Source organism: Desulfopila aestuarii DSM 18488 (assembly GCF_900143695.1).
In the GTDB taxonomy this organism is placed as follows: Bacteria; Desulfobacterota; Desulfobulbia; order Desulfobulbales; family Desulfocapsaceae; genus Desulfopila; species Desulfopila aestuarii.
On the sequence record NZ_FRFE01000010.1, the window covers coordinates 1 to 176,829 of the forward strand.

At 52.2% G+C, this 176,829-nt stretch carries 149 protein-coding genes, 2 pseudogenes and 1 riboswitch; of the genes and pseudogenes, 84 read left to right on the top strand and 67 right to left on the bottom strand.

What is annotated here, in order from left to right; translation table 11 throughout:
* A pseudogene (locus tag BUF15_RS11235) lies at positions 1 to 234 on the bottom strand (IS256 family transposase); the annotation flags it as partial.
* Positions 235 to 532: 298 nt separating this feature from the next.
* Here BUF15_RS11235 and BUF15_RS11240 point away from each other — a divergent pair.
* Positions 533 to 1,195 carry a nucleotide-binding protein gene (locus BUF15_RS11240; protein ID WP_073613584.1) on the top strand — a complete coding sequence of 221 codons (663 nt, stop codon included), beginning with the start codon at positions 533 to 535 and terminating at the stop codon, positions 1,193 to 1,195.
* Positions 1,173 to 1,487: a hypothetical protein gene (locus tag BUF15_RS11245; protein ID WP_073613585.1), complete on the top strand. Its 315-nt coding sequence runs from the start codon at positions 1,173 to 1,175 to the stop codon at positions 1,485 to 1,487. Before BUF15_RS11240 ends, BUF15_RS11245 begins: the two co-directional genes overlap by 23 nt.
* A gap of 1 nt (position 1,488) precedes the next feature.
* On the opposite strand, the gene nikR is transcribed toward BUF15_RS11245, so the two are convergent.
* From nikR to BUF15_RS11270, 5 genes are all read right to left on the bottom strand, one after another.
* A complete protein-coding gene (gene nikR, locus BUF15_RS11250; protein WP_073613586.1) occupies positions 1,489 to 1,899 on the bottom strand; it encodes a nickel-responsive transcriptional regulator NikR in 411 nt (136 codons plus the stop codon).
* A 124-nt stretch (positions 1,900 to 2,023) separates the two neighbouring features.
* Positions 2,024 to 3,391 carry an MFS transporter gene (locus BUF15_RS11255; RefSeq protein WP_073613587.1) on the bottom strand — a complete coding sequence of 456 codons (1,368 nt, stop codon included), beginning with the start codon at positions 3,389 to 3,391 and terminating at the stop codon, positions 2,024 to 2,026.
* 140 nt (positions 3,392 to 3,531) lie between these two features.
* Positions 3,532 to 4,413 (bottom strand): amino acid ABC transporter permease, encoded by an 882-nt coding sequence (locus BUF15_RS11260; RefSeq protein WP_073613588.1) that lies wholly within the window; start codon positions 4,411 to 4,413, stop codon positions 3,532 to 3,534.
* Positions 4,414 to 4,541: 128 nt separating this feature from the next.
* Positions 4,542 to 5,369, bottom strand: coding sequence for a transporter substrate-binding domain-containing protein (locus BUF15_RS11265; RefSeq protein WP_073613589.1), 828 nt, complete (start codon positions 5,367 to 5,369; stop codon positions 4,542 to 4,544).
* Between the two features lie 62 nt (positions 5,370 to 5,431).
* Positions 5,432 to 6,214, bottom strand: coding sequence for an amino acid ABC transporter permease (locus BUF15_RS11270; protein WP_073613590.1), 783 nt, complete (start codon positions 6,212 to 6,214; stop codon positions 5,432 to 5,434).
* A gap of 340 nt (positions 6,215 to 6,554) precedes the next feature.
* Between BUF15_RS11270 and BUF15_RS11275 the strand changes: the two genes are divergently transcribed.
* From BUF15_RS11275 to BUF15_RS11295, 5 genes are all read left to right on the top strand, one after another.
* On the top strand, positions 6,555 to 7,502 hold the full coding sequence (locus BUF15_RS11275; RefSeq protein WP_073613591.1) for a ketopantoate reductase family protein: 948 nt from the start codon (positions 6,555 to 6,557) through the stop codon (positions 7,500 to 7,502).
* A 51-nt stretch (positions 7,503 to 7,553) separates the two neighbouring features.
* The gene (locus tag BUF15_RS11280; protein WP_073613592.1) at positions 7,554 to 8,009 is read left to right on the top strand and encodes a universal stress protein; all 456 of its coding nucleotides are present in this window, start codon (positions 7,554 to 7,556) and stop codon (positions 8,007 to 8,009) included.
* 5 nt (positions 8,010 to 8,014) lie between these two features.
* Positions 8,015 to 8,998 carry a protein kinase family protein gene (locus BUF15_RS11285; protein ID WP_084553897.1) on the top strand — a complete coding sequence of 328 codons (984 nt, stop codon included), beginning with the start codon at positions 8,015 to 8,017 and terminating at the stop codon, positions 8,996 to 8,998.
* 34 nt (positions 8,999 to 9,032) lie between these two features.
* The gene (locus BUF15_RS11290; RefSeq protein ID WP_073613593.1) at positions 9,033 to 9,326 is read left to right on the top strand and encodes a hypothetical protein; all 294 of its coding nucleotides are present in this window, start codon (positions 9,033 to 9,035) and stop codon (positions 9,324 to 9,326) included.
* A gap of 250 nt (positions 9,327 to 9,576) precedes the next feature.
* Positions 9,577 to 9,759 carry a hypothetical protein gene (locus BUF15_RS11295; protein WP_073613594.1) on the top strand — a complete coding sequence of 61 codons (183 nt, stop codon included), beginning with the start codon at positions 9,577 to 9,579 and terminating at the stop codon, positions 9,757 to 9,759.
* A 156-nt stretch (positions 9,760 to 9,915) separates the two neighbouring features.
* Here the strand turns inward: BUF15_RS11295 and BUF15_RS11300 are convergent, their stop codons facing one another.
* Positions 9,916 to 10,860, bottom strand: a complete 945-nt coding sequence (locus BUF15_RS11300; protein WP_073613595.1) for a universal stress protein — start codon at positions 10,858 to 10,860, stop codon at positions 9,916 to 9,918.
* A 272-nt stretch (positions 10,861 to 11,132) separates the two neighbouring features.
* Positions 11,133 to 11,972 carry a 50S ribosomal protein L11 methyltransferase gene (locus BUF15_RS11305; protein ID WP_073613596.1) on the bottom strand — a complete coding sequence of 280 codons (840 nt, stop codon included), beginning with the start codon at positions 11,970 to 11,972 and terminating at the stop codon, positions 11,133 to 11,135.
* Between the two features lie 546 nt (positions 11,973 to 12,518).
* Here BUF15_RS11305 and nrfA point away from each other — a divergent pair.
* The gene (gene nrfA / locus BUF15_RS11310) at positions 12,519 to 14,006 is read left to right on the top strand and encodes an ammonia-forming cytochrome c nitrite reductase (protein WP_073613597.1); all 1,488 of its coding nucleotides are present in this window, start codon (positions 12,519 to 12,521) and stop codon (positions 14,004 to 14,006) included.
* Between the two features lie 91 nt (positions 14,007 to 14,097).
* On the opposite strand, the gene BUF15_RS11315 is transcribed toward nrfA, so the two are convergent.
* Both BUF15_RS11315 and BUF15_RS11320 read right to left on the bottom strand, forming a co-directional pair.
* Complete coding sequence (locus BUF15_RS11315; RefSeq protein ID WP_073613598.1) at positions 14,098 to 15,840, bottom strand: methyl-accepting chemotaxis protein; 1,743 nt, start codon at positions 15,838 to 15,840, stop codon at positions 14,098 to 14,100.
* A 180-nt stretch (positions 15,841 to 16,020) separates the two neighbouring features.
* The gene (locus BUF15_RS11320; protein WP_073613599.1) at positions 16,021 to 17,541 is read right to left on the bottom strand and encodes an AMP-binding protein; all 1,521 of its coding nucleotides are present in this window, start codon (positions 17,539 to 17,541) and stop codon (positions 16,021 to 16,023) included.
* Between the two features lie 270 nt (positions 17,542 to 17,811).
* Here BUF15_RS11320 and BUF15_RS28065 point away from each other — a divergent pair, with 270 nt between their 5' ends.
* The 5 genes from BUF15_RS28065 to BUF15_RS11340 all read left to right on the top strand — a co-directional run bounded on the left by BUF15_RS28065 (position 17,812) and on the right by BUF15_RS11340 (position 22,300).
* A complete protein-coding gene (locus BUF15_RS28065; protein WP_268753180.1) occupies positions 17,812 to 17,943 on the top strand; it encodes a hypothetical protein in 132 nt (43 codons plus the stop codon).
* Between the two features lie 101 nt (positions 17,944 to 18,044).
* A complete protein-coding gene (locus BUF15_RS11325; RefSeq protein WP_073613600.1) occupies positions 18,045 to 18,908 on the top strand; it encodes a DUF4405 domain-containing protein in 864 nt (287 codons plus the stop codon).
* An 8-nt stretch (positions 18,909 to 18,916) separates the two neighbouring features.
* Positions 18,917 to 19,318 (top strand): hypothetical protein, encoded by a 402-nt coding sequence (locus BUF15_RS11330; RefSeq protein ID WP_073613601.1) that lies wholly within the window; start codon positions 18,917 to 18,919, stop codon positions 19,316 to 19,318.
* Positions 19,319 to 19,373: 55 nt separating this feature from the next.
* Positions 19,374 to 20,972 carry a sensor histidine kinase gene (locus tag BUF15_RS11335; protein WP_084553903.1) on the top strand — a complete coding sequence of 533 codons (1,599 nt, stop codon included), beginning with the start codon at positions 19,374 to 19,376 and terminating at the stop codon, positions 20,970 to 20,972.
* Positions 20,972 to 22,300, top strand: a complete 1,329-nt coding sequence (locus BUF15_RS11340; protein ID WP_073613603.1) for a sigma-54-dependent transcriptional regulator — start codon at positions 20,972 to 20,974, stop codon at positions 22,298 to 22,300. Before BUF15_RS11335 ends, BUF15_RS11340 begins: the two co-directional genes overlap by 1 nt.
* Positions 22,301 to 22,351: 51 nt before the next feature.
* Here BUF15_RS11340 and BUF15_RS11345 read toward each other — a convergent pair whose 3' ends face one another.
* Positions 22,352 to 22,789: a DUF3795 domain-containing protein gene (locus BUF15_RS11345; protein ID WP_073613604.1), complete on the bottom strand. Its 438-nt coding sequence runs from the start codon at positions 22,787 to 22,789 to the stop codon at positions 22,352 to 22,354.
* A gap of 13 nt (positions 22,790 to 22,802) precedes the next feature.
* Positions 22,803 to 23,492 (bottom strand): HNH endonuclease, encoded by a 690-nt coding sequence (locus tag BUF15_RS11350; protein WP_073613605.1) that lies wholly within the window; start codon positions 23,490 to 23,492, stop codon positions 22,803 to 22,805.
* A 313-nt stretch (positions 23,493 to 23,805) separates the two neighbouring features.
* Between BUF15_RS11350 and BUF15_RS11355 the strand changes: the two genes are divergently transcribed.
* Entirely contained in the window at positions 23,806 to 25,350 is a 1,545-nt protein-coding gene (locus tag BUF15_RS11355) for an SPFH domain-containing protein (RefSeq protein WP_143170695.1), read from the top strand.
* Complete coding sequence (locus tag BUF15_RS11360) at positions 25,347 to 27,050, top strand: SPFH domain-containing protein (RefSeq protein ID WP_073613607.1); 1,704 nt, start codon at positions 25,347 to 25,349, stop codon at positions 27,048 to 27,050. Before BUF15_RS11355 ends, BUF15_RS11360 begins: the two co-directional genes overlap by 4 nt.
* Positions 27,051 to 27,144: 94 nt before the next feature.
* On the opposite strand, the gene ypfJ is transcribed toward BUF15_RS11360, so the two are convergent.
* Entirely contained in the window at positions 27,145 to 27,996 is an 852-nt protein-coding gene (ypfJ, locus tag BUF15_RS11365; protein WP_073613608.1) for a KPN_02809 family neutral zinc metallopeptidase, read from the bottom strand.
* A gap of 117 nt (positions 27,997 to 28,113) precedes the next feature.
* Positions 28,114 to 29,046, bottom strand: coding sequence for a citrulline utilization hydrolase CtlX (gene ctlX, locus BUF15_RS11370; RefSeq protein WP_073613609.1), 933 nt, complete (start codon positions 29,044 to 29,046; stop codon positions 28,114 to 28,116).
* 313 nt (positions 29,047 to 29,359) lie between these two features.
* Here ctlX and BUF15_RS11375 point away from each other — a divergent pair, with 313 nt between their 5' ends.
* A complete protein-coding gene (locus BUF15_RS11375) occupies positions 29,360 to 29,881 on the top strand; it encodes a type 1 glutamine amidotransferase domain-containing protein (RefSeq protein ID WP_073613610.1) in 522 nt (173 codons plus the stop codon).
* Between the two features lie 22 nt (positions 29,882 to 29,903).
* Here the strand turns inward: BUF15_RS11375 and BUF15_RS11380 are convergent, their stop codons facing one another.
* Genes BUF15_RS11380 through rmuC form a run of 4 tightly spaced genes read right to left on the bottom strand, consistent with a single transcriptional unit; the run spans position 29,904 to position 32,678 of the window.
* Positions 29,904 to 30,308 carry a PaaI family thioesterase gene (locus tag BUF15_RS11380; protein ID WP_073613611.1) on the bottom strand — a complete coding sequence of 135 codons (405 nt, stop codon included), beginning with the start codon at positions 30,306 to 30,308 and terminating at the stop codon, positions 29,904 to 29,906.
* Between the two features lie 7 nt (positions 30,309 to 30,315).
* Positions 30,316 to 30,789: a GNAT family N-acetyltransferase gene (locus tag BUF15_RS11385; RefSeq protein ID WP_084553905.1), complete on the bottom strand. Its 474-nt coding sequence runs from the start codon at positions 30,787 to 30,789 to the stop codon at positions 30,316 to 30,318.
* Positions 30,790 to 30,823: 34 nt separating this feature from the next.
* Positions 30,824 to 31,273, bottom strand: a complete 450-nt coding sequence (locus BUF15_RS11390) for a YaiI/YqxD family protein (RefSeq protein WP_073613613.1) — start codon at positions 31,271 to 31,273, stop codon at positions 30,824 to 30,826.
* Between the two features lie 58 nt (positions 31,274 to 31,331).
* Positions 31,332 to 32,678 (bottom strand): DNA recombination protein RmuC, encoded by a 1,347-nt coding sequence (gene rmuC / locus BUF15_RS11395; RefSeq protein ID WP_084553907.1) that lies wholly within the window; start codon positions 32,676 to 32,678, stop codon positions 31,332 to 31,334.
* Positions 32,679 to 32,948: 270 nt separating this feature from the next.
* Positions 32,949 to 33,103: riboswitch (FMN riboswitch) on the top strand.
* A gap of 173 nt (positions 33,104 to 33,276) precedes the next feature.
* Here rmuC and ribB point away from each other — a divergent pair.
* The gene (ribB, locus tag BUF15_RS11400) at positions 33,277 to 33,930 is read left to right on the top strand and encodes a 3,4-dihydroxy-2-butanone-4-phosphate synthase (RefSeq protein ID WP_073613614.1); all 654 of its coding nucleotides are present in this window, start codon (positions 33,277 to 33,279) and stop codon (positions 33,928 to 33,930) included.
* 119 nt (positions 33,931 to 34,049) lie between these two features.
* Here the strand turns inward: ribB and BUF15_RS11405 are convergent, their stop codons facing one another.
* The 14 genes from BUF15_RS11405 to ilvD all read right to left on the bottom strand — a co-directional run bounded on the left by BUF15_RS11405 (position 34,050) and on the right by ilvD (position 53,158).
* Entirely contained in the window at positions 34,050 to 34,391 is a 342-nt protein-coding gene (locus BUF15_RS11405) for a histidine triad nucleotide-binding protein (protein WP_073613615.1), read from the bottom strand.
* A complete protein-coding gene (locus BUF15_RS11410; protein ID WP_073613616.1) occupies positions 34,388 to 36,601 on the bottom strand; it encodes a cation:proton antiporter domain-containing protein in 2,214 nt (737 codons plus the stop codon). The genes BUF15_RS11405 and BUF15_RS11410 overlap by 4 nt, the downstream gene beginning before the upstream one ends.
* Before the next feature lie 101 nt (positions 36,602 to 36,702).
* A complete protein-coding gene (clpA, locus tag BUF15_RS11415) occupies positions 36,703 to 38,964 on the bottom strand; it encodes an ATP-dependent Clp protease ATP-binding subunit ClpA (protein WP_073613617.1) in 2,262 nt (753 codons plus the stop codon).
* Between the two features lie 32 nt (positions 38,965 to 38,996).
* Positions 38,997 to 39,311 (bottom strand): ATP-dependent Clp protease adapter ClpS, encoded by a 315-nt coding sequence (clpS, locus tag BUF15_RS11420; RefSeq protein WP_073613618.1) that lies wholly within the window; start codon positions 39,309 to 39,311, stop codon positions 38,997 to 38,999.
* A gap of 173 nt (positions 39,312 to 39,484) precedes the next feature.
* On the bottom strand, positions 39,485 to 40,846 hold the full coding sequence (gene holA, locus BUF15_RS11425; RefSeq protein ID WP_073613619.1) for a DNA polymerase III subunit delta: 1,362 nt from the start codon (positions 40,844 to 40,846) through the stop codon (positions 39,485 to 39,487).
* A gap of 134 nt (positions 40,847 to 40,980) precedes the next feature.
* On the bottom strand, positions 40,981 to 43,410 hold the full coding sequence (locus BUF15_RS11430; protein ID WP_073613620.1) for a hypothetical protein: 2,430 nt from the start codon (positions 43,408 to 43,410) through the stop codon (positions 40,981 to 40,983).
* Between the two features lie 156 nt (positions 43,411 to 43,566).
* Complete coding sequence (locus BUF15_RS11435) at positions 43,567 to 44,316, bottom strand: rhodanese-like domain-containing protein (protein WP_073613621.1); 750 nt, start codon at positions 44,314 to 44,316, stop codon at positions 43,567 to 43,569.
* A gap of 3 nt (positions 44,317 to 44,319) precedes the next feature.
* Positions 44,320 to 44,895: a rhodanese-like domain-containing protein gene (locus tag BUF15_RS11440; RefSeq protein WP_073613622.1), complete on the bottom strand. Its 576-nt coding sequence runs from the start codon at positions 44,893 to 44,895 to the stop codon at positions 44,320 to 44,322.
* 214 nt (positions 44,896 to 45,109) lie between these two features.
* Complete coding sequence (locus tag BUF15_RS11445) at positions 45,110 to 45,682, bottom strand: manganese efflux pump MntP (RefSeq protein ID WP_073613623.1); 573 nt, start codon at positions 45,680 to 45,682, stop codon at positions 45,110 to 45,112.
* 60 nt (positions 45,683 to 45,742) lie between these two features.
* Entirely contained in the window at positions 45,743 to 46,363 is a 621-nt protein-coding gene (locus BUF15_RS11450) for a DUF1294 domain-containing protein (protein ID WP_073613624.1), read from the bottom strand.
* A 69-nt stretch (positions 46,364 to 46,432) separates the two neighbouring features.
* A complete protein-coding gene (locus BUF15_RS11455; protein ID WP_073613625.1) occupies positions 46,433 to 47,485 on the bottom strand; it encodes a 2-oxoacid:ferredoxin oxidoreductase subunit beta in 1,053 nt (350 codons plus the stop codon).
* Complete coding sequence (locus tag BUF15_RS11460; RefSeq protein ID WP_073613626.1) at positions 47,482 to 49,317, bottom strand: 2-oxoacid:acceptor oxidoreductase subunit alpha; 1,836 nt, start codon at positions 49,315 to 49,317, stop codon at positions 47,482 to 47,484. The genes BUF15_RS11455 and BUF15_RS11460 overlap by 4 nt, the downstream gene beginning before the upstream one ends.
* Complete coding sequence (locus BUF15_RS11465; protein ID WP_073613627.1) at positions 49,314 to 51,092, bottom strand: FAD-dependent oxidoreductase; 1,779 nt, start codon at positions 51,090 to 51,092, stop codon at positions 49,314 to 49,316. Before BUF15_RS11465 ends, BUF15_RS11460 begins: the two co-directional genes overlap by 4 nt.
* Positions 51,093 to 51,319: 227 nt before the next feature.
* Positions 51,320 to 53,158 (bottom strand): dihydroxy-acid dehydratase, encoded by a 1,839-nt coding sequence (gene ilvD, locus BUF15_RS11470; RefSeq protein WP_073613628.1) that lies wholly within the window; start codon positions 53,156 to 53,158, stop codon positions 51,320 to 51,322.
* Between the two features lie 147 nt (positions 53,159 to 53,305).
* Between ilvD and BUF15_RS11475 the strand changes: the two genes are divergently transcribed.
* The 6 genes from BUF15_RS11475 (at position 53,306) to BUF15_RS11500 (ending at position 60,304) form a co-directional block, all read left to right on the top strand.
* Positions 53,306 to 54,481, top strand: coding sequence for a type IV pilus twitching motility protein PilT (locus BUF15_RS11475; RefSeq protein WP_073613629.1), 1,176 nt, complete (start codon positions 53,306 to 53,308; stop codon positions 54,479 to 54,481).
* Between the two features lie 73 nt (positions 54,482 to 54,554).
* Positions 54,555 to 55,274: a hypothetical protein gene (locus BUF15_RS11480; RefSeq protein WP_073613630.1), complete on the top strand. Its 720-nt coding sequence runs from the start codon at positions 54,555 to 54,557 to the stop codon at positions 55,272 to 55,274.
* Positions 55,275 to 55,706: 432 nt separating this feature from the next.
* The gene (locus tag BUF15_RS11485) at positions 55,707 to 57,311 is read left to right on the top strand and encodes a DEAD/DEAH box helicase (RefSeq protein ID WP_073613631.1); all 1,605 of its coding nucleotides are present in this window, start codon (positions 55,707 to 55,709) and stop codon (positions 57,309 to 57,311) included.
* 10 nt (positions 57,312 to 57,321) lie between these two features.
* A complete protein-coding gene (locus tag BUF15_RS11490; RefSeq protein ID WP_143170696.1) occupies positions 57,322 to 57,789 on the top strand; it encodes a rhodanese-like domain-containing protein in 468 nt (155 codons plus the stop codon).
* Positions 57,790 to 58,154: 365 nt separating this feature from the next.
* A complete protein-coding gene (locus BUF15_RS11495; protein WP_073613632.1) occupies positions 58,155 to 59,882 on the top strand; it encodes a 30S ribosomal protein S1 in 1,728 nt (575 codons plus the stop codon).
* Positions 59,883 to 60,019: 137 nt separating this feature from the next.
* The gene (locus tag BUF15_RS11500) at positions 60,020 to 60,304 is read left to right on the top strand and encodes an HU family DNA-binding protein (RefSeq protein ID WP_073613633.1); all 285 of its coding nucleotides are present in this window, start codon (positions 60,020 to 60,022) and stop codon (positions 60,302 to 60,304) included.
* On the opposite strand, the gene BUF15_RS11505 is transcribed toward BUF15_RS11500, so the two are convergent.
* Positions 60,288 to 60,896 carry an L-threonylcarbamoyladenylate synthase gene (locus BUF15_RS11505; RefSeq protein WP_073613634.1) on the bottom strand — a complete coding sequence of 203 codons (609 nt, stop codon included), beginning with the start codon at positions 60,894 to 60,896 and terminating at the stop codon, positions 60,288 to 60,290. The genes BUF15_RS11500 and BUF15_RS11505 overlap by 17 nt on opposite strands.
* 364 nt (positions 60,897 to 61,260) lie before the next feature.
* On the opposite strand from BUF15_RS11505, the gene guaB reads away from it, so the two are divergent.
* The 5 genes from guaB to BUF15_RS11530 all read left to right on the top strand — a co-directional run bounded on the left by guaB (position 61,261) and on the right by BUF15_RS11530 (position 67,294).
* Positions 61,261 to 62,724, top strand: a complete 1,464-nt coding sequence (gene guaB, locus BUF15_RS11510; protein ID WP_073613635.1) for an IMP dehydrogenase — start codon at positions 61,261 to 61,263, stop codon at positions 62,722 to 62,724.
* 77 nt (positions 62,725 to 62,801) lie between these two features.
* On the top strand, positions 62,802 to 64,352 hold the full coding sequence (gene guaA / locus BUF15_RS11515) for a glutamine-hydrolyzing GMP synthase (protein ID WP_200802371.1): 1,551 nt from the start codon (positions 62,802 to 62,804) through the stop codon (positions 64,350 to 64,352).
* 32 nt (positions 64,353 to 64,384) lie between these two features.
* Complete coding sequence (locus BUF15_RS11520; RefSeq protein WP_073613636.1) at positions 64,385 to 65,152, top strand: LabA-like NYN domain-containing protein; 768 nt, start codon at positions 64,385 to 64,387, stop codon at positions 65,150 to 65,152.
* A 57-nt stretch (positions 65,153 to 65,209) separates the two neighbouring features.
* Positions 65,210 to 66,208 carry a glucokinase gene (glk, locus tag BUF15_RS11525; protein WP_073613637.1) on the top strand — a complete coding sequence of 333 codons (999 nt, stop codon included), beginning with the start codon at positions 65,210 to 65,212 and terminating at the stop codon, positions 66,206 to 66,208.
* Positions 66,209 to 66,211: 3 nt separating this feature from the next.
* Positions 66,212 to 67,294, top strand: coding sequence for a phosphotransferase enzyme family protein (locus tag BUF15_RS11530; protein ID WP_073613638.1), 1,083 nt, complete (start codon positions 66,212 to 66,214; stop codon positions 67,292 to 67,294).
* Positions 67,295 to 67,297: 3 nt separating this feature from the next.
* Here the strand turns inward: BUF15_RS11530 and BUF15_RS11535 are convergent, their stop codons facing one another.
* Positions 67,298 to 68,665, bottom strand: a complete 1,368-nt coding sequence (locus BUF15_RS11535; protein WP_073613639.1) for a DUF4388 domain-containing protein — start codon at positions 68,663 to 68,665, stop codon at positions 67,298 to 67,300.
* 348 nt (positions 68,666 to 69,013) lie between these two features.
* Between BUF15_RS11535 and tgt the strand changes: the two genes are divergently transcribed.
* From tgt to BUF15_RS11585, 10 genes are all read left to right on the top strand, one after another.
* Positions 69,014 to 70,135 carry a tRNA guanosine(34) transglycosylase Tgt gene (tgt, locus tag BUF15_RS11540; RefSeq protein WP_073613640.1) on the top strand — a complete coding sequence of 374 codons (1,122 nt, stop codon included), beginning with the start codon at positions 69,014 to 69,016 and terminating at the stop codon, positions 70,133 to 70,135.
* Between the two features lie 96 nt (positions 70,136 to 70,231).
* On the top strand, positions 70,232 to 70,600 hold the full coding sequence (gene yajC / locus BUF15_RS11545; protein ID WP_073613641.1) for a preprotein translocase subunit YajC: 369 nt from the start codon (positions 70,232 to 70,234) through the stop codon (positions 70,598 to 70,600).
* Between the two features lie 144 nt (positions 70,601 to 70,744).
* Entirely contained in the window at positions 70,745 to 71,446 is a 702-nt protein-coding gene (gene rnhA, locus BUF15_RS11550) for a ribonuclease HI (RefSeq protein WP_073613642.1), read from the top strand.
* 21 nt (positions 71,447 to 71,467) lie between these two features.
* Positions 71,468 to 71,749: a hypothetical protein gene (locus BUF15_RS11555; protein WP_073613643.1), complete on the top strand. Its 282-nt coding sequence runs from the start codon at positions 71,468 to 71,470 to the stop codon at positions 71,747 to 71,749.
* Positions 71,750 to 72,065: 316 nt separating this feature from the next.
* Positions 72,066 to 73,721, top strand: coding sequence for a sensor histidine kinase (locus tag BUF15_RS11560; RefSeq protein WP_073613644.1), 1,656 nt, complete (start codon positions 72,066 to 72,068; stop codon positions 73,719 to 73,721).
* A gap of 46 nt (positions 73,722 to 73,767) precedes the next feature.
* Entirely contained in the window at positions 73,768 to 74,196 is a 429-nt protein-coding gene (locus BUF15_RS11565; protein ID WP_073613645.1) for a response regulator, read from the top strand.
* Positions 74,197 to 74,260: 64 nt separating this feature from the next.
* Positions 74,261 to 75,550, top strand: coding sequence for a sulfite exporter TauE/SafE family protein (locus tag BUF15_RS11570; protein ID WP_073613646.1), 1,290 nt, complete (start codon positions 74,261 to 74,263; stop codon positions 75,548 to 75,550).
* Complete coding sequence (locus BUF15_RS11575) at positions 75,534 to 76,223, top strand: hypothetical protein (RefSeq protein WP_073613647.1); 690 nt, start codon at positions 75,534 to 75,536, stop codon at positions 76,221 to 76,223. The genes BUF15_RS11570 and BUF15_RS11575 overlap by 17 nt, the downstream gene beginning before the upstream one ends.
* 78 nt (positions 76,224 to 76,301) lie before the next feature.
* Complete coding sequence (locus BUF15_RS11580) at positions 76,302 to 78,896, top strand: PEP/pyruvate-binding domain-containing protein (RefSeq protein ID WP_073613648.1); 2,595 nt, start codon at positions 76,302 to 76,304, stop codon at positions 78,894 to 78,896.
* A 1-nt stretch (position 78,897) separates the two neighbouring features.
* Positions 78,898 to 79,281 (top strand): response regulator, encoded by a 384-nt coding sequence (locus BUF15_RS11585; RefSeq protein ID WP_073613649.1) that lies wholly within the window; start codon positions 78,898 to 78,900, stop codon positions 79,279 to 79,281.
* Between the two features lie 40 nt (positions 79,282 to 79,321).
* Here the strand turns inward: BUF15_RS11585 and BUF15_RS11590 are convergent, their stop codons facing one another.
* From BUF15_RS11590 to BUF15_RS11605, 3 genes are all read right to left on the bottom strand, one after another.
* Positions 79,322 to 80,656: a response regulator gene (locus BUF15_RS11590; RefSeq protein ID WP_073613650.1), complete on the bottom strand. Its 1,335-nt coding sequence runs from the start codon at positions 80,654 to 80,656 to the stop codon at positions 79,322 to 79,324.
* 251 nt (positions 80,657 to 80,907) lie between these two features.
* Positions 80,908 to 82,929: a hypothetical protein gene (locus tag BUF15_RS11600; protein WP_073613652.1), complete on the bottom strand. Its 2,022-nt coding sequence runs from the start codon at positions 82,927 to 82,929 to the stop codon at positions 80,908 to 80,910.
* A 253-nt stretch (positions 82,930 to 83,182) separates the two neighbouring features.
* Positions 83,183 to 83,551, bottom strand: a complete 369-nt coding sequence (locus BUF15_RS11605; protein ID WP_073613653.1) for a hypothetical protein — start codon at positions 83,549 to 83,551, stop codon at positions 83,183 to 83,185.
* Between the two features lie 243 nt (positions 83,552 to 83,794).
* Between BUF15_RS11605 and BUF15_RS11610 the strand changes: the two genes are divergently transcribed.
* On the top strand, positions 83,795 to 84,340 hold the full coding sequence (locus tag BUF15_RS11610) for a hypothetical protein (protein ID WP_143170697.1): 546 nt from the start codon (positions 83,795 to 83,797) through the stop codon (positions 84,338 to 84,340).
* 53 nt (positions 84,341 to 84,393) lie between these two features.
* Here BUF15_RS11610 and BUF15_RS11615 read toward each other — a convergent pair whose 3' ends face one another.
* Positions 84,394 to 84,579 carry a hypothetical protein gene (locus tag BUF15_RS11615; RefSeq protein ID WP_073613655.1) on the bottom strand — a complete coding sequence of 62 codons (186 nt, stop codon included), beginning with the start codon at positions 84,577 to 84,579 and terminating at the stop codon, positions 84,394 to 84,396.
* 206 nt (positions 84,580 to 84,785) lie between these two features.
* On the opposite strand from BUF15_RS11615, the gene BUF15_RS11620 reads away from it, so the two are divergent.
* A complete protein-coding gene (locus BUF15_RS11620; protein WP_073613656.1) occupies positions 84,786 to 85,553 on the top strand; it encodes a glucose 1-dehydrogenase in 768 nt (255 codons plus the stop codon).
* Positions 85,554 to 85,587: 34 nt separating this feature from the next.
* Here the strand turns inward: BUF15_RS11620 and BUF15_RS11625 are convergent, their stop codons facing one another.
* Positions 85,588 to 86,427 carry a hypothetical protein gene (locus BUF15_RS11625; protein WP_073613657.1) on the bottom strand — a complete coding sequence of 280 codons (840 nt, stop codon included), beginning with the start codon at positions 86,425 to 86,427 and terminating at the stop codon, positions 85,588 to 85,590.
* A gap of 204 nt (positions 86,428 to 86,631) precedes the next feature.
* Between BUF15_RS11625 and BUF15_RS11630 the strand changes: the two genes are divergently transcribed.
* Both BUF15_RS11630 and BUF15_RS11635 read left to right on the top strand, forming a co-directional pair.
* Positions 86,632 to 88,074 (top strand): acetyl-CoA carboxylase biotin carboxylase subunit, encoded by a 1,443-nt coding sequence (locus tag BUF15_RS11630; RefSeq protein ID WP_073613724.1) that lies wholly within the window; start codon positions 86,632 to 86,634, stop codon positions 88,072 to 88,074.
* 74 nt (positions 88,075 to 88,148) lie between these two features.
* Positions 88,149 to 90,056, top strand: a complete 1,908-nt coding sequence (locus BUF15_RS11635) for a biotin/lipoyl-containing protein (RefSeq protein ID WP_073613658.1) — start codon at positions 88,149 to 88,151, stop codon at positions 90,054 to 90,056.
* Positions 90,057 to 90,079: 23 nt separating this feature from the next.
* On the opposite strand, the gene BUF15_RS11640 is transcribed toward BUF15_RS11635, so the two are convergent.
* From BUF15_RS11640 to BUF15_RS11650, 3 genes are all read right to left on the bottom strand, one after another.
* Entirely contained in the window at positions 90,080 to 91,435 is a 1,356-nt protein-coding gene (locus BUF15_RS11640; protein WP_073613659.1) for a hybrid sensor histidine kinase/response regulator, read from the bottom strand.
* Positions 91,419 to 92,570, bottom strand: a complete 1,152-nt coding sequence (ercA, locus tag BUF15_RS11645; protein ID WP_073613660.1) for an alcohol dehydrogenase-like regulatory protein ErcA — start codon at positions 92,568 to 92,570, stop codon at positions 91,419 to 91,421. Before ercA ends, BUF15_RS11640 begins: the two co-directional genes overlap by 17 nt.
* A 269-nt stretch (positions 92,571 to 92,839) precedes the next feature.
* Complete coding sequence (locus BUF15_RS11650) at positions 92,840 to 93,235, bottom strand: helix-turn-helix domain-containing protein (RefSeq protein WP_073613661.1); 396 nt, start codon at positions 93,233 to 93,235, stop codon at positions 92,840 to 92,842.
* 355 nt (positions 93,236 to 93,590) lie between these two features.
* On the opposite strand from BUF15_RS11650, the gene BUF15_RS11655 reads away from it, so the two are divergent.
* The 7 genes from BUF15_RS11655 to BUF15_RS11685 all read left to right on the top strand — a co-directional run bounded on the left by BUF15_RS11655 (position 93,591) and on the right by BUF15_RS11685 (position 100,907).
* Entirely contained in the window at positions 93,591 to 94,736 is a 1,146-nt protein-coding gene (locus tag BUF15_RS11655) for an acyl-CoA dehydrogenase (protein ID WP_073613662.1), read from the top strand.
* A gap of 62 nt (positions 94,737 to 94,798) precedes the next feature.
* Positions 94,799 to 96,778: a heterodisulfide reductase-related iron-sulfur binding cluster gene (locus tag BUF15_RS11660; RefSeq protein ID WP_073613663.1), complete on the top strand. Its 1,980-nt coding sequence runs from the start codon at positions 94,799 to 94,801 to the stop codon at positions 96,776 to 96,778.
* A 50-nt stretch (positions 96,779 to 96,828) separates the two neighbouring features.
* Positions 96,829 to 97,602, top strand: a complete 774-nt coding sequence (locus BUF15_RS11665) for an electron transfer flavoprotein subunit beta/FixA family protein (RefSeq protein WP_073613664.1) — start codon at positions 96,829 to 96,831, stop codon at positions 97,600 to 97,602.
* Positions 97,603 to 97,611: 9 nt separating this feature from the next.
* Positions 97,612 to 98,526: an electron transfer flavoprotein subunit alpha/FixB family protein gene (locus BUF15_RS11670; RefSeq protein WP_073613665.1), complete on the top strand. Its 915-nt coding sequence runs from the start codon at positions 97,612 to 97,614 to the stop codon at positions 98,524 to 98,526.
* A gap of 12 nt (positions 98,527 to 98,538) precedes the next feature.
* Entirely contained in the window at positions 98,539 to 98,850 is a 312-nt protein-coding gene (locus BUF15_RS11675; protein ID WP_073613666.1) for a hypothetical protein, read from the top strand.
* A 139-nt stretch (positions 98,851 to 98,989) separates the two neighbouring features.
* Positions 98,990 to 99,394 (top strand): acyl-CoA thioesterase, encoded by a 405-nt coding sequence (locus tag BUF15_RS11680; RefSeq protein WP_073613667.1) that lies wholly within the window; start codon positions 98,990 to 98,992, stop codon positions 99,392 to 99,394.
* Positions 99,395 to 99,659: 265 nt separating this feature from the next.
* A complete protein-coding gene (locus BUF15_RS11685; RefSeq protein ID WP_073613668.1) occupies positions 99,660 to 100,907 on the top strand; it encodes an OmpP1/FadL family transporter in 1,248 nt (415 codons plus the stop codon).
* Positions 100,908 to 100,988: 81 nt separating this feature from the next.
* Here the strand turns inward: BUF15_RS11685 and BUF15_RS11690 are convergent, their stop codons facing one another.
* A complete protein-coding gene (locus tag BUF15_RS11690) occupies positions 100,989 to 101,858 on the bottom strand; it encodes a radical SAM protein (protein WP_073613669.1) in 870 nt (289 codons plus the stop codon).
* Positions 101,859 to 102,028: 170 nt separating this feature from the next.
* Between BUF15_RS11690 and BUF15_RS11695 the strand changes: the two genes are divergently transcribed.
* The 8 genes from BUF15_RS11695 (at position 102,029) to BUF15_RS11730 (ending at position 110,304) form a co-directional block, all read left to right on the top strand.
* On the top strand, positions 102,029 to 104,053 hold the full coding sequence (locus BUF15_RS11695; RefSeq protein ID WP_143170698.1) for an NADPH-dependent 2,4-dienoyl-CoA reductase: 2,025 nt from the start codon (positions 102,029 to 102,031) through the stop codon (positions 104,051 to 104,053).
* Positions 104,054 to 104,117: 64 nt separating this feature from the next.
* Entirely contained in the window at positions 104,118 to 104,729 is a 612-nt protein-coding gene (locus BUF15_RS11700) for a fumarylacetoacetate hydrolase family protein (RefSeq protein WP_073613670.1), read from the top strand.
* 255 nt (positions 104,730 to 104,984) lie between these two features.
* Positions 104,985 to 105,254, top strand: a complete 270-nt coding sequence (locus BUF15_RS11705; RefSeq protein WP_073613671.1) for a hypothetical protein — start codon at positions 104,985 to 104,987, stop codon at positions 105,252 to 105,254.
* Between the two features lie 12 nt (positions 105,255 to 105,266).
* Complete coding sequence (locus BUF15_RS11710; protein ID WP_159441286.1) at positions 105,267 to 106,160, top strand: metal ABC transporter solute-binding protein, Zn/Mn family; 894 nt, start codon at positions 105,267 to 105,269, stop codon at positions 106,158 to 106,160.
* The gene (locus BUF15_RS11715) at positions 106,157 to 106,936 is read left to right on the top strand and encodes a metal ABC transporter ATP-binding protein (protein WP_073613672.1); all 780 of its coding nucleotides are present in this window, start codon (positions 106,157 to 106,159) and stop codon (positions 106,934 to 106,936) included. Before BUF15_RS11710 ends, BUF15_RS11715 begins: the two co-directional genes overlap by 4 nt.
* Entirely contained in the window at positions 106,896 to 107,780 is an 885-nt protein-coding gene (locus BUF15_RS11720; RefSeq protein WP_234981160.1) for a metal ABC transporter permease, read from the top strand. Before BUF15_RS11715 ends, BUF15_RS11720 begins: the two co-directional genes overlap by 41 nt.
* A gap of 220 nt (positions 107,781 to 108,000) precedes the next feature.
* Entirely contained in the window at positions 108,001 to 109,323 is a 1,323-nt protein-coding gene (locus tag BUF15_RS11725; RefSeq protein WP_073613673.1) for an APC family permease, read from the top strand.
* A gap of 54 nt (positions 109,324 to 109,377) precedes the next feature.
* Positions 109,378 to 110,304, top strand: coding sequence for a homocysteine S-methyltransferase family protein (locus BUF15_RS11730; RefSeq protein WP_073613674.1), 927 nt, complete (start codon positions 109,378 to 109,380; stop codon positions 110,302 to 110,304).
* On the opposite strand, the gene BUF15_RS11735 is transcribed toward BUF15_RS11730, so the two are convergent.
* The gene (locus BUF15_RS11735) at positions 110,268 to 112,589 is read right to left on the bottom strand and encodes an ATP-binding protein (protein ID WP_073613675.1); all 2,322 of its coding nucleotides are present in this window, start codon (positions 112,587 to 112,589) and stop codon (positions 110,268 to 110,270) included. The genes BUF15_RS11730 and BUF15_RS11735 overlap by 37 nt on opposite strands.
* A gap of 283 nt (positions 112,590 to 112,872) precedes the next feature.
* Here BUF15_RS11735 and tdh point away from each other — a divergent pair, with 283 nt between their 5' ends.
* The 5 genes from tdh (at position 112,873) to BUF15_RS11760 (ending at position 118,125) form a co-directional block, all read left to right on the top strand.
* Positions 112,873 to 113,904 carry an L-threonine 3-dehydrogenase gene (gene tdh / locus BUF15_RS11740; protein WP_073613728.1) on the top strand — a complete coding sequence of 344 codons (1,032 nt, stop codon included), beginning with the start codon at positions 112,873 to 112,875 and terminating at the stop codon, positions 113,902 to 113,904.
* Positions 113,905 to 113,906: 2 nt separating this feature from the next.
* A complete protein-coding gene (locus BUF15_RS11745) occupies positions 113,907 to 115,130 on the top strand; it encodes an aminotransferase class I/II-fold pyridoxal phosphate-dependent enzyme (RefSeq protein WP_073613676.1) in 1,224 nt (407 codons plus the stop codon).
* Positions 115,131 to 115,397: 267 nt separating this feature from the next.
* Entirely contained in the window at positions 115,398 to 115,910 is a 513-nt protein-coding gene (locus BUF15_RS11750) for an iron-sulfur cluster assembly scaffold protein (protein WP_073613677.1), read from the top strand.
* Positions 115,911 to 115,982: 72 nt separating this feature from the next.
* Positions 115,983 to 117,389 (top strand): pyridoxal phosphate-dependent decarboxylase family protein, encoded by a 1,407-nt coding sequence (locus BUF15_RS11755; RefSeq protein WP_073613678.1) that lies wholly within the window; start codon positions 115,983 to 115,985, stop codon positions 117,387 to 117,389.
* Between the two features lie 184 nt (positions 117,390 to 117,573).
* On the top strand, positions 117,574 to 118,125 hold the full coding sequence (locus BUF15_RS11760) for a DUF2058 domain-containing protein (RefSeq protein ID WP_073613679.1): 552 nt from the start codon (positions 117,574 to 117,576) through the stop codon (positions 118,123 to 118,125).
* A 46-nt stretch (positions 118,126 to 118,171) separates the two neighbouring features.
* Here the strand turns inward: BUF15_RS11760 and BUF15_RS11765 are convergent, their stop codons facing one another.
* On the bottom strand, positions 118,172 to 118,789 hold the full coding sequence (locus tag BUF15_RS11765) for a hypothetical protein (protein ID WP_073613680.1): 618 nt from the start codon (positions 118,787 to 118,789) through the stop codon (positions 118,172 to 118,174).
* A gap of 237 nt (positions 118,790 to 119,026) precedes the next feature.
* Here BUF15_RS11765 and BUF15_RS11770 point away from each other — a divergent pair, with 237 nt between their 5' ends.
* Complete coding sequence (locus BUF15_RS11770) at positions 119,027 to 120,376, top strand: DEAD/DEAH box helicase (protein ID WP_073613681.1); 1,350 nt, start codon at positions 119,027 to 119,029, stop codon at positions 120,374 to 120,376.
* Positions 120,377 to 120,710: 334 nt separating this feature from the next.
* A complete protein-coding gene (gene typA, locus BUF15_RS11775; protein ID WP_073613682.1) occupies positions 120,711 to 122,510 on the top strand; it encodes a translational GTPase TypA in 1,800 nt (599 codons plus the stop codon).
* Positions 122,511 to 122,770: 260 nt separating this feature from the next.
* Here the strand turns inward: typA and BUF15_RS11780 are convergent, their stop codons facing one another.
* The 6 genes from BUF15_RS11780 to glgX form a co-directional block, all read right to left on the bottom strand.
* Entirely contained in the window at positions 122,771 to 123,202 is a 432-nt protein-coding gene (locus tag BUF15_RS11780; RefSeq protein ID WP_073613683.1) for an NUDIX domain-containing protein, read from the bottom strand.
* Positions 123,203 to 123,232: 30 nt separating this feature from the next.
* Positions 123,233 to 123,820 (bottom strand): 5' nucleotidase, NT5C type, encoded by a 588-nt coding sequence (locus BUF15_RS11785; protein WP_073613684.1) that lies wholly within the window; start codon positions 123,818 to 123,820, stop codon positions 123,233 to 123,235.
* Between the two features lie 35 nt (positions 123,821 to 123,855).
* Positions 123,856 to 124,800, bottom strand: coding sequence for a ketopantoate reductase family protein (locus BUF15_RS11790; RefSeq protein WP_073613685.1), 945 nt, complete (start codon positions 124,798 to 124,800; stop codon positions 123,856 to 123,858).
* Between the two features lie 15 nt (positions 124,801 to 124,815).
* Entirely contained in the window at positions 124,816 to 125,598 is a 783-nt protein-coding gene (locus BUF15_RS11795) for a hypothetical protein (RefSeq protein ID WP_073613686.1), read from the bottom strand.
* A 44-nt stretch (positions 125,599 to 125,642) separates the two neighbouring features.
* Positions 125,643 to 126,197, bottom strand: a complete 555-nt coding sequence (locus tag BUF15_RS11800; protein WP_084553917.1) for a GDSL-type esterase/lipase family protein — start codon at positions 126,195 to 126,197, stop codon at positions 125,643 to 125,645.
* Between the two features lie 199 nt (positions 126,198 to 126,396).
* Entirely contained in the window at positions 126,397 to 128,511 is a 2,115-nt protein-coding gene (gene glgX, locus BUF15_RS11805) for a glycogen debranching protein GlgX (protein WP_073613688.1), read from the bottom strand.
* Positions 128,512 to 128,654: 143 nt separating this feature from the next.
* On the opposite strand from glgX, the gene BUF15_RS11810 reads away from it, so the two are divergent.
* From BUF15_RS11810 to BUF15_RS11820, 3 genes are all read left to right on the top strand, one after another.
* Positions 128,655 to 129,596, top strand: a complete 942-nt coding sequence (locus tag BUF15_RS11810; protein ID WP_073613689.1) for an Lcl C-terminal domain-containing protein — start codon at positions 128,655 to 128,657, stop codon at positions 129,594 to 129,596.
* 290 nt (positions 129,597 to 129,886) lie between these two features.
* Positions 129,887 to 130,807: a hypothetical protein gene (locus tag BUF15_RS11815; protein ID WP_073613690.1), complete on the top strand. Its 921-nt coding sequence runs from the start codon at positions 129,887 to 129,889 to the stop codon at positions 130,805 to 130,807.
* A gap of 27 nt (positions 130,808 to 130,834) precedes the next feature.
* Positions 130,835 to 133,081, top strand: coding sequence for a vWA domain-containing protein (locus BUF15_RS11820; protein WP_073613691.1), 2,247 nt, complete (start codon positions 130,835 to 130,837; stop codon positions 133,079 to 133,081).
* A 73-nt stretch (positions 133,082 to 133,154) separates the two neighbouring features.
* On the opposite strand, the gene BUF15_RS11825 is transcribed toward BUF15_RS11820, so the two are convergent.
* Both BUF15_RS11825 and BUF15_RS11830 read right to left on the bottom strand, forming a co-directional pair.
* Positions 133,155 to 134,507, bottom strand: a complete 1,353-nt coding sequence (locus BUF15_RS11825; protein WP_073613692.1) for a D-serine ammonia-lyase — start codon at positions 134,505 to 134,507, stop codon at positions 133,155 to 133,157.
* Positions 134,508 to 134,518: 11 nt separating this feature from the next.
* Positions 134,519 to 134,983: a ferritin family protein gene (locus tag BUF15_RS11830; RefSeq protein ID WP_073613693.1), complete on the bottom strand. Its 465-nt coding sequence runs from the start codon at positions 134,981 to 134,983 to the stop codon at positions 134,519 to 134,521.
* A 241-nt stretch (positions 134,984 to 135,224) separates the two neighbouring features.
* On the opposite strand from BUF15_RS11830, the gene lexA reads away from it, so the two are divergent.
* Genes lexA through BUF15_RS11850 form a run of 4 tightly spaced genes read left to right on the top strand, consistent with a single transcriptional unit; the run spans position 135,225 to position 140,996 of the window.
* Positions 135,225 to 135,875 carry a transcriptional repressor LexA gene (gene lexA, locus BUF15_RS11835; RefSeq protein WP_073613694.1) on the top strand — a complete coding sequence of 217 codons (651 nt, stop codon included), beginning with the start codon at positions 135,225 to 135,227 and terminating at the stop codon, positions 135,873 to 135,875.
* Positions 135,872 to 136,705, top strand: coding sequence for a DUF72 domain-containing protein (locus BUF15_RS11840; RefSeq protein WP_234981162.1), 834 nt, complete (start codon positions 135,872 to 135,874; stop codon positions 136,703 to 136,705). The genes lexA and BUF15_RS11840 overlap by 4 nt, the downstream gene beginning before the upstream one ends.
* A gap of 12 nt (positions 136,706 to 136,717) precedes the next feature.
* Positions 136,718 to 137,932 (top strand): DNA polymerase Y family protein, encoded by a 1,215-nt coding sequence (locus BUF15_RS11845; RefSeq protein ID WP_073613695.1) that lies wholly within the window; start codon positions 136,718 to 136,720, stop codon positions 137,930 to 137,932.
* Positions 137,933 to 137,966: 34 nt separating this feature from the next.
* Positions 137,967 to 140,996: a DNA polymerase III subunit alpha gene (locus tag BUF15_RS11850; RefSeq protein WP_073613696.1), complete on the top strand. Its 3,030-nt coding sequence runs from the start codon at positions 137,967 to 137,969 to the stop codon at positions 140,994 to 140,996.
* Here BUF15_RS11850 and BUF15_RS11855 read toward each other — a convergent pair.
* Positions 140,987 to 142,012, bottom strand: a complete 1,026-nt coding sequence (locus BUF15_RS11855) for a D-alanyl-D-alanine carboxypeptidase family protein (RefSeq protein ID WP_073613697.1) — start codon at positions 142,010 to 142,012, stop codon at positions 140,987 to 140,989. The two genes, BUF15_RS11850 and BUF15_RS11855, sit on opposite strands and share 10 nt — an antisense overlap.
* Before the next feature lie 370 nt (positions 142,013 to 142,382).
* Here BUF15_RS11855 and BUF15_RS11860 point away from each other — a divergent pair, with 370 nt between their 5' ends.
* Positions 142,383 to 144,080: an AMP-binding protein gene (locus BUF15_RS11860; protein WP_073613698.1), complete on the top strand. Its 1,698-nt coding sequence runs from the start codon at positions 142,383 to 142,385 to the stop codon at positions 144,078 to 144,080.
* Between the two features lie 93 nt (positions 144,081 to 144,173).
* On the opposite strand, the gene BUF15_RS11865 is transcribed toward BUF15_RS11860, so the two are convergent.
* Both BUF15_RS11865 and BUF15_RS11870 read right to left on the bottom strand, forming a co-directional pair.
* Positions 144,174 to 146,543, bottom strand: coding sequence for a hybrid sensor histidine kinase/response regulator (locus BUF15_RS11865; RefSeq protein WP_073613699.1), 2,370 nt, complete (start codon positions 146,541 to 146,543; stop codon positions 144,174 to 144,176).
* Between the two features lie 114 nt (positions 146,544 to 146,657).
* A complete protein-coding gene (locus BUF15_RS11870) occupies positions 146,658 to 147,650 on the bottom strand; it encodes an ABC transporter substrate-binding protein (RefSeq protein WP_159441287.1) in 993 nt (330 codons plus the stop codon).
* A 108-nt stretch (positions 147,651 to 147,758) separates the two neighbouring features.
* Between BUF15_RS11870 and BUF15_RS11875 the strand changes: the two genes are divergently transcribed.
* Complete coding sequence (locus BUF15_RS11875) at positions 147,759 to 150,428, top strand: ATP-binding protein (protein WP_073613701.1); 2,670 nt, start codon at positions 147,759 to 147,761, stop codon at positions 150,426 to 150,428.
* A gap of 311 nt (positions 150,429 to 150,739) precedes the next feature.
* Here the strand turns inward: BUF15_RS11875 and BUF15_RS11880 are convergent, their stop codons facing one another.
* From BUF15_RS11880 to BUF15_RS11905, 6 genes are all read right to left on the bottom strand, one after another.
* A complete protein-coding gene (locus tag BUF15_RS11880; RefSeq protein WP_073613702.1) occupies positions 150,740 to 152,758 on the bottom strand; it encodes a methyl-accepting chemotaxis protein in 2,019 nt (672 codons plus the stop codon).
* A 338-nt stretch (positions 152,759 to 153,096) separates the two neighbouring features.
* A complete protein-coding gene (locus BUF15_RS11885; protein ID WP_073613703.1) occupies positions 153,097 to 153,735 on the bottom strand; it encodes a site-2 protease family protein in 639 nt (212 codons plus the stop codon).
* A 60-nt stretch (positions 153,736 to 153,795) separates the two neighbouring features.
* Positions 153,796 to 156,495 carry a CBS domain-containing protein gene (locus BUF15_RS11890; protein WP_073613704.1) on the bottom strand — a complete coding sequence of 900 codons (2,700 nt, stop codon included), beginning with the start codon at positions 156,493 to 156,495 and terminating at the stop codon, positions 153,796 to 153,798.
* Between the two features lie 77 nt (positions 156,496 to 156,572).
* Entirely contained in the window at positions 156,573 to 157,556 is a 984-nt protein-coding gene (gene xerD / locus BUF15_RS11895; RefSeq protein ID WP_084553921.1) for a site-specific tyrosine recombinase XerD, read from the bottom strand.
* Positions 157,557 to 157,565: 9 nt separating this feature from the next.
* Entirely contained in the window at positions 157,566 to 157,757 is a 192-nt protein-coding gene (gene rpsU / locus BUF15_RS11900; protein WP_407642613.1) for a 30S ribosomal protein S21, read from the bottom strand.
* A gap of 413 nt (positions 157,758 to 158,170) precedes the next feature.
* Positions 158,171 to 159,550, bottom strand: a complete 1,380-nt coding sequence (locus BUF15_RS11905) for an FAD-binding oxidoreductase (protein WP_073613706.1) — start codon at positions 159,548 to 159,550, stop codon at positions 158,171 to 158,173.
* Between the two features lie 129 nt (positions 159,551 to 159,679).
* On the opposite strand from BUF15_RS11905, the gene BUF15_RS11910 reads away from it, so the two are divergent.
* Positions 159,680 to 160,618 (top strand): D-alanine--D-alanine ligase family protein, encoded by a 939-nt coding sequence (locus BUF15_RS11910; protein WP_073613707.1) that lies wholly within the window; start codon positions 159,680 to 159,682, stop codon positions 160,616 to 160,618.
* A gap of 81 nt (positions 160,619 to 160,699) precedes the next feature.
* On the opposite strand, the gene fdhD is transcribed toward BUF15_RS11910, so the two are convergent.
* Positions 160,700 to 161,491 carry a formate dehydrogenase accessory sulfurtransferase FdhD gene (fdhD, locus tag BUF15_RS11915; protein ID WP_073613708.1) on the bottom strand — a complete coding sequence of 264 codons (792 nt, stop codon included), beginning with the start codon at positions 161,489 to 161,491 and terminating at the stop codon, positions 160,700 to 160,702.
* Positions 161,492 to 161,828: 337 nt separating this feature from the next.
* Here fdhD and BUF15_RS11920 point away from each other — a divergent pair, with 337 nt between their 5' ends.
* The 9 genes from BUF15_RS11920 to BUF15_RS11965 all read left to right on the top strand — a co-directional run bounded on the left by BUF15_RS11920 (position 161,829) and on the right by BUF15_RS11965 (position 173,594).
* A complete protein-coding gene (locus BUF15_RS11920; protein ID WP_073613709.1) occupies positions 161,829 to 162,989 on the top strand; it encodes an ABC transporter substrate-binding protein in 1,161 nt (386 codons plus the stop codon).
* Positions 162,982 to 165,489: a cache domain-containing protein gene (locus BUF15_RS11925; RefSeq protein ID WP_073613710.1), complete on the top strand. Its 2,508-nt coding sequence runs from the start codon at positions 162,982 to 162,984 to the stop codon at positions 165,487 to 165,489. The genes BUF15_RS11920 and BUF15_RS11925 overlap by 8 nt, the downstream gene beginning before the upstream one ends.
* On the top strand, positions 165,489 to 166,157 hold the full coding sequence (locus BUF15_RS11930; RefSeq protein ID WP_073613711.1) for a response regulator transcription factor: 669 nt from the start codon (positions 165,489 to 165,491) through the stop codon (positions 166,155 to 166,157). Before BUF15_RS11925 ends, BUF15_RS11930 begins: the two co-directional genes overlap by 1 nt.
* Positions 166,158 to 166,405: 248 nt before the next feature.
* Positions 166,406 to 168,262: a 4Fe-4S binding protein gene (locus BUF15_RS11935; RefSeq protein ID WP_073613712.1), complete on the top strand. Its 1,857-nt coding sequence runs from the start codon at positions 166,406 to 166,408 to the stop codon at positions 168,260 to 168,262.
* Positions 168,263 to 168,264: 2 nt separating this feature from the next.
* A complete protein-coding gene (locus BUF15_RS11940; protein WP_073613713.1) occupies positions 168,265 to 168,882 on the top strand; it encodes a TorD/DmsD family molecular chaperone in 618 nt (205 codons plus the stop codon).
* Between the two features lie 82 nt (positions 168,883 to 168,964).
* The gene (locus tag BUF15_RS11945) at positions 168,965 to 169,156 is read left to right on the top strand and encodes a twin-arginine translocation signal domain-containing protein (RefSeq protein ID WP_073613714.1); all 192 of its coding nucleotides are present in this window, start codon (positions 168,965 to 168,967) and stop codon (positions 169,154 to 169,156) included.
* A gap of 78 nt (positions 169,157 to 169,234) precedes the next feature.
* The gene (locus BUF15_RS28070) at positions 169,235 to 172,030 is read left to right on the top strand and encodes a molybdopterin-dependent oxidoreductase (RefSeq protein WP_084553923.1); all 2,796 of its coding nucleotides are present in this window, start codon (positions 169,235 to 169,237) and stop codon (positions 172,028 to 172,030) included.
* Positions 172,031 to 172,045: 15 nt separating this feature from the next.
* Positions 172,046 to 172,633 (top strand): formate dehydrogenase FDH3 subunit beta, encoded by a 588-nt coding sequence (fdh3B, locus tag BUF15_RS11960; protein ID WP_073613716.1) that lies wholly within the window; start codon positions 172,046 to 172,048, stop codon positions 172,631 to 172,633.
* A gap of 94 nt (positions 172,634 to 172,727) precedes the next feature.
* Positions 172,728 to 173,594, top strand: a complete 867-nt coding sequence (locus tag BUF15_RS11965; protein WP_073613717.1) for a formate dehydrogenase subunit gamma — start codon at positions 172,728 to 172,730, stop codon at positions 173,592 to 173,594.
* A gap of 121 nt (positions 173,595 to 173,715) precedes the next feature.
* On the opposite strand, the gene BUF15_RS11970 is transcribed toward BUF15_RS11965, so the two are convergent.
* Together BUF15_RS11970 and BUF15_RS11975 are read right to left on the bottom strand one after the other, a co-directional pair.
* Positions 173,716 to 174,315, bottom strand: a complete 600-nt coding sequence (locus BUF15_RS11970) for a peroxiredoxin (RefSeq protein ID WP_073613718.1) — start codon at positions 174,313 to 174,315, stop codon at positions 173,716 to 173,718.
* Positions 174,316 to 174,332: 17 nt separating this feature from the next.
* Positions 174,333 to 174,911 carry a TlpA family protein disulfide reductase gene (locus tag BUF15_RS11975; RefSeq protein WP_159441288.1) on the bottom strand — a complete coding sequence of 193 codons (579 nt, stop codon included), beginning with the start codon at positions 174,909 to 174,911 and terminating at the stop codon, positions 174,333 to 174,335.
* A 630-nt stretch (positions 174,912 to 175,541) separates the two neighbouring features.
* On the opposite strand from BUF15_RS11975, the gene mobB reads away from it, so the two are divergent.
* Positions 175,542 to 176,198, top strand: coding sequence for a molybdopterin-guanine dinucleotide biosynthesis protein B (mobB, locus tag BUF15_RS11980; RefSeq protein ID WP_073613719.1), 657 nt, complete (start codon positions 175,542 to 175,544; stop codon positions 176,196 to 176,198).
* Between the two features lie 68 nt (positions 176,199 to 176,266).
* Here mobB and BUF15_RS28330 read toward each other — a convergent pair.
* Both BUF15_RS28330 and BUF15_RS11990 read right to left on the bottom strand, forming a co-directional pair.
* A pseudogene (locus BUF15_RS28330) lies at positions 176,267 to 176,500 on the bottom strand (hypothetical protein); the annotation flags it as partial.
* A gap of 8 nt (positions 176,501 to 176,508) precedes the next feature.
* Positions 176,509 to 176,829: IS66 family transposase (locus tag BUF15_RS11990; protein ID WP_143170701.1), on the bottom strand; the 321-nt coding region annotated here is incomplete at its 5' end.

Genomic DNA, 176,829 nt, shown 5'->3' on the forward strand with positions numbered 1-176,829 from the left:
CTTGACCGGCCCAAGACCTGTGAGAATTTCTCTTTCAGGCAAATAGCCATTGCGCACAACCTGCATGTGCCCTTTCTCATTTCTCAGCTCTGCGTAATACTGGAGCAGGTCCTGCAATTCAGCCTCAACCGCATCAGCAATGAGTTGTCGGGCGCCGGTACGTAACAGTTCGGTCAGCGGGTCTTCGACAAACTCTCCTGGCTTTTTCAGTGTGATAACTTTACTGTTGATCATGACGTATCCTTTTTTGTTGGAATTCTGTTTTGGCGAACTGATTCCAACAGGATACGTCATTTCTTTTTAAATTCTCCCTCAAACACCACTTTTGAGCATAACTCTTCTTTGTATCGCAAAGATGGATTTTCATACTCGAAGATGGATACATTTTCCTTCTAGTTGAATAGTTGTTGATAGTATCAAAGTCGACCTTTCAGCAATATTGACAATATGATATATATAGTATATATAAAATGAATATATGATATAATATATATAGTATATATATTATATAATGACTATGCAGAGGTAACTGATGGGTATTACGGTGTTTGGTGGAGAGAAAGGTGGGACCGGCAAGACCACATTGGCCACGAATATCGCGGCTATGCTGGCAAAAGATGGCAAAGATGTATTGCTGTTGGACACCGATCGGCAGGGGACGGCTTCGCTCTGGGCGACGGTTCGGGAAGAAGATGAGATTGAGCCGCGGGTTCCCTGTGTACAGAAATTCGGTAAAGGGCTCCCCGCACAGGTGCGTGACCTAGCAGAGCGATATGAGGAAATTATCATTGATGCCGGTGGTCGAGATTCTCTGGAATTGCGCTATGCTCTCGGAGTGGCCGACCGGGCGTATATTCCGGTTCAACCGTTTCAGTTTGATATCTGGACGGTCCGCCAGATGGACACTCTGGTGGAAATGGCAAAAGGCTTAAATGAAAAGCTGAAGGCCTATCTGGTATTGAACAGAGTCTCGACAAATCCGGTAGTGCGAGAAGACCGGGAAGCCCGTGATTTCATCGAGCAGGAAAATTTCCAGAGCCTCATGCTGCTGGAAGCAACGATTCGTGATCGCATAGCGTTTCGTAAATCGGCTCGTGATGGTTTGGCTGTGGTGGAATTTCGCACAGACCGTAAGGCAATTGCTGAAATAGAAGAACTGTATGAGGAAATCTATGGCAACGAAAAAAACAACTAGTCCGTTACGTTCCACACCAGGTCTCAAGGACAGGGATGCAGCTTTGGATGCCTTTGCCGCCGGTGCATTGCCTCCGGAGAATTTAGAGCCTGTACAGCAGGTCTACGCCTGGGAAGAGCCCTATGTGCGTGAGGATGTCATGAAACAGGTACTGCTGAAAATGCCTGAGCCCCTCTACCTGAAATTAAAACACATAACGAGTTATACGCCATACAATATGACCTCGTTCATTTTGGAGAAAATCGCTCCGGAAATCGACAAGGAGATTGATCGGTTGACTGGAAGCAGGTGAGCTAGTGTAGGGCTTTGCCTGTGCTACTCATGGCAAGATTGCCGTCGCGTACGCCGCGCAGGGCAATGAGTCGATCGGCAAGTTCCTGTACCTCTTTGGCTTTTCCCTTGACGACGATCACTTCCAGGCAATTATGGTGATCCATGTGCACGTGGGTAGTTGAAACTATATGGTGGTGGTAGTCGTGTTGCACCTCGGTGACTTTTTCCTGCAGCTTGTGCTGATGATGATCGTACACCAGACTGATAACGCCCATCACATATTTGTCAGCCTCCCATTCTGTTTTGACAAAGGCCTTCCTGATCAGGTCCCTGATCGCTTCGGAGCGGTTGTTATAGCTGTGGGCAAGGATATGTCTGTCAAAAATATCGAGTAGGGACTCTTCCAGAGAGATGGAAAATCGTTTCAGCATGGCTGGCAACGCTCCTGTGGGAGAAGATGAATTTGATGGGTTGTTGTTATAGGTATTTTCTCTGACTATGCAGCGTACTATAGCATATCCTCACAACTGTGCCTACGCTGATTACTTGTAGTCATCACTCCTTAGCACTAACAGGTTTTCCCTGCAGTCTTTGGTGGTTAAGCAACAGCATACCGACAAAGAGAAGTAATGTGTACCAGGGGAACCAGCCAATGGACAGCATAAAGCTCTGCTCTTCAATGATCGAGCTGCTCCAGTTGGGGTGAGCACCGGCAGTGACACCTCTCATCTGTTGCATGAGCAGAGCGAACAGTATTCCAATGAGACCATACCCAAGATTAAACGCCATGCCCTTGAAACTGAGAACAGTGGCCCGCTGTGATGAGGTGGTAATCTGGTTCAGATAGTGGCTGGTGAAAAAGCTCACCATGGTGAGTCCAACATAGACAAAAGCAATGGCTACCAGACCTATATAGGGATAAAAGCCACGCATAATAAAAATTGCCGCCAGGGTAATTGCCAGAAGTAGGAACATGTTCTGGCGTGGGCTGTAACGGTCCACCATCTGTTCACAGAGTTTTGGAATATAGAGGCCAAAGAGAGACATTGCGGCTCCGAGGACCCCAAAACTCGCTTCGGGGAGTTCTATCAACCGGTAATACTGGCTGGTCAGGGTGATCAGCATCCGCAGAATATGGTCATAAAACATGCCAAATAGAATGACTGCAAGGGCAAACGGTGTCTGCATGATCCAGTTGCCGGCCTGAAGGGTTACGGCCATGGCGGCTTTCATGTTGCGGATAAACCCCTGCCCTTTTATACGCTGTTGTTGCTGATCGTCGGACTCCTGAAAAAGAAAGGCGGTAAAGGTGGCTAAAAGTGCAAGTATCAGGGTCAGGTAAACCGGATAGCGCATGGTCTGTTGTTGATTAACCGTAATTCCACTGCCTATCAGATTAAGGAGCCGATTCATCATATTCGGGTCGTAGATCAGGGCACCGAGGATTCCGGTGATGATGCTGCCTATGGATTTCAAACGCATCTGCAGGCTAAGCACTTTGGGCCAGCAGCAGGCGAGTCCCTCTTCGCTCAAAGAATCGAAGGCGATTGCTTCATCAGCGCCACTGGCCATAGCCTCGGCCAGGCCGCTCATGACCCGGTTGATGAGAAAGGCCCAGAAAACCAGGGTAATGTTAACTACCGGCACAAAGGCAATGATGCCCATCTCGACCACCATCAAGAGCGCTGTGGCCACCAGCAGTTGTTTGCGGCCGAGTACGTCGGCCAGAGCCCCGGAAGGTACCTCGGCGCAAAAAATGGTGATGGCCCAGACGGTGTTTAAAAGCGCGAATTGTTCAATGGTCAGGCCGTAATCAAGAAAAAGAATGGTGAAGATTGGATAATAGAACCTGCAGTTGAACAGAATACGAAACGCAATAAAGAGTCGGATATTAGGGATGGCAAAGGGTGAGGTCGCTGGCATTATGGCGTGTATTTGCTGAGGTTCATGGTCGTTATCGGATGAGGTGCAAAAACGGTTATGCTCATGCAGGAGTTTGACCACATATTGTTCGGAAGTCCAGGAAGAAAAGGTGTTTGGTGTAAAACGCGTGTAATGCGGAACTACCGTGCGTGGTTGTTCAACCGCTGTTCCAGTTGGCCGACCATCAGTGAAAGTACCAGGCAGACGAGGAGGTACATAGCGGTAATGGTCAACCAGATTTCGATCGTTGCCTGGGTAGAGGCCATAACCTGCATGCCCTGGAAGGTCAGTTCCTGGATAGAGATGATGGAGACGATCGAGGAATATTTGATGGTGTTGATAAACTCGTTGGCCAGTGGCCGCAGCATGATGCGTATCGACTGCGGTAAGATGATGTGACGCATCTGCTGGAAACGGTTCAGGCCGAGGGCGCTGGAGGCCTCCCATTGACCGATATCAATGGCCTGGATGCCGGCCCGGACAATTTCGGTGATATAGGCACCCTGAAAAAGACCGATGGTAAGAACGCCGGAGAGAAAAGGAGTGATGAGTTCGGGGCTGGCTGAGATATAAGCCAGCTGCTTCTGTAACGCTGGCGACGCATTACGGTAGAAATCTTCTATTCCGAAATGGGGCAGCAACTGGTCGCTCACAAAATAGTAGAAGATAAAAACCAGTACTAGAGGCGGGGTGTTCCGGATCAGCTCGACATAAGAAAGACCGACCAGCCGGGGCAGCAGGCGTCCGGCAACCCGCATAAGCCCCATGACTACACCGGCAAAGGTAGCGAGCACCATGCCCCAGATGCTGAGCTTGAGGGTAGTGAGAAACCCTTCGAGCAGGACGTTGGCGTGCCAGTGGCCCCCTTCGTCAAAACGGATCATGTAGGTGGGGATTATCCCCCAGTTCCACTTGTAATTGAGGGCAAAAAAGAGCCGGTAGCCGATATAGCCTAGAAGTCCAACCACCAGAGCTATGGCCAGCACGTCAAGAGAAGAAAAACGTCGTGTCTCGGAGTTCATGAGAAAGAGTGGTCCCCCTGAACAAACTCCGGGCGCGGCCATGGCTCAAGACATGAAGGATACGGCGGGAAAAGTCCAGATAGGACGCTCCCGCCGTGAATGCTAATGCGAAAAATCATCAGGTCGATCTACTCCACCTGATCCTTCCAGTTCTTGGTGCCGAACCAGTAGTTGTGGCGCTCCTGCAGCCAGCCTTCCATTTGCACGGTGGTGATCCAACTATTGAAATAAGCCAGGGTGTCGGGATCGCCTTTACGCATGGCAAAACCGATCGGTTCTTTGGTGAAGGTGCCTTCGATTGGCAAAAAGAGACTGTCGGGGTAATCGACTGCCTCATATGCCGGTCGTGGGGCAGAACCGACCACGGCATGAACCTTGCCGTTACGCAGTTCCTGGTAAGCCTGGGTCTCGTTTTCAAACATCCTGAGCTGGGCATTGGGCAGGTATTTCTTGGCGGCGGCTGCAGCGGTGGTGCCGAGCTTTACCGCAATTTGCACATCCGCTTTATTGAAAGCTTCCAGCGAATCAAACCCCGCAGCTACCTGCTTGTGGGCAACTATCCCCATGCCGGAGTAATCATAGGGCTGGGAAAAGTTCACTTTCAGACCACGCTTAGCGGTGATGCCCATGCCGCCGATGATGACGTCGAATTTGCCGGTCAAAAGTGCCGGGATGATGCCGGACCAGGCTGTGGGCACGAACTCGACTTTCACTCCCATATCCTCGGCCAGCCGGGTGGCGACATCGATTTCAAAACCGATCAATTTACCGTTTTTATCTTTCATGGCCCACGGCTGGAAAATATCCATACCTACCCGCAGTACCCCTCGTTTTACTACCTGCTCAATTGTGCTCTCGTTGATGAGTTGTTGCTGCATTGTAGCGGCACCGGCGATAGTGGCCAGTACCAGCATTGCAAGGGCAATGGGTAAAATGAGTAAGGTGTTTTTCTTCATGACTATTCATCCTGTGTAATGGTTGTTCGGATGCATTCGGCATGCATGGTATCCCGGGCTTATCAGGGCAATTTCATGCGGTGCTCTAAAAAACTGACGCATATCGACAGCAATATGGTGACCATGAGGTACATGCCGGCCACCGTGAACCAGATCTCAAAGGTGAGATAGGTCTCGGCGATCAGTGCCTGGGCCTGCATGGTCAGGTCGTAAATGGCTATGGTGCTCACCAGGGCGGAATCCTTGACCAGTGAGACGGCCTGGCTGGTGAGGGGGGGCAACATGGTACGTACCGCCTGGGGTAAAATTATGAAGCGGTAGGTGTAGTAGTTACTGAGCCCAAGGCTTTTTGCAGCCTCATGCTGCTCTGTTGCTACGGAAAGTATGCCTGAACGAAAAATCTCGGAAGCATATGCCCCTTCGAATAGACTGAGAGCAAGGATTGCCGAGGCCATCCGTTCCAGGCCGAGAACGGGGCCGAGGACGAAATAGATGAAAAAAATCTGGATAAGCAGCGGGGTGTTGCGGCTCAGTTCGAGATAGATTCGTGCAAGTGCGGCTGCCACGGGCGAGCCGGAGAGCCGGAAAATTGCAGTAATAAGACCGATGACAAGCGAGAGAACAAGACTGATGGCGGAAATTTTCAGAGTGATGAGAAGTCCCTTGAGCAAAGGGCCGGCGGTGAAACCATGCTCGTTCCAGCTGTAGAGCATTTTCGGGATCTGGTACCACTGCCAGTTATAGCCGATGTTATCAATGCTTATGGTGGCAAGCCAGTACAATCCCCACACCAGTATCAGGAACTGCATCACGTCAATGAGCGGTGAACGCAGAACTGACTGCATTCGGGAAAGTCCCGGAATATGCAATAGTCGCAGAATAGGCATGTGAAACGAATAAGATATCAATAGTAATGGGTTTTCTTCTCAGTGCTCATCAACCTACCTGAAAATGCATGAAAATGCCAGGTTCTATTTACCTCTCTCAGCAGTGGTTGGTGGTTGCAGCCCGAGAGCAAAAGATGCGAGCTATATGCTTGTGTCGATTTGATTTCGTCTCCGCCAGACTATACAATATAAACAGAGGATGGAAGTTGTTCACGGACCATTGCGCTTAATCAAACGGTTTTCAGGCTGACTCAAGGGTTTACGAGAAATTATACGAAACCAGGACTTCGGAGCAAACATGAGAATTGTAATCGTTGGTGGCGGGGCAATAGGCAGGTTGTTTGGTTCTTTACTGGCCAAAGCGAAAAATGAAGTAACTCTCCTTGATATCGACGCGGAAGTGGTCGACGCCATGAAGGACAAGGGTATCGGGGTGGTGGCCAGCAGCATGGGTGATCCCGATATGGTGACACCGGTACCGGTGACGGCAATCACAGATGCCTCCCTGGTGTCCGGATGCGATCTGGTAATGTTGATGGTGAAGTCATTCGCCACCCGGGTGGCAACCGAGTCAGTGGCGCATCTCATCAACAGTGACTGCCCTTTGCTCGGGGTGCAGACAGGACTCGGCAATATCGAAATAATGGAGCAGCTTGTTCCCCGGCAGCATATCCTTGCCGGCTTCACTTTCATGTCCGGAACCGCGCTCGGTACCTCTAAGGTCCGTTATGGCCGGGAAGGCAAAACCTATATAGGGGAGCTGGATGGGCAGATTACCGAACGGGTCCAGAAAATCGCCAACGTCTTCGAGGCGGGCGGCATCACCACCCAGGTGGCAAAACGGATCGTCGGCCGTCTTTGGTGCAAGGTGATTGTCTATTCGGCCATCAACCCTCTGTCATCGATCTTGAAAGTGCCAAATGGTTGTCTGACCGGCAAGATGGAATCCATCACCCTGATGAAGCGGCTACTGGACGAGGGCAAGGCCGTGGCGGATGCCTGTGGTATCGACCTGGTCTATAAAGATCTCTATGAGCTCCTCTTTGATGCCTGCCAGCGCAGCTCAAATAACCTGTCATCGATGCTGCAGGATATTTTGAACGACCGGATGACCGAGATCGATGCTCAGAACGGGGCGATTTGCCGCTATGCGGCTGAACGTGGAATCTCTGTACCAACCCATCAGGCCATGGTTGAACTGGTGAAGCTTTTGGAAAAATGGCGGCCTGGCATGGAGCAGTTTTAATGGGAATGATTCAGCTCTTTAAAAACCGTAACAGCGGCGGAGAGGGCGACGATGAAAAACTGGCAGAAGATATTGCTTGCGGTGGATGGCAGCCCGACCTCGGAGCGGGCGGTGCGCTATGTTTGCAACATCGCGCCGCTTATGCGAGAGGCGGAAGTCTGCATCTTAAACGTCTATCCCGAGCCACCACCCGATTACTATACCCAGGGCGGCCGGCTGGACAACTACAAAGCCATGCGTGAAGCGCGGGCCAAGGAAATGTTGGACGAGGCTGTCACACAGCTTCTGGCTGCGGGGGTTCCTGAATCGCGTATCAGTCGTCGGGTGGAAATGGCTGAAGGGAGGACCATCAGTGAAGTCGTTCTCGAGGCTCGGGCCGAGGGGGATTTCGGCACCGTGGTGGCGGGAAAACGGGGCGTTTCCAAGGCCGAGGAGTTTCTCTTTGGTTCAATCTCGAACGCGCTGGCTCGCCACTCCAAAAACTTCACTTCTTGGATTGTCGGGTGAGGACCATGATGGATTGGAGCCTTTTCCCCGAACATATCCTGCCACGGTTGCAGGGCCATGTAGCGGTACGCTCCATGCGTCGAAAACCGCGGCTCTGGAAGGATACGAGTGATTTCGTCAATATCGACTATGGTGATGTGATCCATGTCGACAATCGTTACCTGCTGGTTGTGGGATATACCCGCGAGGGGCGGTTTGGCGTCGATGAGCAGCCGAAACAGTGGGTGCCGAAGGTGTATGATCTGGAGAGTGAAGAACGAAATATTGTAAAACTCGTTTTTCACGAGACCTACACCATCCGCCTGGGTGGCCTTGAGGTCACTTGTTATCGCAGCCCGGAAAAAGAGGCGCGGGTCATTGAACTCACCCGTGGCAATCCCTCCTTTATGCAAGGCTACGCGACACTGGACGATGCCGGAAATCTGGTACGGATACTGAAAATTGTCAATGGTCAGCGGTTGGATAAAGAGGTGTTCAAGATGGGAGCGAGTCATCTTGAATACTTTGAGCACTATCTGTCGGATGTGCTGCGCCGTTTTCTCGTTTCTGTGGAGTCCATTGCCATGCTCCATTCCCATGGCTTAAAACATGGGGATATCCGGAGGGACCATATCTTTGTCGATCGCGAGGACGGCCATTTTATTTGGATCGATTTCGATTACGATTTCTACCTGCCGGAACGTCCCTACGCCATGGACCTGTTCGGACTTGGCAATGTGTTATTGTTTCTCATTGGTCAGCAGAACTTTCGGCCTGGTGATCTCATGAAAAATCCGGCTTTCGGTGAGAAGGTCTTCGACCGCATTACCGATGGTGATCTTGCCCTTGTTGCCAAGGACCGGATCTTCAACCTCCAGAAGATCTATCCCTACATCCCCGATGCCTTAAACGACATCCTGCTCTACTTCTCTGCAGGTACCGAGGTGATGTACGATACGGTGGATGAGTTTTGCGCTGATTTGCACCGGGCGGTGGCACGAATCTGGTGATGAGGATGATCTGGTGCTAGTATGAGGAGTACACATGGTGAAAATCGCGCTTCTACCTGATGATACAACGATCCGTGCCTGTTATCTGAACGGCAGATTGCCTGAACGGTATATGGAGGATTTCTCCCTGACAGGGATTGTTGTCGATCGCTTTGAAGAGGCATGTGTGCTGCTGGCTGACAGAGGGTACCAACTTCGAGAAGAAGAGGGTGGTTTGGAAATTTCTCTTGGCACCTGCCAGCAGTTGCCTGCGTTGATGTCGATTCTGACGGCGCATCAGATCCATTGCGAAATTTCGGATATTGCCGATACCATCTATCAAGCCTGATGATTGGATGGCTGCCCGGAGGGTGGCCTACTCTCACTCAATATCTCAATATTCCTGACTTTTTATGTAATTTCACCTCCTGGTAGCCTGCCGATGAGAGACCCCCGCGCTCTCTAATTTGGGATCCAACATGCCGATTTGCATGGCAGCAATTCTTTGGGGTGCAGATTAAGCGGGTAGTCTGTTGTGATTCGTGGCATGATGCGACCAGTGTTGGAGAAGGTACACCAGGTTATTTGCGGAGGATGGCATGAGAAGAAGGACGGTTCATCAGTGGCGGGATTGGCTACTGGAGAATATCGGTGATGACAGCTATGAATTGATCAAAAAAACTGATCTCTCTGTCTTTCGCACGATTACGGCAAAAAATGATATGGATGCGGAAAACGAGTGTCAGCGTATTATCAAGAGTGTGAGGGAGGGGAAGGCGTAGCATATTACTCACCCGAGACTATGAAGAGAATCATCTCGCAGCTCTGTGACGTTTGAAATGTGATTGCAACTTTGAACCACTATCACGGCCTGTGCTATGTTATCGACCGGCAGGGAGATCTATTTCCCAGCCGGTTTTTTATTGTCCCTTTCTCAATTATCCTACAATACAGAGTGCTTGTTCCTTGGCCAGTTGAACGAGCTTGTTGGTTACCCGGCCCATCGAAAAATCGCTAACCTCGGTGACACCTCTTCTACCCACAACGATAGTGCCGCAACCTTCTTTTTGGGCTTCGTCGATGATGGAAGCCGCTCGGCTGCGGACACCGGTTGCGATCCGAGTGGCAATGCGATCGGGGGCGATGTCGAGTTCGTTTAAGAGGGCCTCGGCCTGGAGGATCACCGGTTGCATGTCCCTTTCAGCATCACGGATCAGCTGCTCTTGGTAGGAACGTGGAAAGATGTCTGCCATCTCCGGTGGCGAGATCGCGGCAATACCGCGAATGGCGTGAAAAAGCGTGATGGAGTTTGTCTTTCTGTTCAGAACGGTGGCTCCATGGCGAACAACCTTCAGGGCACTGGCCGAATGGTCCATGGCGATCAGTACCCGGTCGGATATTGGTTTGGCGCCGACCAACCAGATTGCGGGAGCCGGGCCGCTGCCAATAACCTTGCTGGCTACACTGCCCAGTACCTGATCCTGCATCGAGGCTGATTTGCCGCGGCCAATAACCAGGATATCGTACTGTCTTCTCGCTTCAGCAATAATGTCGCGGGCAACACCTTCCAGTTGAGGGCTGATCTTGGTGGTTACCTGGGCCGGTGGGAAGCCATGCTCCGTCAAAATCTGGAAGGCGCTGTTGATAGTACCCACTGCATGATCCAGTTGTCTCTTCTCCCATTTGCGGGCGGCCTCGATCTTTGGTCCCCAGAGGGAATCTTTACCGCTATCCCAGAATGTTTCGGGAATTTTGCTGAGTACTGTGTAGAGCACAACTTCCGTACCGGCAGGTTGCGCCGAGGCGCCGACGTAGCGCACAACATTGAGGGACTCGTTTGAGCCGTCAACGGCGATGAGAATTCTTGTGGGTGTTTCGCTCATAATGATCTCCATTGTCTTGAGTTGTTTTAGTCAAAAGGGATTCCTCCGGAAGCAGATTGTGGTGCCCTGCAACCTGGGATGTTACCGTTTCGTTACGTATCTTTAAGCAACTCTTGGACCAGGAATGTCGATAAAGGTAAAGACAAGCAAATTCAGGACATTACGAACTGGCATTTAAGGGGGTAGGCCGGGAAGGATGAGAATGGTGCCCGGCATCTGTAAAGAGGGTGTTACAGCTTAAGTCAGTTTTTTTGACACTGGTTGCGGGGGAATCAATTGTTTTCGGTAATTCCCAGGATGGTGTTCCATACACCATTCTGGTGCCACTGTTTGAGCAGCAGTACTGGCTGAGTGCGCAGATAGTCCCTGATTTGTTCAGCTTCGCTGTTCAAGAGGCCGGAGAGGACAAACCACTTCTGGCGAAGGAAACCTTCGCTTCTGACGATGTCCTTCATAACCGCATAATGGATATTCGCCACCAGGAGATCGCTGGGGCAAGAAAGCAACTCCTCAGCTCTACCGTTCACCACCAGGATGTTCTCTTCAAGGCCGTTGAGCCGGACGTTGGTTTGTGCCGTGGTAGCGGCCAGATGGTTGAAATCGACAGCCAGACATCTGGGACATCCGAGCTTTGCCGCAGCCAGAGCCAGTACGCCTGTGCCGGTGCCGAGATCGTACATGGTTTGGACCTTATTGCCCCGGCAGGCGATTTCGATTGCTTCAAGGCAGTCGTGAGTGGTGGGATGGGTACCGTTGCCGAACACCACGCCAGAGTTGAGGGTGAGGGCAATTTCGCCTTCTTGAGGAACTACCGTCTCCCATGGTGGCTGGAGGATAAACCGACCGATGTGAAGCGGCTCAATCGATCCTCCTTGCCAGTCGGCATAGGTCATCTGGTAGGTATCGAGTAATTGCAGTTGCGGCCACCGGGCGATCAGGGTTTCGACTTCGACTGGTGTCTCTTCAAGAAAAAAGAGAAAAGAAAAATCATCTTCTTCCCAGTTACCGAGAAAAGCATCATGGCTGATCCGGTAGTCTTTCGGGATTTTGCCTGCCAGATAGTAGATGTATAAAAGGGAGTCGGGCCGGAGTGCGTCGGTTGCTCGTGTCATGATCAGAAGATGTTTTTCTCCGTGAGGATATTGTACTTTTTGGTCCGTTGATGCTAGGCTAATACGTAGTGTTTATATCGCACCTGCTCATTTTGTTAAAGTGTGATGACGCTTGGAACTGCCAAAGTAGTCAATAACATCAATTCTATTTGAAGAGCAATAGTGCCAAACTCTTGTTTTGTGCGTTCTACTCCTGTTTTGCTATATGCTGCCAGAAGAGCTTTTTGCAAAGGTTCAGAATTTTCAGCGGCCCGAAGAGATGAGACTGGTGTTACCAGCCGGTAGCACGCAGGGGGAACGGCATGTTACCTTGCGGTAACGCCATCGATTATTGTATCTCGTAACATTATGTAAATACGTTTGAAAATAATAGGTATGGTCATTGCAACGAAAAGATATCACGTGTTTTGGTTGCTCAGTGCGGAGGTCGATGGATCTTTGCGTCAGACCCGCCAGAGCCAGTAGCGATAGCGGCCGTTTTTTGGGATGGGAAAATGGCTGAAGACGTTATCTCGAAAGTAGGAAAAAATTTTCAAAGGAGATGTTATGAGAAAAACAAGTGTACTGCTTGCCGGTTCGCTGGTTGCGGTTGGTGCCGTTCTTGCCTTCAGTGGCCCGGGAATAGCTGAGATGGCAAAAGGCGGAGTTTTGGAGAAAGGAGTAGAGGGGCGTAGCGATAAATGGGCCGAAAAATATCCGAACCAGTATAATTCCTGGAAGCAGACCTCTGAAAATGACTCGATAACCGACATGATCGCCAAGAAACCGCAACTGGCAATTCTCTGGGCCGGTTATGGTTTTGCCAAGGATTACAATGCGCCACGCGGACATTTTTACGCTTTACAGTCCAATGTCAATTCTCTGCGCACCGGTGCACCGGTAGGTCCCGATACCGGCCCCATGCCAACCGCTTGCTGGACCTGTAAATCACCAGACGTTCCGCGCATCATGGAACGTGACGGCGAACTCGAATACTTCACCGGAAAATGGGCCAAGTACGGCAATGAGATTGTTAACTCTATCGGTTGTGCCGACTGTCACAGCAGCCAGACCGGCGAGTTGCAGATCTCCCGTCCATATCTGACCAAAGGTCTTGAGGCCATTGGTGTCGACACCAAAAAGGTCGACAGTGAAGATATGAGAACCCTTGCCTGTGCTCAGTGCCATGTAGAATACTACTTCAAGAAGACTGAATGGACCGACAAAGATGGCAACAAGAAGACCGCCGGCGTTGTCACCCTTCCCTGGGATAACGGTCTGTCAGCAGAGGCGATGGAGAAATATTACGATGATATCAACTTCAGCGACTGGACCCATGGTATCAGCAAAACCCCGATGTTGAAGGCCCAGCATCCCGGTTATGAGATCTATTCCACCGGCATTCACGCCAAAAGTGGCGTAAGCTGTGCTGACTGTCATATGCCAAGCAAGAAAGAGGGTGATGAAACCTTCAGTGATCATCATATAGCCAGCCCTCTGGCCACCGACGATATCGTTTGTGTCGGTTGCCATGACCAGGACGCCGAAGTCATTAAGGCGGTAGTTGAAGAGAAGTTGGAACGAAAAGAGCAGCTGATGGAAATTGCCATGGATAATCTCGCCAAGGCCCACCTCGAGGCTGGCAAGGCCTGGGAAGTTGGAGCCACCGAGGACGAGATGAAAGACATCCTGACCGATATCCGTCATGCCCAGTGGAAATGGGATTACTCTATCGCCAGCCATGGTTCATTCTTCCATGCTCCGGAGGAGACACTTCGTCTTCTTGCCGTTGCCAACGAGACTGCTCAGCAGGCCCGTCTGAAGCTTATTCCGGTTCTGGCAAAGCATGGCGCGGCCGGTTTTGCTGCACCTGATTTCTCCACCAAAGAGAAAGCCCAGGCGTTGGCCGGTGTAAATCTGGCCAAGCTTGTGGCCGAGAAAGAGCAGTTTAAGGCAACACTGGCAAAAGAGTGGGAAAAGCAGGCAATAGAAAAAGGTGTTTTAAGCCCAGATACCAGAAAGGGTATGTCAGATAATAGTTCGTACAGCAAATAATACTGCACTGCTGTAACAAGACTCCCCCAAAAAAAACACCCCACACTGATTTCAGTGTGGGGTGTTTTTTTTTGACCTGTTACAAAGGCTCCTATTGTATCAGCATTTCCGGTTTGCAGCCGATAATGAACGCACCCCAGTGCTTGCCGTCGATAAAGATCGGCAGGGAAAGATCGTTCAAGACTTCGCCTGTATCCCGCATATAGGTCTGGAGCAGCATTGGTTTGGTGTGAGAGCACCGCCTCTTTTCTGCAGAGTTACTGAGAAAGATGCGTTGATGCCGGCTATAGAGCAGATCGCGCTGTGGATCACCGGTCATAGGCTTGGAAAAAGGACCGTGGTGGATCGGCAGATAGCCGTTTCGGTCAATAACGAGTGTGTAGATTGCCCCGTCCAGTTCTTGTAATGCCCGATCACATAACGGCAGCATTTTTTCCCTGAAGGCGGCAGTAAAGGCCGTTTCGTACTTTTGCGGGTTGGTGTTGGGAACTTTACGGTAATTGTTGTCAAAGACATTCACACCATTTTTCTTCATTGCCTGGACCTCGGCCTGGAACAGCTCATGGGTCTTTTGGGCCCAGGAAATAATGCGATCAAACGTTCCTTCACCGGTTGAGAATCGAGAGACCATTTCCAGCATCTCTTCTGTGACACCGGTGAGTGTCGCTACGGAAGATTCTGAAACCTGCATATTTTCAGCAACCTGTTGGCTCAAGGTGTTGACGATGTTGATTTTATCAGCCACTTCGTGATTGTTGGTGGAGAGCTCCTCAATTGCTGCGGCGATCTTCATAAGCTGTTCATTGGCTTCTTCGAAGTCGCCCATCATTGAACTGAAATTTTCTGAGGCCTCACAGACCGTGGCGGTGGTTTCACTCGCATACTGACTGATCTCGGCAGTTTCCTGTCGGGTTCGCTCGACAATGGAGATCATTGAATTGATATTGGCGGTAATATCCTGGGTGGCCGGTTTGATCCGCCTGGCCAGATTCCGTACCTCCTCGGCTACCACTGCAAACCCTTTTCCATGTTCTGCGGCGCGGGCCGCCTCAATAGTGGCGTTGAGTGAAAGCAGATTGGTCATTTCCGCAATGTCGTTAATGATCGATACCGCCTGCAGAATATTGGATGAGCTGGTGGCCAGTTCATCCACCGTGCTGCGAAAGGATTCGACAGAGGTGTTGATCTGCTGGGTCTTGCCGGCGGCAGCCATCAGTTCTTTGTAGGAGCCCTGGGCGAGATTCAGGTTCTGTGATGTTTTTTCTGCCACATACTGGGTCGACGTGGAAACCTCGGCAATAGCGTTGCTTGCTTCGGCACTGGCGGCAGAAACAATACCGGATATTTCCCGCTGCTCGGCTGTCTTGCTGGTGGTGCTGTGTACCGAGTTGGCCACCTTGGCAGCGTCTACGGCGATATCAATACCGGTTTTACGGATCTGTTCGATCAATTGGCGGATGGAACAAAGAAATTCTTCATGCTTGAGGTGAATATTGCGGGTGGCGTCACTGTTATCTGCGGTGTTGCGGAAGGAAAGATCCAGCATACCGTCCTGCATTGTGGAAAAAAGTGAACCAATTTCGTCCACCGTGACCTGCATGCTCTCCTTGAGTGCCTTGCCAAAACTCAGACCAAGGGGAATGGAGAGTATACACAGCACCCCGGCCAGGATGAACAGTGGAACCTGTACTGACGGCAAAAAAATCGCCATGGCCATAAGTGCAAGGCTGGTGAAGTTGGCGACAAGTAGCAGCGCAATCGCGCCTTGGACCTTACCTGAAAAAGTTGGGAAAAATCTTGAAACGGACCTGAAGGAAAACGACGACGCAGCCATACACCTCACCTCTTCTAAATCTGTTTGCCTCATACAATCTCATAACATGCTGAATATACTTGGCTGTTGCAGGTAACACTGCAGGCGCACCCCTGATATATTCAGGGATGTGCAACAGATACAACCGAACTGAGGGTGGGGGCACAGATTGGGTGTTCTGATTGCTGCAGAAGCCCGGAGTTACTTACGGGCCAGTTCTTCGCGGGCCATTTCAGTGATGGTCCGAAAATCTATTTTGCCGCTGCCCATCTTCGGCAGATTCTCCATAACCATAAAGGTTTTCGGCAAGGCGATGGCCGGCAGGTACTCCGCCATCTGCTTGATGATGTTTTTCTGGTCCACTGGAACCGTGGTGACTGCGACGAGCCGCGCACCTTTCATGGCATCGGGGATTTCGACCACAGAGCAATGAGCATCTTCCGGGAGAAGCTTCTCTAAAGTGTCCTCAATTTTTACCATCGAGACCATCTCACCGCCAATTTTGACAAACCGTTTTAAACGGCCAACGTGCCAGAGGTAACCGTCCGCATCGAGATTACCCATGTCGCCGGTATCGTACCAGCCATGGCGAATGTGAAGTGAAGTCTGCTCAAAGTCGTTGAAGTAACCTTTCATAACGCTGGCGCCCTTGATGAGGATACGGCCATCCTCGCCGGGGCCGCACTCTTCACCGGTTTCGTAGTTTTCGATCCGGACCTGAACGCCATCAATGGGCTTGCCGACACTGCCAGGGCGATTGTTTTCGGGACTATTGGCTGATATGACCGGTGAACACTCGGTGGCACCATACCCTTCCAAAAGGGTAATGCCGTGTTTTTCCTTGAAGGCTTCGCGCAGAGAGTCCGGGCACTTATCGGCACCAACCAGGGCGATGCGGAGCGATTCAAAATCACCGGTATCTGATTTGCGGAGATAGCCCCAGAAAAAGCTTGGCGTTCCAACCATCAGGCTCGGTTTATTATTCCGGGCGATTTCACATACCTTTTTATATTCGAGCGGGTTGGCGTAGGTCAGGATGGTGTTGCCGTGATGAATCGGGATCCACAGGTTGACGGTCATGCCGAAGACATGGAAGTAGGGCAGAGTGGCAAGAAAAATTTCGTCCTTGGTGAACTTGAACCGCTCGGTGCAGCTGGCGACATTGGCGCTGATATTGCTATGGGTCAACTGCACCGCTTTGGGGTCTTTCTCACTGCCGCTAGTGAACAGAATGGCGGCATTGGCATCTTCGCGACCGTTGAAGACCAGTTTCTTGATGAGCCCGGCAGGAAGTTTGGAGAGGAGGGCGGCCCGCACCTTCTGTAGTCTGCTTATCCCTGCCATGATATCTTCGATATAGACCATGCCATCCACATAGGGGCAGTCGATCTTTTCCAGTAGGGCTTTCGAGGTGATAATGGTTCGGAAATCGCATTTCCGCTGGGCGTAGCGGGCGTTCTGTTCGGCGCCGGTCGAATAGTTGATCATCACCGGGGTCCGGCCGCTCATCAGGACTGCTATCTTGCTCAGGATACAGCCGGCTGAGGTGGGGAGCATCAGGCCAATGTTACCGCGCTCCAGCTTCCGGAAAATCCTGGTGAGGATCAGGGTCGCAATCAGGGCCCGATCGTAGGTGATCTTGCTGTTGGTGGTGAAATCGTGAAGCGCCAGCTTTGTTCCGCACTCTTTGGCTACATCAATAAACTTGTGGTGTAAAAGCACAAAGACCTCCTGCAGTTCGTGAAATGCTGCCTTTTCGGAAGCATTGTTGGGCTTGGATTTTTTCCCTGACCTGAAAGATATGTCCGCAGTATGAGCATGACCTAAACTTGCTATGCTTCTGTTTGCTCATTGGCGAAATGTGAATCGTTGCTGGTCAGATGGTGGGCATCTGCCCTAACTGTAAATATCATCTAATAGCCCAGATTTCCGACATCTTCCAAGGTTTTCAAGTACCATTTTCCGACCGTTTTGGCAACGTCAAGAGATACATTGGGCAAGGCGAATATACAGTTTCAGACTGAAGAAGGCGAGCGTATGTTCGACAATATTGTCGAGGCGGGGCAGCTATTGTCGTCCGATGAGGTGAAGTCGATGGCATTGATCTTTGTGAAAGTCCAGTGAAAACAGAGTGAAGGGCTAAGCTGTATGAATGGCACGCTTCTTGGTTAATCTTTTTTAATAACCGTCAACGTTCATTTTTTTCATCATCAAGGAGATCCACCATGAATATCCGCAAAATTACCTCAATGACCATGCTTGTTTCATTTATTCTGCTGCTGGTGAATTCTGTTATTCTCTACATCGTGCCTGAGGGCAGGGTCGCCTATTGGGCCGATTGGCATATGGGCGGGCTCACCAAGACCCAGTGGGGCGATCAGCATGTCACTGTCGGTGTACTTTTTCTTGTCGCAAGCTTTTTGCATATGTTCTTTAATTGGCCGGTTATCACCGCCTATATGAAGAACAAGGCCAGGGAAATGAAAGTCTTTACCGGTTCGTTTAATGCTGCACTGGTGATTACCCTCCTGGTGGCGATTGGCACGTACTATGAGGTGCCTCCCATGAGCACTATCATTCATATCAGCGGCGAAATCAAAGACGGTGGCGCAAAGAAATATGGCGAGCCGCCTTATGGCCATGCCGAACTTTCCTCGTTGAAGCTCTTTTCCAAAAAAGAGGGGCTCGATGCCGATAAGGCTCTTGAGCTCATGAAGGAGGCCGGTCTGAAAGCAGAGAGCACCAAAGAGACACTGAAAAATATCGCCGCAAATAACAATTTGACCCCGCAGCAGGTATATGAGATTATTAAGGTCGCGCGTATTGAAGGCGAAGCTGCTTCAGCTGGGGATTCGGTTGCAACGGCTGCAGTGTCGTTTCCCGATCATCCAAAGCCAGGTTTTGGCAAACGCAGCCTGGAAGAGGTCTGTGTTGAGCTTGGCATCAATATGGATCTGATAGTGAATGGGCTGAAAGCCATGGGCATCGATTGCAGCGGCTCCCAGTCCATCAAGGATATCGGTGAGGCCAGCGGCAAGGAGCCCATGGAGATTTTCGAGGCGATCCGCTCACTGGTAGTGAAGGACTGATTTTACGCATGAGACGGGCAATTCTCTCCATACTCCTGACAGTTCTCGCCTGGCCCGCGTCCGGGTGGGCCCTTGATTTTCTCCACGGCGAAATTGAGACCGTGGACAGTGCAGCCCGGATCATGACGGTGCGCGCCGACCAGGAGACGGGAGGTGGGCAGCTGATTGAGGTCACGTTGCCGGAAGCAGTTGCAGAAGAACCGAACCCGTCCGGTGGACAACTACCAGGATGCATTGTGGTGGGGCGGCATGTCCGGGTCTGGGGCCAGGGGAACCGTAATGACGGTGTGGCCTTTAGAGCTGAAGAAGTAAGAGGCTGTGGCATGGTCGCCTGCGGCGATCCCACCGGGGTGAGATCGCGCCTTTATCGTAACAGAGCTGGAAAACCCATGGGGAAAATGTGCCAGTAATGCAGGAAAAGACGAGTTGTAAAATTCCAGCCGAACAGAGGTGGCGAGGTTGAACATGCTCCGCCAGCCTATGTGGAAAACGAACCTGGCGATCTGTGTCACCCTGGTGGCACTGGTCGCCGGGTATTTTTTTTATCAGGTCCAGGCGGCGTCGGAACAGTTTCGCAACAACTCCCGTGAGCATTCGAAAGTGCTGGCGGCGGCGGTGGAATTAAATATCCGAAACGCCATGCTCAGTAACGATGGGCTGGAGTTGATTATCACCGACTTTTTAAATAACAGCGCGCAGTTCATTGCCTACCTCAATATCATTGAACAGTTCACCGCAACCGAGCTTTCCGCCTTTGCCAGGGAAGCGGGTCTTGCGGGCATTACTATCATCTCCGATAATGGAAAAACGCGTATAGCGGGACCGGAAAACTGGGGCCCGCAACTTACCTGCGATGATCCGGCAGGCCTTGTCCGTCATGAGGCGGCCCAGCTTTACAGCCTGATATATGGCGTGGAAACGGATAATCCGGGTGATCCGAAAGAGCGCTGCGTTATCGTAGGTTTTTCTTCTCGTGATGTGGATAAAGTCCAGGAGGATATTTCGGTCCAGAGCCTGCTTGATCATCTTGGTGCTCTACCCGGTATTGACTCGGTGGAACTGGTCCCTGCCGACCTGTCGACAATTACAGATGCCACCGAACCTTCGAAGTTAGTGGAGAAGAATGGTCAACGCTATAGCGAAACCCGCATCCGGCTCGGTGATCGGGACCTAATTGTTACCCAGGTGGCCGGCCATTTTGCCAAGCGGCTGCACCAGATGCGTACAGAGTTTTTTCTCTTTGTCGCCTTTCTGGTGGCGTTTGGCGCTCTTTCCAGCTGGTGGCTCTATTACGGCGAGCGATTGCGTCTGAAAGAGACCCGCGAATATGAACAGCAGATGGCTCGTCAACATGAGGCGGCGGCCCTTGGCCGAGCGGCAGCCACCATCGCGCATGAAATCCGGAATCCCTTGAACGCCATCGGTATGGGGCTGCAGCGGCTGCAACTGGAGGCGGGAGGGCTCGACGAGGAACATCGTAAACTGCTTCTCGCCATGCGTGAGGCGGTGACCCGCTCCAACACGATTATCACCAGCCTGCAGCAATATGTCCGCGCTTTTTCCATTACACCTGATCAGGTTGATATTGCGGGGCTCATGGGGAACGTGGTGCAGCTCTACGCTCCCGTTTGTGCTGACCAGGGTGTGGAGGTTGTCCTGCAAGGAAATGGCGGCTATACTGTTGCCGGTGATCGCGGTCTGCTTGGCCAGGTATTTGAAAATGTCGTAAAAAATGCCGTGGAGGCCCAGCCCAAGGGCGGGTATTGCCATATCCACATCAAACCTCAAGGAGACCGCATCACGGTTGTTATCCAGAGCGGCGGCTTTACACTTACCAAAGAGGAGAGTGATAATATTTTCGAGCCCTATTTCACCACGAAAACGCAAGGTACTGGTCTTGGACTTGCCATCAGCAGAAAGATTGTCGAGGCCCATGGAGGCACTATCACTGCAACACCGAATACATTGGAACGCACTCTTACCCTGGTGATTGAATTACCGGTGCGGCAGTCCGGCTCCAATAGAGTAACTCCATCAACACCAACAGGAGGAATTCCTGCCTGATGCATATTCTGATTGTCGACGATGAAAAGATGCAGCGAGAGATGCTGCAGGGCTTTCTGGAAAAACAGGGCTATTCGGTGCTGACCGCTGCCGACGGCGAGGAGGCATTACAGCTATTCCGTGCCAACCCCGTACAGTTAGTACTGATCGATCATCGTATGGAAGATATGAACGGTGACGAGGTGCTGGCCAGGATGCGGCAGGAGTCGCCATTGGTCCGCGCTATTATGATTACCGCCTATGGCAGTGTGGCCACCGCCGTGAAGGTGATGCAGATCGGGGCCGATGATTTTCTGGAAAAACCGGTCGATCTCTTGGAGCTGCTGGAGAAAATACGAAAAATTGAGCAGGATGTGATCGCCAGTGAAGAGGCCGAGGAGGTGGCCGGTTCCTTGGCCCGTCAGCCTCTTCCGTTACATATCATAGGCTCGAGCCGGGAAATGCAGGATGTATTGTCCCTCCTGCATCGGGCTGCGCCTGTAGAGTGGCCGATTCTTATACGCGGTGAGACCGGCACTGGTAAGGAGATGATCGCCAAATGCATTCACCTCTTAGGTCAGAGGAAAAGAGAGCCTTTCATCGAGGTAAACTGCGCGGCGATACCGGAAAATTTGTTTGAGTCAGAACTGTTTGGTCATGAAAAGGGCGCGTTCACCGGTGCTTCGGCTCGACGGCGCGGCCGCTTTGAGCTGGCACACAAAGGCACTATCTTTCTTGATGAGATCGGTGAGCTGCCCTTGCAGATGCAGGCCAAGCTGCTGAGAGTATTGCAGGAAAAGTCGATCAGCCGAGTGGGCAGTGAAAATCAGGTCTTTGTCGATGTGCGGGTTATTGCCGCCACCAATCGTGATTTGAAACAGATGGTTGCTGACGGCTCCTTCCGGGAAGATCTCTATTTCCGCTTAAATGTCCTTGAGCTCTTTATCCCGCCGCTGCGCGAACGGCGTGGCGATATCGTTGAGCTGGCCGACTATTTCCTTGGTAAATACAGTGCAGGTGTCAGCTTCGATAGCGAAGCCCAGGCGATCTTTGTCAAATATGATTTCCCCGGCAATGTCCGGGAACTTGAACATATTATCCAGCGACTGGTCACTTTTGTGCGCGGCAAGGTGATCCGGGTAAATGATCTGCCCGTCGAAGTGCGGGAACAGACCGACAGCGGCGGCCTGTTGAGTGACAGGTTGGCGCGGGTGGAAAAAGAGATGCTGCTCTCATCGCTTGAACAGCATGACTGGGTCCAGACCAGGGCGGCTGACGCGCTTGGTATCAGCGAACGGGTGCTTCGCTATAAAATGAAAAAATATGGGCTAGAAGGGCGGTCGGGCTAATACGCCATAGACGGTATTGATAGTATATTTGCCGATCTTTAACCTTTCGACCTACTCCTTCGTCGTTGCCTCTCCCTCCTGTCCGACCCCAATCTGAAAAGTACCGGTAAAATACCGTGTACGTATTGTGGTTGCCTCTTCTCGTGCCCATTGGTCAACGCCTACACTTTTGATCCGGCAGAGATTGTACACTTTCATGTTATGCGGGAACTTGCCGGCCTGATCTGCCACGGGTGCCAGCAGTGCACAGGGAAAATCTGCGCATTCATGGCAGAATTCAATCTCTCGGTCCTCAACGCATTGACGCGTTTTACATGGACCTGACAGCATCGGGCAATTTTGCTGGCGACATCCCTGGCAATTGAGACCTGACATTTGAGGATGACGCTCGTTGAATGCTTTTCGCTCATTGGATTGCTGCATGTCCACGAAGAGTAGACAGTTGAAGCAATCGATTCCGCAGGGCGCGGTGGTAATTGTGTAGTTCATGCTTGCTCGTTATCTATTCTATTTTGTTGTGTTTCTGAAGGTTATGGCGGCCGCAAAGTAACTGGATATTGTCTACTGTATCGGAAGAGCCTCCCTTAGAAAAAGGGATAATATGATCAAAATGTAAATCCTTATCAGCTCCACACTTTGTACATTTTCCCCCATCTCTTTTCCATACTTGAAGTTTCACCTGAGTTGGAATTATACGGCGGTGCTTTGCATGTTTTTGTGTAGGAATGTCAAAGTTCTCTTCTCCCTCGACGGCGATTAATTTGAACTTGAAAACCTTTCTTCCGTTGCATTTTTCCAACCAAGAATCGACAAGATGGAAGATCCCATTATAAGACCATATGCCTTGTTTGATTTTCTCATAAACCCTGACTCTCTCAGGATCGCTGTTGCTATTTTTATAACTTTGAGCAGAAAAATGAAATTTCCCATTCTCTGTCAAATTATTTGCCGGGGTAAATTCAGGCTGGTCTAGTGATTTTGGATCTGGGTATTGTCGTGATCTCGGGACATCGTGGCCTTCATAGATGATTGTTGAACCATCGTCTTCATATCGATCTTCATAAGGAGATCCTTGGCGGACAGACATGAGAATGACAGAATGATTCTTGCCTATTTGAAAATTCATACCGCGTTGAAGACTTACACCTTCTCTTAGGCACATTTCAATGTAAGGTATTATTTCATTTGGCATCTGGTATTCAAGTCTTACTGTGATCGTGGTTTTATCGTTTTTTTTGCTGGCTTTTCTTATTCATATTAAAGACATATTTAGCCTAAATGTGACATTATCCTAACTGATTACACCATACAACAGAAAACCGAATATTGACGTGTATGCTTTCAGGAGTTCGGCTGGACAGGTCTGACAGGAATGACGAGTTGAGAGAGAAAGAAATCGCATTGGTATCATAACATATTGACCTTTCTGTCATTCAATGAAAGAATCTTGAGGTGGAACAGCGCAGCGAAGTGCTGTGAGATTGATCAAGAACGGCGAGGCTATTATGACCGAAAAAGAAGCAAAAGAGATTGTACCAACCAAAAAGAAGGTACGGCTCAAGATGCCGGGTATACCGAAAATTCCGAAGCTGCCATCTCTGCCCTTTCTGGTGGTGATGGCGGTGGTTGGTCTTTCAGTCTTTATCTGGTTTTTTTGTCGGATTGAGCCGGGGGCGGATGAGATTGCGGTACTCATTCGCAAGACCGGCAAGAATCTGGGCCCTGGGCAGGTGATCGCCCTGGAGCACAACCAGAAGGGTATTCAGCTCGATGTTCTGGCTGAGGGCCGATATTTCAAGAACCCCTACACCTGGAGTTGGCGAATTCATCGCATTCTTGATGTTCCTGCCGGAAAGCTCGGCGTGATGACAAGGCTTTATGGTGAAGAACTGCCGGCCGGACAGATTATCGCCGGGGACAACCAGCGGGGCATCGTTCAGGATATCCTTCGTCCAGGTAAATATCGTATCAACCCATATGCCTTTCATGTGGCGCTTTTTGACGCCATCAGCATCAGTCCGGGCAGTGTCGGTGTCGTCACCTCACTTACCGGTAAGGATGTATTGAACGACAATCTGCCTGCAGAAGACCGCAATACCTTTATGGTGAAGGATGGGCTGAAGGGCGTTTCCGGACGATTGCTTGATCCCGGTACCCATTATCTCAATCCCTATATGTACAACACAGTCGAGGTGAATACCCAGAGCCAGCGTTTTGAGATGTCGGGAGACGATGTCATCAACTTCCTGACCCTGGACGGTTTCTCGGTGACGGTTGAGGGCACTATCGAGTTCGGCATCGAGCGCGACGAAGCAGCATTTCTGACCCATCGGGTCGGTGATATGGATGATATCATCAAGAAGATCATTCTGCCAAGAGCCCGTGGATTTAGCAGGATCGAGGGCTCTAAGCATCCGGCGGTAAACTTTATTGTCGGCGAAACCCGCCAGAAGTTCCAGGCCGATCTTGAGACACATCTGCGGGACCGTTCCAAGGGCTGGGGAGTTGATATTAAGTCTGTACTGGTGCGGAAAATTATCGTGCCGGATGAGATCGCCAGCATTAATAGGGATCGCGAACTGGCGGTGCAGGATGCCGCCAAATACGAGCAACAGATCGTCCAGGCAAAATCCAAGGCCGAGTTGACCAAGCAGGAAATGCTGGCTGTACAGTCAAAAGAAAAGGTCGAGGCGGACACCAAACGGATCCGGGCGGTGATTGACGCCCAGCAGGATCAGTCGGTGCGAGTGATCGCGGCGGAAAAAGAACTGGGGGTGGCAAAGCTCGAGTATGATGCGGCGTTGTTCCAGGCAGAATCGATCCTCCTTACTGCTGATGGGCAAAAGGACGCGATTAAGGCAAATAATGAGGCCGAGGCATCGGTACTCAGGAGTCGGGTCGCAGCCATGGGCGGTGGCGACAACTTCGCCCGCTATACCCTCTATGAGAAGATCGGTCCGCAGGTCAATGCTGTGCTGACGAGCGACACAGCGGAAGGTATCGGTAATATTTTCAGTGGCTTTGCACCGGCCAAAGGAGGTGCGAAATGAACAGTAAAGTCAAACTGATCATAAAGGTAGTTGTGATTCTTGCCATTGCCGAAGTGGCCTGGCTCTGGGGCTTTTGCCGATTTTATGTCGGCCCCAACCAGATGGCCATTGTCACCGCTAAAAACGGCGACCCGCTGGGCCCCGGCCAAATTCTGGCTCGACCGGGTCAGAAGGGTATTCAGGAAGAGACCCTTGGTGAGGGCCGCCATTTCCTCAACCCGATTTTTTATGATGTTGAGATTATCCGCGCCATCGTTGTGCCGCCGGGGAAAGTGGCGATGGTGACCTCCAAGGTGGGTAGCACCCTTGCCGAGGGGGAGTTTATTGCCGATCGTGGCCAGAAGGGTATCTGGCGAAGTGTACTGGGGCCGGGGAAATACCGGATGAACCCGTATGGCTACCAGATCGATATCGTCGATGCCATCTCCATTCCCATCGGGTATGCCGGTGTAATTACCTCGCTGTCTGGTGAGCAGGCTGCCAGCGGTCAGTTTGCCGAAGAGGGGCAGAAAGGTGTGCGCCGCGATGTGCTGCAACCCGGGCTCTATTATGTGAACCCGAAGGAATACAAGGTCGATGTACTGGAGATTGGCATCAACCAGGTCTCGCTTCTGGGTCGTACTGGCGGCAAGGTGGTGACCAAGGCAAGGCAGCTGGGCCAGAATGAGGCGTTAAATGAGCTGCAGTCAGCGGTGCTGCAAAAGCAGGAAGCCAAACGGCAGGACTATTTCAGTAAGCGTTCGTCTTCAAGCCAGATGCAGCGAGGGATGCAGGGCGAGCAGGTGAGCTTCGATGCCGGAAAACCGTTGGCCAGTGTGGCACCGGCACCACTGGAGGAAGGGGAGATGAATCTCACTGAGCTTGTCAGCTTTCCATCCCGCGATGGTTTCCAGATCAGCCTCGATATGACGGTGGAGTTTGAGCTGGCCCCTGATTCCATCGCCGGAATTTTCCGTCGCTATGGCGATCTGCCTGCGGTGGTGGATAAAATCATTATGCCGCAGATTACCTCTATCTCCCGGAACAAGGGTTCGGAATACAGGGCCAAGGATTTTATTGTAGGTGAGGGACGTGAAAAGTTCCAGAACGATCTGACGGTATCACTTGAACAGACCCTTGGCGCCAAGGGCATCAAGGTTTACAACGCCCTGATCCGCCATGTGGAGGTGCCGGACCAGATTCGTGAGCCGATCCAGCAGGCGAGTATCGCCGTCGAGCAGGACCTGACCAACAAGGAACGACAGAATACCGCTAGAAAACAGGCGGAACTGAACACCGAGCTATCGCTTATCAAGCAGCGTGGTGAGCAGGTCATGCAGGAGACGGAGAAGATCAAGGCCGAGATCGCCGCAGACCTGCAGAAGCAGGTTGCCGAGATCCAGGCCGAGACCTTAAAGAAAACAGCTGAAATCCAGAAACAGACAGCAGCTATTGCCGCTAATAAGGTCCGGGTACTGGGAGAGGCAAAGGCCTCGGCTCTGCAGAAGGTGGAGGGAGAAAAGGCCAATGGTCTGCAGCTGAAGACCACGGTCTTTGGCGATCCGGTGGCTTATGCCCAGTGGCGCTTCGCCGATACCTTGAACCCTGAGATGCAGCTCAATATCATCCATTCAGGTGAAGGTACACTCTGGACAGATCTGCAGAAGACGGGTTTTGCCGAACTTGGCGGGGCAAAGCAGCTGAAAGAGAAGAAAAAGTAACAGCAGCAGTGCTACTTGGATTTTCGATGTTACTAGCAAAAAAAAGGGGCGGTCTCATGGTGAGATCGCCCCTTTTTTTGTCGCAATCTGAGGATTACAGCGATTTAGCCCCAAAGGTATCGCAGCTCTGCAGCTTGCCCGATTGCAACCCGGTCGTAAACCAGCGCACCCGCTGGGCGGAGCTGCCATGGGTAAAAGAGTCGGGGGTGATATAGCCTCGTGCCTGTTTCTGCAGTCGGTCGTCGCCGATCATGCTGGCGGCGTTTAAGGCTTCATCCACATCGCCTTCTTCCAATATCTGCCGGCTTCTCTCGGCATGATTTGCCCAGAGCCCGGAGAAACAGTCCGCTTGCAATTCAAGACGGACAGAGAGCTGGTTGTAGTCGGCCTGGGACAATGTGCTGCGCATCTGATGCACCTTGTCACTGATGCCTAAAAGGTTCTGAACATGATGACCGACCTCGTGGGCAATGACATAGGCCTGAGCGAAATCGCCCGGGGCTCCCATCTTATCTCTCAGATCCTGATAAAAGCTCAGATCAATATAGACCTTGCTGTCGGCCGGGCAATAGAATGGTCCCATGGCTGCCTGGGCAAAACCGCAGGCCGAATCGACCGCGCCGGAGAAGAGTACCAAAGTGGGCTGCCGGTAGCGTGAGCCACCTTTGGCAAAGACAGCATCCCAGGTATCTTCGGTATCGGCCAGAACCACCGAGACGAAATCAGCGAGTTCGTCTTCAGCGGCTGTCGGGGTGTAGCCGGACTGGCGGGCAGGTTCTGAAAAGCTGCCGCCTTCTTGGAGCACTACCGAAGGATCGATACCGAAATACATTGCGACCAGCGCCAGGAGGATAATGCCAATGCCACCACCCTTGGTCTTTCCAGACAGTCTGATGTTGCGCCTGTCGTCGATGTTGTCGCTTCTTCGTCCGTCTTTCCAGCGCATTGTTCCCACTTTTTCCTGATCGTATTCTCTTGATCTGTTTGTCTACTCCTTCGTTACTATCGCCATTTATCCATTTCGGTCAATGATGCGATATGTGTTTACCGAAAACAACACGAATCAATATCTTTTGGCCAGGTGTATGCCGGCTAGCATGCAGCGTACCGATCCTCCGGCCAGTTCGATGGTCGGCACTGATAACTCGACGATCTTGGCGGATCGTTCAATAATCTGCTTTTGCTCTTGTGTAAGCGAGGCCGCGGCCCGGCTTGATAGAGCCAGAATTCGCTTGTCGGGGGTGGCAAGTTCAATGGCGTTACCGGCAAACTCATCGATCTGATGGTTGCTTAAGGGGATGACGGTCCTGCCTTCGTCGGCTATCCGTTCACGAATCTCCTCGCGCCTGGCCGGGTCGGTGATAATGTCAAAACCCACCAGAGCGAAATCGGTGGCGATGCACATCATCACATTGGTGTGGTAGATCGAGTTGCCGTTGGCATCGGCGGTGTCAAAGGCCATCGGCTCGAAGTTGAAGTGGGTGCAGAAGCGCTCAAGCGGGATGGGATCGGCACGGTTGGACCTTGCAGTGTAGGCCACCCTGGCGCTGTGATCGAGCACCATAGCTCCGGTGCCTTCAAGAAACAGGTTGTCGTATTCAAGGCAGGAGTAGTCGATGACATCCTGCACCCGATATTCAGATTTCAGCATCTCGATGACATCATACCGTCGCTCCCGCCGTCGGCTGGGGTTGAACATCGGGTATATGGCTATATGGCCACCGGAATGGGTGGAAAACCAGTTGTTGGGAAAAACAGAATCGGGTGTTTCTTTTTCACCCAGATCGTCGAAGACATGAACTCTCACCCCTTCGCGCTCCAGTTTTGCGGCGGCTTCTGTTACCTCGTTGTAGGCTGCTCTGGCAATTTCTCTGGTCGGACCGTCGCTGTCTTTTCGCTGAAAGGCGTTATCAGATGCTGTCTCCGGGTTGGGATGAAAACGGTGGGGGCGAATCATGACCACCGCGCCGGGGGCCTGGATAGATTTCGAGCTCATACGGATCTCTCCTTGAATAATAAAACGGGAGTCGGTAGCTCCATCTTTACCGACTCCCCTGGCAATTGGTAAGACTATCTGTAGTTGCAAATTCACTCAAAACTACATTTCAATACCTGTCAAATGTGAAATGATAGCAGAGCCATAGTTTGTCAATACACGATGCGGGAGGGGCGATACGTTATCCAGCCAGAGAGTTGGTAGATGTCCGGCAGCTTGCAGTTTACAAAATGGTATTTACGTTGTGTAACGAAATGCAATCGCACCGAGGCCCAAGGGACAGGTAATAACCACAACAACGTCGGAGGAAGACATGGAACTGAAAGGTAAAAAAGTGGCCATCCTGGTAGAGGATATGTTCAATATTTACGAGTTCTGGTATCCCTATTACCGATTGCTTGAAGCCGGAGCTGAAGTGGTTGTGGTGGGTTCGGGGCGAAAGAGCCAGTTTACCGGTAAGCCGGCAACCGACGTGAAGGCGGATGTGGCAGCGGATGCGGTTTCAGCTGCTGATTTTGACGGGGTGGTTATTCCAGGCGGCTACGCACCCGATATGATGCGGCGCTATCCGGCCATGGTGAAGCTGGTGGCCGATGCTGTCAACTCGGGAAAAATGGTCGCCTTCATTTGCCATGCGGGCTGGATGCTCTGTTCAGCCGGAGTGTTGAAAGGACGAAAGGTGACTTCCTATTTTGCGATAAAGGATGATGTGGTGAATGCCGGTGCTCAGTGGGTCGACGAAGCGGTGGTGATTGACAAAAACCTCGTGAGCAGCCGTACCCCGGATGATCTGCCGGTATTCATGCCTGCGGTGATCAAGGTACTGGCCGGCTGAACCCGCAAGCAACATACTCAATTTACTCCGGCAGCCGTTCTTTTTTACGATAGACCATGCCGTTGAAACGGGCGACAATAGTGTTCTTCTCGTCGGTAACCATTACGTCATAGGCGCCAAGTCGGCCCGGCTCGGTTACTTCGGTGGCTGTGGCGTAGAGAACGCCGTCTGCCACCCCGCGGAGAAATGAGATATTGACGTTAATAGCCAGCGCCAGTTGGCCCTGGCTATTGGAGGCAACGGCAAAGGCAAGGTCGGCAAGGGTGAAGATGGCCCCGCCTTGTACCATATTGTTGGCGTTTTTATGCTTGTCCTGGATCTGCATCCGGGCCTTGCAGTAGCCTATGCCGGCCTCGATGATCTCAATGCCGGTGAGGGCTGCGTAGCGGTCACGGGCAAAAATGGCTTTTGCTTTTTCGGTATCCATTACTTGCCTATTTCTCAATTTCAGTGGTGGTAGAAGATGTGAGTTGTTTCTGCATGCAGACACTGTTGGTATTGCCGATATACGGGCCAAAATTTTCTGTGATAGCAAAGCCGCATTTTTGATACAATCCTATCGCTTCCGGCTGACCTTTACCGGTCTCCAGAATCATCGTGTTAATGCCAAGTTCTATACACCATGCCTCAAGGGCTTGGAGCAGTGAAACGGCATAGCCCTTTTTTCGATGTTTTTGATCGACATACATCCGTTTGAGTTCGACAGTTTGTGATGCAATCAACTTGAGGCAACCGCAAGCGATTGGCATCTCATCGATGTAGCCAATGACTGTCTTCACCAGATCGACGACATTATGCCGGTCATATTGCGCCTGCTGTCGGCCGTATCTGGCGTGCAGCTCGGCATCGAGTTTTCTTGTCAAATCCCGGAAAGCCGGATTATTGCTGTCTGTACGCACCAGTTTCATAAGGCTCATTTTGTAATAGGCTGATCTTTTTTGCTTATCGACAATACCTGCTTAAGAATGTATCCAGATTATTGGCAAAGGTCTGACGGTCCCTTTTCGTGAGTGGTGGCGGGCCGCCCGTTTCGATACCGTCAGAACGGAGTGAATCCATAAAATCCCGCATGCTGAGACGATCTCTCACGTTTTCGACACTATACATCTCGCCCCGCGGGTTGAGGGCATGGGCTCCTTTTTCAACCACAGCCGCAGCAAGGGGGATGTCGGCAGTGATCACCAGGTCACCCGGAGTCAGTTCAGTGACGATAGCCTTGTCCGCCACGTCACTGCCGGCCGCCACCCGAACAAACCGGATATACGGTGATGATGGGATGCGGATTGGGGAATTGGCTACCAGGGTGAGTTGCAACCTGCGGCGTTCCGCAGCCTTGTAGAGAATTTCTCGTATCGCCACGGGACAGGCGTCGGCATCAATCCATATTTTCATTTTTTCAAGTCTGTTGAGAGTTGTTTCATACAACGAGGCTAGCGCAAGAGATGTTTGGCTAATTGCGCAGCTCCGACTCTGTCTGTTCGGTGACGGTGCGCGGTAGTTCCTTTTTCACCTGCACCCCCAGTTCGGTAAGCTGCTGGGCCTGGGAAATGAGGTTGCCCCGGCCCTGGGTGAGTTTGTTCATCGCGCCGTCGTAGGTCTGTCTGCAGGTCTCAAGCTGTTTACCGATTTTGTCCATGTCTTCCACAAAACCGCGAAACTTGTCATAGAGGGCTCCGGCCCTCCGGGCGATTTCCAGCGAATTCCTGCTCTGGTGCTCATAGCGCCAGATGCTCTCCACGGTGCGCAGTGTGGCAAGCAGGGTCGTGGGGGTGACGATAATGATCTTTTGGCTGAATGCCTCGGTGAGAAGGTTTTCGTCATTGCCTATGGCAGCGGTGAAGGCCGCTTCGATGGGCATGAACATCATGACGAAATCGAGGGTTTGAATACCCTTCAGCTCTTCGTATTTCTTGGCACCGAGGCTCTGGATATGATTGCGGACAGCGGTTATCAGGTCGTTCAAGGCCTGTGCTTGGAGGCGGTCGTCGTCGGCTGTGCAATAACGCTCCCAGGCCGAGAGTGATACCTTCGAGTCGATAATGATATCTTTTCCTTCCGGAAGATGGATGATGACGTCTGGCTTGAACAGCCGGTTATCGCCATCACGATAGCCCAGCTGGGTCTCGTATTCACTGCCGCGCCGCAAACCCGACTGTTCCAGAACCCGTTCCAATACCAACTCGCCCCAGTTGCCCTGCAGCTTTTTATCACCTTTCAGCGCCCGGGTCAGGTTGACGGCCTCTTCACCCATCTGCTTGTTCATCTCCTGTAACTGGTGGAGCTCTTTTTTCAGCGAGGCTCGCTCCCGGGTATCATTTAAAAAGGTATCCCGTATCTCGTTTTGCAGGGCGTCCAGCTGAAGGTGAAATGGCTTCAGCATGGCTTCGAGCCGTTCTTTTGACTGGTTGCTGAAGGTCGCACTTTTATCTTCGAAGATTTCCTGGGCAAGGGAACCAAACTGCAAGCGCAGCTCTTCCCGTGCTGTTTCGAGCAGGGCAAGCTTTTCGGCGCTGTTGCGACGCTCGGTCCGGATAAGGGTGACAAGGCGTGCTTCCCGGATCTTGTGACGGGTGATATCTTCCCGTATTTCCGTCAGCTCTTTTTTTGCATCCGCCAGTTCGTTTTCAGCTTTTTCCAGGTCGTGGTGTAGTTCCTTTGCTCGACGTCGTATGGAGAAAATGACCAATACGAGCAGGCAGCCGAAAATCGCCAGGATGATTACCGGCCCATTACCCGTCAATACGGTCTGCACCAGTTGCTCAAAAAAATTTCGTAAATGAGGAATGAACGTGTTCATGCTATGCCGTGGTGGGGTTGAATCCCAAAAGTATGTATAATTTGACCTTTTGAGCCGTTTTTTACAGATAACAGGAACATAAAGGTATGGTGATGGCAAGCGGGAAATGGGCTAATCGTTGGCTCGGTGGGTCTCGAGTGTATTGACTTTAGCGGAAATTCCGGTAGATTTAAGCCGTTTCCATACGACAGCTTGCTCTGTATTGTTGTAAGGAAATAGAAAATTCTGGCGCGCGGAAGATACTTGATATTGTTGGTATTGTTTCGCGTAAACTATTCTCAGGGCGGGGTGAAATTCCCCACCGGCGGTGATTTCCGATGTATGACGGAAACAGCCCGCGAGCGCCTGCGGCATTTGCCCAGGGTCAAGCAGATCTGGTGTGATTCCAGAGCCGACGGTTAGAGTCCGGAAGAGAGAGGATAGCTGACGGGGAAGGTGTAATTTTCATTCCAGGGCCATTACGCTTCGTTGCAGTCGACGACCGCGTATGGAAAATGGAAGTGAATTTTACGGTTATCCCGCAGTAATGGTCGTGTGTTCACATGGCTGTTCGTTACTCCTGTCTGCCCTGGTTCTGGTACATTAAAGGAGAGTTACCATGAATCAGTCGTTACTGGCACAATTTGGCGATCCGCGTGAGCGGGTAGAAAAAGCACTGGCCGCTTTACAGGCGGGTGAGGGTGTTTTGGTGGTGGACGATGAAGATCGCGAGAATGAAGGCGATCTGATTTATTCGGTCGAGCACCTGACTGCGTCACAGATGGCGCTCATGATCCGGGAATGCAGTGGCATCGTATGCCTTTGTCTGCCTGACGAGAAGGTGAAAGCCCTTGGTTTGCCGCCAATGGTGAGCGACAATACCAGCGCCAACGGCACGGCGTTTACCATTTCCATCGAGGCCCGACACGGTATAACCACCGGAGTATCGGCGGCGGATCGGGTCACCACGGTGAAGACCGCCGCATCAGCTGATGCAAAACCCGAAGACCTTTGCCATCCCGGCCATGTCTTTCCCCTGAGGGCTCAGGCCGGCGGAGTCCTGGCCCGGCGTGGTCATACCGAAGGCACCGTCGATCTCATGATCCTTGCCGGCCTGCAACCGGCGGGTATCCTCTGCGAGCTGACCAACCCGGACGGAACCATGTCCCGGTTGCCTGAGATAGTTGCCTTCGCTAAGCTTCACGATATGGTTGTTCTGAGTATTGAGGATATTGTCCAGTATCGTGAGGAGATGGAGCTGGAGACTGTATAAATTCAATATTTCCAGTCAGGTTGTTTCCTGCTTTGACTTGAAATGAACAAGAAAGAGTCGTATCACCGATGGAGTGGTGATACGGCTCTTTTGGTAGTGCATTGTGCGATTGAGTGTTTTCAGCCTGGGGGCCATCCCATCGGCCGCCCGCCCAGCACATGCATGTGCAGATGGAAGATCACCTGACCGGCGTCGGCGCCGTTGTTGATAATGGTTCGATACCCCTTTTCGATACCGTTTTCTTCGGCAACCTGAGCCGAAACCCGCATCATCTTGCCGATGAGCCGGTCATCTTCCTCGCTGAGGTCGGAGAGGTTGATCCGGTGCTTTTTCGGAACGATGAGAAAATGTTTTGGGGCGGCTGGTGAAATATCCCAGAAAGCGATGACATCGTCATCTTCATACAGCTTCTGGGCCGGGATCTCCCCGGCGGCTATCTTGCAGAACAGGCAGTCACTCATGGCTTTTCCTCCTGTTTACTAGTGACAATTGCGGGTGTGTTGTTACGAGTTGCATTCGTCTTGTCTATGATGGCACACATGGCTTCGAGATTTTCAAATTTTTGCTGTGCATTTCTATCTTTACCTGCATTGTAGACGACAATCAAGGTCTTGCGTACTTTTACCGCCACTGAATCGACCAGCGACCCAAAAAGAATTCGCTCGACACCGCTTGCCTCTCCGGCCGTCATGACCACCACATCGGCATCTTCGGCCGCATCTTCGATAGCGTCCAGTCGTGAGTCAACGGGTGATACCAGGATCGTAGCCCTGAGTCCATTCGATTGCTTTTCGAGCCAGTTGGCGACCTCTTTCTCAAGGAACCTGATCTCCTTTTCCTCCGCATCGGAAGGTACCAAATACATGAGTCTGAGCTTGTGTTCGCCGATGCTATCCAGTGCCGCAATGATTTCATACATGGCAGCCAATTCATCAATTTCCGTGAATACCACAAGAATGTTTTCGGTGTGCAGTTCGCCGTAAAACCGGACCATCAGCACCGGGCATCGAACGTAATTGGCTACAGTGTCGAGCAACTTGCGAAATTTTTCTGCCGCTTTCTTCATAGGGTAACCAAGCACTACAGCGCGGGCGTCGTTGCATTCCACCGCGGCGACAATACCGGCGGCTATGTCAGGTCCCGGTACCAGTTCTGTGGCGAGGCTGTAGCCCATGTGGTGCACCTCTGCATGTTCTTCGAGAAACAGATGGTGGGGGCCGTGTTGTTCGACGGGAACCACATGGACAGCCATAGGCTGGGCTCGATAATGGCTGGCCAGGATGGTGGCAGTTCGGGCAAGACCCCGCGCGGCAGCTGGTTCTTCGGTATGAAAAACCACATATCCTGTGGCATCGGGTTCCATTTTCAGTTTCTGCCATTTCCAGGGAATGATGCGGAATGTGTCATCCAGGGCGCAGATGGCGGCACCCCGCATTTCCAGGTTCTCGTCACCTGAGGTGTCTGCACCGGTTTCTCCTGCGCTGGTGAGAGCAAAGCGGGCACTGATGGGACCGATAAGTTCTGAAAGAAAGACACCGGTCAGCACCACAGGGGTGATGACGGTGGCGTAGGGGGCCAGCCGTTCATCGGAGGAGAGGAGGAAAATCAGGCCGATGGCAACTCCAGCCTGGGGCAGCATGGCAAATCCCAGATATTTACGGACCAGTGGCGGCGAGTTTGCAATGAAAGCTCCCAGATTAACTCCTGCTATCTTACCGGAAACGGTGCCCAAAAAATAGACAATGCCAAGGACGCCGGCTGTCCGCAGCGAGTTGATATCGAGATGGCTGCCGGCCAGGGTGAAAAAGAGAACGTAGATGGGCGGCTCAAAGCGGTTCAGGGCACGAAAGATGCGGACGTCGCGCTCGGCTTTGTTGACCAGGGTGAAGCCGGCTGTCATACCGGCAAGCAGCGGTGAGAGATGCAGGGCCAGTGCTATTTCGCCGAGCAGTAGGAGGATGGCGAGGCCTGCCGTCATCAACTCTCCGAACTGTTCCAGTCGATCCAGAACCACAATGAGAACAGCTGCGGTGAGCAGTCCCAGCAGAATGGAACCGACAATCTCCATGATGCTTGCTCCCACCGCCCACAACGCCGGATCTCCCGACTGACCGAGGAGCTGGTGTGCTATCGAGACAACCAGGCCGAAAAACATTATGGCGATACCGTCGTCGATGGCGACAATGGCCATGAGTGTCGAAGTGAGAGGGCCTTTTGCCTTGAGCTCACGGATCACAAGCAGCGTAGCTGCGGGTGCGGTCGCCACTCCTATCGCACCGAGCAGCAGACTGAGCACCAGATAATTCCTGTTCGTCCAGTTATCAACTGTAAAACCGGTCAATTGGATGGTGACGAAAATGAGGATGCTGACAGTCAGACAGGCACCGGCTGCCTCGCACAAGCCGATCCATTTCAAACTTCTGGTGTGTTGCCGTAGCTTTTTGATTTCAATATGCTCGCCTATACCGAACGCGATCAGCATGAGGGCAATTTGGGTAAAGTGAGCAAGGTTGTGACCGACCCGCTCGTCAGTAATGAAGCCGAGACCGGTGGGGCCAAGCAGCAGGCCGGCCAGGATATAGCCCGTTACTGAAGGCAGGCGGAACCGTTGGGCAATTTTGCTTGCCGCGAGTCCTGCAGCGAGAAGAATGGCGATGCCGAGGGTGACCATGGGCACACTCTGCGTAAATGTTGATGGCGTCGTGAACTGACGTGTTGAGGAGATGATGGTGCTCCGGGTAAACTGGCCGGAGCACCATTCGGTTCAGACTGTTACTTGGTGTAGGTAAAGCTCAACTTGTCGTCTTTGAGATCGACTGCTGCTTCACCGCCGCGGTTAAGCTCACCGAAGAGGATCTCTTCGGTCAGGGTGTCGCCGATCTCCTTCATGATGAGTCGACGGAGTGGCCGTGCGCCGAAATCGGGGTCGTACCCTTTGGTGGCCAGCCAGGTACGGGCTGTATCGCTCAGCTTGATGGAAACCCGTTTCTCAGCGAGCTGCGACTCGAGTTCACCGATCAGTTTATCAACAACCTTCTCGACGGTTTCCGCACCCAGTTTGCCAAAGGAAACGATGGCGTCGAGGCGGTTTCTGAATTCCGGCGCAAAAAGCTTGTTGATGACCGTTTTGTCCTTGCCGCCCTCACTGGTGACGAAACCAATGGACTTGGTGGTCATTTCCCGAGCGCCGGCATTGGTGGTCATGATGAGGATGACATTTCGAAAATCCGCCTTGCGGCCCGAGTTGTCGGTGAGGGTCGAATGATCCATCACCTGAAGGAGGATCGAATAGATATCCGGATGGGCCTTTTCGATCTCATCAAGCAGCAGTACCGAGTAGGGATGCTTTCTGATCGACTCGGTCAACAGCCCGCCCTGATCAAAACCAACATAGCCTGGTGGTGAGCCGATGAGCCGTGAGACCGCATGTTTTTCCATATACTCGCTCATGTCGAACCGCTCGAAATGGACCCCGAGCACTTGGGCGAGCTGGCGGGCAACTTCTGTCTTGCCGACGCCGGTGGGGCCGGCAAAGAGGAAGCAGCCGGTGGGCGAGTCGGGGTTGCCGAGCCCGGCCCGGGAGCGTTTTACCGCTGATACCACTGCGTCTATGGCCTCATCCTGGCCGAAGATCACCTCCTGCATTTTGGGAGCGAGTTCCTTCAGCTGGCTGACATCACTGCTGGTTCCGCTCTTGGCCGGGATTCTGGCCATGCGCGAAACCACCTTCTCGACATCGGTCACCTTGACCATGGAGCCCAGCCGACCTTCAAGGCGGAACATGGAACCCACCTCGTCCATAATATCGATAGCCTTATCCGGCAGGAAGCGTTCGTTGATATAGCGTTTGCTCAGCTCGGCCATGGCCTTGATGCCGTTTTTCGAGTACCTGATCTGGTGATGCTTTTCATACTTGGACTGCAGACCCTGGAGAATAAGTACGGTATCTTCCACCGAAGGTTCTTCGATATCGATTTTCTGGAAGCGTCGGGACAGAGCCCGATCTTTTTCGATCTGGTTCTTATACTCTTCATAGGTAGTGGATCCAATGCACCGCAGGATGCCCGCCTGCAAGGCGGGTTTCAGCAGATTGGAGGCATCCATGGAGCCGCCGGAGGTGGCACCGGCGCCGACGATGGTGTGCATCTCATCGATAAAAAGAATGGCGTTCTTCTTGTTTTCAATGGCCGAGACCACACTTTTCAGCCGCTTTTCAAAATCGCCGCGATACTTGGTGCCGGCGACCAGCGTTCCCATATCGAGCAGGTGGATTTCCACATCCTGCAGCAAGTCGGGTACCGTCGACTTGTCACCATTCTGGCGGGCAACTTTATCCTCATGGATGCGGAGCGCAAGCCCCTCGGCCATGGCCGTCTTGCCGACACCCGGCTCTCCAACCAGGAGTGGATTGTTCTTCTTTCTGCGGCAGAGTACCTGCATGATCCGGTTGATTTCTTCGTTTCGACCGATAAGCGGATCGAGCCGTCCCTCTTCGGCTGAACGGGCCAGGTTGACGGTATATTCCTTCAGGGCTTTGTCTTCCTTGATGTTTTCCTTGGTGTCAGGTCCTTCAGGTGGGCTTGGTAGCGGTTCCTGCTGCAGCCCGTTGGGTATCTCGTGGGAGATGAAGTTGACCACCGCCATCCGGCCGACGCCTACCGAGCTGAGAAAGAAGACCGCATGTGACTCCGCCTCGGAAAATATCGAAACCAACACATCGCCGCTGTCCACCTCCTTTTTCCCGCAGCTCTGCACATGTGCCACAGCCCGTTGCAGCACCCGGTTGAAGGCGAGTGTCTGGGTAGGTTCCTGCTGGCTTGGGTGGGATATCGTTGGAATATCGCCTAAAAAGAACTTTTCGAGCCGTTCTTTTAGAATGTCGATTGAGCCACCACACTCATTGATGATGTAACTGGCCAGATCGTCATAGAGCAGGCCGTAGAGCAGATGCTCCACCGTCACATATTCATGATTATGGTTTTTCGCTTCCCTGATTGCCCGGATCAGTGTCTTTTCGAGTGTCTTGCTCAGCATAGTATATCGTCCTGGGTATCGCCCCTGTTGCGTTAGGCTCGTTCCATTGAGCAGCGCAACGGGAACTCGTTTTGACGGGCCAACTCGTGGACCAGCGCTATTTTCGTTTCACAGATTTCCCGGGTATAGACGCCTGCTACCCCGATCCCCTTTTCATGCACATTCAGCATGATGCGGGTCGCCTCCTGGGGCGACTTGTGGAAAATGTTTTCCAGGATGGACACCACAAATTCCATCGAGGTGTAGTCGTCGTTGTGCAGCAGCGCTTTGTAGAGCGGTGGCTCCTGAACCTCGACCCAGTCCCTGGTGGCCACCGAACTTTGGCGGCCTTCTTTTCTATCAGGCATTGTTAATGTTTTATATTATGGTAGAAATTTTCAAGTGTTACTTGTGGTTGATCCTGCGGGCCTTCACTTACAATAATGCTTAACCGCATATTTTCAATGCGCAACAGCCCATAGTTTATAAGGGTCTTGCATCAAGCGGAGTTCAGCCGCGCTGAACATGGAGAGGTGGTGCTTCAGGGCCTTTTCAGCATGGTCAGGAACATCTCTTCCAGAACGATATGCTGTGGCAGCGGTGAGCCCTTGAGGCGGAACTCAGCTTCTAAAAGAAGTGTAAGGCATTTTTTCAGCTGATTACAGGAAAAATCTCCTGCCTTGGTAAAACTCATGTAAAGAGCATACGGATGTCCGCCTAAGAGCTCGTCCCATTGACCTTTTTCTTTTAAGGCCGGCAGGTAGTGCGACTGGAACTGTTTGGCGTTCATCCCCTTATGCCAGGGAGGGGAGGGGGAGAGCTGGAGGGAACGGAAAACCAGCATCTTGCGAAGGTAATTGCGCATCGTGGCCAAAATGGCCAGTCCATGGGTGCCGTTTTCCTGAAGGCGGCCAAGGATAGAGAGTGTTCTGCCAACCTGGTTCTTTCCGAAGGCATCGGTCAGCTCAAAGAGCGCGTCTTCTCGACTGCGGCCAACCATTGCTTCCAGATCAGCGCAGGTGATCATCGGCCGGTCATCGGCATAGAGGGCTAATTTTTCGGTCTCGGTCACCACCGCCACCGGATGAAAACCCACCCGGTCAAAAAACATTTCCACAGCCCGGGGTTCGATTTTCTTGCCGAACCCGGAAAGGGTTTTGTAGAGCATCTCTTTCAATACGTCCTTTTGCTCCTGCTGGGCCTGGGAGGAGGCGCCGGCAGCAACCGAACAGTCGACGACGATACCGCTTTTTTTAATAAAGGTGAAAAGGCGCTGTCGCTTGTCCACCGTCTCGGCGGTGAGGATGAGGCAATTTTGCTTCGGGATGCCGGAGGTGAAAGCCTCGATATAGCGATCACTCATATCGGTGGCTCCACCTTTACCCATCCTGCCGGTGCCCACCGCTTCCTTAAGAAGATTGTCGGCCCAGCTTAAATCGCCCTGTGGTTTGGCGGAGCCGAACAGTTTTTCCCACTGGGAACCGGGTATTTCGGAAAAGGCAGTGGGGCTATCGATGGCTACCGAGCCGACTTTGGCGAAAGCGATGATATGGCGCATGGCGGCAGCACTTTTGCCCCCATCGTGATTCTGCTGGGCCTTCTCCCAGATAGTGCCGGCCACGGTCTTGCTCAAAAAGATGCGGCTGTCGGAGACCCGGTAGATCTGTTTTCCTGGGAGCAGACTAAAACTCATGAGCCGGGCCAGGGTCTGGCCGCTGTCTTCCTGGTCTCCGTCAATGGGGTGCAAAGCTCCCCCGCCCTGTTTGAGGAGTGCTGCCTGCAACTGGTCCGCCGCTTCGCGGGCGAGATAGCGTTCGCCGAAAAAAAGAAAGAGGGGACAGGCGGTGATGGTCGGGGTGTCGGTCAGAAGGGTCGGGAGTTCGGAACGTTTAATCTGCGGCATGATTTCGATTATGGGTACAGGGTAGTTACGAAAAGATGGGGCTCGGTCAACGAACCATTATGTGATTCATACTCGTTTTGGGCTATGGATGACAAGCAATGATCTGTGAAAATGGGAGAAAAGAGCACGTTCTTTTAGCGGGCGGACATCTTATAGAGGATGGCCGGCAGGGAGCCGGGACGGATATACTCATCTCCGGTATCAGCTGCGAAAATGCCGTTGGTCAGCTGGGCAAGCTTCTTCCAGGTCAGATCCTGATGCAGCTTGTGCTGCTCGGCGACGATTTCCAGCATCCTGGTATTGTAGGGTGTATTGATGGTTGATGTGCCGGTCCCGACCGTGGCCAGGATATCAAGACGATTCCCAAACCGGCTGATCAGCTCCCCATAGGCCCTGATGCCGCCGCAGGAACCGATACTGATAAAACGCGGAAGGCCGGAAAGCAGATCTGGCGTAATTTCTTTTCGCTCAATGAGTCGATCCAGGGGCAGGAGTAGCTGCTCGCCCCGCCAGTAGCTATGTCCGCGTTGAGCGAACAGCTCGTGTCCTTTGGTCAGAAAGGTTTTGAGCAGATTCTCCTGGGCGGTTTTTCCGTGGTAGATATAGACAAAATGGTTCAGGTCAATCTTGCCGATCCGTTTCTGCCAGACAATTACCACCGGTGTTCTGGCCGCGAGCTGGAACAGGGCTGCGAGATTGCCTGAATTTGAATGCTGCAGTTTTTGTAACACCGTGATTAGTTGCGTTTGCAGTCCCTTATCGATAGGGCCTGGTTCATACTCATTGCTAAAGGCTGGTCGATAACCGTGTCGAAACAGGTAGGAACCGTGCTCGCGATACGAGATGCTGCCGTCGTCGTCGTTCTGGAACACCGACAAACTGCACAACTTCCCGTCGGAGAGCCATTCGGCAAATGGCGTGGTCACATAAGGGGCAATATCAACCCATCCCTCACGGTCGAGCATGGCCGAGATGCTTTGACTGTCGACTGCTGAGAGCAGTTGCGGATGATGGTCGAGATATTCCTGCAGGATTACCTGAACCTGGCGAGCGAATCGACCGCTCTTATCGTTGGTAGCCTGCAATAGCAGCTCCAGAAGGGTCGTTCTGGCCTGTGGTTGCAGGGTTTTCAACAGATCGATGAAGGTGGCGGCGAAAAAGAGCAGGCTTTTCTCGTTACCAAGGGCTGACTTAGCCAGGAGCTTCAGTACCTCTTGTTGAGCGGCGGCTTCTTGTGGGAAAAAGGTGGTGAGGCTTCCTTTCCAGGCCAGATGGGTGAGAAAATCAGAGACCATGAGCGAATCGGGATCAATGACCCCCAGAAAGGAGAGCAGGTTATTGTTATATTCGGTGCTCAGTTTCGCAACCATCTCGGGAACGAGTATATCCCGAAATGACGAGTCGAACAGTTCGCTGCCATGTGCCAGCAGCACATAGAGATTTTCACATGTCAGATCACGGGCCAGCTGGCGGCGAGCAGCCTGGGTGGCTAGGCGGAGAAGGGCAATTGCCTTGGCTCTGTCGCCCCCTGCGAGAGCCTGTTGCATTGAGGAACCGAAACGGTTACGTGTGGTCGGATCAAGACGATGGAAGAGTTGCTGAAGTCCTGCTGGTGACATCTTTGCCAGTCGGCCACCGCTGATCTCCTGGCCGAAATTATCAGTGACAGCGTGGAGATTGTTGAGTTGTTCGGCGATGGCCGGCGCTGCCTCGCCAAGCCCGGTAAGCAGTATATTTTTGTCAGCGATGGAAAAGTCCGGATATGCAGATTCCCGGCTGGTGTCAGGAAGGGTGAAATAGTTGTTCAGCCAGTATCCGATCTCTGGTCCATTGATCTTGCTGCCGGCAAGCAGGCCGCTGAGATTGATTGCCTCTATCTCCGCGAGAATTGACAACTGGCCAAGGAGCGCCGGTAGTATGGCTGGCCGCACTTTTGGGGTGGCAAAACACTTCTCCGCAGCCCGTTTCTGGGCTGGGGTAAGTGGGGTGATAAGGTCGACACTTTTCAGTACCGTATCCTCATCGATGGTCTCAATCGAAAGAAGTGCACGGGTCGCCCATTGGCCAGCCTCATCGGTGGTATCGATCATCTTCAACCTTCGGATGACCCGGATTGCGCCATCGGCTGTTGTGTTTTTTAGGTTGGGTAATGGTGCGAGAACCTGTTCGTACACAAAGCTGACATCTTTTATTTCCGTCAGCAGCAGGCGAGCTCCACTGAGGGTTGCTCCCGGCAATCCAACATAATATTCCAGGAGGGGAATGGCGCTGAAGGAAATATCGAACAATTCCGGCAGGGAGAATATCGCTGGAAGATCTGCGGGGGAGATTGCCGGCAATTGCAAGAGGGCCCGTATCGCCCGGGAGGAGGTGTAATCGAGTGCGTTGATCTTTGGTGTGTAGGACGCAATCTCCGCTGAGGAAATTGTTTTGAGGTTCTTGAGACTTTCCAGGGTGCGATTTGCGGCAGCTTTGGATAACTGACTGGCATGGGCCGGTGCGCCAATCAGCAGAGCGAAAGCAAGGAGGAACGGCATGAAACAGCGTGTGGTGTGGAAAAACATGGCTGCCCTGCAAAGAAGGAGAAAGATGACACGTTCCGTCGGTGGATACAGAACTATTTCATTCTTGCAGCTCTATTTTCAAGGAAAAAAAGTAAAGAGGGGAGAGGAATGCTGCCTGGAACCCCTTTATGGAGAAGGTTCCAGGCAGAAATGGTGCTATGGTTTGATGATTTCGCAGTCACAGCTCGGATCGGTGATGTCGAGCAGCAGGAATTTCACGTCGTATCCGTGTTTTAACAGTTCCTGATAAGCGAGGTCGGCTCTGGCCCCGGAGGAGCAGTGGATGAATATCCGCTTGTCTTTCGGGATATCTCCAAGACGTTTGGGGATTTCATCAAGCGGGATGTTAACGGTGTTCTTGAAGATCCCAAATTCGGCAATCTCATCCTTGGTTCGGGAATCGATCACGAAGGTGTTCGGAAGCTCACCGGCGACGGCTTTCCTGAAATCAGCCACCGAAACTTCGCCTTTGCCAAGCTGTCGTACCCATTTGATCTCGTTAGTGAAGATCGGTCCTTTCACCACGGGTTCGCCGGCTTTTACCCAACCCTGGTAATTGCCTTTCACCAGTGAGACCTGTTTGAACCCCTCCTCACGGAGCTCGAGGTAGGCCTCCATGGTCTCATTCTTGGAATTACTGTAGAGCACCACCGGTGCATTGCGTGGAATATCATCGAGACGGTCATCGAGCTCATCATAGGGCAGAGCGACAGCGCGTGGGATTCTGCCCTTGACCGGGCTGCCGTCCCCTCTCAGGTCGAGCAGGACGATATTGCCTTCACGGACAAAGGTGTTGGTTGCATAGACTGGGTGACCCGCCTTGCTCCAGGCTGGTTCGCCATCAAGGAAAACACGAATGTTGGTATAGCCAAGTTTTTTCGCCAGACCGGCGTTTGTGGTTGACATGCCTCAGGTGGGGCCTCCGCAATAAAATACCAGCAACGTATCTTTTTCTTTCGGCAGTGCTTTTTCACCCATCTTCTTCAGCTTTGGCACCGGGATGGAAATGGCTTCTGGCAGGTGGCCTTGTGCGTATCGTGATTCCGGACGGGCGTCAACGAGGGTCATGCTGGTGCCATTCTCAACCAGGGCATACATCTCATCAACCTTGATTTCGGTCACCCCCTCAGGCAGTTTAGCCAGTTTTGGCTTAATTTCAGTGGCAAACTGGTCCTCTCCGCGTTGCTCCCAGGTGATGATGGCAGCTTCGCCCTGTTCGGCAAAGTTGAGTCCTTTGGTGTTGTCGTCGAATTTGACCATCATGGTCTGAGCCTGGTCATCCTTCCCTACGCTGATTGAGATGGTCTTTGCCTTGTTGGACTTACCGACGACTGAGCCGGTATACACATTCTGTTTTTGCTGAGTGGCCTGAACGGGCGATTTCGTCGCTTGGGAGGTATCAGGCGGGGGAGTGGCACAACCGGTTAACAGGAATGTTAGCACAAGCGCCGACGCCAGAACCTTACTGTCTCTGGTAAGCTGCATAGGTATCTCCTTCTGGTGGAATGAAAAGTGAATGTGTTAATACACATTACAGATTAATAATTATATGTATCACTTTAATAGAATTCGACAAAATGTTTTCTTTCAATCGGAATCATAAAATATTCCAGAGCGATAGGAGTTGTACAAAAATCAGGAGGTTATTTGCATATGCTACAAAGTAGGGGTGGGTTGGTGTGATTCTTCACATCGAGAGCTAAAAGACACCATGTTCGTAGAGAATATTGAGGCCGATTCCCCAGAGAACCAGGCCGCCCAATAATTCGGCCCATGTGCTGAGCCGTTTAAAGGCAGAGACCTTTTTCCCGAGGTGCATACCGGTGATGGTGAAGGCGGCGGCAACGATACCGATGATAATTGCCGGGGTAATAATGGAGATGTGCAGCATGGACATGGAAAAACCAACGGCCAGCGCATCAATGCTGGTGGCGACGGAGAGCATGACCATGGTGAACCCTTTGGTGGAATCCTTGCGCGGTTCATCACTTTCATGATCGAATTGGAGTGCTTCGCGCAGCATGTTGGAACCCACTGCTGCCAATAGTCCGAAGGCGATCCAGTGGGCATAGTTTTCGACGATGACACGGATGGCGCTGCCCAGCCACCAGCCGATTATTGGCATCATGGCCTGGAACAGACCAAAATGCCAGGATAGACGAAACGTCTGTCGGGCACTGATTTTTTTAAGACTGATGCCGACGGCAATGGAGACAGCAAAGGCGTCCATCGCCAGGGCTACGGCGATACCGAGAATGGTAAGAAGTGACATATATACTCTTCGATCTTTTTCACCCTTGTTGCCTAGGAGGTGAGTGGGATCGTATAAACTTTAATAAAAAGTGTGCATCAATCGCTGAAGCGTTAAGGCGCCTTCAGGCGTGGCCAGCCAGGCCAGGGCGCCACAATTGATTACAACCGTTAGCCAATAGACTGTCCTGAAAGAGATCTTCTTCGATTTATGGCGAAGTGTATTCTGGGCAATGAGAGCTCCAGGCCAGCCGCCGATAAGTGAAAGAAGGTGCAGTTTGTTTTCCGGTATTCGCCATTCATCCGATTCGGCGGCGGATTTATCTTTTTTGTACGCTAAAAACGTCGCTATACTCAAGATGATATAGGCGCTGAGAATGATGACCGGCAGTACCTTCATGATAACCAGCAACCCCACCAGAGCAAGGAAAATGCAGGAGAAAACTCTGGCAAAGAAAATTTGTCTGTCGGTTTTGCTGACCTTTTTGTGGCCCAGGGATGGGGCGACCCGTATCGCGCAACTCCGCCCCTGGGAATCAGTGCCAATATCATACGTGACCCGCAGGCCTTGAACTGGCCGTTGATGTTCCTTGCTAAATGCATTGATATGGAGAAAAATCTTTTTGGTGTCTGATTGCGGCGTGATAAAGCCAAATCCTTTATCATCATTCCATTTTGTTATCGTGCCGGATTCCTGGGACATCTTTGTTCGTAGAAGTGTAGGGTCGGGGGGCTGCCAATAGCCGCACCGGCAAGCGATGCGGCATACCACTTAGCGGTAATTCTCGTTGATGGCCGCAAGAACTTCGCTGCCTGGACAGAGATCACTCTGGTCCAGGGAGTTCAATGGACGAAGGGTGGTGTTGATGATGTCGTGGGTATCCTGGCTGTCGGGTTTGACATAAATGACCCCGGTAAGCAGGCGACCGTTTTCCTTGGCTTCTTCCAGTTTGTCCACCGAACGGCGTCGGCTGGTGACATCAAATGACTGCTCAAGTTTTTCGAGATAGAGCAGGCTGCCGTCGTGCATGGTGATAGCCTGAGTGGTGCCCGGCTCGTAGCGGGTCAGGATCTCGCGTTGCAGGGGGATAAAATCGAAGGTTCCTGTGGCCTCACTATGCTCGCGTACATACTGGTAGCTCTTTGTGGAGGTAGCGGTGTTGTTGAAGGTCACACAAGGTGAAATCACATCGAGGAAGGCCAGACCGTTGTGGCTGATTGCTGCTTTCAGGAGTGGTACCAGCTGCTGCTTGTCACCGGAAAAACTGCGGGCGACAAAGCTTGCTCCCAGCTCAATGGCCAGTTCGCAGAGGTCGATGGATTCAAACGGGTTTGGGGTGCCTTTTTTGCCGGCGCTGCCCTTGTCGGCAGTGGCGGAGTCCTGTCCCTTGGTAAGGCCATAGCAACCATTGTTCATCACAATATAATTCATATTGAGATTGCGCCTGAGTGCGTGGGCGAACTGGCCCATGCCGATGGAAGCGGTGTCGCCGTCGCCGGACACCCCAATATAGAGGAGGTCACGGTTAGCCATGTTGGCACCGGTGGCAATCGACGGCATGCGGCCGTGGACTGAGTTGAAACCGTGGGATTTGCCGAGGAAATAGGCGGGCGTTTTCGATGAACAGCCGATACCGGAAAGTTTGGCAACACGGTGAGGTTCGACGGCCATCTCGAAGCAGGCCTGGACAATCGCAGTGCTGATCGAGTCGTGGCCGCAGCCGGCGCACAGGGTGGAAATAGCGCCTTCATAGTCCCGGCGAAAATAACCTTTATCGTTTCTCTGTTGTTCCGGGTGGCGGAATGTGGGTCGGGTATAGCTCATTTGCTGCCTCCCGTGGTGGTTGTTGAAACTGCAAGCCCAGCCTCAAGCTTCTCGGTGATGTAATCGGCGGTAATTGGCATCCCATCAAAATTGGTTAAAGGCACCAGCTTGTTGGGGAGAATTCCGTTGTCGGTGACGATCAGGGTCTTGAGTTGGCTGTCGCGGTTCTGCTCGATCACAAATATCATGTCATGGCTGTTGATGAAGTCGAGGGCGGTTGCTGTGAGAGGGAAGGAGAGCAGCCGCATGGTGTTGATTGCGGTTCCTTCTTCTTCAAGCCGATTGATTGCTTCATATGCCGAATGGGTGGTGGTGCCGAAAAAAATCGCGCCGACCTTTGATTGTGGATCTCGGATGGTGATATGCGGTTCGGGCACCATGGTTTTTGCGGTATCCCATTTGGTGAGCAACCGGATCATATTCCTTTCGTATGCGCCGCTGTCTTCAGTGTAGGCGGCATATTCGTCGTGAGAGGTTCCACGGGTGAAATAGGCGCCTTGGGTCGGGTGGGTGCCGGGGATGGTCCTGTAGCAGATGCCGTCTCCGTCGATATCGAGGTAGCGGCCCCAGCGGGTTTCAAGCGCGTCCAGTTGTTCGGCCGAGAGCACTTTGCCCCGGTCGTAGCGCCGTTTGTCATCCCAAACGAGCGGCCTGCTCACATGATCGTTCATGCCGAGATCAAGATCGGTCATGACCAGGACCGGCGTCTGCAGTCTTTCGGCCAGATCGAAGGCCTGGGCGGTGAGTTCAAAACATTCAGCCGGATCACAGGGAAAGAGCAGCACATTTCGGGTATCGCCATGGGAGGCATAGGCGGCGGCGATAAGGTCAGATTGCTGGGTGCGGGTGGGCATTCCGGTGGATGGGCCTGTGCGCTGGACATCAATCAGCACCACCGGGACCTCGGAAAAATAGGCAAGCCCTAAAAATTCGCTCATGAGCGAGATGCCGGGACCGGAGGTAGCGGTAAAGGAGCGGGCTCCGTTCCAGGCAGCGCCGATCACCATGCCGAGGGCGGCCAGTTCGTCTTCGGCCTGGATTATTGCGACTTTCCTGCGGCCGGTTTCATCTTCGATCCTGTATCTTCCTGCAAACCGTTCAAAAGCCTCGATAACTGAGGTTGAAGGGGTGATCGGATACCAGCCGGCCACAGTGGCGCCGGCATAGAGCGCCCCAAGTCCGGTGGCGCTGTTGCCGTCCATTATGATCGCATCAGTAAGCAGGTCTCGACGGACAACCGATAGCCTGCAACTATCTGTGAAATGCTCACGGGCATAGTTGAGGCCGATCTCCAGGGCCTGGATGTTGGGCTCGGCCAGTTTCGGCTTTTTCTTGAACTGTCGCTGGATCGAGTCGGTCAGTACCGAGAACTCGATATCTAAAAGGTGCGAAAGGGCGCCAACGTAAATGATGTTTTTTAAGAGCTGGCGGAGCTTGGGGTTTTCAAACGCCTCATTGCACAGCTCAGTGAGCGGCATGCCGAGAACGGTGATGTCCGTCCGCTGGCATTCATCGGGCAGGACCCGGGTGGAGTCGTAGAAGAAATATCCGCCGCTGGCCACCTCATTATAATCTTTCAAAAGAGTCTGGCCGTTGACTGCCACAACCATGTCATAACCGCCGCGTCGGCCAAGATAGCCTTTTTCATTGACCCGCACCTCATACCAGGTGGGCAAACCCTGGATGTTGGAGGGAAAGATGTTCTTGGGGCTGACCGGGATGCCCATCCTGAATATGGCCTGGGCGAAAAGGTTGTTGGCACTGGCCGAGCCGGAGCCGTTGACGTTGGCAAAGCGGATAACAAAGTCGTTTACGCGTTCTATCCTGTTCATTTCATCCCCGCTTGCGGAGCTTTATAGATAAATTTCACCATTTCCCAGGAAGAGGTCGGACACCGCTCGGCGCAGAGGCCGCAGTGCAGGCAGACATTCTCATCTTTGACCATGATGCGACCGGTGGGCAACGAGGAAGAAACATAGAGGGCCTGGTTGCGATTTTGGGCCGGAATGATGAGTTTGGCGCGCATCGGCTCCTCGTCGGCGTTGTCGGTAAAATTGATGCAGGAGACCGGGCAGATGTCGACACAGGCGTCGCATTCGATACAGGTGGCAGGATCGAAAACCGTCTGTACATCGCAGTTAAGACAACGTTTGGCTTCACGCTGGCCCCGGTCGTGATCAAAACCGAGTTCCACCTCAATGAGTCGATCCTGGATTGATTTCACCTTCTCCACCATGATCACTTCCTGGCGATCTTCCTCTGTGACATGGCTGTCATAGAGCCAGTCGTGAATACCCATCTTCTGGCCCTGCATTTTTACCATCGGGTGGGGCCGGTTATGGAGATCCTGCCCCTGGCAAAACAGGTGAATGGAAAGTCCGGCCTCATGACCGTGAGCCACGGCGGTGATGACGTTTCTCGGACCAAAGGCCGCGTCGCCACCAAAGAAAACCTGTGGCAAGGTGGATTGCAGGGTGACCGGATCGATGACTGGCAACCCATTATCGCTGAACTCGATACCAATATCCCGCTCGATGAAGGGATAGGCGTTCTGTTGTCCCACCGCCAAAAGCACCTCGTCGCAGGGGATGAAAACCGGCTCTTCACCGGTGGAAACCAGGCTGCGTTTGCCGTTATCGTCATATTTCGGCTCAACCCGGTCAAATCGCATACCGGTGAGCACGCCATTTTCCACTACAAATTCCAGCGGTACATGGTTGTCGATGATCTCGATATCCTCGCGTTCCGCGTCCTCAATTTCCCAAGGGGAGGCTTTCATCTCTTCACGGGGGCTGCGGACGATCACCTTGACCTCATCGCCACCGAGCCGTCTTGCTGTGCGGCAGCAATCCATGGCCGTGTTGCCGCCACCCAGCACCAGCACTCGTTTTCCGGTTTTCTCCACATGACGGTAGAGCACCGCTGCCAGCCACTCAATACCGATATGGATAAATTTGTCGCCCAGCTCACGGCCGGGCAGGTTGGGCAGATCACGGCCCCTGGGGGCGCCGGTGCCAACAAAGACTGCATCATAGCCTTTGTCGACGATTTCCTTCAGGCTTTTGACGTAGTGGCCGAGAATGGTGTTGACTCCGAAATTGAGGATGCGGTTTACCTCTTCATCCAGCACTTTTTCCGGTAGTCGAAATGAAGGGACCTGGGTGCGAATGAAACCACCGGCCTTCTGCTGGTCGTCGTAGAGATCGACTTCGTAGCCCAGCACCATCAGATCGCGGGCTACGGTAAGGGAGGCCGGGCCGCCGCCGATGAGGCCGATCTTCTTGCCGTTTTTTTCTTGTGGAATCTTCGGCATTCGCTCGTCGATCGCACTTTTGTAATCAGCGGCTACCCGCTTGAGACGGCAGATGGCCACCGGTTCCTCGTCTATGCGGCCTCGCCGGCAGGCCGGTTCGCAGGGCCGGTCACAGATACGGCCGAGGATTCCGGGAAAGACGTTGGACTCCCAGTTGACCATGTAGGCGTCTTCGTACCGTTCATTGTCGATCAGCCGGATATATTCAGGAACGGCAGTGTGCGCAGGACAGGCATACTGGCAGTCGATGACCTTATGAAAATATTCTGGATTTTCAATTTTTGTCGGTTTCAATGCGGGGCCTCATGATGTGCGTGAGCAGTTAGACAGGAATGGGGCAAGCCAACACACATGTATCCTATTATATTTGTTTAAGGAGAACAAAAAAAAAGCACACTATTGGCAGCAGCATGACGTTTTCTTCGAGAAGTGCCTCAGGAGGTAATCGTTCCACAAGAAGGTCGCTATCCGGCGCGGGACATTGCAAGCCGCCGCGCCGGCAAAAAAGTGGGGCGATGCGATTATGCCTCTGGCAGCATCCTGACCGCACCCTTATCGGCCGAAGCGGCCAGCAGTGCGTAGGCCCTCAGTGCCGGGGAAACAGTTCTGTCCCGATTTTCAGGGGTAAAGGCTTTGGCTCCTTTGGCCTGTTCCCTGTCTTTCCTGGCAGCAAGCACTTCGGCTGAGACAGCCACATTGATGGTCCGACCCGGGATATCGATCTCGATGGTGTCGCCGTCTTCCACCAGTCCAATGGCTCCGCCGGCTGCCGCCTCAGGCGATACGTGACCGATGGAAAGACCCGAGGTGCCGCCGGAGAATCGTCCGTCGGTGATAAGTGCACATTCGGCACCGAGATGCACAGACTTGAGATACGAGGTTGGGTAGAGCATCTCCTGCATTCCTGGTCCACCTTTCGGGCCCTCGTAACGGATGATCACTGCGTCGCGGGCTTTGATGGAACCGTCGAGGATGGCGTCGCATGCGGCTTCCTGGGAGGAGAAGACTCGGGCGGTGCCGGTGAATTTCAAGATTGATTCATCAACGCCGGCGGTTTTGACGATGCAACCGTTTTCCGCGATATTGCCAAAGAGAACCGCCAGACCGCCATCCTTGCTGTAGCAGTGCTCCATGTCGCGGATACAACCTTTTTTCCGGTCGAGATCGGCTTCCGGGTACATAGTGTTCTGGGAACCCATCACCAGGTTGAGCCCAGACTGGGCCGGAGCGGCCTTGTAGAGCTGCTTTGCCTCCTTGCTGCAGCTTTCCCGTACCAGGTCGTACTGGTTGAGGGTGCTGGCAAGTGAGGGGCTGTCAACGCGGCTGACGCTCGAATCAATCAGGCCGGCTCGCTCAAGTTCGCCAAGAATGGCCATGATGCCACCGGCTCGATGCACGTCTTCGATGTGGTATGATGCGGAAGGGGCGACCTTGCAAAGCACCGGCACCCTTCTCGACAGATGGTCGATGTCGTTCATGGTGAAGTCGACACCGGCCTCATGGGCAATGGCCAGCAGGTGCAAGACGGTATTGGTGGAGCCCCCCATGGCGATATCGAGGGACATGGAGTTCATAAACGCAGCCTTACTGGCGATGGAGCGAGGCAATACCGAAGCATCCTCGTTTTCGTACCAGGCCTTGGCCATTTCGACGATGCGTCCGGCGGCGGTTTCAAAGAGCTGTTTCCTGCCAGAGTGGGTAGCAACCACCGTACCGTTGCCCGGCAGAGCCATACCCAGGGCTTCGTTGAGGCAGTTCATGGAGTTGGCTGTGAACATGCCGGAACAGGAGCCGCAGGTTGGGCAGGCGCTTCGCTCGACCCGCTCGACAACCTCGTCGGTTACTGATTGGTCTGCAGCCATGATCATAGCGTCGATAAGGTCATAGCGTTTGTCACCATCGACACCGGCCTCCATGGGACCACCGGAAACGAAGATGGCAGGGATATTGAGACGCATGGCAGCCATCAGCATGCCGGGGGTTATCTTGTCGCAGTTGCTGATGCAGATGATGGCGTCGACGGTGTGGGCGTTACACATGTACTCGACGCTGTCGGCGATTAGTTCGCGCGAGGGCAGGGAGTAGAGCATGCCGGAGTGACCCATGGCGATGCCGTCGTCAATGGCGATAGTGTTAAACTCCGCGGCGAAGCAGCCCTGTTCGGCAATGAGCTGCTTAATGCGCTGGCCGATTTCATGTAAGTGAACGTGACCGGGTACAAACTGGGTGAAAGAGTTGACGATGCCGATGACCGGCTTGCCGAAATGTTCCTCTTTCATGCCATTTGCCCGCCAGAGGCTTCTCGCCCCGGCCATTCTTCTCCCTTGGGTTGTCGTTGCGCTTCGAAGTGGAATTGCCATTGGTTACACCTTCTTTGTCAGTAAAGAGTGATCCGGTAAGATCAAATCTTTTAGGTTTTACGTAAAAAAGTTATTGAAATTCTTGTTACTTTAGGGACAATATACAATGAAAAATGCGGGTATTGCACACCTTTTCAGGAGACTGTTATGAAAAAGACAGAAATAGACTATTGGATTACAGCGATGCTGGAATCCTATAACAACGTATCCGATCTCAATATAACAGTCGGCAAGACGTTGCAGGTTGAAGCTTCCGGCGAGCTTGTCCCCGTCAAGGTCCAGCCGCCGGTCGAGACCCTGACGCCTTTCCAGACGGAGGCGTTTGCTCTGAACCTCATTGGCAACAACCGTCGTCTGCTCCGCGATCTGCTGGAAAACGGCTCCTGCGATCTTTCATATTCCCTGGGGGATAAGGCCCGCTTCAGGGTGAATATTTTCACCCAAAAAGGCTATTTTACCACAATCCTTCGAAAGTTGGAAACACAAGTGCCGACCATTGAGTCGATGCATTTCCCCCCTGCTTTCGGTAAGATGGCGGCCGAGCTGAACGGTATGGTGATCTTCACCGGTGCAACCGGTTCCGGTAAGACAACCTCCCTTGCCGCGCTGCTCGATAGAGTGAACGACACCCGTCCGGTTCATGTGGTGACGCTGGAAGACCCGATCGAATATGTGCATGGGCAGCGGCTGGCCACCTTTAATCAGCGGGAACTGGGTAACGACTTCAGCTCTTTTGCAATTGGGCTTCGAGCTGCTTTGCGGCAGGCCCCGAAAGTTATCCTGGTTGGTGAGATGCGTGATCGGGAAACCATGGAGATTGGCCTGTCCGCAGCGGAGACCGGCCATCTTGTTTTCTCGACGCTGCATACCATTGATGCCGGTCAGACCATCAACCGTATCCTTGGTATGTTCGAGCAGGAAGAGCAACCGCAGGTCCGGCACCGCATGGTCGATACCATAAAATGGATCGTCAGTCAGCGGTTGCTGCCGAAAGTCGGCGGTGGTCGTGTGGCTGCCATGGAAATCCTGCGGACCAGTCTTCGTATCAAAGATCTTATACTCAACGGTGAGACCGAAGAGAAGACCTTCTACAATGTCATTAGAGAAGGGGCTACGCTGGAGATGCGGACGTTTGATCAGCATATTCTCGAATTGTTCAGTCGCGGGATGATCACCGAAAAGACCGCCATGACCTATTGCTCACAGCGAAGTGAGATTACGCGGGGCCTTGATAAAATCAAGTCTGAGCGCGGTGAGGCTACCTCTACTCTCAGTGGTCTGGCCATGGAAGAAGAGGAAAATGAACAAGGATACTTTCGCTAATCCCTGATCGTTCGTTTGAGAACGCGGTGACGGGCTGGAATTTCTGAAAATCTCACGGGTAAAAGAGGCGATTATGAACGTTAGCTGTCCCAAATGCGGTAAGCAGCTGAAGTTGAGTGATAAGTTTAAGGAGAGTCTGAGGCAACTGAAACCGGATCAGAAGGCACGGGTTAAATGCATCCAGTGTGAAGAACCCTTTGCTCTTGACGCGTCTATGCTGAATGGCAATCAGGCTCCTGCCGCTCCGTCCGGTCCACAGCAGGTCGCTGCCGCGAGGCCCAGGAGGGTGGGGGTGAAGCCTCCTGAGCCGCCAGACGTATCCTGGCTGAAGGAAGGGGTATTTGACGACCAGGAAGTGGTCGAGGAGATACCGCTGGCCCTCATACTTATTCCTGAGAATTGTGGTGCGGCAGATGTTATTAAAGCAGTTGAGGCACTTGGCTACAGGGCCGAGGTCGCGACGTCTGCTGAGGCTGCTATCGAAAAAATGGAGTTTGTTAATTACTCCGGGGTTATTCAACACAGCGAATTTGAGCCAGGCGGATTGAAAAAGTCTGCATTCCATGCATTTATGAATGCAATGAGTATGACCAAGAGGCGGTATATCTTCTATGTGCTGATCGGCAAAGAGTTGCACACCCTTTATGACCTTGAGGCCTTGGCCTATTCGGCAAATATTGTCGTGAATGAAAAAGATGTGACCCATTTCGGCACAATTTTACGCAAAGCCATCCCGGAGTATGAGGCGTTGTTTGGACCATTGATGGAAGAACTGCGGGTACTCGGGCGATAGCATCCCCTTTACCACAGGCCTTTTTTATTGTATGGTCGGACCCGGAAACGGCGCTGCGGAGAAAAAAGTGATCTTCGCGGCGATACACGAGGCAGCAAGAATAACAAGCGGTGCATGTCGCGCATGTACCGGATAGCAGTGTTCCCGCCAGATTATGCCCAACCTTTGAACAGGTTGTGTTGCGGCATGCCAAGTAAATCTCCTTCTGTCGCGCCGCCGGAAAGCGGAAAGTGCTTATTTTTTCTATTCACGCTGATGACTGATCTGTCGGCACATATATTTAATACTGTGCTACGAAGAGGAACGTTCAGATAATTGTTCAGCTTACCTATTGGTTTTCGGCCTATTTGGTCACCACCGCAGTTGTCTGTTGCGTGGTCCAGGCCCATTCCCATCTGAGGCGATTTTGACATATCGCCAGAGGAAACATTCATGATGAAAGATTTTATTGTCCGGACCGGTCAGAAGATAACCCGTCTTGCCCGATCCGCCATTTTCGGCAACAGGAAGAGCGCGGAATCGTCTTCGGCCGAAACACCCCCGACGCAGATGGGTGGCAAAGACACCGGCAATGCACCGGTATCGACCGAACCTGCCACTCCTGCATCTGTCACGGCCGGCGCCGAAGAATCGGGAGTGACGGAGAAAAGAGAAAAACGAGAAAGGAAAAGGACGCGCGAGCCGCGCAAACCCGCCTGGAGTCTTGATGCATTCCAGGTGGTCCCGCGTGAAGGTGTTTCACGATTTCATGATTTCGAACTTCCGCTTTCCGTAATGCATGGTATTGCTGATCAGGAGTTCCAGTACTGCACTCCAATCCAGGAAAAAGCTCTGCCAACGGTGCTGGAAGGGCGGGATCTGGTTGGCAAGGCCAATACCGGGACCGGTAAGAGTGCCGTTTTTCTGATTGGTATATTTTCCAGGCTTCTCGGCGAAGGTGGCAGCCGCAGAAAAAAAGGTGCCCCCAGAGCCCTGGTAATGGCTCCGACCCGGGAGCTGGTTATTCAGATCGCCAAAGATGCGGCCAACCTTGGGAGGCACACCGGCTTACGGGTGCATGCCGTCTACGGTGGCGCCAGATATGAGGCCCAGATGAACGAGCTGCGCGAACGGATCGTTGATCTGGTGATTGCGACCCCGGGGCGGTTGATCGATTTTGCCAACAAAAATGTGATCTCCTTTAAAGAGTGCAAAATATTGGTCATTGATGAGGGCGATCGTATGCTTGATATGGGTTTCATCCCTGATATGCGAAGAATCATCGGTCGAATTCCGGCCAAGGAAGCGAGGCAGACCCTGCTGTTTTCTGCAACGCTTTCCGATGATGTACGACGGCTCGCCTACCAATGGTGTGTCAAGCCGGAATATGTTGAGGCGGAATCGGAACAGGTATCTGTTGAGGCCATTCACCAGCGGGTTTATCTCGTAACCTCCGATGAAAAATTCCATGTGCTCTATAACCTCATCAAACAGCATCCCGATGACCGCATCATGGTTTTTGCCAATATGAAAAGCGATGTGCGTAAACTGAGCGAGCGATTGCAGCGTTATGGTATTGAGTGCGCCCTGTTGTCGGGCGATGTGGCCCAGGACAAGCGGGAAAGCAGGCTTGAACGTTTTCGGGACGGTAAGGTCAAGGTGCTGGTTGCCACCGATGTGGCTGGACGGGGTATTCATATTGAGGACATCAGCTACGTGGTCAACTTTACCCTGCCGTATGAGCCGGAGGATTATGTGCATCGGATAGGGCGCACCGGCCGCGCTGGCGCGGAAGGGGTTTCCATCAGTTTTGCCTGTGAGGAAGGCGCATTCGTCCTGCCTGAAATCGAGGCTTTTATTGGTCGGTCGCTGGAGTGTGAAGTGCCGCCCGAAGAGCTGGTGGTAGTGCCGCCGGAACCGGCGGCGAGACCGGAGAGGCCGGTAGAGAAAAAGAACGTTCGTCGCCGCAGGCCCAATTCCGGCCGTAGGCGTTCTTCGAGTTCTTCCAGGTCACAGGGAAAAGGCGGTGGAGCAAAGACAAATGGTGGTCGCAGCTGATATGAGAGTAATGGACAGGCTGAGGAGACTGGCGGGGCTCATTCTGAGTCTTGTTTTCCTGGCATACTTTACGGGTTGTTCGGAAGAACCGGCCAGCCAGACGGTTTCAAATGACGGGACTGAGACGCAAGGTGAATCGGTTATTGCCGGACCGGAGTTCGCTTCTCTGCTTGCAGTTGAAGCCCAGGCATTTCTTGCAAAAGAGCCCAATACTTTAATTGTCGATGTTCGGACCGAAGCCGAACGGGAGCAGCTACGCATTCCCGGTTCTGTTGCTGTTCCGCTGAACGATATATTGCGAGGAGCGGCAGAATTGCCGAAAGATAAGCCGTTGCTGCTGGTTTGTGCGGTGGGGGGGCGGAGCTATGCCGCCGGCCTCTATCTTGCTCAGAAAAAGTATCCGAGAATCTATAATCTGCGGGGTGGCATCAGCGCCTGGCAAAAAGCCGGTCTGCCGCTTGAGTATGGTAAAAAGTGAGGCGTCGGATCGCCTTGGTACGTAGATTTTCGTTATTCACAGGGGTGGCCTGGTCGATCCGGAGATTGACATGTCGATTTTTGGCTGTTGACAAATGAAGTGCTTGTCCTCTGGTTGATTTTTTGGTAAGAAGTGATGTTTACCGGTTTTGTGAAAAAGCGACCAAAGCCGACTGTTGAATTTCGTAAGGTGTTGCATTACCGTTTCAGTCTTGTAAAACGACAAGCATGTTGCGGCAATGTACACGTTACAGGTCCGGAAGAAATCGTTCATCTGGCAGCTAACAGCGTAACCGTGGTGGCAGAGAGCCTCCACACAACAACCTTAACCGCGTAGCCCTCGGTCTACCACAAGAGTAAATCCACATGACAGCCGAATTCAAACAATCAGAACAGAACAGTGGCGAAGAGTTGAGCTTTGCAGAACTCTTTGAAATGGAAGAAAACAGCACAGTCGTTGCTGTTGGTGATGTTGCCATCGGAACCATCATCGGTACCGAAGATGACTATTACCTTGTCGATGTGGGTGACAAGGCAGAGAGTTATATCGCCAGATCCGAGTTCCGCCTTGATGCTGACAGGGAGATCACAATTGGTGACACCTTCGAGGTGTTTGTGGAACGCCGTAAGGATGAAGGCGGGCTCCTGCTCTCTAGAGAAAAGGCCATTGCTATAAAGGTTTGGGAAGATATTGCCAAGATCCAGGAAGACGACGGCACCATCGAAGGCAAGATCGAGAGCCGCGTCAAGGGCGGTATGTCTGTCGATATCGGTGTTCCTGCATTCCTGCCTTACTCACAGATCGATCTGCGTCCGGTCAAAGACCTTGATGCTCTCATTGGTGAGTCATATGAATTCAAGATCCTGAAGTTCAACAAGAAGCGCAATAACGTTGTTATCTCCCGTCGGGCAATCCTTGAGGAAGAACGCAACAAACTTCGCGAAGAGATGCGTTCCAAACTCCAGGAGAATCAGATTATTTCCGGCGCTATCACCAATATCACCGACTATGGTCTGTTCATCGATATGGGCGGCATGGACGGTCTCTGTCATATCACCGACCTCTCCTGGGGCCGTGTTTCCCATCCGGCCAAGATGTACAAGGTTGGCCAGGAAGTCGAGGTCAAGGTCCTTAAGTACGACAGGGACAACGACCGCGTTTCCCTTGGTATCAAGCAGCTGCGCGAAGATCCGTGGGCTACCGTCGTTGAGCGTTACCCGTTAAACGAGAAGACCACCGGCAAGGTTGTTTCCATTACCGATTACGGTGTGTTTGTCGAGCTGGAGGAGGGCGTCGAGGGCCTTATCCATGTCAGCGAGATGACCTGGTCCAAGAAGCCGCGTCATCCTTCCAAAATGGTCTCCGTTGGCGACGACGTCGAGGTCATGGTGCTGAACATCGAGCCGGAGACCAAGCGTATCTCGCTCGGCATGAAGCAGCTTCAGCCTAATCCGTGGGATCTCGTTACCGAGAACTACCCGGTTGGTTCCATCATCGAGGGCAAGATCAAGAACATTACCGACTTCGGTGTCTTCATTGGTATTGAGGAAGGGATTGACGGTCTTATCCATGTTTCCGATCTTTCCTGGACTGAGCGGATCAAACATCCGTCCGAGAAATTCTCCAAAGGCGAGACCATCCAGGCAGTTGTCCTGAAGATCGATCGCGACAACGAGCGCTTCTCTCTGGGCGTCAAGCAGCTGGTTCCTGATCCGTGGCAGGCGGCCTACAACAAGTACCCGTCCGGCACTGTTGTGGAAGGTGAGATCACCAACGTTACCGACTTCGGCGTGTTCGTGAAGCTCGAGGAAGGAATCGAAGGTCTGGTGCACGTTTCAGAACTTAGCAAAGACAAGGTCAAGACCCCGGTCGGCATGTATCAGGTTGGCGATATTCTGAAGGCCATCGTCATCAACGTCTCTTCCAAGGATCGTAAGATCGGCCTGTCCGTCAAGACCCTTGAGGGCGACGGTGAAGCAGGTGCTGCGGAGTCGTATTCTGCAGACAGCTCCGTCAGTGACAGTGCTCCTTCCACCTTCGGCGATCTGCTGAAGGCTGCGGCCGAAAGCGGCAACGGCTCGGGGGAAGAGTAAGTCTATCTGCTAGAAGGCTGGTAGAGCTTGAACTTCAAGGTTGTCTTGCCGGTACGTTTCAGGCAGGACAACCTTTTTTTATACATAAGAACTATCCGGAACCCTATGCGGGTCCGTTACATATAGAAGGCGAAGAGATGCTGAAAAAAGATATTGTTAATATTGTCAGCGACCAGCTCTCCATGCAGAAGCAGGATGTGAGCGTGGCGGTAGATATAATTCTTGATACTATGGCGGGAGCGCTCCAGGACGATCGTCGCATCGAACTGCGCGGCTACGGCAGTTTCTCGGTGCGTCAGCGTAAGCCGAGATGCACCAAAAACCCCCGCACCGGCAAAATGATGGATATTCCAGTGCGGAATACCCTTCATTTCACCATGAGCAAATCCTTAAAAGAGGCGTTGATCAGCGAAAAGGGGTGACATCCCCTTTCCCCTCGCGGAGGATGACCGGATAATCACCGGTCAGGTCGATAACGGAGGACGGATCGGAGACGATAATTCCTCCGTCGATGACCAGATCGACCCGATTACCCAGCAGCTGCTCGATGTCGTAGGGATCTGCCGGCGGTGGTGCATCCTCCGCCGGCAAACTGGTATTAACCAGGGGATTGCCAAGGGTTTCAATCAGCAGCTGGCTGATGGGATTGTCGGGGACCCGGATGCCCACCGTTTTCTGCTTGGTGATCATGACGTTTGGCACCACCTTGGTGCCGGGTAGAACGAAGGTGTACGGTCCGGGCAGCCGTTTCTTGAGCAACCTGTAGGCGGTGTTCGAGACGTGGGCGTAGTTGCTGATGTGCGTCAGGTCTGAACAGATAAACGAAAACGGCTTATGCTTTGGCCGATGCTTGATCAATGACACCTGTTTGATCGCCTTAGGGTTGAAGATGTCGCAGCCGATGCCATAGCCGGTGTCGGTGGGATAGCAGATCACACCACCGCTTTTCAGTCTGTCGACAACCTGCTGAATCAGGCGGAGCTGAGGGTTGTGGGGATTGATTTCCAGTAGCATTGTTGTGATATCCTTATCGGCGTCAGGTATGTCCGGAATCGCCGTGATGTGAAAATTGCCTATTGTGAAAAACGTGAAGCCTGCACTGTGTCGAGGAAACGGGCCGTCAGGTCACCCTTTCATGATGCTGAGGATGTAACGATCCGACCGTGATGCGATCTGTAAATCGCACGGTGGTTCCTCCACCGTCTTCGAACTGCTCTACCCTGTATAAATTACAACATTTGGCGTAAAATGGTATGGATGCGATGGCATTTACTGACTGATTTTTTGGTAGAGAGACATTGCCATTTTTCCGGTCGTACCCACCGGTATCCATATATGTATTGCATTTGTGACACATTTCCTGAAAAAAGGAGGGACTATGTTACCAGATAATATTGAAACAGCACTTACTTTTGATGATTTACTCCTTGTTCCATCGGCATCTGAAGTCCTTCCCAACGAAGTTTCACTGGCGACTCAGCTTACCCAGACCATTACCCTGAACACGCCGCTGGTCAGTTCGGCCATGGATACCGTTACCGAATACCGCACCGCCATTGCCATGGCGCGTGAGGGCGGAATCGGCATTATCCACAAGAACATGACCATTGAGCAGCAGGCAATTGAGGTCGAGCGGGTAAAGAAATCGGAGTCGGGTATGATCATTGATCCGATTACCGTCAATAAGGATCAGTCGGTCAGTGAAGTCCAGGAAATCATGGCGACCTATAAGATTTCCGGTCTACCGGTGCTGCATGAAGGCAAGTTGGTGGGTATCGTTACCAACCGTGACCTGCGCTTTGTTTCCGATAATGACCTTCGGGTCGCCGATGTCATGACCAGCAAAAACCTGGTGACCGCCAAGGTTGGCATTACTCTGGAGCATTCTAAAGCGCTGCTTCACGAGCATCGCATCGAAAAATTGCTGGTTGTTGATGAAAGTGGCGGTTTGAAAGGTCTCATTACCATCAAGGATCTTGAAAAAATCAAGAAATATCCTTTGGCGGCAAAAGACAGTTTCGGTCGTTTGCTGGTTGGTGCGGCACTTGGGGTCGGTGTCAACATTGAGGCACATACCGAGCGGTTGTTGAAGGCCGGTGTTGATGTCGTGGTCATTGATTCCGCCCATGGTCATTCCCGAGGTGTCATCAGAGCCGTAGAGCAGGTTCGATCCGCTTTTCCGAATCTGCAGATCATCGCCGGTAACGTCGCCACTGAAGAGGCGGCTGAAGACCTGATCAGGGCCGGTGTCAATGCTGTAAAGGTTGGTGTTGGTCCCGGTTCCATCTGTACAACCAGAATTGTCGCCGGTATCGGCGTGCCGCAGATGACTGCTATCAAAAACACCGTCAAGGCTGGCAACCGGCACGGAGTGCCGATTATCGCCGACGGCGGCGTCAAGCATTCCGGCGATCTTACCAAGGCAATTGGCGGCGGCGCGTCCACCGTCATGATCGGCTCCCTTTTTGCCGGAACCGACGAGACTCCGGGTGAAACATTCCTCTATCAGGGCCGGACCTACAAGGGCTATCGCGGAATGGGTTCTCTTGGCGCCATGTCCCAGGGGTCGTCTGACCGCTATTTTCAGGAGAACGTCAGCGCTACTTCCAAACTGGTACCCGAAGGTATCGAGGGTAAAGTGCCGTACCGTGGACCGATCACCTCGGTGATCTATCAACTGCTGGGAGGGTTGCGCTCCGGCATGGGATATGTGGGCGCTGGCACCATCGCCGATCTGCATAAGAAGGCAAAGTTTGTCCGCATCTCTGCCGCAGGCTTACGCGAGTCCCATGTCCATGACGTTATTATCACCAAGGAAGCACCCAACTACCGCATGGCCTGATACGAGCCGATTGAGGCGGCGGTAAGGCTTCTATGGCCACGCCGCCGTTTTGCAACACGTACCGAGAGAGCATATCAATGGATATTCACAGCGAGAAAATACTCATCCTGGATTTTGGTTCACAGACTACGCAGCTTATCGCCAGGCGGATCAGGGAACAGAAAGTTTACAGCGAGATTCACCCCTTTAACATTTCCCTCGACAAAATCCGGGAACTGAAACCGTCAGGTATCGTTTTGTCCGGCGGGCCATGTTCAGTTTACGACACCGACGCACCGCACAGCGATCCCGGTCTTTTCGAACTGGGAGTGCCAGTGCTTGGCATCTGTTATGGTGCGCAACTGATGGTGCAGCAGCTGGGTGGAAAGGTTGAGCGGGCTGAAAAACGTGAGTTTGGTAAGGCCGACTTGAGTGTCAACTATACTGAAGGGCTCTTCGCCGGGCTTGAAACCGGTAATTTTCACCACCAGGTCTGGATGAGTCATGGTGACCGGATCGAACAGTTGCCCGAGGGCTTTTCGGTGACTGCGGTGAGTGCTCACTCACCGTATGCGGCGATCCGCCATACCGATAACGCTTTTGTCGGGGTGCAGTTTCATCCCGAAGTGGCCCATACCCTGATCGGCAATGATGTGCTCCGAAACTTCATTTTCGGCATCTGCGGCTGTAGCCCCAGCTGGACCATGCACTCGTTTATTGAGGCCAATGTTCAGGCTATTCGGGAGAAAGTTGGCAACGGCAAGGTGATCTGTGCGCTTTCCGGTGGTGTTGATTCCTCAGTGACCGCAGCCATTATTCATCGTGCTATCGGTGATCAGCTCACCTGCATTTACGTGAACAATGGTTTGATGCGGACCAACGAGTCCGAATCGATATTGCGTTTCTTCCGCCAGAAAACGAAGCTGAACGTGATTGATGTCGATGCCACCGAGTTTTTCCTTGGTGAGCTGGCGGGTGTTCTTGATCCCGAGGTCAAGCGTAAGCGGATCGGTCTTGGATTTATCAAGATTTTTGAGGAAGAAGCGCATAAGATCGGTGAGGTACAGTATCTTGCCCAGGGTACCCTGTATCCTGATGTGATCGAATCTGTTTCCTTCAGAGGTGAGGCACCGATCAAGTCGCATCACAATGTGGGCGGCCTGCCTGATGTGATGAAACTTGACCTGATCGAGCCGCTGAGAGAACTCTTTAAGGATGAAGTCCGTGAGCTGGGCCTTGAACTCGGTTTGCCCGAGGAGGCCATTTATCGTCAACCGTTCCCCGGGCCAGGTCTTGGCATCCGGATCATGGGTGAAGTAACCCGTGAGCGTCTGGAAATTTTACGGCAGGCTGATGTGATCGTGCTTGAAGAGATGCGCAAGGCCGGTTGGTACCGGAAGGTGTGGCAATCCTTTGCTGTACTGTTGCCGATCCAGACGGTAGGTGTTATGGGCGATGGCCGCACCTATGAGCATGTTATTGCTCTCCGCGCTGTCGATTCGCGTGACGCCATGACTGCTGACTGGTCACGACTGCCTTATGATCTGCTTGGCACCATCTCCAGCCGCATCATTAACGAGGTGCGCGGGGTGAACAGGGTCTGCTACGATATCTCCTCCAAGCCTCCCGCTACCATTGAATGGGAATAACCGCCAATGCGGACTCTCTTGGAGACGATGAAATGTTGAAGACGGGGATCTATGTCGATGCGGAGAATATCCGGCTCTGCGGTGGCTACGGCATGCGCTATGATGTGCTGGTCGAGCTGGCGAGCGCCGGAAATTCCGTGGTACTGCGGGCCAACTCCTATCTGGCCGAGGATCGGGAGCGTACCCGTGATGAACCTGACTACCGGCAAAAGCTTTACCGCTATCACGACGTGCTAAGGCAGTGTGGCTTTAAGGTTATCAAGAAGTATGTCAAGCATTTCGTGGATGACGAGGGCATCATAACGACCAAAGCCAACGCCGATATGGATCTGGCCATTGACGCTCTTCTGCAGGCGCGAAACCTAGACCGGGTCATTTTGCTCACCGGCGATGGTGATTTTATCCGTTTGGTACTGGCGCTCCAGAATATGGGCTGCCGGGTGGAAGTGATCGGTTTTAACCATGTGAGCAGTGAGCTGAAAGAGGCAGCAGACAGCTTTCTCTCTGGTTTTCTGGTGCCGGGCCTCTTGCCTATGCATTCATCGAATGGTGAGATGCGTCAGCGCGGTTTCCCCATTAACTATAACCCGGAACGAGGGTTCGGTTTTCTGCGCTACTATTCACTGACCCCCAGCAAAGGGCTGGTACCGGAGTCTGTGTTTTTCCACTGCTCCAAGGCTCCTGAGGTCAACGATAATCTTTTTCTTGACTCATCGAATATCTTTGAGTTCAAGGTTGTGAAAAATCCGGACAACAGCAACCGGACAGAGGCCTGGGATATCCGTTCACTGGATGATTAACCCAGGTGCTTTTTCTGTAAGCCCGAGAGGAAAAGTGGAGTTCTGGAGGATGATGTCGTGACAGAGACCCTTTTGGCCGTCGATGTCGGTGGAACAAAATGCGAGCTGGCAATGTTCCCGCTTGGCGGGAGCGATTATACGCCAATGGTACGCAATCGCTATGCCTGTGGTGACTATGGGCGGTTGGAAGATATTATTGCCACCTTCCTGCAGGAGACTGGTTCTGCCCCGACCTATGCCAGCATAGGAGTCGCCGGGGTCGTGAGCGGTGGGGTGGGCACAGTTACCAATCTTCCCTGGATCATCAGTGAGCAAGGGCTGGCTCGTGAGTTCAACCTCAAAGGTGTGCACCTCATCAACGACATGACCGCAGTCTGTGCCTCCCTTGGCCTGCTGTCGGGGGATGATCTGCTCGAAATCCAGAGCGGTGAACCGCAACCAGGCCAGCTAATCGGCGTGGTGGCACCCGGAACCGGTCTGGGTGAGGGTGTGCTGGTGAAGAACTATAGCTTCTTTTTTCCCCGGGGCAGTGAAGGTGGCCATACCGATTTTGGACCGGTGGGCGAGGAGCAGGCTGAACTCCTCCGCTGGATGCTGACACGAAAAAAGCGGGTCAGCTATGAGAGCCTCATAGCCGGTCCCGGTATCCCCAATCTCTACGATTTTTACCATCAGCATCTGGGCATTCCCGAACGACCTGAGGTTATCGCCCAGATGGCGCAGGCTGCAGATCGAACCCCGGTTATTTTCGAAAACGCCTTCGGCGATAATGGTTCTCCTCTCTGCCGCAAGGTGATTGATCTTTTCCTGAATATCCTGGGGGCTGAAGCGGGCAACCTTGCCCTGAAGCTGTATGCCCGTGGTGGCCTCTATATTGGTGGTGGCATCGTGCCCCGGATTGCTGATAAAGTTGACTTTACCGGTTTCCTTACCCATTTTCATGCCAAGGGCAAGATGGAACAACTCATGAAAACCATCCCTGTACGGCTTATTCTACGCGGCGATGCCGCACTGCTGGGTGCTGCGGGGTACGGTTTGGAACTGTTTTCCCGCTAAGGTATGATTTTTTCTCCTGGCCAGGTTCTTGGCGAGGTGTTGCTGGCTTTTCGAGCCGGCAGCGCGGATGTGCAGGTGGTGCCGCTAGGAGCTGGCAACATCAACGATACCTATCTGGTGCAGACTGCCGGACAAAAATTTGTGCTGCAGCGTATCAACTCTGCTGTTTTCCCAGAACCTGAACGGGTTGTCGCCAACTTCGCCAGGGTGAGTAGGCATATTGCTGAAGTTGCAGGGTCTCAGTCCGAACCCTTTCTTTGCGCCCAGCTGATATTGACCGTAAATGGGGGACTGAGCTATCAGGACGGGGAGGGCGGCGTCTGGCGCGCCCAGAGCTGGGTTGACCATCTTTCTGCTGACCTTGTAAGCTTTACACATGATACCGCCGCTCAGCTTGGCAGGGTCCTGGCCCGCTTTCACCAATTGACCATGGATCTCCCGGAACGTTCACTGGCTGAGCCGATTCCCGGTTTTCATTGTACGCCCCGCTATCTTGAACAGTTTGACCAGGCACGAAGTGCATGGCAAGGGATACGATCGCCCGAGCTGGAGCAGGCCCTGGCATATGTCGAGCGGTTTCGGCCAGTGGCGGGTCTTCTGGAAGATGCGCGAACAAAGGGTCATCTACGCCGGCGTTTAATCCATGGTGATCCCAAGCTCGACAACGTCATTTTTACCGATAAAGGGGTTGCGGTAGGGTTCTTCGATCTCGATACCACCGGACCCGGATTGATCCATTATGATATCGGCGATTGTCTGCGCTCCTGCTGCAACAGGGCTGGCGAGGAAGGGGCGAACCGGCAGGACGTACGGTTTGACTCGGACATCTGCCACGCTGTGCTGGGCGGTTATCTTGAGATTGCCGGTCCTGATTTCGGTGATGCGGACCGTTATTACATCTACGATGCGGTGCTGGTCATTGCTTTTGAGCTGGCCTTACGTTTTCTGACTGACCACCTGCAGGGCAATGTCTACTTCAAAGTGAAGTCGGAGGCGGAGAATCTCTTTCGGGCACTCGGCCAGTTTCAGCTGGCCGAGTCAATCTGCGAAGAGGAAAAAACAATCAGGGCATGTACTGACCGGTAAGCATCAGCCGATAATGGACTCGACGGAGTAGACATATTTCTCTATCACTTCCTTGAGATAGTCCTGCAGGCCGACAAATTCAAGACCGATCCTCGTCTCGGTGGCGCTCCTTCTGAAATTCTTGACGACGGCGGTGAGTTCCTGATCCTCCTTGAGTCCCGGCAGCAGACAGCGAAGCTGGATTTTGGTTTCAATATCCAGTGACGGGATTTCGGCATTACCTTTTGCCTTGATCTGGCAGAGGCAGCCCAGCGCGCTGAGATCGATCAGCACCCCGTACAGTTCCGGGCCGCGTAACAGGTGGAGAGTGCAGGGAATAAAGATCGAGGTCCGCTTAGCCCGACGGAGTTCATGATAATGGATGGCGGGCGGATAGTCGAGAAAGAGCAGGTCGTGCGGATCATTGATGGCTTTCAGCAACTGGGTCCGGAACATGCAAAGCCGTCCCATGTGCAGGTATTTGACGATGATCCAGCTCTCGGAATTCAGCTCGGACTGTACCATGGAAATCGGGGCCGGGGTGGTGACAATGAGATACTCGTTTGGGATCATGCCCACCATTGTACTGACCAGGGGCGTGTCCATTTTGTCGAACTCCAGCTTGATTTTGGCGCCGATATCAAGAGAGATGCGGTTGCCGGCGGTTGAAAGATGCTTTAACTCCAGCCTTGGCTTATTTTGTGCCTCCTGCTTTTCGTTTAAGCTGTCACGTTCGTCTTTTAAGCGAAAGCTCTCCATAATAAGCGAGATGAGCGGTCTTTGGATCGCTGGTGGGCGCATGCCATTAAAATAACGGAGCTCGACAGCAGGTTCATCCCAGTCGATGATGGAGTATATGGCGTCCTCGTTCTGCTGATCGGCGGTTTCCGCTGCGACGACTGTGCCCTGTTTTACAAAGATCAGGCCACTGTTATCTTTGCTCTGGACTTTCAGGGTACAGGTTTTTTCATCGCTTTCCAGCATCTGCAGCAGGCTGTGGACGGGAATGCCCCGAACCTGACCACTGGTCGACATCCGGAGCAGTTCACGTACGTGATGAAGAAACTTTTCGACCTGGATAGGTCTGGTCACACACCTGCTGACACCGGAACGGAGCACTGCATCGGCGTCTTTTGCCTCTTCGTCGATAATGGCAATGGAAGGAACATACGGGAGCCGGCTGCTCAACCGAGCAAGATGGTCCAATTGCCCGTCAGGGTAGGATGCAAGATCATAGATAATGGCGTCTGCATCATTTTCCGTTGCAAGACGGAAGGCCTGTTGCGCATCCTGGGCGAATTGCAGTTCATATTGATCGGGAGATTGGCCGAGAATCCCGGCGAGGGCTTCCTGGTCGTTGTTTGCGTAGCTGATGACAATGATTTTTTTCATAGTACAGATGTAAGTTATGCGTACAGGCAGGCGGCAGTGCGTGGCAGTACGTCGATTGTAAGGTGCGCGAAATCATGCATGACGAATCTGTTCAAAATGTTTATCCGATTAACTATGAGAAAAATGATGCAAAAATGCAAAGCATATTCCTGACAGATTGGCAGCGGCTGGGAAAGCTTCATCACACGATGAGGTTCTGACCTTTAACCGAAAAGGGTTTACGGCATATAAGAGCTACGGTATTATCAGCGGCTATTTGCTCCGCCCAGACTTTCGTGCTTTGCGTGAAGTCCGCGCATTTCAGTCTATTTGGCGCGAGAACCCGATGGAAAACGACTACTGAATATTATGAGAGAAACGACAACACCCTACACCCTCCATAACCGATCCTCGGAATGTAGAGCGCGCCGCGGCCACGTTACCACCAGGCAGGGTACCATCCAGACGCCGGTTTTCATGCCGGTGGGCACCCAGGCAACAGTCAAGGCGGTCACCCCGGAAAACCTCTATGAGATGAACGCCGAGATTATTCTCGGCAACACCTACCATCTTTTCATTCGGCCCGGTCATGAACTGATCGAACGTTTTGGCGGCCTCCACAAGTTCATGAACTGGAAGGGGTCGATTTTAACCGACAGCGGTGGCTTTCAGATTTTCAGCCTCAAGGACCTGGCAAAAATCACTGAAGAGGGGGCAAGTTTTCGTTCCCACGTCGACGGCGCCAAACTGTTCCTCAGTCCTGAGATTGCGGTTCAGGTGCAGCAGAGTCTTGGTTCCGACATCATGATGTGCCTTGATACCTGTATTCCCTATCCAGCCACCAAAGACGAGGTCATCAAGTCAACGGCGCTTACCACCCGTTGGGCCCAGCGCTGCCGCGAGGCACATACCAGCAGGGAGCAACTGCTCTTTGGCATTGTTCAGGGCGGTATGCATGAAGAATTGCGGAAGATGCATATCGAGCAGCTGATGGAGATCGGTTTTGACGGCTATGCCATCGGGGGCTTGAGTGTGGGTGAGGAGCCGCAGATGATGTACGATATTGCTGAGGCCACCACTCCGCATATGCCGGAGAATTATGCCCGCTATCTGATGGGGGTAGGTACTCCTCAGGATCTGGTGGAAGGGGTCTGGCGCGGCATTGATATGTTTGATTGCGTGATGCCTACCCGAAATGCCAGAAATGGTATGCTCTTTACCAGCAATGGCAGGTTAGTTATTAAGAACTCCCGGTATCGCGATGATATGCGGCCGCTGGATGAGAACTGCAGTTGTTACACTTGTCGCAACTATTCACGTGCCTATCTCCGTCATCTCTATGCAAGTCGGGAGATACTCAGCTATCATCTCAATACGATTCACAACCTTCACTATTATCTCACACTCATGGCTGATATCAGAAAAGCGATCGAGGAAGATAACTTTGCCGCGTTCCGTAACGATTTTTATGGCAGGCTTCAAGGTGAGTGATTACTTTTAACCCGGTTTTATTGGTAGAGTATTCGGAAGCAGCGCTGTGAGCGTTTTCCGGATATATCGTTTGACAAACTCTCTGGAGGATTCATTATGAACGGCATTGCATTTGCGGCAGGGCCAGCAGGCGGAACAGGGGCCGCCGGAGGCTTCGCCTCATTCATCCCGCTGATTCTTATATTTGTGGTATTTTATTTTCTGCTCATTCGCCCGCAGCAGAAACAGGCCAAACAGCATCAGAAGTTCCTTTCTGAGCTGAAAAAAGGCAGTCGGGTATTGACCAAAGGCGGTATTCATGCCGTCATTACCGACATCGACGGCAACGTCCTGTCACTCGAAATTGCCAAAGATGTAGTCATTAAAGCTTCGCGGGATGCCATCGCCGGAGCAATTAACAAGGACGGCACCAGTGTAGCCCCGGCAGGCAAAGATGGAAAGGCTGCTCCGAAAACCGGAGGCTGAGGCATCAAAGGCTGTTGATCTGCTGGATGTAGACAGTAAAAGAAGCCGCTTTATTCGTCGAATAGAGCGGCTTTTTGCGTTTATGGCCTTTCGTTCCGGGTACAGAAAACATAGAGACATAGTTGTTTGATACATTGGAGTTGCATGGCAAAGCCAAAATTTTATGCGGTGGCGGTTGGTCGCACTACCGGCATTTTCACCAGTTGGAGCGTCGCCGAAGCTCAGGTAAAAGGCTTTGCCGGTGCGCGATTTAAAAGCTTTACCACCAGGGCTGAGGCGGAAACATGGCTGAAAAATCCGGTCAGACTTGCCGCAAAGACAAAAACCACAAGGAGTAGTGCCACACCTGGAGCTGCGACGGTCAAACATCCTGCCGATGCGTTGGTGATCTACACTGATGGCGGTGCCATTAATAATCCTGGTCCTGGTGGCTATGGCGTGGTTATCTGCAATGGTGAAGGTCGGCGCGAGCTTTCCGGCGGGTTCCGGTTGACTACCAACAACCGGATGGAGATGACCGCCTGCATTGAGGCGCTGAAAGCGGTTGCCGGTTGTGGCCGTCCTATCGTACTGTATTCCGATTCCAGCTATCTGGTGAACGGTATTGAGAAAGGGTGGGCCAAATCGTGGCGAGCCAGGGGATGGCGTAAGGCGGATGGGGCGCCGGCATTGAATGCCGATCTCTGGTCCGAATTGCTCGATCTTCTTTCAAGCGAGAAAGTTACCTTGCATTGGGTCAAAGGGCACGCTGGCAATGAATTGAATGAGCGGTGTGACCAGCTGGCAGTAGCCGCCGCCAGATCCTCCGTTGGTGACATAGATTATGGTTATGAGCAGAACCTGTAATGAGCGTGACGTGGGGGAACCATGACAACTCTCCGTCAACAAATGATCGAGTTGCTCAGAGAAGAGGAACTCGACGCCATCGAACTTTCCCAGCTGTTGTCGATACCCGAAAAGGAGGTGTATGATCACCTCCCTCATCTTGCCAGAACCCTTGCATCATCCCGCGAAAAGCTGATCATCTCTCCATATCTCTGTCTACTTTGCGATTATTCTTTTACCGGACGGAGCCGTTTTGACCGTCCTGGACGTTGTCCCCGCTGCAAAAACAGCCATATCCGGATGGCGACCTATACCATCCGCTGACCCACCTCCCCACCTTACGCCGGCAGCACCACTGCTGACATCAGTTCCTCTTTCTCTGGTGTCCGTTCTCTTTACAGAGTGTTAAAAGGTTGGACGTCATTTGCTGATGTCGGCGGTGCCAAACGGTGCCGTTCTCGATTCCAAAACAGTCCCTCTGTTGTTGTAAGCTTCCGATAATATGTGGAATGTGTTTGGGTTGCTTCTGTCATGCGCCATGGCACGTCTGTTGCGATAGAAAGGTACCAGGTCGGGAGATTCCCAGTAGGCTGGAGAGTCTCTCTGAAGAAGACGACAGGACCAATGGCAGCAGGCGACCATGGAACGAAAAAAGCAATACTACAACACCATTACCAGAAGACTTCTGATCGCATTCTTCTGTCTCAGCATCCTGCCTATCACCAGTTTTGCCTGGATCATGAAGAACTCCGTCGAGGAGACCAATATCTTCAAGCTGCAGGAATTGGCCAAGTCCACCATCGAGCACCGCGCCGAGGTCATCTCCCGTTTTCTCGACGACAAGATCAACCTTCTTTCCTCTCTGGAAAGCCTTTTTTCCCAGGAGTATCTCTTCTCCCAGGCGAATGTGGAGCGGATTTTTCTTGCCATCAACCGAACAGGTGACATCGTTGATCTCCAGGTTATCGACGTGGCCGGAAACCAGCACGCCTATGTCGGGCCCTATCGCACAAAAGTTGAGGGGAAAAACTACAATGATGCACCCTGGTTCACGGAGACACTAATAAGCGGTATTCATGTGAGTGATGTCTTCAGCGGTTATAGAAATACACCCCATTTCGTCGTGGCGGTCACCAATTCACTGAAAAGTTATGTGGTACGGGCCACCATCAACTCCAGCATGTTTAATGCGCTCCTGCATTCTGCTCAACTCGGACCGAATGGCGATGTTTTCATTGTCAATCGAAAAGGTGAGCTGCAGACTCCTGGCCTTCTAGAAAAAAACACCCTTTCAATCGAAGAAAAACAACTGCTCTCTTTTGATAACATCTCCAATTCCCTGGTGACCGGTACCGATGTCTATACCACCCGCTGGATCCATAATGGTCATTGGCTCCTGGTCTTGCGGGCGAATATCAAGGATTCTCTTGGCTATTACCTGCGTCTCAGAAATAGGATATTTCTCATTGTAATTGGTATTTCCTTCGTAGCGATCGCAGCTGCCACCTATGTGAGCTTTGCACTGGCCCGCAACTTCGAACGCTCTGATAAAGAGTTCGCCGCTCTTGGTCTGCAGTTTTCCCAGGTGGAGAAGATGGCAACGGTGGGAAGGCTTGCAGCCGGCATCGCCCATGAGATCAACAATCCCCTGCAGATGATTACCAATCAGGCCGGCTGGATCGGCGAGCTGCTGCCAGACGAGGATCCAGCCCAGATAAAGAACCTTGACGAATACCTCCATGCAGTAGAGCAGATAAAACATCACGTGCGGCGGGCCGGTACCATCACCCACCGGCTCCTCGGTTTTTCACGGAAAATGACAGCCCAGCAGGAAAGTGTCCAGGTCAACGATCTCATCACCGAAACGACCTCCTTTGTTGAGCGTGAGGCGAGTTACAACAATATCCATATCGTCACCCGGCTGGCATCAGACCTGCCCACTACTATGACCGACGGTCCCCAGCTACAGCAGGTGCTGTTAAATCTGGTGGGCAATGCCATCGATGCTGTCGGCAAGGAAGGGGAAGTCACGATTACCACATGGCTGGAACCACCTGACAAGATTGTGGTGGAATGCGCCGACACCGGACCGGGGATACCGTCCGACAATCTTCCCCATCTCTTTGATCCGTTTTTCACCACCAAGGACCCCGGCAAAGGGACAGGGCTCGGGCTCTATATCAGCTACGACATTGTTAAAAAACTTGGTGGTTCGATAGCCGCTGCAAATAGAAAAGGTGGAGGTGCAGTATTCACCATCGTCCTGCCGGTCAACCGGTTTCGGCGACAGGGATGAGCGTACAAGCCTTCAACAGATGAGTATCTACCGATAGGAGTGAGCGATGAAACAGTTCGATGTGCTGGTTGTGGACGATGAGGCAGAATTCAGGGATTTGACGGTGAAAATCTTAAATAAGCGAGGGATCAATGCCAGAGGCGCGGAAAGCGGGGAGCAGGCAATGGAGATTTTGCGACACGCCCTGATCGATGTGGTGTTGCTCGATGTGAAGATGCCGGGCATAGACGGTATCGAGACGCTTCGGCAGATCCGTATCCAGAACCCGCTGGTTGAGGTGGTACTGCTTACCGGCCATGCCTCGGTGGAATCGGGAATTGAGGGAATGAAACTGGGAGCTTTTGATTACCTGATGAAACCCATTGAACTCGATCCGCTTCTTGAAAAACTGAGCTTTGCTTATGAAAAGAAACGACTGCACCAGGAGAAGATTGAGCTGGCGCAGATGAAAAAACACATGGCCATGCCGAGTTAATAAAAATCGGCATGTTCAGCTGAGAGTACGGATGTAACAGAAAATTTCACAAAAGGGAAAAATTATGAACGCATTCAAACAGTTTCACCAATTGATGATCGATGGTTCCAGGGCGCATGCCCGATGGGAACTGGAGATGTCAACAAACATTATGGCGAGCAGGAAACGGCAAGTGATTCTCCTGCTACTGCTCATTCCCATTCTGCTCGGCGGTATTGCCATCGCCGCAGGGGATGGTTCTGGTTTGCCCAATGTTATTGGTGGCAAGTCTGCCTATATGCCATCGCACTACACCAGTGTTATTTTCTTTGCCTCTGTTTTTGTCGGGGTCTGTGCCGGGCTTATAACCGGTTGTATCGGTGCTGGCGGCGGATTCATCATCGCCCCGGCGTTGATGAGTGCGGGTGTCAAAGGTATTCTCGCTGTTGGTACCGACCTGTTTCATATTTTTGCAAAAGCAATTATGGGAAGTGTCCTCCATAAAAAGCTGGGCAACATATCGGTGCCGCTGGCGGTAACCTTCCTAATCGGCGCCATTGCGGGGTCCACTCTGGGCGGTATGCTGAACAGATATCTTTACGACTTGAACCCGGTATTGAGCGATCTGTTCATCACCTCTGTCTATGTCTTTATTCTTGGTTTCCTCTCGTTCTACGCGGTAATTGACTATATTAAAAGCGGCAAACCAAGTGCCAGTTCCACGAAAGGTGCACGGAGTGAGGATATTCCCCCTATGGGTGCACGACTGCAGTCCATCAACCTGCCGCCGATGATCAAATTCGATGAGGGTGTGACCCGTGGTGGCCGTAAAATCTCGGCTATTTTCCTGGTCCTGAGCGGTTTTATTGTTGGCATGGCTGCATCGATCATGGGCGTTGGCGGCGGTTTTCTCACCTTTCCTATCTTCGTTTACGGCCTGGGCGTTTCTTCCATGACCACGGTTGGAACGGACATTTTCCAGATCGTCTTTACTGCCGGCTACAGTGCCATCAGCCAGTATGCCATTTACGGCTTTGTTTTCTACACGCTGGCCATGGGGATGCTTATCGGTTCACTGGTCGGGGTGCAGATTGGCTCGCTGGTCACCAAGGTTGTACCAGGTATCATGATCCGCGGTTTTTTTGCCCTGGCTGTCACCGCCGGTTTCATCAACCGCTTCTTCGCGCTGCCTGAGAAACTGCAGAGCCTGAACTACATCAGTATATCCAAACAGACTGGTGCCCTGCTCAATACTGTTGGCAACGCGCTTTTCTTTATTGTCATCGGTGCCTTTACCCTGTGGGTATTCTTTGTATTTTTCCGTAATCTGAAATCCTTACGCTCGGAGGGACATGTCCATGAGTATGCAGAATAGATTAAAAGCACGCGGCATAGCGATGCTGGTTATTTTTGTCGGTATCCTTGGTGTGATTTTCAGTCCGGTGTTTCCCGGAAAGATAAATGGTCTTGATTACCTCGATAACATGTTCAATATGGTCTCTAAAGGTTCATCCTATTTCATCCCTGGAGCGATCAAGGATAGCGAAAAATATACAGGCAAGCTGATCGATGTTAAAATTAAGCTGGGTGATGAAAACCAGGCGGTTGAAACTGCAAGACTCATGGAGACTGCGGGAGCACAGGTCGCTGTTGCCGGCCAGGAGTTGAGTATCACAGGAGATATGGCAAAGATCCTGAAAAGCAGTCTGGCCGACAGCGACCAGATGTTTGCCAATAACGGAGCGCCGATCCAGGAAAAGTATGGTATTGCCGAAAAGCAGGTGCTCTATAACTGGTTTACCGCATTCAAATCCATCAGCAATGAGCTTACCAAGCAGGAGAAGTTTGCCGAGGCCAAGCCGTTTTCCAGCGTCAGCAAGAAAGCCTTGGAACCGGCATACAACTATTACGGTGTTCAGGCCATGAACTGGAAAGAGAACATTGTCATGATCCTTGTTGCACTGGGGTTCTATGTTTTCTATACGGTCTGGTATGGTTTTGGACTGATGTATCTTTTTGAGGGATTGGGGTTGAAAATCGGGCATTGATGTTCTGGTGTTTTCACTTTACGAAGCGGACCATCATCTGCGGATGTATGGTTCGCTTCGTCCTAAGGACCTAAGCGAATGCGCAACGTATTTTCCGCCATAAAGAATATGTTCTTTGCACCTCCACCGCCAAAGCGGAGTCCGGAGGAGTTGCGGGCGGCCTTTGCCCGACGCTATGCCCATTTTCGCAGCCTGCTCACCGCCAACAATAACGCCCTTCAGGCCATGGCAGAACTGGAAAAGGTCTACTATAGCGGGGAGAGTTACCGGATGGCGGTTGTGCGGTCCAAGATCAATACTATTCTGGTCAATGTTTATAAGATGATCCGTGGTCTCCGTGAGATGGCGGGCGGAAGATATACGGAACTTGAAGAAATATTTGATAAAATCAGCTGTGAATTGAGCGGGATTATCGAACGGAAACCGGAGTTTCGGGATGGCCCGTTTATCCTGCCGCTCGGCGAGGTTACCCGGAGGGACAGAGAGCAGGTCGGCGAGAAGATGGCCAATCTGGGAGAACTCTCTGCTATCCCGTCGTTGCTGGTGCCACCAGGTTTCGTGGTGACCGCCACTGCGACACGACGTTTTCTGACCGGTACCCATATCGATGAAATCAACCGGCGGCTACAGACCCTTGATCCTGACGATATGGACGGACTCTACCGGGCCTGCAGTGAAATCAAGAAGATGATCATCGATAGTCCGCTACCGGCAGAACTGGAAGAAATGCTGGTGGCAGGTTATCGCAGCCTGGAAGAGAAAAACGGCCCCGGTTGTCTGGTTGCTCTTCGCTCCAGCGGCCTTGGTGAAGATAGTGCGGGCGTCTCCTTTGCCGGCCTGTATCGCACCATTCTCGATGTTGATCGGGAGAGATTGACGACGGCCTATAAGGAGGTTGTGGCTGGCAAATATGGAGCCAGGGCTATTGCCTACCGCCGCAAACGCGGTTACCGGCACGAAGATATTGAAATGTGTGTCGGCTGCCTGGCGATGGTCGATGCCGTTGTAAGCGGTGTGACCTATTCAAGAGTTCCAGGTGGTGAAGAGGCTGAGGTGATGAGCATTAACGCGGTCAAAGGGGTTGGCCGCGGTGTGGTCGATGGCATTGCTGCCACCGACTTCTTTTTGTTGGCGAGAAATCCTCCGTATAGTGTGGTCAGGCAGGAGCTGGGTCACGGTGCATTCAAGAATGAGCACAACCTGGCTGAACCGATCCTCAATACAGAGCAACTGCGGTTGCTGGCCGAAAAAGCGATCGTTATCGAAACCTATTTCGGTGAGCCGCAGGATATCGAATGGTCGTTTGCCGTCGACGGCACGCTTAATATCCTCCAAAGCAGGCCGATGATGCGGCCCGATCCGGCTGCAAAAAAAGAGACAATTCCCGCTCCCGCAGCTCACGCTGAAGGCGAGCTGCCCTTTTTGACGGGTGGCGTCTGCGCGGCCGCTGGCATTGCCAGCGGCCAAGTCTTTCATGTGAACTCGGATGAGGAGATGCGTACTTTCCCTAATGGGGCCATGTTGGTGTTGGAGCATCCGTTGCCGGAGTGGGCCCCGCTGGTCAGCCGTGCTGCGGCGGTTATCGCCGAAACGGGATCAGAAGCAGGGCATCTGGCCACCATTTCCCGTGAATTTGGTATTCCGGCGCTTTTTGGAGTAAGCGGGGTACGGCAACGACTGGTGCAAGGTGACATAATTACGATCAACAGTCAGGCGAAATCGTTGTATCACGGGGTGCGCGAAGATCTCTTGAGCCAGCGGGGAGTGAAGCGGGACATTATGGCCGGTAGTCCGGTGCAGCGTATTCTCACCGAGGCCCTGCAGCTTATCACTCCGCTCAACCTCAATGACCCGACTTCCCTGCAGTTTAAATCGTCCTGGTGCGAGACCTTGCATGATATTACGCGGTTCTGCCATGAAAAATCGGTGGCGGAGATGTTTACCCTGGGCCGTGGCAGCCATTTTGATCCCGGGGGGGCAAAGCGTCTGGTAGGGGATGTGCCGTTGGAATGGTGGGTGATAGATCTGGCGGACGGATTTAAACCGGGGGTGGCGAATGAGGCGGGAACGATCCGCATCGATGAAATTGTTTCGGAGCCGATGCTGGCCATTTGGCAAGGGATCTCTGCATACCCCTGGCAGGGGCCGCCGCCCATCAGCGCCAAAGGTTTTGGATCTATCATTTTTCAGTCTGCTATGCGGCCGGATATCGACCCGTCGGTAGCGACACCGCTTACTACCAAGAACTATTTCCTTATCTCCGCAAATTTCTGCAATCTCAGTGTACGGCTGGGGTATCACTATGCGATGATCGAGGCCTATTTGAGCGATCTGCTCACCGAGAGCTATGTCACCTTCCGTTTCAAGGGTGGGGCGGCCGATACCCGCAGAAAGGCAGTGCGGGCAAAATTATTGGCAGAGATCCTTCAACATTATGGTTTCAGAGTTGAGTTGCGTTCTGACGCTCTTCTGGCGAGGGTCAAGAAGCAGTCGGCGGAGTATTTGCGGGAACGGCTGCGGATTCTCGGTTATCTGACGCTGCATGCCCGTCAGCTTGATATGGTCATGACCCAGCCCCAGGCGGTTGAACGGTACAGACAGAAGTTCCGGCAGGAGATCGATGCGATGCTCGCAATCGATGCACCGGTTCAAGAGTACAGTTCGGGAGGATGATATGAGCCACAAAATCATGATCGTTGACGACGAGACCGATTATCTCGAAGTCATGGGGAAATTTTTTCGCCGGCGTAAGGTTGATTTCGAATCGGCTACCAGCTGCATGGAGGCACTCGATCTGCTTGGCAAAGGCTGCTTTGATGTGGTTATCATGGATGTGAGTATGCCTGGCAAGGACGGTCTTGCCTGCATGGCGGAGATGAAAACCGTGCAGCCTGAACTTGAGGTTATCATCCTGACCGGACATGGATCACTCAATACCGGTCTACTGGGGATGCGCCAGGGGGCGTTCGATTACTGTCTGAAACCGGTGGATTTTGATGAGTTGCTTGAAAAAATCACCCTTGCCCGGGAGAAGGCGGCGACCCGGGGGCATGGCTGAAAAGCATCCCTAAGGTACAAGGGATCTGGGATTGGCGATTTTACTTTGCTGCGTACACCTCCACCCGATTTCGGCCCATCTCCTTGGCTGTGTAGAGCGCCTCATCCGCCATGATAAGGATCCTGTCCGGGTTTTCCGGTTGATGTTCAGTAAGTGAAGCAACGCCAAGACTGATTGTCACCTGCAATTCTGTGGTGTTGTCTGTGTAGATATGTCCTTCCGCAGCCCAGCGAATCTGCTCGGCGATTCTGACGCTGTCTTCCAGGCTGGTTTCTGGGAGCAGCAGGACAAACTCCTCCCCCCCGTAACGGGCCGCAATACTCGAGTCTGGTGTGCTCTTCTCTAAAATCTCGGAAAATCCCTGTAGTACGATATCACCAAAGGCGTGACCAAAGTTGTCATTGACCCTTTTGAAAAAGTCCAGATCAATCAGGATTACAGAAAGATTCTCGTTCCGATATCTGCAGTGAGCAAAAAGGGGGTCTAATTCTTTTTGAAAGTAGCGCCGGTTGAACAGTCCGGTGAGGGCGTCATGTTCTGCGAAGAATTTGAGCTTGGCATTTAATGATTCCAGTTCCTTTACATATTTTCTGTTGCGCAGATGTGTGAGGATTCTTGCTCTGAACTCTTCTTTGGTAAAAGGTTTCGGCAGATAATCATTGGCGCCCACCTTAAAGAAGCCGAGAATGGTTTCCTTGCTTTCAACCGAGCTGATGAAAAAAATTGGCACCTGTTCTAATGGTGGAAGACTTCTCAGAGTCCGGCACAATTCCTCACCGCTCATGCCAGGCATGACGTAGTCGGTAATGATAATATCAATCTCAAAATTATGGTCTTTTATCAGCTCCAGTGCTTCCTGCCCATCTGCCACCTCAAGGATGGTGAGACCATGCCTGGCCAGGATGTTGCGGACAAGCCGACGGACAAAAGGTGAATCCTCGACGATCAACGCCTTCATGTCGGCGAACTGTTCCTGGGCATTGAGGATGTTGTCAATAGTTGAAAGCATCTTGCCCGCTGCGAAAGGTTTGCTGATGAAGTCGATAATGCCGAACCCATATCCCTTTTCTCGATTTTCGATAGTATCGTTAGCGGAGACGAAGACGACAGGGATCTGGGCGACTTTTTGTTTATGCTCATCGCCTTCTTCAGCCTGCTCACGGATCTTGCGACACACCTCGAAGCCGTTCATTTTCGGCATGTCGATATCAAGGGTGATCAAGTCCGGCAACGGATCAGCCCATTCGAGTATGGCCATGGCCTCCATGCCGTTTCTTGCCAGAAGGACTTCATAATCGGATTTGGAAAGCTCGCGTTGAATAATTTTACGGATGGTCGAAGAGTCATCGACAACCATGATGGTCTTGTTTGACATAGTGCTCCCTGGAAAAGGCTGAATTTCAGTTTATTTCAGCATAATGACCGCGGAAATTCAAATAGAATCTAATGAGTATATGAGCCTTACGGCATATGTTTGTAAATCCGAAGAGATAATCATGAGAAAAGAAGAGAAGGCTCGTTGGCGAGTTGGGGCAGTTGGTAGCATTGCCCCAAAAAAGAAAGGGTCCAGGAGACATGTTGTTCCTGGACCCTTTTAGGGACCGACCTCAGAAAATCAAATTCGTGTTATGAAAAAGTATGACATTTCACACAATCGAACCCTTTCTCGATATGTTTTTTATGTCCTTCGCTTCTCCATGATTTTCTCTCATGGCAGCTGCTGCAGAGAACGCTTTGACTCTTCACCAATCCTGTAGGTTCAGGAGTGTGGCAACTGGTGCAGCTGATGCCGTCACTCTTGTGGCTGGTGTGCATTGACTGCCAGGACATGCTTTTTTGTTCATGGCAGAGAGTGCAAGAGAGTACCTTGGCAGGTACCTCGTGATAACCGAGAGCTGTGAAGGGGAGCATTCTGGTGCCGTCCGGAGTAGCACCATTGCCGCTGTGACATTCAGTACAGGTCGGGGCATTCCCTTTCGGCTCAACGCCATGGGTAATGAGCATTTCAGCCTCTGCTTCAACCAGCGTATAGTTGCCGGTCATACCCTGTTCTTCCATACCTTTTACCACGGCGAGGTCGAAGTCGCCGGTCATGAACATCCACATGATCGCAGGCGGAATGATTTTGCCGCTTTCATGCAACGGCATGATGGTTCCATGTCGCTTGATGGGCACGATGGACGATTTGCCGTCGAATGGGCTGCCGTGAGCTTTTGCCATCACGTACATGCCATTTTCGTCGGGGCTGATAGTTTCGCCGACGTTGTAAACATAGGAGGTTCCGTCAAACCACACATACTCTGGTTTGACATTGGATTCTTTGGTTTCTTCGCCGACAAAACCGCCCTGGCCGGAGCAGAAGGCCTGGTTCCAGACCGGTATACGCCAGTCTCTGGCCATCTCGGTGGCACCGCCCTTGGCAAACTCGCGGATGTGGCAGACCTGGCAGCTTACCTGACCTCTGGCGTGATTGTTAAGTGTAGAACTCTGATGGGGAGCGTCAGTATGGCAGGCCTTACAGGTGGGTCGATCGGCCTCTGTCTGGCGCAGGTCGATGCCGCGACCGCTGATCTTGTGATCGAGGGCGGCATGACAGTTAACACAGGAGAGGTTGGCACCGTCCTTGGCCAGGTGGACATCCTGCTCTTTGGTTGCGCTAGCAGAGTTGATGCCCATGTCGCCACGTTTGGTCCAGTCACCACCTCCGGCCTTGGCATGACAGCGCAGGCAGGATTTGGTTGTGGGTAAATGTACCGTTCTGGCCAGGTTGACCATGGTGGTTCCAGCGGGCATCTTGGCAAAATCCGGTTTGGTCAGATAATTTCCCTGGCCATCGACTTTACCGAACACATAGGTCTTTTCTTCGCCGAGAATGTTGGTAACCGTCTCGGCACTGCTCGGGTCGCTCTCAAAGGTACGCTGGTAGGTGTCGTTGTGGCACATCAAACAGTCGACATCTGTTGCTTCCGGCGGATGCGGAGCGTTACCATCAGCACGGACATGACAGGAGTAACAGGCGCCCTTGGATGACGGAGCATACGTGCAGAAAGTGTTGATGCCGCCTTTGGCCTTGCCAAGAGCTTCGCCGTTGGTATTGATCAGATCAGGCGTGGGGCCAGACCATTGCATATGCAGGCTGTTCAACATATCGTCGGCTTCCTTCTGGTGGCAAGCGATACAGGTGGCCGGGCCGTTATAGCTGGTGATGGTGTTGTGATCGGCAATGGGACCTTGCACCGGCGGTTCTTCCTCCGGGGGACCGACGACGGGGGGAAGGGCTGCAGTAGTCTCTGTTACAGCGAAGCTGGACGTGCTTCGTTCCCGCTCTGAGCGGTCGCGAAGAACACATTTGTAACTCCAGTTTCCAGTCTGGCTATTTACCGGGATTGTATAATTGTAATTGGCGGTAGCTCTATCAATCGCCATACTTTCACCGCTGACCATGGTTTGGCCAGCACCGTCAACGATAGTTATAGTTGCTGATCGTAAAGGTAATCTCCATTCTCCAGTAGCTTTGCAGTTGAGCTGAACTGTCTCTCCCTGGGTGAGCTCTGCCGGCGTTGCCGACATGCTGATATTCCGGTCCTCGGCATAGCAGTTGCTTGCCAGTAAGATGCACAAACCTGCTGTTACAACAAATCTTATCATGCAAAAATCCTCCCGTGGACTTATGAGTGTGAGGCCGCCCCTGTGAGGCGGGAGGCGACCTAGTCAAAATGATTACATCACTTGCCAGCTAGCAAGAGATATGCCACCATGTGGTAATGCTTGATTCCTGTCATTTCCATGGTGCCTCCTGCCGCTGCTTGCAATGGTCTCGATGGGAGAGGTCATAACGCCGGAGTAATCGAGTGGTTGCCAAGCACCAGGTACGTCAGTAGCCGATAGATAAAATAGACGGTTACACCGAAAATGACTGTGCCTGAGCTACCTCTATTGCGAGTTGAGAGCGAGCCTCGCTGTCCATGGGTAGTCCTTTAGACTCACACCATCCAGGAAATGTTTCAGGATCGATAAACACCTTAATAACGGCGTCTCCCGCCGCTTCGGCATCTTTTTTCATCTTCTCAGCGCGGGTGAGCCAATCGTCAAAGCTGGCTGGCAGCATGTCGCCGTCCACAAACATCTCCTTTAACGTGAGCCAGTGCTCCTCCTTGTACCAGACCAAGGCCTGGACTGAGGGCTGATGAGTCGTTGAAGGCGATGGTTGAGGCTGAGATTGCGGTTTGCCTGATTTTTGCTGTGCTCTTCTAAATTTTCTCTGTGACATAAAATCTCCAAATTAAGTGCCGATAGTTGAAAGAAATGGGAAAATCGGCGGCTAAAGTACTATACTTGAAGGTATGAAACAATCAGTTCAGCCAGCAAAAAGCGTCGATAGACTCGTAAAATGTCAATTAGATCTTATTAATTAATAAAGATTATACTTACATTTATACCACGCACGACATATCGTGTAAATTGCTTTTTTTGTGGTCTTTTTTTGATGTGTGGGTGAAAAGTGAAAAACTATATGAAAAGAGTACCCTACGGGTTAGAGCAACTGATGGTTCAGGCTGGTCGGGATTCGTGTGGGCAATGTGGCTGCAGACGTGAAGAGGAGCACAAGGCGGGTTGCGACGGCGAGGAATGTCCTGTCTGCGGGAAAATGCTGATTGGCTGTTGTTGTGACGCCCTTTCTCCCCATGACGCGGAAAAGATCATCCTGGCGCTGTATCGTCAGTTCAACAATTTGGAAAGCGCCTTGCAAGCTGCTGGAGAGGATGGGTGTTCCGCCACTTCCAAATCATCATATCTGCAGCATGCAGTGATGCGCTATATTTTCGAACATGTACCTGAAGAGGCGCGGACAGAGCTCGCCAGGGTGTTTCACCTGCGTTTTCCCGGGTTGGTACCGCAGTTGCAGGATGAGGAAGGGCGGGGCTATTATACTGCAGAGCAACTGGCTGAGGCTCTTGACATACCGCTTGCCGAGATCAATGAGCGGATCGAGGCGATGGTGACGGCAGGCAGGACAATCTCGACCGGCGACGGTCGAAAACTACGTAAAGTGCATTAATACTGGTGCCTGGCCGAAGGTGAATTTCGGATGGCTTTTCTCCGGTCAGGTTATCAGGCCAGGCCGACAGTCTCCCAGAACGCTTTGAGTTTGAGGCGTTCGACCATAAACTCTTCCCAATCAGCCCATTGCTGGCTTTTGGCCCGTTCTTTCTGGTATTCTTCAATTATCTGGTGACGAGTTACGGGGTTGGTGTATTCCCACTCGATGCAGAGATCGTTGCGTTGTTCAGGTGTCATGAAAACTCTCGTGATGTTGAATAAATGTGGTGATGTCCATTTTTCTGGAATTTCTACAACGTTTAAGGTGAAGGATCTGCAGGCAGTATACGCCCATCCTCTTACAAAAAGACCGACAGCAGGGATTGAAATTGGCGAAAAAAATATGAGGTGATGATTTTTTCTGCGAGTTAACGGGAAATAAATCATTGCAGAAGGAGGACACAATGGTGGACATATTCAAGACAGTTATCGTAACCGGTGGAGCCCAGGGTATTGGTCGCGGTATGGTGGATTATTTTCTGTTGCAGGGCTGGAATGTGGTGATGGCCGATATTGACAATGAAGCTGGGAATGAGGTGCTGGAATATCATGAGGCTGATGAACGACTGGTCTTTTCCCTGACCGATGTGAGGAGTGAAGCGTCGGTCAGGGCATGTATTGGTTTTGCTGTTGATCGGTTCGGGGCGATTGATGGTCTGGTGAATAATGCCGGAATTGCAAGTCCCGGCCGGATTCCGGTCACCGATCTTTCTCTTGATGACTGGGAGAAGATGATCGGCACCAACCTGACCGGCGCCTACCTGATGGCAAAACATGCAGCCCCTTTTCTCAAGGAACGTAAAGGGGCAATCGTCAATATCTCTTCCACCCGGGCCCTGCAGTCGGAACCAAACACCGAGGCCTATTCGGCCTCCAAGGGCGGTCTTGTCTCCTTAACACATGCGCTGGCGGTGAGTCTCGGTCACGCGGTTCGGGTGAACTGTATTCTGCCTGGCTGGATCGATGTCAGTAATGAGAAGAAAAGCACAGTCCGGATCGCTCCGCAGCTGTCTGAAGAAGATCACCTGCAGCACCCGGCTGGCAGGGTAGGAGCAGCCAAAGATATTGCAGCTCTCACCGCATTTCTTTTAGGTGAGGAGGCATCGTTTATTACCGGCCAATCGTTTGTCGTCGATGGCGGCATGACGAAGAAGATGATGTATATCGAATAGCACAAGAGACCAGGGGGCATCTGTGTTATGCGTGTTATTCAGGTTCTTTTTGGGCCTCGCGGATGAGACAGGCATTGAGCTGTTGTTGTTGCTCTTCTGTTATATCGACGAATTCCGCGGTAAAGTGGTCATGTTCAATGGCTGTAATCTTCGAGGGAATTTCAAAAGACTGCGAGGAACCGTCTTTTTGGGCAAACGTAAATTCGAGAACGATACTCTGGCCGATATGGAGCTCGGAGGAGAAAAACTCGATGATGCAGTCGATAATAGATATTTCACGTATATAACCAGTTTCTTTGACACCACTTGCCGAAAAATGTGTCGGGGTTTGATGCAAAAGAAAGCGCAGGCTTTTGCTGCTGTTCTGATCCGCGAGAACCCGTTCCGCTTCCGCCAGCGTTCCGACATAGATCGGTTTATACCCCTGCAGCCGTGCTGAAAAATTCATGATTTGCTTATGGATCAGGCTGGATTCCCGTGTTACCCGGACCACCTGGCCGGCTTTTTTCTCCATGAGAAATCCCATGATTTTTCGAAAGGTGGAGAGGCAGTTCAGGCTGCCGAAGGTGGAGTCGGTGAGGTCAGTGATCACATGAAAACCTGGCTTGAGATCCGCTACGCAAAATCGTACGTCGGTATAGAGACTGTCGAGATCTTTTTTCACCAGCCAGCCGCGGAAAGTGAAAATGAGTCGGTTTTTACCAATATCGGCTTTGACGGTTGATTTTTGTCTTCCGGTGGACATGTTTTCAGCAGCCTGAACCATTTCAATAGAGCGATAGCGATAGTCAGCGTAGTGCTTTTCGAGAAGTTTATCATTAGCTGAATGAATATGGAAGCAGTGTCCCCTCGTTGTTTGTTTGGGAGTGGTCATGAGGCAAAATGCCGTAACTCATGGGAATATTCATGTGATAGCAGGGAAATATTCCGAGATAACTTGCAAAAAAGATAAAAATGACAATAAATATCATGAATGTGTTTGATAAAAAATAGTGATTGAAGTAATCTCTTGCAGCTCTATTTCATGGAGATTTGCCAACCCTTCCTTGTTTTCCTTCAACAACATCTGAGAGAAGCAGTGAAAAAGAAAATACTTGTAGCTAATCGTGGTGAGATAGCGATACGCCTTATCCGGGCGATCCAGGAACTGGATTGTACGGCGGTGGCGGTATATGAAAAGCCAGATGAACGTTCCAGGCATATTCGACTGGCCGACGAGGCTGTTCTTTTAGGGAACGGACCGAGATGCGACTATCTGAACATTCGAAAAATTATCGCCGCTGCCAAGCATACCGGCGCAGATGCCATCCATCCTGGATATGGTTTTCTTGCTGAGAATCCTGGCTTTGCCAAGGCTTGCGAGGAGGAAGGAATCATCTTTATCGGTCCCTCTTCAAAAGTCATTGCCGATCTCGGAAACAAGGTCGTTGCCCGGCAGATTATGGCAGACGCCGGTATCCCCATGGTGCCCGGCACGAAGAATCTGCCCCATGGTGAAGAGGGCCTGCAAAACGCGATTGAATTTGGCCGCAAATATGGCTATCCCGTGATGCTGAAAGCAACTTCGGGTGGTGGTGGCCGCGGTATCCGGCGGATCGATACAGAAGATCAGCTGGTAAACGAAATCCCGGTGGCACGTGCTGAAGCCAAAGCAGCGTTTAATGATGATTCAGTCTATCTGGAAAAGGTGGTGCTTGAGCCTAAGCATGTCGAGGTTCAGATCATTGCCGATAAAACCGGCAAAACCCTCCATCTCGGCACCCGTGACTGCTCTATCCAGCGGCGCAACCAGAAATTGATTGAACTTGCCCCGTCCCGGGTAGCCAATCCCGAGCTCCTTGAGGAGATCTGCCAGACTGCGGTAAAGGCAGCTAAAGCTGCCAACTACTTCAACGCCGGTACTGTCGAGTTCTTGATCGATAAAGACCTGAACTATTATTTCATGGAGATCAACACCAGGATTCAGGTTGAGCATACGGTAACTGAAATGGTCACCGGTATTGATATCGTCAGAAACCAGATCAAGCTGGCTTTCGGCTATGAGCTCTCTTTCGGACAGGAGGATGTCCAGATTCGCGGCCATGCCATCGAGATGCGGATCAACGCCGAGGACCCCAAAAACAATTTCATGCCCGAGGGTGGTAAGAAGGTCAGCGTTTACCGTTCGACCGGTGGTTTCGGCGTCCGCCTCGACGGCTTTGTCTACCAGGGATATGAGATTCCAGAGGTGTATGATTCCCTGTTGGTAAAGCTCACCGTTCATGGGTTCACCTGGGATGAGACTGTCGGTCGGGTTAAGCGGTGTCTGAAAAATTTTGCAATTGTTGGCCCGAAGACGACTATCCCTTTTTATCTTCGTATTGTCGATGATCCTGACTTTATTAAGGGTGACTTTAATACCTCTTATCTGGATACTCACCCGCATCTCTTTCATTATGAGGAGAGTATCGGCGAGGCGGGCAAGCTGGCCAAGTTTATCGCGGAAATTCATCACCGGGGGGAGAATCCGTTTGCCTCATGATCCGGTTTGCCCCGCATCGCAGGGGCTTAACAGTGTGAGACAGATGGTCTGAAAAACGAGTTATGAGGGATGTTATGGAACGAATATATCAGGGAACATCCGCGGCCCGGGCGATCCAGCAACTGCGCCAGGCCAAGGGATACTATATCACCAACACCGCCCGCGACCTGTCGCAGTCGGATTTCAAGAACAGAATTCTTCTGCATACCGACCTGCTGGCCGCGGAAGCGCGTGACCGCGCCGGCTACTACTCGCTTGAGATTACCGGTGGTGCCTCGGTCCATGTGGATATGATGCGCAAGCAGGTTAATCCGTTTAAGAAACTGAAACTCCTTCGCGAACGGATGCCGAACACCATGTTCCAGACACTCTGTCGCGGTGTCAACCTGTTCGGTTACCGACCGTATCCGCAGAACGTGATCCGCTTCACGGTGCAGGAATTTGCCAAGTATGTTGATGTCTGGCGGACATTCGATTTCCTGAACCATGTGCCGAACATGCAGGCCGTCCTTGAGGAAGTGGCGCTGGCCGGCAAGATCAACGAGCCGTGTATCTGCTTCTCCACCGGGCCTGAGCACACCAATGAATTTTATCTGAAGAAGGTGCAGGAAATTATTGATGTCACCGGAACCGATATCGTGCTCTGTATCAAGAATCATGGTGGTCTCGGGAGCCCGAGAAGGATCGGAGAACTGGTTGACGCCATCAAGCAGCGTTTTGCCGACCTAGTGATTCATTATCACGGTCACAACACCGATGGAAACGATGTGGGCAGGATTGTCGAGGCGGTTATAAACGGTGCCACTATCGTCGATGCTGCCGATTCCGCCTTCACCGGGTTTTACGGACCGCCGCCGATTCTGACCGTCATTCACGCCTTGAAGGAGTACGACAAGGTGGCTATCGGCATTGACGAGGAGGCGGTGATTGAAACTTCCAATATCCTTGGGGATCAACGGAAGTATTATGATCAGTTCGAGTCGCAGATTAAGGGGTTCCAGCCGACCGTGCAGATTCACAAGCTGCCCGGTGGGGCCATGGGTTCAAGTCTTGAACAGGCTTCCAAAGGCGGATTTCTTGCTAAGATGCCTGAGATTCTTCATAAGGAGCTGCCACGCGTTCAGAAAGAGCTTGGCAACTTCTGGTCGGTGACCCCAGGGTCACAGATCCTCTGGACCACCGCTGTGGCCAACGTCCAGGGCGGCGAGCGCTACGGCAATCCTTCGGGCGACTTGAAAAACCTGCTGCTTGGGAAGTACGGGCCTTTTCCCTTCTACCAGCCGGAAGAGTGGATTTATGAGAAGGTGCTGGGGGAGAACTGGCGGCAGGTACTTGAGGAGGAGGGCGGTCTGGAGGATATCCCCGATATGGACCTCGCCGAGGAACGGGCCAACCTGCATGAGAAGCTCGGTCGTGAACCCAACCGTGAAGAACTCGTGCTCTATCTCCAACATCCAAAAGACGCCATCGATTTTATCAAGTTCTCAGAAGAATATGGCATGACCCATGTGCTGCCGCCTTCGATCTTTTTTAAACAGGGCGGTTTCGAGATTGGTGAAACCCTCTATTTCACCGATACGGCGGGAAAAGAGCATATCGTCGAGATCGGTCCTTCACCAACTGTCGATACCGGTGAGACCGCAGTGTACCTGACGGTGGATCATTATCCCCGGGTCTACAACTTTGCCCCGCTTGAGACGGCCGGAACCAACGGTAAGAAGGTCGTGCTGACGAAGGAAGAGATTATGGATCTCGCTATGGCGGGTGATGTCCGGGCCGGTTTTGCCGGCAACCTGGTGGAGATCTCTGTTAAAGAAGGCCAGGAAGTGAAGAAGGGTGATCGGGTAGCGGTTATGGAGGCAATGAAAATGCAGACTCCGGTCACCTGCGAGATTGACGGCATCGTCACCGCCATTTCAGCCAAAAGTGGGCAGGCAATGCAGACCGGCGACAAGATCCTCAAGATTGATCAGGATATCTAATTGTTCTGGATTGTTGAATTTATTTAACTATCCAGAAGGCTGCGGATAGTTTCATGCAGCTCTTTCTGTGTCACCGGTTTCACGAGATGGCGGGCGCGGCCAAGCGCCCGTGTGGATTTTTCATTCATTGTCTCGCTGAAACCGGTGCAGAGAATCACTGGCAGATTCTCACGTAGAGCACGAACTTTGTCTATGAGTTCGGCCCCATCCATTTCCGGCATGTTCATGTCGGTTATCAGCATGTCGAAATCATGAGGTGTTGCCGTAAAACGCGCCAGAGCTTCTATTGGTGTTGCCGCTACTGTGACACTGTAACCGATGTTTTCGAGGATGCGCTGCAATACTTCACGCAGATCAGCTTCATCATCGACGATGAGCAGTCGTTCTTCTCCTCGTTGCAAGACAGGATGGGCTTCGACAAGCGCAGTTCCAGCTGCCTGTTCTGCCTTCGGGAGATAAATTCGAAATGTAGTTCCCTTGCCAGGCTCGCTGTAGACAGAAATGTGGCCTTTGTGCAATGAGACGATGCCGTGAACTACCGACAGGCCAAGTCCGGTCCCTCCCTTGCCGATTTTGGTGCTGAAATATGGATCGAAGATTTTGGCGAGTGTCTCCCTGTTCATGCCGCAGCCGGAATCAGATATTCGAAGTACCAGGTAGTTGCCGGGAGCGAGCTGCAGATTCGTCACCATCGGGTCGTTAACCGGCAGGTCGGTTTCGGAGAGATCGAACTGGAGCCGCCCTCCTTTAGCCAGCATTGCCTGATAACCATTGGTTCCGAGATTCATGATGACCTGGTGTATCTGGGTGGCATCGGCCATGATGATTGGAGTGGTGGTATGAATTGCTGTTTCAATGGTAATGGTTGTCGGGATAAGGGCGCGGAGCATTCTGGTGGTTTCGCGAAGAAGCGCCTCAAGGTTGACAGCTGTTATGTCGCCTCCCTTCTGGCGGCTGAAGCTGAGGATCTGATGGACCAGTTGCTTGGCCCTGTCGGCCCCGCGAAGCACCCCCTCGAGATCATTGGACGCGCGGCAGTTTGCAGCATTCCCACACTGCTCGATATGGATTGCAGCAAGTTCTGTGTAACCGATGATTGCTGAAAGGATATTGTTGAAGTCGTGGGCGATGCCGCCTGCCAGAGTGCCGATGGCTTCCATCTTTTGGGATTGTCTGAGTTGAAACTCCAGCTTTTCCTTCTGGGCTTCTGCCTTTAGGCGCTCCTGGATTTCGTGTTGCAGTTCATGGTTGGCCTTTTCGAGTTCGCGAATTCTCTTCTGCAGTTCCGGGTAGTAGCTTTTTTTCAGCGATCGTTCTCCGAGGCCGATGATGCGCTGCAGCATTTCCTCGCGATGCACCTCCTCAGAGGGCTTCTTCATAGATGACCTCTATGTCGCGAAGTATCGGTACGCGCGGGTTGGTGACCATACAGGGGTCCTTGATGGCCTTTTTGGCGAGATGAGGAATGTCGGAAATTGTGGCACCACGTTGACCGAGCGATGCGGTGATGCCAGCTGAGAGTTTCAGCCGGATGATCTCAGCTAAAATCAGCTTCTTCACCTCTTTTGAGGAAATATTTTCAACGCCAAGGCCAAGTGCCTTGCCTATTTCACGATACCTCTCACCTGCCTCGGGATAGTTGTATGCCATGACGTGATGTAAGAGGATGGCATTGCATTCCCCGTGGGGCAGATCAAGATAACCTCCCAGGCTGTGAGCCATGGCATGGACCGCACCAAGGCTGGCGTTGGAAAAGGCAAGACCTGCCTGGAGGCTGGCGAGCATAAGTTTGCCACGCAGTTCAAGATCTGCAGGTTCTGCCAAGACTTTCTCAAGATTGGCGGATATGAGTCGAATCGCTTCAAGGGCGTGGAGATCAAACATAGGGGCGTGCGCAGTTGATGCGTATGCCTCGACGGCATGCACCAGGGCGTCAATGGCTGTGCAGGCCGTGAGGTAGCTATCCATCGTGAGGCAGGTAGCCGGGTCGATCAACGCAACATCCGGCACTGCAGTCTTGCTGATGATGGCCTTTTTTACCTTTTCTTCTTGATCGGAAATAATTGCAAACTGAGAAACGTCGGCTGCAGTTCCAGCCGTAGTTGGAATGCAGATAAGCGGTGGTCCTGGGATGGGGACGTTGTCAATGCCTTCGAACGTTAATATATGGTCGTCGTTGGTGGCGACGATACCTATCCCTTTTGCGCAATCCATAGGGCTTCCACCGCCGATGGCGATAATGACATCACATCCATGTTCTCTGTACTGCTCAGCTCCAACCATAACTTCTTCAGCTCGTGGGTTGGGTGAGATGCCAGAAAAGATTGAAGAGTCAATTCCCTGATTTTCAAGAATCTGTTGTACTTTTCCCGTCCAACCAGCCTGAATGACACCGGGGTCGGTAACTATGAAGACCTTTTCAGCACCAAAATTCTGGGCGTAACGCCCTGCCAGATCGATGGCTCCAGCACCGAAGATAAACTCGGGAGCAACAAACTTACGTAATTCGATCATTTTATCCTCACAAGGGGCAGTCGACAGAACCGGCATTTGGTACCAGTCAAAGTGGAAACCTGGTTTATTATCAATGATTATGATTGTTCTGTCAACTGGGTGTGATCGGCTAAAAGCAGGACAACAATGGCTCTTCTCTCCTGAGAGCAGCTTCAGGCTGAAATGCTGAAGGAACTGAGAAGATGGCGTAGAAAAATGGGGTGGGAAAACCGGGCAGGGTGGGGTCTGCCAGGTTCAGCGAATGATTATGGACCTTTTACTATTTCACTTTACCTGCTGTTCAGCAGATCGGTGATGCGCCTGCGATACTCAACGATGTCCTGTCTGAGTGATGAGAGGCTGGCCATTTTTTCATCAACTGTGGTGATATGCTGGTCGAGGATCTCGATAAGTTTCGGAGTGATGGTGTTGAAGTTCTGGGCGTTGATGTCGAAAATTTCTGCCAGTTCCTGGATGTCCTTTAAGGAGATGCCAAGCTGCTTGAGCTTGAGGATGAATTTTAAGCGCAGAACATCGTCGTGGTTGTAAGTCCTGGTTCCGCCGCCGAGGCGCTCGGTGGGTCCCATCAGACCGATTTCTTCATAATATCGTATTGTCCGGGTCGTGATGTTGAGCCGTTTGGCTAGCTCACCGATTTGTACATTCTGTTCGTTTTTCTGGGACATATTCTCTTCCTTGGTCGTCGGCAGATAGTGGTAGTGTGCCCGGCCGACATCACGGGTCCTGTTGCTGTCGCGATTATGGGCAACATGGAGGTTGATTCATGCGGCCTATTCCAACTCACGTCTCTCGTTTGCGGGTCACATGTTGACCTTTACGTAATTCATAAATGATTGATTAGCATATGCTCTTCGGCAATGTCAAATAAAAATAGTAGCGTGATTGGTTTTATATGGGCTGTTTGAATTGTGTGTCAAACGGATGGATGAAAATAACTTGACCTTTACGTAAGCACTCGATATATAGGACTGTAGGTTGAGGGTAAAGGTATGTCAGTTTGATCATTTTGGGGAGTAGAACATGATATTTGAATTGACGGAAGAACAGGGACTCATTCGCGATATGGTTCGTGAATTTGCCGAGAAAGAGGTCGCTCCCTCGGCGCGTGAGCGAGACGAAAACGAGCGTTTTGACCGTGAATTAATGTTTGGCCGTCTGGCGGAGCTTGGGTTGACCGGCATCGTCTTTCCTGAGGAATACGGTGGTGCCGGTGCCGATTATATCAGCTACGCCATCGCTGTTGAAGAACTCTCCCGCGTCTGCGCTTCCACCGGAGTTACCCTTTCCGCCCATCTTTCTCTTGGTGCCAATCCTATTTACCTTTTTGGCACAGAAGAGCAAAAACATAAATGGCTGGCACCTCTGGCGAAAGGCGAGAAAATGGGCGCCTTTGGTCTGACCGAGCCTTCGGCTGGCTCCGACGCAGGCGGTACCAGAACTACCGCAGTACCAGAGGGTGATGGCTGGCGGGTCAACGGCACCAAGATCTTCATTACCAACGGTGGTGAAGCCGAAACCTATATTGTCTTTGCACGTACCGACCGCACCGCTGAAAAACACCATGGCATCAGCGCTTTTGTCATAGAGAAAGGAACACCCGGTTTTTCCTTTGGTAAAAAGGAAGAAAAAATGGGTATCCGCTCTTCTCCCACAATGGAGCTGGTCTTTGAGAACTGCCTCATTCCGAAAGAAAATATGCTGGGTAAGGAGGGAGAAGGGTTTAAGGTTGCCATGAAGACCCTTGATGGCGGTCGGATTGGTATCGCCTCCCAGGCCCTTGGTATCGCCCAAGGGGCACTCGATGCCGCTGTGAATTACGCCAAAGAACGCAAACAGTTTGACAGCCCCATCTGTCGTTTTCAAGGCATCCAGTTCCAGCTGGCGGATATGGCGACCCAGGTCGAAGCGGCCCGACTCATGGTCTATAACGCAGCTTATCGGGCCAGTAAGGGTGTTTCCTATTCACAGCAATCGGCGATGGCCAAGCTGATGGCCAGCGAGACCGCCATGAAGGTCGCTACTCAGGCTGTGCAAATTCTTGGTGGTTATGGTTACACCCGTGAATTCCCGGTGGAGCGGATGATGCGGGACGCAAAAATTACTGAAATATACGAAGGAACGAGTGAAGTACAGCGAATAGTGATTGGATCTGCCTTAACCCGTTAACAGCGTTTGCGAGGGCGCAGGGGAAGAGGCGGGAGAAAAAACGGAGCCAAATGGAGAGAGTCATGGAATTTACCCGCGAGATTTACTGGAATGTCGGGCATGGGGCGACAACTCTGGTACCTATGTATCTGCTGGTGATTGTCGCAATCGCCGTAGTGGTGAAAATGTTCTTGCAGCGCCGCGAAGTGTACCGGCAGGGTCTACCCTTAAACCGGACCGACAATCTCGGCGAACGCATCAGTGGTATGCTGGTTAATGTCCTGTTGCAGAAAAAAGTGACCCGCGTGAAGATGCCTGGGCTCTTTCACGGTCTCTTTTTCTGGGGCTTCTTCCTGTTGTTAATAGGTACTACCCTGATCGTTCTTCAGGCCGATTTCACCGATCTTCTTTTCGGCTATAAATTCTTGAAGGGCACCTTTTACAAACTTTTCTCTATTATTCTTGATTTTGCCGGTCTGATATCGCTGGTTATGCTGGGAGCGCTCTTTATCCGCCGCTATTTCTTTCGGCCCGAAGGCCTTGAGACCAAGAAGGATGACGCCATCATGCACGGGTTGATGACCTTTATCCTGCTTACCGGCTTTGTGATCGAAGGTACCCGTATGGCGGTAACTGAACTCGGTACCCCCGTGGCCTCCTGGTCGCCGGTAGGTCATCTGCTGGCCCAGTCTATTGCCTGGATGGGTGAAGACACCCTGCGCACACTCCATAAGCTCACCTGGTGGTTCCATCTCCTGATGGTGATGGGATTTATTGCCCTCATCCCGTTCACCAAGTTTCGCCATATCTTGACTACCAGTGCCAATTATCTTTTTGCTGACCGTGGTCCGAAGGGTCAGTTGCGGTCACTGGACCTGGAAGATGAGAGTTCAGAAACCTTTGGCGCTACACAGGTAAAAGAACTGACCTGGAAAGACATCTTTGATGCCGATGCCTGTACCCTCTGCAAGCGGTGTCAGGATCGCTGCCCGGCATGGGCGACGGATAAACCGTTGTCGCCGATGAAGGTAGTGAACCAGATCGGTGAGGCTGCATTCACCAACTCCGAGGCCAACCTGATCGACCTTATCGGTAAGGATGTGCTCTGGTCATGCACCACCTGTCGTGCCTGCCAGGAGATCTGCCCGGCCTCGATCGAACATGTGAGCAAGATTGTTGACTTGCGTCGGTCGATGGTCCTAATGGAAGGCGAATTCCCCGGAGATGAGGTGATGACTGCCATGGAGGCGACCGAGGTGAATGGCAATCCGCTCGGCATTGGTTATGCCTCGCGCGGAGACTGGGCGGCGGAATTGGGCATCAAGACTCTGGCTGAGGACCCGGAGATCGATATCCTTTATTTCGTTGGCTGCTACGGCTCTTTTGACAAGCGCAACATCGCAATTGCCAAGAGCTTTGTGAAGCTCTGCCAGGCCGCAGGCGTAAAAGTCGGCATCCTTGGCAAGGAAGAGAAGTGCTGCGGGGAACCGATGCGCAAGATGGGCAATGAGTACCTCTATCAGAGTCTTGCCATGGAAAATGTTGAACTGATCAACGGTTACGGGGTGAAGAAGATCGTCACCACTTGTCCGCACTGCTACAACACCCTGCAAAAAGATTATCGCGATCTCGCATTGGCAGCGGAAGTGGAGACATATACCGTCTATCTGGAGCAGCTGATCTCCTCAGGAAAACTGAAAATCAGAAGTGAAGGTCTTGACTGTACCTACCACGATTCCTGCTATCTTGGCCGTCATAACGATGTCTATGACGCACCTCGTGCCCTGATAACCGCCGCAGGCGGCACGATTCGTGAGATGAAAAAAAGCAGAAGCGAGGGTTTCTGCTGCAGCGCAGGTGGTGGTCGCATTATGGCTGAGGAAAAGATTGGTGAGCGGATCAACATCCGCAGAGTCAATATGGCGGTGGACACGGGTGCCGGAGTACTGGTGTCCAACTGTCCCTTCTGTCTCACCATGTTTGAGGATGGAGTGAAAGGCGCAGGTGTTGAAGATAAACTGAAACCCAAAGATATTGCAGAACTGCTGGCTGAGCGATTGTAGACTGCCGGCCTGGAATTGGAAACTCTCTTACTTGCAACTGGAGGAAAATAATGAAAATTCTGGTTTGTATAAAGCAGGTTCCGGACATGGAATCAAAATTCAAAGTCGCTGCAGAAGGCACCTGGTACGACAATCAGGACCTGGCCTGGCGAATGAACGAATATGACGAATATGCAGTGGAGCAGGCGGTGCGCCTGAAAGAACAGGTTGGTGATGCGGATTTGACAGTGCTCTCTATTGGCAGCGACAAGGTCAAAGAGACCATGAAAAAGGCCCTTGCCATGGGCTGTGACCGTGGTGCTCATATCGCTGACGATGCCGCCTGGAACAAGGAACCGTTCCAGGTTGCCGGTATCATCGCCGAGTATGCCCGGGACAAAGGCTTTGATGTCATCTTTACCGGTATGCAGTCCCAGGACCGCGGCAGCGGCCAGGTAGGTGTGCTGGTTGCGGAAATGCTGGAGCTACCCAGTGTGTCAACCATTGTCGACTTTGGTTATGAGGCTGGTACCATCATCGCCAAACGGGAATTGGAAGGCGGTATCAAGGCCAAGGTCAAGGTGCAGGCCCCGGCGGTGGTCACTTGTCAACTCGGTCTGAACACCCCGCGTTATCCGACACTGCCGAATATCATGAAAGCAAAGAAGAAAGAACTGCTTTCCATTCCGGTGGCGGAGCTGTTGAAGGTGAATGCCCGGATGGAAACCGCGAATATGTTTTTCCCGGAAAAGAAAGGCGGCGGTCTCGTTCTGGAAGGCGAAGCAGGGGAACTGGCTGACCGGTTGATCTCCATCTTGAAAGATAAAACCACCGTGCTGAAGTAGGAGGGAGCGATGAAAATATTACTGATTGCGGAATACAGGGACGGCAAACTCCTTACCGGATACACCGAACAGCTTGGTTTTGCCGAGAAAATGGGTGCTGAAATCGTGATGTTTCTGGCGGGGAGCGACAGTGCTCTGCCGAACTACGGCGGGAAACTTTATCTGGCCGATGCCTCGTCCTGCGGCGAGTTTAATCCCGATGCCCATAAAAAAATGATCCTGGAAGTGGTAGCCAAAGAACAGCCTGACATGGTGGCGCTTGCCCATTCGTCGTACGGCTGGGATCTGGCCCCGAGGCTGGCGTATGGTATGCAGGCCGCCCAGGTTTCCGAAGTCGTCGATGTGCAGGATAAGCTGCTGGTCGTGCCCGCCTGTAACTCGAAGCTGCGCCGCTCAATCCGTTGCACAACCGGCCAGACTGTGGTCACCCTGCAGGCCGGTGCCTTCAAGCCTGTGGAATTGAGCGCTGCTCCCCAGGTCGAGAAGGTCTCCATGACCGCAGAGGGCCGGGTGATTTTTGAGGGATATGAAGCTGCTGCTGCCGGTGGCGTTGATCTGACCAAGGCTGAGATCATCGTCAGTGCCGGTCGCGGCATCGGTAAACCGGAAAACGTGGCGATGATTGCCGGACTGGCCAAGGCGCTTGGTGGCGAGTATGGTGCCAGTCGTCCTGTCGTCGATTCCGCCTGGGTCGAGCATAACCGTCAGGTGGGGACTACCGGCCAGACTGTTGCGCCGAAACTCTATGTGGCCTGCGGTATATCCGGGGCGATCCAGCATCTGGCCGGCATGAAAAAGTCGGAGTTTGTGGTGGCGATCAATACAGATAAGGATGCGCCAATTGGTGAGGTTGCCGATGTGCTGGTTGTCGCCGATTTGATGCAGTTTGTCCCGATTTTCACTGAAAAGGTGCAGGCGCTGTAAGGGAGGTCCTTCATGCTTGAGACGATTTTTGCTAATTTACCCAAACAATTTGTTGGTGCCGGATTATCCGGGCCCATGAGTTTCTATTTTTCTCTGGGAGAAGAAAAGAAAACTGTCCAGCTTGCTCTTGACGGCTGCCTGGTATCGGATGGAAAAACGGTTGACAATGCCGATTGCGTTTGCAAGACGACTCCCGAGTTCTTCCTGAGAATCTGGCAGGATGGTTATCGCCCCGGGATGAAGGATTTTCTGTCGGGTACGATCAAGTCCAACAACCCCAGTGCACTGCAGATTTTTTTAAAGTGTTTCGGGAAAGAGTCCTGATTGTTTTTATACAGCACTAAGCGGGTTGCACAATTGGCGTGTAACCCGCTTTTCGCCAGATAGTATATCAAGAAGAATGTGCTGTAACGTTTTTGGATTAATTCGTTTGTTGTAACAAAATTTATCACGGTAGGAGCGTATGGAATATCTGACAGAGATCAAGGTGCGCGGTTATCATGCCGATTTCTACGGTCATGTCAACAATGCCCGCTACCTTGAGTTTTTTGAGGAGGACCGTTGGGCCTCGCTTGAATCCAAAATCGATTTGCGCAAATGGGCAGCCCAGGGACTGGGTTTTCTTGTCGTTAACATCAACGTGAATTATCGCAAGGCTGTCGTGGTTGGTGAAACAGTGGTGGTTGCGACAGATTTCGAAAAGGTTAACACCAAAAGTGCTGTTTTGAAACAGGAAATACTGTTTAAAAAGACCCATGAGGTTGCAGCTGATGCGCTGGTCACTTTTGTGGTGATCGATAAAAGCGGAAGTGCCGTACTGATGGAAGGGGACCTGCTGGAGGAGTTGCGGTCATTAAAACGTCGTTAGCTGATGATGGCATGGGCAGGGGTTGTTTCCGGAAGCCTCTGTCTCTGCAGGATAATTCCGTTATATCAGATGTTATTTCAGTTGACATTTATGTAATTTATTGTAGACATTCGTACATAATATAGGGCAGTTGTACGATGTTTGATTAACCTGTACGTTAAAGTTACGTAGTGGAGTGTTCCATGGGTCTGAGAGAGCTCGTGGGGCATGGGGCTGTCCGCATTGAATTGGGGCAAAAGGATCATTTGATTGAAGGGAGAAGAGCATGAGAAAGAGTATTTCTGTCGTGGCCTTGGTGTCATTATTTGCAGCTGGTTCAGCAATGGCTTCCGGGTATCGTATTCCGGAGCAGTCCCTGGATTCGACCGCCAAATCCGGTGCGAATATCGCGTCTGCCAGTAGCGCAGATACGACCTATTTTAATCCGGCCGGCATGGCATTCATGGAAGATGCATGGCACTTTGAAGGTACCGCCACGTATCTGCATTTGACAGCTGTCGAGTATGATGATGATGGCCCAGCAATGTTTGATGGCAAGTCGGATAAGGAAAATTTCTTCCTGCCGACATTCTTTATTGTTTCTCCAGACTACAATAACTTCCGTTTTGGCTTCTCTTCTACCCCTTCCTATGGTTTGTCGAAGCGCTGGACTGACGACATGTATCCACGGGCCTTTGCAGAAAAAGCTGCACTGAAGGTTTTTGAGTTTAATCCGACAGTGTCATATAAGTTCAGCGATATGTTCTCAGTTGCCGGTGGTGTGAGGGCTATTTATGCAAAATCCACATTTATGACTAACCCGGTTGAATTATCCACGACAACTCACAGCCCGGACCCACGTGGTTATGCTTCTATGAAACTCACTGGTGACACTACTGAGTGGGGATATAATTTAGCAATGGACCTGAAGCCAAACGATAGCTGGAATTTTGCTCTTACGTACCGTTCAAACATCGATCTTGATTTTGATGATGGCGATGTGACGTTGTATCCTATGGCTAACCCGGCAGCGGCAATCAACATGGACGGTTCAACCGGACTTCCAGCCCCTGCAGTTTTGGCTTTTTCTACCGCTTACACTTACCAGGACTGGACATTTGATCTCACCCTGGATAGAACTTTCTGGTCCAAATATGATGATCTTACTCTGGAATTCCAGAACCCTGCCTTGAATACAACCATCGACAAGGATTGGGATGATTCTACCTGCATCCGCCTGGGTGTAGAATACCGTCTTGACCCTAAGGTTACCTTGATGGGTGGCATAGCCTATGACGAGACTCCTGTCCCTGGTGATACCATCGGCTTTGAGTTACCTGATTCCGATGCTTGGCTGTTTTCAGGTGGTGTTCGCTATAAGCACAGCGAGCAGCTTGAGTATGGTGTAGCCGTTCTTTATGATTACAAGGAGAGCAGAGACGAGAATAACTTAGCTGATGGCGGACATGTTAACGGTGAATTTACCAACGCTTCAGCATTTCTGCTCAGCTTTGGCATGAGCTATAAGTTCTAAGTAGAAGAGGAAGAGAGGTTGCGACTCTCGAGCCCCCTGTCATATGATGATGGGGGGCTTTTTTTATCATGTCACCATTTGTTAAAGGGCACGCATATACTCTGGTTTCAGGTTGACTTTGCCCCCAAGAGCAGCATTGATCATGGCAAGAGTCTGTTCTTTTTCCTCGGGAAGCCTGGCTTTGATTGGTAGGTAGTTGGAGGCATGGTTGGCATGGAAAAGACCTTGACTGAGATGGGTGGCAGCCAGCATGGTGCCGAGCTCTTCAAGCATTTCCTGAGGTCCCGGGAGATATCGTTTGCCCTCAACATGCTCATGGTATGCAGGAGTGTTTGGGGTAAGCATAAGGCTGAGTGCTCCTACAAATTCCGGATCGATGGCTGATAACACCCGTCCGGTCTCGGTTGCGTGGATCTGTGATCGTTCTTTGGCGGCAATGCCAAGAAGAACAGTGATAGAGAGTTTAATGCCAGCGGCCTTGATTTTGCGGCCCATTTCAATCATCTGGGCCGAGTCTGCACCTTTATTAATTGTCTTCAAGGTGACGTCATCACCTGATTCAAGACCCATATAGGCGAGAGTCAGTCCAAGTTGACGGAGTTCTTCGAGTTGCTCTGCCGATTTCATTTTGATACTCTTGGTGTTGGCGTAACTGCTGACCCGTTCAATCCATGGAAGTTTTTCCTTTATGGCGCTGAGAATGGCTACCAGTCGTTTCTGGGGAATAATCAGTGCATCACCGTCGCAGAGAAAGAGACGGTTCTGCCGGCGGCAGTGACGGGCGGCGAAGTCGATGTCCGCCATGATGGTGGCATCGTCTTTGATCGTGAAGCGGCTGCCCTTGTACATACCGCAGAAGGTGCACTTGTTATGGGAACAGCCGGTAGTAACCTGAAGGAGAATAGAGTAGGCTTCACTCGGTGGTCGGAAAATATTGCCCTGGTAGTCCATAATTTCACCTTATCTTGAACGTAATGGTAAACTTGTTCAGAGTGTTTTATATAGTACAGTTGAACTGCTTCGCAAGATAAAATACGCATCGCCGGGAACACTTCAGCCTACATCGCCAAAAGTGCAGGCCTGCAGCGCTATCGCCTGCCATCTGCTCGAAGGAATATGATATGAACGATATGCCGCTTCGCTACCCCCGTATATTCCAGTCCCTGGACCTCGGCTTTACAACTCTGAAGAATCGGATCCTCATGGGCTCAATGCATACGGGCCTCGAGGAAGAAAAAGATGGGTTTGATAAGATGGCCGAATATTTTGGTCAGCGGGCCGCTGGTGGGGTGGGACTTATAGTCACCGGTGGCGTAGCACCCAACCGTGCCGGCTGGGTGGCCCCGTTTTCGCTCAGGCTCAGTAGTAACTCTCAGGTGAATTCACATCGGCGTATTACCGATCGGGTTCACCTTGAGGGTGGCAAAATATGTATGCAGATTCTTCATACGGGCCGATATGGTTATCATCCCTTATGCGTTGCGCCGTCGCGACTAAAAGCCCCGATCAACCGTTTTCGTCCATGGGCGCTGAGTGGAAGCGGGATTCGATCCACAATTGATGACTTTAGCAACTGTGCTGTCCTGGCACGGGAGGCTGGGTATGACGGCGTCGAGATCATGGGGTCCGAGGGGTATCTGATCAATCAGTTCATTGCTGCCAAAACCAATAAGCGAGAGGATGAATGGGGTGGATCTTTTGAAAACCGGATTCGTTTTCCATTGACCATTGTGCGCTCTATCAGGGATACAGTCGGAGCGGATTTCATCATTATTTTTCGGCTGTCGATGCTCGATCTAGTGAAGGATGGCTCCAGTTGGGAAGAGATTGTACTGCTTGCAAAAGAGCTTGAAAAAGCAGGTGTTACCATCATTAATACCGGTATTGGCTGGCATGAGGCACGGGTGCCTACCATTGCCACCGTGGTGCCGCGGGCAGGTTTTGCCTGGGTGACCAAGCGACTGATGGGAGAGGTGACAGTGCCGCTCATCACCACCAACAGAATTAATATGCCGGAGGTGGCTGAGTCAGTCCTGGCTGAAGGGTGCGCTGATATGGTCAGCATGGCCCGGCCATTTCTGGCTGATCCTGAATGGGTAAAAAAGACCGCGGAAGGGCGTGAAGAGGAAATAAACACCTGTATCGGTTGTAATCAGGCCTGTCTTGATAATATTTTTGCCCGAAAACGAGCTTCCTGCCTGGTTAACCCGCGAGCCTGTCATGAGACCGAAATGCCGTTTGTCCCTGCACAGACAGCCCGGAAAATTGCCGTCGTCGGCGGCGGCCCAGCTGGCATGGCTTGCGCTGCCACGGCTGCAGCGCGCGGCCACAGAGTGACCCTTTTTGAAGGGGCGGAGAATCTGGGCGGGCAGTTTCTGCTCGCTAGAAATATTCCCGGAAAAGAAGAATTTGCTGAAACGCTCAGATATTTTCAACACCAGCTGGATTTGCATGGAGTGACATTGCGGTATGGGCATCGCGCCCAAGTGTCAGATTTGACCGGGTATGATGAGATTGTGCTGGCAACCGGAGTGGTACCGAGAAAAATTGATATCCCCGGAATCGACATGGACCATGTCATCCCATATAACGAAGTGATCATGGGCCGGAGGGAAGTGGGTGACAGGGTGGCGATTATTGGCGCCGGGGGCATTGGTTTCGATGTCGCAGCACTGCTGCTCCACCATGATACCCAGGCGGGTGGTGTTGAAGATTTCCTGGCGGATTGGGGTGTTGATCAGGAATATGCACACCGGGGCGGGCTCGGCTTGCCCCGCTTCGTAACCCCGCGCCGGGAGGTGCATCTCTTGCAACGGAAAAAAACAAAACCTGGCCAGGGGCTTGGTAAGACAACTGGCTGGATTCATCGGTTGGAGTTGAAAAAGAACGGGGTGAAGTTCTGGATCGGGGTTGAATATCTCAAAGTTGAGAAAAATGGTTTGTGGATCAATCAGGACGGTCAGGAAAGACTGCTGGCTGTGGATACCATCGTCATCTGTGCCGGCCAGGAATCGGAGCTGGGCTTAGCTCGAGAACTTGACACTGCGGCTCTTTCCTATCATTTAATTGGTGGCGCCCTATTGGCTGCCGAAGTGGATGCCAAGCGCGCCATTGCCGAAGGGGTTGCGTTGGCTGATTCGTTTTAATTGATCATTCCCCGCTCGGTCTGTTGCTGGCCGGGGTGAGATGCTGAAGGCAAAGGAGTATCCAATGAATACAGTGCGAGTGGAAAATCGCGATGTCACTCCATCGAAAATCGTCTGCATCGGCAGGAACTACGTCGAGCATATCCATGAGTTGGGCAATGAGGTGCCAACGGAGATGGTGGTTTTCTCCAAACCTAATTCGGCTATTACCACGAAGTTGAAAGCGGTGCATCAGGAACCGCTGCACTATGAAGCCGAGATCTGCTACCTGGTAGAAAACGACAGACTTGCAGCGGTTGGCTGTGGTCTCGATCTTACCAAGCGGGAGTTGCAGTCCCGCCTGAAGGCAAAAGGGTTACCCTGGGAAAGGGCCAAGGCTTTTGACGGTGCGGCGCTCTTTAGTCCGTTTGTCCAGTTGGCCTCCGCCGATACTGAATTGGGGGTGGAGCTCTTGATAAACGACGAAGTTCGTCAAAGCGGTTCGACAGATCTCATGATGTATAAACCAAGCCGGATTTTTTCTGAACTGCAAACCTTTATGACCTTTGAAGATGGCGATATCATCATGACCGGCACTCCGGCAGGGGTTGGTGTGGTGCAGGCGGGTGAGAATTTTGAAGTGCGGCTGTTGAAGGGCGAGGAAATACTTACTACCGGGTGCTGGCAGGCTGTTTGAGAAGGGTTCCGAACTTTTTCACAAAGGCTTGACAATACACGGCTCGGAACATCCCAAACGCTGTTTATCTCGGATATCGTTGCAGGCCTAATTACGAAGACTTCAATGGTGCAGCAATGCAGTATTCCCCGAGGTCGACCTTGAGCTCATCTTTTTCATTCCACCATCTCTCTTTCTGTTCTTCAGTTTCTTGGGAGTTGACACTTTCCCAACAGGGTATTACTTGGTAATACATTAACCACTGGAGCGCAAATAATGAAAAAAGAACGTGTTTTTACCTTTAAGACAGATGAAGGACTGGCTGAGGTTCTGGACCGGATTCCCAACAAATCTGAGTTTATCAGAAAGGCCATTGAAGAGGCACTCGGCAAACAGTGTCCACTCTGCAACGGCACCGGCTCATTGACCCCGGCACAGCATAACCATATGCAGCACTTTCTTACCGTACACTCCCTGGAAAAATGTGAGGAGTGCGATGCGGTACACTTTGTCTGTCAGACTGACAACGACAGATCACATCACTGATGGATGACCATTATGACTATGAAACGATGGATTGTTGTTACTGTCATAACGATGGTGCTGGCCTGGGTTTCTGCGAGTTATGGGGCGATGAAGGTGTTTGTCTCTATTCCGCCGCAGAAATGGCTGGTGGAGGCCGTTGGTGGGGAGCTGGTTTCAGTTGAGCTGCTGGTTCGTGCTGGTCAGGACCCTCACACCTTTGAACCACGTCCCAAACAGGTCGCTGCTCTTTCCAGAGCGAAGGTCTGGTATACGCTGGGCATGGAATTCGAAAAACGATTGCAGGAGAAGGTGCAGGCTGTGGCGCCAGGGCTGACGGTAATCGATATGAGCCGTGAGGTGGAAAAGGTCGTCATGGTTGAAGATGGGCATGAACATGGTGGCCACGATAGCTCTGGACATGATGCTCATGGGGAGGAACCACTTGATCCGCACGTCTGGCTTTCACCGGTGAATCTGCAGATCATGAGCCGTACTGTGGCAGAGACGCTTGCGGCTGGAGATCCGGCTAATGGTGAAGAGTATAGGCGTAAGCAAATGGTTGTTGAGGCGCAATTGGAAACCCTGAACCAAAAATTGTTGGAAATGCTTAAACCATATCGGGGCGCTTCGTTTTTTGTGTTTCATCCGTCCTTTGGTTATTTCGGCAACGCCTATGGCCTGGTGCAGGAGCCGGTGGAGTTGGAGGGCAAGTCACCGGGACCGCGGCAGCTTTCTGCACTGATTGCCAAGGCCAAAGCGCAGCAGGTGAAGGTCATTTTTGTTCAACCCCAGTTTGATCCAAAAGCGGCACAGGCGGTGGCAGCGGCTATCGGCGGCAGCGTTGTGCCGCTTGATTCGCTGGCCGAGGATGTGCCGGCAAACCTGCAGGTGATGGCAACGAAAATCGAGGACGCGCTGAAAAAATGAACCATTCCGAAACGCATAACAGATCGGAGCCGGCTATCAGCATTACGGACCTCTCCTTTGGTTACGAGGACCGGCAGATTCTGACCGAGGTGAACCTTGCGGTTTACCCATTTGATTCGGTCTGCATTGTCGGGCCCAATGGTGGCGGTAAAACCACCCTGATGAAGCTCATCATCGGTCTTTTGACGCCTGAAATCGGCGAGGTATTAATCTTTGGCAAGCGACCTGAAATAAACAAGAAGTTGATTGGGTATGTTCCACAGTATGCGGTTTATGACCGGCAGTTTCCCATATCCGTAAAAGAGGTGGTCTGCATGGGCCGATTGGGTGGAAACATGACCGGGCGCTATAGTACCGAAGACTGGGACCGAACAATGCATGTGTTGGGGGAAGTTGGTCTTGCACCGTTTGCCGAACGCTCGTTTTCTTCGCTTTCCGGAGGCCAGCGCCAAAGGGCATTGATTGCCCGGGCACTTGCTTCTGGTGGCGATATCCTCATTCTCGATGAACCGACTGCCAATATCGATCAGGAATCGGAATCCCATCTCTTTGAGTTGCTGGGTGAGCTCAATCAGCGCATGACTATTTTGATGGTTACTCATGATGTCGGTTTCGCATCCAAATTTTTCAAACGTATCGCATGTGTAAACAGGAGGGTGGTGATTCATCCCACCAGTGAACTGACCGGCGAACTGATCAAGGAGATGTACGGCGGCGATTTTCGGATGATCCGTCATGACCACACCTGCAGCAGCGAGGGGCACCGCCATGATTGAATTTCTTGCCGCCTTGACTGATCCGGACCTGCCCTTTGTCCGCTATGCTGTGATCACCGGTATCCTGGCTTCGATCCCGTTTGGTATTATCGGTACCTATGTGGTGGTCCGGCGTATAAGCTATATTGCCGGAGCCATTTCACACTGCATCCTGGGGGGGGTGGGGGCTGGGCTTTACCTGCAGAATGCACAAGGCGTCAGCTGGTTTGGCCCTCTCCATGGCGCAATTGTGGTGGCGCTTCTCGCGGCGGTTGTTCTTTCGCTGGTGAGTCTTTTTGCCAAACAGCGGGAAGATAGTGTCATCGGCGCACTCTGGGCCGCAGGAATGGGCATCGGGCTGCTCTTTCTGGCCAAGACTCCTGGCTATGTGGATCCCATGAGCTACCTGTTCGGAAATATTCTCCTCATTACCCAGTCCGATATCTATCTGGTACTGTTACTTGATATTTTGGTGGTGGGCACCATCGGAATCTTCTATAACACCTTTCTGGCCATCTGCTTCGACGAAGAGTATGCGGGTTTGCGTGGTGTTCATACCCACTGGTTCTATCTGGTACTGCTCTGTCTTACGGCACTGACTATCGTTTTGCTGGTACGGGTGGTGGGGATTGTGATGGTTATAGCCCTGTTGACCCTGCCAGCCGCCATCGCTGGAAATTTTGCCCGCAGTGTCCGGCAGATGATGGTATTGGCCATCCTGCTCTGTACGATTTTTATCCTGGCCGGCCTTTCCACCAGCTATTCGCTGGATTTGCCAAGCGGTCCTGTCATCATTGTGATTGCCGCTGCGGTGTATCTCCTGGTGGCGTTGGGCATGAAATTTTTACGACCGCGTAGTATTTAAAAATACAGGATTTTATATCCTTTTAAACCCAATAAGCAGACAGTAGACGGCTGTGGTTTCATTTTGAAACTACAGCCGTTTTTTTGTCGAGATTGTTTTGTCGTATCAAAATAAATTTATCGAAATTTACTCGTAATTGCGTTAAAAGCATGGCGCGACGGTTGGTATTGGAATGGTAACGCGCTAATAACGCGTGAATCAAAAATAAGCGAGGTGCGACATGCAGAATCTGCAGAAAAAATATGGTATCTGGACTGCGATTGCGATGGTGATCGGTATCGTTATTGGCTCTGGGGTGTTTTTTAAGGCCGATGATGTTCTGAAAGCCTCCGGTGGCAGCCTGCCGACAGCGTTACTGGCGTGGTTGATCGGCGGCACGATCATGGTGGTGACCGCCTATGTTTTCGCCAAGATCGCCAGCCGGATTGAGAAGGTCAACGGCCTGGTTGATTATTTTGAAGAAGCCTATGGTCAGCGCGCTGGCTATCTTGTCGCCTGGTTTATGACCATTATCTACTATCCGACGCTGGTGGCGGTTCTGGCCTGGGTTTCCGCCAACTATTCAATTAATCTTATTGGGGCAAAAGAAGGGGTATGGTCGCTGGCGTGTGTCTATATGATTTTCTTCTTCCTCTTGAACATCTATTCGCCGGTGCTGGCAGGCATGTGGCAGGTTTCCGCTACGGTTATAAAGCTCATTCCCCTGGCACTTGTGGCCGTGGTGGGGATTATTACCGGTCTCACCAGTGGGCAGACCCTTTCCAGTTTTGCCAATGCGGCTCAGACCGTGTCGAGCGGTGGCGGCCTTGCTGTGGCTACACTGGCAACCGCGTTTGCGTATGAAGGCTGGATTGTCGCTACCTCAATTAATGCCGAACTCAAAGATGCCAAGCGTACCTTGCCCAAGGCACTCTTTTTCGGTTCAACAGCGGTGGTGATCATCTATATGCTGTATTATCTCGGAATTTCCGGGGTGCTCTCCAATGATCAGGTTATTGCTGCAGGTGATAATGCCCCGGTACAGGTCATTTCTCTTATTTTCGGGCGTATGGGGGGGACGTTACTCTCTGTCTTTGTCATCATTTCCTGTCTTGGAACCTTGAACGGCCTTATTATGGGAGCATCCCGCGGCATGTTTTCCATCGCTTCGCGCGGTCTCGGACCCCAGGCCAGGTTTTTTGCAGTTGTGGATTCCGCCACCAACAGCACCCGCAATTCTGCACTGTTAGGGTTCGTACTCTCCTGTTTTTGGCTGGTGGTCTGGTATGGTAACTTTGCCGGATGGTTTGGGCAGTTCATGGATATTTCCGAATTACCTATCGCTTTTCTTTACGTGATTTACATCTCCCTCTATATTTGGGTGATGAAGCGTTTTACAGGCCTGGGACCCTTTGATCGGTTCGTGGCACCGGTTTTGGCCGGAATGGGTTCGCTCTATATCATCTGGGGTGCGGTGCAGAAAGATATGTTTATCCACTTTTTTCTGCTGACGGTGACGGTTATCATTGCAGGTTTGCCCTTTATCAAAAGACGCGATCACTGAGAACATAAGTTGTCATAACGATTACCTATGATTTTTGATAAGCGGGGAGATACTATGGATTTTGTAACGACATTACAGGCAAGTCCGCTGATGCTCACCGAAGCTGCTATTTCTGAGCGGCTCAGGCGGCGAGATGATGTGACGCTGCATCCAATGCTCTTCAATACGCCGCTTATCTATGACGAACATGGTCGGCAATGTCTTGCTGAGATCTATGGACAATACCGGGAGATTGCCCGTGAAGCCGGTCTGCCGTTGCTGCTTTGTGCCCCGACCTGGCGGGTTGACCGGGAGCGGACCGCTGCTGCAGGATTTGATGCGTCGCTAAACCGTGATGCGGTCAGTTTTATGCTCGAGTTACGCGACAGGTGGCAGGATCGCCAATCTCCCGTGTTTGTTGGTGGCCTGATCGGCCCGAAAAACGACTGCTATATGCCAGCCTTGGCACTTTCTGCTGACGAGGCGGAAATGTACCATGGCTGGCAGATCCGTGAACTGGCCGCGGCAGGTGTGGATGTGGTGGTCGGTCAGACCTTTCCGGCGGTTTCTGAGGCGCTGGGTGTCGCCAGGGCCTCGGCGAAGGCGGGTGTTGCCCACCTTATCAGCTTTGTGATCAACCGTCATGGCAAAGTGCTCGACGGTACAGTCCTGGCCGAGGCGATAGCGAGGATAGACCGCGAAACAGCAGGTGGCCCTGCTGGGTATATGGTGAACTGCGTTCACCCTTCCTTTCTTCTGCCTTCACAGCAGCCTTCAAATCTTTTTACCAGACTGGTGGGGATTCAGGCCAACAGTTCTTCCCTGGACCATGACCAGCTGGATGGTGCCGTTGAGCTCAAGCAAGATGACATGCGGGACTGGGGAGAGCAGATGCTCGCCTTAAACCGTGAGTATGGGATGAAGATCCTTGGCGGCTGCTGTGGAACTGACGACGCCTATCTTCGCTATATAGCCCTGGGTGGGGAGAACGCGTCACTGTAGCTTTGTTGTTTTTCTGCCATCCTAAACATGTTGTGTGGTTTTTGGAGGGTATTGGTGCGCAGGATCGATTCGATCTCTGCATGCAACTGTGCAGGTCGGATAGGTTTTGAAATATATCCATCCATTCCCGCCTCAAAACACTTTTCTTTGTCGCCTTTTACCGCATAGGCGGTCATGGCGATAATGGGTAAGTGTAATCCCGTTGCCTCTTCTTCTCTTCTGATGGCCCGTGAAGTTGCAAAACCGTCCAGTCCAGGCATCTGAATATCCATTAATATCAGGTCAAAACAGCCCCTGTGTTTATGGAGATGTTCCAACACCTGCAGCCCATTTTCCGCCGTAGTCACCTGCCAGCCGGCCCTTTGCAAAAGGGTGACGGCAAGTGTTCGGTTGATATATTCATCCTCAGCCAGCAGTACATGCAGGCCGGTGGCAATGGCGGGTTGTTTTCTGGTAACGAAGCGTGGGAGGCCAATGGAAAAATCGGTTGAGGCTGACAGGCCGAATTCTGCGGTAAAATGGAAGGTTGTTCCCTGGTCGGGGATGCTCTCCAGCCAGATGCGACCACCCATTTTCTCCACAAGTTCGGCGGCAATCATCAGTCCTAACCCTGTCCCCCTCTGAGCTGCATCGGCGGTGGTGCCAAGCTGCATGAAGGGTTGAAAGGTGAGATGAATTTTCTCTGGAGCAATACCCACCCCGGTATCGCGTACTTTGAAGTGGAGCATAACCTTGTTCTTTTTATCGACCGGGTTTCCAGTTGAGTGGACACTGACAGAGACACCGCCAGAATCTGAAAACTTGATGCCGTTGCTGACCAGGTTGGTGATAATCTGGCAGAGTCTGGTGGAGTCGCCGACCACCTTTTCGGGGACATCGTCGTCAAAGCTGGTGTGCAGGGTGAGATTTTTTTCAGAGGCGCTTACTGCCAGCATCTGCATGGTGTCGCCTATATGCTGGCGGAGAGAAAATGGTGTTTCCGCCAGGTCAAGTTTGCCCGCCTCGATCTTGGAAAAATCGAGAATATCGTTAATCAGGCCAAGCAGCCGATCGGCCGAGGTACGGACCATTTCCAGGTAGGTTCTGGCTTCTTCCGGCAGCTGCATATCTAAAGAGAGGTCGGTCATGCCGATGATGCCGTTCATGGGGGTGCGGATCTCATGGCTCATCGTGGCAAGAAAGATACTCTTATTTTTTTCCGCCAGCTCGGCTCGTTCCTTAGCGCGGCGCAGCTCGTCTATTCCCCGTCTCCTACAGAGGGCGTCGCCCACGTGACGTGCCACAAAGGACATCAGCTGCATGTCATTTTCGGTATAAATCGTGTTTTTATAACTCTTAACAATTACCACCCCTGAAAGGCTTGAAAGATAAAACGGTGCGCCCACTAGAGAATGGGGCCTGGTTCCAGGGTAATGGAGTCGTTGGGTGAGAAACACTTCGTCTCTGTTTTCTGGGGTGAGCAGAAATGGCCTTCGGCTTTCGACCATGTAGCCCATGAGGGTCTGTCGTTCATCATCGGCGCTGCTGGTCTCCTGTCCCTGCAACCGGTAATCGTATTGATCGGAGTAATAGGGGAATCGATATATTGTGGAGTTTTCCCCTTTTTCTACTAACACGATGCTGAAGTTGCGGGCGTGGATCAGGCTTGCTACCGTTTTGTGCATTGCCTGATATAAGCTGTCAGGTGATTGGGCGGTATGCGATTGTTCGCTGATCTCGTGAAGAGCCTGGCGAACCTGCTCAGAAAGCTCAAGGGCTCGCATGGAATGCTTCAGCTGATGAATGGTATCCATGCTCCGCAGGCGGGAGCCAATAATGGAGGTGATGGTGGCAAGGCCTGAGAGATAATTTTGGGAGAAGCGATATGGATTCCTTGATCCGATATAAATAGCGCCGACGAGAATCTGCCGGTCGCGTAGGGGGACGAGTAGGTGGGTGCTGTTCTCGGTCCGATGGAGTTCGTTCGGAGTTGGGTTTTCATGTGAAAATATGACAGCTTGGTCGGTGTCGATATTGTCTGGTAGAAATGAGGCGACCAGTCTGGCCGGTACTCCTGGTCGGTGAATGATAGGTGTATCACCAGGAGGGAAAAGACCTCCACCTTTCTCATCCTGCAGGTAGAGTTCAATGAAAAACGGGCCAAGCTGCGGGAAAATCCGGTGGTGCAGAAAAGCATGAAGGGTAATCGGGTCATCGGTAAAGCGCTGTCCGATGGTTAATTCACGGGAAAGTTCAAGAAATGTGGACAGGGCAATTGGTTCCGCCATGGTTGTACAATCGTGCATAGGAACACCAGCTCCAATGGATTGGTCAAATGGAAAACACGGCTCTGCATGGACTGAAGTGAATACAAAAAACAGACGTTAACACCAAGGGCAATCATAGCAGAAAAGAGGGGAGGGGTGAAGGGGCAACAAGAAAGAATAATGGAAAAATAAGACTATGCCATAATGCTAAGGGGTTATGTGTACAACCCGCATGATCTGTGGTACGGTTCAGTAACAATGTTGTGCAGGGAGCTTTAGGTGCGCTACAAATCCCACCGCAATGAGGGTGACTATGCAGATGATGAAAGCCTTGGTGAAGGCAAAAAGAGAGCCGGGACTGTGGCTGCAGGACGTCCCTGTTCCGGTTCCTGGCAAGAGCGAAGTTGTAATCAAAATCCTGCGGACGGCCATCTGCGGGACCGATGTACACATTTACAATTGGGATTCCTGGGCCCAGAAGACCATTCCGGTACCTATGCATGTCGGGCATGAGTTTGTCGGCCGGGTGGCAGTGATTGGGGAAAACGTCACCGATTATAAAGTCGGTGATCTTGTTTCCGGTGAGGGGCATCTGGTCTGCGGCCACTGTCGAAACTGCCTGGCCGGCAGACGGCACCTCTGCCCGAATACAAGCGGCGTTGGAGTGAATCGGGCCGGGGCTTTTGCCGAATATCTTGCCATTCCTCAGGTTAATGTCTGGTATTGCGATCCCAATATTCCCCTTGATATCCTGACCTGTTTCGATCCGCTGGGTAATGCGGTCCATACCGCACTTTCCTTTGATCTGCTGGGCGAAGACGTACTGATAACCGGGGCGGGGCCCATCGGCTGCATGGCCGCGGCTGTTGCGCGGCATGCGGGCGCACGCCATGTTGTGGTGACCGACATCAATCCCTACCGCCTCGATCTTGCCAGGATTGCTGGCGCGACCCGGGTAGTGAACGTAGCAAACGAGAACCTGCCTCAAGTTCAGCAGGAGCTCGGAATGAAGGAAGGGTTTGATGTTGCCATGGAGATGTCCGGAAGCCCGGCGGCTTTAAACGCCCTTCTTGAAAATATGTGCCATGGCGGTAAGATTGCCATGCTGGGGATCGTGCCGGACAACACGGCCATCGACTGGAGCAAGGTGATTTTTAACGGGTTGACCATCAAGGGAATCTATGGCCGGGAGATGTTTGAAACCTGGTATAAGATGACCACCATGATCCAGAGCGGGCTCGATATCTCCCGGCTCATTACCCACCGTTTTCACTATACCGATTATGAAGAGGCCTTTTCAGTGATGCGCACGGGGCATTCGGGCAAGGTGGTTCTCAACTGGGAGGAGAAATAACCATGACAACCCCAAAACTTGATCAGGCACTGGCAGGAGAAATTGAGGCGCTTGCCGGGGAAGGGCGGGCCAAACCACCGGAGCGGGTGATTACCGGGTATCTGCCGCCTGCCGGTACGCGGGGACCTCGTTACACCATCCTTGGACAGGATCGTGAATTTATCCGTCTTAACTCCAACTCCTATCTGTCGCTCTCCCAGCATCCTGCCCTCATTGCGGCCGCCGATGCCGCCACCCACGCCTGTGGGGTCGGGCCGGGTGCGGTGCGCTTTATTGACGGCACCTTCAGTTATCACCGGGATCTTGAAGAGCGGGTTGCCCGCTTTACTGGCAAACCGGCTGCCAAAATATTCAATTCCGCTTACACCTCTAACTGCGGGCTGGCACTTGCCATCGGCTCCGCCAAGACCCATTGGATTGGCGATCAGCTCAATCACAACTCCATCATCCGGGCCATGCGAATTGCCGGTGTGCCCAGTGGCCATAAAGGGATTTATCGCCATAACGATATGGATGATCTTCGCCGATGTCTCGACGAGGTCGAAGACACCATTGAGCGAGTGGTGGTCATCTTCGATGGCATCTTCAGTATGCGCGGTGACTATGCTCCCATTGACCGGATCGAAGCAGTCTGCTCGGAGTACCGTGACAGATTTCAGGATGGTGTAATCACCGTAGTCGACGATTCCCATGGTATCGGCGCCTATGGCGCTACTGGCCGAGGCACTTCCGAATATAGTGGAGCTACGCCGGATATTATTGTCGGCACCTTCGGTAAAGCCTTCGGAGTCAACGGCGGTTTTATCGCGGCCAGCGAAATGGTGGTTGAAGCGGTGCGCCAGAAGGCGGATACCTATATCTACACCAATCCACTGAGTGTTGCCGACTGTGCAGCGGCATGTGCGGCGATCGATATTTGCGACAGTGATGAGGGCTTGCAACTACTCGCCGCATTACGAGAACGTACAGGGAGATTCCGGGAAGGCTTGACCCGGCTGGGACTCGAATCGATTCCCGGCCCCCATCCGGTAGTGCCGTTGATGGTTCGAGACACCGCCAGGACGCGCGCCATGGTTCAGGGACTTTTCGATAAAGGTGTGATGGTGGTGGGTCTCACTTTTCCGGTGGTGCCGAAAGGTGACGAGTCGATCCGTATTCAGATCAACGCTGCTCATACAGAGGCAGACATCGATTATGTATTGGAAATCCTCGCCAGATTACAGTAGCTGGTTGTGAAGTGCGGATTTGTATCCAAAATTAAAAAATAATGGATTGCCGGGAAAAGTAAGATAATTGTCAGAGTCTTCTGTCTTTATAGGGGTTCAAGCAGAAGGTCGTATGGCGATGGCGCGGAGTATTATACCCCGCACCCGGGAATTTCAGCCATGGTTTAAACATATCTGGTTGCAAACTTGGCCGTACTTTTGGTATGGTGCCATGAGCTACTGAATCTGTAACAAATATGTCGCCGTCAAAGTCAATTGGAGGGCTCAATGGATGATGTTCAGGCGCTGATGGAAAAAATCAGGAAAAACATTCTGGCCGAGGCCGAGCAAAAGCTCGCCGATGAAGCCTTTCAGCATCTGCGCAACTGTCTGCATAAGGGGCGAATGAAAGATGCAGATGGTCAGGCATGTGTTGCCGGCGAGAATGCAAACTGCATGGAAATGTACCTGAAATTCTGCGATAACCGTGTTGACAAAGCGAAGTACGTTTCTGATGGCGATGGGATAAGCTGTTTGTGCGGCTCTTGTACCGCAGATATGGCCATCGGTAAGACCACCGCCGAGTTGCTGCGAATCAAGCCGTCGGATGTGCTCAAAAGAGTGCAGCGTAGCGGTGAGGGGGTTGAAAAGCAAGCATTGCTGGCTGTAGAGGCCCTGCACAAGGCTGTGGAAAACTACTGGATTGCCAAGCATGGCAATGGTGCTCTGCATAAGCTGAATCGTAAACCTCGCTTTGTCGCAGTAGGTCGGGGGACATCGTATATGCAGTACTCCCACTGATCATTTACCGCATTTGTCAACGGCCGGTTTTCCGCATGCGGAAAACCGGCCGTTTTTTTTGAGGGGATAAGGATGGTATCCGAAACGGATCTCTTCAGACGTCTGTTTGACGTACTGGAGCAGCATAGCAGAGAGCAGAACTGCGGAAATTTTTTACAATACCACTCCCCTGCTGAATTGACCGCATTGCTCGATCTTGATCGGGAGAACACTGAAGGTGACTGGGACCCCATATTCTCATGGATCAGCCAGTACCTCGAGTACGGAGTGAAAACTTCACATCCTTCCTTTGTCAATCGCATGTGGGCCGGGGCCAACCCGCCTTCGATTCTCGGGGATATCGTGGTGGCGGCAACCAATACCTCTGCCTGCACCTACGAATCAGCACCCGTTTCTACCCTTTTCGAAAAGTATATGATCGAGCAGATGCTTGAGCTGGTGGGTTTCAAAAATGGTGAAGGCCAGATGACCACCGGTTCGAGTAATGCCAATATGATCGCCATGATGTGCGCCAGGAACCTGGCCTGTGAACAGGTCAAGCAACGGGGACTGTTCGCGCAGAGGGAATTGTTTGCCTTCGTCAATAATGATGCCCACTACTCCATGGACAAGGCGGCCAATATTCTTGGTCTCGGCAGCGAACATCTGGTGAAGGTCGAGGTCAATGAGCGGGGAGAGATGGAGCCGGTGGCTTTGAAAGCTGCAATTGAGCAGGTGGTAGGCGCAGGTGGCGTGCCATTTTTCGTGGCGGCTACCGAGGGCACCACGGTGCGGGGGGCCTATGACCCCATCACACCGCTTTTGGCTTTACGCAAAAAATACGGTTTTTGGCTTCATGCCGACGGAGCCTGGGGCGGAGCGGCGGTGATGAGTGACAGCCTAAAAGATGAGTTCATGGCCGGGCTCAGTGAGGTTGACTCATTTACCTGCGATTTTCATAAAATGCTCGGTTCTGCCCTCATGTGCAACGTACTGTTGATCAACCATTCCAACCGTACCCTGGGGGCAGTACTAGGTGGCGGAGATGGTAGTTATCTGTTTCGCGATACCGAGGACAGCGGGGTAAGGGATCTTGGCACTACTTCTTTGCAGTGCGGTCGCCGGGTCGATAGTCTCAAATGGTTTCTCGATTGGAAGTATTATGGGAAAACCGGTTTTGGCAAGCGAATCGAAAACTACCTTGAACTCTGTAAATATGCGGAGGAGTGTGTGCACAGTTATCCGGAACTGGAGCTGGTGACACCACGGGTGTCGTTTAACATTTGCTTTCGTTATAAGGTTAATGAGGAGATAGCGAACAGTTTCAATCAGGAACTACGCACCCGTCTCTATCAACAGGGGCTGGCTTTGGTGGGAATTGCCTATATCGGAGAGCTGCTAGTGATGCGGTTGCTCATTACCAACACCAATGTTGGCCGACAAGAAATTGATCAATTTTTTCGACAACTGGTGGATTTGGGCCAGGAGATGGCGGCGTAAAAGAGTAGCTCGTAAGAGATTTGCAATCGAGAAAAAGTCAGCTACAATGCGAATTAATGGAGTTCGCTACAATGGCTGTAGCTGGGCCGCACGAGAAAAGCACAGCAGGGTGAGAGCATGGAAATGTTTTTTTCCTGATTAATTGTCTTTTTTTATACGTTTGTTTTTCATTGCGAGGTCGCGCATGGGGAGTTCATTTCAGGATCAGTTGTTGAAACTGGGCTTGGTTAATAAAAATCAGGTCGATAAGGCGAAGAAGTCAAAGCATTCCGAGCGAGCGCAGAAAGTCAGTAAGAAACAGCCGCCCAAAGTCGATGAGAACGCGTTGCTGGCCGAGCAGGCACTGGCCAAAAAGAGAGAGCGGGCACGACAACTCAATCTCGAACGCGAGGCAAAGCTGAAAAAACGCGAAGAAGCAGCGAAGGTCCGGCAGCTTATTGAGACCAACAGCCTGCCCAAAGATGAAAAAGGGGTGGCTTACCGGTTTGTCGACCAGAAGAAAGTCTACCGCCTCTTTATCGGCCAGGACCTGGTTGACCGGTTGAGTCGCGGAAGCGCCGGTATTGTCAGGTTAGGCGATCAGTATGAGGTGTGCCCGGCGGAGACGGTGAAAAAGATACGCGAGCTCGATGAAAAGGTGGTGGTTCTCTTCAATGAACCTGCCGGCGGTGGCGAGAGTGGCGACACTGAGGATCCGTATGCTGGCTATGAAGTTCCTGATGATCTGATGTGGTAACACTTCGGCCGGATACCTACTGTGATGGATATCCGGCCGATAACTGTTATTGAGGGCGTGCAGAAATCTGCGAATCAAGAAAAATCTGCAGCCACTCCTTCTGGCTTCTGATGTCAGCGATTTTCGTCGCGATTGTCAGGGTCTTGCTCCCGGTTCTCGTCACCAACGGATCGAGGTCTTCCAGTTTGATCGGGAACTCGTTGCCGTGCAGCAACTGAATGACGGCGTTACCGATTTCTCCTCCCCCTGCATCTTTGCTGGCGTTCACTTTCTCTATCATTGGTGTGACATAGAGCGTCTGTTTCTGACGATCAAAACGGAGGGCCGCCTTGGTCTGAAAATCCAGCTCTATCTCGCCCACATTCAGCTGGATCTTGTTGCCGGCCAGTTCCGTGACGATCTTCAGATGGTCGCCGGCGAGATGCAGGCGACAGGCGAGTTGTTTATCCAGAAGCTGGAGGTCGCTGATGTTGATGATCCGCAGGTTTCCCTGCAAACTCTTGGATGTCGCAGTGTACTCAAGAGGGAGCGTTGCGGTGATCGCCTCGGCGAGGACGCTTTCCGGGAGGCTGATGGTCATCATCTTTTGGGATTGTGCTGCCTGAGCTGAAAAACTTGAAAAGAGCAGCATGAGTGCACAACAAAGAGGAAAAAAGCGTTTCATATCATACCGTAGTGGAAGAAGGGGATGTGCCGCAGGCAGAGCGTCACCGGAGCAGCATTGGGTATACAAGTAATGAGGCAACAGTATGACAGACTGATTGCCTTGTCCGCAACCTCAAAACGGGTGAAACGTATTTTCTCCGTTTTTCTTCGCATATTGATGATTGTCGATTATGATATCCGGTGAAAAAACTCTATGCTGTTTCAATGATTTGAAAAATATCGCCTAAGTATTTCTATGCCCACTCTTACCGTTACCTCCGACTGTTTGTTGAGCGATATCGATTTTGCCCTTGAAGAGGAGCTGAAAAAACAGCTGACTATCGATAATCCCCAGTATCTGGCGGCAAAAAAGTATGGTCGCTGGATCGGTAAGAAACTGAAACCCACCCTGAAGTATTATGTGCCGGTCCCTCGTGGCCTTCGTTTTCCCCGAGGTTTTTCCAATCAGGCGATTCGCATCTGTCGGGAACTTACCGGCGAGTCACCTGAGATTGTCGATAATCGCCGGCTGCTGCCGGAAGTCGATTTTCCCTTTTCTGGTGAGTTGCGCCCCTATCAGCAGGAGGCGGTGGAACTGATTGAAAAGCGCTCTTTCGGGGTGCTCGAAGCAGGAACTGGAAGCGGCAAAACCGTTATGGCCCTGGCTGCTATTGCCAGGCGACGTCAGCCAACCCTGGTTGTGGTTCACACCAAGGAACTGCTCTACCAGTGGCAGGAACGGGCCGCCACTTTTCTGAATAGTGAAGTGGGGCTGATAGGAGACGGCCATTTTGTTATAAGGCCTTTTACCGTGGCCATCGTCAATACTGCCCGTAAGCGGGTGCATGAGCTGGTTCCCCACTTCGGGCATCTGATAGTCGATGAATGCCACCGGGTGCCGGCCGCACTTTTTACCGATGTGGTTGCCAATTTTGACTGCCATTATCTGCTCGGTCTTTCTGCCACTGCCTTTCGCAGCGATGATGGACTGACCCGGCTCATCTATTACTTTATGGGCGACCGGATTCACAAGGTGGACCAGGGCGAACTACAGGCCACTGGCGCTATCGTGAAGCCACAGATCATCCACCAGCCGACCCGGTTCAGCTATAACTATCGCGGTGATTATCAGGCTCTGATTAAGGCCCTGACCCGCCACGAGGGGCGGAATATGCAAATTGTCGGCGATATCATCAACGTCGTCGCCGAACCGGACCCGGGGATCGCCCTGGTCGTATCTGATAGGGTGAGCCACTGTGAACTGTTCACCCGGCTGCTGGCCGAGAGGGGAATAAACGTGGAGATGCTGACCGGTCAACTGTCGGCGGAAAAACGGGCGGAGATCGTCGATGCGGTGCGGGAGGGCAGGCTGCAGGTGCTGGTGGCCACGCTCCAGCTCATCAGCGAGGGTTTCGACTGCCCCGGTCTTTCCACCCTTTTTCTGACGACTCCTATAACCTTCGAGGGGCGTTTGCTCCAGGTCATCGGCCGGATCATGCGACCGGCCGCCAATAAGCAGGCCCGGGTCTTTGATTACGTCGATGAAGAGGTCAGGGCTCTGACCCGATCCGCCAATATTCGCCGGAAGGTGCTGGCCGGCCTGTAACCTTTCAACAGCACCCCGTCTTTGCACGATCAGTCTTGCTCGCATAGTTGGGCGTATAGCCTCGTAGGTCTGATTACACAAATGTTGGTCACATCTGAACGGATACGTCTTTTAAGCCGTTCGTCACCCCCTTAACCGACTGTTGTTGCGAAATGGTTTGCTTGTTTGGCGAAGTTGGAGTATCATGTTGGGTTTTTCGCTGCCCGGATCATAATTGCCATCTTTTCATAGCGCCGTTCCGGGCGCTTTTCTATTTTCAACTACATGCACAGTGCATATGGTATGACAATCTCCACCCGATCTTCCGGGCTGCGGGAATCTTCAGGGATACAGAATGGATCAGAGTAAAATTCGTAACGTGGCTATTATTGCCCACGTCGACCACGGCAAAACCACCCTTGTGGATCAGCTATTTAAACAGTCCGGTATGTTCCGCGACAACCAGCAGGTCTCCGAGCGGTTAATGGACTCCATGGATCTGGAGCGAGAGCGGGGGATTACCATTACCTCCAAAAACGGCTCCTATACCTTCGGCGACTACTGGATCAACATCATTGACACCCCAGGGCATGCCGACTTCGGTGGCCAGGTGGAGCGGGTGCTCAGGATGGCCGACGGTGCGCTGCTTTTGGTTGATGCCCAGGAAGGCCCGATGCCCCAGACCTACTTTGTTCTGAAAAAAGCCCTGCAGAACAATCTACCGGTAATCGTGGTTATTAACAAGATCGACAAGCCGGCTGCACGGTGTGACTGGGTTGTTGATCAGGTCTTTGACCTCTTCGTTAAGCTGAATGCCCCGGACGATGTTCTCGATTTCCCGGTGGTCTATGCCTCGGCTAAGCAGGGCTTCAGCCTGTTAAATCTTGAAGACAAGATCGAGGATGGTGGCAATATGCACGCCATTTCCCAGCTGATCGTTGAGCATATTCCGGCGCCAGTGGGCGATGTCAAGGCGTCGCTGCAAATGCAGGTGGGTACCATTGACTATTCACCCTATCTGGGGCGCATGGGTATTGGCAAGGTGGTTAACGGCACCATGAAAATTAACCAGCCGATTGCCGTCGCCCGGCGCGACGGTTCGATCAAGCCGGTGCGGATCTCAAAGATTTTTCGTTTTGAGCGCGATGAAAAGGTGGCGATCGATGAAGCAGGTGTGGGCGAAATTGTCGCCATCGCTGGTATGGAGGATGTCACCGTGGGGGTTACTTTCACCGACGTTGAGGACCCTCGACCTTTGCCGTTGATTACCATCGATCCGCCGACCATTTCCATGAACTTCATCCCCAATGACTCGCCATTTGCGGGCAAAGAAGGGAAATTCGTCACTTCCAGGCATATCGAAGAACGATTGCAGCGTGAGGTTCTGGCCGATGTGGCCCTGCAGTACGAGCCTCTGACGGATGCTGTTGGTTTCAAGGTTTCCGGCCGTGGTGAGCTGCACCTCTCCATTCTGATTGAGAAGATGCGCCGTGAGCAGTATGAGTTCCAGGTTACCCGGCCTCAGGTGATCATGAAGGAAGAAAACGGCAAACTGCTTGAACCATACGAGGAGCTGACCGTTGATGTGGATGAGCAGTTCCAGGGTGCGGTCATCGAAAAACTAGGCAAACTGAAAGGCACTATGACCGAGATGGGTACCCAGAATGGTATGGTTCGACTGGTGTTCCATATTCCTACCCGCGGTCTGCTCGGTTACCGTTCGCAGTTCATGACCGACACCAAGGGTATGGGCATGATGAGCTATGTTTTTCACGAATATGGACCCTATGCCGGTGATATCATCAATCGTCAGAGCGGAGTGCTGGTGGTAAAAGAAACCTGTGTTTCAGTGGCTTATGCGCTTTTTAACCTCCAGGAGCGCGGCAAGTTGTTTCTCGGGCCGGGTATACCGCTTTATGAAGGCCAGATTATCGGGGAGAGTGCTCGTTCGGTAGACATGATTGTTAACCCGGCCAAAGGCAAGAAGCTGACCAATGTTCGCGCATCCGGATCGGATGAGGCCGTTGTTCTCACACCTCCGGTGAATATGTCGCTGGAAGAGTGTATTGCCTATATCAACGATGACGAGTTGGTGGAGGTTACACCGCAATCTATTCGACTGCGTAAAAAGGCGGGGGTTCGCATCCGGGGCTGAGGAGGGCTATGACTGATCTGATTTTTCTCGCGATATCAGGAGCAATAGGGCTGTGTACATTCTGGCTCATTGCCAGAAAATATGGCAGCGACTGTGTACCCTGACTGCTAATGTATGGATCCGTCGGGACGGGTCTTGTCAGTTATATGGTGTTGAAAGCTCTCTTTTGACATATTGTAAAACAAAAAGGGTTATCGTCGATACCGACGATAACCCTTTTTTATTTCTTTAAACCACTTTACCTTTTCACACCTTACACCTCACACCTCATGTTTTTTCGCCGCAAAATAATCGGCCAGTATCCGGCCATGATCAAATGCCAGCTCCGGTAGGCTGTCTTCGGAAAAGAGTTCGGCTTTGCCGGCATCATCACCTGCCAGTGGTTGTCCGGTGGCCTGGGCAATGAAGACGGTGGATGCGGTATGCTGACGTGGATCCCGGTCGGGGTCAGAATAGGTGTGGAACTGACGAAGGCCAGTGACCACAAGACCAGTCTCTTCTTCAGCTTCACGCAAGGCCGCAGCTTCGAACGATTCGCCGTAGTCGACAAAACCTCCAGGGAGCGCCCAGCCGTGTGGCGGGTTTTTCCGCTCGATCAGAACAATCCGTTCACCTATCTCAATGATAATGTCGACGGTGGGGGTGGGATTCCTGAAGACTTCGATTGTATTATGGCAATGCGGGCATTTCATGGCTTGACCTGCAGGGTGATGAGAAATGGGTTAGCCCAGAGCCAACAGGGTGTGGATCTCCTGCCAGTTTTCCACGGTCGGCAGGTTGTGGCGGTTGCGGTTCCAGGGATGACTGTAGACGAGGGGAATAATGTCGGCAGCAGCCAGCATGTTGCAGGTCTCGGCCCGGTCGTCGATAAAATATTGCAGCTTATGCTCCCTGACGTAGCGGAGCTTGTCATCATGATCGCCCATGGCCACCAGCCGGATGGCGTCCCGTGTCTTCCGCGGGAAGAACTGTTCGAACCAGTCGATAACCGGCTGTTTCAGTGGCCGGGCAGTGATGACCGTCACTGGGGCGTGAGCTGCCAGCTTGCCGAGGACGTCCACTGCGCCCACCATTGGCATAAGACCGGTGGCAACTGAATCTTCCAGAATATCGCGAAAGATTTGTTCAACCAGGACTGCAGGCATGCCAATGCAATCCTCAATCTGGAAATTGGTGATGTCATCCAGAGTAAAGGAACAATAACCATGTTCTTCGCAGGCGATGCGGATAAAGGCCTCCGCGGTATTGGCGATGACACCGTCAAGATCAAAGCCAATCTTGGTGGGGTCGATTTTTAGTGGCTTTTCCATAAATAATTATTGGTTTGTAAAAAAAGCGGGCGCGACTATCGTCCCGGCGGCAGATAGCTTCGTTCCAATTCCTTGACCTCGGCCACCAGCTTCATATTCTCAGGGGAAAACATCCCCAGTTTTCTTGCAGCAGCAACAACAGCACCATTGATGGCGTCGATTTCTGTCCGTCGGCCGGCGCGTACATCCTGGAGCATGGAGGAGATGTTGGTCGCGGTTTTAGCGCAGACGTCTTTGGTAATTGCCAATGAGTCGGGCGGCACGTAGATGTTTGAGGCCAGGGCGACTTTCAGAGCCTCTTCCACCAACCGTTCCATTCGCGCAGCTGCACCGGGCAGGGTGAGGAGTTCTCCATTGGTGCAGCCGAGAATGGCGGTAAGGCCGTTGATTCCTGTGTTGACCATCAGTTTGGTCCAGAGCCTGGAGAGGATATCGTCTGTCATCCTCGCCTTCAGGCCGCTCTGGTTGAAAAGCTCGGTGACCTGCTGCAGTTTCTCCATCGCTTCGTTACTGACTTCTTTCAGAAAACCGAATTGGGTCAACCCCTTGCCGGCATGGCGTACCTGTCCGGTCTCCAGAAGGTTTGCCCCTTCAGTGGTGGTGCCGAAGGCCGGAGTGCCATAATGGTCCGGGATCTGTGCCTCGAGATGTGCCACCCCGTTCTGGAGAAAAAGCAGCAGGGTGTCGGGGCCGAGAAGTGGAGAACAGAAACCGAGACAACCTTTCAGGTCATAGGATTTGACACAGAGAATCACCACATCGGCCAACCCTGTTTCGCTTGGGGTGGAAGAGACAGAAATGGCTGACTCTTCTACTTCGTCTTTATAATGATAGCGGATGCCTTTGGCAGCAAGCATGTTCGCACGTTTGGCATTGTGATCCAGCAGGGTGAAACAATGTTCTCCGTCTCTGTCGCCCCTGGTGAGTCTGGATGACAGCAGACAGCCGAGGGCCCCGGGCCCGACCAGAACAACGTGCATGAGTATTACTCCCGTCTACTTGATAATCTGGGCTTCTTCCACGAGAACCGCATAGTTGTAGCCGGCGCCGAAGTCCTTGTTCGCGGCGACTGTGCCTTCGAATATGACGACATCATCCATGGCCACTGTCTGGCTGGTGGTGACCACGAGGTCGTGGGTATTGTTCATCGGGTTGCCGCTGCCGTCTTGCAGATGAACCCAGTTTTTACCCATGATGTTGGCGTTGAATTTGACCACCTTGCCGCGTAAGCGGATTTTCTGGCCATTCAGTTTTTCGGCCTGGGTAAAAATTTCTTCAACCGTATAGCTGTTGTCGCCAGGGGCCTTTTCTACCGAGACCTCTGTGGCCGGCACCACGGCACCAGTGCTGCCGCCGCTTGCTACAGCCATGGCTGCCGGTGTTGCAGGCTGCACCTGCTGCTCACGGGCCACGGCAGCGGCGAAGGAATCGTCATCGGTAGAAGGGGCTGCAGGAGTTGCTGCTGCCACCTTTTCGCCGTCTAGACCTGGGGAAAAAATGATGGCGGGAAACGTGCGATCCAGCGATTTGGAGTGAAAATCCTTCATCTCCATTCCCTGAGTATAGTTCACTTTGTCACCGACGGATACCTTGGTCTCCGGTATGGCGACCCAGTCTTTAGAGCTGCCGCTGTCAACGTAGATATAGGTATAGCCTGCCGCGTTTATGGTTTCCAGCACGGTGCCGCTGGCCGTCTGGGCAAGAGCGTTGGTAATGGTGTGGCCGGAAAGTGTGATCACGGCCGAGGCTGCAAGATAGAAAGCGTATTTTTTCAACATGGTATCTCCTGAAACGAATGGATGAATAAACTTCGCCGCAGAGACTAATCATTTTCCAGCATAAAGGCAATGTGCTCAAGAATAGTTCTGGCCCACAATTGATACCCTTCCTCGGTGATGTGTACCCCGTCCAACTGGAAGAGGTTACCGCTACTCTGGACAAAGCGTGAATAGACATCGACATAACAGCTACCGGTTTTGCGGCATATTTCAGCAATCTGGGTGTTGATTCTGGGAATGGTATCCTTGCCCAGATGTCGAAGATGCATGGGGAGCAGGCTGTTGACCAGAACTTCCGTGCCGGCAAAATTCTGGGTCAGAAAGACAATGATCTTCTTGAGATCCTCGATGAAACCATAATGTTCCATGACAAGATCGTTGGTGCCGATCATTACCATGATCATTCTTGCCGAGCTGTAATAGGTCTTCAGTTTCGGCATGGATGAGAGCAGTTCGTCGGTGGTTGCCCCGGGAACTCCACAGTTTTTAATCGTGAATTGTGGAATGCGCTGCTGCCAGTTATAGCCCGCAACCAGTGAGTCCCCCAGCATGAGAAAGAGGGGGGCAGGAGTCCTGGGGGTGGAAGGTGATGCGATCATGTAATATCAGGATGTGAAGTGTATTTATTGTATAGGGGGGGAAGATCAGAACGTGTTGGTTATGTCACCGGTATCCGTTTCCCTGCTGTTTAGGTATTTCTGGAGGCGAGTCGCCTCGTATTATTTCAGGTACTTGTAGCACAGTTTATTGCCAACACCAAATCTTTTCGGATCGACCTGTGGGACTGTTTCGCTTTGTTTATGGTCGAATGGGCATGGACTGGAGCAACTTGACTGTCATCGGCTCAACTCGCACGACCGAGGAAAGCGATCCTTCCAGAAAAATTCCCTGCAGATGTATATCGAGAGGTGAGCTGGCAGCGGTGTCGATCACCAGATGCCATCTTCGTCCCCTGGTGTTATGGGGTACAACAGGCACAGTGAAATCAAGAGGGATGATTGAGCTGCCGTTGATCATCATGAAGAAATCGTCATCTCTGGGCTTATTCTTTCTACTGCCAGAAAGCAGCATTCCCAGACCATGACAGTTCTCGGACCAGTTGGTACTGTCGGGATTGAGATATTGCCACTGAATCTCCTTTTTCTCTTTGCCGGTGGAATTGTCAGGCCCCGCAAAGAACTCCTCGCGGCGGAAGACGGGATGGCGGCGGCGCAGTTCAATACATTGCCGGAAAAAACGTAAAAGATCCTGGTTTTTACGGCAGAGTTTCCAGTCCAGCCAGCTGATGGAGTTGTCCTGGCACCAGGCATTGTTGTTGCCGAGCTGGCTGCGGCCGAATTCGTCTCCGGCGGTGATCATCGGCACGCCCTGTGAAAGCATGAGAATGGTCAGAAGCGAGCGTATCCGCCTGGCGCGTAACTTCTTTATCGCCGCAGGAGCCGGAGCTCCTTCGTAGCCGCTGTTCCAGCTGAGATTATGGTTGTCGCCGTCCCTATTGTTCTCGCCGTTTGAGAGATTATGCTTGTGGTTGTAGCTCACCAGATCAGAGAGGGTGAAACCGTCATGGCTGGTGATGAAATTGATAGAGCTGAGCGGTCCTCTGCCGCTGGCCTGGTAGAGATCCGAGCTGCCTGCTAATCGGGTTGCCAATTTGGTGACGGTCCCCTCGTGCCCTGCCATAAACGAACGGATATCATCCCGGAATTTACCGTTCCACTCACCCCAGCGGGAGTTGGTGGAAAAAGAGCCGACCTGATAGAGCCCAGCAGCGTCCCAGGCCTCGGCGATAATTTTGGTGTCGCGCAGCACCGGGTCTTCCGCGATCAGTTCTATCATCGGTGGATTAGTCAGCACGTTCCCCGCCTGGTCGCGCCCGAGGATGGAGGCGAGGTCGAAACGAAATCCGTCCACGTGCATCTCCATGACCCAGTAACGCAGGGACTCGCGGATGAGTGAGCGCGCTACCGGATGATTGCAGTTGAAGGTGTTGCCGCAGCCGGAGAAGTTCAGATACTCCTTGGAAGTGGGATCAAGCAGATAATAGATAGGGTTATCGATGCCTCTGAAGCTGCTGGTAATGCCGTCATAGCCACCTTCTCCGGTATGATTGTAGACGATATCGAGAATCACTTCGATGCCCGCCTGGTGGAGGGCGCGGACCATGCTTTTGAACTCGTTGATATGGTCATCGGGGTTGTGGGCATAGGCCGATTTCACGGCGAGAAACGAAACCGGATTGTAGCCCCAGAAGTTCTTCAATCGCTCACCGCTCTTCGGGTCGTGGAAATTGGTATCGTTTTCGTCAAACTCGGTTACCGGTAAAAGCTCGACCGCAGTTATGCCCAACTGCTTGAGGTAGGGGATTTTTTCGATGAGCCCCCGATAGGTTCCCGGAGCGGTTATGGTATGCTCCGCCTGTTGGGTGAACCCTCTGACGTGCAGCTCATAAATAATTGTTTCTGACAGCGGCGTTTTCAACGGTCGATCATGCTGCCAGTCGAAATCGTGGCGCGGAATGCGACAGCAGGGCACTTCACCGTAACGGGCCAACTCTCCCCAACGGCGTGGGGTGAGGGCATGGCAGTAGGGATCGATCAGAATCCGTTCAGGGGTAAAACGACAGCCATCATGGCTGTTCCTGCCAAATAGCCGGTAGCCGTAACTCAGCTCTGTATCTGTGGTCTCAATGAGAATGTGCCATATGTCTCCGGTCCGGTTTTCCTCTCGGCCAAGAGACAATTCGTAGCGGAGGGGGCCATTTTGATCTCCGGAAGGGAGCTCAACAACCAGGACCACCTGGCTGGCATGGCGTGAGAACAGGGCGAAATTGATGCCTTCGTTGAGTACTGTCACGCCAAGCGGCAGGGGATAGCCTCTTTTTACCCTCCAGGGGAAGTTTTTTTCTGGCATCATTGATAATGATTATTAGAATCTTTAAGTGAAAAGCTGTCAGCAGCAGAATTGAGGTGCGAGTAAACCATAGTATACCCGAGTTGTCTGACAGGCGGAAGGTGTAACCAACAAAGAGTTTGTATCACAGCAAGCAGGGAGTCATTATGGGAATGTTTCACAAAGTAAAGGTAGGCGACGAGATTATCAGCCCGATTGACTGGGAAATGAGCCCGGAACTGACGTTTGGAACGTTCGAGTCCTGGGGGGGGCGGGAGCGCGTTCGCAATAACGATGAGTGTGTTTACTACTTTTTTGTGGATGACTGGGGTGACACCCCCAAGCTCTGTCTGATGGAGCGGGCGGTTAAGCATGCCCGGGTCGTGGCGGAAATCAAGGCGCCGCTCGAAATGATGCGAAAATGTGTGGATGAGCAAGGCTATGTCGCTCGCTTTGAACAGAGCTTTGCCATCAACGACCAGATTCGTGACTGGCTGATTCGTAATGTCCTCGATGATGGCAACTCCTCGCTGGTGATACCTGTGGTGGAGGAAAAAGAAATTGAGGACATGGGGCCGGCCCTGCCCGGTAAAAAGAAGGCCGGGTTTTCCGGCACCATCGTTTCCCTGCCCGTTGAACCGGCATTTCTGCAGGAAGAAGAAGTCGGTGCTCTGCTCCGGAAATGGAATTTTTTCGAATCGGAGCAGAATCCATCCGGCAACTTTGCCAATGTTTTGATCAATAACGGCAACGATCAGACGGTGGTCGATCTCAGAACCAATCTTATGTGGCAGCGCGACGGCTTGGATATCAATTCCATCCGCCAAATGCGAAAAGCGATTGCCGAAGTAAACGAAAAGGGGTTGGCCGGATACCACGACTGGCGGATGCCCACCGTCGAAGAGGCGATGTCTTTGATGGAGTCCTGTCAGAACAGTAAAGGGATTTACCTGCATCCCTGTTTTTCCAAGAACCAGCCCTTTATCTTTGTCGAAGCCCGCAGAAAACCTGGCGGTTACTGGTTTGTCGATTACAAACAGGGGCGGCTGTTCTGGTCGTCAGGTACTATTCCCGGTGGTTTCGGCCGGTTGGTACGTTCGTTGAGCTGATCCATTCTCCTTTCTTTTCCCCTTGCCGGGTCCGGATTATTCTGGGCCCGGCCATTCTGTTGTGCCATTTCTTTTTTTGCCTGTTGGAAATGTCCTGTTTAAACTATCAATTTTTCGGAGTATATTCAGAGTAACAGGACCGTTCGGTTTTGCCTCGCCTTTCCGGCGGCTCGGTATCGCGATTTGTCGATGTCGGGGAATTTTCTCAGATAACAAATGTATTGTTCGATCACAGGTGACTACGGTGATTTGCCATAATGTTGTTTGTGGCTCCCATAGGTGTATGTGGCATGGAAGAGGGTGGGAAAGTGTTGCAAATGGTTGGAGTGGCAATGGCGGCGAGAGGGAAATGTGCCTCAAGGGTGGTGGCAGGTTGTATAATTCTGTTGTTTTTGGCGACAACCGCACATGGTGACGGAACCGGTCGTAAACCCACGCCTGCAGAGCAGGAGTTTTACCGTTCGACCCAGGACGCACTGGCTGCGGCCTTGCCGGCCGATGTACCGGAAGGCTGGGAAATAACCGACCAGGCGGAAAGCGATGAGCTCGAAGTTGTCGGCATCGAAACCGGGACCAGGCCAATGGAGGTGACGTATTACCTTCAGTGGACAAATGTGGCCCTGCAGGAGCAGGGTGAAGAGAAAGCTGCTGACCAGATATCGGCGATAACCGGGAGTTCGCCTGTAAGTGATGAGGATGTTGCCGAGTATGAGCGGCTGGCTGTCAAGGTTGCCGAGGCAGCGGCAGCGGGCGATATTGAGACCGTGCGGGTTCTCCGACAGCAGATGGCGGAGCAGGCTGCCGTTTTCAATAAGGCCTTTGGCGAGGTCGATGAAAAGATCGTTGAGATCAATCGGGCCATTACAGCACCTGATTCGCATGTGGCCATGTATCTGTTTGCCAATCGTTTGTCCCAGTCGCTTGAGCCGGGTGCGGTGCGTACCGTTGTGGCCGGTTACCCTGCCTTTCGAGCAAAAGGGTATTACACCCCATCGGGCGAATGGCATGAGGAGACGACCACGGTGTTCATGGGGAAGGGATGGTTTGCCACTCCGGGTGATGCTGCCTATCAGGTTTCTGTTGTCGCAAAAGCGCCGCATACCAGTCTGCAGACTGTGGTTGCTGTGATCGAAGCTGATCCCAGAAGGACGGGATCTATTGTGGAAATGATCGACTGGCCGGCGCTTCAGGCTGCGCTCGATCAAAACTAGACGTCTATTCGTACGGGAGAGTTCGATATGCGATTTCGGGTGTGGCTGAAGTTTCTCTCTGTCATGGTGCTGCTGTTGCCGGTTTCGGCGCTGTGTGCTGAAAAACCACGGGTCATGCTGATCCTCGACAGTTCCGGTTCCATGTGGGGGCAGATTGATGGCAAGGCGAAGATTGAGATTGCGAGAGAAGCGCTGGGCGAGATTATCGACACCATTCCTGCGGAATATGAAACAGGTCTGATGGCCTATGGTCACCGCCGTAAAGGTGACTGCCAGGATATCGAAACGCTCGTCGATTTTGGTCCCCATAGCCCGGCGGCGATGAAAAAACGGATCGCCGAGATCAGCCCAAAAGGTAAGACGCCGCTCAGCGCCTCAGTGCAGATGGCGGCTAAGACGCTCCGCTCCACGGAAGAGAAGGCAACGGTCATCCTTCTAACTGACGGGCTTGAGACCTGTGATGCCGATCCCTGCCAGGTGGCTGCCGATCTGGCCAGGAGTGGGGTCGATTTTACCGTTCATGTGGTGGGCTTTGACCTGAGTGAAGGGGACCAGGGGCGGTTGCGCTGTCTGGCCGACAAGACCGGCGGGCTGTTTGTCGCGGCTGGTGATGCCAAAGCCTTGAAAACAGCGCTGGCGACCACCGTCGAGAAGGTGAAAGCGCCGCCTCCGCCAGTGGTGGAAAAGCCGGGTACCGCCACCCTGAATGGGCCGGCTCAGGTGACGGTGGGAGAGACGTTTTCCGTGAACTGGCAGGGTCCAAACAGCCGTAACGATTTTATCTGTCTTGCCAGCCGCGACCAGAAGAAGCAGGACTGCTGCGATTATATCTATACTGAGCAGGGGAATCCGGTGCAGCTGGCGGCGAAATGCGAGGCTGGCGACTATGAACTGCGCTATATTCACGGTTACAGTGACACGATTATCAGCCGGGAGGATATTGCCGTTGTCCCGGCCCAGGTCGAGTTGCAGATTCCGGCGGCGGTGAAGGCCGCTACCCCGGTTGAAGTCACGTGGCGTGGTCCAGGTTACCCGACCGACTATATCTCTATTGCCGAAGGTGACCAGCCAGGTCATAGCTATCTGAACTATACCTACACCAGCACCGGCAGCCCCTTGAAGGTGCAGGCCCCATCGATACCCGGGACTTATGAGGTCCGTTATGTTCTCGGCCAGGGCGACACAATGCTGGCAAGAAAATCGTTAACGGTGGAACCGGTGACGGCAACAGTCACTGCTCCACAGACTGTCGATGCCGCGGCAAGTTTTACTACCCAGTGGCAGGGGCCGAACAATGACAGGGATTATATCTCCATTGCCGTACCGGCAGAAGATGGTTCAAATTATGCGACCTACGCCTACACCAGCAACGGAAACCCTGTGACCCTTACTGCTCCGTCAGCACCGGGAACCTACGAGGTGCGTTATGTTCTCGGTCAGGATGATGTTATCCTGGCTCGTCAATCCCTGGAGGTGAAGGGTGCCGGTGCTCAGATAGAAGTTCCAGCTACGGTCAATATCGCCAGCGGTTTCAACGTCCAATGGCAGGGGCCGAATAACGAGAGAGATTATATCTCTATCGCTTCGCCGGGAGATGCCGGTTCAACCTACTTGACGTATAGCTATACCAATACCGGTAACCCGGTGAAGCTCGTTGCGCCGTCAGCGCCGGGAACCTACGAGGTACGGTATATTCTTGGCCAGGATGATGTTATTCTGAGCCGGCAGCCCCTGGAGGTGAAGGATGTGGGGGCCCAGATACAGACAGCGGCTTCCATTCCGGCGGGGAACACTATAGAGGTGAACTGGCAGGGGCCGAACAATGACGGTGATTATATCTCTCTTGCAAGAGCGGATCAGGGCTCGGCCGACTATTTATATTACCAGTATACCACCGCCGGTAGTCCGGTAACATTGAAACTTCCCGTCATTCCCGGCAACTATGAGGTGCGCTATATCCTTGGCCAGGATAACAGATTGCTGGCAAAGCAGGTGGTAGAGCTGACCCCGATTACAGCTGGGGTGCAGGGGCCTGCTTCCGCTCCTGCTGGAACCGAAATTGAGGTTTCCTGGCAAGGGCCGAATGCGGAGATGGATTATATTTCCATCGCCAGGCCGGGGGAGGATGGCAGCAGTTACGCCCAGTATGAGTACACGAACGCCGGCAATCCGGTGAAAGTGATGACCCCTGAGGAACCTGGCGAGTATGAAATCCGCTATATTTTCGGAGATGGGGATACGATCATGGCCAGGACCGGCCTGAAGATCGAGTAGATGTTCTCTCGATGCATCTGTCTGCTTTACCGACGGGCGACTGTGTCTGCTCCCGTCGGTGAAGGGACGTTTCTCAGTCTTTCTGCAGCAGTCCTTTCCCTTTTTGATAATAGTGTTCCATCTCCGCTGCCGGAACCATGCTACCGCCGGTGCCCCAGACTACATGGGTGCTCTGGTGCAGCTGTTCAACCAGTCCATGCTTCTCAAGATATCTCCTCGATGAGCTGACCCACTCTATCCCGTTCATGCCGGCCAGGGCAGAGGGTTCCATAAAGATCTTTTCATTGTCGGCCAGAAGGGCGAGATGGCGGTACATGGTATCGTCGGCAACGGTGAAGACTCCGTCAATGAGCGGGGCCAAAATCCGGCCGATAAAGCCGGATGGCCTGCCGACTGCCAGTCCGTCGGCAGCGGTGATATTATCGAGTCCGAAGTCCTGCACGGAGACCCGGTCATGCAGGCCGGTGGCGAGGCCGATGAGCATGCAGGGCGAGTGGGTCGGTTCAGCAAAAAAGCAGTGAACGTTATCGCCGAAGATCTGCTTGAGGCCAAAACTCACGCCGCCAGGGCCGCCTCCCACCCCACAGGGCAGGTAGACAAAGAGCGGATGGGTTTCGTCCACCATGATATCCATGGCCGCGAGCTGGGCGGCTAACCGTGTGCCGGCCACTGCATAGCCGAGAAAGAGGTCCGTTGAATTTTCATCATCAATAAAATGGCAGAACGGGTCATTCGCTGCCTGTTGTCTTCCTGCGGCCACCGCCGCGCCGTAATCGGCACGGTACTCGATCACCGTCACTCCGTGACTTCTGAGCAGCTCCTTCTTCCACTGCCTGGCATCGGCCGACATATGCACAGTCACCTGAAAGCCCAAAGCGGCTCCCATGATGCCGATACTGAGGCCGAGATTGCCGGTTGAGCCGACAGCGATGCGGTATTTTCCGAAAAATCTGCGACAATGCTCTTCGGCCAGGAGCCCATAATCATCGTCAACGGTGAGCAGATTCTGGGAAATGGCCAGCGTTTCCGAATGCTTCAGCACCTCATAGATCCCGCCACGCGCCTTGATCGAACCAGATATGGGCAGCAGATTGTCGCATTTCAGTAAAAGTTTCCCCGGCAATTCATGGCCGGATCGTGTAACGAGAATCCGTTGCATGGCCGGGATCGGTAGAAGCGGCGATTCGATGATGCCAGATGCTGACGCCGTTTCTGGAAAAACCCGGGCTATAAACGGCTGAAACCGCTCCAGCCGGAAGCGGGCGTCGTCGATATCTGACGGAGAAAGTCCGGTCTTGGCAAGTGCTGTGGTGCAGTTTTCGGTGGTGGAATTGAACCAGCAGGTTTCCCGGTAGGCGATGATATCTCTTAGAGCGGGAAAGGTATCACACCAGCTGTCAATACTTCTGCCCTGTATGTTTTTCATCGGCTGGTGCTTTAAGCGCAGGTCGCCACCAGCTCTTCGAGGCGGGCGGCATGCTGCCGCTCCTCGTCGATGATGGCATCGAGTTCCCGTGCGGCCCGCTCGTCATCGAGTAATCCTTGCAAAAACTCATAGAAAAGAATGGTGTCATCCTCAAAGGCTTTGGACTGGGTGAGCATCTGGGTGAGTGTTTCAGTGCGATTTAACTCTTGCTGATCAAGCGAGAAGGTCTGATTCGCCATCATATCCTGCAACAGCGATTGTCCCATTTTTTCCAGCTCGGCGTGTTCGGCCGGCACTTCCGCCTCTGACTGCAGTTCCTCAAACCATTGGAGATGGCGCTCTTCCTCATCGGCCATCCAGGCAAGTAACTCGCTGATACGCGGATCCTTTACCTTTGTTGATGCTAGCCGGTAGGAGGATTCGCCGTTTTTTTCGATCTGGATTGCTATGTTGCGGATGTCGGTAATTCTAAACATTGTTGTCTCGTGTTGCTGATGATGAAAAAATGACAGTGGGCAATACCGAATTGAACACGGAAAATGCCAGTATTGCCAAACTTTACACCGTATCGTCGCTGAAAACAGCAGAATTTTTCAGCTGTATGCCGGTCTATGAGTGTTAATGTATATTGACAATGCACACATGAATTGTACAATTAGGGCAAATGTACATGTACATTTGCGGCGAAGCCGGAAATGAGGATTGCGGGAGGGTGTTATGGAACTGACGGAAAGACAGCAACGTTTTTATGATTATCTGGCGGAGAAAATTCGTGAAGACGGTCGTGCGCCCAGTTTGCGCGAGGCGGCGTCGGCGATGGCGATCAGTCATAATGCCGTGGCGCAGCTCATCAGCCAGCTGGAGAAAAAAGGGGTGTTGGCGAGAGAAGGTCATTACAGCCGTTCCATCAGGTTGTTGCCCGAAAATGAGGAGGTGCAACCTGTCCCCGGTCGTGCCCGTGAACTGCCGATCATCGGTCAGGTGACGGCCGGTCTGCCTATGTATGCCCAGCAGGAATGGGACGGTTCGGTCCTGGTGGACAGTGTGCTCTTTCCCGGCGACAACCTGTTCTGCCTGCGCATCAAGGGGGACTCGATGCAAAATGCCGGCATCCTGAACGGTGATCTGGTGATCTGCGAGCCACGGCAATATGCGGAAAATGGGGAAATCGTGGCAGTGCTGGTGCATGGAGAGGAGGCAACGGTGAAACGGTTCTTCCTCCATCCCGACCATATTGAGATGCGACCGGAAAACGACAACTACCCGGTCATGCGCTACTCTTTCGGTGACCTGTTGGTGCAGGGCAAGGTAGTTGGCGTGATACGTGGCGACAACGGTGTCTTTGGCGGGAGCAGCAAAAAACGATGAGCAATCAGCCTGGAAGGGTAATGCTGCCCGGCGGGGGGGGCGGACGGGGCTGCTCGGTGCTGCTGGGTACCTGCGGCTATTCCTACACCGAGTGGGTGGACAGCGGTTTCTATCCGCCCTCCACCCGGACTGCGGATATGCTGGAACTGTATTGCCGCGTTTTTTCGACGGTAGAGTTGAACTACACCTGGTACCAGATGGCCCGGGCTGAAGCTGTGGCTCGCATGGCGGCCAAGGCACCTGGCCATTTTCGTTTTTCCGCCAAGCTGACCCGGACCATGACCCATGAACGTGATGCTGAATGGCCGAAGCAGGTGCAGCTGTACCGGGAAGGCATTGCGCCATTGAAGGATCGGTTGGTCGCAATTCTGGTGCAGTTGCCTCCTGATTTTGACAGGACCATGGAGAATCGACGCTATTTGGCGGCGCTGCTTGATGGGTTACAGGATCTGCCGGTGGCGGTGGAGTTCCGCCACGGCAGTTGGGCGACGGACAGTGTCTTTAAGGAACTGGAACGACGTAAAGTGACGCTTGTCACCGTCGATACGCCGCAGTTGCCTGGGCTTTTTCCGACCCTTGATGTGGTGACCAATCCCGCGCTTTTTTACGTGCGCTTTCATGGCCGCAACATGGGCGGCTGGCGGTCCGGCAACATGCAGAAAAAGTTCGATTACGATTACAGTGGTGAAGAGCTGGGTGAGTGGCGCCTGATGCTGGACCGTCTGGCGCACCAGGCAGAGCGGGGTGTGATTTATTTCAATAATCATGTCCGGGCCCAAGCCCCGAGAAATGGGCAGCGGCTGCAGAAAATTCTGGCGGGGTTGGGTTGAGAGGGTTGAGTTATGTACCGGGAACGATCAATTCTCCATTTCAATGTGGCCGATTTTGCCGTGGCGGTGGAGCGGGTGGCGGACAGCAGTCTGGCACGGCGGCCGCTGATCATTGCCCCGCCTGCGGCGGCCCGCTCGGTGGTCTTCGATATGAGTGAAGAGGCCTATCAGGCGGGGGTGCAGAAAGGAATGTTCCTCAATCAGGCGACCCGCCTCTGCCGCGAGGCCACGGTGTTGCAACCCCGGGTGGAGCTGTATCGGAGGGCCATGGCCGGCTTTTTAAAACGGGTGCAGTATTATTCACCGCAGGTGGAGCATGGGGTGGAGGATGGCCATCTTTTTGTGGATGTCACCGGCACCCATAGGCTGTTCGGTCCGGCCCAGGATGTGGGGCTGCGGGTTCGTCGTGAGGTACGCGACGGGCTCGGCATCAATCCGATCTGGACCCTTGCCGGCAACAAGCTGGTGGCCAAGGTCTCGTCGCGGCTGGTCAAACCGGTGGGGGAGTATATTGTCGCTCCCGGTGAGGAAGAAGTGTTCCTGGCACCGTTGCAGATCGGCCTGCTGCCTGGCGTATACGGAAAAGAGTTACGAACAATGGGGGAGTTGCAGATATCCACCATCGGCCAGCTTGCGGGGTTGAGCCCACGGCAGTTGATGGTGGTGTTCGGCAGTCGCGCCAGCTGGTTGCATGGGGCGAGTCGCGGCCATGACGACAGTATGGTTATGGGCGGGGTGCAGGAGGCTATGCCGGTGGATCATGAACACTGTTTTACTCCCGACACCAACGACCGCCAGGAAGTGGAGGCGGCCCTCGCCACCCTGATTGCCCGGGTGGGCAGCGAGCTACGGGCGCGGGGCAAGGCGGCCAGGCGGGTGGGGATCTGGCTGAGGTATTCCGACGGCAATCACGTGGTCCGGCAGGCTTCGGTCAAAGAAGGAACATGCAGCGACTTCGGGTTGCGTCGTCTGGCTATGGATGCGCTGCAACGGGCTTGGCTGAGACGTACCCGGCTGCGGTCTATACGGCTGGTCTGCGACCGCTTGCACCGGCAATCTCCCCAATTGACACTCTTTCCTGAGACCTCTGTAGAGACGAGGCGGCAGGAAAAATTGCTGGGTGCCATGGACGCTATTCGCGGCCGTTACGGTAAAAGGGTGATTGCTCTGGGGCGGCAATGTCCGGATGAGCCGGAACCAGACAACACCGACGTCGTCTTTCACTAATAGATTCCGTTTCTATACGAGTTCCGGTATTGGTATGGTTCCTCTGCGTGTCCGCTCCTCTTATTCCCTCCTGCGGGCGACCGGTTCTCCGGCAGCGCTCTGCCGTCTGGCCGTAACACTCGGTTATGCCACCCTGGCCTTGACCGATCGCGACAACCTCTATGGCTTGTGGAGTTTTCTCGCAGCCTGCAGGCGAGAACAGCTGCACCCTATTGTCGGGGCAGAACTTTCAGAGACGGAAGGCGACCGGGTGGTCACCTGTCTGGTAAAAAATATTGACGGATATCGTAACCTCTCGCTTCTTCTCAGTAAACGCCATGCTGGCGAATTGGACGTTGAAAAGGACCTTGGTGGTCATGCGGAGGGCCTTTTTCTGCTGGGTCGTGACCGGGAACTGCTGGAGATATTGCATCAGCAAGGTGTGCAGGTGGCGGCAGATCTTGGTCCGCGGCCTACTGAGGCGGGTCGCAGCCTGCGGGAGTGGGCAAAGTTGCGAGGGGTTCCGGCCGTGGCCACACCGGACAGTGCTCTTGGCAAAGAAGAGGATCAGGATCTCTATCTACTCCTGCGGGCAATCGCCCATAACACCAGTATCAGTCGGCTGGGCGAGGTTGAGCCGCCGGAGGTGCAGTATGTGCTTGAACCGCCTTCTGTCTATCGCGAGCGGTTCGCGGTCTGGCCTGAGGTGATCGGGGCAACGGAACGGCTCGCTGCTGAATGCGCCTTTGCCGGACCCGCATTTGGTATCATCATGCCGCCCTGGCGACATGACCATGAAGGAGAGGCAGGGCGGATGTTGCGGCTGAAGGCCTATCAGGGAGCCTGCCGCCGGTATGGTGACGATCTCGGCGAACCGGTAGTGGAGCGGCTGGAGCATGAGCTGCGGGTGATTGAGGAGATGGGCTACTCCTCCTATTTTCTGGTGGTGCGTGATATTGTCCATCGAAAAGGGGCAGACGGGCATCGGATAAAACGACGGATCTGCGGGCGAGGCTCTGGAGCCGCCTCACTGGTTGCCTACTGTCTTGAGATCACCAATGTCTGTCCCATCAAGCATAACCTCTATTTTGAGCGTTTTTTAAATCCCGGCAGAACTGATCCGCCCGATATCGATGTGGATTTTGCCTGGGACGAGCGTGATACGGTGCTGCAGGAAGTACTGTCGGATTTTGCCGGTCACTCGGCCATGGTCGCTAACCATATCATGTTCCAGCCGCGGATGGCCATCCGTGAAACGGCCAAGGCCTTCGGGATGCCGGGATCGGAGATTTCACGGCTCACCAAACGTCTGCCGTGGCTTGCCGACCGTAACGAAGGCAGTCTGCAGCAGCGATTGGAGCAGTTGCCGACGCTGCGGGACCAGGATCTGTCGGAACCCTGGCCGGAGATTTTGACTTTGGCCGCAAGATTGATCGGTATCCCCCGTTATCTCTCGGTTCATCCCGGCGGGGTGGTCATCACTCCCCGACCGATCCGGGAATATGTGCCGGTGGAGTATGCGGCCAAAGGTGTTCCCATTATTCAATGGGAAAAGGACGGAACGGAAGAGGCGGGGCTCGTCAAGATCGATATCCTCGGTAACCGCAGTTTAGGCGTCATCCGCGATGCCGTAAAGGCGGTGCAGCGGCAGGGGGGCGAGCTTGATGAAATGCACTGGAATCCGGAAGATGATCAGCGCACCCGTAGTGGGGTGGCACGCGGCACCACCATGGGCTGCTTTTATATCGAGAGCCCTGCCATGCGGCTATTACAGCAAAAGGCGGGCAGCGGTGATTTTGAGCAGTTGGTGATTCAGTCCTCGATTATCCGGCCGGCAGCCAACGAGTTTGTCCGCGAGTATGTTCGTCGACTGCATGGCGGAGCCTGGCAGCCCCTGCATCCGTCGGTGGGTGACGTACTCGACGAGACCTTCGGCCTTATGGTCTATCAGGAGGATGTTTCCCGGGTAGCGGTGGCTATGGCGGGTTTCAGCCACGCCAGGGCTGACGGTCTACGGAAGGTGATGTCGAAAAAAGACAAGGAACTGCGACTCGCTGATTATCGTGAGCAGTTCTATCGTGGTTGCGGCGAGCGAAATATCGGGGCCGAAGATATCGACCGGGTCTGGAAGATGATGATGAGTTTTGACGGCTATTCATTCTGTAAACCCCATTCGGCTTCCTATGCCCGGGTTTCCTACCAGGCCGCATATTTGAAACACCACCATCCGGCGGAGTTCATGGCTGCGGTGATATCCAATCAGGGTGGTTACTATTCAACGATGGCCTACGTCTCGGAGGCGAAACGACTGGGGCTTACCATTTTGCATCCGGACGTGAATCGTAGCAACGAACGGTGGAGCGGCGAAAAACGGACGATTCGGGTGGGCTTGCAGGCCATCCAGGGGCTGTCGCAGAAGAGCATGGCGCGGATTGTTACGACGCGGGAACAACGATCTTTTAGTGATCCGGTGGATTTCTGGAGTCGGGTGTTGCCGGCAGAAGATGAGGCGCGGGCTCTCATCCATGCGGGTGGTATGGATAGCCTCGATACTGGTGGTAACCGGACCATGTTGCTCTGGCAATGGGCCAGTTTCCAGAGGAATCGGACACTGTCGGCGACGCATACCCTGTTTCCAGTACGATTGCCCGAGCCACCGCCGCTTTCTCCGCCGGATCAGCGTAGTCGCCTGATGCGGGAGTATGGGGTGCTCGGTTTTCTTTGCGACTATCACCCGATGGTGTTGATGGGCAGGCTGCCAGGCGGACTCGTGAAGATGGTGGACGCACCCCGCCATGTGGGGCGTCGTATTCGCTGTGCCGGTTGGCTGCTCACCGGGAAGCTGGTCTCCACCAAAACCGGGGAGGTGATGGAGTTTCTTACTTTCGAGGACGATACCGGTATGCTGGAAACCACCTTTTTCCCTGAGGCATACCGGCGGGCGGCGCATATCCTGCAAAGCGGCAGGGGCTATATTCTGACTGGTATTGTGGAAGCCGATTATGGTGCGCTCACCCTCACAGTGGAACAGGTGAGCGCGATCGGTGAGGGCGCAAGGCCAAGACCGGGTTCTGCTCAATTATAGGATTTGGGGATGGTTTCGTCTTTCCTGCTGTTGGCCAGGAGGTCGCTGGCCTCTCTTTCCTTGCGTGCGGACAGGATATGCGGGTACTGGCCGTAGGCGAAGTTCACCAGCTGTTTGAGGTCGCGCCACATGGTTTCACTGCCCATGATGGCGACAATAAACGTCGCTTCACCGTTACTGAATTTGCCGACATAGGTCTGGCGAGCAGCGAGTGTATATCCGGTTTTACCTCCCTCTGCCCCTTCAATACGCCATAGTGCCTTGTTGTGGTTATAGAGGGTGTTGCCTTCATCGGTGGTAATGGAGCGCACTTTCATGCGGGCGGAAAAATTGTCGTCACGCATGGCTTCCCGAAAAATGAGGGCAAGATCACGGGCTGTGCTGGTCTGGTCCTTGGCGGTCAGGCCGGTGGCGGTCTTGCAGTTCGTGTGGGTAGCGCCAAAGTGGCTGGCTTGCAGGTTCATGAACTCAGCGAAGTCACTTTCGTTGCCGGCAATCATCTCTGCCAGGGCTACACTGGCGTCGTTGGCCGAGCCAAGGAGCACGCCGGAGATCAGCTCATCGGCACGATATGCTTTCGCGGGATCAAGATACATTTTCGAGCTCGGCCGGGACGCAGCCTCACGACTAACGGGCACCGCTTCATCACCTGCCAGGGAGTGGATCGCAATGATACCGGTGAGTACCTTGATGGTGCTTGCCGGTTGCCGGGGCTGATCGGGCTCTTTGGCAAAGATGATGGTGTCGTCGGCATCATCAAGGATAATTACGCTTTTGGCTGTGATATTCTGCAGCTCTGCCGGAACGGTCGCAACCGTCTGGCCGGCAGCAGCCTCTTCAGGGGAGACGGTCGGGAACCATTTCACCGCCGAGATACTTCCTTCCTGCCCGAGAACTGCTACTTCGGCTCTGGCAATAGGTGATGTCTGAAACGATATGAGAACTGCCAGACCGATGAGCGTGGACCGGAAGGCGCCTGGACGAAGACCGTTGGAGATACGGGAAAAAAACAACATGTTCACCTGAAAGTGGATTGCGGTGTGCCTGCCGGAGCAGAACGTGTACGATTTTTTGAATTTGTATTCTGGACAGAACAACTTGTCAAGAACGTTTTCCCTGTAGTTACAAGGGCTGGAGCAGGAGTAGTACCTCTTCGGGATTGACCTCTAACAGGTGATTGTGTAAGATTCTCGGCCAGGCATAACCATTGAGTCTGACAATCGATTTTCTGAAAGCGGTTCGTTCAAGGGCGGGTTGAAGAAGTGTTTTATCGTATCTGCAAAAGAAATAATGGCGCTATGGGTATGGTAATATTCAGAAATTTCATGCCATCCTTGGAAAGCGACGATGTTTTGCGAGCGCATTACTTGAGGGCTGAGGTGAAATATGATGGTTGATACGGATGTCCGGATGACGCTAAATTATATTCTCGACTCGAGCCGCATGAAATATGGCGACCGACCAGCTGTGGGCATGGCGTTGGAGACACCGCTTTCTTACAACGAAATGCATCATCATGTCATTGCCCTGGCGTGCTATCTGCTCAAGGATGGGGTTTCCAAAGGGGACCGGGTTGCCATCCTGGCTGAGAACTCCCACTTTTGGGGGCTTGCCTATTTTGCCATTGTCCGGTTAGGAGCGGTGGTGGTGCCGATTCTTCCCGATTTGCCGGAGAGCGATGTACATCATATTCTGAATGAGATGCAGGTGCGGGTGCTCTTTACTACCCAGCGGCAGATTGAAAAAATCTATGAGCTGAAAAAAGAACTTGCCGGTTCGGTCATCACCTTGGATGACTACCTTGCTCCCGGTGATGTGATCAAGGTCACACCATTTTCCAAGTTGCTGGCTGAGGCGACGGCAGAAATGGATTCGTTGGAAGATGCGCCTTCGTTTGCCGAACTGGAAGAAAACGATATTGCGTCGATCCTCTATACCTCAGGTACCTCCGGCTACTCCAAGGCGGTGATGCTGAGTCATAAGAATCTTACCTCAAATGCCTATTCCGCCTCGAGGTTGATGGAGATTCCTCCGGGAAGTGTTTTTCTCTCCATCCTGCCGATGTCCCACACCTATGAATTCACCATGGGTTTTATCATGCCACTGCTCTGCGGGTGCCATATTGCCTATGCTGGCAAAACCCCGACTCCAGCAATCTTGCAGAATCTCTGCCAGCATGAAAAGCCTTTTGCTATCTTTGCCGTACCGCTGGTGCTGGAGAAAATCTATAAGAAGCGGGTTCTGCCCCAGATTGAAAAATCAAAGCTTTTATCCCTGGCCTGCAAAACCCGGCTGGGCAGGAAGATGATTTACCGGAAGATCGGTGATAAATTACTCCAGTTTTTCGGGGGTAACCTGAAGCTTATGGGGATTGGCGGTGCTGCGTTGAACCCCGAAGTGGAACAGTTCCTGTACCAGGCCCGTTTTCCCTATCTGATTGGTTATGGTTTAACAGAGGCAGCACCGCTTTTAGCAGGTGGACCCATGGGTGATAGAACAATCGCCATAGGTTCTACCGGCAAACCCATTCCTGGTGTTGATGTTCGGATTGTCGATCCCGATCCGGAGACGGGAGTCGGTGAAATTCATGCGGCTGGTCCCAATGTCATGCAGGGGTATTATGGCGATGTGGAGAGTACCAGTGATGTGCTTGCCTCTGATGGTTGGCTGGCTACTGGAGACTTGGGGTTTATTGACGAACAGGGCAATCTGCATGTCCGGGGCCGGTCAAAAAATGTCATTGTTATGGCTAGTGGCGAAAATATCTATCCGGAGGCAGTGGAACACCGGATGAATAGCTTTCCATGGGTCGTAGAAAGCCTGTTGCTGGAAAACAATGGCCAGCTGGAGGCATGGATCTATCCCGATTATGAGGTATTGGATGAAATCACCGCCGGCAAGAGTCGGAGTGATCGACGAGTCTGCATCGAAGAGCTGTTTGAAGAGATGAGGCAGCAGGTCAATACTCAGGTTTCGGCAAGTTCACGGATAGCCAGGGTCTTTGAGCGCCGAGAACCGTTTATCAAGACTGCGACACACAAGATCAAGCGCTATCTGTATAACGAGCATGGGATGATCGGGTAATTGAATCTATATTTTTTGCTACTGCAGACTGGAAAACGATGATGACCGTATTGAAATCCAAGAATTGCTCAACAGTTTGAACATACTTGATTTTCAGGTACCGTTTAAAACCTTCTGAATCAACTCGGCAATGTCCTTTTTAGCGATCGGTTTATACACGAAGGCATTTATACCCAAAGAATCGGCCTTTTTTTCATCCATCTTAATGCTGTAACCAGTGCAGAGAATTATAGGGATATTCGGTCTGAGTGCACGCATCTTCAACACCAGTTCCTCACCTGATAAATCAGGCATTATCTGGTCGGTAATCACCAGGTCGTAATTGTGAGGTTGATCTGCAAATGCTGCCAGTGCTTCTCTGCTGCTGGTTCTCAGGTCCACGGTATATCCGAGACGGCTGATCATTTTTGCCCCCATTTCGGCGTAGCTCTCTTCATCATCAACAAAGAGTATCCTCCCCATGCCTTGCGGGATTTTTTCAACGGCTTCGTCTTCCTTCTCCTCAACAGCTGCCGGTTCGTCTGTCACAGGGAAATACAGATGGAAGGATGTACCTTTGCCACGTGTACTTTCCACAGTGATTGCTCCTTGATAACTTTCCATGATGGTATACACGATGGAAAGTCCCATGCCGGTTCCTTTGCCAACTTCTTTTCGGGTGAAAAACGGATCAAAAACTCTGGCCTGAGTTATGTCATCCATCCCGCAACCGTTATCAGTAAAGGAAAGTTCAATATAATTGCCTGCCAGTATGTTCAGTTGATGGGCTTTCTGAGTATCGAGTTGAACCTGCTGGAGACAGATTTCAATGATCCCTTTCTCCCCCGTTGCCCAGACCGCATTGGAAAAGAGATTCATGAGTATCTGCTGGATCTCGGTCGGGTCGGCCAAGATCTTGCCACAAAATGGCAAGATCGTTTCTTGAATAGCAACTGAGGAAGGGATTGAAGACTTGATAAGTTCAATGGATTCTTTGATGAACGAGCAGAGGTCGATCGAGATGTTTCTCCTTTGTGACTGGCGGCTAAAGGTAAGGATCTGTTTGATTAAATCAGTAACCCGATAGGAAGCTTTTATGACATTGTCAAGTTGGGCTTTAACAAAACTGCCCTGAGCAACTTCCTCACGGGCCATTTCCGTACAACCCATGATCACTCCCAAAAGATTATTGAATTCATGGGCTATTCCTCCAGCCATCGTTCCGAGCGCTTGCATTTTTGCAGCCTGTTGGAGTTGAGACTGGAGCCTTGTATTTTCCTCCTCTGCCTGTTTTCGCTGTGTTATATCAACATTAACACCGATGTATCGCAAAACTTTTCCATCAGTGCCAATTTGGGGGGCTGCTAGCCCATACACCCAGGTTGTTTTCTCTTCTTTATTTTGAAAACGGTACTCTTTTCCCCAACTCCCCTGGGAGGCTACCATCTTCTGCCAGCTGTCGAATACCATTTGGCGGTCATCAGGGTGAATGCCGTTAATCCATCCCTTCCCAAGAGCTTCCTCAAGGGAAAGACCCGCCATATTGCGCCAATACTCGTTGACATAGAGACATTTTCCATCTGGTGTAGTCAGGTATATGCCTACCGGAGCTAATCGGGCAATGAGGTGAAATTTTTCCTCGTTCTCGAGCTGGGCTTTCTCTGCCTGTTTTCGTTGGGTGATATCCTGAATAGTGCAGATCATGCCTGCATATTTTCCATTCTCAACGAGGGGCACGAGCCAACCGGACTGAATAGTATCTCGGCCGGCTGGTGTTGTTACACTGGCCTCATATGACTTGGGCTGGCCATCCGTTCGGGCGTCAAGATAAAACTGAAGAAAATGTTTGGTTGTTTCTGGCTTGAAATCTTCAATGACACTCAGCCCCAGCATATTCTCGGCCTTTATCCCAGCGATTTTTTCCATGCCAGGGTTGAAGAATATGAGACGATCGTCTTTGTCGGTCACCCAGATTCCTTCCTGAACGCTATCCAGGATGAGTTTGTAGAAATGCCTCAATTCCTCAAGCATTTCCTTTGCTTGTCGTATCTCGGTGATGTCTCTTGTATTGGCGATTACACCCGAAATCTGATCATTGCTGTTCCTGTACGGAGAATAGGTTATATCCACAAATCTTCGACCCAATGTGGGATAGTCAAACCATTCCTGGTAGTTGATAATTTCACCCTTCAGGCACTTGTCAAAATTCGGTTGTATAAACTGCTCGAAGACCTCCCGGCCAAGGTATTCTGGTACTGTCCGCCCTATGAAGTTTTTCCGATCTACTCCAGAAAATTTTTCATACGCCTCGTTGACGATGATGTACCTGTAGTCTCTATCAAGCAGGGAGATACCATCCGGTGTCGATGAAATAATATCCCGGTATGCCGTCAGATCTTGAATAGATTTCTTATTCTCACGCTCGACTTGCTCTAATTCCTGGACTCTTCTTTCCAGTTCCTCGTAGCTGGGTTTGTCGAGCATTTTTCTCACCTCACAGCGAGTTTGAATATACCTTCGCACATTGCTTTGCCGCTAAAGGGTTGCAAAGCGCCTATGCTTTATCCCTGAATCTGCCTTAAACACAATTGAAAAAGATCACTCTGCCCGAATTATCGTGTGTGCCTGTCGCAGGATATGTTCTGATATGGTTATACCCAAGGTGTTGGCTGTCTTGAGATTGATAGAAAGATAATCTTCGGCTGTTTCCACCGGCAAGTCGCCGGGTTTTCTCCCACGTAAAATCTGGTCAGCCATCCGCGCCATTTGTTTGCCAACCATGAAACCATTGAAGCCAAAACCAAAGAGGGCTCCTCGTTCTGCCATTTCCAAGCGCGTGCCGGAGAGTATAATTTTCTTTTGGTTTGCTACTTTTGCAAAATCCTCGACACGCGACATAACCATACCGTCCCGCGGAAGAAATATCGCGCCCACATCATCTGGAAATTCGGCGAGGAGAATATCGATTTCTTTATGATTTGATACCTGCCTGGCATCAAGGGTCAACTTGAACAATTCCGCTGCTTCTCTGGCCTTTTCTACCGAGATGACGGAACTTTTATCGTTTGGATTGTATGGTAAGAGAATTTTTTTTATTCGTGGAGCAATCCGAATCGCCCATTCCAGCTGTTTGGCTATGCTGTCGGTCAGCATCACCCCGGTGATATTATCACCCGGGTGTCGCTGTTCAGCAACTACGCCAGCACTCATCGGGTCGTTTACTGGCCCGAAGACCACCGGAATTTTATGGTTGCTGGTAGCTTTCTTGACGGCCAAGGCCACCGGCGTGGTAGAGGCAAAAATAAGATCAGGATTTTCACTTACTACTTTTGCTATGTCAGCATCCAGGTTTTCCAAGTTCTGAAAGGTGCCATGAAAAAGATAAATTGTGTTTTTGCCTTCAATATACCCTTTTTCCTTCATTCCCTCCTTAAAGCCATCCAGGGTGGTGACATTGTGCTTGCCATAGATCACCGCAGCGATCACAACGTTATCCTTTTTCCCCTCAGCCCAAACAGCCTCTGTGGATATAAGTAAAAGACTTGAAACCACTACCATTCGCATTATTAACAGCAGCCAATTTACTCTCATGACCCCTTTTCCCCTCTTGTCATTTGTGATACCATCCCAGAGGTGCCTGACAATAAGCATTATTGTAATAGTATAGCAGCCAGGAAGAGATCACCAAGAGAAAACATTGTGAAAAAATTTCCTTTTCTTCGAAGTTTGCGCTCACGTCTGACCCTGGCCTTTATCGGCCTGGCCGTCGGTCCAATTGTCGTTGTGGGTCTTGTTCTTTCCTTCAAAAGCATTCATTCCTTGAAAAATGAGGCAATAGCCCACCAGCAGATCGAAGCTGAACGCATCGGCATTGCAGTCGAGGATTATGTGCATGAGCTTGAACGGGTCCTTGAGTTGACCTCCAAGGCTCATGGCTTCTTGTCACTCATGGGCCCGGAAAAGGAGAATATTCTAGAGGAACTCATCGCGTACGAAAATCGTTTTGAAGCACTTACGCTGGTTGACAGTGACGGCAAGGAGTTGGTCCACTGCAACCGTATCAAGGTCGTATCCCATTCTGCCTCTGTCGACCATGCTAATGACCCCGCCTTCCAGCAGGTTGTGAAGCTCAAGACCAATTATTTCAGTCCGGTACAGTTTAATACTGTCACAGGCGAGCCTTATCTAACCATTGCGATACCTCTTCAATCGTTGCAAACCGGAGACATTGAATATGTTCTCTTTGGATCGGCTCGCTTAAAGAAAATATGGGATCTTCTGGCCACCCTATCACATACCGACCAAACGATTTTCATCGTCGATGACAAGGGCAATATTGTTGGACATCCGGACCCCTCCGTGCCGCTTGGTGGTAAGAAATTTCAGATTCCAGCCAATCCCTCCGGAATTGTTTCCGGATTGAATGGAAGTGAAGTCGTCATGGCGACCAAACGCCTGGAATTTGGCGAACAATCGATCTATATCGTTGCCCAGATGGAGGTTGACAAGGCGCTGGTCCTGGCCAGAGAGATAATCTCAATCAGCTCGATTGTGGTGATTATCGCACTGCTTCTGGCTGCCGGTTTATCTTCTCTGGTTATTGGCTCTATTATCCGACCCCTGCAGCATCTTTCCTCTGTTGCGCGCACCATTCAACAGGGTGGGCTTGATCAGCAGGTCGAGTACAGTCAAAACGACGAGGTTGGCGAACTCGGTCAGGCCTTCAACGAGATGACCTCGAGATTGCGTTCGACGATTGAAAATCTTGAACAGGAAGTTGCTGAACGAAAAAGTGAGATAGCAGAGCGGCTAAAGGTTGAAACAGCCTTGAGCAATAGCCGGAGGATGCTGCGCCAGATCCTTGATACCATTCCTCAGTCGATATTCTGGAAAGACATTAATGGTTTCTACCTTGGATGCAACCAGGTATTCATAGAGGCGGTAGGACTCAAATATCCGGAATTGATTGAAGGCAAGACAGATTTCGATCTGCCCTGGCCGAAAGAGGAAGCCGAGGCCTACCGCGCCGATGATAGAGAAGTAACACAGTCGAACAAACCGAAAAGGCATATAATCGAACCGTTGCAACAATCGGATGGTAAGAGATTGTGGATTGACACCACAAAAGTGCCGCTGCTCGATGAAAATGGCAAAGTCTATGGCATCCTCGGTGTGTATGAGGATATCACTGAACGTCAACGGGCTGAAGAGGAAAAACAAGAGCTTGAAAAACGGCTGCAACAGGCTCAAAAGATGGAAGCCATCGGTACACTTGCAGGCGGCATCGCCCATGACTTCAATAATATCCTCGGAGCAATACTTGGTTATGCGGAAATGATCCGGGAAAATCTTCCGTCCAACCCGGAAATCATTGGTGATATCGATCAAGTCATCAAGGCTGGCAATAGGGCAAAAGAGCTTGTTAAACAAATACTTGCCTTCAGCAGGCAGTCTGAGACGGAAAAAATACCCATACAGCCAGCAATCATCATCAAGGAAGCCATCAAACTGTTACGTCCTTCACTGCCGACAACCATTACCATAAAACAGGATATTGCTCCAGACGTGGGTACTATTCTGGCCGATCCAAACCAGCTCCATCAGGTGCTCATGAATCTCTGCACCAATGCTTTCCATGCCATGGAAATACATGGTGGAACACTGTCCATTTCATTGCATACGAAGGTGCTCACCCCGGAAGAACTTGGCGACAATCCAAAAATACAACCGGGCAATTTTATGCAGCTGTCAGTGAGAGATAGTGGCACTGGGATTCCCCCGGAGATCAGGAAGAGGATCTTTGATCCGTATTTTACCAGCAAGGAGATTGGCAAAGGTACAGGTATGGGCCTTGCCATGGTCCACGGAATAGTACAGAGCTGCGGAGGATTTATTACTTTTGAAAGTCAGCTTGGAGAGGGAACAGTTTTCCATGTTTTCCTGCCTCTGGCAGAGACCCTTGCTTCACCGGAGATCGAAGCTCTGGAGAATATCCCGTCTGGCAAGGAACACATTCTTTTGATTGATGACGAGGATCTGCTTCTGGAGATGGGCAAAACCATGCTGGAACGACTGGGCTACAAGGTTACTATTAGGACAAATGGCATTGCGGGGCTCACCACTTTCCAAAATCAGCCGGATATGTATGACCTCGTGATTACCGATCAGACTATGCCGGGCATGACCGGAATTGACATGAGCCGCCGCATGTTACAAATACGTCCGGACATACCGATAGTTCTCTGTACCGGCTATAGCAGTGTAATTTCTGAAGAAAAAATTAACGCCATGGGAATTAAAGGATTCGCTATGAAACCTCTCGCTAAAAGAGACATCGCCGTACTGATCAGGAAGGTGCTAGAGAGGTGAGGGAAGGTGTTTAAAAAGAACCGAGCATTTGAGTTCAAGTATTTTAAATGAAATCATCTCAATATTTTTGTCTTAACCAAAAGTATTGAGATTGTCATGAATTCTGAAATATATGAAAAATTATAGTTAGTCAACGGGGGATGACATGCGAAAAAGAGGTTGCCCGTTTTAGCTCGTAAATAGGGTTCTCTGAGCCAGGTTCGGGAGCTGAAACGTCACTACCTGTACCATTTACGAGGGGGCATAAAGCGAAAAAAACGCCCCGGTAGTTTCATATTACCGGGGCGTTTTTATGGGGATGGGTATTGTAACTACGCCATATAGAGCTGATCCAACCGCTTGAACAGTTTCTTCCGAGCGGTTTCGAATTCTTCAACCTTTTGGTGGGCGGCCGAGTTGTTCCCTGAATTGTAGAAGTTGACCGCTTCTGCTACCTTACGGTGGACCTCCTCATGGTAATTGCCGATTTCCTTGAATACAGGTAGGGATGAGAGGGATTTTGGCGCATTGTCGTACCACTTGCCGAACTCGCACTGGTGATGGTCAGGAATATCCTTGGCATTGATGGTGGTGTAGCCGTTCAGTACTGAGGTCAGCTTCATCTTCCAGTTGAAGTGGGCATCCTTGATCTGACCGAGATTGAACTGCGGTTGTCTAAAACTGAAGTTCTGGAGAATGTCCTCCAGCAGCTGGGCATTGTATTTCATTTCCTCGGCGAGTTCTTTGACGTCAGAGCTGCCGGCGGCCACCGTCTCTGACTCGACTTTCAGATTGGCGACATCCCGGGCAACTTCCCCATTGACTAACGAGGCCTGGGAAATATTTTCCGTTACTTCATGCATGCCCATCGACGCCTGGCTGACGTTTTCCGCAATTTCCCGACTGGTGACTGCCTGTTCCTCCACGGCAGCAGCCATGGTTGAGACGATCTCACTGGTAGAGGTGATGATTTCGCTGATGGTACTGATGACCCTGATCGTCTGTTCGCTTGAAACCTGCACGCCCTCAATGCGTTCCTGAATCTCGCGGGTTGCTGCGGTGGTCTGTTTGGCCAGATCCTTGATCTCGTTGGCGACAACGGCAAAACCCTTGCCGGCTTCACCGGCACGGGCCGCTTCAATGGTGGCGTTTAAAGCCAGCAGATTGGTCTGATCTGCGATCTCGTTGATTGTCTCTGTCACTTTGTTAATCTTCTCAGCTGCCTCTCCAAGCTCTTTCACGCTATCTGTAGCCTTCGCTGCTTCGGCTACAGCCTTTTCGGTGATGACCCTCGCGTTTTCAGCGCCGGAAGCGATCTCGGTGATGGTGGAAGTCATCTCCTCGGTGGCGGCGGCAACCATGCTGACGTTGGTACTCGTCTGCTCAGTGGCTGAGGCGATGGCCGACATGTTGGTGTTCATTTCCTCGGCGGCGACTGCCACTGTCCGACAGTTGCCGGCCATGGTCTGGGCCAGTTTGGAGAGGTTGAGGGATAAGCGAAGAAGGGACTCGGAAGATGTATTGATAGTCGAAGAGCTGCCGTGAACCCGAGTGCACATGGAATTAAGGCTTGATGCCAGGGTGTTGGCTGAACAGGCAAGTTGTCCCATCTCGTCCTTCTGGTCGATGTCGGAGCTGACCTGCATGTTGCCATGGGCCAGGTCATCGGTGACCTTGGCCAACTTGCGGGCTGTGCTGGAAATATTGCGGGAGATCAAGAGGCTGCCGAGAATGCCGATCACCATAGACAATGTGGCGAGAAGGAGGACAAACCGTTTACCGGTACTGGTGGAGCTGTGGAGCAGATCGTTGCTCGAATTGGCATAAGCTTCCACTGCTGCCGAGACATCTTTGAGATGCTTTTGGGTTTCGGCCATGGCCTTTTTGGTGGTGCTGTCAAATATTTCCTGGGCCTTGGCAAGGATTGCTGCCTTGTCCTGTCCTTTGGCAAGGGTGTTGATTTCCAGTACCGACTGGTGGAGGATCGAATGGGGCTGCTCGATTTGCTTGATCAGTGAAACGAGTTCCGGTAGTTGTTTCTCTGCTTGTTGTCGGCCTTCACCGTAAAGCCATTTGCCGAGATTGCAGGCTCGGGGATCTGTCTGCACCTCCATGCTGGTGGTGTTGGTATCGGCGAAAAAGGCAGAAGCCTTGGTCATAAAGGCGTGGTGATCTATTTCACGACTCAGTATTTCTTTATTGAGGTTCTGAGCAAAGATGTTTCTATCGACCTCATCTATGGTGGAATCAAACCGCCAGAGACTTACAGCGGTGAGGCAAGCAAGCAGCAGGAGGATGGCCCCGAACGCTACCAGTAGCTTGGCATTAATGGAAAGATCTTTTAGACGCATACGGTTCACCCTGAGTAAAAAAAATATAGCAAACGTTTGCACCGGTACAGGTGGGGTGTCCGGCGAGCCATGAAAACAGCTGGTAAATTGAAGAGATCAAGAATGTACAACTATGTTTTTTGATACTAGCATAAAAAAAAAGATAAAGTCCAATAGATATTTAACTAATTAAAATAGTAGGAAAATAAGGCCTTCCAGGTTGTGTTGACAGGCAATGTATCAAAAACAACGGAAAAACGATAAGTACAAAGTGGAATGTTTACAATGTAGGAGTTTTTGCCTAGCGCAAGCTTGGGTGGAAAATATTTTAGGGAAACATATGGTGAGCCAAGTGCTCGTCAGGAAAGCAAGATGCGGTGGACGAGGCTGATAATAGGGAGGATGATTTTGGACAAGATGCCGCTGAAGGCAAGGATAAGAACCAGAATAAATCCGTATTTTTCAAACTTCAAATAGGAGAGGGCGAGTTTATCCGGCAGAATTCCAACTAGAATCCTGCTGCCGTCAAGCGGCGGGATTGGGAGAAAATTGAAGATACAGAGCAGCAGGTTGATCCATACGCTGGCAATGAGCATCCCGTTTACCGGAACGAGGACTCCGGCGACCAGCGGGGTTGCCGGCAGCACTGACGCCAGGAACCAGACAAATTTGGCCAGCATCGCACTTAACACAGCAAGGGTGAGATTTGTGAGGGGACCGGCCAGGGCCACCCACAGCATATCCTTTTTGGGATGTACGAAAAACTGTGGGTTGACGGGAACCGGTTTGGCCCAACCGATCTTGATAAAGAAAAAAGCCAGGGTGCCGATGGGGTCAAGATGCTTGAGAGGGTTGAGGGTGAGTCGACCTGCAATCTTTGCGGTAGGATCACCCAGGCGGTTGGCCACAAAACCGTGGGCGAATTCATGAAAGGTCAGTGCCAGTAAAAGTGGTGGGGCAAGAATGATAAAATCGTTAACAAAAGCTTGTATATTCACAAAAAAACCTGTTGCTCAAAGGGGAATTTGCCGCCATGTGGGGCCAGACTATTTCAGACATTAGGCATTTCTGCCGTTTTCGGGGAGATTGTTGAGAGGATAATTTTCCTGTATGAAGGTGATTTCCTCACTCTTTGATGTGACGATTCCATCCAGACGGGCGTCGAGAAGGTCGTTAAGCATAATTTTAAAGGCGGGCCCCGGCTCATATCCAAGAGCCATAAGATCCCGGCCGCTGATGAGGGTCGCGGCCTGTCTCATCTCGGTGACATAGTTCGATACCGCTTTTTTCACGGTGCTCTTTCTGGCAATGGCCATTACGTAGAGCAGTCCCTCGATATCAAGATCCTGCAGTAACCAGTAAATTTCACTGTTTCTCAGAGCATTTCGTCTGGCTAGCAGGTTGGCGACCTTGTCAGCGTGCATTTTTTGCCAAACCAGATTGTCCGTTATCTTCTGCGGAACGAGAAAACGTTTGCAGAACGCCTCCAGTACTTCTGCTTTCGACCGGCCCATGATGGCCAGCAGGTAGACAATCCAGTTGTCACACTCTTCTTTGAGATAGAGGAGTCGGTACCAGTCGATGGCTCGTTGCGCCTGGAGGAGAATATGGAGGAAGCGACGGTCGACTTTGAGGTGCGGTTTCAGGTCTGGCCAGAGGAACTGGAAGAGGTTAAAGTCCGCCATACGCTGAATGGCTGGGATTGGATTCTCCTCTGAAAATATCAGTCGAATCTCTGAGAAAAAACGAGTGTCTGCTGCTTTTCCGAACAACTGCATCTTCACCGCATTGCGGATGAGGCGGGCAGTGTGGGGAGCCATGGTGAAACTCATCCGTTTCTCAAAGCGGATGGCACGGAAGATGCGGCTAGGGTCCTCGACAAAGCTGAGGTTGTGGAGGACCTTGATCTCTTTTTGCTTGAGATCATTCTGGCAGTTGAAGAAGTCAATCAGGGTGCCGAACTGCTGGGGATTGAGTTGGACAGCCATGGCATTGATGGTGAAATCCCGGCGGTAGAGATCGAGTTTGATCGAAGAAAGCTCAACGGTGGGCAGTGCTGCCGGGTACTCGTAATACTCGAGTCGGGCCGTGGCGATGTCGATTTTGAAACCATCGGGCATCAGGACCATGGCTGTGGAGAATCGTTCGTGTGTTCGGTATCTGCCACCGAGGCGTCCTGCCAGATGCTTGGCAAACTCAATGCCGTTGCCCTCCACGACAATGTCGAGGTCGAGGTTACGTTTTTTTAACAGTAGGTCACGGACAAAGCCACCCACGGCGAAAGCATTGACTGGTACCTCGTCTGCGACCTCACCGATCTTCTGCAGCAATTGGATCATAGGTTTGGTCAGACAGTCAATCATCAGGCTGTTGAGGTTACGTTTGCGCTCAAGAGACGGGTATTCCGTTTCGTGCAGCAGGTTCCTTGGCAGATGCGAGGGGTCGTTGACCAGATGGTTTAACAGGTCAGTGCGGGTTATGACCCCTTGCAGGGTGTTTTCGTGGATAATGGGAATCAGCCGCTGGTGGTTCTCGATGATCAGCTCCTGAATGTCGGAGAGTGTGGCATTCAACGAGAGAAAGTCGATATCGGTGGACATATAGTCGCTGACCGGCAGGTGGCCGAGATCATGGTGTACCGCTTTCTCTATAACCTGGCGGGTAATGATGCCGACGAGGTTGAGATGCGGGCAATCGGGTTTGCGGCTGATGGTTGCCGCCTCAACCGGTACGGAATTGATCGAGTAGCGATTGAGCAGGATCTGGGCGCTTGCCAGGGTGATGTCGGCGGGAATGGTAATGGCCGGCGCCGACATCAACTCCCGGGCAATCGGCTGCGGACGCACGTGCCGGTGCAGGCTCTGGATGAGCTTTTCGTGGGCCTCTATCAGGGTCATGTCGCGCACAGTGGCCGAGGCGGCGGTGGCGTGACCGCCGCCACCGAGATCGCGGGCGATTGCACCGACATTGATATCGGGAATTCTGCTGCGGGCAATGAGATAAATTCGCCCGGCCATGGAGACCAGGGCAAAGAGGGTGTCGAGGTTTTCCATGACCATGAATCGTCGGACGATGAGGGCGAAATCGTCAACGTAATGGGGCAGGGAATGGGTAACCACCACGATGGGAATTGACTGAATGGTGTACTGGGTGGCGGTTTTCATCAGGTCGTGCAGCAGTTCGACCTGCATGGTGGTCAGTTCATAGGTGATAAACTGCGAAACGATATCGAGTTTTGCTCCCATGCGCAGCAGCCAGGCGGCGGCTTCCAGGTCATCGGGGGTGGTGGTGAGATGGGTGAGTGAGCCGGTGTCCTCGTAGATCCCCAGGCAGATGATGGTCGCCTCTTCCGGGGTGATGGTAATGTCGCGTTCTCTGAGCAACTGGGTGAAGATGGTGGCGGTGGCGCCGACGTTTCTCACAACTTCTACATCGCCCTTGATGTCACCAGGATTCTCGGGGTGATGATCGTAGATGTGGACCGTGATATCTGTGTTTTTCAGGCACTGGGCAAAGTTGCCAAGCCTGTCGGAGGCGCGGGTATCGACAATGATAAGGGTGTCTACCTGGGCCGGATCGATGGTCCTCGGCTTTTGAAAATCATAGCGATAGAGCAGGGTTTGGGAAATGAAATCACGCAGGTTCTTCTCCTGGGAGCCGGAAAAAGAGAGGATGGCGTCCGGATAGAGTTTGTGTGCTGCGACCATGGAGGCCATGCCGTCAAAATCGGCGTTCAGATGAGTGGTAATTACTTGCATTGGCAGCAGGAGAAGAGGTTGTTCTGGCGATATGCTCTATATATGAAGTTTTTGTATTCTGGAATCTGTATACCATTTCACCCGCGGGGATGGAACTTTTTATGAATATTCTTCAACCGGTCCTGATCGATGTGGGTGTAGACCTGGGTGGTGGCAATGTCAGCATGGCCCAGCATCATCTGTACCGCGCGTAAGTCGGCACCGTGGGTGAGCAGATGGGTGGCGAACGAGTGCCGGAGCATATGGGGGGAGATCTCCTTGTTAATGCCAGCGGCAAGGGCTGTGTCACGAAGGATCTGCCAGAATCGGAGCCGGGTCATGCAGCTGCCGCGACTGGTGACAAAGAGGTAATTCGAACGCTTACCTTTCAGGATCAGAGGGCGGGAGAGTTTAATGTATTCCTCAATTTTTTTCTTGGCCGTAAGGCCGAAGGGTATAAGCCGTTCCTTGTTGCCCTTGCCGAGCACCCGGGCAAAGCAGGCACTGAGATTGACCGCCGAAAGAGGTAGCTGTACCAGTTCCGAGACTCTCAACCCTGTGGCGTAGAGCAGATAGAGCATGGCCTGGTTGCGGCGGCTGATGGGTGAGGCTACCGCAGGTGCGGCCAGAAGGGCGTTGACCTCCGCTTCGCTCAGCGCAACCGGAAGTTTTCGGCCACTTTTGGGTAAATCGACTGCAGAAAAGGGATTGGTGGCGACGAGCTTTTCGCGGGCCAGAAAATGAAAAAATGTCCGCAGGCCGGAAACCCGTCTGGCGTTACTGCGATGGGAAATATTATTATTGCGGCAGTGGGTCAGGAATCGGTGGATCAGTTCGAGATCGACATCGGTCAACTGCTGAACATGTTGCGATGTGAGAAAGGTAAGGAATGAAACAATATCGGAAGAATAGGCCGCGACACTGTTTTCGGCGAGCCGTCTTTCTGAAATGAGGTGTTGAAGAAAAAGCTCATAGGCGCCGAGGAATCGCTCCGGCAGAAGAGGAGAGCTGGTATTTTCAGGGGGATGTGTCACACCATGTGGCTGGTTGGAAAAAGTCCGCCGGAAGCGGACTTTTTCCATGCAAGACGATCAGCTGGATTTTCTGAGACGGTTGAACTTGCGAAGCTTCCGGCGAGCTTCCGCCTGCTTGCGGCGTTTCTTGACGCTCGGCTTCTCATAGTATTCACGACGCTTCAGTTCTCTTTTAATTCCGTCGATCTGCAGTTTTTTCTTCAGCTGGCGAATGGCGTATTCGAGATCTCCCCGAACTTCAACATCAATCATCTGGGTCTCCGTAGGTATAAGAAATTTTTTTCTCAGGCAGATGCGTGAAAGAAACGCTATCAATGCCTGCGATCAGTTGTGTGTTACGAAAAAAACTCCACTGGCCCGATATATGGAGCCATGGATTCACCGCGGTGTTTGCTCACCTCCTGCACCGCTGTCGGTAATCAGCAATACGTAGCAGTTTCGTAAAAAAGATGTGAGAACAAACGGTTCGAGGCTTTAGGGCCTTGAGATGTGCCGTGTGAACCCGATAGATTTGCAGATTTTTTTACGATACTGGCGAAAAATCGAGACAATAACCTCACTTATATAAAAGAAGAATAGGGGGGTGTCAATCTCTTTCTCGGAAACCGTGCAAGAACCGGGATCATTTTTCCATGCTGAAAGGGGTCTGGTTATTGAACCACCTATTCTGCCGGAAAGATCTTACCGGGATTAAGAATGTTAAGTGGATCAAAGAGTTGTTTGATGCCTTTCATGGCCCGGATAGTGGCCGGATTCAGTTCAAGAGGCAGAAATTTTGATTTGGCGGTACCTATTCCATGTTCACCGGAGAGGGTGCCGCCGATGCTGATGGTAAATTCAAAGAGCCGTTTCTTGGCCTCTTCTCCTGCTCGCTCTTGTTCAGGATCGCTTTTATCAAGCATGATGTTGACGTGGATATTGCCGTCACCCGCATGTCCGAACGTGAGGACGATAAGATTCAGTTCGGCCGCCATTTTTTCACAGAAGGCGACCAGCTCAGGAATGCGGCTGCGCGGTACAGCTACATCCTCACTGATCTTGTTGGGCTTAAGGTTAAACGTGGCCGGTGATATCGATCGTCTTGCCTGCCACAAGGTTGCGGCCTCATCGCGGGTAGCGGCCTTGTGTACTGTGAACTCCGGATGGCTGGCCAGCAGTTGCTGCAGCCTCTCGGACTCTTCGGCTACCGATTGGCGGGTGCCGTCCAGTTCAAGAAGCAGCAGGGCCTCCGTATTTTCTGGTGGCGGCTCCGCCATGAAGCCTGTGACGATGCCGATGGCGGTGCGGTCCATATATTCAAGGGTGCAGGGCAGAACGTCGTTGTTAAGAATAGTGGCCACCAGGGTGGTGGTTGCAGCCAGCGATTCCGAGCTGACCAGAAAGGTTTCACGTGCTTCTGGCAGGGGAAGCAATCGGCAGGTAAGCCGGGTAATGATGCCCAGCGTACCTTCGCAACCGACAAAGAGCCTGGTGAGGTCGTAGCCGGTGACACCTTTTTCGGTGCGGGTGCCGGTGGTAATGATCTCGCCAGACGGCAGCACTACTTCAAGACCAATGATAAAATCCTTGGTCACTCCGTATTTGACCGCCGACAAACCTCCAGCGCATTCTCCGGCGTTACCACCCAGGGTGCAGAATTTGACACTGGCCGGATCGGGCGGATAGAACAGGCCGTGTTTTCTGGCTTCTTTCTGCAAATCTGCGGTTATGACCCCTGGTTCAGCGATGGCGATCTGGTTTTGCCTGTCAATTTCGAGTATCCTGTTCATACGTGTCAGCACCATCACCGCTCCCCCCTTGACAGGAAGCGATCCTCCTGTCATACCTGTACCCGCACCCCGCGGTACCACCGGAAAGCGATGGGCGCTGGCCAGTTGCATGATGCGGCTAACCTGTTCGGTGGAATCAGGAAAGACCACAACCTCAGGCAAGGGACCGGTGGAACGCCCGTCATAGGAATAGCAGTGCAGATCTTCAGGGCGGGTTGTACAATGTTTGCTGCCGACAATGGCCTGCAGCTGGTGAATGAGTTCCGGTTTCATTGGTTCGGGATGAGTGTGAAGGTGGAAAGAATAATAAAGAACGGCATGTGCTGGCTTTGCTGGCTGTTGACGGGGAAAGGCACACTTTCTGTAGCCGAACAAAATCGATTAACACAAGGAGAGAGTCGAATGCAACAACAAAAACTGCGCATAGCCCTGCTTGCCGGTGGCACTTCCGGTGAACGGGAGGTGTCGCTGAATGGTGCGGACCAGGTGGAAAAGGCCCTGTCTCCCGACAAATATTCAGTCCGCCGGTTTGATACAGCAACCGATCTGCCGGCACTGGTGGCGGCCAAGGATGAGATCGACTTCGCCTTCATCGTGCTCCACGGTCTGCAGGGCGAAGATGGCACCATGCAGGGACTGCTCGATCTGCTCGGTATCCCGCATCAGGGTTCGGGAGTTCTGGGCAGCGCCATCGCCATGGATAAACATCTGTCCAAGGAACTGTACCGACTGGATGGGTTGCCTGTGGCTGAATGGGAAATCCTGACTCCAGAGACGGCCCGTGACGGGGCTGGGATTGCCACCCGGCTGGGATTGCCGCTGGTGGTGAAGCCGGTGCGGGAAGGATCAAGCCTCGGCATGACCATTGCCCACACTGAAGAAGAACTGCTGGCAGGTATCGAAACGGCAATGAGCCGCGGCCGCCAGGTGATGGTGGAAAAATATATCCGCGGGCGGGAACTCACCGCTGGTGTTCTGGGCAACGACAAACTCGAAGCACTGCCGCTTATCGAGATTGTGCCCGGCAAGGAGTTTACATTTTTTGACTACACTGCCAAGTACAAGCCCGGTGCAACCAATGAAATCTGTCCAGCCCCGGTAAGCGAAGAGGTGCGGGTGAAGGCGCAGGATTTTGCGGTGAGGGCCCACAAGGCTCTCAGGCTGCGAGGCTATTCACGCACAGATATGATGCTCGATGAAAACGAGAATCTCTATCTGCTCGAAACTAATACCATTCCCGGTATGACTGCCACCAGCCTTCTCCCCCAGGCTGCTGCCAAACACGGTCTTGAGTTTCCTGAGTTCCTGGCGCGGCTGATTGAGCTGGGCATGGAGAAATAACAGCGTCGATACATCTTTTCTGAGCGAAAGTGTCAGTTGCCGGTTTTGTGTGTGACAGCGAAACCGGCAACTGCTGAGGCTTTATGGTTCGCTGATGATACGCTCGGGCGCGTTGAAGACATTCAGCCTGTCCGGTCGGGCATAGGCCACAAGGGTCGCGCCGGATCTTCTGGCAATGGCCATGCCGAGTGATGATGGGGCGGTACGGGACATGATGATGGGGATGCCCATACGGGCGCATTTCAGCACCATGTCAGAGGTGAGTCGGCCGGTGGTGTAGATGGCACTCCGGGGGGTGGCCTTACCGAGCAGTATGGCTCCCAGCACCTTGTCCACCGCGTTATGGCGGCCGACATCCTCATAGAATAGTTTCAGGCGGTTGTCCTGCCACAGGCCGCAGCCGTGGACGCAGTGGGTCTCGTTGCCAAGGTTGGAGAAATGGAGTGCCTCCCGGATAAATCTGCGGATTTCCGGGAAGGTAATGGTGGTCTCCTGCAGCGGCTCAAAGGCTCCTTCCAGCATCTCTTTACTGATCTTACCTGTTCCTCCGCAGCCTGAGGTGATGATGACCTCTTTGGGCTCGGTGCGTTCCACATCCGCATAGACTGCTATCCTGCCTTCCGGGCAGACAAGCACCTCTTTCACCTCTTCGGGTTTGCTGATATAGCCTTGACCGAAAAGAAAACCGACCCCGAATTCCTCAAGGCCGATGGGCAGTACCATGGACGAACCGATTGTTTCATCATTTAAGGCGATGGAGTATGGCGTTTCAATGGCCACCTGCTCGTGCTCCTCAAAGCGTTCGTGCGGGGTGACCACGGTGGTGATGTGGCCCATGGTGAGAGCGGTGGAGGTGGGCTGCTTGGCTGTCATGTTATCGTGATTCCTGGATGCTGAGATTAATTGACCGATTCAAACTTCTCTCAATTGCAATCTGTCGGGCAAAGAGTGTACACGATATAGACAGCTGTGGAAGATTTCAACCCTAATAATCTTGGCTGGTGTCAGGCGCGAGGAATGACCTCAATGTCGTACTCGTGCGAATTCTCTTTAGAACCCAGGATTCTACTACTGCTTACCGATGTCTTCGCCTCTGCAGGGAAATCGAATGGTCTTGCTTTTGAATGGAATTACATCTATTTTTGAACATTCACCGTGATATGTACCGCCGGATATGGTGGTAAGACGGCTATTTTTCAACAAGGAACCTATGTTGAACCATTATCGTTACAGCTGGTTTTTCTGTCTTTTACTGGCACTGCTTACCCCGGTAGAGGGGTTGGCGGAGGGGAAAGTCCCTCCTCATCCTCTGGTGCTCGGCCAGTCCTGTGCCCTTTCCGGGCCAGCCAAGGATCTGGGGGTTGAACTACGGGGCGGGTTGCTGGCTGCTTTTTCCAAGGTTAACGACGAAGGTGGGGTCAACAGACGGGAAATTGTGCTGATAAGCCGTGACGACGGCTATGAACCGGACCGGGCGGTACGCAACACTCGTGAACTCATCACCGACGATCAGGTCTTTATGCTGATCGGTGAGGTTGGCACGCCCACGGCCAAAGCGGTAGTGCCCATTCTTGAAGAACATCGAATTCCGCTCTTTGCTCCCTTTACAGGAGCCGAGCTGTTACGTAACCCGTTCAGGAAATATGTAATCAATGTCAGGGCAAGCTATTTTCAGGAGATGGAGCGGCTGGCGGAATATCTCATCACGAAAAAGAAAATCAGCAGAATTGCCTGCTTTTACCAAAATGACAGTTATGGCTTTGCCGGCCTGAAGGGGATCGAGAAGGCTCTTGCCAAGCGCGGTATGCAACTGGTTTCGACAGGCAGTTACGAACGTAACACCGTGGCGGTAATGGGCGGGCTCAAGGAAATTTACAAAGCGGAGCCCGAGGCGGTCATTTTGGTCGGTGCTTACTCGGCCTGTGCGGAATTCATCAAACTCAGTAAGACCAAGGTCAACCGGGATGTGCTGTTCTGTAATATCTCTTTTGTCGGCACCGAGAGTCTTGCCGAGACTCTCGGTGGCTATGGAGAAAATGTCATTGTCAGCCAGGTAGTGCCGCTGCCCCACGACGAGAGCTTGTCGCTTATCCGTGAATATCAGCGGGCAATGCGAAGGTATCAGCATGATGTGCCGCTCAGCTTCACCTCCCTTGAAGGCTATATTGCCGGAAAACTCTTTGCCCGCATCGCCGGAACGGTTGATGGAGTGCTGACCAGGGAAAAATTTATCGAGACCATGCAGCGGGTGGGCCGCTTTGATCTTGGCGGGCTGGTGCTGAGTTTTGGCCCTGACGATCATCAGGGACTTGATACGATCTACCTGACGCGTATTTATCCTGCTATCGAGGAGTTGGAAGACGATGATTAAGCCTCTCGATGGCGTACCGGCCGGTATTGCAAACCGGTTTTCAGGTCTGCAGCAAAAAAAACATTCCGGTCAGAGCCATCGGCGGATTTCTCTATCATCAGCGCCCTTTTATGCTTCCATCCTGGTTATTTTTGGTCTGACTCTTTTTATCGGGGTGTTCTGGATGGTCAACGAATACCAGGCTTACGAGGAGAGTATCGAGAATATCCGTACTAATTACCACAACCGCTACCGCAGCAGGGTGCAGGAGGAGCACGGCAAGGTCATCGACTTTATCGAATACAAACGCTCGCTGGCTGACCAGCAAATCGAGGACGAGATCCGCGACAAGGTCCAGGCGGCCTATTCCATTGCCTCCCACATCTATCGCCTCTACAAAGATGAAAAGTCGGTGACCGAGTTGCGTGCCATGGTGACGGAGGTGTTGCGGCCCATTCGGTGGAACAACGAGCAGGGTTACTATTTTGCCGGCACGGTAGAAAAGGGCGAAATTGACCTTTTTGCCGACGAGCCTTGGTTTGAAGGCAAAGAAACCGAGGCAGTGAAAGAAGTTTCCGGTGTCGATGTGGTGGGGGATATTCGGAGCATCGTCAGGGAAAAGGGCGCCGGTGTCTACCATTATGATCTTGTGAAGCCACAGTTTCCCGGAAAAGTATTTCCCAAGATTGCTTTTGTGAAATATTTTGAGCCATTTGACTGGTTTATTGGTGCTGGCGTATACACCGAGGCAATGGAAAAATTGCTCCAAGCCGATATTCTTGCCCGTATCAGGAGTATGAGCTTTGCCAAAGATGGACGGGTGCTCGGTTACCGGAGGGATGGAACTATTATCTGCAGCCGGGATGAACGACTTATTGGCCGCTCGGTGGAAAATTTTGTTGATGGCGAGGGCCTTCGCTACGGACAGGTGTTGCTGACGGCGGCTGATAACGCTCATGGGGAATTCTTCACTCACGGTTCGGCTGCTGGGCTCTCTGATCTTTCGCATCAGGTGTTGAGCTATGCCGGGGCTTACCGCGACTGGGGCTGGGTGTTTGCCACCTCGATGTCCATGGAAGAGATGCAGCGGGCGATTGCTTTTGAGACCCAGTCGTACCGGGATATTGCCTTCAAGAATGTGGTGGTGTTCATTATTCTCTTTGTGGTGGCCGTCACCATGCTGCTGCTTATTTCCTATTTCTATTCGATGAAGATCAGGCATGGTATCGACCTGTTCACCAATTTCTTGCGACAGGCGACGGATTCCAAGAAAAAGATCAAGAACACCGATCTTGCCTTCACTGAATTTGAGGACTTACGCATTCTTGCCAACCGTATGGTCGATGACCGCATCCAGAAGGAGCTGCTGCTACGCCGTGATGAGCTGCGTCTGGATACACTCCTTCGCCTCGGTATGATGGAGAAGCAGTCCCTGCAGGAAAAATATGACTTTGTCTTGCGTCGCATCGTTCAGATTACCCGCAGTGGGGAAGGGTACCTGGCCATGGTGAACAATAGCCAGAGCCATATTACCCTCTGCTCGCTGGCCAAGCTTGAAGAGGGGGTGGTCAGGACGAAACCTGTGACAATGGAACTCTCGAGGAGTGTGAATAAGGGTGGTTTTGCCGGTATGGTAGTGACCTCCGGGGGGGAGTTGCTTTCCAATGCCTACACCGGTACGGATGACCGGGAGACCTTGTACCCCTACTCCGGCACAGTGGTCCGCCATGTCGATGTTCCTGCGATAAATGACGGTCGAATCGTCATGGTTGCCGGGGTTTGCAACAACGGGAGCGAATATGACACCTCTGATATCCGCCAGATGAAAATGCTGCTCGAAGGCATGTGGCTCCATGTCCTGAAAACCTGCTCGGAAGAGGAAATGGCCCGGCTTGAGCGGCAGATCATTATGGTAAGCGAGGAGGAGCGAGCAAACATCGGTCGTGACCTGCATGACGATCTGGGCTCCCATTTGACCGGGGTTGAGCTTTTAAGTAAAGTGCTGCAGCAAAAACTCGAACAGACCGACCCGGATAAAGCTGCTCAGGTTGGCGCTATCCGGGGCCTGATCCGTGATGCCATCGAAAAGACCCGCAGGTTGGCCCAGGGGCTGTATCCGGCCCATGTGATCGAGCATGGCCTCGAAGCGGCGGTGGAGGAACTGGTCAGTGAGATCAAAAACCTGTTCCAGGTGGAATGCACCCATTCGTTTGAAGGAGATCGAGAGTGGGTAGATAATGCGGTGGCGACCCATGTTTATTATATTATCCGGGAAGCGGTGTTTAATGCCGCCCGGCATGGAGAGCCTGACAATATCGGTATATTCATGCGCACCGACACCGAGAGCTTTTCCGTCCGTATTGTGGATGATGGCAACGGCTTTGATGAGAACTCCACCCGCCGGGGATTGGGCTGTCATACCATGAAGTATCGGGCCAAGGCCATCGGGGCAGAACTGACCATCAGCTCAGAGCTGGATGGCGGAACCATAGTATCCGTTTCAGGGGAGGTACATACCTGATGTTGAAAATAATGATTGTTGACGATCATCCGATATTCCGGATGGGCATGGCGGAACTCCTGAACCAGGAATCGGATTTCACTGTCTGCGCCGTAGCGGAGGATCTTTCCGGTGCCAGGAAGGTGTTGCAGGAGCATGAGCCCGATATGGCCATCATCGATATTACCCTGGCCAAAGATAATGGTCTGGATCTGGTGAAGGAGATCGCTACCTCCAACCGCCCCATCCCCATTCTGGTTCTCTCCATGCACGACGAATCGGTCTGGGCCGAGCGGGCGATCCGCGCTGGAGCAAAGGGCTATATTATGAAAAAAGAGGCGTCCGAATCGGTGATTGCGGCGCTTCGAAACATTTCCTGTGGCAGGATTCATGTCAGCGCTAACATGATGGCGATTCTGCTCGATAAACTGCATGTCAATGCCGCCCCCCAGGGGGCTTCCACCGAAGAGCTGCTCACTGATCGTGAGCTTGAGGTGTTCCGTCTCATCGGTACCGGACTCTCTACTCGGGAGATTGCTGAACGGATGAAGCTGGGGGTCAAAACCATCGGCACCTACCGCGACCGGATCAAACAGAAACTCTGCCTCAAAAGCGGTGCGGAACTCACCCGCCGTGCGGTCCTCTGGATCGAAAATTCCCAAGCCGGTAAAACGGATCCGACAATGTAGGGTAATTCCCTACAGCTCCTTACGAAAAAGCCTTACGAAAGAAAAGGGACACAGCTGATTTCAAGATGTGGGCGACTTTTCTATAGTGCAAATGTGCAAAAGAGCCGGCGTTCTTGGTGCCGGTAATTATCTCAATTTGCTGTTGATAGCTTGATGGTTTGACGACCTAGAGGTCGGCCATCTTTATCACAATGTGTTGGCGACAGGGTGGAAACCCACGACAGCGACAACCGTAAGGTCCAGAGAGTATGTCGAGCAAATTTACCGTGTGTGCCTTGACCCAGGGAAGAACGTCAGCGCCGGATTTTCTTATTTCTGCCGTCAATCTCCGTCCCGGACAGCAAAACCCTATTGCCCGTCCTGAGAGCATACTTCTGGCCAGCGGCTTTGTCACATGTACCCCTGACGCGGGTTTTCCCCTGTCGCCGGCCTTGCAGGTCAACCATGACCTTGCGGGCATATCCGAAACGCGGCTCCAGCAGCTGGCGCTGGCCGAGTATGACCGCATCCAGTCTGTAACCTACCGCAGCTACCAGATCGAGCCTGATTCAAGGCTTTGTGTGATTGGAGCTGACGCCGAAAAGTTAAAGACCTTTGTTGATACCTATGGCGGGGTTATCGAGATCGAGCCGCTTTTAGTGGCCGGTTGCGATCCTGCATTTCCCACCGTGAGTGAATTGCGGATTGAGCGGGATAAAAAAGGGCTCAGGCTGGAATATACCCGTCGGGCCCCTGTCAACATGGATCGATGCAATTACTGCGGGACCTGCGGTCCTGCTTGCCCCGAATCCTGCCTCGATGAGCAGCTTTTTATCAACTTTGCTGTCTGTACCTTTTGTAAGAAGTGCGAGGATGCGTGCCCTGAAGGGGCGATCGATGTGCATGGTGGTGAAGAATGTATTATCCGAACTCCAGCACTGCTTGTCCTGGATAACACCAAGGTCGAGTTACCCGATGTGCGGGATGCTATTTACAGTGAGAAAGATTTGGCCGCCTGGTTTGCAACCCAGTGTGCCCTGCAGGTGGATGAGGTGGTTACCTGTGATCCTTCAATCTGCCAATACAGCGGCAAACTCGACATAGGCTGTGGAATCTGCATTGAAAATTGTCCACATGGCGCTCTTAGTCGGAGTGAGAAAGGCATCGTTGTTGATAGTCTCAAGTGCCAGGAGTGTGGCGCCTGTGTGGCTGCTTGCCCCACTGGAGCTTTGCAGTATGAACGGTTCAACGACAAGGCTTTTGTGAGATATATCGAGGCGCTGCGGTTGAATGGTGCGACAGTGGTCCTCGGTAGCGAAAAAGCCCTGCATCGAGTGTGGTGGCTCAAACCGCAACTGGTCGAAGAGACCATTTTTATCGAATACCAGGAGATCGGCGCACTTTCCCTCTTTCATCTCCTCTACCTCTTTGTTTGTGGTGCGGCAAAAGTCGTTCTTCTGGCCGATGATGGAAAGTGGCTTCCTAAGCCATCGCTGACCCGAAATCTGGCCTTGGCTGGCTCGCTTCTCCAAACCTATTTCGGTGTGACGGACAGGATCGTCATCAACACTGTTGCTGATTTTGCCACCATGGAGAGTGACCCCGTCGAGCTTCCACTGCCGATTTTTCCTGATAGTTTGACCGGTAACCGCCGGGAGAACCTTGGCGCGGTCCTTGAATATCTTGCCACCACCAGTGGCCGTCAGGCGCGGATAAAGGGAAATGAAGCACTGCCTTTCGCCACCATCTTCTGTGACAACGATCGCTGCACCCAGTGTTACGCCTGTCTCAACGTGTGTCGCATCCAGGCCCTCTCCGCCAGTGATGACACGCTGAGTCTCAGGTCGAAGGTGGCGCTGTGTGTTGGTTGCGGCGGCTGTGTGCATGTTTGTCCGGAAAATGCGTTGCAAATGGTGCGCGGCGCAACCCTTGACAGCAACTATTTCAACCACCAGGTCCTTGCAGAAACCGAACCTATGGTTTGCGGCCATTGCGGCAAAATTTTTGGAAGCCGCAAAAGTTATGAGCGGGTGATGGCCATCCTGGCGGCGAAAGAGTCCGTGAACACCGATCATTTTTCCTACTGTGAGACCTGTCGGGTCGTAAAACTCTTTGAGAGTGCGTGAATATGGAAGATTTCAACGAGAGGGAAGTGTTCAGAGCCAGATTGCGTTTTGTCGATCTTATCAAATCATTTTTCCAGAGTGAGCCTGATGCGGAAAAGATGAGCCGCTGGCGGGGAACCTTTTCCGCCCTTGTGAAAGAGCAGGTGAATCCTCTCTTCGATTCCGCTGTTCGCGACATCCACAAAATGCTGAATGAGAAGAACCTCTCAGAGATTCAAAACGAATACTACGAACTGTTCACTAACCCATTTAGTAATGCCCAGGTCAACATCATGGCCTCCTGGTATCTGGATGGACGCAGCTTCGGTGAAACCCTGGTTGCGCTGCGATCGTTTCTCGCCGAGGCGGGGATCGTGCGGGCCGAGGGTGTAGTTGATAGTGAAGATTCGCTGCCCATGCTGCTCGATATCCTGGCGAGCCTGATCGAGGAGGAGAAGAATGGTGGCGGTGAAAAAGCGCGTGATTTGCAGAGCCGGTTGCTTGTCACCTGGCTCCAGCCGCTGGCAAAAGAGCTGAGTGCCGCGGTGGAAAAAAACGATACAGCCCTTTTTTATCGGGCAAGTTGTAGGTTGCTGTGTGGATATCTTGACCTCGAAAAGGGTCTGGCGACCGCATCCTAAATAAGAAACAGGCTGGTACGGGATTATCCGGTACCGGCAAGGAGCATCAATATCCGTCAAAGAAAGACAAGGAGGGAATAAGATGGAGCAGGAGAAGGACAAAAGGCGTTCATTCCTCAAGCACATCCTGGCTGGGTCGGCGGTAGTAGTGACTACAGCGGCGGCTATCAAGCCGGCCAAGGCCAAAAGTGGCCCCCAGATGACAGGGTCAGATGAAGTCCTGTACAAGGAGAGCGCGGAGTTCAGTAAATATTATAAATCGTTGCGCTCTTAACGGTTGCTGCGTTTTTTTTCGGCCGGATAGATTTACGGCTGAGTGTAAAAGGAATTTCCAGAACAAGGAGAACGTGAAATGGCCATATCCAGAATACGGAAGTCAGCCGGGGACAGCGCTGTAGGTGCTGGGCGCCGGGTGACCTTAAATCCCAAGGTTGCCAGGCGATCTTTTTTGAAGATCTCCGCCGCGACCGCCGCGCTCACCGGCGTGGCGATGACCAGCAAGATGACCCGAAAGGCGAACGCCGCCGAAAAAAAGAGCCCGTATGCGGGGTCGACAAAAGTACGAACAATTTGCACCTACTGTGCCGTTGGTTGTGGTATCGAAGCCGAAGTGCATAATGGCGTTTGGGTACGCCAGGAGATCGCCGCCGATCATCCTGTTTCTCGCGGTGGCCATTGCTGTAAAGGTGCCGGAGCCATCGATATGGTTACCAGCCCTAAACGCATGAAAAACCCGATGAAGAAGGTGAACGGTAAGTGGACCAATATCACCTGGGACCAGGCAATAACCGAGATCGGCGATAAACTGCTTGCCATCCGTGAAAAAGATGGTCCTGACGCCCTGCACTTTAACGGCAGCGCCAAGGTCTCAACCGAGATGGCCTACCAGCAGCGGAAATTTGCTGCGTTCTGGGGGTCCAATAACATTGACCACCAGGCCCGTATCTGACACTCTACAACGGTGGCAGGTGTCGCCAATACATGGGGTTACGGGGCAATGACCAACAGTCTCAACGACATGAGACATGCAAAGAGTTTGATATTTATCGGTTCAAACGCGCCTGAGGCGCATCCGATTTCCATGCAGCATATTCTGCATGCAAAAGAGAAAAATAACGCACCGATCATTGTTGTTGATCCACGCCGAACCAAGCTCGCGGCCAAGGCTACGGATTTCGTCCGTATTCGACCTGGTACCGATGCTGCGTTCATGCTGGGCCTGATCAATGTCATTACGACCAATGGCTGGGAGGACAAGGAATTTATCCGCACCAGGGTTTCAGGTTATGAAGAGCTGCTGGCCGTAACCAAAGATTACACTCCTGAAGCGGTAGAAGAGATTACTGGTATTTCTGCAGAGCAGACCCGTCATGTGGCCAAGGTCCTGGCTGAAAACCGCCCCACCAGCCTTACCTGGTGCATGGGAGGGACCCAGCATTCCATCGGCAGTTCCATCACCCGTACCTTCTGTCTCTTGCAGCTGGTGCTGGGCAATATGGGTAAATCAGGTGGTGGCACCAATATTTTCCGTGGACACGATAATGTTCAGGGCGCAACGGATATGTGCGTACTCGCCGATAACCTGCCGGCCTATTACGGTTTGGCCGAAGGGTCATGGAAACACTGGTGCCGTGTCTGGGATGTTGATTATGAATGGATCAAGTCCCGTTTCCCCAAGCCTGAATTAATGCAATTACCCGGCTTTTCACTGGCGCGCTGGTATGAGGGTGTACTCGGCGAGGAGAAGCTTTACCAGGATACTCCGCTCAAAGCGATGATCCAATGGGGCTGTGGTGCTAACTCCAACTCTCAGTATAACAGGGTTGTCCAGGCCTATAATAAGCTTGAGTTGCTGGTGGTTGTCGATCCGTTCCCTACAATGGCGGCTGCAGCTTGTGATACAGATAATATTTATCTGCTGCCAAGTGCCAGCCAGTATGAGACCTCCGGTTCGGTGACCTCCACCTCCCGGCAGATCCAGTGGCGGCATAAGGTTGTCGATCCGGTGCATAACAGCAAGGATGACTACCAGATCATGGAACTATTGGTGAACAAGCTCGGTTTTGCCGACAAGTTCTACAAAAACATCAAGCAGGTACCTGAAGATTTGACACGTGAGCTTGGCCGTGGTGCGCTGACCATTGGATACAATGGCCAGACTCCAGAGCGTATCAAGAAGCACATGGAAAACTGGCACACTTTTGACATCGACAGCCTGCAGGCAATCGGTGGTCCATGTGACGGTGATTATTACGGTATGCCATGGCCGTGCTGGACAGACGAGCATCCCGGCACCCCGATTCTCTATGATATCAGTAAGCCTGTTGCCAAAGGTGGTCTGCCGTTCAGAAATCGTTTCGGCAATGAGAAAACCTATGATTCCAGTGGGCGTACCGAAAATCAGCTTGCGGCCAAGGGTGTATGTAACCCAGGCAGCGAAGTTGAAGGTGGTTACTCGGAATTTGCCGAGATTGTCCCCGGTACCAACTGGAAGACAGATCTCTCCCAGAAGACCTTGAAAGTCGCTATCGCCCGCGGTATGGCCCCATTTGGCAATGCCCGTGCCCGATGCGTGGTTTGGAACTTTCCGGATCAGGTGCCGATTCATCGCGAGCCGCTCCATTCGCCGCGTCCAGATCTGATCGCAAAATATCCAACCTACAAGGATAAGCAAAAGCATTATCGCCTTGATACCAGGTTTGAGAGCGAGCAGAATCCCGAATTGGTGAAAGAGTTCCCTTATGTTATTACCACAGGCCGTATGGTCGAGCATATGGGTGCAGGCGCTGAGACCCGCAGTAACCAGTACCTGGCTGAGCTGCAGCCGGAAATGTATGCTGAGATTAATCCACGGCTGGGCAATAACCTCGGCTTCCGCGACGGTGATATGGTCTGGATCGAGTCCCCGGAAGGGTCCAAGATCAAGGTCAAAGCCTTCTTCACTGAGCGCGTGGACGAGAAGACCATCTTCCTGCCATACCATTTCGCCGGTGTGCTGATGGGTGAGTCATTGATTGACAAATATCCGGAAGGTCATGCGCCATATGTTGTTGGTGAGTGCGGCAACGTCGTCACCAACTATGGGTATGACATTATCACACAGATTCAGGCCACCAAAGATGGACTGTGCAAAGTCAGCAAGGCCTGATGAGGAGGAAATGACATGGCAAGATTGAAATTCTTATGCGATACAGAACGCTGTATCGATTGTAGCGGCTGCGTTGTTGCCTGCAAGGAAGGCAATCACGTCCCAGTTGGAGTGAACCGCCGTCGCGTGATCACCCTCGATTCCGGAAAGCCCGGCGAGAAGTCTATCTCGGTTTCCTGCATGCACTGTGCTGATGCGCCGTGTATCGCGGTCTGTCCTGTTGATGCGATCTACCAGCGTGATGACGGTGTCGTGCTGGTGAACAAGAAGACCTGCATTGGTTGCGGCTACTGCTTTATGGCCTGTCCGTTTGGAGCTCCTCAGTTCCCCAAAGGCGAGGTTTTTGGCGCCCGTGGCGCCATGGACAAGTGTACTTTCTGTGCAGGTGGCCCTGAAGAGACTTTTTCTGCAGAGGAGAAACATCTCTATGGGCAGAACCGGATCGCAGAAGGCAAGGTGCCTCTCTGTGCCGGCATGTGCGCCACCAAGGCCCTTTTGGCCGGTGATGCTGATGTGGTTGCCGATGTCTACAGGGAAAGGGTGTTCCAGCGAGGGTCGGGCAGTAATGCCTGGGGCTGGAGCAAGGCCTACGACAAGAAGTAGCCTGGGGGAGCTTTGTCCCAGGCGGTAACATCACCGCATCCCTTTTTTATTCGAGAAGGGATGCGGTATAACTTTTCATACACAGGATCAAACCATGCAGAGGCGTTTTTCTTCTGTAGTGCTGATAGCTCTGACAGTACTCTTTGCCGGTTCCGCCTTCGCAGGTGAATTGCAGGCTGGCGGAGCGGTGACAGGATCATCTGCTGACTACTACGGCCAGCTGATCAATGTCATCACCGGCAACTGGCAGGAGTATGGTCAGCTCTTTACCCTGCTGCAGAGCCAGTGGTTCAGTAAAATATTTCTTGTGGTTATCACCGCAGTACCTGCGGTATTTCTTCTCCATTATCTTATCATTGGCGCCAAACATTTTGATCATGATGGCGAACAGATCTATTTTTTCAGCCTGTTTGCCCGTATTGTTCACTTTGTGGCCGCGATCTCCTTTTCGCTGCTGGTGATTACCGGCCTGATGATCATCTTCGGCAGCTTTTTTGGCGGTGGCATGATTATCCGTACCGCCCGCTACGTTCATCTCGTTTCAGCCATGGTGTTTGCTTTGCCGGGGTTGTTGATGTTTGTGATGTGGCTCAAAGAGATGCTGCCTCAGTTCCATGACATTAAGTGGATTTTTATTCTGGGCGGCTATCTGTCGAAGAAAAAGAAGCCGGTACCGGCAGCCAAGTTCAATGCCGGTCAGAAGATGTATTTCTGGTTCGCCACCCTTGGTGGCGGAATCATGGCCTATACCGGCTATATCATCTGGGGGTTTGGTGCCACTGTCGATACTGTGAGGATTTACACTATGCTCCATAACGCCCTCGGTATCGGTATTGTCGCTTTTTACCTCACCCACGTCTATATGTCGGTATTTGCCATCGCCGGATCATTGGAGTCGATGAAGACCGGTTATAAACCCAAGGACGAGGTGGATATACTTCACAGCCTCTACAAATATTAAGAGAAAAACCAGGCGGCAGAAAGAAATCAGTCTGTTACTTCAAAGTAAAAGAGCGTGATTCCCGGCAATCGGGAGTCACGCTCTTTTGTTTTGCGGAACGGGTGGTTTGACGAAATCTACCTTAACGGCCTTTATCGAGATTCTCGAGACCCGCAACCACTGTCTCGAGCGATGGACGAATATTGATGTCGGAGATGTGGACCGAGTTGATCATCCCTTCCCGGTCAATGAAAATAAGAGCCCGTTCTGACGTGCCGTCGCTTCGGAGCACACCATAGCTCTCGGCGACCGCTCCGTGCGGCCAGAAATCAGAGAGTACATCAAACCAGAGCTCGCCCATCTGCTGGGTCCAGGCGTGGAGGGTGGGGATGTTATCAACGGTGATGCCGAGAAGAACGGCGTCGTGTTTGGTGAAAAAGGTTTTTGCAATATTGTAGCCCGGCCATTGGTCGGAACAGACCGGAGTCCAGGCGGCGGGTACAAAGGAGATGACAACATTCTGCTTGTGGCGATAACTGCTGAGGGTAACGGTGTCGCCTTTAACCGAGCGCAGCGTAAAGTCGGGAGCCTTGTCACCTGGAGCAATCTTCAGGGTGCTGTCGATGGGTTTGAGTTTGCCGGGATCGTAAATAAGCGAAGTGAACGATTTGGCCGTGGCCGTAGCTCCCGCTCCAGCTGGAAGCATGAGGAGAAGCAGGGCAATTAAGGCTATCCTCTTCATAGTCGTTGTTCTCCCAGTTACTGGTTGTAGCCACTTTTGTTCAGCAGCTCTTTGAAGAACTCGTCCGGTTGATGGAAGCCGCCTGACTGGCGATGAATAATAGTGCAGCTACTATCAGCCTCTTTTTTGCAGGCGATGAAACCCGGCGTGCCTTTACCGCCGAGTGCATTATACATGCTCATATCCTGATCGGGGAAAAGCGGAAATCTGACCCCGTAAGTATTACGGAAATGGTCCACTTCAAAGGCGGAGTTGTTGGCACCAAGGCCGATTAATTTCACGGAGAACTCGGGTTTGGAAAAGTCGTACATGGTCTCGAATAGGGCGTTGACGTTCTCTGCTTCTTCCTGACAGAAGGGGCAGTACATGCTGAACAGCTCGATCAGCAGCACGTCGGCATCGATGTCATTTACGGTAAAAGTTTCTCCGGGGGCCTGTTTCAAGCCGAGATAGGCCCGATACTCTTCACTGTCGGGGACGGGTAACGAGATTTGGGGGAGTGTTTCCTTTTCGGCAGGCGCATCAGCAGAGAAAGCTGGCAACACCAGCGAGAGCACCGACAGAATGGGTAGCAGCAGGAACACGAGACGTTTCATGAAATACCTCCGGGACAACATATAGCAAATTCTCGAACAAACACTTTGAGGACGGATACACTGATTGAGTGAGACGCCAAGGCCAGGCACAATTTATGGTCGATGCATCTTTTTGCACAACCAGCGTGGCGTATTTGTTCGCTTCTTACCGACACGACAAACCCGGCTGACGAAATATCCAGGTAATTGGTGGAACCATACAAAATACTTGAAAAAGGCATGCAAATCCAAGTACGCTTTGTGTTTTGCAGAGTAATGCATGCGTGATGCCATGGCAAAACATTTCTTACCAGCTGTGGGAAAAGCGTCTATCCCCTCAGAGGTCAGTTGACGGACCTGTCAGCCCTCCATATTCTGAACAATCTGAAAGTAGAAAACATTTCGAGCTGCAAAGAGATGTGATGTTTGTGGGAGCTCTATTCTCCGTTTTGAGCATGAGGGTGTAATTTATCATCGGAATAGGTGAATCTGCCGGATAGATATTGGTTATGATAAAAGATCGTGTATGCTATACGAGAGTGAAAAGCGTCAACAGCACTCTGATGGAGGTGGAGACATTACCACACAACATTATCGACTGATTGCCGGTAAAGCATAATAACGTATACCTGTGGAGCAGGTTGGAGGAGTATGTCGTCAATTGTAACATTTATCGGCTGGAATGACAGCTGTAAGGCCGAACTGGTGAGCAAGGTTGTGACCCACCTGCAGGATATGGGGTACAGCGTTGCGGTTATTAAATCCAGTGTGGAAGCGGGCGCCTTGTTCGACACTCCAGGTACGGACACTGCGCGCTATAAAGAAGCGGGAGCGGAAAGCGTCATGTTCGTGGGACCTGACCAGATGGTGCTGCAGACCACCAATAGAGGACTGTCGCTTCGGACCCTCGCACACCGCTATTTCCCGGATGCGGATATCGTCATCGGTGAAGGATTCAAGTCTGCCCGCAAGATTCCGAAAATAGAGGTGTGTCGCAACCCGGAACAGATGCTGCGCAATGAGGTGCACGGAGTGATCGCAGTGGTTACCGATCTTACCGATATCGCCGGTGACTATATCTTTCGTTTGGGAGAAAGTCTTGAAGTCGCGCAGTTCATCGAAAAGCGTTTTCTTTCCGGCCGTAACAAGGGAATAGAGCGGGCAGCCCTGCTGGTTAACGGCCATCAGGTACCTCTGAAGGATTTCGTTCAGGAATCCCTGGCCGGCACAGTACAGGGTTTTATCAATTCATTGAAGCTGGTGGATGACATTACCGAGATTGAGCTGAGAATAAAGATCATGAAATAGCAGGGAACGCTGTACCTGAATGGTGTGGGCCGGAATCCCTGTCCGTCGCAGTCCCTATGATAGTTGAGCTAGCTGACTGCGGGGCAGCTTCCGCTGTGAATGGTAATTGACTGATTCTCAGTTTCTTCCTTATAGATTGTCATGCCTCTGGAAATATAGTTTTGTAAAGCACTTGGGTGGTCTAAAGTACAGGTGTGAACCCATACTCTCTTTGTGCCCGACCATTTCCAGGCTGACCTAATGGCTTTGGACAACAAATAACCACCGAAACCTTTGCCGATGAATGACTCTGCAAGTCCGTATCCGCTAATTAAACCCCACTTATTGATTGCGGCAAAAGGAGGTCGGCGGCTTTGAGCCTGTTCGGTAGCAGCTCTTCGTAATCGCTCTGCGATTCTGCGAAAGGAAGTTTTTCGAAGATAAAACGAAGATATCTGTACGGTTCCAGGCCATTTGCTTTCGCTGATTCGACGAGACTGTAGAGGCTGGCACTAGCTGCCGCTCCGGCAGGATTACCGGCAAAGAGCCAGTTTTTGCGGCCTATCACAAACGGCCTGATGGCATTTTCAGCTGCATTATTGTCTGGGCCGACTACGCCTTGGTCAAGGTAGACGGTGAGGCGGCTCCTTTG

What these genes read in the sequence shown, in the direction of transcription:
- BUF15_RS11240 (WP_073613584.1), top strand. Translation starts at nt 533, where the DNA reads ATGGGTATTACGGTGTTTGGTGGAGAGAAAGGTGGGACCGGCAAGACC.
- BUF15_RS11245 (WP_073613585.1), top strand. Translation starts at nt 1,173, where the DNA reads ATGGCAACGAAAAAAACAACTAGTCCGTTACGTTCCACACCAGGTCTC.
- nikR (WP_073613586.1), bottom strand. Translation starts at nt 1,899, where the DNA reads ATGCTGAAACGATTTTCCATCTCTCTGGAAGAGTCCCTACTCGATATT.
- BUF15_RS11255 (WP_073613587.1), bottom strand. Translation starts at nt 3,391, where the DNA reads ATGCCAGCGACCTCACCCTTTGCCATCCCTAATATCCGACTCTTTATT.
- BUF15_RS11260 (WP_073613588.1), bottom strand. Translation starts at nt 4,413, where the DNA reads ATGAACTCCGAGACACGACGTTTTTCTTCTCTTGACGTGCTGGCCATA.
- BUF15_RS11265 (WP_073613589.1), bottom strand. Translation starts at nt 5,369, where the DNA reads ATGAAGAAAAACACCTTACTCATTTTACCCATTGCCCTTGCAATGCTG.
- BUF15_RS11270 (WP_073613590.1), bottom strand. Translation starts at nt 6,214, where the DNA reads ATGCAGTCAGTTCTGCGTTCACCGCTCATTGACGTGATGCAGTTCCTG.
- BUF15_RS11275 (WP_073613591.1), top strand. Translation starts at nt 6,555, where the DNA reads ATGAGAATTGTAATCGTTGGTGGCGGGGCAATAGGCAGGTTGTTTGGT.
- BUF15_RS11280 (WP_073613592.1), top strand. Translation starts at nt 7,554, where the DNA reads ATGAAAAACTGGCAGAAGATATTGCTTGCGGTGGATGGCAGCCCGACC.
- BUF15_RS11285 (WP_084553897.1), top strand. Translation starts at nt 8,015, where the DNA reads ATGATGGATTGGAGCCTTTTCCCCGAACATATCCTGCCACGGTTGCAG.
- BUF15_RS11290 (WP_073613593.1), top strand. Translation starts at nt 9,033, where the DNA reads ATGGTGAAAATCGCGCTTCTACCTGATGATACAACGATCCGTGCCTGT.
- BUF15_RS11295 (WP_073613594.1), top strand. Translation starts at nt 9,577, where the DNA reads ATGAGAAGAAGGACGGTTCATCAGTGGCGGGATTGGCTACTGGAGAAT.
- BUF15_RS11300 (WP_073613595.1), bottom strand. Translation starts at nt 10,860, where the DNA reads ATGAGCGAAACACCCACAAGAATTCTCATCGCCGTTGACGGCTCAAAC.
- BUF15_RS11305 (WP_073613596.1), bottom strand. Translation starts at nt 11,972, where the DNA reads ATGACACGAGCAACCGACGCACTCCGGCCCGACTCCCTTTTATACATC.
- nrfA (WP_073613597.1), top strand. Translation starts at nt 12,519, where the DNA reads ATGAGAAAAACAAGTGTACTGCTTGCCGGTTCGCTGGTTGCGGTTGGT.
- BUF15_RS11315 (WP_073613598.1), bottom strand. Translation starts at nt 15,840, where the DNA reads ATGGCTGCGTCGTCGTTTTCCTTCAGGTCCGTTTCAAGATTTTTCCCA.
- BUF15_RS11325 (WP_073613600.1), top strand. Translation starts at nt 18,045, where the DNA reads ATGAATATCCGCAAAATTACCTCAATGACCATGCTTGTTTCATTTATT.
- BUF15_RS11330 (WP_073613601.1), top strand. Translation starts at nt 18,917, where the DNA reads ATGAGACGGGCAATTCTCTCCATACTCCTGACAGTTCTCGCCTGGCCC.
- BUF15_RS11335 (WP_084553903.1), top strand. Translation starts at nt 19,374, where the DNA reads ATGCTCCGCCAGCCTATGTGGAAAACGAACCTGGCGATCTGTGTCACC.
- BUF15_RS11340 (WP_073613603.1), top strand. Translation starts at nt 20,972, where the DNA reads ATGCATATTCTGATTGTCGACGATGAAAAGATGCAGCGAGAGATGCTG.
- BUF15_RS11345 (WP_073613604.1), bottom strand. Translation starts at nt 22,789, where the DNA reads ATGAACTACACAATTACCACCGCGCCCTGCGGAATCGATTGCTTCAAC.
- BUF15_RS11350 (WP_073613605.1), bottom strand. Translation starts at nt 23,492, where the DNA reads ATGCCAAATGAAATAATACCTTACATTGAAATGTGCCTAAGAGAAGGT.
- BUF15_RS11355 (WP_143170695.1), top strand. Translation starts at nt 23,806, where the DNA reads ATGACCGAAAAAGAAGCAAAAGAGATTGTACCAACCAAAAAGAAGGTA.
- BUF15_RS11360 (WP_073613607.1), top strand. Translation starts at nt 25,347, where the DNA reads ATGAACAGTAAAGTCAAACTGATCATAAAGGTAGTTGTGATTCTTGCC.
- ypfJ (WP_073613608.1), bottom strand. Translation starts at nt 27,996, where the DNA reads ATGCGCTGGAAAGACGGACGAAGAAGCGACAACATCGACGACAGGCGC.
- ctlX (WP_073613609.1), bottom strand. Translation starts at nt 29,046, where the DNA reads ATGAGCTCGAAATCTATCCAGGCCCCCGGCGCGGTGGTCATGATTCGC.
- BUF15_RS11375 (WP_073613610.1), top strand. Translation starts at nt 29,360, where the DNA reads ATGGAACTGAAAGGTAAAAAAGTGGCCATCCTGGTAGAGGATATGTTC.
- BUF15_RS11380 (WP_073613611.1), bottom strand. Translation starts at nt 30,308, where the DNA reads ATGGATACCGAAAAAGCAAAAGCCATTTTTGCCCGTGACCGCTACGCA.
- BUF15_RS11385 (WP_084553905.1), bottom strand. Translation starts at nt 30,789, where the DNA reads ATGAAACTGGTGCGTACAGACAGCAATAATCCGGCTTTCCGGGATTTG.
- BUF15_RS11390 (WP_073613613.1), bottom strand. Translation starts at nt 31,273, where the DNA reads ATGAAAATATGGATTGATGCCGACGCCTGTCCCGTGGCGATACGAGAA.
- rmuC (WP_084553907.1), bottom strand. Translation starts at nt 32,678, where the DNA reads ATGAACACGTTCATTCCTCATTTACGAAATTTTTTTGAGCAACTGGTG.
- ribB (WP_073613614.1), top strand. Translation starts at nt 33,277, where the DNA reads ATGAATCAGTCGTTACTGGCACAATTTGGCGATCCGCGTGAGCGGGTA.
- BUF15_RS11405 (WP_073613615.1), bottom strand. Translation starts at nt 34,391, where the DNA reads ATGAGTGACTGCCTGTTCTGCAAGATAGCCGCCGGGGAGATCCCGGCC.
- BUF15_RS11410 (WP_073613616.1), bottom strand. Translation starts at nt 36,601, where the DNA reads ATGGTCACCCTCGGCATCGCCATTCTTCTCGCTGCAGGACTCGCGGCA.
- clpA (WP_073613617.1), bottom strand. Translation starts at nt 38,964, where the DNA reads ATGCTGAGCAAGACACTCGAAAAGACACTGATCCGGGCAATCAGGGAA.
- clpS (WP_073613618.1), bottom strand. Translation starts at nt 39,311, where the DNA reads ATGCCTGATAGAAAAGAAGGCCGCCAAAGTTCGGTGGCCACCAGGGAC.
- holA (WP_073613619.1), bottom strand. Translation starts at nt 40,846, where the DNA reads ATGCCGCAGATTAAACGTTCCGAACTCCCGACCCTTCTGACCGACACC.
- BUF15_RS11430 (WP_073613620.1), bottom strand. Translation starts at nt 43,410, where the DNA reads ATGTTTTTCCACACCACACGCTGTTTCATGCCGTTCCTCCTTGCTTTC.
- BUF15_RS11435 (WP_073613621.1), bottom strand. Translation starts at nt 44,316, where the DNA reads ATGTCAACCACAAACGCCGGTCTGGCGAAAAAACTTGGCTATACCAAC.
- BUF15_RS11440 (WP_073613622.1), bottom strand. Translation starts at nt 44,895, where the DNA reads ATGCAGCTTACCAGAGACAGTAAGGTTCTGGCGTCGGCGCTTGTGCTA.
- BUF15_RS11445 (WP_073613623.1), bottom strand. Translation starts at nt 45,682, where the DNA reads ATGTCACTTCTTACCATTCTCGGTATCGCCGTAGCCCTGGCGATGGAC.
- BUF15_RS11450 (WP_073613624.1), bottom strand. Translation starts at nt 46,363, where the DNA reads ATGTCCCAGGAATCCGGCACGATAACAAAATGGAATGATGATAAAGGA.
- BUF15_RS11455 (WP_073613625.1), bottom strand. Translation starts at nt 47,485, where the DNA reads ATGAGCTATACCCGACCCACATTCCGCCACCCGGAACAACAGAGAAAC.
- BUF15_RS11460 (WP_073613626.1), bottom strand. Translation starts at nt 49,317, where the DNA reads ATGAACAGGATAGAACGCGTAAACGACTTTGTTATCCGCTTTGCCAAC.
- ilvD (WP_073613628.1), bottom strand. Translation starts at nt 53,158, where the DNA reads ATGGCAATTCCACTTCGAAGCGCAACGACAACCCAAGGGAGAAGAATG.
- BUF15_RS11475 (WP_073613629.1), top strand. Translation starts at nt 53,306, where the DNA reads ATGAAAAAGACAGAAATAGACTATTGGATTACAGCGATGCTGGAATCC.
- BUF15_RS11480 (WP_073613630.1), top strand. Translation starts at nt 54,555, where the DNA reads ATGAACGTTAGCTGTCCCAAATGCGGTAAGCAGCTGAAGTTGAGTGAT.
- BUF15_RS11485 (WP_073613631.1), top strand. Translation starts at nt 55,707, where the DNA reads ATGATGAAAGATTTTATTGTCCGGACCGGTCAGAAGATAACCCGTCTT.
- BUF15_RS11490 (WP_143170696.1), top strand. Translation starts at nt 57,322, where the DNA reads ATGGACAGGCTGAGGAGACTGGCGGGGCTCATTCTGAGTCTTGTTTTC.
- BUF15_RS11495 (WP_073613632.1), top strand. Translation starts at nt 58,155, where the DNA reads ATGACAGCCGAATTCAAACAATCAGAACAGAACAGTGGCGAAGAGTTG.
- BUF15_RS11500 (WP_073613633.1), top strand. Translation starts at nt 60,020, where the DNA reads ATGCTGAAAAAAGATATTGTTAATATTGTCAGCGACCAGCTCTCCATG.
- BUF15_RS11505 (WP_073613634.1), bottom strand. Translation starts at nt 60,896, where the DNA reads ATGCTACTGGAAATCAATCCCCACAACCCTCAGCTCCGCCTGATTCAG.
- guaB (WP_073613635.1), top strand. Translation starts at nt 61,261, where the DNA reads ATGTTACCAGATAATATTGAAACAGCACTTACTTTTGATGATTTACTC.
- guaA (WP_200802371.1), top strand. Translation starts at nt 62,802, where the DNA reads ATGGATATTCACAGCGAGAAAATACTCATCCTGGATTTTGGTTCACAG.
- BUF15_RS11520 (WP_073613636.1), top strand. Translation starts at nt 64,385, where the DNA reads ATGTTGAAGACGGGGATCTATGTCGATGCGGAGAATATCCGGCTCTGC.
- BUF15_RS11530 (WP_073613638.1), top strand. Translation starts at nt 66,212, where the DNA reads ATGATTTTTTCTCCTGGCCAGGTTCTTGGCGAGGTGTTGCTGGCTTTT.
- BUF15_RS11535 (WP_073613639.1), bottom strand. Translation starts at nt 68,665, where the DNA reads ATGAAAAAAATCATTGTCATCAGCTACGCAAACAACGACCAGGAAGCC.
- tgt (WP_073613640.1), top strand. Translation starts at nt 69,014, where the DNA reads ATGAGAGAAACGACAACACCCTACACCCTCCATAACCGATCCTCGGAA.
- yajC (WP_073613641.1), top strand. Translation starts at nt 70,232, where the DNA reads ATGAACGGCATTGCATTTGCGGCAGGGCCAGCAGGCGGAACAGGGGCC.
- rnhA (WP_073613642.1), top strand. Translation starts at nt 70,745, where the DNA reads ATGGCAAAGCCAAAATTTTATGCGGTGGCGGTTGGTCGCACTACCGGC.
- BUF15_RS11555 (WP_073613643.1), top strand. Translation starts at nt 71,468, where the DNA reads ATGACAACTCTCCGTCAACAAATGATCGAGTTGCTCAGAGAAGAGGAA.
- BUF15_RS11560 (WP_073613644.1), top strand. Translation starts at nt 72,066, where the DNA reads ATGGAACGAAAAAAGCAATACTACAACACCATTACCAGAAGACTTCTG.
- BUF15_RS11565 (WP_073613645.1), top strand. Translation starts at nt 73,768, where the DNA reads ATGAAACAGTTCGATGTGCTGGTTGTGGACGATGAGGCAGAATTCAGG.
- BUF15_RS11570 (WP_073613646.1), top strand. Translation starts at nt 74,261, where the DNA reads ATGAACGCATTCAAACAGTTTCACCAATTGATGATCGATGGTTCCAGG.
- BUF15_RS11575 (WP_073613647.1), top strand. Translation starts at nt 75,534, where the DNA reads ATGAGTATGCAGAATAGATTAAAAGCACGCGGCATAGCGATGCTGGTT.
- BUF15_RS11580 (WP_073613648.1), top strand. Translation starts at nt 76,302, where the DNA reads ATGCGCAACGTATTTTCCGCCATAAAGAATATGTTCTTTGCACCTCCA.
- BUF15_RS11585 (WP_073613649.1), top strand. Translation starts at nt 78,898, where the DNA reads ATGAGCCACAAAATCATGATCGTTGACGACGAGACCGATTATCTCGAA.
- BUF15_RS11590 (WP_073613650.1), bottom strand. Translation starts at nt 80,656, where the DNA reads ATGTCAAACAAGACCATCATGGTTGTCGATGACTCTTCGACCATCCGT.
- BUF15_RS11600 (WP_073613652.1), bottom strand. Translation starts at nt 82,929, where the DNA reads ATGATAAGATTTGTTGTAACAGCAGGTTTGTGCATCTTACTGGCAAGC.
- BUF15_RS11605 (WP_073613653.1), bottom strand. Translation starts at nt 83,551, where the DNA reads ATGTCACAGAGAAAATTTAGAAGAGCACAGCAAAAATCAGGCAAACCG.
- BUF15_RS11610 (WP_143170697.1), top strand. Translation starts at nt 83,795, where the DNA reads ATGAAAAGAGTACCCTACGGGTTAGAGCAACTGATGGTTCAGGCTGGT.
- BUF15_RS11615 (WP_073613655.1), bottom strand. Translation starts at nt 84,579, where the DNA reads ATGACACCTGAACAACGCAACGATCTCTGCATCGAGTGGGAATACACC.
- BUF15_RS11620 (WP_073613656.1), top strand. Translation starts at nt 84,786, where the DNA reads ATGGTGGACATATTCAAGACAGTTATCGTAACCGGTGGAGCCCAGGGT.
- BUF15_RS11625 (WP_073613657.1), bottom strand. Translation starts at nt 86,427, where the DNA reads ATGACCACTCCCAAACAAACAACGAGGGGACACTGCTTCCATATTCAT.
- BUF15_RS11635 (WP_073613658.1), top strand. Translation starts at nt 88,149, where the DNA reads ATGGAACGAATATATCAGGGAACATCCGCGGCCCGGGCGATCCAGCAA.
- BUF15_RS11640 (WP_073613659.1), bottom strand. Translation starts at nt 91,435, where the DNA reads ATGAAGAAGCCCTCTGAGGAGGTGCATCGCGAGGAAATGCTGCAGCGC.
- ercA (WP_073613660.1), bottom strand. Translation starts at nt 92,570, where the DNA reads ATGATCGAATTACGTAAGTTTGTTGCTCCCGAGTTTATCTTCGGTGCT.
- BUF15_RS11650 (WP_073613661.1), bottom strand. Translation starts at nt 93,235, where the DNA reads ATGTCCCAGAAAAACGAACAGAATGTACAAATCGGTGAGCTAGCCAAA.
- BUF15_RS11655 (WP_073613662.1), top strand. Translation starts at nt 93,591, where the DNA reads ATGATATTTGAATTGACGGAAGAACAGGGACTCATTCGCGATATGGTT.
- BUF15_RS11660 (WP_073613663.1), top strand. Translation starts at nt 94,799, where the DNA reads ATGGAATTTACCCGCGAGATTTACTGGAATGTCGGGCATGGGGCGACA.
- BUF15_RS11665 (WP_073613664.1), top strand. Translation starts at nt 96,829, where the DNA reads ATGAAAATTCTGGTTTGTATAAAGCAGGTTCCGGACATGGAATCAAAA.
- BUF15_RS11670 (WP_073613665.1), top strand. Translation starts at nt 97,612, where the DNA reads ATGAAAATATTACTGATTGCGGAATACAGGGACGGCAAACTCCTTACC.
- BUF15_RS11675 (WP_073613666.1), top strand. Translation starts at nt 98,539, where the DNA reads ATGCTTGAGACGATTTTTGCTAATTTACCCAAACAATTTGTTGGTGCC.
- BUF15_RS11680 (WP_073613667.1), top strand. Translation starts at nt 98,990, where the DNA reads ATGGAATATCTGACAGAGATCAAGGTGCGCGGTTATCATGCCGATTTC.
- BUF15_RS11685 (WP_073613668.1), top strand. Translation starts at nt 99,660, where the DNA reads ATGAGAAAGAGTATTTCTGTCGTGGCCTTGGTGTCATTATTTGCAGCT.
- BUF15_RS11690 (WP_073613669.1), bottom strand. Translation starts at nt 101,858, where the DNA reads ATGGACTACCAGGGCAATATTTTCCGACCACCGAGTGAAGCCTACTCT.
- BUF15_RS11695 (WP_143170698.1), top strand. Translation starts at nt 102,029, where the DNA reads ATGAACGATATGCCGCTTCGCTACCCCCGTATATTCCAGTCCCTGGAC.
- BUF15_RS11700 (WP_073613670.1), top strand. Translation starts at nt 104,118, where the DNA reads ATGAATACAGTGCGAGTGGAAAATCGCGATGTCACTCCATCGAAAATC.
- BUF15_RS11705 (WP_073613671.1), top strand. Translation starts at nt 104,985, where the DNA reads ATGAAAAAAGAACGTGTTTTTACCTTTAAGACAGATGAAGGACTGGCT.
- BUF15_RS11710 (WP_159441286.1), top strand. Translation starts at nt 105,267, where the DNA reads ATGACTATGAAACGATGGATTGTTGTTACTGTCATAACGATGGTGCTG.
- BUF15_RS11715 (WP_073613672.1), top strand. Translation starts at nt 106,157, where the DNA reads ATGAACCATTCCGAAACGCATAACAGATCGGAGCCGGCTATCAGCATT.
- BUF15_RS11720 (WP_234981160.1), top strand. Translation starts at nt 106,896, where the DNA reads ATGACCACACCTGCAGCAGCGAGGGGCACCGCCATGATTGAATTTCTT.
- BUF15_RS11725 (WP_073613673.1), top strand. Translation starts at nt 108,001, where the DNA reads ATGCAGAATCTGCAGAAAAAATATGGTATCTGGACTGCGATTGCGATG.
- BUF15_RS11730 (WP_073613674.1), top strand. Translation starts at nt 109,378, where the DNA reads ATGGATTTTGTAACGACATTACAGGCAAGTCCGCTGATGCTCACCGAA.
- BUF15_RS11735 (WP_073613675.1), bottom strand. Translation starts at nt 112,589, where the DNA reads ATGCACGATTGTACAACCATGGCGGAACCAATTGCCCTGTCCACATTT.
- tdh (WP_073613728.1), top strand. Translation starts at nt 112,873, where the DNA reads ATGAAAGCCTTGGTGAAGGCAAAAAGAGAGCCGGGACTGTGGCTGCAG.
- BUF15_RS11745 (WP_073613676.1), top strand. Translation starts at nt 113,907, where the DNA reads ATGACAACCCCAAAACTTGATCAGGCACTGGCAGGAGAAATTGAGGCG.
- BUF15_RS11750 (WP_073613677.1), top strand. Translation starts at nt 115,398, where the DNA reads ATGGATGATGTTCAGGCGCTGATGGAAAAAATCAGGAAAAACATTCTG.
- BUF15_RS11755 (WP_073613678.1), top strand. Translation starts at nt 115,983, where the DNA reads ATGGTATCCGAAACGGATCTCTTCAGACGTCTGTTTGACGTACTGGAG.
- BUF15_RS11760 (WP_073613679.1), top strand. Translation starts at nt 117,574, where the DNA reads ATGGGGAGTTCATTTCAGGATCAGTTGTTGAAACTGGGCTTGGTTAAT.
- BUF15_RS11765 (WP_073613680.1), bottom strand. Translation starts at nt 118,789, where the DNA reads ATGAAACGCTTTTTTCCTCTTTGTTGTGCACTCATGCTGCTCTTTTCA.
- BUF15_RS11770 (WP_073613681.1), top strand. Translation starts at nt 119,027, where the DNA reads ATGCCCACTCTTACCGTTACCTCCGACTGTTTGTTGAGCGATATCGAT.
- typA (WP_073613682.1), top strand. Translation starts at nt 120,711, where the DNA reads ATGGATCAGAGTAAAATTCGTAACGTGGCTATTATTGCCCACGTCGAC.
- BUF15_RS11780 (WP_073613683.1), bottom strand. Translation starts at nt 123,202, where the DNA reads ATGAAATGCCCGCATTGCCATAATACAATCGAAGTCTTCAGGAATCCC.
- BUF15_RS11785 (WP_073613684.1), bottom strand. Translation starts at nt 123,820, where the DNA reads ATGGAAAAGCCACTAAAAATCGACCCCACCAAGATTGGCTTTGATCTT.
- BUF15_RS11790 (WP_073613685.1), bottom strand. Translation starts at nt 124,800, where the DNA reads ATGCACGTTGTTCTGGTCGGGCCCGGGGCCCTCGGCTGTCTGCTGTCA.
- BUF15_RS11795 (WP_073613686.1), bottom strand. Translation starts at nt 125,598, where the DNA reads ATGTTGAAAAAATACGCTTTCTATCTTGCAGCCTCGGCCGTGATCACA.
- BUF15_RS11800 (WP_084553917.1), bottom strand. Translation starts at nt 126,197, where the DNA reads ATGATCGCATCACCTTCCACCCCCAGGACTCCTGCCCCCCTCTTTCTC.
- glgX (WP_073613688.1), bottom strand. Translation starts at nt 128,511, where the DNA reads ATGATGCCAGAAAAAAACTTCCCCTGGAGGGTAAAAAGAGGCTATCCC.
- BUF15_RS11810 (WP_073613689.1), top strand. Translation starts at nt 128,655, where the DNA reads ATGGGAATGTTTCACAAAGTAAAGGTAGGCGACGAGATTATCAGCCCG.
- BUF15_RS11815 (WP_073613690.1), top strand. Translation starts at nt 129,887, where the DNA reads ATGGAAGAGGGTGGGAAAGTGTTGCAAATGGTTGGAGTGGCAATGGCG.
- BUF15_RS11820 (WP_073613691.1), top strand. Translation starts at nt 130,835, where the DNA reads ATGCGATTTCGGGTGTGGCTGAAGTTTCTCTCTGTCATGGTGCTGCTG.
- BUF15_RS11825 (WP_073613692.1), bottom strand. Translation starts at nt 134,507, where the DNA reads ATGAAAAACATACAGGGCAGAAGTATTGACAGCTGGTGTGATACCTTT.
- BUF15_RS11830 (WP_073613693.1), bottom strand. Translation starts at nt 134,983, where the DNA reads ATGTTTAGAATTACCGACATCCGCAACATAGCAATCCAGATCGAAAAA.
- lexA (WP_073613694.1), top strand. Translation starts at nt 135,225, where the DNA reads ATGGAACTGACGGAAAGACAGCAACGTTTTTATGATTATCTGGCGGAG.
- BUF15_RS11840 (WP_234981162.1), top strand. Translation starts at nt 135,872, where the DNA reads ATGAGCAATCAGCCTGGAAGGGTAATGCTGCCCGGCGGGGGGGGCGGA.
- BUF15_RS11845 (WP_073613695.1), top strand. Translation starts at nt 136,718, where the DNA reads ATGTACCGGGAACGATCAATTCTCCATTTCAATGTGGCCGATTTTGCC.
- BUF15_RS11850 (WP_073613696.1), top strand. Translation starts at nt 137,967, where the DNA reads ATGGTTCCTCTGCGTGTCCGCTCCTCTTATTCCCTCCTGCGGGCGACC.
- BUF15_RS11855 (WP_073613697.1), bottom strand. Translation starts at nt 142,012, where the DNA reads ATGTTGTTTTTTTCCCGTATCTCCAACGGTCTTCGTCCAGGCGCCTTC.
- BUF15_RS11860 (WP_073613698.1), top strand. Translation starts at nt 142,383, where the DNA reads ATGATGGTTGATACGGATGTCCGGATGACGCTAAATTATATTCTCGAC.
- BUF15_RS11865 (WP_073613699.1), bottom strand. Translation starts at nt 146,543, where the DNA reads ATGCTCGACAAACCCAGCTACGAGGAACTGGAAAGAAGAGTCCAGGAA.
- BUF15_RS11870 (WP_159441287.1), bottom strand. Translation starts at nt 147,650, where the DNA reads ATGAGAGTAAATTGGCTGCTGTTAATAATGCGAATGGTAGTGGTTTCA.
- BUF15_RS11880 (WP_073613702.1), bottom strand. Translation starts at nt 152,758, where the DNA reads ATGCGTCTAAAAGATCTTTCCATTAATGCCAAGCTACTGGTAGCGTTC.
- BUF15_RS11890 (WP_073613704.1), bottom strand. Translation starts at nt 156,495, where the DNA reads ATGCAAGTAATTACCACTCATCTGAACGCCGATTTTGACGGCATGGCC.
- xerD (WP_084553921.1), bottom strand. Translation starts at nt 157,556, where the DNA reads ATGGAAAAAGTCCGCTTCCGGCGGACTTTTTCCAACCAGCCACATGGT.
- BUF15_RS11905 (WP_073613706.1), bottom strand. Translation starts at nt 159,550, where the DNA reads ATGAAACCGGAACTCATTCACCAGCTGCAGGCCATTGTCGGCAGCAAA.
- BUF15_RS11910 (WP_073613707.1), top strand. Translation starts at nt 159,680, where the DNA reads ATGCAACAACAAAAACTGCGCATAGCCCTGCTTGCCGGTGGCACTTCC.
- fdhD (WP_073613708.1), bottom strand. Translation starts at nt 161,491, where the DNA reads ATGACAGCCAAGCAGCCCACCTCCACCGCTCTCACCATGGGCCACATC.
- BUF15_RS11920 (WP_073613709.1), top strand. Translation starts at nt 161,829, where the DNA reads ATGTTGAACCATTATCGTTACAGCTGGTTTTTCTGTCTTTTACTGGCA.
- BUF15_RS11925 (WP_073613710.1), top strand. Translation starts at nt 162,982, where the DNA reads ATGATTAAGCCTCTCGATGGCGTACCGGCCGGTATTGCAAACCGGTTT.
- BUF15_RS11930 (WP_073613711.1), top strand. Translation starts at nt 165,489, where the DNA reads ATGTTGAAAATAATGATTGTTGACGATCATCCGATATTCCGGATGGGC.
- BUF15_RS11935 (WP_073613712.1), top strand. Translation starts at nt 166,406, where the DNA reads ATGTCGAGCAAATTTACCGTGTGTGCCTTGACCCAGGGAAGAACGTCA.
- BUF15_RS11940 (WP_073613713.1), top strand. Translation starts at nt 168,265, where the DNA reads ATGGAAGATTTCAACGAGAGGGAAGTGTTCAGAGCCAGATTGCGTTTT.
- BUF15_RS11945 (WP_073613714.1), top strand. Translation starts at nt 168,965, where the DNA reads ATGGAGCAGGAGAAGGACAAAAGGCGTTCATTCCTCAAGCACATCCTG.
- fdh3B (WP_073613716.1), top strand. Translation starts at nt 172,046, where the DNA reads ATGGCAAGATTGAAATTCTTATGCGATACAGAACGCTGTATCGATTGT.
- BUF15_RS11965 (WP_073613717.1), top strand. Translation starts at nt 172,728, where the DNA reads ATGCAGAGGCGTTTTTCTTCTGTAGTGCTGATAGCTCTGACAGTACTC.
- BUF15_RS11970 (WP_073613718.1), bottom strand. Translation starts at nt 174,315, where the DNA reads ATGAAGAGGATAGCCTTAATTGCCCTGCTTCTCCTCATGCTTCCAGCT.
- BUF15_RS11975 (WP_159441288.1), bottom strand. Translation starts at nt 174,911, where the DNA reads ATGAAACGTCTCGTGTTCCTGCTGCTACCCATTCTGTCGGTGCTCTCG.
- mobB (WP_073613719.1), top strand. Translation starts at nt 175,542, where the DNA reads ATGTCGTCAATTGTAACATTTATCGGCTGGAATGACAGCTGTAAGGCC.